A 165,749-nucleotide genomic window follows, 5' to 3' on the forward strand; every position below is an offset into this window, starting at 1 on the left:
CGCGGAATGGCTTGCCGAGCGCTGCCAACCGCTTAGGTGACAGATCGTCGCAGCGACGGAACGAAATCTGATCTGACGGAACTCTTTGGGCTACAACCCAAAAACGGGCTCAGCAGGCAGGCTGAGTTTGCTTTTTGATAAATTCCGTCTGGAGAGAGATCGGTGGAATCACAGGAACTGGACGGGCTGAAGGCCCGTGCCTTTGAGCGATTCCCCATCGCTTTCGTGCTGACGAACCCCCGTCGCGAGGACAATCCGATTGTGTACGTGAACCGGGCCTTCGAACGGCTGACGGGCTACTCGGCAGACTCCGCCATCGGGAGGAATTGCCGCTTCCTTCAGGGCGAGCAGACCGACCCCGGCGCTGTCGCCCGGCTCGGTGACGCCATCAAGGAGCGCCGCTCCCACAAGACCAAGCTTCTCAATGTCCGGGCCGACGGCTCTGAGTTCATGAACGAGCTAATCATCGAGCCGATTTACGACGACCAGGGTGATCTGAGCGCCTTCCTCGGTCTGCAGCGCCGAGCCGATGACAGGTCTTCCGACCTCGACCGCGCTGAAAGCCAGCTTTTCGAAATTCAGCACCGCGTGAAGAACCACCTCCAGATGGTCGTCTCCATGATCCGGCTGCAAAGCCAGAAGGCTGGTCGCGGCGATCCCGGTATAGACTATGAGGCTCTCGCCTATCGCATCGAGACCCTCCAGCTCCTCTATCAGGAGATGAACCGGACGGGCGAAGAGGCGGATGTGCCGATGGGCGCCTACATCTCACGAATCGCGACGACCATCGGACACCTCGAAAGCCGCGAGAACATCCGCCTGAACATTGCGACGGAGAGCTTCTACGTGCCGGTCGAGACCGCAGCTCGGATTGGGCTCATTGCGTCAGAGATCATTACCAACGCCTTCCAACACGCCTTTCAAGGCAAGACGGCAGGGCTCGTCGAAGTGGGACTGCGCCAGCTTTCCGGCGGGATCATGCGGCTCGAGGTCATGGATGACGGCGTCGGCATGCCCGAGGGCTCGACATGGCCAGAAGGTAACACCATGGGCGCATCCATCGTCTCCGCTCTCCTCGCGGGGATCGATGGCAAGATGGACATCGCGAGGGGGGTTGCGGGAACGACGTTCACAGTCGATGTTCCGCTCACCGAAACCCGCGCGAAACATGAAAATTAGCCTCCTCGCCACGCTCCTTCTCGCTACGCAATCTCAAGCGCCCCTGACGCCCCAGATCATGGACGTCGAGGTCGTGCGCAGCTTTCCTCACGAGACAGACGCCTTCACCCAAGGCTTCCTCTTTGCCGACGGCGTGCTGATTGAAAGCACGGGCCGCGAAGGCCAATCGCGCCTGCGGAAGCTCAGTGTGGTGACGGGTAAGCCGACCCAGGAGATCAAGCTCCCTGACGATGTCTTCGGTGAGGGCACCGCGCGGGTGGGCGACAAGCTCGTCACCCTGACATGGCGTTCGGGCCAGGGTTTCGTCTTTGACCTGACGACTTTGCAGCAGGTCGGCGCATTCGCCTATGAAGGTGAAGGCTGGGGCCTGACCTATGACGGCGAGAAGCTGATCATGTCAGACGGCAGCTCGCGCCTGCGGTTCCTCGACCCCGAGACCTTCGCAGAGATCGGCGGCGTCGACGTGACGATCAGCGGTCAAGCCCTCCCCCGCCTCAATGAGCTCGAGTATGTGAACGGCCGGGTCTGGGCCAATGTCTACCTGACAGACTTCATCGTCCGCATTGATCCTGTGACCGGCAAGGTTGATCAGATCTCGGACCTTTCGGCCCTGTTCCCCCGGGAGCGGCGCAAGGACAAGCTCGGTGATGTCCTTAACGGCATCGCCTATGAAGAAAAAACCGAACGCCTCTTCGTCACTGGCAAGAACTGGCCGCTGATGTTTGAGGTCAACCTCACACCGCGTACGGAAGGTCAGTAATGCCCGGACTTTGGTTCTCCGAATTCGAAGAAGGCCAGGTCTTCGACCATGAGTGGACAAGGACGATGACCGAGGCTGACAACCACATGTTCAGCCTGATGACCATGAACCCCCAGCCGCTGCACATCGACCACCACAAGGCAGCAGCGACGGAATTCGGCAAGCCGCTGGTCAACAGCCTCTTCTCGCTGGGCTGCCTCGTTGGCATGACCGTCAACGACACGACGCTCAACACGACCGTGGCCAATCTCGGGATGGAGAAGGTCCGCTTCCCGGCTCCCCTCTTCCACGGGGATACCGTCCGTTGCCGGACGACCGTCGTCGGGGTCAGGCCATCGAAATCACGGCCCGGTCAGGGGATCGTGACGTTCCTGCATGAGATGTTCAATCAGGACGACACGCTGGTCGCGAGCTGCGAGCGCGCTGCCCTGATGAAAGCGAAGCCTGAGTAACCCTAGCTCGTTGCTGCGAATGCGCTGCGCGCAGCATCGATCAGCGCGTGGACATCCCGCTCACCTGCAGCCGTCGTCAGCGGGCGCGGCTGGGCACTCTCGGGCAGCGGCGTCAGCGTCAGGGCCTGCGGCCACGGAAGCTCCCAGTCAAAGGCCAGCAGATCCGCACCGTCGAGCTGCTTGAGCTGCGCCGCAACTGCATCATCTCGGACCTTCGCCGCGGCGTGATAAAGCGTGACGCCTGCGATGAGCGGCTCGCGTCCCGCGGAGAGAACGGCAAACGAACCGCTAGGCTCGGTGTCATCGTCCTCACCCAGCAGCCTGTCAGCTCCGTGCACGGCCATCAGGACGGGGATCCGCCCCTCGGTCGATCTTGCAAGAGTTCGCGACAGACGCAGGATGATCCGTGTCAGGACTGGCTGAAGCGCAGCCTCACAACCGCCAAGCTGGCACACTGCCATGGGCGGGCTGCCATCGGGCAAACGGAACAGGCGCTGGAGCAGGTCATCCGGGCTCAGATGATCGGCATCCTCGCCAAATACAGGCGCAAGCCTTGCGTCCTCGCGCGCCGCACGAAGGCGCCGGACCACAGAGGCACAGGCGGCGCCGGTGCCAGGGGCGCCTTGCTCTCGCTCGCGTTCGAGGTCACCGATCAGGTCACGGAGCGTGCCGCCCTGCCCGCGCATCACCGCCTTCAACAGCCGCAGGTCTTCGCGCGAGAGAGGGTCGCCAACAGCCTCAAGACAGTCCGCCAGCTCATCCGCTGTCAGAAGACCCGGCGCAATGAAACCTGCCGAGGCATCGACGATGCTCGCCGCGTTGCCAAAGCTCCGGGTAAAGAGATTATCCGGATCGACCAGTACAAGCCTCGCCGGGAAGCCTCGCTTGAGGAGCGAGCGGACAGTGACCGCCATGGCCCGCGCGGACGCAAGGTCTGGCCCAACGATTGACACGCCTTCGGAAAGGATACGGTCAGCCTCGATGCTGAACGGCCCGTCGGCCTCGCCGATCGGCACCGCAAGCCTGAGCCCCGCCTCGCGGGCAGCAAGCGCGGCGGCCGTATCAAGGCGGCTCGTCCGGACACCGACGGTTGGGCAATGGATGCGGCTTTCAACGAGGCCCCCTGCCCCGATCCGGCCAACGAGCTCCGCTTCTGCGAGCACCACGTCGAAGGCTTCGGCATCGATGTCAGCTGCGGGAGCCTCGATACCCGTGACCACGGCCACTGCAGCAGGCTCACCGTCAATCCTGAGGAGCGTTCCGATCGTGACACCTTCTTCCTGCGCGAAGCTTGCGGAGAGGGCTGCGATCACGCGTCCGGGTGCGACGGATGCAATGACGCCCAGCGGGCGCGCTTCGGCGGCGCCTTCTGCTTCGGGCGCGAGGCTTCGCGTTTCGACGCGGCTCATGCTGCGCGCTCCATCTGTTCGGTGGGAAGGGAGAGAACGAGGTCCGTGAAGCCGCCTGCGCGCACTTCCTCGAACCTCAGACCATGACGTATCAGATCGGACTTCAGTGACCTCAGCACACGGATCGGCAACGCCCCGGGGCCGGAAAGCAGCCTGAACCGGATCGTGAGAAGCGAAGCGTCGTGCTCGGAAGGTTCAACAGCCAGGCCGATCGCCCGGCGCTCACCGCCTTCGAGAACGAACGCTGCAAAAATCCGCCCGAGCGCCGTGTAGAGATCGCGGCTTGAAACGGTGGAGATCGGCAGGCCCTCAGCGATGTGGACCTTGCCGATAAAGAGCTTTGCGGACTGCTCGGAGATCACGCGCTTCAGGATAGGCAGCGGATCGGCGCCCTCCGGCCGCGGACGACCCTTGGCCCCGGCCGAGGATGCAGCCTCGAGGATCGAGTCGATATGCTTGAGAAGAAGCCCTGCCGAATGGAGAATATTGTCGAGATACTCCTCGCGTTTCTCCCGGGGAACATCGGCGTTCTCTCGAAGCAGCCCGGCGAAACCAGTGATATGGTTGAGCGGTGTACGGAGTTCGTGATTGAGGCCCGAAAGAAAGGCAGCTTTCGCCGCGCCCGACTGCTCCGCATCAATCTGGGCGGCGGCGGCATCCTCCTCCGCCTCGCGCAGCCGTCTGGCTGCGCGAAAGGCCTGCGCGTAGTCGCGCAGCGAGGTCGCGCCAACAGTGTCAGGATCGCGCTTCATGCCGCCCCTTCGCCGTCCGTTCTCGGAACAGCGTTAGGGCTAGGTCAGTCAGTGTTAAGCCGTGGTTAACCCTGACCCCTCGTCGAGCTTCTCGAGAGCCTCTTCCTTGGCCTCCTCGATCTCCTCGGGAACCTCTTCCTCGCGCTTCCTCCGGCCTTCGAGGACGGATGGCGGCACGTAGGCAAGGACCCGGTCATCGGCGCGCGGCGTGAGCGGTTTGTCGTTGGAAACGAAGAGCAGCTCCTTGTCCCGCTCCACCGCCACAATCACGCTTTCGTCGCCAATCGCGGTGAGAAACGCTTCGGCGTCGTAAGTCTCCGTGATCCGCGTCACTTGGAAACCCCAGCCATTATAGTGCCGCTCCATCAGCTCATCGAGGCCCAAGGGCTTCGACAGGAGCGCCCGGCCCTGCAGCGTGTAGGATACCATCCTGCGGCTATCGCTGATGGTGATGTTCTTGCCGGTGGCCAGCTGGAAGGTCCGCGCACGGTCCATCTCCGGCGCGAGGTCCATGCAGACGAGCGCGTTGTGGCTGTCATTGCCCGAGACAGCGAGCAGCGTGTTGTAGCGGACGAACTCGATATGGTGCTCGGTCACCTCGGACAGGATCTCTCCGTAGAAGGTTTCGAGGCCCCTGTTCCTTGCCGGACGCAGCGAGCGGTAGCTCGAATCGACGACGAGCACCGGGTACTTCATTTCCTTGAGCTTCTCACCGAGCGCCGCCGACCAGCTCGACGCACCGGCGATCAGAACGCCGGGGCGGCCCCGCTGGGCGAGATCCAGCCGCTTGGCGAGCGGGCCGATGGTAAAGCCGTGGGCGAGGACCGTGGCGAAGACCATGGCGAAGGAGAGCGGCACGAGCTTCTCGGCATCGGCATAGCCGAGATCCACCATCTTGACCGCGAAGAGCCCGCAGACAGCAACGGCCACGATCCCGCGCGGAGCGATCCAGCCCATTAGCAGACGCTCTTTCCACGTGGTGTTCGTGCCGAGGAGCGAGGTGATCGCCGCGACGGGCCGCACCACGAAGAGCATCGCGATGACAAACAGCGCATCAGCGAAGGTCAGGCTGAAGAGGACATCGGGCGTCAGGTTGGCCGTCAGCATGACGAACACACCCGAGACGAACATCACCGCGATGTTCTCCTTGAAGTGGAGAAGCTGATTGATGCTCGGCAGCTTGGCGTTCGCGATGGTGATGCCCATCGCGGTCACGGCGAGGAGGCCCGCCTCTTCCTGGAAACCGTTGGCAAGCGCGAAGGCGGCGAGCACGGTAGCAAGCAGCACCGGCGTCTTCAGGAACTCCGGCACCCAGCCATTGCGGAAGCTGCGCGCGATGAAGAGACCCGCGAGCACACCGAACACAGTCGCGAGGGTCGCGCCAATGATCAGGCTGCCGGTAATGGTAGCTGGCTCATATCCGCCATGAGCGGGGTCCGAGAGGTGAAGGACCTCGTAGACGAAGACGGCGAACAGAGCGCCGATCGGGTCGTTGACGATGCCTTCCCACCTCAGGAGCGTCGCAGGCCTGCTCGAAAGCTTCGCCTGGCGTAGGAGCGGCATGATCACCGTTGGTCCGGTGACGACCATAATGCCTGAGAAGATGAGCGCGGTCGGCGCGCTCAGCCCTGCAATCTTCCACGCCGCGAGGAACCCGAGGCCCCACGCGAAGAAAACGCCGGGGACGACAAGGCGCCGAACGCCCTTCCCGACCTCGCGGAGCTCATCGAACTTCAGCTGCAGGCCACCTTCGAAAAGGATGATGCCCACGGCCATAGAGACGAGCGGCCCATAGACCTCGCCGAACGTCTCTTCGGGACGGAGAAGACCGAAGACAGGGCCAAGCAGGAGCCCTGCGATGGCCATCAGGACGATGGCCGGCAGGTTCATCCGCCAAGCCACCCACTGGGCGCCGATCCCGGCAATGCCGATCAGCGTGACTGCAAAGACAATATCCATATTCCCGCCGATCTAGTCCGAAAAGTCAGTCCGCCCTCTTAAGGCCGGTCCGGGAACGATGGGAAATCAAGCGTCTTTGAAGTTGGGATCGCGTTTTTCCACGAAGGCTTTCATGCCTTCCTTCTGGTCCTCGGTTGCAAAGACCGAGTGGAACACCCGGCGTTCGAAGCGGATGCCCTCAGAGAGCGGCACTTCGAAGGCGCGGTTGACGCACTCCTTGACCATCATGGAGATCGGACGGGAGAAGCCAGCGATCTTCTTCGCAGCCTCAAGCGCCGTGTCCATCAGCTCAGCCTTGGGGACGACGCGGGCCACGAGGCCGCAGCGTTCGGCTTCTTCAGCGCCCATCATCCGGCCGGTCAGGCACATGTCCATGGCCTTTGCCTTGCCGATGTATTTCGCCATGCGCTGGGTCCCGCCTGCGCCGGGGATAGCGCCGATGGTGATCTCGGGCTGGCCGAACTTGGCGTTGTCAGCAGCGATCACGAAATCGCACATCATCGCCATCTCGCAGCCGCCGCCGAGGGCATAGCCAGCGACCGCCGCGATGATCGGCGTCCTGATCCGGCTCGCCTCTTCCCAGTTCGCGGTAATGAAGTCTTCGGTGTAGGCCTGGACGAAGCTCTTGTCGGCCATCTCCTTGATGTCCGCGCCGGCCGCAAAGGCCTTCTCAGAGCCCGTCAGGACGATGCAAGCGACCTTCGGATCAGCATCCGCGGCCTTCAGCGCTTCCGTCAGCTCGTCCATCAACTCCTTGTTGAAGGCATTGAGGGCTTCGGGGCGCGCGAGCCGGATGATCTGCACGCGGTCATCATTATCAATCTCTAGGCAATTGTAAGCCATAAGCTTTTCGGGGCCTCGTCAGCTATCCCTGAGTGTGGGACCACGGCACCCAATAGACCTGCCTTCACGAGGCCGCAACCGGGACCCTCCGCCGCTGTCTCCACAACGGTTTAGGGGTGACGCGGGGCCCCAGCATCGCTATCTGCCCGCATTCAGGAACGCTAATTCCAACGCTAGGAGACCAGCATGGAACTCATGCTCGCAGCCGGTGGCTCGCTCTTCGACATCTTCAAGGCGCCAAGCCTTCAGGTCATCATCCTGTTCATCGTGGTGTTTGCCGCCCTCAACTGGATCGAGAAAGGCCGCTGGGACTAACCCCCGCGCCTCATGCTCACATCCCTTCTCTTCCTGCTCCTCGGGCTGGTCGTTCTTCTTGCGGCCGGTGAATGCCTCGTGCGCGGGGCCGCAAGCCTTGCCAAGCTCGCGAACGTCCCGCCGCTCATCATCGGCCTGACCGTGGTTGCCTTCGGCACCTCGGCGCCGGAGCTCGTGGTGACGATCCAGGCCGTTGCAGGAGATGCCGCAGGCATCGCGATGGGCAACATCGTCGGCTCGAATATCGCCAACGTGCTGCTCGTCCTTGGCCTGCCCGCCTGCATCATGCCGATTGCGATGGTGGTGCCGAAGCTGAAGCGCCACGCCGTGGCCCTGCTTCTCGCGACCGCTGTCTTCTGCGGTATGGTCTACTGGAATGGCGAAGTCGGCCTGCCTGAAGCGATCGTCTTCACCCTCGGCATGGTCGCATACTTCAGCCTGATGGCCATCGAAGCGCGCAGTGGTCACGCGGATGCAGCGCTCGAAGCCGAAGGGATCCTCGTTGAGAAACCAGGCATTCCGCAGACGATCGCGCTGACGGCGCTTGGCCTCATCGGCCTTCCCATTGGCGCCACGCTGCTCGTCACAAACGGCTCGGAAGTCGCCAGCCTCATGGGTGTCCGCGATGAGGTGATCGGCCTCACGGTGGTCGCCTTCGGCACGTCCCTGCCCGAGCTCGCGACAGTCCTCGCAGCAGCCCTCCGCCGCGATGCGAGCGTTTCGGCGGGCACGATCATCGGCTCGAACATCTTCAACATGCTCTTCGTCGGCTCCGCTGCAGGCTATGTCGGTACGAGCACGTTCAGCGAAACGGCGTTGCGCCTCGACCTGCCGGTCATGCTTGGCGCGACTGCGCTGATCACGGGCCTCATCTTCATGCGCCGTGACTTCGGCAGGACAATCGGCCTCCTGAGCATCACAGCCTACGTCGCCTACATCCTCTACACCGGCCTGTGGGCGGGCGCGGCATGACCAAGGCCGTCCTCGTCACCGGAGGCGGCAAGCGACTTGGTCGTGAGATCGTTCTGACCGCAGCCGAAGCTGGCTGGACCCCGGTGGTCCACTACAACAGCTCGTCGAACGCGGCGGAGGAGCTCGCGAAAGAGACCGGCGGCGTTGCCGTGGGTATCGACCTCTCCGAGGAAGGCGCAGGCGAGAAGCTGATCGCGCTCGCCACGGAAAAGCTCGGCGGCAAGCTCACCGGTCTCGTCAACTCCGCCTCGATCTTCGAGCATGACACCGGTCAGGACGTCACCGAGGAAGCGCTCCTCAGGAACTTCCGTATCCACACGGTTGCGCCCGCCATGCTGGCCAAGGCCTTCGCCCATCAGGCCTCCGATGGCTCCGCGATCGTCAACATTCTCGACCAGAAGCTCTTCAATCTGAACGCTGACCATTACAGCTACACGATCTCGAAGCAGGCCCTTCACGGCGCGACCATGATGATGGCTCGCGCTTATGCCCCCAGCGTCCGCGCCATCGGCGTTGCGCCAGGCTACAACCTCCCCTCGCCCGGTCAGGATGATGAGACCTTCGAGCGCCTCGCGCCGACGGTGAACGTCCTCGAACGCAGGCTCCAGCCCCGCGACGTGGCGAAGACCGTGCTCTTCGCGCTTGAGAACATGGCCATCACCGGCCAGGTCCTGATCGCGTCAGGCGGCGAGCATCTGAAGTCAGCCGAGCGCGACGTTCTGTTCAAAGACTAAGACCATGGAACTGCCCCTCCTCGCCCCCGGATACTACGCCGTCTTCCTCGAAGACCTCCGCAAGCATGTGAAGCTCGGCGTGCTCGAGCACGAAGTCCGTCCGCAGGCGGTCAGCTTCAACCTCGCCGTGATCGCGAGCCGCGTTGGAAAAGGCGACGGCATCGAAGATGTCGTGGACTATGACAATCTCCGCCAGACGATCCTTGAGGTCACCGCGGATGAGCATTTCGGCCTGCAGGAGACCCTGTGCGAGGCGATCATCGCAAGCCTCCGTACACGGGACAATATCCACGGCGTACTCATCGAGACCCGTAAGCTCACCGTCTATGACGATGCCGAGGCCGTCGGCTGCCGCATGTCCGACATCGACAAGGAGGCGATCCTCTAGATGTTCGAACAACGCTACCGCTTCCACTTCGAAGCCGCTCACCAGCTGGGCGCCAACGTTCAGGACAAGGAGCACCCTTATGCCCATGTCCACGGACACAGCTTTGAGGTCTATCTCATCCTGCGCGGCGAGGAGCTTGGCCCCAAGGGTTGGCTCACCGATTTCAGCCGTGTGCGGCAGACAGCGGACGATATCCACGCCCTCCTCGACCACCGCTACCTCAACGATATCGAGGGGCTGGAGCTTCCGACCCTCGAACGTCTCGCGCTCTTCATTTTCGAGAAGGCAAAGCCCGCCCTCGAAAAGCTCGCCGCCGTGGAGGTGAACCGCCCCTCGCTCGGCGAACAGGTCCGTTACGAGGCCTAGGAAAAGACGACCACCGTCTGGCGTGCCGCCGCGATCGGCCGCCCGTCCTTCGCCCAAACGCCCATGTCCTGGGACGACCAGCCATCTCCCGCCGACTGCGCCTTGGTGTGGAGGAGGTACCAGCCATCCTCCGTAGAGAGATCATCCGTCAGGAAATCGATATGCCAGTTCACTGAGCTCACCGGCGCAAAGGTCTTCATCAGTGGCGCAGCCGCTGGCGGGGTCAGGTCACCGATGGCCAGCACGCCGACCTCTGACCCCCAATAGCTCTCATCCTGCGCACGCGCCCACCACTGCATCTCGCCCTTGTCGCTCCCAAGAAACGGCATCCCGCCGCCGCAGGGCGCGATCTCGTAGTTACTGAGGAAGGCCGGATGCATCGGCGTGATCTCCATACGCTCAAGACCGTCAGGCCCCTGAACGTCCGGCATGGGGTAGTCATCGACCTTCACGGTGCTGTCGCGACCTGCGCCGTAGACGAGGACCCCGCGCGTCGCTGCGCCCTTCTCGCCGCGCACCTCCGCCTCGACGAACGAGGTCGACTTCCCGCGCCGGAGGAGCCGTGCCTCGGTGGTCACAGATCCAGCGGCAGGCGCAATGAAAGCCACCTGCACTGAGCGCAGCGGAGGCAGCTCCCCGACCGCCATCTCGGCGGCCCGGGCGCAGAGCGCAGCAGTCAGCCCGCCATAGGCAGTCCGTCCCTGCCCCCAGCTTTCAGGGATATCCGTCGAGAAAACGCCATCCGCGAAGTGCTTCTCGTCCATCAGCTCGGAAAATTTCATCGCCTGCCCTTTCGCGGCCCAGCTTGCGGTGCCAAACGGCCCAGTCATGAACAGACCTAGCGGCAAGATCTTCTCCGGCGAAGCCACCTTCATGAAGGGCGTGGTCGACATGGCGGGCCTCCCGCCCTCCGACCTTGGCGAGTTCGCCTTCGCGGGGCGGTCAAATGTCGGCAAGTCCTCGATCCTCAATGCGCTGATGAACCGCAAGGGTCTCGCACGGACTTCGAACACGCCGGGGCGGACTCAGGAGGTCAACTTCTTCGATATCGGAGGATCCTTCAGGCTCGTCGACCTGCCGGGCTACGGCTATGCCCGCGCCTCGCGCACCAAGGTCGATGCGTGGACGGAGCTTATCTTCGACTATCTGAGGGGTCGCCCGAATCTCCTCCGGGTCTTCGTGCTGATCGACAGCCGCCACGGCATCAAACCGGTGGACGAGGAAGGCATGGCTCTCCTCGACGAAAGCGCCGTCAGCTATCAGGTGATCCTCACCAAAATCGACAAGATCAAGGAAAGCGGCGTCGCCCGCCGGGTCGCAGAGGTTTCAGAAGCCCTCGCCTCACGTCCTGCGGCGCACCCAGAAGTCCTCGCCACCAGCTCAGAAAAAGGCCGCGGACTGAAGGAAGTCCGCGGCGCGATCCTTGGTGCCCTCGAGGGCTGGGGCCGCTAGCTCCTAGCGGAACTTCACCGTACGGTGGACACCGACGTCCGGCGTTTTCTCGTCCATCAGGTTCGCCTTGGCGATCTCCCAGCCGAACTTCACCGAGCTGCCGGTTGAGCCCCAGATGCTGCCCGTCTCGAGGTCCATCTGCAGGAGGGTGAGGGTCGGGTCTTCCTTGCCGCCTTCGTACCAGGCCGCGACGACCGGGTTCCAGTATTCGTCACGCTTGGCCGTATCGAGGTTCTCGCGGATATAGCCGTTCACGCAGGCGTGGAAGTCGTGGTTCTTGCCGACCACCACGAAGTGCGCGGTCGAATTCCCCTTGCGCATCTCCTGAACAAGCTCACTGTCGGTCTTGGCGAAGAACCAGAGGGTGTTCGTGCCCTGCTCCCGCGTTGCGGCCATGGGCTGGCTGTGCAGCGGCGTGTTCTCAAGGTGCAGCATGCCTGCCGGGACCTCGTCGAGGATGTCGTAGAACTGCGCATCGGGATGGTTTTCAGTCTGGGTCAGATCGACCATGGAAGCCTCCTTGTCTCTTAGGAAACGAACGGGCGCGGCCGCCTGCCGGTTCCAGAGCATGGTGCCGCAGCGCGGGAGGCCCCTGTTTCTGCGCAAAAGCCGCGCTTTGTCGTCCGTTGAGAGCTAGGGTGTAACCATCGGCTCGTCCCCAACGGATAGGGCTATGAGACTTCGGGAGCACGGGACATGACCGGCACACCGCACCTACGCGTTATCGACGGGAAGAAGCCGTCATCGAGGCCGGTTACGGACCTCAGCCACCTCGGCCCCCTCATGGTGAAGGCCCAGGAAGGCGACAAGCGCGCCTACAATGAGGTCCTGACCGCGTGCGATGCGTGGCTCAGGGTCTTTCTCGCCCGCAGGGTTGCCCCTGAATCGGTCGAGGACATTGCCCAAGAGGCGCTGATGGCCCTGCACCGCAAGCGCCACACCTACGACCCGGAGAAGCCCTTCGCGCCGTGGTTCGTGGCGATTGCCCGGTACAAATGGCTCGACCGGCTGCGCAAGCACTACCGCGCCGAAGAGGTCGAGTATGAAGACCAGGCCTCGGTGAGCGGCCACGAAAGCGCGGTCATGTCGAAGATCGTGCTCGAGCGGCTCCTCGCCCACATCCCGGACAATCAGGCGCAAGCCATCCGCCTTGCAAAAATCGATGGTTATGCCTTGGACGAGATTGCCCAGATGACGGGCCAGTCCCTTTCCTCGGTCAAAGTGAGAATTCACCGCGGCATGAAGCGGATGATGAAGAAGTTGGAAGAAGCCCATGCGTGAGACGACTGACAGCATGTCCCTGATCGACAGCCTGACCGAGAGCATGGCTCCGGTCACCCGCCGCAAGCCCCGCCGCGAGATGCTTATTCTCGGCGGCATCCTGTTCCTGCAGCTCGCGGGCACCCTTGCCCTCATCGGCACGAACACCGCGGCGGTCTTCACCCACAACCTTTCGATGGCGGCGGCCAAGGCAGTCTTCTTCGCAGGCCTGACCCTTGGCTTCGCAGCGCTCGCGTTCAGGAGCTTTGATCCGACGACTCCGCGCCAGCGCAACATCGCCTATGGTGTCGGCGGGCTCATGGTCCTCTTCGCCATCGCCTTCCTCGACAGGAACTTCGGCGGCGGTGCAGTGAACATCCTCGCGCCTTCCAGCGGCCTTCGCTGCCTTGTCAGCTCGGTGAGCTTCAGCCTGCCGATGTTCATTGCCCTGACCTTCTTCATGCGTGGCGCAGCACCGACGCAGCCCAACGCCACAGCCGCCTTCATCGGCGTGGCGGCAGGCAGCTGGGGCGCCTTCATCTACGGCCTCCAGTGCCCCTTCATGAACATCGGTTTCGTCGCCCTCTGGTATGGCGGCGCCATCGCCCTCACCACCCTTGCCGCGGCAGTCATCCTGCCGCGGTTCGCGCGTTGGTAGAGTCAGCGCTGATAGCCCAAAGAGCCCGGCCTCAGCGCCGGGCTTTTTTGTGCCTCGATCTGAGAATTCCGTCGCAAACCGCAGCGAATGTGACCTTAAAACCATCGACAGCAGGCGATTGATCCTGCAGCTTCGGTGGGTCGGTTTCTGATTAGTGGGACTTCGGGGCAGGCCGACGTTTTCGAAAAAACGGGAAGCCTCCGTGCATGGGCCGGGACGCCTGCTGCGGGACTTCCGCAACGTTGGAGCACCCAATGCGCAAACTTCTCATTCTTCCCGTCCTCGCCCTTGGCGCATGCGCCTCGACCGGCCCGTCGATCGGTGGCGTCTCGTTCGCCGACATGGACACCAACGCCGACGGCAAGGTCACCATGGAAGAGTTCACCGGCAAGTCTGCCGTCTTCGACGCGGTTGACGCCAACGACGACAAAACCATCACGATGGAAGAAGCAGCAGCCTACGCCCGCGCCAGACGCCTCGGCGGCGGCGACGGTGAAGTCCGCAGCACCGGAAGCCGCCTCTAGGGCTTCCTCCGGCGCCCGGTCTTGAGAGGTCAGGCGTCGAAATCGGCCTCGGTGCTTGCGCGGAGCTCATCCAGCGTGACCTCCGGGGCCATCTCGACAAGCTTCAGGCGCTTGGCCGTCTTGTCGACATCGAAGACCGCATGGCTCGAGATCACCCGGTCGACACAAGCCACACCCGTTAGTGGCAGCGAGCACTCCTTCAGAAGCTTCGCGTCACCCGCCTTCGACATGTGATCCATCAGGACGACGACGCGCTTCACGCCAGCGACGAGGTCCATCGCGCCGCCCATCCCCTTCACCATCTTGCCCGGGATCATCCAGTTGGCGAGATCGCCGCCCTGGCTGACCTCCATCGCGCCGAGGATGGAGAGGTCAATATGACCCCCACGGATCATTGCGAATGAGTCAGCGGACGAGAAGAAGCTCGTTTTGCCCAACTCCGTGATCGTCTGCTTGCCGGCATTGATGAGGTCAGCGTCAACCTCATCCTCGGTCGGGAAAGGACCCATACCGAGCATCCCGTTCTCCGACTGCAGCGTTACCTCCATCCCGTCAGGAATGAAGTTCGCCACCAGCGTCGGAATACCGATGCCAAGGTTCACATAGAAGCCGTCTTCCAGCTCATTCGCCGCCTTCGCGGCCATATCGTCACGGGTCCAGGGCATCGGGTGCTCCTTCTTGAGTGGGTAGTTGTGCAGCCATGAGCGCGGCGACCCGTCCTTCGTCATTCTGACTGATCTTCGCTAGCTCATTAGGAAACTTGCTAAGTGCAAGTGCGAGAAGAGGGGCTGCAACGACGAACCCTTGTTCGTAGTCTGAATGACAGCCCGAAAAATACGAGAGCCGGTTCCGGCTCTCAATCGAGGTCTCGATGTAGTATTCGGACGGGTGAAGGCAGATCACATCGCCGGAATAGCCAAGGCTTAATGGCAGATCGTACAGTCCACGATCGACTACGCGATCCTTCAGCTCCGTGAATGTCTGCCTGCTGATTTTTGTCCGATCGACCGAAGAGAGGCGGCCATACTGATAACCCCCACCAAGGCCGGTTCCGGTCCGAAGCTCCAAGAGGCAGGCCCGGGTTCCGCACCTAGCCTCGACGCTGCCGCGCGCGCGTCGCCGCTCACCCAACAGAAGGCGTACTATTTCATCATCGCTCGCCCCGACCGGAAGAAGGCGCACTGCCGCAAGCTCGGGGCCGTGAGGCTCCCCTTTCAGCTCATCGCCTACGGTCTGACAGGCCGTGAGGAGGCAAGCAGCGATGACAAAAGCTAGGCGCATTCAGGCCGCCCGCACCGTCCGCTGCTCAATGCGCTTCTCCTGCGCGGCTTCCACGATCCGGTCGACATAGATGCCCGGCGTGTGGATATGATCCGGGTCCAGATCACCGACCTCGACCAGCTCTTCCACCTCGGCGATGCAGACCTTGCCCGCTGTCGCCATCATCGGGTTAAAGTTGCGGGCCGTCTTGCGGAAGACGAGGTTGCCTTCCTTGTCACCCTTCCAGGCGCGGACGAGGGAGAGGTCGGCCTTCAGGCCCGTCTCCATGATGTAGCGCTCGCCGTCGAACTCCCGCTCTTCCTTGCCTTCGGCGATCTTCGTACCGACGCCGGTCTTGGTGTAGAAAGCCGGGATACCCGCGCCCCCTGCCCTGATCCGTTCGGCGAGGGTGCCTTGCGGGTTGAACTCGAGCTTCAGCTCGCCGGATAGGAATTGCTCAGCAAACGTCTTGTTCTCACCAACGTAGGAGCTGACCATCTTCTTGATCTGCTTCGTCTGGAGGAGGAGCCCGAGGCCCCAGTCATCGACGCCGGCATTGTTGGAGATCGCGGTCAGGTTCTGCGCACCTGAATCCCTCAGCGCGACGATCAGCGTCTCAGGGATACCGCAGAGGCCGAAACCGCCCGCCATCACCGTCATGCCGTCGAAGGGAATGCCTTCGAGGGCCGCCTTGGCGTCTGAGAAGACTTTGTTCGCCATGAGGAACCTCCGCTTGATACGGGGGCTTCATCGCTGGCAGCGGCCACTTCTGCAAGTGGGCACGTCAGCCGTCTACCATTGAACATTTTCGCGCGGCGGCAGGCCTACAGCCCTACCAGGCCGGGGGCACGTGGGTGACGTCGAAGGTCACTTTCGGTTGAGGCTCGTCATTCTTCGCGACCATCGTCCGCTCAGCCATCTGCGGAGCGGCACCGCCGTCGCAGCCCATCGCGAAGCCCACACCCTTGAGATAGCTGCGACGCAGACGACCCCGTCGGTAGGCTTCCCGCACCGCACGGTCATGCGCAGTAGCGCCGGTGGCGCGGCGGACCATCGAGCGGAAAGGAATGAAGTCGGTCGTGAGGTCGCTGACGAGGCTATAGGCCTGATCGTCCGCAAGGTCGGTCACTCGGTTAGAAAGACCAGAGAAGCTGACAAGGCCATCGGCGCTCGCCGTCTGGAGCGTATCGACGTCGCTGCCGACATAGCTTTCAAGGTCCGCAATCTCGATTTCGATGCCAGCACAGCTCTCCGGCACCGGCTTCTCGTAGACCGCGAGGGCCGTGAGAATGGGCGGGATCGCTTCCTTGCGCATGTTGAGGTCTGTGAGAGGCGCGAGCACGCCTTCCGTGATGCCGCCGGTCATCCCCTGATCGGCATCGTGCGGCCGCGTATGACACGCGGCGAGGGCGACGAAGGCCGTCGCGCCTATTAGTTTCCACATCCCCATAATCACAAGACTACCACGCCTTCCTCTAAAAGTCACAACTGCAATGATGAAAACGCAAAGAATTGAGAAGAGTTCGTCCGTCTCAATTTGGAACTATCACTAGAGCGTTACCGGGGGACGGTCCGAACTGCACCGTGTTGGGACAGGTGCAGCATTTACGAAGGCGCAACCATGTCACGTTTTCTCTCTACTACCGCCATCTCCACCCTCATGCTCTGCGGTGTCGCCGTAGCGCAGGAAGCCGATACCGAGACCAAGGACGTTGAGGAGTTTGTCGAGCCTTCTGCCGAGGCCCCTGCCGCCGTCAGCGAGCTGGATCAGGATGCCCTCGACAAGGTCGATGACGCCGAGACCCTCAATGAAATCGTCCTCAAAGCCACGACGGGCGATGGCGAAGGCCAGATCGTTACCGACGAGGACGGTGAGCGGCGTCAGGTGACGGCCGATGCCTCAACCACCCCGGACATGCCTGAACAGGAAGACGGCAACTGGGGCGACAAGGACAAGAAGAAGGACTGGGAGAAGAAGAAGACCGCCTCCAACGCCGAGAAGGACTGGTCGGACAAGGACATGGACGAAAAGCGCACCGCCTCGTCCCAACCCATGGACCGCGATGTCTTCGATTATACAACCACCGTCCGCTTGCGCTCCGATGCCCTGAACGCAGCGCGCATCATCGGCGAGGACATTGACGGCACGGATGGCGAGGAGATTGCCGACCTCGAAGACCTCATCATCAATGCCGACGGCCAGGTGACCGAAGCCGTCGTCAAGGCAGGCGGCGTTCTGGGCCTTGGCGAGAAGACCTATGTCGTCGCCTTCGACCAGCTGCGATTCATGGCTGATGATGACGACGAAGGCGAACTCGACATCGCCATGCCCGCTGACAAGGAGAGCGTGGAAGCCCTCGCCCGTTGGGATGCCGATGAATTCGCGATTGGCGAAGACGGCTTCACCCTCGCAAGCGAGCTTCAGGATGCAGAGCTTGCCGTTCCGGGCTCGGACGAGATAGCCGAGGTCGAAGACATCATGATGACCGCGAGCGGGAAAATCCGTGCCGTGATCATCGACTTCGACGACCTCATGCTCGCCCTCCCCTATGACACGATCAGCGTGACCGAGGGCGACGCCGAGGATGACGCAGGCTACCGCATCAGTCTGTCAGCGGATGAGTTCTCGATGCTCCCGAACTACGAGTTCGAGCCGAGCAACTTCCTTGAGCGTACGGGTGATGCCATCGAAAACGCCGTCGAGAAAACCGGCGACGCGATCGAGCGCGGCGCAACCGAAGTCCGCGACGCAGGCGCAGCTGCCCTGAACCGGACCGAGGAAGAAGCTGAAGAGGCCGCTGCCGAGGTCGACGCCGAGATGGACGAAGCCGAGGCGGAGGCTGCCGAAGCGGCTCGCGACGTTAAACGTGAGACCGAAGAGCTCGAGCGAGACGTCGAGAACGCTGCAGCCGCTACGACGGCAGAAGCCCGCGAAACGGCGAATGAGGCCGAAGCGGAAGTCCGTGAGACTGCCGAAGAAGCTGAAAACGCTGCAGAAAACGCTGCCAGCGAAGTCGAGGAAGAGGCAGAAGAAGCCGAAGAAGACGTCGAGCAGGCTGCTGAGGAAGTTGAAGAGGAAGTCGAGGAAGAGACTTCCGAAGAACCCTATCGTCGCTAAGCGTCCCCTCCACGAGGCTTAGAAACGAAGAAGGCCGGAGCAGCGATGCTCCGGCCTTCTCTTTTGTCCGTAATCGGTAGACCGATCTAGAGGTCGAGGAGCAGGCGCTGCGGATCCTCGAGGTTTTCCTTGATCCGCACCAGGAACGTCACAGCGCCTTTGCCGTCGACGATCCGGTGGTCATAGGAGAGCGCCAGATACATCATCGGGCGGATCTTGATCTCGTCACCGACAGCGATCGGGCGCTTCTCGATACGGTGCATACCGAGAATGCCCGACTGCGGCATGTTCAGGATCGGCGTTGACATCAGCGAGCCATAGACACCGCCATTGGTGATCGTGAAGGTGCCACCCTGCATCTCTTCGAGCTTGAGGTCGCCATCGCGGGCACGGCGGCCATAGTCGCCGATCTCTTTCTCGATCTCTGCGAGACCCTTCTGGTCAGCATCACGCACGACCGGGACCACGAGGCCCTTCTCCGTACCCACCGCAATACCGATATCGTAGTGGTTCTTATAGATGATGTCGGTGCCGTCGATTTCGGCATTGACCTCCGGCACTTCGCGCAGGGCCTGGATCGCGGCCTTCACGAAGAAGCCCATGAAGCCGAGCTTCACGCCGTGCTTCTTCTCGAAGAGCTCTTTGTACTGAGAGCGAACGCTCATCACCGCCGTCATGTCCACGTCGTTGAACGTGGTGAGCTGGGCCGCGATGTCCTGGCTTTCCTTGAGGCGCTTGGCGATCGTCTGGCGCAGGCGGGACATCTTCACCCGCTCTTCGCGCTCACCGAGCTCGCGCGGAGCCGAAGGTGCAGGTGCCTTGGCCTTCGCAGGCTGGCTGCCAACGCCTTCGAGCGCTGCAAGGGCATCACCCTTGGTCACGCGACCACCGCGGCCGGAGCCTGCGATCTGCGAGGCGTCGAGGCCGTTCTGCTCGACGATCCGGCGCGGCGCTGGGCTCAGCGTCGAAAGATCCGTTTGCGTCTGGTTGTCAGCTTTCGGCTTGGCCGTTTCCTGCGGCTTGCTCTCGCCAGCAGCCTCGCCAGAGGTGATGATGCCAAGAACGTCGCCCACCGAAACGGTCGCGCCCTCTTCGGCCTTGATCTCTTTCAGGACGCCCGAGACAGGAGCCGGAACGTCGACCGCAGCCTTGTCGGTCTCGAGGCTGACGACCGGGTCGTCGACCTTCACATAATCACCGACCTTCACCAGCCACTCGCCGATGTCAGCTTCGGAGACGCTCTCGCCCGAACTCGGCGCCGTGATCTCGACCTCTTCGCCGTCGGCCTCTTCAGAAGCCTTCACTTCGCCAGCGCCGCCAGGGGCAGCCGCAGCCGAAGGCGTGTCGGAGGCAGCGTTGATGCCGCCGCCTTCGTCGCCAGCACCGTTCGCGCCAGCGCCGTCGCCCTCGCCGATCGTGCCGAGGAGCGCGTCGAGCTCGACGGTCTCGCCCTCTTGGGCAGCGATCTTGGACAGGACACCAGCGGCCGGCGCGTTCACTTCGACGGAGACCTTGTCGGTCTCAAGCTCGACCAGCGGCTCGTCGGCGGCGACCTGGTCGCCTTCGCGCTTCAGCCATTGTCCGATGGTGGCCTCGGTGACGCTTTCACCGAGGGTAGGTACGCGGATGTCGACCATGTTTCTCTCGTTATCCTAGGGCTTCCTCGAGGAAGTCCTCGAGTTCTTTCTTGTGCTGTTGGGCGTGTCCGGTAGCGGGCGACGCGGCGGCTGGGCGGCCCGCATAACGCGCGCGCTTATGCTTTGCGTCAATCTGGTCGAGCACCCATTCGATGTTCGGCTCCATGAAGAACCACGCGCCCATGTTCTTGGGCTCTTCCTGGCACCAGACCATTTCGGCGTTCTGGAAGCGGCGAAGCTCGTGGATCATCGAGCCGGCAGGCACCGGATAGAACTGCTCGACGCGCAGGAGGTAGACGTCATCGACGCCGCGCTTCTCACGCTCTTCGAGCAGGTCGTAGTAGACCTTGCCCGAGCACATCACCACGCGGCGGATCTCATTGTCCGGCTTAAGCGTGACGGTCGTGCCCGGCTGGTACTCGGCGTCATCCCAGAGGAGACGGTGGAACGTCGATCCCGGCCCCATCTCCTCATAAGTCGAGACCGCCTTCTTGTGACGGAGCAGCGACTTCGGCGTCATCAGGATCAGCGGCTTGCGGAAGTCGCGTTTCATCTGACGGCGGAGGATATGGAAATAGTTCGCAGGCGTCGTACAGTTCGCGACCTGAATATTGTCCTGGGCACAGCCCTGCAGGTAGCGCTCAAGGCGCGCCGACGAGTGCTCAGGGCCTTGGCCTTCATAGCCGTGCGGCAGGAGAAGGACGAGGCCCGACATCCGCAGCCACTTGCGTTCGGCCGAGGAGATGAACTGGTCGAAGATGATCTGCGCACCGTTGGCGAAGTCACCGAACTGGGCTTCCCAGAGGGTCAGCGTGGTCGGGTCTGCCAGCGAATAGCCATACTCAAAGCCCTGCACCGCGAACTCGGAGAGGTTCGAGTCGATGACCTCGAACTCGGCCGCATCGTCAGACAGGTGACGAAGCGGCGTGTAGCGCTTCTCCGTCGTCTGATCGACGAAGCTCGAATGGCGCTGGGAGAACGTTCCGCGCACGGAGTCCTGCCCCGAGAGCCGGACCCGGTAGCCTTCACGGAGGAGCGATCCGAACGCCAGCGCCTCGGCCGTGGCCCAGTCGATGTTCTTACCCTCGGTGAGGGTCGTCTCTTTCGCCTTCAGGATCCGCTTCAGCGTCTTGTGGATCGTGAAATTGTCAGGGACGCGGGTCAGCTTGCCGCCAAGGTCCTTGAGGCGGTCGAGATCGACAGCCGTATCGCCCTTGCGGTCATCGTCCTGGGGCGGCTTGAAGCCCTTCCAACGAGCGTCCAGCCAGTCGGCCTTCTTCGGCTCATAGGGTTTGCCAGCCTCGAACTCGTTCTCGAGGAATTCCTTGAACTCCGCCATCTCGCGTTCGACGTCGGCCTCGGAGACGAGACCTTCCGCAACCAGACGATCCGCGTAAAGCTCGCGCGTCGTGCGGCGGTTCCTGATCTTGGCGTACATGAGCGGCTGGGTGAAGCTCGGCTCATCGCCTTCATTGTGGCCGTAGCGGCGGTAGCACCACATATCGACGACCACGTCGTGGCCGAACTCCATGCGGAACTCGGTGGCGATCTTCGAGGCGAAGACCACAGCTTCGGGATCGTCGCCATTGACGTGGATGATCGGCGCTTCGACCATCTTGGCCACATCTGACGGGTACGGAGAGCTTCGCGAGAAACGCGGGCTGGTCGTAAAGCCGATCTGGTTATTGACGACAAAGTGGATCGTGCCGCCGGTGCGGTAGCCGCGCAGCGCGGTGAAGCCAAAGCATTCCGCGACGACACCCTGCCCTGCAAACGCTGCATCACCGTGAAGGAGCAGCGGCATGACGTGGGTCCGCGCAACCTTGATGTGCTCGCCCGGCTCCATCAAGTCTTGCTTGGCTCGGCACTTGCCGAGAACAACAGGGTCCACTGCCTCAAGGTGCGAGGGGTTCGCAGCCAGCGAGAGGTGTACGGAGTTTCCGTCGAAGACACGGTCAGAAGAGGCACCGAGGTGGTACTTCACATCGCCCGAGCCGCCGACATCCTCAGGGATGGCTGCGCCGCCCTGGAACTCGTGGAAGATCTGGTGATAGGGCTTGCCCATCACCGCTGCGAGGACGTTCAGGCGTCCGCGGTGCGGCATGCCGAGATTGATCTCCTGCACGCCCAGAGCGCCGCCGCGCTTGATGATCTGCTCGAGCGCCGGGACCATCGCCTCGCCGCCATCGATACCAAAACGCTTCGTGCCCTGATATTTGACGTGGAGGAAGTTTTCGAACCCTTCCGCCTCGATCAGCTTGGTCAGGATCGCCTTCTTGCCTTCCGGCGTGAACTTGATCTCCTTGTCCATGCCTTCGATGCGGTGCTGAAGCCACTGCTTCTGCTCCGGGTCGGTGATGTGCATGAATTCGATCGCGAACGTGCCGCAATAGGTCCGTCGCAGGATCTCGAGGATCGTCCGTAGGCTGCCCGTTTCGAGGCCGAGGACATTGTCGAGGAAGATCTCGCGGTCGTAATCGTCTTCAGTGAAGCCATAGCTCGCCGGATCGAGCTCAGGGTGCACCTCGATATCGCGCAGGCCGAGCGGGTCGAGATTGGCAATCATGTGGCCACGCACCCGGTAAGCCCGGATCAGCATCAGTGCACGGACGGAATCGTGGACCGCAGCCTGAACATCCTGCGGGTTGACCCCGCGCGGCTTCTTCTCGGCGATCTTCTTGGCGAAGACATCCGAGACGCCTGCCCAGTTGCCGCCTAGCGCTGCGGTGATTTCGTCGCCGGGGCGCTTGGGCCAGTCGTCACGCTTCCAGCTCGGCCCGTCTGCGTTGGACCTTGCGGTCTCGCGGCCATCGCCGAAAGCGTCGAAATAGGCCCTGAGCTCAGGATCGACGCTTGCGGGGTTCTCCGCGTACTTCGCAAATTGCTGTTCGAGATAGACGGCATTGCCGCCGGAAAGAAACGAAATGTCGTCTTTCGTTTCGCGGGAGATGTCGGAGCCTGCGCTACCGTCGTGAGCCATTTCGCGGCCGGTCCTTCGGTCGTCCGGGGCGGGTCCGGCCGCCGCCGGGAGATGATCCAAATCAAGGGCCCGGAAGCCCTGCCCAACTACATAACGCTGGGCGGTCGCGACGCAACCAAAACCGGGGGTTCGGTAGCGCCGCGGATGGCGTTACATAACGCCTTTCTCTTTAAGAAGTTCGACCAAAGTCGTGCCCAGGCTGGCCGGGGTCGGCGCGACGCGGATGCCCGCTTCGTTCATCGCCTTGATTTTGCTCTCTGCCGTGTCCTCACCGCCGGAAACGATGGCGCCAGCGTGACCCATGCGGCGGCCCGGAGGCGCCGTGACGCCAGCGATGAAGCCGACGGTCGGTTTCTTGATCTTGTGCTCAGCGAGGAAGCGCGCAGCGTCAGCCTCTGCAGAGCCGCCGATTTCGCCGATCATGATGATCGATTCCGTCTCGTCGTCCTCGAGGAAGAGCTCCAGCACGTCGATGAAGTCGGTGCCCTTCACGGGGTCGCCGCCGATGCCGACGCAGGTCGACTGGCCAAGGCCAGCGTTCGTGGTCTGATGGACAGCTTCGTAGGTCAGCGTGCCCGAGCGCGAGACAATGCCGACCGAGCCGCGGCGGTGGATGTGGCCAGGCATGATGCCGATCTTGCACTCGTCAGGCGTGATGACGCCCGGGCAGTTCGGGCCCACGAGCCGCGACTTCGAGCCGTTCAGCGCATCCTTGACCTTCACCATGTCGAGTACCGGGATGCCTTCGGTGATCGTGATGATCAGCGGCATTTCCGCTTCGATGGCTTCGATCATAGAAGCAGCTGCGAATTTCGGCGGAACGTAGACGACCGAGGCGTTGGCGCCGGTCTCTTTCATGCCTTCTGCGACGCTGCCGAAGACCGGGAGATCGGTGCCTTCTGCGGGCGGGCCTGCCGTCCAGGTCTGGCCGCCCTTACCGGGCACCACGCCGCCAACCATCTTCGAGCCATAGGCCAGCGCCTGCTCGGTGTGGAAGGACCCGGTCTTACCGGTGAGGCCCTGGGTCAGGACCTTGGTGTTCTTGTCGACGAGAATGGCCATTGCTCGGCTTCGCTCCTTGGGAAATTTCGAGGCTCGATAAGTGACCCGGCGCCAGCGGGCAACAGGGCCTTCGTCTGATTTGGTGCGAAAAGCGCAAACCTATCGCAATCGGGAGAGTTTGGTGAACGGTTGAGGGCCTTCTCCCGTTGGTGGGGTACGAATTCAGGAGAAGAGCCATGTCCTCGTCCCGCAAGGAACTGTACGAAAAACTCGCCCGCGCAGGCTTTGCCGCCCGCGGTGTCACCTACGGCCTGATCGGCGGCCTCGCCTTCGCAGCGGCGATCGGCAGCGGCGGCGCAACCACAGGCAGCAAGGGCGCCCTCGCGGCCCTCAGCGACAGCGGATGGGGCATTGCGGTCCTGTCGCTCACGGCTATCGGCCTCTTCGGCTATGGCCTCTGGCGGATTGTCTCGGCAGCCTTCGACCTCGAGAATGAAGGCTCCGACGGCAAGGCGATGGTCAAACGCGCGGCCCACGCAGGCTCGGGCCTCTTCCATTTCGGCCTCTCCTTCTACGCCATCGCCCTCGCAACGGGTTCGGCCAGCGGCAACTCGTCAGGCGGCGGCACGGAATCGATGATCGGCACGGTCATGTCCGCCCCGGCCGGCAAGTGGCTGGTCACAATCCTTGGAGCAGGCTTCGTCATCGCGGGCGCCAGCATGCTGAAGAAGGCGTTCAACGAAGAATATCGCGAGCACATCCGCATCCCCTCGGGCGCCAGCTGGATGGACCCTGCCATCAAGGCGGGCATCGTCTCCCGCGCAGTGGTCTTCGCGGTAATCGGCGGCTTCATCGCCTATGCGGGCCTGACGGCAGACCCCGATGATGCACGCGGCATCGGCGGAGCTCTCGAGTGGCTCCAGTCGCAACCTTACGGCGCTTTCATCCTTGGGCTGATCGGTTTCGGTCTCCTTGGCTTTTCGCTCTACAGCTTTCTCCAAGCCCGGTACCGGACCATCCCCGATCCGGAACAAGGCGGCAGCCAGAGTGTTTCCTATTCAGCAAGCTCATAGGAGGTATGCGAATAATGGCACACGAAACTGCAGCAGAAACAAAAATGGACGGCCAATCGGATCAGATCAAAGGCTCGATCAAGGAAGCCGTCGGCGAGGCCACTGGCGACCGGTCGCTGGAACGGCAGGGTGAGCGCGAGCAAAGCCAGGGCGCCCTCAAGAAAGCCTGGGGCAACATCAAGGATGCCTTCTCAGGCTCGAAGCACTGACGTTCAGTCAACTGAAGACAATGAGCCCGCGGAGTGATCCGCGGGCTTTTTCATGGCCCGCATTCGAGCTCGAGCGCCAGGACCCGGTCGGCGAAAGCCCGCCCCAAGGTCAGGTAATCCTCTGACTGATAATGCCATCCGTCAGGCAGGAAGGAGAACCCTTCCGTCACTGTGACCACCGAGGCGCAAGGGTCCCGCTCAGCGAACGCTCGCTGTTGGGCTTGAACCTCCGGGGAAAACGCCATCACCCGGGTCTCAGGCGTGTCTCCTGAATCCTTGATCTGCCCGAGGACGATCGGGATATCAGAGGACCCAAGCGCCCCCCTGATAATGCCCATCAACTCGGCCAGATTTTCCGCATACTGCGAAGAAGCCTCGGCGCTGTCATAAGCGTCGGCCTCGCCTTGCATCCAGACAATCCCGGCAGGCTCGAGCCGGTCCACCCTGCCGTCGCCATCGATATCGGCCACGGCTAGCGCGTCTCCGATGGTCGTCAGCGCATAGTCAAGTTGGTTCGGACCACCGCCCTGATAGCCATCTGGATCCCATGATCCGTAGCCGGAGACACCATCCATCAGGCCAGTCCCTCCCCGCGAATACTTGATGATCGCGATCTTGCTGTCCGGCGCGCCAGCCTTGAGCGCTCCGGCAAAGGACAGCTCAGGCCCGAACCGTGCCGAGAGCGTCACCTCGTCTGCCGTCGAGCGGTAGCCGATGCCGTGACCGGGCGTCAGGGCGCGCCAAAAGCCCTCGCCGCCGACTTCCGTTCCGTCCGTATCAGGATCACCGTGATAGATGAGGACCTCTGGCACGCCGTCCACCAGTTCAGGCGGCAGGTCCTCGTTGAATCCGAAGCCGTCCATGTTCGACTGGCCACCGAGATAATAGACCTTGTAGGTATCGCCCGGCTGCTGCCCGCAGGCCGTCAGCGCGAGCATCACCCCCGCCGCTCCCAAGATTTTCCGCATGGCCCGCGCCCTCCCCGCAAAGAAAAACGCCGCCACCTTCAAGGTGACGGCGCTTCGTGACTAGCTTTGAAAGCAGTAGGAGGGCTTAGCCCTTGACCGCCTTCACGATTTTCTCAGCAGCGTCTTCGAGATCGTCGGCAGGGATCACGTCGAGGGTTGAGTTCGCGATGATCGCCTTGCCCTTTTCGACGTTCGTGCCTTCGAGACGGACGACGAGCGGAACCTTGAGGCCAACTTCTTCAACGGCTGCGAGGACGCCTTCGGCGATGACGTCACATTTCATGATGCCGCCGAAAATATTGACGAGGATGCCTTCTACACCCGGATCGGAGGTGATGATCTTGAAGGCTTCCGTCACCTTCTCCTTCGTCGCGCCGCCGCCGACGTCGAGGAAGTTGGCAGGCTCAGCGCCGTAGTGCTTGATGATGTCCATGGTCGCCATGGCGAGGCCTGCGCCGTTGACCATGCAACCGATCGTGCCATCGAGCTTGATGTAGGCGAGGTCGAACTCGTTCGCCTTGAGCTCCAGCGGGTCTTCTTCGGACTCATCGCGCAGCTCTTCAATGTCCGGGTGACGGAACGCAGCGTTCGGATCGAAGCCGACCTTGGCGTCGAGGACGCGGAGGTGGTTGTCAGGCATGACGATCAGCGGGTTGATCTCCAGCATCGCCATATCCTTCTCGGTGAAGGCTTTGTACAGCGTGCGGACAAGTTCGCGGCCATCTTCGGCTGCGGTACCTTCGAGCTTCAGTGCGCTGACGACCTTGTCGGCCACGGCATCAGTGACACCGTCGGAAGGCTCGACAGGAACTGAGACGATTTTCTCAGGGGTCTCTTCGGCCACCGCTTCGATGTCCATCCCGCCTTCGGTCGAGGCGATGAAGGCAACCTTGCCGGTGCGCTCGACCAGCACGGAGAGATAGAGTTCGCGGTCGATATCCGCGCCGTCTTCGACATAGACGCGGCCGACTTCCTTGCCCTCTTCACCGGTCTGGATGGTGACGAGTGTGTTGCCGAGCATCTTCTTCGCCTGCTCAGCGGCTTCTTCGGCCGACTTGGCGAGGCGGACACCGCCCTTTTCGCCAGCAGCCTCTTCCTTGAAGTGGCCTTTGCCGCGGCCACCGGCGTGGATCTGGGCTTTCACCACCCAGAGCGGACCGGGCAGCTCCTTCGCTTTCGCTTCCGCCTGAGCGGCGTTCATGACGATCGCGCCGTTCGCGACCGGAGCGCCGTAGGATTTGAGGAGCTGTTTTGCCTGGTACTCGTGAATGTTCATGGGGCCGTCCGGGTTTCGGGTTTCTGGCGCGCTTATGGCAGCGCCTCCCCGCCCTATCAACGGGGCTTTCGTCGATCCTTTCGCCTTGCGCAGCCGCAAGGCATCACTGGCCGCCGCGTGAGAAGTTAACTCTTGCGTGCAGCGCAGCAATTCGGCTTCAGTTCAAGACAGGCGGGAGGAATTACTATGGGAAATGAATACAATAACGCATTCGTCGCGTATTGCGCGCTGCTTGATTCGCTCAAGCATTCGGTCGACTTGAGCTGTTCACTTGCCCGCCTGGGTCTGGTGCGCCACGGCCATGAGGACGGCTTCAACGACTGGGTCGATAGCCCGAGCGGCAAGCACCTCACCGGCCGGGACGAGTTCCCGCCGCAGTTTGATGACCGCGCCCGCAGGCTCCTCGCCCGCTTCACCGGAACAGACAGCGAGACCTTCGGCCCGATGCCGGGCTTCGATGACAAAGGCGCACCGAGCCCGGAGAAGTTGGTCTAGGCAGCAGCCAGCGCACTCGCCGCTTCGGTCGCTTCGATCCAGCCACCGCCAAGGACACGGCTGTCGCCTTCCGCATAGAAAACGCAGGCCTGCCCCGGCGCAACGCCGGCTTCAGGCTCGGCGAGGTCCACATAGGCCCCCCCGCCGGGCGCGGCATGCAGCATCGCTGGCGCAGGCTCTCTCGTTGAGCGAAGCTTCACCCGCACCGTCACGGCTGCCGGAAGCTCAGCACCCGGACCAATCCAGTTGACCTCCTTCAGGTGCACCCGCTTGGTCAGCAGCGCCTCCTGCGGCCCGACAATCACGTGCTTTTTCTCTGCATCGAGCCCGACCACGTAGAGGGGCTCTTCCATGCCGCCGATCCCAAGGCCACGCCTTTGACCGACGGTGTAATGGATCACGCCAGCATGGCGCCCCAGCACCTCGCCCGACTGGGTGACGATCTCCCCCGGCTCGGCAGAGCCCGGACGCAGACGCTCGACCACGGAGGTATATCTCCCCTCCGGCACGAAACAGATGTCCTGGCTGTCCGGCTTGTCAGCGATCTCGAGGCCCATTTCCTCGGCGAACGCACGGGTCTGGCTCTTCGGATAGAGCCCCAGCGGGAAGCGCAGGAAACCTAACTGCTCGCGGGTCGTCGCGAACAGGAAGTAGCTCTGGTCCTTGCCCTGGTCCTCGGCCCGGTGGAGCTCAGGGCCCTCCGGCCCAAGCTCACGGCGGATATAGTGCCCCGTGGTCATCGCCTCGGCGCCCAGATCCCGCGCAGTCGAGAGGAGGTCTTTGAACTTCACCGTCTGGTTGCAGCGGACGCAAGGGATCGGCGTCGCGCCAGCGAGGTACGTGTCCGCGAAGTCTTCCATCACGCTTTCGGAAAAGCGGTCCTCGTAATCCAAGACATAGTGGGGAATGCCCAGCTGCTCGGCCGTGGCCCGCGCATCCGCAATGTCCTGCCCGGCGCAGCACGCGCCCTTCTTCTGGACGGCGACCCCATGGTCATAGAGCTGAAGCGTGATGCCCACGGCGTCATAGCCGGCCGCTTTCACAAGCGCCGCCGTCACCGAGCTGTCGACGCCGCCCGACATCGCCACCACCACCCGGGAGCCCTTGGGCACACCGAGGTCCAGCGCGTCCGCCGCGTCCTTGAGAGAAATCATGTCCATCGCGGACAGATAGGCGAGGCTTCGCACAAGCGAAAGCCCGCCGCTGGGCCAAGCGGCGGGCTTTGCTTCTGAAGGAGGTCATGGACGGCGGTGAACGGTAAGATCGTCGTCCGGTCTCCCTCAAAACGATCGGATCAGCTGCAGGATCGACGCCCGGCTTCTCGCCACGGCATCGAGCCCCGCCAGCGCCAGCTCATAGCGGAACTGCGCCTCCTCCAGCCGCACGCTCTCGGCGGCGATGTCGATGTCGGTCAGCCGCGAAGCCGCAGCCCCGGCGGTCGCTGAAAGCGTGGCGACGAAGTCTTCCTGGATCTCGAACCTGCTGAGGGTCGTACCGAGCGTCGAGGTCTTCGAAATGATGCCGTCCTGAATATCCGCGATATCGTTCAGCGCCTGTGCAGCCTGATCGGTATCGGAAACCGACAGCTCATCAATGCGCGACGTCAGGACCTGCGTTCCGGGATTTCCCGTCCCCGCAGCCACCGTGGAGAGGTTGATCGTGATGGCCGAGGTCTCGTCGTTGCGGATCTCGATCGTATCGAACCTTGAGCCGGTCAGAGGGAAGAACGGATCTTGCGTTTGCTGATAGTCCGCATTGATGTTCTGGAGCTCAATGGCGGCTCCATTGGCGATCACCTGGCGGTAGTTGGTGAAGACGTCGGCGGCGCTGTCCCCTGCCTGCACCTGGTAGCTGTAGGTCGTGCCGTTGATCTCAGCCTTGAATTCATCCCCCGCGGTGGGGCTGTAATCCGTCGCCGTGATTGTCGCGCTATCCCCCGCCGCAATGGAGCCATCGCCGCTCACGGCCACCCCGGAAATCGGTGTGCCCGGATCGGAGCCAACCGTGGTCAGCACTTCGAACAGGAAGTTCTGCCGGTTCACGGTGAAGCTGTTGGTCTCAATCGTGCCGTCCGACTGACGCGCAATCCCGGACAGCGCTTCAATCGGGTCATCATTGATCAGGAGGTTCTGGCCGTTGAACGTCGTCGAGTTGACGATGGTCCGGTACTGCCGCTTCAGGCTGGTAAGCTCAGCGTCGAGGGAATCGAGATCGGCTGCCGGTTCGTTCGCCCGGAGGATCACATCCTTCATCTTCGCGGCGAGACCGTTGAGCCCCTCTGCCCCGGCGATCGCGACCTCGACCGCCTGCCGCCCCAGGGCCAGCGACGAACCCACAGCGTCATAACCCACCACATCGGAAGCGAACCGCTGGGAGAGCGCATAGCGCGACGGATCCTCCGCTACCGAACGCTGACCCGTCGTGATCCGCGCCTGTGATCTGAAGATATCTGCCGTGATCGAACGCAATTGCTGGAGCGCCGCGTTCGAAGCCGAGTTGAAATTGATCTGCATATCAACCCTGAGATTTGCTGCCGAAGGTTGGGCAAAGGATGGGTAACGGTTCGCAACAGGGCCTTGTGATGTCCCTGAGAATTCGGGACTTCTCCGAAAAGCTCGATCAACCTTGATGAGAGAGGGCTCTCGCTCCGCGTGCAGGATCAACCAGGTTCGGTAACCACGTTATCCGCGATCTGCTCTTCTCTGAAGCAATAGGAGGCCCAACCGCGTGGCGCCCGGCGCTTTTTGGACACCCTCCGAGATTGCGGCCGTTAACCGCCCCTTTTCACTGTTCCCAAGGGCAAGCGTTCACCAAGCATTCGAAAAGCCTGACCGGTTTGTGAGGTCGGTCACGCCAAAGATCGCGCTTCCGTTGCTTCTCGCCTTGCCAATTTCCAACCTTCAAGGCGGTGGAAGTCTGCTAACTTCCATGGTCTACACGGCAAGTCACGGCAGCGCGCGGGGGTACGCGGCCGTGTGGCAGGACGAACAAGGCCCTCAGGAGCAGGTTTTCATGTCGATCAAACGCACGCTGGCAGCAGCAGCAGCAATTCTTCCCATGCTGGCCGCAGGCGCCCAGGCAGGCGACGCGGACGGCCGTTACGCAGTAAAAGGCATCGGCCTTCTTCCCTGCAAGAACTTCATCGAGATGGCGGAGGGCAACAAGCCCGAGGCTTCTCTCGTCATGGCGTGGTTCACGGGCTACCTGAGTGCCGCAAACATGCTGGTCGACGAGACCTATGACTTTGTCAGCTGGCAGGGCGATGCGCTTCTCGTGAACGCCCTTGCAGGCATGTGCTCGCAGATGCCTGACCAGCCGGTCGCCATGGCCGCAACGCAGGTCGTGAACGGCCTTGGTCGCGAACGGATCCAGAAGGCCGAGCAGCCGAAAGTCATCAAGGTCGGCGAGCAGCAGCGCTACCTCTACCCCACTGTCGTCCGCCGGATGCAGAGCGCCCTCAAAGAGCGTGGCCAGTCAGTCACCGTCGATGGCGATTTCGGTCCGGGCTCGCAAAGCGCCCTTCGCGCCTTCCAGAAGCAGGTCGGCGTTCCTGAGACCGGCTTCCCGGATGCCATCTCGCTCTACGCGCTCTTCAGCCCGCAGCAGGCAGGCCAGGCCCAGCAGCCGCGTCCGCAGGCTCAAGCCCAGCAGCCGCGCACCTCAGTCCCGACGCCGCTCGCGCCGATCGACATGGAGCCGGTGAAGCCTGCGCTCGGCGGTGGCAACTAAGCCGCCACCGTTCCTCTTTAGCTGAGGCCGATTTCCCTGAGGCGCTCCGCCAGGAAGTCGGCCCCGGTAATGTCCTCCGCTTCCGAGCCGTCCCGGAACTGGTCGAAGACCGACAGAACTGCCTCCGGCTTCGGATGCAGGAAGAACGGCATCGAATAGCGCGAGATGTTCGGCCCTTCGGGGTTCACCACCCGGTGGGTCGTCGCCGGGATCACCCCATTGGTGATCCGCGCCAGCATGTCCCCAGCATCGGCAATGATCGCATTCGCAGGCGCATCGACCTCACGCCATTCGCCATCCCTATCGAGAAGCTGAAGGCCTGCCGTCGAGGCTGAGACCAGGAGCGTGATGAGGTTGATATCCTCGTGCGCCGCAGCCCTGATGGCGCCAGGATCGGCATCCTCAGCCACGGGGGGATAGTGCAGGAGCCTGAGGACAGAGTTCCCGCCCTCAGCCATCTCATCAAACGTGTACGCAGGCACCTCGAGCGGCTTCGTCAGCGCCCGCAGGAGGTCGAGCCCCACCCGGTCGAGCTCGTCATAGAGCCATGCCACCTCGCGCTCGAACCCTTCGGGCTTCTCCGGCCAGACGTTCGGCGCGATCCATTCGCGGCCCACATGCCAGAATTCCTTGAGGTCAGGCACGGGATTGCCCTTGGCATTCTCCCGGCCAAACGCCGTGTAGCCGCGCTGGCCGTCCTTCCCGACGACAAAGCGCTGCTTCTCCTTCACAGGCAGGGCGAAGAAGCGCTCCACCACCTGATAGGCGTCGTGGAGGCGGCTCAAATCAATCCCGTGGTCGGTCACCACGACAAAGCCCGTCTCTTTGAGGGCGGAGTAGAGAAGGTCGGCGTCGATCCCTTCGGCAAGGGAGAGCTGGGGTACTGCTGAAGTCATGCCCGCCCGCTAGCGCCTCCCGCGCCAGCCCGCCAGACCCCGGGAAGCCGCATAGGGATTCTACGCACTGCAGCAGAGATTTGCAGGCCCTTCTCTCTCCCGGTGGTTCTGCCTAAGTCGCTCCCATGACAGTTCACGCCTCCGTCCTCGACGCCATCGGCAACACGCCGCTCATCAAGCTCCGCCGCGCCTCCGAAGAGACCGGCTGCACCATCCTCGGCAAGGCGGAGTTCCTGAACCCCGGCCAGTCGGTGAAGGACCGCGCCGCCCTCTCCATCGTCGAAACCGCCGAGGCGGCTGGCGAGCTGAAGCCCGGCGGCGTCATCGTCGAAGGCACCGCAGGCAACACGGGCATCGGCCTCTGCATGGTCGGCAAGGCCAAGGGCTATGACGTGAAGATCGTCATGCCCCGCACCCAGTCCCAGGAGAAGAAAGACGCGATCAAGCTCCTCGGCGGCGAGCTGATCGAGGTCGACGCCAAGCCCTACGCCGACCCCGGCAACTACATCCACGTCTCCGAGCGCCTCGCGAACGACACGCCGAATGCGATCTGGGCCAACCAGTTCGACAATGTCGCGAACCGCCAGGCACATATCAGGACCACAGGCCCCGAAATCTGGCGTGACACGGAAGGAAAGGTCGACGGCTTCATCTGCGCGGTCGGCTCAGGCGGCACGCTGGCGGGCGTCGCCACAGCCCTCCGTGAACGGAAGCCCGACATCACCATCGGTCTCGCAGACCCTTATGGCGCGAAGCTCTTCGAGTATTACAAGAACGGCGAACTCGCCACCGAAGGCGGTTCCGTCATGGAAGGCATCGGCCAGGGCCGGATCACCGCCAACCTCGAGGGCCTGACCGTCGACAAGCCCTTCCGTATCCCCGACGCCGAAGCCCTCGAATGGGTCTATCAGCTCACGGAAGAAGAAGGCATGTGCCTCGGCGGCTCCGCAGGCATCAATGTCGCGGGCGCCGTGCGCCTCGCCAAGGAGATGGGCCCGGGCCACACCATCGTCACCATCCTCTGCGACTATGGGAACCGCTACCAGTCCAAGCTCTTCAACCCCAAATGGCTGAAGGAGAAGGACCTCCCCGTACCGAAATGGATGGTGGGCTGATGATCTGGCGCATTTCCCGTCTCGCTTTCCTCCTGTGGGGCATCGCCCTCGTCGCCTGGTACTTCATGGCGGACGGCGCGGTGCCTGATGAGTTCTGGATGCTCTGCGGGCTCTTCGCGCTGCAGGGCGTCGTCCTGTGGCTCATCATGCGGAGGGGTTCGTGAGCTATCAGTACGCGGCTAAAACCTCTCCCTTGGGAGAGGTCCAAATCTCCGATTTGGGGAGAGGGGTTTCGGCGCCGGGTCAATGCCCAACCGCACCCGCCCCTCTCTCGGCATCAAAGATGCCGGTCTCTCCCAAGGGAGAGACGGAGGCAGCAGAATGAGCGCCTCGCCCAAATCATCCGTGCTCGAACGGCATGAAGTCACAATCCACTACCTCGAGCAAAAGGCCCCGCGGGAGCAGACGCCCCTCCCCATGCCCGCGCGCAAGCTGGCCCTCATGCGCGCAGAAGAGCCGCCGATTTCGTTCTACCGCTTCCTCTTCAACACCATCGGAGAGCCTCACCGCTGGATTTCCCGGCGCTATATGCCCGATGAGGAGCTGCAAAAGCACATCCACGACCCCGACGTGCATATCTATGTTCTTTACACGAACGGCTCGCCCATCGGCTATGGCGAGATCGACAACCGCGCCCAGGGTCTCTCGGCCATCAAGTTCTTCGGCCTCCTCCCCGAGGCGCAGGGCCTCGGCCTTGGTCGTTGGTTCTTCCGTGAGGTGACGGAACTGGCGTGGCAGTTCCGTCGCGGCCGGGTCATCATCGAGACCTGCAGCCTCGACAACCCACGCGCGCTGAGGCTCTACCAGCGCGAGGGCTTCACCATCTACGACCAGGCCAGGGGCCTCATTGAGTGGCGCGGATGAAGGACGAGACCAAGCTATGCCACAATGGCCGCCCCCATGACGGCCTCAGAATGGTGAACCCCCCGGTAGAGCGCGGCTCGACTGTGATGTTCCCGGACTATGATTCCTTCCGCGCAAGGAACAAACCGAAATATTACGGCCGCCACGGCACCGATACGCACACGGCCCTCAAAGACGCTATCGCCAGCCTCGAAGGCGCAGCAGGCGTCACCCTCACGCCCTCGGGCCTCTCGGCGGTGAACCTTGCGATCCTCAGCTTCGCCAAGCCGGGTACGGACATTCTCATCACGGACAGCACCTATGACCCGGTGCGCAGCTTCGCGGACCAGTATCTCGCAAAGCGCGGCGTCTCGGTCCGCTATTACGACCCGCTGATCGGCAGCGGGATCAAGGAGCTGATCCGCCCCGAGACCGCCCTCATCCACACCGAAAGCCCCGGCTCCCTCACCTTCGAGCTTCAGGACATCCCCGCCATCGTGGAGGCTGCGGGCGAAATTCCCGTCTCGATCGACAACACGTGGGGCGCAGGCCACTACCTCAAACCGCTGGCCCTCGGCGCAGCCATCTCCATCCAGAGCGCCACGAAATATCTCGGCGGCCATTCCGACGTGTTCATGGGCACCATCGCCAGCCGGGACGAGAAGACCGCCCACCGTATCTTCAAGACAGCCCAGCTCCTCGGCAACGCGACCTCGCCTGACGATGCCTATCAGGTCCTGCGCGGGATGCGGACGCTCCATACCCGCCTTGCCGAGCACGAGGCCCAAGGGATCGCCCTTGCGCAGTGGCTAGAAGAGAGGCCGGAAGTCGCGCGGGTTCTCCATCCGGCCCTCGAAAGCCACCCCCAGCGCGCCCTCTGGAAGCGCGATTTCACCGGCGCATCGGGGCTCTTTTCTGTCGTGCTCAAATCAGCCGATGAAACCTATGTGAGGACCTTCATCGACTCACTCCATCTATACGGGCTCGGTTATAGCTGGGGCGGGTTCGAAAGCCTTTGTCTTCCTGCGTGGCCGGCCTTCTCGCGCTCGGCAACCGTGTGGGGCGAGGGTGAAGGACAACTCCTGCGTTTTCATGCGGGATTAGAAGCGATAGAGGATCTAACCCAAGACCTCGATCAGGCATTCGAGCGGGCGAACAGGGAGGCCAAGGGATGAAACGAGCGATCGCACTGGCTGCGGCCTTCGCGCTGGTCTCCTGCGAAACCGTCCTCCCTGAGGGCTTGAGCTTCGCGCGGCCGCGCGGTCAGGCCCCGGTGCCCGGCACGATCATCGATACCGTCCCGACCGGCGCGACCCTCGCACATCCCGACGGCGAGTGCCTGACGCCCTGCCGCGTGGACTATGGCCGGGTGGTCACCGTCACGGTCGGCAAGACAGGCTACAAGGCCCTGGACGTCACCATCCCGCTGGGCGCCAAGGACACCGTGCTTGAGCTCACACCGGTTGGCCGATCCACCCCGGTCGAGACGGAGACGCTGCCTCTGCCATGAGCTTCAAACCGACGGCTCTGGCACGGGACCTCATCAACGCCGAAGGGCCTGATGCGGAGCAACTCCTCAACAGCGTTCTCTCCGTAGACATCTCGGGCAAGCAGCCGGGCGACATCGCCTATGGCTGCCTTTTGACGCCTCAGGGCAAGGTGCTGGACGTCATGTACCTGCACCGCCTGACCAATGGCTTCCTGATCGACGTGTTCCAGGGCCGCGGCGCTCCGCTCGCCAAGCAGCTCAACATGTACAAGATGCGCGCGAAGGCGACCTTCGAGAAAGTGCCGGGAGGGGTCTTCGTGGCTCCGGACAATCTCGCGCCGGAGGATGCAGGCTCCGACCCCCGCATGGACGGCCTCGGCAAGCGTTGGTTCACCCTCGGCCCGCTCGTTCAGGGTCCCAAGAGCCCCAGCTTCTTCCAGCTCATGCGCCGCCTCGGCATCCCTGAGTTCGGCCTCGACTACCAATCCGAAGACGTCTTCCCGATGGACGTCAATCTCGATGTGATGGGCGCCGTCGACTACAAGAAGGGCTGCTTCGTCGGCCAGGAAGTCGCCAGCCGGATGTTCCGCCGCGGCGAGATCCGCAAGCGTACCCTCAAGGTCTACGGCGACGCCGACCTCCCCCGCGGCACCACCCTCCGCCAGCCAGGCGGCATCGTCGGCACGGTCACCTCCATGATCGGCGGCGAAGGCCTCGCCGTCATGCGCCTCGACCGCCTGCAAGGCGCCGAATGCTTCGCCCTCCACAAGGGCTTCGACCTGAGGCTGAAGATCCGGAAGCCGGCTTACCTTGGGTGATGGGGCACAGCTTGAGAGGCCCATGCCGCTCGTCTTCCGGCTCCCGCTATGCCTCGCCGCGGCGACCCTTGCCGCGCCCGCTCCGATGCTCATCCTGCTGCCGTTAAACTTTCCCTTGGGCATCGCCATTTTTTTCGGCGCGATAATCTTTTGCGCGGTGACCGTCCTCGTCGCTGGGTTGCCCGCGGCACTCATTCTTCTGCTCTTCGGTGAGCCAAGCTGGTGGGGCGCCGTGGCGGTCGGAGCCGCAATCTCGTTCGCGGCCAATCTAGTCTTCTTTGGCGCGAATCCGGCAGATCTTTCGCTCATCCATCTTCTAGGAGTCGCATGCGGCCCCTCAGCCGGAATCGCAGGCTGGTACGTTTGGAAGAGGACGGGCGGCGGCTCCCTCTTCACCTACTCACGATACGCCCGTGGCTGATCGCGGCAGCAACCCGATACGCTTCGCCTTCAGGCTCCTCTTCACGCTGGTCATCGCAGCCCTCGCCGCGCCGCTGCCGCTCCTCGTCGTCTTCGTGCTTCAACCTTCGCTCGGCCTCATCTTCTATGTCATGGGCTTCATCGCATCAGGCCTCCTCCTGCTGCTCACAGCTGTGCCCATCGGCATTGCGCTCTTCGCCGTGGGCAAGCCGCGTTGGTGGATGGCCGCTGTCCCTGGCGGGATCATTGCCCTGACCGCCAGCTTCTATCTGAAGGACTATCTGGCTGCCGACACCGTCTGGTATCACGTGCTTTCAGTGCTCACAGGCGTGACCGGCGCGGTGACAGCACTCGCCATCTGGCAGAACACCGGCCGCGCAGCGGATCAGGAACAGAGCCATGACTGACCCCATCCGCTGCCCCTGGCCCACCCCTGGCGATGCGCTCTACGAGAGCTACCATGACACCGAATGGGGCGTGCCGGAGTATGACGACCGCGCCCTCTTCGAGAAGCTGATCCTCGACGGCTTTCAGGCGGGCCTCTCCTGGCGGACCATCCTCTACAAGCGCGAGAACTTCCGCGAGGCATTCGACGGCTTCTCGCCTGAAAAGATCGCCCGCTGGGACGAGCGCAAGATCGACGCGCTCCTGCAGAACAAAGGCATCATCCGCTCCCGCCTCAAGATCGAAGGCGCACGCAAGAACGCGCGAAGCTGGCTGGAGGTCATGGAAAAGGAAAGCTTCTCCGAATGGCTCTGGAGCTACTGGGGCGGCGCACCCCTCCAGCCCAATTTCGAGCGAATGGAAGACGTCCCCGCCAAGACGCCCATCTCCGAGAAGATGGCCAAGGACCTGAAAAAGCGGGGCTTCACCTTCTGCGGCCCCGTCATCGTCTACGCCTTCGCCCAGGCTGTCGGCATGACCAATGACCATCTGACGTCTTGCTTCCGGCATGCCGAGCTGTCCTGAGCCCCACCTCTCCCTCCGGGAGAGGTCGAAGGCTGCGCCATCAGGCTTCGGGTGAGGGTCTGGAAACGCTACGCCCTCGCCTGCCCTCACGCGGCATCAAAGATGCCGACCTCTTCCGGTGGGAGAGGTCAGCTCCTCCACAATCCGTAACCCGTTGAGACCCACCCACGGTTGATCCCTCTCGCACAGAGGCGCACAAGCGTGCCACTCAACGAACATTCCCAGCGAGGTCCCATGAAGCCCGCCATTGCCCGCATTCTCTCCACCGGCCTTTTCACGCCTGACCAGTCGATCTCCAACGAGGAGCTCGTCGAGGCCTACAACGCCTATGTGGCCAAGTGGAACGCGGAGAACCCTGACGGCGAGCAGCTGGAGCCCTCCTCCGCCGAGTTCATCGAGAAGGCGTCGGGCATCAAGTCGCGCTACGTCCTCGACAAGACCGGTCCCCTTGATCCCGAGCGCATGCGCCCGAACTTCGAAAGCCGTCCGAATACGGAACTCTCGGTCATGGCCGAGATGGGCGTGAAGGCGGCCAAGGACGCGATGGAGCGCGGGAACTTCGGCCCTGAGGACATCGACGCCGTCATCTGCGCCGCCTCGAATATGCAGCGCCAGTACCCGGCGATGGCTGTCGAGATCCAGGACGCCCTCGGCATCGACGGCTACGGCTTCGACATGAACGTCGCCTGCGCTTCCGCCTCCTTCGGCATCCAGACGGCCGTTGGCCTTCTAGAAACCGGTGCCCGCCGTGTGCTGATGATCAACCCTGAGATCTGCACCGCGCACATCAACTTCAAGGACCGCGACGGCCACTTCATCTTCGGCGATGTCTGCACTGCCGTCATCATTGGCAAGCCCGAGGGCGAAGCGCCGAAGGGCGCGTTCGACATCCTCGCGACGCGCCTCAAAACCCAGTTCTCGAACAATATCCGCAACAATTTCGGCTTCCTCAACGTGCCTGAGGACGAGGTCATCGACCTCAGCGATCCGAAGACGGACAAACTCTTCAAACAGAATGGCCGCTCGGTCTTTAAGGAAGTCGTCCCGATGGTCGCCGCGATGATCGGCGAGCACCTCGAAGACGAAGGCATCGACAAGGCCGAAGTCAGCCGCTTCTGGCTCCACCAGGCCAACCTCAACATGAACCTCCTGATCGCCAAGAAACTCCTAGGCCGCGATCCGTCCTCGGAAGAAGCCCCGGTCATCCTCGACGAATACGCGAATACCTCATCGGCCGGCTCGATCATCGCGTTCCATAAGTACAAGGACGATATGGAAGCCGGCCAGCTTGGTGTGATTTCGGGATTCGGCGCAGGGTACAGCGCCGGATCTATTGTCGTGCGTGCTTGCTAGGCAAAGATAATGGAAATAATAGCGCAAGCCATTCAAATCCTTGGCATCCCAATTGCAATCATCAGTCTTTTGCACAGCTCGAGTAGAGCGAGTAAAGATAGAAATCTCCAGATAACTCTGAATGTTGTTGAGAATTTCTCAAGTCGGTGGGAGGAGAGTTGGCGCGAGGTAACACACTCAACCGTAACAAAACTTAGGGAGAATCCAGATCACACCTTCAGCAGCGAAGAACTTGGAAAAATATATGATATTTTGAATTACGTCGATTGGATAGGTCGATTAATTCGCGATAAACATTTGAGACAACCGAAAACGGTTTATTTATCGATTGCACCTCGAGTTCTGGGATTGATTGCAGTCATGAGGCCATTCACCGATCGACACATCTCTCATCAGGGGAAGGAAATATGGGGTGGCTTGACGCATTTCGATCAAAAGTCCCGGAAAGTCGTCGGGAAGTAGCCAGAAAGAAGCTCGTTTCGAAATGCTTGTTCTAGTGCCCGGGGCTTGAAATTTTCGAACCCAGCGTGGACATCGAACGGCAATTTCAAGTCGGATACCCACCCAATCTGCGATAAGCCCTACTAGGCACCATATGGCCTGAACTAATCTATATTGGGTGATCGATGTCCCCCGCCGCAGCGGACTTAAGCAAGGCAGCGGCCCTGTCTTGGGAAGGACCAATCTCGCCGACTTCCTTTAATATCTTGATATAGCATTCACAGGCGACAGCTCAGGCCCCGCCCGCCCCGAAATGACAGCAAGCACTTATGCCCCCACCCCTTCGATCCTTTACACTCCCACCATCGAGCAGACTGCAGGAGGTCAGGATCCGTCGTCTGGCGCTCTGTTCGTGTCGGGACTGTCCGTCTTCGGACTGCCTCCGCTCGCGGGAGCGCACCAACGCGCTCAAATAGCGAAGCGGTAGCGCAGATAAAAACGAAGAAGCACGGACGTTCGGAGGGCGTGAGCTAGGGATTGGCCGTTCACCGAACAGCAGGCAGACCCGGCCCATGCGCGCGGTCGGCCCTGGAAAGCCTCATGCCGCAGCACAGAACAAAAAGATCCAACGCTGCGACAGCCGCGCGCGTGGTTCCTTCTTTCTAAGCGCTACCGCTTCGCCACTTGAGCGCGGCGGGCGCCTAGCCGTGCCGACCTCTCCGTTTTCCCGGAAAGCCGAAGGCTTATCCGGGACCCATGGACTGACTTCCCCACGCAGAGAAACAGTCAGTCCATGGGTCCCGGCTCTCCCTCCGCTCGGCCGGGAAAACGGCTAGCATCGACCTGCAAAACCCAACCCTTCTCGAACCGCCCGCGCCCGGCTATCCCCGTCCGATGAGCACCAATCCGCCAAGGGCGTGGCAGCGGATGCTGTCAGGCCGCCGCCTCGACATTCTCGACCCCTCGCCTCTCGACGTGGAGATCGAGGACATCGCCCACGGCCTCGCGCGCGTTGCGAGGTGGAATGGCCAGACTGTCGGTGTACTGCCTTTCAACGTAGCTCAGCACTCGGTCATCGTGCTTGACATGTGTGTGCAGATGAAACCCAACTGGCCGAGGGAGTGGCGCCTCGCCGCCCTCCTCCACGATGCGCCGGAATACGTCATTGGCGACATGATCTCGCCCTTCAAGGCGCTCTTAGGCGGCAACTACAAGGACGTGGAGAAGCGCCTCGAGCAAGCGATCCACCTCCGCTTCGGCCTCCCCGCCGACTTGCCCGCGGAGGTTCACCGGCACATCAAGAGGGCTGACCGTGCCTGCGCCTATTTCGAAGCCACCCAGCTCGCAGGGTTTTCGGTGGAGGAAGCCAAGAAGTTCTTCCCCGTACCAACAAAAGTCGACCCCCTGACCATCGACATTCTCTCCACGGAAGAAAGCCAGCGGCTATACTTGGAGCGCTTCGAGGAACTCTGTTCTTAAGCAGACGCTTGAAGCTGTCACAAAAAACGCCCACACGCAGTGTGTGGAAAGAAGGCTGGTCATCGGGCTCAACATTGCGCTCACCACTCTGATCGAGGGGGAGCCGCATGTGCTGTGCGTCAAGCGCGCCGGGGGTTGGGGCCTGCCATTCGGCCGGTTCGACCCTGAGGAGCACCGCACCTTCGAGCTCGCCATGCGCGACTTCGTCGAGCGTCAGACGGCTGTCCCGCTGGGCTACGTCGAGCAGCTCTACACCTTCGGCGACAAGGGCCGCGAAGCCCCCCGCGCCTCGCTGAGGTCAGGTGACGAAGCCGACCGCATCGTCTCCGTCGGCTACCTCGCCCTCTCGCCAGAACCGACCCAGCCACAGCTTGAAAGCGCAGCTTGGCGCCCTTGGTACGCCTTCTTCCCCTGGGAAGACCAACGCGAAGAAGGCGCTGATCTCAGGGAAGACATCGCGGAGAAGCTCCGGGACTGGGCTGCTGGGGACGACGAAAAGCTCGACCGCATTGCGCAGGTCTTCTGCGGCGAAGACCAGAGCTGGAGCGAAGAACGTGCTCTCGACCGTTACGAGCTGATGTACGAAGCGCAGCTGGTCACCGAGGCGCACCGTGACCGGGACGGTGTCGAAGGACCTCTCCTCCACGGCGAAGCGATGATCTCGGACCACCGCCGGATCCTGGCGACAGCTATAGGGCGCCTGCGGGGCAAGCTTCGCTACAGGCCGGTGATTTTCAACCTTATCCCCGCACACTTTACCCTCGGTACACTGCAGGTATCTGTAGAAGCCATCCTAGGCTTCTCCGTCCACAAACAGAATTTCCGGAGAGGTGTCGAGGGCAGTGAGCTTGTCAGCAAGACAGGCGAGACCAGCTCGGCGACGGGAGGAAGACCGGCAGCCCTCTACGAGCCCGGTCCCGCTGTCGATGCAGAGGCGGGGAGCGGCCTTCCGCTCCCGCGCCTCAAATTGTCAGCAGGCTGACGTCAGGCAACGAGAACGTCGTCGAACTCGGCAAAGACCTGAGCGTCCGAGAACTTGTTGCCGACATTCGTGGTGCCGAAGATGTCTTCGAGGGTCAGGCCGTCTTGACCGATGAGTCCTTCGAGGCGGACCCCATGGATAATGCGGCCTGCGTCATCACGCTCGAAGGAAAGGAACAGGTCGTTGTCCGACCGCGTGACCCGCGTGTTGGTCGTGCCGTCCCTGTTCAGAACGTCGATGAACGCAAGCAGGTCGTCCGCCGACCGAATGCCGTTCTCGGTGAAGCTGCGAAGCGTCTGCTCCCAGCCCGAGGATACGACGGAGGACCAGTCAAACTGAACGATCAGGACATCGCGGCCTGCAAAGGTGAAGTCCGTGATCGTGTCCGCACCATTGCCAACCACAAAGCTGTCAGGGCCGTTTTTGCCCGTGTACGCATCATGACCAGCGCCGCCGACGAGCAGGTCACCCTTGCCTCCGCCGATCAGGTGCTCGTTCGCTGCACCACCGAAGAGGACGTCAGTGTACCGCGTGCCGTTGATTTCGATAAGGCCGTCAGAGACCTCAGCGGTCACTTCAGCACGGTAGTCGGCGAAGACGTCTGCGAGATCCTGCCCCGCCGCATCAACATGCATGATGTGGATCGCACGGCCATTGCCGAAATGATAGCTGAGCGAGGACCCGACGAGCTCAGCGTATGTCGCAGCGCTGTTGTCCGTAGCCAGAATGTCGGCAAGCTGCTTCAGCTCGTCGAGCGTGCTGATGCCCCTGTCGAGCATCGAGAACACTTCGGAGGCCTTGTTGAAGCCGCTGAAGGTTTGAGCGGTGGAGAGAAGGTCCACGCCCGCGTCGCCCCACTGACCGGTTTCAAACTCGAAGATCCAGTCTTGCTCCGTGCCCAGATCGAACTCGTCACGACCGCCGAGGTCAAAGCCTTGGAAGAGATCGCCGATCATGATGTTGCGACCATTGATCGAGACCGTACGGTCGTCTCCGCCGGAACCGACCAGAATATCGTCTCCCCGCTTCCCAACGAGGCGGTCGTCACCGGACCCACCATCCAGGAAGTCCGAGCCTTGGGTGCCGACGATGCGTTCATCGAGATAGATCCCGCGAATGGGGTTTTCCGTCGAGATGACCGGCGCTTCTTCGTAGGTCGCCTCGGGCAGCGGCGCTTCCGGTTCAGGAGCCGGCGGGGGCGGAGGCGGCGGCGCTGGCGCAGGAACGTCTTCGCCGATTGGGAAGTCCTGCGTCAAAAGCTCGTTCGGCAGGGTCAGGTTCGCCGGATTGAAGAGCCGGATCGAGAGCCCGCCTTCGAAGCCGGAAAGGCCCGCGCCGAACAGAGCTTCACCGTCGAGCGCAATCGTCGCAGAGGTCTCGAGATCGAACACCGCACGGCCGGTGACCCGGCCGTTCGTACCCAGAACTTCATAGCCCACCGATGCCGCCGCGGCACCGTTCCCGAACTGCTGGCTGAGGACGATATCGAACTCGATCGTCGTTCCGGAAACACGGACGCTGTCGGTGACAGACACGACTGGCAGATTGCGTCCATCGAGCGTGTTGGTGAAGATCGTTCCGTTGTTGGCGATGGTGTGGCCGAAATCCTGGAGCATCAGGAGTTCGAGGATGCCCACCGCAACACGGTCACCGTTCACCGTGAAGGGGTTCATCAGGCTGTGGCGCAGATCGGAGTCAAATCCGTCGATCGCCCTGCCCAGAAGGTGCGAAAGGTCCGAACCCGAACTACCGGTGGTAAATTCGATCGGCACGCCGTCACCATAGCCCTCGGCCGCGTTCGGTCCGTAGTACCGGGCGATCCCTTCGCTATCGAACCGCGTGTAGTAGTCGAGGTAGGTCCCGTAATTGAGGTTCACGGTCTGCCCGTCGATGGTGAAGTTCGACGTCTCGTAAACGCCGACCGCATCGTTGAGACCGATGAAGCCAAGACCGTGGCCGATCTCGTGGAGCATGACCGAATAGAAGTCGATCTTCCCGGAAGGAACAGACTCGGTGAGGTCGGTTCCGAAGTAGAAGGAGTCGTTCTGGAGGAGCGTCTCGTTGACGAAGACCACGATGTCCGCAGCGCCGCCATTGAGATCCTGACCGGTCTGAAGCTCGATCAGCGATCCCGGCAGGACAACGCGGAAGTCACCGTCGTTGATGAAGCCGTTATTGTCGGTGTCGATATACTCACCGAAATAGAGACCGCCCGGACCCGCCGAAGCGACGGCATCGGTCCCGCCGACCGTCACGCTGATATCGAGGGTGCCTGCCTGATTACCTCCGAGGAAGTAGGCCCAGGTCTTCATCGCAAGGTCCACGACCTCGGTGAAGGCCTGCAGCGTCGAGGAACCAAGGGAGCCCACAGCGTCGATGACGTCGATCGTGTAGTTGAAGTTTCCGGGGCCATTGACGATGTCGCTGGCGAGCTCGGAAACGCCCGTCATCACCGCGCCGAAGGGGCCCGAGGAAACCGAGTCACCCCATGCCGGCTCGAAGCTGTCGATCTCTTCCTGATCGAGGCTGCAGCCGTGGCAGTGGCAGAGAAACGGATGGTCTGCGAAGACCTCGTACGATGTCTGATCGTGTTCAGTTGAAAAAGACGCGTTGTTAGAAATGGCGCTGCCGAGAAGCATCGCATCCCCCTTTTTAACCTAGTCCGCCCGTTCACCCCGATGTGAACTGGGACGCGATAACGGTAAACGGTTTGGAACAGCAAGGATGGGTTGGTTACGCCTCGGAAAGACCCCGGATGCGGGAACCCTCGCCAGGCTGTGACTTTCCGCCTGAGAAAAACTCTTGTCGAGCATAAGGCGAGGAGCCATATACTCGCTGTGAGCAAAAGGCGGAGCCCAGTTGCGATGGCTGCTTTCGAGACAGGTACGGAGACGCGGACACCCGAAGAGGTGCGAGCTTTGACCGATCATCTCTATCCCCTTGTATCTGCACGCATTCCGCGCTTTGAGTGGGACTTGATGGCGCCGGTGATCGCACGGATCAACGAGCTCAAGGCCGAAAAGGGCGCGGTGATCCTCGCCCACAACTACATGACTCCCGAAATCTTCGCCTGCGTCGGTGATATTCGGGGAGACAGTTTACAACTAGCGCGCGAAGCTGCCGAGACAACTGCACCTGTGATTGTGCAGGCTGGCGTTCACTTCATGGCAGAGACAAGCAAGATTCTCGCTCCAGAGAAAACTGTTTTGATCCCTTCGATGGAGGCAGGTTGCTCTCTGGCATCGTCGATCACGGGCGCGGATGTCCGTCTCCTTAAAGAGCGCTATCCGGGCGTGCCGGTCGTCACCTACGTGAACACGACCGCCGAGGTGAAGGCCGAGACCGACATCTGCTGCACCTCCTCGAACGCGGTGCAGGTCGTCGAGCACATCTGTGAAGAGTTCGGCACGGATCAGGTCATCCTTATCCCTGACCAGTACCTTGCCAAGAACGTCGCCCGCATGACCGATAAGAAGGTCATCACCTGGGCTGGCTCTTGCGAGGTGCACGAGCAGTTCACGGCTGACGACATCAAGGAGATGCGCGACGCCAATCCGGGCGTCGTCGTTCTCGCCCACCCTGAGTGCCCGCCGGATGTGCTTCAGGAAGCGGACTATGCAGGCTCGACCGCAGCCATGTCAGGCTATGTTGCCAAAGAGCAGCCGCGCCAGGTGGTCCTCATCACCGAATGTTCGATGTCGGACAATGTGGCGCTCGAGAACCCGGACGTCGAGTTCGTCAGGCCCTGCAACCTCTGCCCGCACATGAAGCGCATCACGCTTGAAGGCATCCAGATGGCGCTCGAGACGATGACACACGAAGTCACGGTGGACCCGGTGATCGCAGCCCGTGCCCGCGAGGCCGTGGAGCGGATGATCGCCTTGCCGAGCCCCTCCTTTCCTGCCGCCTTTGACCGCGGCCATGGCGGGGACGTCATCTCCGTCGAGCAGCGATAAGTATCCCGCCCGGTGGAGGCCTCAGGTGACACCGGGCGTGTGCTGATCATTGGAGCTGGCATCGCAGGCCTTTGGACCGCGCTCCAACTCAGACCGCTCCCCGTCACGGTGATCACTGCTGGCAAGCTTGGCCAGGGCAGCTCCTCTTGGGCGCAAGGCGGGCTCGCAGCAGCAGTGGGTGGAGACGACACCCCTGCCCTTCACGCAGCGGATACGATCGAAGCCGGTGCGGGACTGTGCGACCGGCGCGCTGTCGACATTCTCTGTACGGATGGACCTGATGCCGTAGAAGCCTTGGCGGAGCTCGGCGTCCCTTTCGACCGCAATGATGATGGCTCGCTGAAAGTCGGCCGGGAAGCTGCTCACGGTCAGGACCGCATCGTCCATGTGGGCGGCGACGAAGCTGGCGCTGCCATCATGCGCTGCCTGACCGAAGCCGCGGAGGCTGCCGAGAGCATCACCATCCGTGAACGAACGGCAGCTTACAGGATCAACACGGACGCGCACGGCAATGCCTGTGGCGCGTCTGCCTTGGACATCGAAAAGGGTGAGCCCGTCACGTTCGAAGCGTCATCCGTTGTCCTCGCCACCGGGGGCATCGGCGGGCTCTACGCCGTCACCACCAATCCGTTGTCGAGCCAGGGGCATGGCATCGCCATGGCCGCCCTTGCGGGAGCGGCTTTGCGGGATCTGGAGTTCGTCCAGTTCCACCCCACGGCGCTCCATGTCGGGCGTGACCCGGCACCCCTCGCGACGGAAGCGATCAGGGGAGCGGGCGGCACGCTCCTCGATAATGATGGTGAGCGCTTCATGCTCGCGCTTCATCGTGATGCGGAGCTTGCGCCGAGGGATGTCGTCGCGCGCGGGGTGGCCTCCGCCATCAAGAGGACAGGTGCAGCGTTTCTCGACGTACGCGGAGAGCTTGGGGACAGGTTCGCGGAAGCCTTCCCGACCGTGTTCGCGGCTTGCGAAGCCGCGGGCCTCAATCCCGCGACTGACCTTTTGCCGATTGCTCCTGCAGCACACTACCATATGGGCGGCATCATGACGGATACGGAGGGCCGCTCGAGTCTCCCGGGTCTCTTTGCCGTCGGTGAGTGCGCGAGCACGGGGGTCCACGGCGCCAACCGGCTTGCCTCCAATTCGCTTCTCGAGGCGATTGTCTTTGGGAGCCGCGCTGCCAAGGTCTTGAGCCGGGAGAAAGGCGCTGTCGGCGAGCCCTCGGAAACACAGCAATCATCGCTGGAGATTGGTCCCGCCATGGACCTGAGCGATGTCCGTAGGCTGATGGCCAGCGAAGCAGGCATCCTGCGGATTGCCTCGGGACTTCGCGACGCTGAACGGCACCTGGCGCAGAAGGAGGCGCAATCAAGCGGCGAGGAGATGGCTCTCCTCACGGCGCGCCTCGTGCTCGAAGCCGCACGTGCACGCGAGGAAAGCCGAGGCGCCCACCAGCGCTCGGACTATCCTGAAACGAGTGAAGCTGCGCTCCACTCCCTTATAAATCTGAAGCCCGACGGGACCATCAGCGTGGGTTTCGAGGAAGTACGACCATGAGACTGCCTGACGAAATGATGCGCCCACTGATCAGGGAAGCGCTGGCGGAGGACCTCGCGCAGGGCGGAGACCTCACCACCATGGCGACGATTTCGCCAGAAGAGCCCGGCACCGCGCACCTTAACGCGAGAGCGGACGGGATCGCGGCGGGGATCGATGCAGCAGTTCTCGCCTTTGCGATGGTCGATGCCTCTCTCAAGGTGACGCAGCGGATCGAAGACGGGCAGCGCTTCCGCGCAGGTGATGCGCTCCTGACCGTCGAAGGCAGCGCCGCTTCGCTTCTCACGGGGGAACGCACAGCGCTCAACCTTCTCACCCACCTCTGCGGCATTGCTCAGCTAACAGATCAGTACGTTCAGGCTGTGAAGGGGACAAAGGCGCGGATTGCTGCGACTCGTAAGACCCTGCCGGGCCTGAGGCTTCTCCAGAAGCATGCCGCGCGCTGTGGCGGTGGGATGACCCACCGGATGAGCCTCTCCGATGCGGTGATGATCAAGGACAACCATATCGTCGCCAGCGGCGGGCTTGCTCAATCAGTAGAGCGGGCCCGGGAGTTTGCCGGCCACACGGTGAAAATCGAGATCGAAGTCGACACGCTCGAGCAGCTCCGCGAGGTCCTGCCTGCGAAGCCTGATATCGTACTCCTCGACAATATGAGTACGGATCAGTTGAAAGAAGCGGTCACCATCGCCAGTGGGCAGACGATCCTCGAAGCATCAGGCGGCGTTACGCTGGAAACGGTGCGAGGCATCGCGGAAACCGGGGTGGATGTCATATCCGTGGGTGCACTCACCCACTCCGCCCCTGCCCTTGATATCGGGATGGAGCTCAGCTCGCCACGTCGCTGAGGTCGATGCCCATCTGGTTCGCAGCCAGCTCAATCGCGCCTGGCGGGCGGTAGAAGATGTGGTCGCCGACGACGACGGTCTCGTTGAACGCCTTGGCCCAATAAGGGTCGACATAGTCCGCGTGGTAGAAGGTCGCGAAGCGCGTCAGCTCAGGCCTGAACCCGCGATAAATGAGGTCCGCGAGCTTGTCTGCCTTGTCCCAGGCGCGCGGCTCGCGCGCTTTGTTCATGCTGCCGTCGCAGGCGAAACTGAACTGGCAACCGTAGCTGCGGCCCTGGCCCTGAAAGACGACGCCGCAGATTGTGTCCGGGAAGCGGCGGTCCGCGACGCGGTTGAGGATCACGTCAGCCACCGCAATCCGGCCCAGCACCGGCTGGTTGCGCGCCTCGTAATAGATGCCCTGCGCGAGACACATCTTCTGGCGCTCCTGATCGGGGGCCAGTTCAAAAGGCGAGTAGTTCGGCAGGACCAGAGCTTCTGAAGAAACGCCTGCCAGGAGAAGATCGGTGGAGATGTCCTCGCCGTCGAAGCCGGCATTGTTCAGGAGGTCGATCGCGCTGGCGACGCCATTATCCGTGAGGTCCGCTCGTTCGAGCGCGGCTTCCTGGAAGACGTCGATCTCCCAGTCTTCGAGCGTGGCGATCAGCTCTTCAGGACGGTCGAGGAAATAGGCGGTCAGCACGGCGGCAGCCACAGCCAAGACAAGCGTCAGGGCGCGCTTGCGGCCTTTCACTTCTGCTGTTTCAGCTGTCGCCACGGTTCCTCCTGCCTCGCCTCAAGGGCTGATGCTCCAAGTCTTGTGCAGTGCAGCATTACGCCACACCGCTCAAGATAAGAACACGTAACCCTAGGCGTCAGGTCCATCCTTTGCCGAAAGAGACGCCTGCGCCGCAGCCAGCCTTGCGATCGGCACCCGGTAAGGCGAGCAGCTGACGTAATCGAGGCCGATGCCTTCGCAGAACGCGATGGACGCTGGATCGCCGCCATGCTCGCCGCAGATGCCGAGCTTGATGAGCGAACGCGTGGCCCTGCCGCGCTCAGCGCCGAGGGCGACGAGCTGGCCGACGCCTTCCTGATCGAGGCTGACGAACGGGTCCTGGTCCATGATGTTCTGGCGCAGGTAATGCGGCATGAAGCTGCCCGCATCGTCACGGCTGATGCCAAACGTCGTCTGCGTCAGGTCGTTGGTGCCGAAGGAGAAGAACTCCGCCGTGTGGGCGATCTTGTCCGCCGTCAGGGCTGCGCGCGGCAGCTCGATCATGGTGCCGACGGTGTAGACGAGCTTGTCGCCTGCTTCGGCGAAGACCTTCTGGGCGATGGCGTCGATGCGCTCCTTGACCAGGTCCAGTTCCTTCTTGGTGCTGACGAGCGGAACCATGATTTCGGGCTGCACGGGATCGCCGGTTTCCTTGCCGACGGCGAGGGCCGCTTCAAAGATGGCGCGGGCCTGCATCTCGGCGATCTCGGGATAGCTGACCGCGAGGCGGCAGCCGCGGTGGCCGAGCATCGGGTTCTGTTCGTGAAGGGCGGAGACGCGCTCGGCGACTTCCTTGACTTCACGACCGAGGGCCTTGGCGACTTCCGCGATCTCATTGTCACCGTGCGGAAGGAATTCGTGCAGCGGCGGATCGAGAAGGCGGATGGTGACCGGCAGGCCCTTCATCACCGTGAAGAGCTCCTCGAAGTCGCCGCGCTGGAAAGGCAGCAGCTTATCGAGGGCGGCACGGCGGCCGTCTTCGCGCTCGGCGAGGATCATCTCGCGGACCACGTTGATGCGGCTTGCGTCGAAGAACATGTGCTCGGTGCGGCAGAGGCCAATACCTTCGGCGCCGAAGCCGCGGGCGGTCTTGGCGTCGAGGGGGGTCTCTGCGTTCGCGCGGACCTTCATGCGGCGATGTTTGTCCGCCCACTGCATGACCTTGGCGAAGTCGCCGGAAAGCTCAGGCTCAATGGTCGGGACAGCGCCGAAGAAGATCTCGCCGGTCGAGCCGTCGATGGTGATCTGGTCGCCCTTCTGCACCTCGCGTCCGTGGACGGAGAATTTGCTGCCATCTTTCTCGATGCGGAGATCGCCCGCGCCGCAGACGCAGGCCCGGCCCATACCGCGCGCCACGACGGCTGCGTGAGAGGTCATGCCGCCGCGCGCGGTGACGATACCGTTGGCAGCGTGCATGCCGTGGATGTCTTCAGGGCTCGTCTCGACACGGACGAGCATGACCTGACGGCCCTGGTTTGCGAGCTCTTCAGCCTCATCAGCGGTGAAGACGACTTCGCCTGAAGCCGCGCCAGGGCTGGCGGGCAGGCCCTTGGCGATGACATCGCGCGGCGCATCGGGGTCGAGGGAGGGATGGAGGAGCTGGTCAAGCGCAGCCGGGTCGACGCGCATGACGGCCTCGTCCTCGGTGATCTTGCCTTCTGCACACAGATCAACGGCGATCTTGAGAGCAGCCTTGGCCGTCCGCTTACCGTTGCGGGTCTGCAGCATGTAGAGCGTGCCCTGCTCGATCGTGAACTCGATGTCCTGCATGTCGCGGTAATGGTCTTCGAGCTTGGTGAAGACGGCGGACAACTCCTTGTACGTCTCAGGCATCGCCTCTTCGAGGGAGGCTTCGTCAGAGCCCTGCTCTTCGCGGCTTTCCTTGGTGAGGTTTTGCGGCGTGCGGATGCCCGCCACCACGTCTTCGCCTTGCGCGTTGATCAGGAACTCGCCGTAGATCTTGTTCTCGCCGGTCGAGGGGTTGCGGGTGAAGGCAACGCCGGTGGCCGAGGTCTCGCCCATATTGCCGAAGACCATGGCCTGGACGTTGACGGCGGTACCCCATGCGGCGGGGATATTGTTCAGACGACGGTAGGTCTTCGAGCGGTCGTTCATCCACGAGCCGAAGACGGCATCGATAGCGCCCCAGAGCTGGCCCTGCGGGTCTTGCGGGAAGGGTTTGCCGAGAGCGGCCTCGACGGCTTCCTTGTACTCGCCGATCACGGCTTTCCAGTCGTCAGCCGTCATCGAGGTGTCGAGGACGTAGTCGCGGTCGTCCTTATACGTATCGAGGATCTCCTCGAACGTATGGTGCGGCACGCCGAGGACGACGTCGCCATACATCTGGATGAAACGACGGTAGCTGTCATAGGCGAAACGCTCATCGCCGGAGAGCTTAGCCAGGCCCTCCACCGTGTCGTCGTTGAGGCCGAGGTTCAGGACCGTGTCCATCATGCCCGGCATCGAAGCGCGCGCGCCCGAGCGGACCGAGACGAGGAGCGGGTTCGTGGTGTCGCCGAACTTCTTACCGGTGACCTCTTCGACCTTGGCGAGAGCAGCGTCGACCTGGCCGCTCAGCTCTTTGGGGTACTGGCGGTCATTGTCGTAGTAGGCGACACATACTTCGGTGGTGATCGTGAAGCCCGGGGGAACAGGAAGGCCGAGATTGGCCATCTCGGCGAGGTTCGCGCCCTTGCCGCCGAGGAGGTTCTTCATGCCTGAGCGGCCTTCGGACGTGCCTCCGCCAAAGGCGTAGACCATTTTGTCAGGTGCGGACTGGTTCATAGCTCTCTTGTCTCCCCAGAGCTTAGCCTTCGAGCCGTTCGAAATCGGCTACGTCTTGTACGATGGTTTTGAAACGCAAGAGTTGCGCCAAGCGGTTTTCCCGCACGTTTTTGGAGTCTGCGTTCACGGTGACGGCGTCGAAATAGGCGTCCAGAACAGGACGCACCTCCGAAAGTTCACGCATTGCCGAGGCGAAGTCCTCGTTTTCGATGTGTTTCTTCGCTTCTGGGCCTGCCTTGTCCAAGGCAGCGGCGAGGGCGCGTTCCTCGTCCTGTTCGTAGAGGCCTGCGTCCGGTTCTGGGGCAGGCAGCGGGCCTTTCTTGGCCTCGGCCTTCAGAATATTCGCCGCGCGCTTGTAGGCGGCGGAGAGGTCGGCGCCCTCCGATGTGTCTAGGAATTCCGAGAGGGCTTTGAGCTTCTTTTCGATGAGGACGAAGTCGTCGGCCCCTTCGGTCAACGCAGCCGCCACGCGGTCATGGCGGAAGCCCTGATCACGGAAATAGACGGTCAGGCGATCGTGGAAGAAGGTGAGGAGGTCGGCTGCAGAGCGACGGATAAAACCGTTGATAAAAGGCTGGCTTCCTTCTGGGAACGATGAGCGATACTTCTCAGCTATTGCCTGCATGGTGGCGTCGTAGGATCCCGCTCCCACGTTTGTAATGAAGTAACTCCACTCTCGCTGTTTGGCTTCAATCTCTTGCTGGATCGCCGCATCAGCTTCTCGACTACGCTGTTGTGCAACGTTTGCTGCGATTTGTCGTTCGGCGGCCTTGAATATCTGGAGGCGCAGCCCGCCCTCACCCGAAGCCGCTGACGCGCCTTCGACCTCTCCCGAGGGAGAGGTGGAGGAAGCGCTACCGTCTACCTCTCCCACCGGGAGAGGTCGGGATCTTTGATCCCGGGTGAGGGCATCACCCAGCACCATGCGGATGACCGCCAGCGCCGCCCTTCTCAGCGCAAACGGGTCGCGCGAGCCGGTCGGCTTCTGGTCGATGCTCCAGAACGCTGCCAGCGTGTCGAGCTTGTCAGCCAAACTCACCGCCACGCCGATTTCGTTCGTGGGCAGATCGTCCGACTGCCCGGCGGGCTTGTAATGGTCGCGGATGGCGTCGGCGATGGCTTGGTCTTCGCCCTGCTCCATCGCGTAGTAGCGGCCCATGAGGCCCTGCAGCTCAGGGAATTCGTAGACCATTTCCGAGGCGAGGTCCGCCTTGGCGAGGCGGGCGGCGCGCTCGGCCTTGTCGGGGTCGGCGCCGCAGGCAGGAGCGAGCTCGCGCGCCAGGGCTGCAACCCGCTCGACCTTGTCTGCAATCGTACCGAGGCCTTCGAAGAAGGTCGTCCCGGAGAGCTTCTTGGCGTGCTCCTCCAGCGGCTTCTTGAGGTCGTTCTGGTAGAGGAAGAGCGCGTCGGACAGCCTGGCCGTCAGGACCCGTTCGTACCCTGACATCATCCACGCATCCTCGACGATGTCGGCAACGCAGATGAACCTCGGCGCGAGGCGTCTTGTCTTTGGGTCGCGTACGGAGAAATATTTCTGGTGCCCGCGCATCGCCGCGGTGATCACCTCGTCGGGGAGCGCCAGGAACTTCTCGTCGAAGCTGCCCATGTGCGGCAGCGGCCATTCGGCAAGGCCCGTCACCTCTTCGAGGAGGCCCTTGTCTTCGACGAGTTCCAACCCCTGCCCTTTGCAGAGGTCGCGGGCGCGGGTCAGGATGCGGTCGCGGCGATCCTCACCGCGGAGCATGACCTTGCCGTCGGCGAGTACGCGCTCATAGTCGGCAAAGTCCGTGGCGACGCCTTCACCCTGCCCCAGAACACGGTGGGTCTCTGTCGTCAGCCCGGCCTCGACCGGCTGGCTGCCGTTCTCGAGGCTGAACGGCACGGCCTTGCCGTCAAAAGCCATCAGCACACGGCGTAAGGGACGGATCCAGCGCAGGTCACCATCGCCCCAGCGCTGGGACTTGGGCCAAGGGAAATCGGTGATTGTCGTCTTCAGGGCCTCGCCGAGGACTTCGGTCGTCGCGCGGCCCTTTTTCTCGATGATGGCGACGTAGACCTCGCCCTTCTTGGTCTCCTGGATTTCAGCCTCGGAGATGTCCTTGAGCCCTGCGCCGCGAAGGAAGCCTTCGATAGCCTTCTCGGGCGCACCGACCTTGGGACCTTTTCGCTCTTCGCGAAGGTCCGGCGAGGTCTCGGGCAGCCCGTCGATCTTCAGAGTCAGACGGCGGGGGCCGTAGAAAGTTTCCGCTGCCTCCCACTCGAGATTCGCCTCCTTGAGGCGCGTGGTCATCAGCCGCTCGAGGTCCGCTGCTGCACGGGCCTGAAGACGGGCGGGGATTTCTTCGGAGAAGAGCTCGAGGAGAAGTTGCGCCATGACCGGCGCGCCATAGAACGCCCGTTACCGCACTGCAACGGGGACCTTCGGACAACGTAGGACCGGAACCCAAGCCTGCGACAGGTTGTTCCTGCTCATTATGGCGTGGTGGCTGAAATGAAGCGTATCATAATGTTGGTGCTGGGCCTGATCCTGAGCATGATCGGCGTGCTGCTGACCATCTCGCCATTCCCCATGGGATTCGTTCTGGTCTTCTTCGGTTTTGGCATCCTGATCATGCATTCGCCGCGCTTCGCGGCTTGGGTCAGGCTGAACCGCACCAACAATGATGTCATCGACAGGCAGGCTTCGGTCGCTGCGAAAGCCTGCCCACCGACGATTGCGGAGGCGCTGGAGAAAACCAGCCCCCACCGCAACTATGAAGACGAACCCGAAGTCTAGCGCTCGAGGCTAGCGCGCAGCATCCAGGCCATTTTCTCGTGGCCCGTAATGAGGTCGCCAAGCAGCGTCTCGGTCGCCGTATCGCCGGCTTCTTCAGCTTCGTTGAGGGCAGCGGCCGTGTCTTCGAGCCAGGCTTCGTGACCTGCGACGAGGTTCTGGACCATGCCGTTGGCCGAGGGGACGGAATTGTCCGCCGTATCGATGGTCGCGCCTGCGAGGATCTCGCCTCCCATCGGGGCAAAGGTGCCCAGCATCCGGATGCGCTCGGCGATCTCGTCGATGCTCTGCCACATCTGGGTGTACTGCTCCTCGAAGAGCTCGTGCAGGCTCTTGAAGCTCGGGCCCTCGACGTTCCAGTGATAGCCGTGGGTCTTGAGGTAGAGCGCGTAGGTGTTGCCCAGCACGCGCTTCAGCGTCTCAGTGATCTGTTTGTTGGTAGCCATGACAGGCCTCCCTTCCTTGACGAGAGACATAGCGATGCCATCCGCATCTATAAAACGGATTGTATCTCTATCAGTAATCGAGAGGGCCGATGGGCCTACCGGACGCTGTCGCAGAACCTGGCGATTCGTTTGGCGGCCTCCTGGAGGCTCTCCATCGAGGCTGCGTAGGAGAGCCGGAGATAAGGCGCCTTGCCGAAGGCCGTTCCGGGGACCAGCGCGACCAGCTCCTGCACGAGGAGCGCCTCGGCCACGTCGAGGTCGGTCTCCATAACCTTCCCTCCTGCGCTTTTGCCGATGAGGCCCTCGCAGCGCGGGTAGAGGTAGAAGGCCCCTTCGGGCTTTTCGCAGGAGATGCCTGGCATGGCGTCGAAGGCATCGAGGAGGAAGTCTCTCCGCTCACGGAAGGCCTTGTTGCGCTCGGCGAGGAAGTCGTGCGGACCTTCAAGCGCTGCAACGGCGGCCCACTGGCTGATCGAGCAGGGGTTGGTGGTCGACTGGCTGAAGAGCTTGCGCATGGCGGCCATGAGCGGTGCTGGCCCGCCCGCATAGCCGATGCGCCAGCCGGTCATGGAATAGGCCTTGGACGCACCATTCATCGTCAGGGTACGATCCTTGAGACCCGGCTCCACTTCGGCAATCGTCGCAAACTCGGCATCGTAGAGAACATGCTCATAGATATCGTCGGTCAGCACCCAGACATGGGGGTGGCGCATCAGGACGTCTGCGAGTGCCTTCAGGTCACTCCGAGAGAGAATGGCGCCCGTAGGGTTGCTTGGCGAGTTGAGGATGAGCCAGCGCGTCTTCGGCGTGATGGCGGCTTCGAGGTCATCAGGCATCAGGCGGAAGCCGTCTTCCTGCTTGGTCTCCACGAACACAGGCTCACCGCCCGCAAGCTTGGTCATGCCGGGATAGCTGACCCAGTAAGGGGCCGGGATGATAACCTCGTCGCCCTTGTCTACCGTCGCCATGAGCGCAGCGTAGAGGACGAACTTGCCCCCTGAAGCGACGCAGATTTCGCTGCCGGGGTCATAGGTCAGGCTGTTGTCACGGGTGAATTTGGCGGCGACCGCCTCCTTCAGCTCCATGATCCCGTCGACGCTTGTGTACTGGGTTTTGCCATCGCGAATCGCCCTGATCCCCGCCTCGGCAATATGCTCCGGAGTCGGAAAGTCCGGCTCACCTGCCGCAAGGGCAATGACGTCTTTTCCCTGCCGCTTCAGGTCGATGGCCTTCTGGGACATGGCAATCGTCGGGGACGGCTTGATCCGCGACAGGGCTTCAGAGGCTTTGAACTCGGCCATGGCTGGCACTCCCCAGATCATTGGCGGGTGCCGCGAAGGCTTGACCATCGCGGCGACGCCGAACACGCAAAAAGGCGAAGCTGACAGACACCATATAGACCATGCAAACGCCAGAACCCGCCGCAGCGCCCTCCTCCGATTCCATCGAGCAAGGCCGCGCCTTTGTCGAAAACCTCCTCCGCCCCGAGACGATCTCGGACATGACCCAGACAGCCATCGGCTGGGGCCTCAAGGCCGTCGGCGCGCTGATCGTTTTCCTGATCGGCGTGTGGATCGCGGGGCGGATGCGCGCGACGGTCTTCTCCGCCGTGAGGCGGGCCCCGAACCTCGACGAGACCCTCGCCAAGTTCTTCGGCAGCATCGTCTACTGGCTCGTCTTTGCTTTCGTGGTGATCGCCGTCCTGTCCATGTTCGGCATCCAGACGACCGGCCTCGCAGCCCTCATCGGCGCCGCAGGTCTTGCGATTGGCCTCGCGCTGCAGGGCACGCTCAGCCACGTGGCCTCCGGCGTCATGCTTCTTGCGTTCAGGCCCTTCCGGGTGGGTGACTATATCGAGGCCGGCGGCAAGGCCGGAACGGTGAAGTCGATCAACCTTTTCACCACCGAGCTCGCCACGCCCGACAACGTGCAGAACATCGTCCCCAATGGCGACATCTTCTCAGGCCCCATCACCAACTACTCAGGATACGACACACGCCGTGTCGATTTCTCGGTGGGCATTGGCTACGACGCCGACATTGATCAGGCGATGGAAGTGCTCCGCGGCGAGATCGACAAGGATAACCGCGTCATGGCTGATCCTGAACCTCTGCTCGTCGTGGGCGAGCTGGGCGACAGCTCGGTGAACCTGACGATCCGTGTCTGGTGCCAACGCCCTGACTATTGGGGCCTGAAGTTCGACCTGAGCAAAGCCTTCAAGCAGGCCCTCGACCGGGAAAACATCACGATCCCATTCCCGACCCGGACTCTGCACGTCGAAACGATGGCAAAGCCCAACTGAACCCTTTAGTTCCCCCGGGTGTTCAACAGGTTGGGCAACTCAGGGGAACTCCATGCAGGCCAACGAAAAAGCGCTCCCCGAGCGCGTCGTCCAGGGGAGCGCCGACATCATGGGCCAGGCCGTGGCCGGCACGCGCGAGCTTGTCGCGTGGCTTGACGAGCGCGGCCTGACTGTGGCGATCGCGGCGCTGGTCGCCTTCGGCGCCTTTGTCGGGCTCAGGATTCTGCGCGGGACGATCTATTCGGCCCTCCATCGCAAGAAGTCCGGCGAGACGTCGGTCCGGAACATTGTCGCCCACATCATCAGGGCGACCCGCAGCATCTTCCTCTTCTCGGCCGCCTTCGTGCTGGTCCTGCCGATCTTCGCCGAGCTGACCGAAGGACAGCAGGCATGGATTGGCCGGGTCTTCACGGTGATCTTCGCCTTCCAGGTGGCCTTCTGGGCGCGCGTGGTGGTGAAGGCCTTCCTCGAGCGCGAGGCCAACCGTCATGCGACGGGCGATGATTCGAGCCTCGCCAATGCGCTAGGCCTCCTCAACGTCCTCGCGTCCGTGATCATCTTCGCGGTCGCGCTTCTCTACGTGATCGACAATCTCGGCGGCGACGTCACGGCGCTGATCGCGGGCCTCGGCGTTGGCGGTATCGCGATCGGCCTCGCAGCGCAGAGCCTGTTCGAGGACCTCTTTGCCGGGCTCTCCATCATTCTCGACAAGCCCTTCGTGCGCGGGGACTTCATCATCTTCGGCGACAAGATGGGCTCGGTTCAGAAGGTCGGCCTCAAGTCGACGCGCATCACGACGCTTCAGGGCCAGCAGCTGGTCGTCAACAACTCCAAGCTCCTGAGCTACGAGATCAACAACTACCGCCGGATGGCCGAGCGCCGGGTCGTCATCAAGCTTGGCGTGACCTACCAGACCCCTCGCCAGAAGCTCGCCTCGGTTCCCGATGCCATCAAGGGCATTGTCGAGGGTCAGGAGGGGGTGCGTTTCGACCGCTGCCACCTCTCAGGCTATGGCGATTTCGCGGTGCTGTTCGAACTCGTCTTCTGGGTACAGGACCGGGACTACACGGTCTTCATGGACAAGCAGCAGGCCGTCCTCCTCGGCATCCACGACCTCTTCGAGCGCAATTCGATCGAGTTCGCCTATCCGACCCAGACCCTCCACGTGGAGACGATGCCCAAGGGCTGAGGCCACCTGCGTTCATTCGGCCTGTCTATCAGGCTTTCGGCGGCGGGACGGGAGCTGTTAGGAGAGCGCCATGTTGAGCACCCTCACCGCTACCGCCCTCCTTCTCGCCGCGCCGCCATCGGAGGTCGAGCGCCTCTACGAGATCGCCGATGCGCCCTCAGCCGAGCGCATCTACTCGGACGTCGAGCGCCTTGCGAATTTCGGCACGCGGCACACCCTGTCGGAGACCGAGAGCGAGACTCGCGGCATTGGCGCTGCGCGCCGCTGGATTGCCGCTGAGTTCGAGGAGATCTCGCGGGACTGTAGCGGCTGCCTTGAGGTGCGGATCATCTCCGGCACCGTCGAAGGCGAGCGGCGCATCCCCGACCCGACGGAAGTGGTGAGCGTCGTCGCCTTCCAGCGCGGCAAGCTCGACCCGGGTCGCATGGTCATCATGTCCGGCGATATCGACAGCCGGGTCTCCGACCCAATGAACGCCACCGATGACAGTCCGGGTGCGAACGACAATGCCACGGGCATGGCAGGCGTCCTCGAAGCGGCGCGGGTCCTGACCCAGTACGATTTTCCGGGCACGATCGTTTATGCTGGCCTCTCAGGCGAGGAGCAGGGTCTCTTCGGCGGCAAGATCGTGGCTGCCGTCGCCAAGGAAGAAGGCTGGAACATCAAGGCCGTCCTCAACAACGACATGATCGGCAATATCGAGGGCATTGACGGGGTCATCGCCAACAACATCATCCGTGTCTTCTCCGAAGGGACGCGGGCTGACGAAACGCCTCAGGCAGCGCGCTACCGCCGTTTCCGTGGCGGCGAGGTCGACAGCCCGGCGCGGAACCTTGCCCGCTACATCGACGAGATGGCGGACGTCTACCTGCCGAACCTTGACGCGAAGATGGTCTACCGCCTCGATCGCTTCGGCCGCGGCGGGCACCAGACGCCGTTCACGGAGGAAGGCTATCCGGCGGTCAGGATCATGGAAAGCCATGAGCATTACGATCGTCAGCACCAGGACCTTCGGAATATCGATGGCCGGCACTATGGCGATACGCTGGAGTTCGTCGACCCCTATTTCGCGGCGACCGCCACGGCACTGAATGCGCTGACCATGGCGGGGATCGCGGGCGCACCGCCTTTCCCGACCGAGGTCGAGCTTGGCGGCGCGGTCCAGCCCTCTGCGGTCCTCTCGTGGAAGGACGGCGGCGAAAACCGCCGTGCAAGGAGAAACCTTGCGGGATACCGGGTCCACTGGCGTGAGACGACCTCACCGGTCTGGACCCACAGCCGCTTTGTCGGGAAGGTCAACGAATGGACCTTCGAGAACATCGTCGTCGACAACTACTTCTTCGGCGTCAGTGCCGTGGCCGAGGACGGCTCGGAGACACCTGTGGTGTTCCCCGGACCGCCCGGACAGTTCTCTCCGCTCAGCTCAGTGAGCGATGAAGAGCGGTAGCGGCGGGCTCTCCAGCATGGCGCGGGTGACACCTCCGAGGAAGATCTCGCGCAGCCTGCTCTTGGAGTAGGCGCCTACGATCAGCGCATCCGCGCCTGCCTCGCCAGCTGTCTCGGCCAAGACCAGTTCGGTCTTGCCAGCGGGGCCTCTGCGGATGACATCTGCAGGTGTTCCGCAGGCTGAAAGATGGGCAGCCATCACTTCGGCTGACGGGGTGTCGTCGCGCTCCTCGCCAATGGTGATGAAGGTCACTTTCTCAGCCCCCTCGATCATGGTTTGCGCGAGTGCGAGGGCGCGCGCGGCTTCCTTACTGCCGTTCCAAGCGACGGCGAAACTGCGCGGTGTCTGGGCGATACCGCTTTCTGGGGTCAGGAACAGCGGGCGGCCAGAGTGGAAGAGGATCTCCTCGATCGTCGCAGGATCGCCTACCTGTTTGTCCTTGCCACGGTGACGGAAGAGGATCGCTTCGCACATGCGCGAGGACCGTGCCATGGAGCCTGGGAAATCTCCGCAGACGGAGAGAAACTCCGCATTGATCGCCGCAGTGAGGTCCTTTGCTGAGGCTTCGAAGCTGTCGCGCAGCTCCCGTTCCATGCGCTTGATGCCGATCCGCTGCTGCTCGGCGAGGGCAGAAAGGTCGACGGCGGCGGCCATGTTCGCTGGCGGTGAGTAATCGGACCAAGTGAACTGCGCCTTGAGGACGCCTCGCCCTGCAAGGAGATGGCCGGCATCGCTGACGGCCCCTGCGAGGGACTTCGCGTCGATGGCGGGGATGAACAGGCTACGGAACGTCATGGACAGTCTCCCTGTGATGTGGGGACAGTCTAGGGTGCGCTTCGCCGCCAATCCTTGCGCTCGATCAGGAAGCGGTCAGTGGCCGGTCTTGAGAAGGTCGCGCATCACGCAGGCTGCGCCGTAAAGGGCGGCGTAGGGATCGGTGACGAGCCTGACCGGGACTTCAGACAGGTACTGCTTGAGGATACCCGGCCTTGCGAAGGTCGCAGCGAAAGCGTCCCGGTCGAGGAGCGGGATGAAGCGCGGCATGATCCCGCCAGAAATGGCGACGCCGCCCCTTGCGCCTGTGGAGAGGCACGCGTCGGCAGCTGCGCAGGCGAGGATGTCGATGAACCAGCGAATGGTCTCGCGGGCAGGCCCCTCACCTTCGAGCGCAGCCTTGGTAACCTCTGGCGGCTCGGTGGGCGCAGGCGTGCCACCTGCTTCGATCACGCACTGCTCGAAAAGGTGCACGATGCCCCTGCCCGACAGGACGTATTCGAGGATCGGTGGATGCTCGAAGCGCTCTTTCAGCCGGTTGAAGAGGCGCAGCTCCCTATCATTGCGCACCGGAAGGAGGCGGTGACCGCCTTCGCAAGCCACAACGGTGGGCGGATGGCCGGGGACGTAGAGCGACTGCCCGAACCCTGTGCCGGGGCCCACCGTCAGGACGGGCGCGCCAGCCACAGGATTGCCCGCCTTGATGATCTCACCAGCACTGTCCGGCATCGTCCCTGCGAACCGGGCCTGGGCCTGAAAGTCGTTGATCAGCCTTACGGCGGAGAAGCCGAAATCGACGGCGAGCTTGTTCTCGCCAAGGCTCCAGGGCGCGTTGGTCAGGGTAATCGTATCGCCCTGAACGGCACCGGCAGAGGCGATGCAGAGAGCCGAAGGCTTGGTCTCAAGATGGTCGATATAGGCACCGAGCGCGTCGTCGAACCGCTCATGGTCGGCAACCTTCAGGACCTTGATATCGCGCAGGGCGCCACCGGGCTCGGCCACTGCGAACCGTGCATTGGTGCCGCCAATGTCTCCGACCAGGAGTTCCCGCTCAGCCATTTCCGACCCGCTCTAGGATACCAACTCTGATCCCATCAAAGACGTATTGCGTCGCCAAGGCCATGAGCAACATGCCCAAAAGCCGGGAAATCATGTTCATTCCGGTCCGCCCAAGGGCCTTTGCAATGCTGCCTGAACTCATCATCACCGGGATGCCGATGATGAGGACCAGCGCCAGAGCCGCGAGAACCATGCCCTGCGCGGCCAGCGCCTCGCCCTCGAACTGGACCTTGGCGTCGTTCATCAGGAGCATGACCGTGGCGATGGCCCCTGGACCTGCGAGCATGGGCAGAGCCAGCGGGAAGAAGGCGACATTGTCCCTGGCCGAGGCCTTGGGCCCAGGTCGCTTGGCATCCACCTCGTCATCCGGGTTGAAGAACATGCGGAAGCCGATGAGGAACAGGAGAAGCCCGCCCGCTGCCCTGAAGGACGCAAGCTCGATCCCCAGGTGATGAAGCATCGCCGGGCCGAGCAGCGCGAAGAACACCAGAACGCCGACAGAGATCAGCGTGGCCTGGACCGCGACGCTGGTGCGCTCTTTCTGGGTGCTGCCGTGGGTCAGCGCTGCGAACAGCGGCGCCACAAGGATCGGGTCGATGACGATGAACAACGTCACGAACGATTCGAAGAACTTGGCGATCAGGCCCTGTTCCATGACGACCCTTAGCTCCCTCATACGCGGAAGCCCGCGCGGTATCAGAGCGCGGCGTTCGCGCCAAGGGTTCCCTATGCAAGAGATGGATGGATCGCGCAGCGGTGCGGGCTAGTCTCCTCGCCAAAACTGGAGAACGCCCATGTTCCGAAGCTTGCTCATCGCCTCTCTCTCGACCCTCTCCTTTGCCCATGCGCAGGATGAACCCTCAATGCGGGAGCTGTCCCTCGCGGCAGGGTACAAGGCGCAGTTCACCTGCTCAGGGCTGTTCTCGGGTGGGAAGACCCTTGAGCAAATCGAGCGTCAGGAGCTGACGAACATCTATCCCTCGTACCGGCCGGTGATGGCCGGGCTGCCGGACGCGGTGATCGACCGGGATGCGAAGACGGTGTCGGTCGCCTTCGCAGATGGGATGCCGCCGAGGATTGCCGCGTGGCGGCCGCACCTGGGCTGTGCATCCCTGCCGCCCGGAGCTTCGGACGTGTCGATCCTTCCTGAAGCCAAGGTTAGCGAGACGCGGGAGTTTCGGCGGGGTGTCTGGCCGCGTGGCGAGAAGGTCTCGAGCAAGCCCCTCCCCGAAGGTGTCAATGGGGCTCAGCTGTCCGCAGCGCTGAAGGGCGCGCTTGATGGAGAGTTTGGCGGCGTGACGAGCGCGGTCGTCGTCGTACAGGACGGCCGCCTCCTGATGGAGCGGTACACGGAGGGCTTTGGTCCCACCACGGCGCAACGGACATGGTCTGTCGCGAAGTCGATCGGCGCGACGATCATCGGAGCGGGCGTCCTGGACGGCCATGTCGTCCTCGACGAACCGGCGAAACTCTCGGCATGGTCAGATGCGGACCCCAGGAGCGCGATCACCCTTGAGAACTTCCTCCATATGGGCTCGGGCCTTGGCGGCCAAACGGCGGGAAACAGGACGGATGCTGTCTATTTCGGCGGTGGGCTCGTCAACGAGCATGCGGTGGCAAATGAGCTGATTGCTGAGCCCGGTGAGAGCTGGCGGTACGCGAACAATGACACGATGCTGGCGCTTCTGGCCCTCAGGGAAGGCATCGCCGATGATGCGGATTATCTGAAGTTCCCCTTCGAGCGGGTGCTGCGCCCGATTGGTATGCGGAACACGTACCTTGAGACCGACTGGGAGGGAAACTTCATCCTCTCAAGCCAAGTCTGGACCACGGCGCGGGACCTTGCGCGGCTGGGACAACTCTACGTTCAGGACGGCGTCTGGAATGGTAGGCGCATCCTGCCCGAGGGCTGGGCAGAGTACGTTGCGACCCCTGCTCCCGCGCAGCCGGGATGCAGGCGTGAGCCATGCCGTGGATATGGCGCGCAGTTCTGGCTCTATGAGGGCTATCCCGGTATCCCTTCCGGCACCTACGCAGCGCTCGGCAACCGCGGGCAAATCGTGATGATCGTCCCTGCGCGGAATGTTGTTATCGTCCGGAGGGGCTATGACCACCGGGATGCTCGGTTCGACGACGCGGCATTTACGGCCGCTGTCCTTGAAGCGCTTGAATGATCAGCGGCGGCCGAAGAGCTTTTCGACGTCCTTGAGCTTCAGCTCGACATAGGTCGGGCGGCCGTGGTTGCACTGGCCTGAATGGGGCGTCGCTTCCATCTGGCGGAGGAGCGCGTTCATTTCGTCCGTGGTCAGACGGCGCCCTGCCCTCACCGAATTGCGGCAGGCATGGTTGCCGAGGGTTTCGGCGATCAGGTCCTTCAGCTGGGTGTCCTGCCCCAGCCCCGCGAGATCGCAGGCCATGTCCTTGATCAAGCCTTGCACATCGAAATTGCCAAGAACCGCCGGGACCTCGCGAACAAGCACGGTGCCGCCGCCGAAATCCTCGATGATGAGGCCGAAACTCTCAAGCTGCTCACGCTCTTCGAGGATCAGCGCCGCCTCTTCCTCGCTGAGGTTCACAAGCTCCGGCACGAGGAGGGCCTGACGCGCAGGCGCCCTGCCCGCGCCCGCTTCTTTCATGCGTTCGTAAACCAGCCGTTCGTGTGCGGCATGCTGATCAACGAGGACGAGGCCGTCGGCTGTCTGGGCGACGATGTAGGTCTCGTGGAGCTGTGCGACGGCGGCGCCGAGGGGGTAGTCTTCCGGTGTGGGCTGAGGCTCGGGTTCAGGAGCATGCTGTTCAGGCTGGGGAACCTGCGGCCTGACGCTTAGTGTGCTGACTGATGAGAAGGCAGGCTGGCGCTCCCCGAACCCTGCGAGATCGGCGGCCGGACGCGGCGGCGGTGCTGGCTGAGCTGCGCGGAAAGGCGGGTGGGCAGCGCGCATGGCCTGGGCCGCGACCGTGGTCGAAGCCTTGTGCCCTGCGTCGGAGATCGCGGCGCGAAGGCCGCTGACGATCATGCCCCGGACGAGCTGGGCATCACGGAACCTGACTTCTGTCTTCGCCGGGTGGACGTTCACATCGACGCTCGATGATGGCATGTCGAGGAAAAGGCAGAGAAGCGGATGGCGGTCCCTCGCCAGAAAGTCCGCATACGCACCGCGCACGGCTCCGACGATCAACCGGTCCTTCACGGGCCGTCCGCGCACGAAGAGATATTGCCTGTCGGGCAGGCCGCGATTGAACGTGGGCACCCCTGCAAAGCCTGACAGCGTCACCCCTTCCCGCTCCAGCGTCACGGGCACGGCGTTCTCACCGAATTCAGGCCCCATGATGGCGGAGAGCCTTGAAAGGTGACCTTCCGGACCCGGAGGTTCAGCGCGGTAGGCGAAGCGTTTCTTACCATCGACGTTGAGCGTGAAGGCTACATCCGGTCGGGCCATCGCGAGGCGCTTCACTGTATCGGCGCAGGCGGTGACCTCGGCGCGTTCGGACTTCATGAATTTGAGACGCGCCGGGGTGGCGTAGAAAAGGTCCGCAACTTCAACCCGCGTGCCTGTTCCTGCGAAGGGTGCAGGACAAGGCTCGGCCATCGCCCCTCCGCGTACGGAGAGCTGCCAACCTTCTCCCCCTTCGGTCCGGGAGGTGATGGTCAGGCGGGAGACCGCGCCGATCGAAGGCAGCGCTTCGCCACGGAAGCCCATCGTGTCGATCGCGAGGAGGTCCACGTCGCCTGCATCGTCTGGAACCAGCTTCGACGTCGCATGGCGTTCCAGCGCTATCGGCAGCTCGTCCGCGCTCATGCCCCGGCCATCATCCACGACGGCAATGAGGCGCCTGCCGCCCTCCTCGATGTCGACGGTCACCTGGCGCGCGCCCGCGTCGAGGGCGTTTTCGACAAGCTCCTTCACCGCCGCAGCGGGCCGCTCGATCACCTCACCGGCGGCGATGCGGTTCACCGCCCCGGGGGGCAGGCGCCGGATGATGGGTCGGGAGGCAAGGTCAAGGGCTGGCTTCATTCGTTAACGATAGGCCGACTCCGCGTGAATCTGGGCCCGCGTTTTCAACAGAGAAACGTCTCGCTGGCACGTTGTCTGCTCGCTGTTGCTGACGCAACGCAATTTGGGAGAGGCGCCTGTCGCCTCGATAGGGAACATGAAAGCACTCACGGCACTTGCAGCGACCGCCGCGCTTGGCATCGGGACGGCATCAGCGGCCGTCATCCAGGTCGAGGACTTCAACGCCCTTGGCGGCCACGGCGCTACGCTCGACAACATCTCGATCGCCACGGTCACGACCCAGAGCAACCGCTCGGGCAGTGTGAACCAGGCGCTTCTTTTCGATACGAGCCAGTCGAATACGCAGGACGGCGACCTTGAAGGTCCGCACCAGCGGCTCTCGACCGGGACTGCGATTGATCTCGGCAATCTCGTGATCATTGCCGAGAACAGCAACTTCTCGGACCCTGACGATGAGGCGCGCGGCGGGTCCGTGACCTTCGATTTCACGAGCGCGGTCAATCTCTATAGTCTTGATTTCGCTGATACCCGTCCCGGTGTGACTGTCGAGATCACTGATATCTTCGGAGCCACTTTTCTTTACACGCTCTTCGATGATCTCGACACGGGGAACAATGCTCCGGTCAATTTCATGGAGACGCTGTTCTTTGGCGATGGTGTGAAGAATGCGGTCCGCATGGTCGTGAACCTCCCGGACTCAGGCGCCTTCGATAACCTCGCCTACTCCGAAGTGCCGCTTCCGGCGGGGCTTCTCCTGATGGGCACCGGCGCCGCGATCTTCCTCCGGAAACGCAAGGCCGCCTGAGGCGTCACGCCGTTCCAGATTTGAACAGTCGAGCCCTCTGCAGCATGTCTGCGGAGGGTTTTGCGCTGCGAAAAACAACCCAAAGGGGCTAGCTTTCAACCTTTGATAACTACAAACCTCACGAAATTGTGAGTAGTTAAGGTTTGTGGTAAACAGGGGGAGTCGGCCAACGCGCCGGTTCAGAATCAATGAAACTCATGATGTCCGCGGCAGCCGCAGCCGCAACACTGATGGCTTCGGCGCATGCTGCTCCGTTCGTCATCGACTTCGAAGGTGCCCCCGAAGGCACCCAGCTGATCGCACCGAACGCTGGCCTTCTGCCGAACGTCGCAACGATCACCGTCAGCAATGCCAATGGCCCGAACGCGCTGATTATCTTCGACACGACCGAGAACTCAGACGATTCGAACGATCCGGACCTCGTCGACAACCAGAGCGGCGTCTTCACCGGCTTTGACGATCCGAGCACCGCTGCCGTCGAGCAGGCGACCTTCGGCAACATCGCCGTCATTGCTGACCAGATGCCGTTCAACCCGGCTGACGATGAGGGTTCGGGCGGCACAGTCCTCTTCGAACTCGAGACCGTCTCGACGCTCTTCAGCCTCGACCTCCTCGATTCGAAGTCCGGTACCGTCGAGTTCTTCGACGAGAATGGCGACGAGATCGCTGGCAGCATGGTCACGCTTCCGAACGTCGATACGACGGACGCGAACTTCCCGAACCTTGCGGCAACCGTGCTCTTCAACGGCGTCAGCGGTATCTCGGGCGTGAAGTCGTTCCGCATCACGCTCGGCGAGTCCGGCGGCTTCGACAATATCGTCGGCCAGGCCGTTCCGATCCCGGGCGCGCTGCCGCTGTTCGTTGCAGGCCTTGGCGGCTTTGCTGCCATGCGTCGCCGTCGCGCTGCGAAGTAAATTCGCTCACAGAGCTTTTGGGAAAGGCGCCCCGCGGGGCGCCTTTTTTTATTGGAGCCGTTCCTTGATCCAGTCGATCATGCGGCCCTCAGCGACGGTTTCCTGACCGGGGCGTTCTTCCGTCCACTGATCGCGGCTCTCGATCGCTTCGCTGGCTTTCTTGCCGGCGCGAAGGTCCTTGAGGGTGACCTCGTTCTTGGCGATCTCGTCTTCGCCGCAGATAACCGTGATCGGCGCACCGCGCTTGTCAGCGTAGCGCATCTGGGCCTTCATGCCTGCGCCGCCGAGATAGACCTCCGCCGCGATGCCTTCCTTGCGTAGGGCCTGCGCCATGCGGTGGTAGCGCGGCATCTCGGAGGTATCGAGGGCGAGGACCACGACAGGGCCGAGGGCTTCGTCGAGGGCTGCTTTGGATTTGAGCGCGGTCAGGAGGCGGCTGACGCCTACGGAACATCCGACCGACGGGACTTCCTGCCCCTTGAACCGGGCGATGAGACCGTCATAGCGGCCGCCTGAGCCGACGGAACCGAACTGGACCGTCTGGCCCTTCTCGTTCTCGACGTCGAAGGTCAGCTCTGCCTCGAAAACCGGGCCGGTATAGTAGTCGAGGCCGCGAATCACGGACGGATCGAGCTTGACCCGGTCGCTATAGCCAAGCTCGGTCAGTGTAGAGATGATCTGGGTCAGCTCTTCCGTCCCCTCAGCACCCACGGCGTTGGCGGAGAGGGCTTCGGCCATGTCCCCGCCTTCCATGAAGCGGAGCACGGTGTCGATCTGCGCCGTCTCGAGCTTGGCGCCTTCGGTGTAGTCGCCGCTCTCGTCCTTGCGGCCTTCGCCGAGGAGGAGCGCGACACCGTCAGCACCAAGACGGTCGTATTTGTCCATCGCCCGAAGGACGGTGCCTGCCTGCCCCTGGTCCTGAGGGTCGAGACCGATGATTTCGAGGAGCCCTGTCATCACCTTGCGGGAGGAGAGCCTGATCTCGACGTCCTTGTCGTCGACGCCTGCAGCCGAGAGCGCGTCGACGAACATCATGATGATCTCCGCATCGGCATGGGGCGCAGGCGCGAAGCAGGCGTCCGCGTCGATCTGGGTGAACTCGCGGAACCGTCCGGGTCCGGGCTTTTCGTTGCGCCAGACGGTGCCCACGGCATAGCGGCGATAGGGGCGCGGCAGAGCGTCCATGTTCTCGGCCACGTAGCGCGCCAGCGGCGCGGTCAGGTCATAGCGCAGGGACAGCCACTGGTCGTCATCATCCTGAAGCGAAAAGACGCCCGCATTCGGGCGGTCCACATCGGGGAGAAACTTGCCCAGCGCATCGGTATATTCGAACGCCGGGGTCGCGAGCTGGGCGAAGCCGTAGCTCTCATAGACCTTGCCAATCCGCTCGAGCATCAGCCGCTCTGCGATCAGCTCCGCACCGGAGCGATCAGGAAAACCGCGAGCCTTGCGCGCCTTGGGGCGCTTCACTTTGTTCTTTGCCATGGGCGCGCGATAGCGATGTGGGAGGGGGTTGTGAAGGTGGGAAGCTAGCGCTCCCCTCTCCCGGTTGCGGGAGAGGGGCCGGGGGTGAGGGCGATCAGGCGTAGAAAGTAGAAGGCCCTCACCTGAAGCCTGACCTTGTCAGCCTTCGACCTCTCCCCGAGGGAGAGGTGAAGCGCTCCAAACTACTGCACCACGATCTCAGCGTGGAGAGCACCGGCAGCCTTCAAGGCTTCGAAGATCTCGATCATGTCCTGGGGCGGTACGTCGAGGGCGTTGAGCCCCTCAACAAGGTCCTGAAGTGAGGCCCCGGCTTCGAGCGCAGTGACGTCGCCGGGCACCCCTTCGCTCACAGCGATGGAAGTGCGCGGCAGGACAACTGTGTTCCCATCAGCGAAGGGACCGGGCTGGCTCGCCACGGGGGTCTCGGCCACGCGGATGGTCAGCGCGCCCTGCGCTACCGCGACGGGAGCGATGCGGACATTCTCACCGAGGACGATGGTGCCTGACCGCTGGTCGATCACGACGCGGGCCTTCCTCGCAGGGGTGAGAAACGTGCCCTCGATGGCGGCGATGAGCTGAGGCGCGGAAAGCCCCGTCCGGCGGGTATCGATTTCCACCGTGCCTGCATCGGTCATCACGACCCCTGCCCCGAGGCTCGACTGCAAGGTCGCTTCGATCCGGCGGGCAGTTGTGAAATCGGGGTCGCGCAGGGCGAGGCGGATCACTTTCATATCCGCAAAGCGGAAACCCACCTCCGCCTCGACCCGCGCTCCCCCAGCAATCGTGCCTAACGTGGGAGAGCCCTGAGACGCAGAACCCGCCGCACCCTGAACATCAAAACCCCCGACTGCCAGGGGGCCTTGCGCCACGGCGTAGACACGATTGTCAGCACCAAGAAGGGGCGTCATGACGAGCAACCCTCCCTGAAGGCTTTCGGCGTCACCGATGGAACTGACGGCGACGTCGATACGGCTCCCAGCCCTTGAAAAGGGAGGGAGGGTCGCCGTCACGATGACGGCGGCAACATTATCCGGCCTGAAGGTCTCATCCTGCATGTTGACCCCCAAGCGTTCGAGGAGGCTGATAAGGGCCTCTTCCGTGTAGGGAGCGTTCCTTAGACTGTCGCCGGAGCCATTGAGGCCCACGACGATGCCGTAGCCGATCAGGTCGTTACCTCTTACCCCCTCGACATCGACAAGGTCCTTGAGGCGAACGGCCTGGCCCCAGGCCTGCCCGCAGAGGAGGATGAGGATGAGAGCTATGCGGATCATCTGAGGAAGTTCGTGAGCCTGAGCGAGCTGAGGCGGCTGGTGACGGTGTAGGCAGCTTGCAGGCGGGCCTCGAGGGACTGAGTCTCGGACGCCGCCTCGAAGGGATCGCGCCCAAGGGCGCTTTCGATCCGGCTGATGGCTAGTCCTTCAAGGCGAGAGAGCCGTTCCCCTTCCCGCTCAATGGAAGAGAGCGCTAGGCCGAGGCCTGCTTCTTCGGTGATAATGTCTTCGCGCGCTGTCTGGATGATATCCGAGCCTCCTGCGAGGAGAGTGCGTTGATCCGCTGTCGGAGCGTCCTCGTTGAGAGCGATCATGGCGAGGCCCTTGAAGAGGAGCCGGAAACCTTCGTCTCCTGCTGATGGGAGGCCGGTAATCGAGCTGTCATCGCTCAATTGCTGGGAGGCGATGCGGTCGCCGCCAGCGTAGAGCGAGGTGTCGAAGGCTCCGCCCGGCGCGAGGACGGTGTCGATTGCAGCTTCGATGCTCACTGCGTTCACGGGACCGGTGACGGCGGCGCGGATCGTTGTCAGGAAGTCATCAGCAGACGGCATGACCCGCCCGGTGCCGAGGTCTCCGCCAAAGATAGAGCGACCGCCGAACCTTGCGTCGAGGGCACCGAAGATCCCCCCGAGGGCGGTCTTGGCTTCTGTCGCGGCGAAGGTATCGGCATCGACGCCGAGGCTGATCTCACCGACGCCGCGGGCGATGAGCGCGACGTTCTCGGAAAGCTCGCTGATCGTGCGGAGTGAAGAGCTGGCGACCTCGTACCGCCCTTCGAGGAGGGTCAGGCGCGCCCTCGCACTTTCGGAGGCATCGAGGAAGGACTGAGCCCGCAGGAGGGGCTGCTGGTCACCGCGCACGGCGCCGAGGCTGTCCTCTTTACGGCCGGTGACCATCTCATTGGCTGCACGGTCGAGATCCTTGCGGAGCTGGCTGATCCGGCTACTGAAGGTCGACTGGAAAAAGGCGTCGGGGGATTGGATGAGCATCTAGATCTCCAGGAGCTGGGCGAGCATGTCGTCTGCCGTCTGAATGACCCGGGCGTTGGCGGCGAAGGCCTGCTCCACGAGGAGGAGGTCCTGAAGCTCGCGATCGGTGTCCACGGCGGTGAGGCGGTTGATCTCGCTTTCGAGGGTGACCGTAGCGCTTTCAGAGGACGCGGCGATGTTCTGGGCTCGGAAGGCATCGGTGCCAAAGCGCGAGGAGACGGCGCCGACCGTATCGATGAAGCTGAGGCTGCTCGCAGTGCCCGTCGCTGTGGTCAGAACGCGCTGTTCGGAGAGGAAGGCTTCAAGGTCTGCAAGGACTCCCTGCCCCCCTTCGGGGCCGGGCGCGGTCGCGCCCATGCCTTCCCGCAGGCGGTAGAGCTCTCCGCCCTGGGCTGGGTCGCCGAGCAGGTTGACCGTGATAAGCTGCGCGGCACTGCTCGTTCCTGCGCCGAGGACGAAGAGGCCTTCAGTAGACGTCGTGTCGGCATCCGCCGAACGCTCCGTCAGCTGACGGGCGAGCGCGTCTATGCGGTTCGCCGCATCGGTGGCGAGGACGTCCCTCACAGCGAACGATGCGGCGAGGCTGCCTCCCCTGATCCCCTGCACACCGCCTGGCGTCACGTCGAAGCCGTCGACTTTCAGGCCCGAGAAATCGCCATTGGCGAAGCTGAGGGAGAAGCTGGCGGAGCCCGAAGGGGTGAAATCGACCGTCTTCGGTTCTTCGCCGAGGAGGAGGACACCATTCCCGGTACGGATGGTCACGGCCTCGCCATAGCTGCCGGTCACGTTGATATCGAGCATGGCGCCGATTTCGAGGACCAGCGCGCGCTGGCGCTCGGCCACCGCATCGAGCTCGACGCCTTTCGGTCGCCGTGCTTCTTGATTGAGCGTGTCGAGTTCGGAAAGCGCAGCGTTGAGACGCTCGACATCGCTGGCGATCTGTCGGTCTGCGGAGAGCCTTGCGTCCTGGATCTGGGTGTCGATCCTCGCGAAGGTCTCCGTCACGTCCTGCGCCGCGCGGAGCAAGCCCTGCTGGGCTGCCCCGCTTTCGGGCGAGAGGCGCAGGTCGCTCAAGGCTTCCTCGAACCGGGCGATGGCCGGATAGAGACCGTCAGCATCTCCCACTTCGCCGAAGCTTTCGAAGATGGCGCGGAGGGCATCGGCACGCCCGAGGTCAGCAGCTTCGCGCCCCAGCGAGGAGATGAGCTGCCGCTCCTGCACCTCGGCAGAAGCCCGCTCGATACCCGTGGCGCGGACGCCACCAGGGACCACGGCTTCGCTCAAGACGGAGCGGCGGGTGAAGCCGACCGTACCGGCATTGGCGATGTTGAAGCTCAGCACTTCTGCCCTGAGGGACGCCATCGAGAGGCCCGACAGGCTGTTCGAGAGTGTTGCCGCGAAGCTCATGGTCTATCGCTTTCCCCTGGCGTCAGCGCAGGATGTTGGTCGTTTCCTGGAGCATCTCGTCGACGGTCCGGATCACATTGGCGTTGGAGGCGTAGGCCCTCTGCGTACGGATGAGGTCCGTCAGTTCCGTCCCGAGGTCGGTCGTCGACTCCGCGAGTGCGAAGCCGACGATCGCCCCGGTGCCTCCGTCCCCGGCGTCCTGGAGGAAGAGGTCACCTGACTCTTGGCTGATCTTGAAGCTCTGATTGTCCGAAGCGACCAGGCCGTCAGGGTTCGGAACGTCTGCGACCGGGATCTGGTAGAGAAAGCGGCGGAAGCCTGTCTCGTAGATCGCTTCGAGGCGGCCTGCTTCATCAATCTCGACCCGCGCGAAGTCACCTGCCGGCGCGCCGTTGCGGATCACATTGATCGGGCGGAAGGCTTCGGAGAACTGGCTGATGCTCCCTGCCTGTCCGGGGATACCGATATTGATGGAGAGGTCATTGCCTGCGTCGAGCCAGGTGATCCCCACCTGCCCCGTGGCGATGTCATAGGTCGCGCCGCCCGACGCGATCACCGAATTGATCGTGCCGCCGCCGGGGTTCGTGTCGTTGAAGCTCAGATTGAGTTGGCCAACCGATGCGGGAGGGGTCTGGCTCTGGTCGACGAGGTCCACCTGCCATTGGTTCGAGAAGCCTGTCGCAGGGACGATCGGCGTAAAGACGGCATTGATCGTCTGCACACGGCCGAGATTGTCGAAGGCCTCGATGGGGAGCGTGTAGGGATCGCCGCTCTCCCCTGCTCCGGTCGCGCCTGCGGGCAGGTTGATGCCGAGGCCCACCTGCGTGGTCGGCTCGGCGGCCAGCTCTGTGGTGTTAATGTTCACAGGGACGAGGTCGATGCCTGATCGCCGCGAGACATTGCCGACCGACCCGTCGGGGTTCGCTGGCCAGCCGAGGAGCGCGGCGCCCCCGGGGGTCACGAGAAAGCCGCGCTCATCGCTCCGGAACGAGCCAGTGGCGGTCAGGATCAGGGGCCGCTCGCCCGGCTGGTCGAAGATGTTGATGTCCTGGGTGGTGGGCAGGAAGCCCTTGCCGGCGAGCGCGATGTCCGTGCTGCGGCCCGTGGAGAAGAGCGCGCCCTGCTCCCCTGCGAGGCGAGCGGTCTCGACCCGGACGCCGCCCGCCGCGAAGGCTGCCGGGTTGTCGGCGAGGACCATGCTGAAAAAGTCAGCAGTCGCCCTTTTATAGCCCACCGTGCCTGAGTTCGCGACATTGTCGGAGATCGCCGCCAGCTTGGTCGCGTTCACCGACAGGCCCATCACGCCTGCATTGAGAGAGGAAGAAATCGTCATGCCCGTCAACTCCTGGATAACTACCAGAGGTTGTAGGGCTTTGTGGTTAACGGGCGTTTAAAGGCAACCCTTCTGGGTTGAGAAGAATGAAGCTGATGCGTCGGTTTTGCGGGGCGGAGGCATCTTTATTTAGCGGCAGGCGATCCGCATGCCCCGTGACCTCGAAGAAGGCCCGGTCGCTGAGACCCTTTTGTGTCGCTAGCCGACGGGCCGCATGCGCCCTGTCAGATGACAGCTCCCAATTGCCGTAATCTTCGCGGGAGAACTGCAAGTCATCCGTATGCCCGACGACCTTGATGCGGCGACCGCTGTCCGCCAGCACCGGGACGATCAGGTCGAGAATGCGCTCCAGTCGCGGGGTCACCCCTGCATTGCCGAGGTCGAACACCGCCTTGTCGTCGGTGTCCATCAGATCGACCACGACGCCTTCGGGAGCGAGGGTGAGCTTGACCGCATCGTCAACAGCAGTGCCGCTCAGGACGTCCTCGATCTCTCGCAGGAGTACCTGGTCGCTTGCCTGAACGCCGCCGCGATTGTCGGTGGCAAGGCTCTCGGTGGTGAAGACGCTGTCGCCGTTCAGGAGGTCATTGCCGCCCCCCGACGTGGGGCTGATCGGAATGGACGGATTGAAGTAATCCGCGATCCCCCGGCGCTGGCTTTCCGTCGTCGCACCAAGGATCCAGAGCAGCATGAAGAACGCCATCATGGACGTCACGAAGTCGGCGTAGGCGACCTTCCAAGCACCACCATGGTGATCGTCATGCTCCACGGACCTCCCGCGGCGGATGATAGGTTGGGTCTCGGCCATGTCAGGGGGTCCATCGCGACTACCGGTTGCATGTATCAACCCGCCGTAAAGCTTCCTTTAACGCCTTATGGTTGTATTGCTTCCATGGCCAGAACCCTCGCGATCACCGACCTCATTGATGCCCAAAGGCAGGGCGTTCCGCAGACGGAGGAGACGAGCGCCCTCTCACGAGAGACGCTCGACAGCCTGCCAAGATGGAATGCGCTGGCGGCGGAGATTGGGGAGCAGTTCTCGGATCTTCTCTGCGAGAAGGTGGTCGGCGCTGTTGAGCTCTCCATGATGAGCGAGCGCGAATGGCGCAAATCGTCGGAGAAACCGGGCCTCATTGTCACCGCGAGGCGCCTGACTGTCCGTATACCCGAGGCGAAGGCAAGGCTTCTCACGGACCGGTTGCTCCGGGACCCGCAGAGCGAGGATGAGCCATCTGTTGATGGCTTTGATGCCCTTAGCCTCGCTCCCCTCCTCACGGTCATCCTTGACGGGATCCGTAGGGCCTTCGGAATTGCCCTGCCGATGCCTGATCTCAAACAGCCGCAGTTCCGCTGGCCACTGGAGCCGCCGAACCCTGCCAAGCGGATCCTGGCTGAGTTCCAGCTGTCCCTTCAGGACGGCAAGCAGGTCCCGCTCCAGCTGCTCCTCCCCGCCGATGCGACGAACGCCATGAAGCCCAAGGAAACAGGCGCCGTAGAGACGCGGCATCTCCATATCGGCTTACCGGTTGAGGCTGTCCTTGGCCGCTGGACAGCGACCGCGCGGGAGGTTGCGGCACTGGAGCCCGGGATGAGCCTTCCTATACCTGGAGCCAACCTCGACGCCATTGAGATCGCCATTCCGTGTGCCGATCAAGCCGTTTCTGTTGGCTCAGGAAAGCTCGTGACATCGCGGAATCGCCATTCAATCGAAATCGTTTCAGCCCCTTCGGCGTAGCGCGCGGATCCTGTCCGCAAAGCGTATTGCGGCAGCCACCGCCGCGAAGTGTTCCGGCTTGATGGCCTCGCCGACCCCCACAGTCGCGTGAAGCGAGCGGGCGCTCGGCGGGTCCTCGCGCACCGGAACGCCAGCCTCGGACGCTGCGGCCCTGAGGCGCAAGGCGACTTCGTCAGTACCCTTTGCAACGCACTTCGGCAGGTCCTCTCCGCTGCGGTCCCATTTCAGCGCCACGGCGTAGTGGGTGGGGTTCATCAGAAGGACGTCGGCCGTCTTCACATCCTCCATCATGCGCTGGTTCGCGATCTCCTGCGCCTTCATCCGGCGCTTGGCCTTGAGGTCCTGGTCGCCTTCTGAGTCCTTCCGCTCGTCCTTTGTTTCCTGATGGGACATCTTGAGGCGCTTCTCGCGCTGGGCACGGACGATCGGGATATCGATGAGCGCGAAGACCGCCGAAACAGCAAACGCAATGCCGACAAACAGGAGGAGCTCGCGCATTAGGAGCACGGCGAGGATGTTCCTCCCCTCAGGGATCTGGAGCGCGACGCGGTTGGCTTCGATCCACAGAAAGATGCCTGACACGATCGAGAGGACAACGGCCTTGAGGCTGTTCTTCGCAAACTCGAGGAGTGCCTGGGGCCCGAACTTCTTGCCCGCATTCTTCAAAGGCGAGATCTTGTCGATCGAGGGCTTGATCCGCTGGGGTGCAAAGACGATCGACTGCTGAAGGCCTAAGGCGAGGATCACAGCAATCCCCGGCACCGCAGCCAGCGGCACGAGGAACAGCATCGCCTCAACGGAGAGCTTGCCGGTCATCCCGCCTTCGAGGAGCGCTGTGCTTGCTTCCTCAGGGTGCAGAAGGAAGCCTCGTAGCAGCTTGCTAAATCCTGCCGCACCGGCCGCTGCGAAGGCCAGCGCGAGGACAAAGCCTGCGAGAGCGGCGGCGGTGTTGGCCTCTTGTGAGACCGGGACATCGCCCTTCTTCTTGGCGCGCTCCTTCTTGCCCTGGGAGGCCGGTTCGACCTTGTCGGCGGCATCATCGCTCACGGCAATACCTCAGGATAGCGCAGGAGCCACGCGGCGAGCATCGAGCTAACCGTCAGCATGAAGAGCGCCAGCCCACCAAGGGTGATCGCTGGGAGGCCGACAAATGTCACCATGAGCTGCGGCATGGCCCTGTTGAGGAAACCCATCAGCAGGTAGAAGGCGAAGTTCAGCACAAGGAACGGCAATGCGAGGCGCACGCCGAACGCGATAGCTCCGCGCGCCAGCATCGTCGCCTGCTCAGCCTCGAGCCCCGTGTCGAGTGAGGCCGAGCCGAGGGGAATCGTCTCCAGCTGCTCAGCGAACACCGCGAGGATTGTGACATCGAACCCTGCCGTCAGGAGCAACGTCGTTGCCGCCAGTGTCAGGCCGTTGGACACGGCGCTGGCGCTATCGCCCATGGTATCGACGCCGAAAACCTGACCGAGAGAGAGAGCCTGAGCGATGATCGCGCCGGTGAAGCTCAGGGCAAAGATCATCGCACGGACGGTGAAGCCGAGGGCGATGCCCACGAACGCCTCGACCCCTAGAAGTGCTGCCAGCCCGCCCTGCTTCACATCCGCGACGGGCTCGGTCAGCGGCAGAAGGAGCCCTGTCAGCGCGACGGCGAGCAGGACCTTCATCCTGACCGGAACCACACTCTCCGCGATGCCGGGCATGAAGAGGAAAAATCCCGAAAGCCTGGTCAGAAGCGCAACTGCTGTCGTGATGTCGACGCCGAACGAGCTGAGAAGCTCGTTCAGTAGGCTGATTGCCTCGCTCATACTGTGCCGAGAAGCTTGGGCGTCGCGTGACCCCGGATTTCGTCGAGAGAGAGGACGGCGTTCTTGATGCCGTAGACCGCGAGGATATCCCGGAGGCGGCGCCTGAGCGGAGCAGCGACGGCGAAGACCGGGAACGCGCCGCCCTCGGCCGCCTTGTCGAGCGCCTCCCGCGCGGCCTTGGCGAGCTGCAATCCGTCGACGTCGCCATCCATCGCCGCCTCGCGAAGGGCCTCCGACCAGCTGTCACCAAGCTGGAGGGTCGGCAGCTCTTTCCCCTCGCCGGCGAGCTTGGCCACGAAGCCGAAGGCGATCCGCCTGCGGACATGTTCGATGGTCTCGTTGGTCGGCAGTTCAGCGCCCTTGGCTTCCGCCGCCGCTTCGATGATCAGCGGCAGCTGGCGGATCGAGACCCGTTCGTTGAGAAGGTCGCGCAGCACCTGAAGCAGCTGGTCCTTCGAGACCCGCTCCGGGATCATCTCGTCGAGGAAACGCCGGTTGGCCTCGGCCTTCTCAGGGTCAGAAACGTCCCGATAGCTGTCGAGGATGGCCCGGAGGGTGCGCCTTGTCATCAGCCTGGAAAAGTTCGACTGCACTGTTTCAAGAAGGTGGGTCGCCATGACCTCTGCCGGCTCGACCACCGTGAGCCCTGCCACGATAGCACGCTCTTTCCCTGCGAAATTCACCCAGCGGGCGGCTGCGCCGTAAACGGGCTCCTTCGCCGACGCGCCCTCGATCTCAGGATGTTGGCCTTCCGGGACCAGGACGAGCCATTCGCCTGCCCTGAGGTTCGCGGACGCAACCTCCGTACCCTGAAGCTTGATGGCGTAGGTCGAGGGCTTGAGGCTCGCGCGGTCCGTGACGCGCACCGGGGGCAGGATGAAGCCGTACTCCTGCACGATGAAGCGGCGGATCTTGTCGACCCTGCCGTCGAAGGCTCCCTCGCCTCCCGCAACAGTGGACACGAGGTCGGGCGCGATCTCGACATGCACTTCGTCAACGTCGAGGAGGTCCCCGAGGTTGGTCTTTGGCGCCTCTTCAGCTTGCGGAGCAATCTCCGCCATGTCGACCGTCGATTTCATGCGCCACGCGGCGAAGAGGAGCGAACCTGCCGCGAGCGAAAAGGGGAGGAACGGAAGCCCAGGAAACATGGCGAAGGCGGCCATTGCCACGCCGACCGTCACCAGCGTCTCGCGCCTTCCGCCGAGCTCACGGAGGAGCGCAAGGTCCACTGCCTCCTCGCCCCGCCCCTTGGACAGGAGAAGCGCCGCCGCGACAGAGATCACCACAGCCGGGATCTGGTTCACGAGGCCATCGCCGACCGTCAGGATGGAATAGTTCTCGATCGCTTCGCCGAAGCTGATCCCATGCATCAGCATACCGACGGCGATGCCGGCGACCAGGTTCAGAAGGGTCACGAGGAGGCTAGCGACCGCATCGCCCTTCACGAACTTCGACACGCCGTCGAGAGAGCCGAGAAAGGCCGTCTCCTGCTGCTCTCGCGTACGGAGGGTCTTCGCCTCCTCGTGGGTGATGGCACCTGACGCGACGTCGGCGTCGATGGCGAGCTGCTTGCCCGGCATTGCGTCGAGGGCAAAGCGCGCACCGACCTCGGCCATGCGGCCTGCGCCCTTGGTGATGACGAGGAAGTTCACGATGATCAGCACAGAGAAGACAATCAGACCGATGGCGATGTTACCGCCCATGACGAACATGGCGAAGCCTTCGATCACGCCGCCCGCTGCGCTCGTGCCTGTGTGCCCCTCACCAATGATCAGCTTGGTGGAGGAGATGTTGAGCGCCAGCCTGAGGAGGAGAGAGACCAGCAGGATCGCCGGAAAGCTCGAGAAATCGAGCGGCCGCTCAACGAAAAGGACCGTCACGAAAATCAGCACCGCGAAGGCGAAACTGGCGGTCAGGCCGAGATCCAGCACGATCGGGGGGACCGGCAGGACCATCATGATGAGGATGGCCATGAGCCCAATCGCGAGACCGACCGCCGGGTTTATCGATATCTTGGAAAGCACCCTGCCCTCACCCTACGGATCAACTGCCAAACAGCGTCAGAATCTCCGTCCTGAAAAAGTCGACCAGCAGCACCGCCATGAACCCTGCCGTCAGCCAGAAAACGACGACGATGACGATCAGCTTGGGAACAAATGTCAGCGTCAGTTCCTGGATCGAAGTCAGCGCCTGAAGGAGCCCGATGATCAGGCCCGCCGCCAGCGCTGCGATGAGGATCGGCGCCGCCATCACGACGCCAGTCCTGAGCGCCCCCCTGATCAGGAGGAGGACGTCGGCTTCATTCACAGGGGCATCCGGAGGATGTCCTGATAGGCCGAGACGACCTGATCGCGGACGCTGATCGCTGTCTGGAGCGCTAGCTCTGCCTGGCTCAAAGCTTCGACCACGGACTGTGCGTCGATCGTGCCGGTCGAGAAGCCCTGCGCAGCCTGATCAGCCTTGTCGAAGGTGGCGAGGAAATTCTTCGCCCCGGTCTCAAGCGCGTTCGGCTTGGTCGTTGTCATTCCGTACCCGGATGCGGCGGCGAGCTGTTCGATGTTCATGGCTTATCCCTTACGGTTCGAGGATCTGGAGAAGGTTGCGGTAAAAGCCCTGGGCCTGACGAAAGGCCTGAAGGTTTGCATCAAAGCTACGCCGCGCCTCCTTGGCGTCGGCGAGCTCAACCATCAGGTCGACATTTGAGCTGATGACCATGCCGTTTTCGTCTGCCATGGGATGGAATGGCTCGTAGCGCTCCTGCCCCGGACGATTTGAAAGGCTGAGGCGCTTCATCTCGACGCCGCCTTCGGCCAGGTCCTTGAAGTGCAGAAGCTTGCGCCGGTAGCCGGGGGTATCGACGTTCGACAGGTTCTCCGACGTAATGCGCATACGGAGGCTTTGGGTGCTCATCCCCGAGGACGAGGCGCCTAACGATGCGAGAAGAGGATCAACCGCCATTATTGCGGCCCTCGGATTGCAAGACGCAGCATGCCGAGGGTCGATTTCCAGACCGACATCGCGGCCTCGTGCCTGCCGCGCGCCTCGGCCATGCTCAGCATTTCCGCATCGAGCTTGATCGGTTCACGGGTTAGCTCGGGCGCAACCTCGCGGCCACCGCTCGATGCTTTGAGGGCATCCTGAAACGCGATCAGTTCACGGCGCTTCGCTCCCGGCACGTCGACGCGTGCGAGATTGTCAGCCGTCGCACCATGAGCCTGCGTCGCGTGACGCGCCATGGTGCTTGATAGCTTCAGTAGAGAGATTTCCTGGGCCATGGCCACGTTCCTCCTCGTTGAGAGGAGTTACGCAACTCATGGTTGATCAATGGTTAACAGGCTGCTGAAACATGCTCGCCAAAGTTGTCTTGGCCGCCCTGGCACGCACCCGAGAGCAAGAGAGCCTCTTCAGGCAGAAGCGGTCTCAGAGCCCTCAGCACCGCAAAGTAGCGGCCGCCCTCAGCGTGACGAAGCGCTTCGTCGATACCCTCCGACGCGCCGAGCGCATCGCGCAGCTGGACCAGCGTGACTTCCAGAAGGCTCGCGGACGCCGCCTCCCCGTCTTCTTCGCCGAGCAGCAGCAGTTGAGCCGCGTAATAGGCGCGGGTCAGGGGTGTCGTGACCTGCTCAGGGTGCAGAGCATCGCTGAGGCGCAGGACCCCTGCTCCGCCATCCTGCACCCGGATTTGCGAGCGGCGCGGACCGTTCTGGAGGACATGGCTCCCCACGAGGAAGCGCTCCCACGGCTTGAGGTTCAAGATGAGGCCGGACACGGGCGTCTACTCGGCGAGCGCCGGGACAGGAGCTTCCTGGCGCAAACCGCTCAGGATCGCTTCGTTGATGTCCACGAAGCTGTCGAGCACATCCATGCTCTTCGCGGCAGCGTGGGTGTTGCGTTCAATGAAGCCCGCAATCGAGATCATGGAAGCCTTCACTTCCTTGGTCTGACGATTGTCGGGGCTCGCCAGATCAATAGCGAGGGTCATCCACAGCGATCGGTTGGCGTGCAGAGCTTCGAGAAGCGGGCCGTGAGAGAGAGCTTCCTCATCCCGGTGGGCTTTGAGCCGAGCGGTTACGCGCTCGAGCAGAGCGGCTTCCAGGCCACGTTCAGAGACCGTTTCGCGCTGCACCGTCTGGTACCTCATCGCTTGCGTCATCTTTCCTCCCAGGAACATTCAAAAAACGTGCCGCCGGAGGGAAAGTTCCCCTCCGGCTGCGCTAGATTACTGGAACAGCGACAGCAGGGCTGCCGGGGCTGCGTTGGCGATGGAGAGCGCCTGGATGTTGAGCTGCTGCTGGACCTGAAGGGCCTGCAGGCGTGCCGAGGCCTCTTCGAGGTTCGCATCGGTCAGGGACGAGACACCCGCTTCCAGCGACGCCGTGAGAGACGTCAGGAAGTTGTTCTGGATGTCGATCCGGTTCTGGACCGATCCGAAGGCGGCGGTTGAGTCGATGACCGTCTGGATCATGTCCTCAACGTCGAGGAGAGCCTGGTCGATATCGGCCTGCACCGTGGTGTCGACATCGATACCGACAAGACGGCCAAGGTCGCCGCCCGAGACGCCATCATCAAAGCTGTCCGAGGCCAGAGCAATCGCCGAGCCTTCATTGTTGACGATGTTGATGACAGCGTTCTGCGTCGTCGGATCAGAGCCGAGGGTCACGCTCAGGGTCACGTCCGGAGCGGATCCTGGCGAGTTGGCTTCCATTTCCGCGAAACGCTTCTCGAGCTCGGCCACGAGGCCATTGGCGACATCGTTCACCGTGTCGCCTTCCTTGGCGATGTACTGGACGGTCTCGGACGCGATGGTCACATCGAAGCTGAAGCCTGCATCAATGTTTGTCGGGCCGGTGCCGACGGCATCGATCGTGACAGTGCCGGTGGCCGCAGAAGCGATGGTAGCGCCAGAGACGACCGTATCGCCTGCCTCGCCGCCAGCGATAGCGTTCGTACCGAAGACACCTTCCACCTGACGGAAGTCAGCACGCGCGACCGAGATGTCAGCAGTGCTGACAACGCCATTCGCATCGCGGTTGAGCGAGGAGAGCACCTTTACGTCCGCACCGCCCTGGAGGAGGTTCAGCCCGTTGAACTGCGCCGCATCGACGATCGAGGAGATCTGATCCCTCAGTGCACTGATGTCGCGCTGGATGGCCGTCCGGTCGACGTTCTGCTCCTTGGCCGAGACGATCTCCGCCTTGATCTCCTTGAGAAGTTCAGTGACCTGCTCCGACGCGGCCCGCGCCACTTCCACGGTTGAAAGGCCGAGGTTGAGACTGTCCGTGATCTGCTTGAAGCCCATCACATCGGATTGCATGACCGTGCTGATGGCCCAGACAGCGGCATTGTCCCGCGCGGTGGCGACTTTCCTGCCCGTCGAGATCATGTCCTGAACCTTGAAGAGGTTGGAGTTGACCTTGTTCAGGCTCATCAGAGCGACCTGGGCGCTCTCGTTAAAGTTGATCGAAACCATGATATTTTCCGTTCACTTACCAATTCGGACTCCGATCTCCGCGGAGTGATTGGCTGCTGCAACTTCCGATTGCCTGTTGACTATAGGTTGTAACGCTTAAGCCTGCGTAAAGGACGAGAGGAATTGCGCTATTCCCTTCCAGCGGCGCTCTGGTCGAGCGTCTTGAGCTGTCTGTAGAACTGATCCGCCAGCTGAGTTTCGGAGGCTGCGAGGTCCTGCGCCACGACCTCCAGGACCATGGCCTGCAAGGCTTCCATCGGTCCACCCATGGGCGCGATGGCTTCCATCAGGCCGCTCTCCTTCAGGAACTCCGTGAACAGAGAGACCTGAAGTGCCTCCGCCGCGGACCGCAGCTCCGCCTCCCGGGATGGTGGCGTTGGCGCAATGCCGTCTATTGCTGAAACCATAACAGCCTCTCCTTGATGGTGTCGCGCCCATTCGTCTCCCGTAAAGGTTGAGGTAAGGTTTATGCGGGATAATGCGCCTCATGATCGGTCCTCAGACACTGCCCAGCGCCCTCCCCCAGAACCCTGCCGGGACAGACGTCCGTGTGCCGACCGTCGATGCTTCTCAGTCTGCGGACTTCCTGCAGATCGTCGAGGCGGTAGAGGCCATGGCTGCGCGCCAGCCTTCCTCGCCTCAAGAGCTTCTGGCACTGTCCCTGCCGCCTGAGCTGCCGACCGGCGTTGTGCTGGAAGGGACCCCCTACGCGGACGGTCAGCAGCTTGGCGGACGAGCGGTGATCACCACCGCGGGCCTCCTGCACATCCCGGCCGGGGAAGAGACGTCTGTACCTCGCGAGGGCCTACCGGTGACTTCGGAGAACACGGTCCGGCAAGCGACGCGCCCCGCCAGGCAACCGGCCATGCGGCAAGCCGTCCCGCTTCAGCCCGCCGACACCGTCATGGCGCCTGAGCGGCCAGCCGTGGCCAAGCCGGAACCTGCATCAGCCGCTGTAGGAGTGCGCCCGGACGCTCAATCCGTGGACGGCGTTCTCAAGGCATCCACGCTGGTCGTTGACAAAGCGACGGACACGGAGCCCGTCTCGAGGAGCCGGGCAGCGACAACTGAAGTGTCCACCCGGACCACAGGTCAGACACCGCCCACTCATACCAACACCGCGTTTCACATTGAGGATGTCCGCTCTGCAGATCGCAGAATCCCGACCGCCAACCTTCAAGCTCCGTCTCCGGGGCAAGTAGCCGCCCGTCGGAGCACTGCACCGATGCCCCAGCCTGTCATGGTCACTCAGGAAGCAGGAGCCAGACAAACTGCACTCCCCGAATCCGTTCAGTACAAAGCCAATACCCCAGTCGTGGGCGAGCAGCTTCCCCAACTGAGTGCGCACGCCTCACTCCAATCGACACCGATCTCGGACGCGCCTCTTCAGCCTCTCCAACTCTCTACACCGGTGACGACAGCAAATGCGGCACCCGGTACCCCGGCATCAGCTGTGCAGACCACGTCTCACGCGATCGGCGCCCAAGCCCCGAGCCCAGCCGAGCAGGTTCAGGTCGCCATCGCGCGTGCCGAGAACAGCGGCAGGATCGAGCTGCGCCTTGATCCGCCTGAGCTGGGACGTGTGCAGATCGACCTCGATCTCTCCAAAGGACAGCAGGTGCGGGCCGTCATCACCGCTGCCGAGCCTGAAACCCTCGACCTCATGCGCAGGCAGGGCGCTATCCTCGCCGAAGCCCTCGCCAACGAAGGATTTGAAGGCATCGACCTCGCCTTCGGAGGCGATGGGCAGGCTCCCTGGGCCAACCCAGGACCCCGTCAGTTCACGCCCCAGAACGCCGGTGTTCAGCCGCAAGCGAACGTCGTGCCGTCACATGACGGCCTTCTCGATCTCAGCCTCTAGGAGACAAAGATGCAGATCAGCCCCCTATCCGTGAGCGACCCTATCGCCTCTCAAGTCCCAACGGCCGAGGCCGAGAGCGAGGAGATGAGTCAGTTCCTCCGCCTGCTGACGGCACAGATCGAGAACCAGGACCCTCTCGAGCCTCTCGAAGCCAACCAGTTCATCGAGCAGCTTGCGACGATCAACGCGCTCGAGCAACAGATCCAAGCCAACGGCCACCTCCAAGAGATCGTCGGGCTTCTTCGCGGCGAGGGCTGACCTAACGCCTCACAATAGAAAAAGGGCGGACCCTGCGAAGGTCCGCCCTTTTTCTTTGCCCGATGATCGCTCGGTCAAAAGGGAACGATGACGTCGAGCAGCCAGTTGCCGAGGCCACGCCTACCCGTCGAGGTGATCGGTCCTCCGTTCACGTACCGAATGTCGGCATTGGCGATACGGTCGTGCTGGATCGTGTTTTGACGTGAGACATCTTCGGGGCGAACGGTTCCGCTGATGAGCAGACGCCGCTTGTCGCTGCCCACCTGGACCATCTGCCTACCCTCGATCACCAGATCGCCATTGGGAAGGCGGTCGGTCACGCGCGCTGCCAGCCGCAGATTGAGCCTGTCGCGGCGGCGTAGCTGTCCCTGCCCCCGCATCCGCTCCAGCGAGCTGACATCAACGCCGGGATCAAGGTTGGCGCCGTTCGGCAAGGCCCTGTCCGCCCACTGGGGGAGGCCGAGAGCTGCCGGAGCTTCGAACTGACGTTCGCTCGTCCGGTTACGGATCGTGTCGTTGAGGATCTCCGCTTCATCGTCGATCGCGACGAGAACAGTGAGGAGGTCTCCGACCTCGCGGGCCCTCCGGTTCCCGAAAAGGCTTTCGGGATCCTGGTTCCAGAGGGAGGCAGCTTCGGACACGCGGGGTTTCTCGCGCCGCGTGTCCCGGCGATCGACGTCCTCGATTGAGGACGCGCAGCCGCATGCGATGAGCAGTGAGAGACGAAGGGCCTTCATGGTGAGACCTCCACCCGCCCCGGCCCGATGATCGTCGCCATGACCGATGACCTCCGGCCAGGAAGCGTGACGGAAATTGAATCCCCAACACCGCCTTGCCCCATAGCCCGTCCTTCCGTGATCAGACGAAGCGAGCCGCGGCGAAAGACGATCGAGACCGTACTCTGCCGCATCACAGCGAGGGGTGCAGACGTATCGGAGAGCCAGAGCCTGCCGCCTTCACGGACGGACCGCCTGAGCTGCCGCCCGATGAGCTCTTCACGGGTCGCCGCATCCCCTTCGAGGTCCGAGGCTTCGATAATCATCCCCCGACCGAGGGTTCGGGATGCGGTGACGTCGCCCGCGACAATAGCGAGGGCTGCGATGACGCCGATCATCACCGGATCCTCGTTGTAGCCGCCAGCATTTCGTCAGCAGCCGTCATGACCTTGGAGTTGAGCTCGTAGCCGCGCTGGGCTTCGATGAGATCAGCGATCTCCGACACAACGTCTACGGAGCTATCCTCGAGGAACCCCTGGCGCAGGAAGCCCGCGCCATCGAGCCCCGCGAAACCGCCGAGCGCCGGACCCGACGCCTCGGTCACGCGGAAAAGATTGCCGCCGAGGGCTTCGAGGCCCTGATCATTCGCGAAGGTGGTGACGCCCAGGAGGCCAAGCTCCTGAGGCAGCGTCCCGTCATTGAAGACCGCGAAAACCTGCCCCTCGGCAGAGATTCTGACCGAGCGCGCGTTCTCCGGCACGGCGATGCCGCCTGAGACAGCGAAGCCTTCCGCCGTGACGATCACGCCATCAGGGCTCAGCGAGAAGCGGCCATCGCGGGTGTAGGCCGTCTCGCCGGAGGGCAGCTCCACATCGAACCAGCCCCTGCCCTCAACCGCGATATCGAGGTCACCGCCAGTTGCAGAAAGCGCGCCTTGGGTCTGCTCCGCAACGACGGAGCCAGTCCTGACACCGATGCCAAGCTGGATGCCGCCTGGGACAATCGTGCCGCTCCGTGAGCTGAGCGCTCCGGGGGTGACTTCCTGCCGGTACATGAGGTCGACAAAGGTTGCGCGGCGTGCGGAATAGGCCGTGGTCGACATATTTGCGATGTTGTTCGCGATGGTCGAGACTCGGGTCTGCTGCGCGGCCATGCCCGTCGCGGCGATCTGTAAGGGATTCATGCTCTCTTCCGTCCTTGGTGGCTTCAGCTGCGCCCTAAGGCTTCGATCATTTGGGTGATGCGCTCATGCTCATCCGTCTGCAGAGCAGCGCCGGCTTCGTAGAGGCGCTGCGCCTCGATCAGACGCGCCATCTCAATGACGGGCGAGACGTTGGATCCCTCGAGGAATCCTTGGCGAACCGATGGTTCGTCCACGAACCGCACGGCGCCCGTCGCCCGGTAGAGCGACCCGCCTAGTCGCGAGAGACTTCCCGGCTCAGCCTGGAGGATGCCAATCGTTGCGATCTCGAAGCCGTCGGCAGACATCACACCGCGTTGGGATATGGCGATGACGGAAGCCTCTTCAGGCACCGTGATCTCGCCGCCGGCTTCATCAAGTACCGGGAAACCGTCTGCCTGAACGAGCACGCGTTGTGCATCGAGGGTGAACTTGCCCGCGCGGGAGAGGAGCACCTCGTCGCCCTGTCCGATGGCAAAGTAGCCGTCGCCTTCGATGGCGAGGTCGAGCTTTCCATCGGTACGCGTCATACCACCCTGGGCCGCATCGAGAACATGGCCCCGCAGGCTGCCAATCGACATGGAGGGCTCACCTGCCCGGCGGCTGACGAACTCGGCGAAGACCGCTGCGTCCCGCTTGAAACCTGTGGTCGAGGCGTTGGCTATGTTGTTCGCGACCACCGAAAGCTCCCGCAGGAGCCCTGACTGACGGGCGATGCTGGCGACAATGGCGTCGGACATTTACGCGGCCTTCTTGGTGGAGCGGATGGCGTCGTCGAGTTCCTGGAAGCTCGGGCGCTTGTCCTTGGGAGCGTTCCGCCTACCGACTTCCACGCACATGACAGGAGGATGGGAGTGGAGCCAATGCACCAGCACCTCGCGGATCAGGCCGTAGAAGTACTGCTCTTCCGAGCGAACCTGCTTCACGCGTTCAGCCAGCGGACCGACCATTCCGTAGGCGAGGTAGACGCCTAGAAACGTACCAACGAGCGCAGAGCCGATCATCAGTCCAAGGACTTCCGGCGGCTTGTCAATGGAGGCCATCGTCTTGATGACACCGAGAACCGCCGCAACGATTCCGAGCGCAGGGAGCGCGTCAGCAACCCGGCCAAGGGCTTCGGCCCCGCGGGTGCTCTTCGACTTCATCTGGTAGAGCTGCTTCTCCAGCATCTCCTCGACCTGAAAGGCATTGTCGAAGTTCATGATCATCGAGCGCATCGTGTCGCAGATGATCTGGGTCGCATCGGCATCCCCTACGATCTTGGGATAAGGAGCGAAGACCTCCGACTGCTGAGGGTCTTCGATCGCCTTCTCCAACTCGGTGGGATCCTTCGCTCCGATACTCAGCAGCGTGTGCAGAAGGCAGAGCAGGTCCTGATAGTCCGAGCGGTCAAACTTCGGCCCCTTGATGACGGACATCAGGTCGCCGCCGGTTTGCTTGATAACTGACATGTTGTTGCTGGCGATGAAGGCCCCGAAGGCGGAGCCGCCGATAATCAGCATCTCGAATGGCAGGGCTTTCAGGATAACGTCGAGATTTCCACCGGCGAGCATGTAGCCGCCGAAGACCGTCAGTACCGTGAAGATAAGGCCGATGATTGTGATCATGGCGCGACGCTATCGGGCAAGCGTTGAGGCTTGGTTAATGGAGACTTGCTGAATGCAACGTGCAGTTGATGCTGTGATTCATAGGCACGCAGACGCCTTTAACTCTGTTGCTCCTCAGCCACAGTCTCCGAAAACTGGAACTTTCTCGATCAGTGTGCGCTGCGAAATTGCTCCGAATCGCTTGCCTCCCTCCGCCCCCGCTCTGCTTTTGCAGAGAGAAAACGACAATCAGGGAGGATCACCCATGACCGCCAAAGAACTCCGCCGCAGCCTCACGCTGGGGGCTTCGCTCCTCGCTGCAGGCCTCGCGACTGCCCAAGCGCAGGAAGAGCGCCGCAGCACGATCTCCGAGCTGACGGATACGATCGTCGTCACGGCGACGAAAAGTCAGGACCCTGAAGACGTCCAGGATGTTGCCGTCGCCGTCACCGCGTTCAACGAGAACACGATCGACGCCCTCAATGTCCGTGACCTCGAAGACCTCACCTTCTCAGCCCCGAACGTCTCCCTCGACGATATCGGAACAGCGCGCGGCCAAGCGAACTTCTCGATCCGCGGCCTCGGCGTGAACAGCTCCATCGGCTCGATCGACCCCGCAGTCGGCGTCTTCGTCGATGGTGTCTATCTCGGCATCAATTCAGGCGTCGTGTTTGACGTCTTCGACCTTGAATCGATCGAAGTCCTCCGCGGCCCGCAAGGCATCCTCTTTGGACGGAACACCACCGGTGGTGCCGTGCTTCTCAACACGGGCAATCCGACCGACGAGTTTCAAGGCAAGGTCACCTACATTCTCGAAACGCCGATCGACGATGACCGCGGCGGCGTGAACCAGTTCATCATGGGCACGGTCTCCGGCCCGCTCGTCGAGGGCAAGCTGAACGGCAAGTTCTCCGTCTACTTCAACGATGATGAAGGCTACTTCCAGAACCTCGCCAATGGCGAGAACCAGGGCGCAGCGGAAACCCAGATCATCCGCGGCGCGCTTGAGTACATGCCCACCGAAAACCTCACCTTCCTCGGCAAGGCGGAGCTTTTTGACAATTACGGTGATGGCCCCTCCGCCCAGAACAGGGGCGTCTTCCGCCGTGATACGTTTGATCTGTCGATCGACGAGCCGGGCTACATCGATGTCGAAGCGCAGACCTTCTCCCTCCGGACGGATTGGGAGCTGAACTTCGGTACGATCACCAACATCACCGGCTACCGCAACTTCACCCAGAGGACCCTCGGCGACATTGATTCGACGCCTGCCTTCATCTTCCACTCCCCGACGGACACAGCGCAGGACCAGTTCTCGAACGAGCTGCGCTATGCTGGCACCTGGGGCAATTTCGATGTGAAGGGTGGCCTCTTCTACTTCGACCAGACGATCGCTGTTACCGAAAAGCGCATCATCCCGGTCGTTCCGTTCCCTGACCAGGTCGGCGGCGGCACTCAGGACCAGACGATCTGGGGCCTCTTCGGGCAGGTTGACTGGAACATGAACGAAGACCTGACCCTCACCGGTGGCCTGCGTTACGGCTACGAGGAGAAGGACGTGGCGATCGCCTACGTTATTCCGCGTGCGGTGCAGTGCGATATCCTTCTCGGCACCTGCCCGACGAACGACATCAACACGACCGGCTTCGAGGACACGGACGACTGGTCGAACCTCTCGCCCAAGCTTGGTTTTGAGTACACAGGACTTGGCGATGCGCTCGTCTATGGCGGCTGGACCCGCGCCTTCCGTTCGGGCGGCTACAACTTCCGCATCACGAACCCCGCACTCTTCGCCCAGCAGGTCTCGGACCGCGGCGGCAAGATCGCAACCGATGAGGAGAAGGTCGACAGCTTCGAGCTTGGCACGAAGATCGATGGCATCGCTGGCCGCGGCCTCATCAACGCCGCGGTGTTCTTCACTTCGATTGAGGACATGCAGCGCGAGGTGAACATCGCTAGCGCGACCTCAGGCGTGTCGCAGTTCATCCTCAACACCGCCGATGCAGAGATCCTTGGCCTCGAGGTCGAGACCCAATGGGCCCTGACCGACAGCCTCCTCCTCACTGGGAATCTCGGCCTTATCGATGCTGAGTACACGGATGTTCGCTTCGATATCTCGGGCGATCAGATGGTCGATGGCGCCGATGAAGCACTCTCGATCCCTCGTGTCCCGGAAATGACCTATGGCGCGTCCGTCATCTATGAGCTGGACCTCGGAAACAGCTTCGTGACGTCGCGGCTCTCCTACCAGCACCGTGACCGTTTTGCGTACACGGATAACAATTTCGGCTGGATTCAGCCGATCGACAATCTCGACCTCGACGTGACCTGGCAGACCCCTGTCGAAGGGCTCAGCCTTTCGGTCTATGCCGAGAACCTGCTCGATGAGGTTCAGGCCGGTGGCGATTCGCAGATCCCGTTCGGCGGTCCGCTCTCCGATGGCACCAACGTGCCGTTCGATGAGTTCCCGGCTGCTGGCACGCTCTCGCCGCTGAAGAAGGGCCGTCTTGTCGGCTTCGAGGCGACGATCGCCTTCTAAATCGGTCTACTGACGATCAACGAAAAGGGCGGCTCTCGGGCCGCCCTTTTTTATGTCGTCTCCGTCCAGTCGAACGGCACGGCCTGATAAATCTCATTGACCCAGCCGGCGTAGAAGAGATGCCCGTGGGGCTTCCAGCGGTGGCGGGGCCGGGCCTTGGAATCATCGCCGTCGAAATAGTTCACAGGCACCTTTGCCGGCTCGCCCTTGGCGAGGTCCCGCTCATACTCTTCCTTCAGGCTCTCCGCCTCGTATTCGAGATGGTTGAGCATGTAGAGACGGCGCGTTGCAGGCTCTTCGATCAGGCCCGCTCCGGTAGCCTCTGAGCTCAGCAGCATGCGGAGCTTGTCGCTCGCCTCAATGCTCGCCGAAGGAATCGTTGTCCATCGCGAGACCGGCATCGGCACTTCCTGGCCTAGCCCTGCCAGCCAGGGCGAGGTAATATCGTGGTTCGTGTGCGGAAAGACCCCGGAAGCCTTTTCTTCCAGCTTCTCCTTCGCAATCCCGTGGAAGTGGTGAAGCGCCGCCATGGCGCCCCAGCAAACAAACAGCGGCGCGAAGACATGGGTCTCTGTCCAGTCGAGAAGCGTCTTCAGCTCCTCCCAGTACGTGATCTCCTCATAGGGAACCATGCCGAGGGGCGCGCCAGTAATCAGGAAGCCGTCGAACTTCTCATCCTTCAGCTCGTCCCAGTCCCGGTAGAACGCATCGAGATGCGGCCGCGAGCGGTCTGTCGGCTGGTGCGCCGCCAGCCGAACCAGCGTCAGCTCGATCTGCAGGGGCGAGGCACCAAGAAGCCGCGCGAACTGCACCTCCGTCTCGACCCGGTTCGGCATCAGGTTCAGGAGCCCGATCCTGAGCGGCCTGATGTCCTGACGGATCGCGGTCGAGCGGTCCATCACCCGCACACCCTCTTCCTCGAGGGTCGGGCGGCCGGGGAGATCGTCTGGGATACGGATAGGCATGGGCGGGGGTTTAGCGCCCAGCGCGCCGGGGTCTATCGGTCAAAAGCTGATCCCGCGATGAGAAGCGCTTGCGCTCCCTCCCCCGAGGCGCTAGCGGACCGCTTCGGCTGGACGGCGCCCCGGCTGAAGACCCTATTGCACGGCGCACGGAGACTGAACGATGTCGATTTCGACCGATCGTAAGAACGAGCTCGTCAAAGACTACGCGACCAAAGAAGGCGATACCGGTTCGCCCGAAGTCCAGGTCGCGATCCTGACCGAGCGGATCAACAACCTCACCGAGCACTTCAAAGAGCACAAGAAGGACAACCACTCCCGCCGTGGTCTCCTCAAGATGGTTTCCCACCGCCGGAACCTGCTCGACTATGTGAAGCGCAAGGACGAGGAGCGTTATCAAAGCCTCATCAACCGTCTTGGTCTACGCCGCTAACCGGTAGACCGGAACGGGAGGGCGCTGCCGATGGAAGGAAACTCCGAGATCGGCAGCGGCGGCCACGTCGCCTACCTCCTCAATACATACCCCGTACCTTCGGGGACCTTTATCCGGCGCGAGATCGCGGCGCTCGAACGACGGGGTGTCCAGGTCTCGCGTTTTGCCATGCGCGCCTGGGATGGCGGCGAGCTGGTCGACCCTCAGGACAAGGCTGAGCACGAAGCGACGCACTATGTGCTGACCCAGGGCGGCAACGCTCTCGGTAAGGCGCTCCTGAAAGCCGCCACGTCGAGCCCTGCGAAGTTTGCCAAGGCCCTCGTCGCTGCACGCACGCTTTCCAAACGGATGGGCGATATCGTCCGCCCCCTCGCCTACCTCGCGGAGGCTGCGTATCTCGAGCAGAAGCTCCGCGGCTCCGGCATCACCCATGTCCACGCCCATTTCGGCACCAATGCAACTGCCGTGGCCATGCTCTGCCATCTCCTTGGCGGACCGCCCTACTCCTTCACGGTGCACGGGCCGGACGAGCTGCATGAAGCGCCGTTTCAGGCCTATGACCTGAAGATCCGGCACGCTTCGTTCGTGGCTGCGATTACCGACTTCGCCCGCGCGGAGCTCCTGCGCATCGGCGGCTACGAGCATGCGCCGAAGATCGACGTCATCCCCTGCGGCCTCGACCTGCGCGACTTCTCCGAGCAGCGTTCAGCGACGGAAGAGCCGCATTTCGTCTGCGTCGGCAGGCTCTGCCCGCAGAAGGCCCAGCGCCTGATCCCCGAAGCCATCGCTCCGATCGCCAAGGAGAACCCCGACCTCAGGATCGAGCTGATCGGCGATGGTGAGGACCGCGCGCTCATCGAGGCGGAGATCGAGAAGTACGGTCTCGAACGGCACATCATTCTCTCAGGCTGGGCGGACAACAGGACAGTGCGCGAGCGTATTCTCGCGGCCCGCGCCCTCCTCCTGCCCAGCTTTGCCGAGGGCCTGCCCATCGTCATCATGGAGAGCTTCGCCCTGAGGCGCCCGGTGATCTCGACCTTCATCGCCGGAATCCCTGAGCTTCTCGACAGCCAATGCGGCTGGATCGTGCCCGCGGGCTCCATCCCGCGCCTGCGGCGGGCCATCGAAGAGGCTTGCCTCGCGAGCCCCAAGACGGTCGCGGCGATGGGCAATGAGGGCCGGTCCCGGATCGAAGCAAGGCACGACATCGACCGCTCTGCCGCGTTGCTGGCCGAGCGATTCGCTCGGAGTGACAGCGCGCCGCAGGACCCGCGTTAAGAAATCTGCTACCAAGAGTTGCCGGGAAAGAGCCTAGCTCTACTTGAGGATGTATCGGCCGCCTCCCACTCGCTGTGAGGGAGACGGCCGATCACCGGGAGGGTTGGGCGATTAGGCAGATCAGCCCAACCCGACACGATCGGTCGTCACCGATCGGATGAAGACGGGCGCTCACAGGAAAAGTGCTCCGTCGACATCGCAGTAAATAGTTCCAACAGACGGTCGGACGACCTCAAACTGTATTTTCCCTGCATCTCAACATCAGAAATCCGGAGGAACCGGCCCCCTGCGCCGATCCCCCCGGTAGAGTTCTGCCGAACCCCATAACCTTTGGTTGCAAGAAAAGTTCCATGCTTGCAACCATAAATATAACGGTGGGGAAAACACCCCTCGCCGCGGCGCCAGCTGGACACCTCCAAAAACCCTCGCTCGTGCAGCCGATTTATGATTCCTTGTGGGGATGAAACAGGTTGGCTTTTTTGATGTGGATGAGCGGCTTCGGCGAGTTTCTGATCTGGGCGACCCGCTGGAAGTGATGGCTGAGATCATCGATTTTGAGGGGTTCCGGCCTGTGCTGGATAAGGCGTTGGCGCGGTCGGACCGGTCGAAGGGCGGGCGTCCGCCCTTCGATCCGGTGCTAATGTTCAAGATATTGATCCTGCAGGCGCTGAACGATCTCTCCGATGAGCGGGCTGAGTTTCTGATCACCGACAGGTTGTCCTATATGCGGTTTCTTGGCTTGGGGCTCGGGGATAAAGCGCCTGACCGGAACACGATCTGGACCTTTCGGGAAAAGCTCAAGGAAGCGGGTGTCATCGACGATCTGTTCGCGTCCTTTGACAAACAGATCACGTCATCTGGCTATCATGCGACCCACGGGCAGCTTGTCGATGCGAGCCTGGTCAATGCACCCAAGCAGCGCCTGACGGACGCCGAGAAGGCTGCCATCAAGGAGGGCAAGACGGCGCGCGACATCTGGGAGAACCCCAAGCGCGCCGCTCAGAAGGATACCGAAGCTCGGTGGACGATCAAATACTCGAAGAAGAAGGCCGGTGCCCCCAAGGGACAGGTCGACATCGCGATCCCCGCCTTTGGTTACAAATCCCATATCATGACCGACCGGGCGCACGGGTTCATCCGGTCCTTCACCGTGACCGATGCCAGCCGCCATGATGGCGCTCAGCTCTCTGATCTCTTACGCCGAGACATCATGGCCACCGGCGTGTGGGCGGACAGCGCTTACCGGTCGAAGAAGAACGAGGCCTGGCTCGCAAGGCATGGCCTTATCAGCCACATCCATCGGAAGAAACCGCCGGGGAAGCTGATGCCGGACCATATCAGGCGCGGCAACGCGACCAGGTCAAAGGTCCGCGCTTTCGTCGAGCACGTCTTCGCCGACCAGAAACACCGCATGGGCATGAAGATCAGGACTATCGGCATCGACAGGGCGAAGATCAAAATCGGCCTCTGCAACATCGCCTACAACATGCGGCGGCTGGTATGCCATGAACGAAGGGCGAGAGCATGAAGAGGATCGTGTTCGTCACCGGTGCAGCGACCTTCGGAACGGCAGTAATCCTCGCGACGATCTGGGGGCTCGAAGCGATCGGCTTCGTCGATCCCGTCCCAACCGACACTAAGCTCGTCATCGCAGCGCTGGTATTCCCGGCCTGGGCCTATGCGGGCTGGCAAACCGCCAAAATCAACCGCCTATAACCTTCCCAACACCAATTATTGGAGGTGTCCAGCTTGCTCACCCCCTCAAGAGGAATTCACCAGAGGCAGCAGCGCTGGCGTTGCGTTCCATCGCGCATGGCGGCATGGGGAGCTGACGCGCATCTAGCGACGACAAAGAAGAGCCCTGCAATCCGGCAGAGGCCAAGACAGAAAAAACAAGACACATGTTCCAAATCACCAGGAAAACCATGACGTGGGCCGGCCGTGAGCTGACCCTCGAAACGGGCCGTATCGCCCGCCAGGCCGACGGTGCCGTGCTTGCCACCTATGGCGAGACCACCGTTCTCGCGACCGTGGTCGGCAAGCGCGAGCAGAAGCCCGGCCAGGACTTCTTCCCGCTCACCGTCAACTACCAGGAAAAAGGCTACGCAGCCGGCCGCATCCCCGGCGGCTTCTTCAAGCGTGAAGGCCGCCCGACCGAGAAAGAGACGCTGACCTCGCGCCTCATCGACCGTCCGATCCGTCCGCTCTTCGCGCCGGGCTTCAAGAACGAAGTCCAGGTCGTCCTGACCGTGATGAGCCACGACCTCGAAAACGATCCCGATATCGTCGCCATGGTCGGCGCTTCGGCTGCCCTGACGATCTCCGGCGTGCCGTTCATGGGCCCGATCGGCGCAGCGCGCGTTGGCTACAAGGACGGCAACTACATCGTGAACCCGCCGCTTCCTGAGATGGAAGGCACCGAGCTTGACCTCGTCATGGCCGGCACCGCCGACGCTGTGATGATGGTGGAATCGGAAGCTTCCGAGCTTTCCGAAGACGTGATGCTCGGCGCCGTGATGGAAGGCCACAAGGCTTCGAAGGAAGTCGTCGACTTCATCATCTCCTTCGCCGAACAGTGCGCGAAAGAGCCTTGGGACTTCCAGGCTCCGGACTATTCGGACCTCATGCCCCGCGTGCGTGCCGAAGCCGAAGCTGGCCTCCGCGACGCTTACGCGCTCACCGACAAGACCGAGCGCGTTGCCAAGCTCAATGAAGTCAAATCGGCCGCTAAAGAGAAGCTCGCAGGCGAAGACGCCTCCGACCCGATCGACGGCGCAGTCCTCGGCGGTCTCCTGAAGGAGCTCGAGTCCGACATCGTCCGTACCCAGGTGATCGAGACCGGAGGCCGGATCGACGGCCGGACGACCACGGACATCCGTCCGATCGTCGCCGAGGCAGGCATCCTGCCGCGCAGCCACGGTTCGTCGCTCTTCACCCGCGGCGAAACCCAGTCGATCGTGGTCGCTACCCTCGGCACCTCGGACGATGAGCAGTTCATCGACGCACTCGAAGGGACGTACAAAGAGAACTTCCTGCTGCACTACAACTTCCCGCCCTACTCGGTCGGTGAGACGGGCCGCATGGGTTCGCCGGGTCGCCGCGAAATTGGCCACGGCAAGCTTGCATGGCGCGCCGTTCGTGCAGTTCTTCCGTCCCAGGAAGAGTTCCCCTACGTCATCCGCCTCGTCTCGGAGATCACCGAGTCGAACGGCTCCTCCTCGATGGCCACCGTCTGCGGCTCCTCGCTCGCGATGATGGACGCAGGTGTTCCGATCAAGCGCGCCGTCGCTGGTATCGCGATGGGCCTGATCCTCGAAGGCGACAAGCACGCCGTTCTCTCGGACATTCTCGGTGACGAAGACCACCTCGGCGACATGGACTTCAAGGTCGCCGGTACGTCCGAAGGCGTCACCTCGCTCCAGATGGACATCAAGGTCGCCGGTATCACTGAGGACATCATGAAGACCGCCCTTGGCCAAGCCAAGGACGGCCGGATGCACATCCTCGGCGAGATGAACAAGGCCCTCACCGAGAGCCGCGACGACCTCGGCGACTACGCTCCGCGCATCGAAACGATGACCATCCCCAAAGAGAAGATCCGTGAAGTGATCGGTTCGGGCGGCAAGGTCATCCGCGAGATCGTGGAAACCACCGGTGCCAAGGTGAACATCGACGACGAGGGCGTGATCAAGATCGCTTCCTCGGACAAGTCGGAGATCGAAGCCGCTGTCAAATGGATCAAGTCGATCACGGACGAACCGGAAGTCGGCGAGATCTACCAAGGCAAGGTCGTCAAGACGATGGACTTCGGTGCCTTCGTCAACTTCTTCGGCGCCCGCGATGGTCTCGTGCACATCAGCCAACTCGCCGCAAACCGCGTTGAGAAGACCACCGACGTCGTCAAGGAAGGCGACCAGGTCTGGGTCAAGCTTCTCGGCTTCGATGACCGCGGTAAGACCAAGCTTTCCATGAAGGTTGTCGATCAAGAGACCGGCAAGGAAATCGAGAAAGAGAAGAAGGACGACTAATCGTCCTTGCAAGGAGCGTCAGAGATGGAAGGCATTCAACCCCTCCTGAAGCTGGCACTTCTTGGAACAACACTGGCCGTGCTGGCGGGATTTCTCGCGCCGCGCGGCCTCCTCTCCATCGCCGCGATCAGCCTCAAGCCGAGCCTGGTCGCGGCGTCTTTCGTTTTGGCAGTCGCTTTGCTCGTCAGCGGCGCGCCCATCGCTGCCACGTTCGCCGCATCGCTTGCCCTTCTCGGCTGGCTGATGCTGGCGCCGTTCTACAAGCCTTCCCCCGACATTCAGGACCCTGACGTTACCTTCGTCTGGGCGAACACGCTGAAGCGCCAGTCCGCGCTCGAAAAGGCCGTAGCGCTGGCGGAGCGCGAGGGCGCATCTCTCGTGTTGGCCGCTGAAGCGCCGTTCGGAGCAGAAGCGCCCGAGGGCTGGCACATCCGTTCGGCGGAGCATCGCCCGGTGCTCATACTGAGCCGTGAGGCGGGCGCTTTAGCTGAGGTGCTTGAGGCTGAAGATCGGACCGCGACGGCGGTTTTGGATAACGAACCGTTCGACATTGTCGCCACCCACGCCGCGATGCCGCTCTCTAGCCCGAGAGCTCCGGCACGCAGGCAGCGCGATCTCGACCAGCTTGCAGCGCTCGATCATCAGCACCCGAAGCTGTTCGTCGGTGACTACAACACCGTCCCCTGGTCCCATGCGCTTCTCGATCTCGAAGCAGACTACGGGCTGGAGCGGGTCGGCATCGGCGCGAAAACGACATGGCTCAGCCCGCTCCTGTTCCTCGGCCTGCCAATCGACCATGTGCTCGTCCCCAGCTCGATCGCAGCCTCGGCGAAAGTTGGCCCCGGCCTCGGCTCTGATCACCGCCCGCTCATCGTCAAGGCGCAGCTCAAGCGCTAGACACAGTCTCAAGTCCTGGTTTTCGCAAAGAAAATTCACACAAGGGCTTATCAAACGCTCCGACGATCCTTACATACTATCCATACAGACAAAGGGGAAGTTTATGGAAACCACTTGGATCCTCGTCGGGGTTCTCGTCGTCCTGTCATTTCTGCTCGTGCGCTCGATCATCATTATCGTGCCGCAGGGCTTCAACTATACTGTCGAGAATTTTGGCCGTTACACGAATACGCTTTCATCGGGCCTTCATATTCTCGTACCATTCATCCAGCGCATCGGCCGCAAGATGAACATGATGGAGCAGGTGATCGACATTCCGGGGCAGGAAGTCATCACGCGCGACAACGCCATGGTTACTGCAGACGCCGTCGCGTTTATTCAGGTGATGGACGCTCCGAAGGCGGCCTATGAGGTCAACGATCTCATCAACGCGATCACGAACCTTTCGATGACGAACATCCGTTCGGTGATCGGTAACCTCGAACTCGATGAGGTCCTGTCGAACCGGGACGAGATCAACTCGCGCCTCCTTATGGTCATCGACGCCGCGACGAACCCCTGGGGCGTCAAGGTCACCCGGGTCGAGATCAAGGACCTCCTGCCGCCCGCCGACATTACCGAAGCGATGGCCCGTCAGATGAAGGCCGAGCGCCTGAAGCGTGCGGAAATTCTGCAGGCTGATGGTGACAAGCAATCGGCCATCCTTCGCGCCGAGGGTGAGAAGCAGTCCGCCATCCTCGAAGCCGAGGGCCGCAAGCAGGCCGCCTTTGCAGACGCCGAAGCCCGCGAGCGCGAGGCGGAAGCCGAGGCCAACGCCACCAAGATGGTCTCTGAGTCCATTGCGGGCGGTGACATCCAGGCGATCAACTACTTCATCGCCCAGAAATATGTCGATGCCTTTGAGAGCCTCGCCACGGCACCGAACCAGAAGTTCGTCATCCTGCCGACCGAGCTCACCAACCTCGCTGGCACGGTGGGCGGCCTTGGCGCCCTCGTCGCGGGCAACCAGAAGACGCCGCCAAAAGGTCCGTGGTCGAACGGTGAGGCGACGCAAGACGAAAAGAGGGACTAAGCCATGGTTGAGCTTCTTCTCGATCCCCCGTTCTGGGCATGGCTCGCCCTTGCTGGCCTGCTCCTGATCATCGAGATCAATCTCGGTACGTTTGATCTCCTCTGGCCAGCGGCGGGGGCTGGCCTCACGGGGCTCGCGACCATGGCGCCGTTCTCGCCGTCAGGGCCGGGTGAGTGGTTGCTCTTCGCGCTTCTCACCTTCTTGCTCGCCATCGCCGCGAGAGCCCTTGGGTTCAGGAAGAACCTCGAACCCGTGGACAAGCGGCCCCTCAACTCCGCGGAGACCCGGATCGGCCGCAGCGCGGTCGCCCTGACCGCTTTCAGCGGCGGACGTGGCCGGGTGCGGGTCGGTGATACAGACTGGACTGCAAGGGCTGCCGACGGTGCCTCGGTCCAAGAAGGCCAGGCGCTGACGGTCACCGGCACCGACGGCACCGAGCTGCTGGTGACGGCAGCCAACTGAAGAAATTCGGCGGCGGGGAGAACGTCTTTCCCTGCCGCCGTGTCTAATGGGTGGGACGGAACCCAAGAGAGACCAGAAAGGACTTCGTTATGAACTGGATCCTCGCCATCATTGTCGGCGGCATCGCAGGCTGGATCGCCGAACAGATCATGAAATCCGAGATGGGTATTCTGATGAATATCGTTCTCGGCGTTGTTGGTGCGCTCGTCGCCAACCTGATTTTCGGCCTCGTCGGCGTCACCTTCGGCGGCACGCTCGGCTACCTGATCGCAGGGATCGTCGGTGCCTGCCTCCTGATCTTCATTGCCCGCGCGGTGAAGAAGAAAGCCTAGCTCAGAACGAGCTTATGCGCCTGGAGGTCGTCAAGCTTGACGATCTCCAGCGCTTTTTCGTGGCACGCTTGGAGCACGACCTTCGGTGCGCAGCCTGCTGATCTCGCCTCTTCCCATCGCATGGCGCACAGACACCAACGGTCTCCCGGTTTGAGACCTGGAAAGCCCCATTCGGGACGGGGGGTGGAGAGGTCATTGCCGCGCGATGCGGTGAACTGCAGGAACGCCTCATCCACCACTGCGCAGACCGTATGGCTGCCCTTGTCCTGTGGCCCTGTCTCGCAGGAACCTGAACGGGTGAACCCCGTCATCGGATCGCATCCGCAGACGCGAAGCTCCCCGCCAAGAACATTCCTCATCAGGACGCCTCCAGCCGCTTGAAGAATTCCCGTGCCGACGCACGCAGTGCGAGCTTCTCGCTCTTGTCCTTCTTGTCGAGGTTCCGGAACACCATCGCCATGCGCTGGTTTCCGCGCAGCTTCTCCTCGTTTCGCATCACGAAATCCCAATAGAGATAGTTGAAGGGACAGGCATCCTCGCCCGTCCGCTCACGGACATTATACCGGCAGGATTTGCAGTAGTTCGACATGCGGTTGATGTACGCCCCGCTCGCCGCATAGGGCTTGGAGCCCAGAACCCCGCCATCAGCCCAGATGGCCATGCCGTGGACGTTCGGCAGCTCCACCCATTCATAGGCGTCGGCATAGACGATGAGGTACCACTCGTTGATCGAATCGGGCGCGACGCCGAGCAGCAGCGCGAGGTTCCCCGTCACCATCAGTCGCTGGATATGGTGGGCGTAGGCATGGTCGCGAGTGTTCCTCACCGCCTCTGCCACGCAGTGCATGTCCGTCTCTGCCGTCCAATAGAAATCAGGAAGCGGACGATCTGCATCAAGAGCGTTGCGCTCCTTGTACTCCGGCATCTTCAGCCAGTAGATTCCCCGCACATATTCGCGCCAACCGATGATCTGGCGTATAAAGCCCTCCACCGCGTTGAGCGGCGCGTGGCCTGACTTATAGGCCTCTTCTGCCGCCTCACAGATTTCGATGGGGGTCAGGAGCCCTGCATTGAGGTAGGCTGAGATCAGCCCGTGGTTGAGGAAGTCCTTGCCCGTCGCCATCGCATCTTGATAATCGCCGAAGTCTGGCAGGCACTTCTCGATAAAGGTCTCAAGCCGCGCCCGCGCATCGTCCCGGGTGATGCCGTAGAAATAGCCGTCGAGCGTTCCGAAATGATCGCCGAACCGGTCCTCGACCAAGGCCTTCACCTCACGGACGATCTCGTTGTCGACGGCCTCGGGCGCAGGCGGAGGCTCATAGCCCTTGGGCAGCTTCTTGCGGTTCTCCTGATCGAAGTTCCACTGACCGCCTTCGGGATCGTCGCCCTTCATCAGGAGGCCCGTCTTCTTCCGCATCTCGCGGTAGAAATACTCCATACGGAGGGTCTTCCGGCCGTCAGCCCACGCACGAAATTCGGGCAGCGAGCAGACGAAGCGGTCATCGTCCCGGATCTCCACCGAGCGGTTGAGCCTACGCCCCCACCCTTCCATGTCCTCGGCCAGCCGGTATTCCCCGCAGGCCGTCACCACCAGTTCTTCGACGTCCTCCTCTGAGAAGGCGCGCTGCACCTCTCCGAAGAGCGAGCCCGCATTGTCAGGATCGTCGAGCTTTACATAGCGGACGCGCCAGCCATCAGCCTCCATCTCCTTCGCGAAGGCTCGCATGGCAGAGAACAGGAAGACGATCTTCTGCTTGTGATGCTTCACATAGGTCGCCTCCTCCGCGACCTCGGCGAAAAGGATGACGTCATCCGCCTTCCTCCCGCCACGCAGGGCGGCAACGGTGCGGGTCAGCTGGTCGGCGAGCACGAGACGCAAGGCTGGCAAGGGCGATCCTCCTTCGTCAGGACTATCTGGAGCAAAATCCTCAGCTGCCGAGGCGACGAAGCGGCGCGGATGGTGTAACTCTCCCCGAGAAGAGTTCCGGAGGGCAGCATGGACAGCCAGCTCATCATCATCCTCGTCGCCGTCGCGATCGTCATCGCAGGCACCTTCGTCCTGAAACGCATCCTCGGCACGGCGGTGAAGCTCGCCGGCCTTGGCGTTGTCGCGTTCCTTGCCCGCAGGCAGGATATCGGTGCGCAGGGCTATGACTGGGTGCAGGGCCTCGACGTGACGGTGATCGCCGCCGCCGCCCTCTTCGGTTGGGTCGTCGGGATCATCCTCAACCTCTTCGTCTTCCGCGAGGACGGCTTCGGCAGGCACTTCTTCGTGCCGCTGATCGCTGTGGCCATGAGCTATGCCGCGGCTTTGCTGATTGAGCTCTAAGCCACCCGTCACCCCGGACCTGATCCGAGACCCATCAAGCCAATAAAAAAGAGCGCCCCAAAGGGCGCTCCCTATTCCCGATGAGACCGCCGATTAGCGGTCGATCTCGCCAAACACGATGTCCAGCGTACCAATGATCGCGGAGACGTCAGCAAGCATGTGGCCGCGGTTCATCCAGTCCATCGCCTGGAGGTGCGCATAGCCCGGCGCGCGGATCTTGCAGCGGTAGGGCCGGTTCTCACCGGTTGAGACGAGATAGACACCGAACTCGCCCTTGGGCGCTTCAACGGCGGTGTAGACCTCGCCGGCCGGCACTTTCGGGCCCTCGGTGTAGAGCTTGAAGTGATGGATGAGCGCTTCCATCGACTCCTTCATTTCGCCGCGGCGCGGCGGGCCAACCTTGCCGTCCGTCGTCATGACCGGGCCTGGCTCGAGCATCTCGATGCACTGGCGGATGATCTTCACCGACTGGTGCATCTCCTCGATCCGGCAGACATAGCGGTCGTAGCAATCGCCGTGCTTGCCGAGGACGATGTCGAAGTCGAGTTCGTCATAAATCTCGTAGGGCTGCGCCTTCCTGAGGTCCCACGGCACGCCCGAGCCGCGGAGCATCACGCCGGTGAAGCCCCAGTCGAGAGCCTCTTCCTTCGAGACGACGCCGATATCGACGTTGCGCTGCTTGAAGATACGGTTGTCAGTGATCAGGTCCTCGATCTCGTCAGAGACCTTCTTCCAACCTTCCGTCCACGCATAGATATCGTCGATGAGCTTCTGAGGCAGGTCCTTGTGGACGCCGCCCACGCGGAAATAGTTCGCGTGCAGACGGGCACCGCAGGCGCGCTCGTAGAAGGTCATCAGCTTCTCGCGCTCCTCAAAGCCCCACAGCGGCGGGGTCAGCGCGCCGACGTCCATGGCCTGGGTCGTCACGTTGAGGATGTGCGAAAGGATGCGGCCGATCTCGCAGAACATCGTGCGGATGATCTTCGCCCGGCGCGGAACCTCGATGCCGAGAAGCTTCTCCGCCGCGAGGACGAATGCGTGCTCCTGATTCATCGGCGCGACATAGTCGAGACGGTCGAAGTACGGGATCGCCTGAAGGTAGGTCTTATGCTCGATCAGCTTCTCAGTGCCGCGGTGCAGGAGGCCGATATGCGGATCGACGCGCTCCACGACCTCGCCGTCAAGCTCGAGAACGAGGCGCAAAACCCCGTGCGCCGCAGGGTGCTGCGGGCCAAAATTGATCGTAAACGGCCGGTCTGCGTTAGCGTCCGAGGGGCTGTCTTCAACGGTGATGGTGCGGGATCCGTCGGCCATAGGGCTTTCTTTAGTCTTCGCTGCGCTAGCATCTCGTAGAAATGGCGCCGTTATGCAAGACGTGTTTCGCCGCACGGGGGAGAGTTCGTGGCCATTGAACGCGTTGAAAACCAGGACCTAGAAGGCCTGACCATCTTGCGCGGCGTAGCGGCGATGTCCGTCGTCGCGCTGCACTATCAGGGCTATTTCGAGCGCAGCGAGATCGGCGAATTGACGTTCAGGATCTTCAGCGGGGGAAACCTCGCCGTCGACCTGTTCTTCGTGCTCAGCGGCTTCATTATGGCTTATGTCTACGGACGCTCGATTGACGCCGGAACGTTTGAAGCCCGGGGCTTCTACATCAAGCGTTTCGCGAGGCTGTACCCGGTCCACCTGATCACGCTTCTGGCCGCGTTGGCGCTTTCGGTAGCTTCGGCGCTGGCTGGCATCGGCGGTGAAAAGCTAGGCCAGAATCTCGGAACCCTCCCGGCCACATTTCTGGCAGTCCATGCCTGGGGCTTCACCGCAACAGAGCTCAGTCCGAACTACCCGTCATGGTCGATCAGCGCGGAACTCTTTGCCTATCTCCTCTTCCCGATCGTCTTCTACCCGCTTCTGACGCGGCTCGACCGGCACCTGACACTGGCGCTTGCGGTTTTGTTTTTCGCAGGGCTCTACTTCAGTTTCGGCATCTGGTCAGAGTGGATCCCGGTCCAGAATTACAAATTCAGCCGCCTTGCGAATGATTTCGGCATCATCCGGATCATTCCCGCTTTCGCGATGGGTATGGCGTTGTTCCGCATCTATCAGCATCGGAAAGAGGGAGACGGTTTCGGCTACCTGGCGGCAACCGGGCTCCTGGCCTTCGGTGCCATCGCCTGCGTCGTCTTTGAGATCAGCGACGGCATCATCATCATCATGCTCGCTCTCATGATCTACACCATGAGCTGCGCTGAACCCGCTGTGCAGGCCATCAGCGGCTTTGCCGGAGGGCGGATCCACCGTGCCCTCGTCTATCTCGGTACGGTTTCGTACTCGATCTACATGGTCCACGCCGTGCTGCAGACCGTGCTCTTCAAAGGATGGGAAACGCTCTTCGGTCCGGACCTGCCGATCTGGACCTTCTGGCTGAGCGTCTGTGCGGCCTTCCCTGCAGGTGCGGCGCTCTACCACCTCGTCGAGAAGCCTGGGCGCAAGGTCGTGCTCAAGCTCCTGATGCCGCGTTTCGCAAAGCCCAAAGCCTCTACTCCCCAGGCAGCGGAGTAGAGCTTAGTCAGCCTTCTCATCGCCCGGCAGGACGTAGTCCGACCCTTCCCACGGCGAGAGATAGTCGAAGTTGCGGTATTCCTGGGTCAGCTGCACGGGCTCATAAACGACGCGCTGCTGCTCGTCGTCCCAGCGAACCTCCGTGTACCCGGTCAGGGGGAAGTCCTTGCGCAGAGGATGTCCCTCGAAGCCGTAATCGGTCAGCAGACGGCGCATGTCCGGGTGGCCCTCGAAGACGATGCCGTACATGTCGAAGGCTTCGCGCTCATACCAGTCAGCGTTCGGGAAGACCGGGGTTGCGGTCGGGACGGTGTCCCCTTCCGCGGTCTGCAGCTTCACGCGGATGCGCGTGTTGTTCTCCATGGAGAGGAGCATGTAGGCGACATCAAAACGCTTGCGGCGCTCAGGATAGTCAACGCCCGCCAGCTCGATCAGCTGGGTGAAGCGGCACATGGCGTCCTCTTTGAGGAACTTCAGCGTCGGGACGATCTGGTTGCAGGGCACGTTGATCGTCAGCTCGCCATAAGCGATCTGCGAGCTGATGAGGTTGTCGCCGAGCTGCGCTTTGACGTGATCTTCCAGCTCTTGAAGGTCGTCGAGAAGAGTGGTGGTTTGGGACACTTCGTCAGTCCTCAGCTTTCAAAGTTCTGTGAGTTGGATTGGCTGGCCAACAGCATCAACCCGGACCGACTGTCCGTCGAGGATTGGCGGTTCGAAGGTCCAAGTCGGGGCAGCCTCTTCCAACATTGATTTCGTACACAGAGTTAAACCCGCTGAATTTGGCCCGTGCCGTGCTGCCACCACATGCCCCGATGTTGATCCGTCTACTTCAATCGCAAACGACACCAGCGCGTATTCGGTGCGGTCATCGCCGCGACCACATTGGCGCTGCCAGCTCTTGGTCGAAGCTTCGCTGAAGGCGAGGTTGATGGGTTTCAGAACGCCGCCACGCTCTTTATAATCGGCACCGCGTACAGTTTCGGGAACACGAGCACCATCGGTAACCGTTTGCGAACTCGCGCACGCAGCACAGATGATCAGAGCTATGGCAGCCCAGCACTTCATCGCTCGATCGTCCCCTCACGGCGGATTTTTTTCTGGAGCTGCAGGAGGCCGTAGACCAGCGCTTCGGCGCAGGGCGGGCAGCCCGGGACGTAGACGTCCACCGGCACGATGCGGTCACAGCCGCGCACGACCGAATAGCTGTAGTGGTAGTAGCCGCCGCCATTGGCGCACGAACCCATCGACAGGACGTAACGCGGCTCAGGCATCTGGTCGTAGACCTTCCTGAGGGCCGGAGCCATCTTGTTGGTGAGCGTGCCCGCAACGATCATCAGGTCCGACTGGCGCGGGGAGGCGCGCGGCGCCATGCCGAACCGCTCCATGTCGTAGCGGGGCATCGAGGCCTGCATCATCTCGACCGCGCAGCATGCGAGACCGAAGGTCATCCACATCAGCGAGCCCGTCCGGGCCCAGTTGATGACGGCGTCCACCGGGGCGGTCATATAGCCCTTGTCGGCGAGCTCAGCATTTACCTGACGGAAGAACGGGTCCTCTGCATCGGGGCTGTAGCCCACAACGTCCGAACGCCCCGCCGTGCCATAGGGCAGGTCCTGAGGCGTCAGGCGGGTCGGTTGCGGGAAGACGCTGAGCGGGTTCTGGCTCGGCGGCGTGATCGTCTCGATCTTCCCTTGCGTGCCAGGGGTCTTGGTCTTCACCTTGGTATCGTCAGCCATGGCGGGTGCCTTTCGGTGAGGGGGACAAAGGGCGCGAGCGGCTTAGCGCCACTCGAGCGCGCCTTTCTTCCATTCGTACATGAAGCCGATGAAGAAGACGGCGAGAAACACGAACATCGACCAGAACGCGAAGATCTGGAAATCGCGGTCCATGCCGAGCTCGGGATTGAACAGCGTCACTGCCCACGGGAACAGGAACGCCACGTCGAGATCGACGATGATGAATAGGATTGCGACGATGTAGAACTGCACGTCGAACTTCATCCGCGCGTCCTCGAACGGCTCGAAGCCGCACTCGTATGTCGAGTTCTTCTGATAGTCGGGATTGTTCGGTGCAAAGGCGAGCGGGATCGCGAGGAACACGCCGCCAAGGACCAGGGCAAGCCCGAGGAAAATGATGATCGGCAGGTAGTCGAGGAGAAACGCTGAGTCGGCCATGAGCGCCTTCTAGCGGGCATCCGCGCGGGTGCAAGAAAGATCGGCGTTCCTGTGCTAGTAAGCCGCCTATGAGTTCCTACGCCTTCAAACCCCGTTCTGTTTTCTCCCAGGAGGAGTGGGCGCGCCTCACCGCGCCTGTGACGTGGCAGGGGCCGCTGATGGTCTTTCACGCCTGGGCCGTGATCGGGCTTTGCATGGCAGCTGTGACCCTGACCGGGCACAATCCGGTGGTGTTGGTGGTCGCGGTCATGGTGATCGGGAACAGGCAGCTGGGCCTTGCGATCCTGATGCATGAGGCGGCGCACGGGCTTCTCCACCGGAACAAGAAGCTCAATGATGTCATGGGTCAGTGGCTGGCTTCGGCGCCGGTCGGGACGGATCTCGACTTCTACCGGCCCTACCACCTGACCCATCATCGGTTCGTTCAGACCGAGCAAGACCCCGACCTTCCCCTCGCCGCCCCCTTCCCCACGACCAAAGCGTCGATGCGGCGGAAGATCTTCCGCGACCTCACGGGCCAGACGTTCCTGAAGCAGCGGGCTTTTGCGATCAGGGCACTCTTCAAGCCGGAGCTGGCGCAGGTGCCGGGTGCCGAGACCATCGCAGCGCGGTCAGCCGTCGTGCGGTTCTTCGCGGTGAACCTTGCGATGTTCGGGGTTCTGGCACTGAGCGGGCACGCTCTTGTGTACCTCACCTGCTGGCTCCTGCCGCTGGCGACCTGGAACCCGCTGGCGACAAGGATCAGGAACATCGCCGAGCATGCCTGCGTTGAGAGCGACCACGCGAACCCTCTGAGCCAGGCGCGGACGACGAAGGCGAACTTCATCGAGCGGGTGCTCTTCGCGCCCTATTGGGTCCACTACCACGCCGAGCACCATGCGATGATGTACGTCCCGTGCTACCGCCTGCCCGAAGCGCACCGGCTGCTTCAGGAGAAAGGCCTGCTCGATGGGACGGAAGTGGCGCCGGGGTATGTCAGCGTCGTTCGGAAGGTGACGCGGGCGGCCTAGCCCCTCTCCCCAAATCGAAGATTTGGACCTCTCCCGAGGGAGAGGCCCTCAAGACCGGGGGTGTGCCGCGTGAAGGCGCCCGACCGGGCGTCCGGGCCAGAAGGTCCGCCCCGCCGGAGCGCCTTTGGCGCGTGAGGCACAAAAAAGGGCGGCACAAGGCCGCCCTAATCGTCTTTTTCGTGGTTCCGGAATGCGTAGCGAAGAAACCCGATGGTCATCGCCAGCATGATGAGAATGAGCAGTACGCTAAACCCTTCGAGGATCGGCAACCGCTCACTCACTCCTAGTTCCCGCCCTGCGCGTTGAAGTAGCGGAAGAACTCCGAGTCCGGGGACAGGATGATGGTCGTGTCGCCCTGGCCGTTCTGCAGCGCTTCCTCATAGGCGAGGAGGGAGCGGTAGAAGGCGAAGAACTCCGGGTCCCGCGTATAGGCTTCGTTGAAGATGGCGTTGCGCTCACCGTCAGCGGTACCCCGGACGCGCTGGCTTTGCTCACGGGCTTCGGCGAGGATCTGGACGACCTGCTTGTTCGCGGTTGCCTCGATTTCGAGGGCCCGGCGCTCACCGTCTGCACGGATACGCTCAGCCTGCTGATTGTAATCCGAGCTCATGCGGGCATAGACGTTCGCCGCGTTGGCTTCGGGGAAGTCGGCCTGGCGGATGCGGACGTCGATGATCTGCACGCCAAGCTTCGCGGCCTCTTCCGAGACAGCGCCCTGGATGGCGGCCATCAGCTCGTTCCGGCGACCGGTGATGATGTCCCGGATCTGCACTTCACCCAAGACCTGACGGATCGCTTCGTTGAGGAACGCGCCGATGCGGTCGTTGAACCTGTTGCGCATGCTGTCAGGGTCGGTGGATGTGCCGGACAGGCGCTGGAAGTAGAGAAGCGGATCGGCGATCCGGTAGCGGACGAAGGCATCGACCAGTAACCGCTCCTCGTTGGCCACGATCACCTCGACGGGCTGTGCGTCGAAGTTGAGGTTCTTCGCGTCGAAATAGACGACGTTCTGGAGGATCGGCGTCTTGGTGTGAAGACCGGCATCCGATGCGGGAATGGTGGCAACGGGATCACCGAATTGAAGGACGAGCGCCTGCTGGTCCTCACGCACCGTGTAAAGAGCGCTCGAGGCGATGAAGGCGCCGACGATGACGAAAGCGATTAGAGCATAAAGGGCGTTTTTCATCATTCATCGCCTCCATTCGAACGCGGAGCATTGTTGCGCACGCGTTGGCTGTCGCGGGCAAGCTCGTTGATGTTGAGGTAGGGCAGCGTGCCGCCGGCATCCTCGTCGATCAGCACCTTATTCATGCCGCCGAGGACATCCTCGAGGGTCTCCAGATACATGCGCTGCCGAGTGACTTCCGGCGCTTTCTCGTACTCCGTGAGGATCGAGGTGAAGCGCGCTGCATCACCCCGGGCATCAGCCACCACGCGCGCCGCGTAGGCTTCGGCGTCGAGAACGATCTGCCGTGCGTCACCCTCGGCGACCGGCACGATGCGGTTTGCGATACCTTGCGCGACGTTGACCTTCTGCTCGGCTTGCGAGGTTGCGTCGATCACGTCCCTTTGCGCGGGGATGACCTGCTCGGGCGGTGTTGCGTCACCGAAGTTCGTCCGGATGACTTCAATCCCGCTATCATAGCTGTCGAGGGTCTGCTGAAGGATTTCAGTCGTCCGCTCGTTCACGACGGCACGGCCGCGCGAGACGATGGGACCGAATTCATTGGCGCCCACCACTTCACGCAGGGCCGCCTCGGCCGCTGCCTGCACGGTGAGCGCAGGATCCTCGATATTGAAGATGAACTTCGCCGCGTTGGGCAGCTCAGGATCGTCGGGGTTCCAAGTGGCGTCGCTCGCGATCTGGAAGTTCACGTCGAGCGTCACATCGACAATGTTGAGGTCCGAGGTCAGCATCGACGTCCGGCCACGGCCGATGGTGATGCGGCGGTCATTCTCCACATCGACGATATCGACGTCCTGCACAGGCCAGGGGACGTGCCAGTTAAGGCCGCTGTCCGTCAGCTTCGAGAAGTTCCCGAAGGTCGTGACCACGCCGCGCGAGCCCGGCTGGACCTGGTAGACACCAGAAAGAAGCCAGAAGACGAAGACTGCGATCAGGACGAGGACGAGGACAGGGCCCGAGGGCACCTGCATCTGCTGGCCCGTTCCTCCGCCGCCATTGCCGCCGCGACCACGCCCGAAGCGTTCACGGCCAGAGCGCAGGAGCTCTTCAAGGTCAGGGGTGCCTTGACCGCGGCCGCCGCGGGGTCCACCCCCGCCGCCTTGGCCGCCGCCGCCACCATTGTTCTGAGGACGACCCCATGGGCCGTTATTGTTGGAGCCATTCGAAGGCTTGTCAGTCCAGGGCATCGGTCCGCCGTGCTGAGGGGGAGCGTCCATCCTATAGGGACGATCCCGCGGTGAAACTGTCGTCTTTGCGGTGCGAGGTATATGTGGCGTTAGAGGCCGACTGCAACGATGGGACAAGAGCCGCGTCATGATGCGCCGTTTCAAGGAAGCCGCCCGCAAGGGCCGCGCGGAAGCGCAAATCCGCCGTATCCTCGATGAAAAGGGCCTCGCAGGGGATGTCGGCATCCGCCTGCTCGAGGACCGGATGACCGCGACCGTGGTGCTGAAAGGCGCGCCTGATCAGGGTGATGAGGCTCTTGAGAAGGCCCTTGCGCAGGGTTCAGGCATTGAGCGGGTCACCCTCGTCAGGACCGAGCATGGCGGCGCAGCCCCCTCTCCTGCGCCCGCGCCGCAAGCACCGCCTGCCCCCAAAGGCGGGCACAGCGATCCCCTTCAGCTCGGCACCAAACCCGCCCAGCGGCCCGAGCCGACCCGGCCGGAAGGCGTGCGCCGTGTCGTCGCGGTGGCATCTGGCAAAGGCGGCGTCGGCAAGAGTACGGTCGCTGCGAACCTGGCGCTGGGCCTCGCGTCGCAGGGCCTCAAGGTCGGTCTTCTGGATCTCGACATCCACGGGCCCTCCCTCCCTGTCCTCTTCCCCGTGGCTGAGAAGCTGAAATCCGAAGACGGCAAGATCATACCTGCCGAGGCTGAGGGCCTGAAGCTCGTATCGCTGGGCTACATGGTCGATGAGCGGCAGGCCGTCGCATGGCGGGGTCCCATGGTGATGAACGCCGCGCGGCAGTTGATCGATGACACCGGCTGGGGCGAGCTCGATGTGCTCGTTGTCGATACGCCGCCCGGCACAGGCGATGCCCACCTTTCCTTGGTCCAGCGCATGAAGCTCGACGCAGCCTTGCTGGTCGCGACCCCCAGCCCCCTCGCCACGGCAGACGTCCGCAGGGGCGCTCAGCTCTTTGAACGGGTCGGTGCGCCTGTCGTCGGTATCGTCCTCAATATGACGGGCGGTCCTTTGGGCGATGACCTCGAGCCGGCGCTTCTCGATGATCTGGATCTCGATATCCTCGACAGGCTGCCGATGGCGCTCGATACGGCAAGAACGCCCCTCAGGAGCGGACAGGCTGTTCCTCTGCCCGGCGCCACCGAAAAAGTGACGTCGCTTCTGGGCGATGTGGCTGGTGACAGCGGCGAGGCAGCGGGCTAGGGCCTCCCGTCATGAGCGATAGTTCCGAACTCGATTACGCCTGGCTGACCCAGAACGCGATGCGCGGGGTGGTCCGCGATGTTCTCTCGATCACGAGGGACCTCGGCGCCCTGCCCGGCGAGCACCACTTCTATATCGAGTTCGATACCAATGCCCGGGGCGTCATTCTCGCGGATCGTCTGCGCACGCAGTATCCCGACCGGATGACCATCGTCCTGCAGCACCAGTTCGATGACCTGACGATCGACGAGGAGCGTTTCTCGGTTACCCTTCAGTTTAAAGGCGTGCCCGAAAACATCGTCATCCCGTTTTCTTCGATTACCCAGTTCGCAGATCCATCGGCCAATTTTGTCCTCCAGTTTCAATCGGTCGAGGAGATCGAGGCCGAAATGGAAGCCGCTCCCGAGGAGCCAGAGGACGATCCGACGGACCCGGACGATACCCCTCCGTCAGGCGGCGCGGATGTCGTCAGCCTCGACCGCTTCCGCAAGAAGTAGCTGAATCACGGGACGGAATCAGTTCCGCAATCGGATAAGTTAACGCTTGTCGCGGGAATCGACGCACGGCTAGACTCACCTATGCGTGCAGGCTGCGGGCGGATCGATTCGCCCGTTAATCTTTATGAAAGTAAATTCTTGTTAGCCTGAACAAAGTTTTGACGGATGCCGCTCCCCTGCGGCCGGAGCCGTAACGGACGAGGAGGACGGGTTCCATGCGTGTACTGCTGATCGAGGACGACGGCGCAACAGCACAGTCGATCGAACTGATGCTGAAGTCGGATGGCTTCAACTGCTACACCACTGATCTCGGTGAAGAGGGTGTCGATCTCGGCAAACTCTACGACTACGACATCATTCTGCTTGACCTGAACCTGCCGGACATGACCGGCTTTGACGTTCTCAAGCAGCTTCGCGTTGCCAAGGTCGCAACGCCGATCCTGATCCTGACCGGCCTCGGTGACACCGAGAACAAGGTCCGCGGTCTCGGCTTCGGTGCTGATGACTACATGACCAAGCCATTCCACAAGGATGAGCTGGTCGCGCGGATCCACGCCATCGTGCGCCGCTCGAAGGGCCACAGCCAGTCGATCATCAACACCGGCTCCCTGTCCGTGAACCTCGACGCCAAGACCGTCGAAGTCGGCGGCCAACGCGTCCACCTGACGGGCAAGGAATACCAGATGCTGGAGCTCCTCTCGCTCCGCAAAGGGACGACCCTCACCAAGGAAATGTTCCTCAACCACCTCTATGGCGGCATGGACGAGCCGGAGCTGAAGATCATCGACGTCTTCATCTGCAAGCTCCGCAAGAAGCTCTCTGCCGCTACGGAAGGCGAGCACTACATCGAGACCGTCTGGGGCCGGGGCTATGTCCTCCGCGACCCGGCCGAAGAGAAAGCGGCGTAAGCCACCCTCTCAAGCGTCACAGCGCAAAAGAACGGGCCCCTCGGGGCCCGTTTTTCTTTGCCATCACTGCCCGAGTCTTGCCGCAAATCCGCCCCGCCCAGGCATAGGATGCGGCCAAAGGTTAAGTTGCGCGCAACACCCCGCTGCGTTAGACAATCCTTTCAAAAACATTACCAAAAATGGGGCAGTTATGAACTTCGTATCGACAGGGCGCCGCATCGCCCTCGTGAGTCTGGTCGCGCTGACCGCCGCCTGCGGGGGCGGTGGAGGCGGCGGCGGTGGCGGCGGATCAGTCGTCACCCCTCCTCCCACGGGCGGCGGAGGCTCCGGCGGCGGCAGCACGGACCCGGTCTGGGTTCAGGGCACCTACGAAGCTGCCAGCACGTTCGACCAACGCTGCGAGAACCCGCGTTCGGGTGTCGATATCGAAGGCAACGCGTTCCCGGACGTACAAGGCTCAACCACTATCGAGAACTTCTGGCTGCGTTCGTGGACCAACGAGACGTACCTGTGGAACGACGAAGTCACCGACAGGAACCCTGCGAGCTTTGACAACCGGGTCGAGTACTTCAACCTGCTGAGAACCACGGCCGTCACCTCCTCCGGCGAGGACAAGGACGATTTCCACTTCAGCCAGTCCACCGAAGACTTCCTCGCATCGCGGAACTCCGCCGGCACCGCGAGCTACGGCTTCAGTCTCGCTGCCCTTCGTTCGAGCCCGCCGCGTGACTTCCGGATCCGTTATGTCGATCCTGATACTCCGGCATCGGAAGAAGTGAGCGGCCAGCAGCAGTTCCTGCGCGGCACCCGCATTCTCTCCGTGGACGGCGAAGACCTCGTCAATGGCAGCGATACGGCCACCCTCAACGCAGGTCTCTTCCCGTCGACCGCCGGCGAAACGCACACGTTCGAGGTGCAGGACGAAGGCTCCAGTACGCCGCGGACCGTGACGATCGTCTCCGAAGACCTCGCCCGCAAACCCGTGATCGAGACCCAGGTCATCGATCGTCCGGGTGGGGAGAAAGTCGGCTACATCGTCTTCAACACGTTCAGCCCCTTCGCCTCGGAAGAGGAGATCGTGAACGCCATCCAGACGCTCGCCACCGCCGGTGTCGACGATCTGGTCCTCGACCTTCGCTACAATGGTGGCGGCCTCCTCGCTGTCGCATCGCAGCTCAGCTACATGCTGGCGGGCCCTACCTTCACCGATGGCAAGTATTTCGAAGTTCTTCAGTTCAATGACGATGCTGGAGCCTTCAACCCTGTCACGGGCGAGCGGAACGACCCTGTCCCGTTCTACGAAACCACCCTTGGGTTCTCGACCACGTCAGGCCAGCCCCTGCCGAGGCTCGACCTCAACCGGGTCTTCATCCTGTCGACGGGCGGCACCTGTTCAGCGTCCGAAGCCGTCGTCAACGGCCTGCGCGGCATCGACTTCGAGGTCGTGCTGATCGGCGACATCACCTGCGGCAAGCCATACGGTTTCTACCCGACTGACAATTGCGGTGAGACCTATTACACGATCCAATTCGCTGGCGTGAATTTCAAAGGCTTCGGTGACTATGCCGACGGCTTCGTTCCGGAGGACAACAGCTTCTCCTTCGGCGCACGCCTCCCGGGCTGCACGGTCGCAGACGATCTCGCATTCGCCCTCGGCGACACGAGCGAACCACTCCTCGCAGCAGCCCTCACCTACCGTGAGACCGGCAGCTGCCCAGTGACGACCACCACCTCGACGGCGTTTAGCACCCAGAGCTTCGAAGCTCCGGTCAAAGGTCAGGACATTCAGGTTCCGGTCGACCTCATGAGCGTCAACCGCGACATGCGTCTTCCGAACGGAGACGCCCTGTGATCCGCACCCTGATCGCAAGCGTTGCTGCGCTGACAGCAGCCTCCTGTGCCTCCATCGGGGCGCAGGAAGCGGTGCTTCTTCCCGGCGCAGTGGAAGGTGCCAAGGCGAAAGCAGCGGCCGCCCTCGGCCGTGCCTCGATCGAGCTCGGAAAACCCGACCCGACGGAGCAGTCGCAGTTCATCGTCCTCCCCCCGCGCCTCGGCAGCGGCGAGGACCGAAGCCTCGCCAAGCCGCAGGTCTTCGTGATCATGCTCGATGGCGGAGAGTGCGTGCTTTACGACGGCAAAATGGACCCGATCAGCCTCGGCGAAGGCGTCTGCAAGCCAGCCTGACCGCGTTTTCTTCGCGATAAGCGTATCTTAAGCGGCCCTCTTGCCACCGGCTCGGGGGCCGCTTTCGCATCTGCCCCTCACCTGTTAATCTGGCCCAAGGGACTTTGAGAGGGCTGGGGCTATGGGCTTCAAGGACATGCTGACGGCGGTGATCAACCACATCGAGCCGCTGCGCCTGCCTGCCGCGAAGAAAGCCATTTCCTTCTTCGCCGAAGCCTGCCCCCCAAGGCCGATGGCCTATTCCATGTTCTCCGAATATGTGAGCTGGCCCGGCCTCGTCGAGCGCCGCTATTCGGGCCGTCACCTCCCTCCAGCGACGGGCGAGAACGCGCCCGCCAAGCCCGACCTTGACGCCATCGCAGACCTCTTCGAACGCGATGAGTTCGTCCCCTGCCATGACACCAGCCTCCTCTTCCCGCTCTTTGCGCAATGGTTCGTGGACGGGTTCCTCAGGACCAAGTGGGAAGACCCGACCAAGGAGCGTTTCTTCCGCGAGAACGAGTCCAACCAGGAGATCGATCTCAACCAGCTCTACGGCTCGTCGGAAGTGCAGACCCACATGCTCCGCGACATGGGCAATGGCGGTCGGCTGAAATCGCGCATGATCGACGGCGAGGAATGGCCACCGCTCCTCTTCGAAGAGCGCGCCGATGGGTTCCATGTCCGGGCAGAATATGCGCGCACGGACACCTCACCCGGTCTTTATACGGACAACAATCTCCGCCGCATCTACGAGAAGTGGCCCGACGCCGACCTGCGCGAGGCCTGGGCCACCGGGCTAGAGTTTGGCTCAGCGACCCTCGGCCAGTCGCTGATGAACGTCCTGTTCCTGCGCGAGCATAATCGTGTGGCAGGCCTCATCTCCGAGGCGCATCCTGACTGGGACGATGAGCACGTCTTCCAGACCACCCGATGCGTTGTGACCGTCCTCCTGCTGAACGTCGTCATGCAGGACTACATCCCTCACATCGCCCGCCAGCGCCTTGATCTCGGCGTTCCCCCCGGCTGGGCCGAAGAGCAGCCTTGGTACAGAACCAACCGCATGGCGGTCGAGTTCGCGCTCCTCTACCGCTGGCATGATCTGATCCCTGACGAGTTCTTCGTCCGCGGCGAAGCCCGCTCAGCGGTCGAGCTGGTCAAGCCGAACAAATGGCTGATGAAGGAGAAGCTGCGCCACGTCCTGGTCGGCGCGTCACGTACGCCAGCGGGCCGCATCGGCCTTCGTAACACCGCGAAGTTCCTGAACATGAAGGGCGGCGCGGACGTCAAACGTCTGTCCACAGACATGGGCCGCTGCTGCCACCTCGCCTCGTTCAACGACTATCGCGAGCATTACGGCCTGAAGCGCTACAAATCCTTCCTTGAGCTGACAAAGAACAAGGAAGACGCGGCCGAACTCGAACGCCTTTACGGCCATATCGACAAGCTCGAATGGTGGGTCGGCCTCTTCGCTGAATACTACGAAGCCCCCGATATGATGGGCGAACTCCTCAGGATGATGGTCGCCAACGATGCCTTCACCCAGGCGCTCACCAACCCCCTTCTCTCCAAGGCGGTCTTCGGGCCCCACACCTTCAGCGAGGTCGGGATGAAGGTCATCAAGGAGACCAAAACCCTCGCCGACATCGCGGTCAGGAACACAGGGCTGACCAAAAAGCAGAAGCACTGCGTCTCCATGCACGTCCAAACGCGGGGCGAGTAGCCCCTCCGACCACGCACAAAAAAGCGGGCCCGCGAGCCCGCTTTTTCTTTGATCCGCGTAAGGAGCGATTAGCTCTCTTTGTCGACCTGGTGGTATTCGAGTTCGACCGGCGTGGCGCGGCCGAAGATCGAGACGGAGACCTTGAGGCGCGCGTTCTCCTGGTCGACGTCTTCGACGACGCCGGAGAAGCTTGCGAACGGGCCGTCGATGACTTTCACCATCTCGCCGACCTCGTAGATCACCGTTGGGATCGAAGGCGCAGCTTCGGACTCTTCCATCGTGCCGAGGATGCGGTCGACTTCTTTCTGGCTCACCGGCAGGGGCTTTTTGCCCTGGCCGAGGAAGCCGGTGACTTTGTTGGTCTCGTTGACCACGTGATAGGTCTGGTCGTTCATGACCATCTTCACGAGGACATAGCCGGGGAAGTAGCGGCGCTCTGTGTTGACCTTGCGGCCACGGCGCACTTCGACGACTTCTTCGGTCGGGACCATGACCTCTTCGAACATCTCGGCGAGGCCTTTTTCTTCGGCAGCAGCCTTGATGGCGTCAGCGACCTTCTTCTCGAAGTTCGAATAGGCGTGGACGATGTACCACTTGGCATCGGACATGGACGGGATCCTTAAACGAGGCTGAGGGCCAGGATCTGCGGCACGACAAAGCGCAGAAGCTGGTCAACGGCGAAGAAGAAGAGGCTCATGATCGCGACCATGATCAGCACCATGATGGTCGAGACCATCGTCTCGCCGCGGCTGGTCCAGGTGATCTTCATCGCCTCGGAGCGGACCTGCTGGAAGAACTCGACAGGGCCAACGCCCTTCTTCTTCACGGCAGCCGCTTCAGGCTTGGCGTCGCGGGTGCTTTCCGCGCCTTCGACCGGTTCGGTGGTCAGGCTGGCCTGAGCGCCGGTTCCTGCGACCCGGTTGTTCTTGACCTTACGGCGATTTTTCGACTTCGGCATCGGGCGAACTCTTCAGTGTGTTTCGTGACAGCCGCCCTCGTCTCCCCGGTGGGGATTGGAAGGAAAGGCGTTGTCGGGAGGACCCCTCAGCTACGCTTTCGCCAGCGATAGTCAAGGGGAGACCCTGTCCGGACAGGGAACCATCACGAGCGCGTAGTTCCTTAAAATTCAAACGAATGATCCCCAGCCGCAAGTGTCTCATTTCTGGTCATTCCTAAAATGCAGCAAAAAATTGGAGGACCTTATGAAGAAACTGCTCCTGACAACCGCGGCCCTGACGCTCGCATCGGCTGGCCTTTCGGCAGCCAACGCGGCGACAGTGCTCAACGGACAGACAACGATCCGCATCACGGCCAATGAAGACCTTGGCACCAGGACCGACCCCCTCGGTGAGACGAACGAGTTCTCCGAGGTGGCCAGCCAACCGGTCTACACGATCATGATCGATGGTGACGAGATTGAGCTGAGTGGTGAGGACGTCTCTGGCACCCTGACCCACGGCGGAAACGGTGGCGGCGACGGCATCGCGATTACGCTTGGCGATTCGACCGTGAACCTGACCAACTTCACCATCGACTATGATGCCAACGAGATCTTCGCGGACGTCTCCGGCACCAACCTCATCGGAACCGTCGACGGCCTGTCGGTCTTTGAGTTCGACTTCCCCGATGAGCTTGTCGGCGATCCCGAGGATGCGTTCGATGCTCTCGATGACCTGAACCTCGACTTCACCTTCACCGATGCGAACCTCGCGACTATCGCAGCCGCGCTTGGTGTCGAAGAGGTCTCGGGCGAGTTCGTGATCGGCAACTTTGCGACCAACCCGACGGCCGTGCCGGTCCCGGGCGCTGCGCTTCTCTTTGCACCGGTAGCAGCCGGTCTCTGGATGCGCCGCCGCCAGAACGCCGCGTAAGCGTCAGCTCACTGAGCAAAACGAAAGGGCCCGGAGTGATCCGGGCCCTTTTTCATGTCGCAAGGCTTTAGCCTTACATGTTCGGGTAGTTCGGGCCACCGCCGCCTTCTGGCGTGTGCCAGACGATGTTCTGGGCTGGATCCTTGATATCGCAGGTCTTGCAGTGGACGCAGTTCTGGGCGTTGATCTGGAACTTCTGCTCGCCGCCATCCTCGACATATTCGTAGACGCCTGCAGGGCAGTAGCGCTGCGAAGGACCAGCATAGACCGGCAGTTCCGTCGTGTACGGAACCTGGTCATCCTTCAAGCGAAGGTGCGCAGGCTGATCTTCTTCGTGGTTGGTGAAGCTGTAGCTGACATTGGTCAGGCGGTCGAAGGTGAGAACACCGTCCGGCTTCGGATAGTCGATTGGCTTGTGCTTCGACGCAGGCTCAGTGGACTCAGCGTCAGACTTGCCATGGCCCAGCGTTCCGAACACGGAAAAGCCGTTGGTGATGACGTTCGTCCAGAGATCGAAACCCGTGAGTCCGATCGCGCCAAGGATTGTTCCGTACTTGGACCAGAGCGGCTTGGCATTGCGTACCAGGTGCAGCTCTTTTTGAACCCAGGAGCCTTCGAACGCAGTCTGGTAGGCGGTCAGCTCATCGCCCTCGCGGCCATTGGCCACCGCGTCGAACGCAGCTTCCGCAGCCAGCATGCCGGTCTTCATGGCGTTGTGGTTGCCCTTGATGCGGGGCACGTTCACGAACCCTGCGGAGCAACCGATCAGTGCACCGCCCGGAAAGGTCAGGCGCGGGATGGCCTGGATGCCGCCCTCGTTGATCGCCCGCGCGCCATAGGCCACGCGCTCGCCGCCTTCGAAGATCGGGGCAATCTCAGGGTGGGTCTTGAAGCGCTGGAACTCCTGGTACGGAGAAAGATAGGGGTTCTTGTAGTTGAGGTGCACCACCATGCCGACGGAGACGTAGTTGTCGCCGAAATGGTACATCCACGAGCCGCCGCCCGTATTGTTCTTCAGCGGCCAGCCGAACGTGTGCTGAACATGGCCCTTGCGGAAGTTCTCGTCCGTGACCTTCCACAGCTCCTTGATGCCGATGCCGTACTTTTGCGGCTCTTTTCCATCGGAGAGGCCGAACTCTTCGATCAGCTGCTTGGAGCAGGATCCGCGCACACCCTCAGCAAACAGAACATACTTCCCGCGCAGCTCCATGCCGGGCTCGTAGCTGTCCTTCTTGTCGCCATCCTTGCCGATACCAACCTCGCCGACAATCACGCCAGCCACGGAGTTGTCCTCGCGGCGAACGGTGCGGCTGGCAGCCATCATCGGATAGACCTCGACGCCCATCGCCTCGGCCTTCTCGCCGAGCCAGCGGCAGACCATAGCCATCGACGTGGCGTAGCAGCCGTGGTTCTTGAGCATCTCCGGCAGGCCGAAATTCGGCAGCGGGAGCGAGCCTGACGGCCCGAGATAGAGGAAGCTCTCCGAGGTCACCGGGGTGTCGATCGGGCACTCGGAATCATCGCGCCAGTCAGGCAGCAGCTCATCGAGGGCTTTGGGGTCGAGGACCGCGCCGGAGAGAATGTGAGCGCCGACTTCGGAGCCCTTCTCGACGACGACGACGGAGATCTCGCCGCCCTTCTCTTCTTCAAGCTGTTTCAGGCGGATCGCAGCGGAAAGGCCGGCAGGCCCCGCGCCAACGATGACCACGTCGAATTCCATGCTTTCGCGTTCGACCGGGGTGTCATCAAACATGTGCTGTTCCACTCATCGTGTGTTTTCGCCCGTATGCCCAAACCGGCGCAAGAAATCCATGTGGCACGGCTTCAGGGGATGTCGCGAAAAGTTGCAGGTCTTTCATCCCTCCTGCCGCTACACTCTAAATCTCTCCCTAAGAGCAGGAGGCGCCGGTCACCCTTGGTAACCTTTGCTTGAGGTTCCGCGCGGCCTCTCCCATCCTCCCGGCATGCTATCGGAAGCCGCCAGAGCGACCCTCGCCTTCTACCGCGATGCAGGTCTGACCACGATCGAGGGGGAGGCTCCCGGTGCGCTTTGGGATTGGGACGATACCCCGCCGCGCGCGCCGCAGGCTGAGCCTCAGGCCAAGCCAAGCCCCCGCGCCGCGGCGCCGGGTCAGCCAAGCGCGGACGAAGCCATCGCGAAGGCCGAAGAACAGGCCGCTGCCTGCGCCACTCTGGACGAACTGATCGCCCACCTCGCCTCCCTCAAGGGCTGTCCCCTCCACGGTGATGAGCGCCAGACCGTGATCCATGACGGCGTCCTCGGTGCCGACCTTCTCGTGCTTGGCGAGGCTCCGGGCGCCGAAGAGGCGCGGGTCGGCAAGCCGTTTGTTGGGCGCTCAGGACAACTCCTCGACAGGATGCTCGGAGCCATCGGCCACTCCCGTGCGCCCTCGGAAGAGCAGCGGCCCGTCGCGATCACCAACGCCTTCTACTGGCGGCCCGAGGACAACCGGAACCCGAACACGGCGGAGCTCGCCTTCGCCCAGCCCTTCGTCCGCAGGTTCATCGAGCTGAGCCAGCCCAAAGCCATCCTCCTCACCGGAAACGTGCCCACCAAGGCCCTCTTCCCCGACGCGCCGGGCATCACCCGGGCGCGCGGCAGCTTCCGCGATATCGAGATCGGCGGGCGCAGCATTCCTGCGCTCCCGGTCTTCCACCCCGCCTTCCTCCTCCGCCAGCCAGCGCAGAAACGCTGGGCTTGGCGGGACCTTCTCGCCCTTCAAGCAAAGCTTAACGAAACCCTGTCCTAAACTCCCCGATCTAGGCCGGGGGGTAACGGCCAAAGGAGAGAGCTTCCGTCATGTTGCGCGCCCTCATTGCAGGTGTCCTGACCCTCGCCATGCCTGCCGCTCTCGCGGCTCCGGCCAAGCCTGACGTGCTGAGCGCGCAGGACGAGGACCGCTACCGCAAGGTCTTCATGCTGCAGGAGGCTGGCCGCCTGGAAGAGGCCGATCCGATCATCAAGAAGATCGAGAACCCGGTCCTTCTCGGCTACGTCTTCGAGCAGCGCTACATGCACCCGACGGCCTACCGCAGCTCCTATTCCGAGCTTGCGCGCTGGCTCTCCTCCTATGCCGACCACCCGGACGCGTCCGGTGTCTACCGCCTCGCACTCAAGCGCAGGCCCAAGAATTCCTATCCGCAGAAGCCCGTCGCCCGCCGCTGGCGCACCTCGTCAGGGGTCGAGCTGCACCCCGACCTCGAGGCCGATTACGACCGCGCAGGCACGAGCCGCAGCCGTCAGATCAAGCGCATTGAGGGCCGCGTGCGCTACCTTCTCGCCAAGGACCGGCCGACGCAGGCGCTCGCCTATCTCAACAATCCGCGGCAGTTCAATCTCCTGACCTCGCGCCAGACCGACCGCATCCGCGGCTGGATCGCCGAGAGCTTTTACGTCCACGGCAAACTCGGCCAGGCCCGCCGCCTTGCCGAGCAGGCTGCCAACCGTTCCGAAGGTTCGGCCGTCATGGCCCAGTGGACCGCCGGCCTCGTTGCCTGGCGCCAGAACGATATGGAGCGGGCCTTCCGCTACCACTCCGCCATGGCCGAGGAGCCGCACCAGCAGAGCTCCCTTCGCGCAGCGGCCGCCTTCTGGGCTGCGCGTTCCGCGCTCGCCACGGGACGCTCGGACGAGGCTTTCCTCTATCTCGAGATCGCCAGCCAGTATCCCCTCACCTTCTACGGCCAGCTCGCCCTCGGCCAGCTCGGTCAGGGTTCGGGCATCGACTGGTCGCCCATCGCGCTTGACGAAGGAGAGCTCGACCTCCTCCTCGACAAGAGCCCGCGCCTCATCCGCGCCGTCGCCCTCTCTGAGGTCGGCAAGTATCAGGAAGCAGCTCTCGAAATCCGCTACGCCCAGGGCGAGCTCCCTGCCTCGGACGATGGCAAGGTCCTCGCGCTCGCAGGTCTTCTCGATGCTCCGGCTGCGGAGGTTCACGTCTCCGAAGCGCTTGGCATCCGCGAGCAGACCGACCGGACCCTCTGGCCCGCGCTTTATCCGCTCCCGGACGACCTCAAGCCCAACGGCGGCTTCAAGATCGACCAGGCCGTCCTCTACGGAGTGATCCGGCAGGAATCGAAGTTCTCCACCACGGCGAAGAGCCGCGTGGGCGCGGCTGGCCTCATGCAGGTCATGCCCCGCACCGCAAGTTATATCACCGGCGACCGCCGCCTGATGCAGCGCGGCTCGCAAGCCTCCAAGCGTCTCTACGACCCCGGCTACAACATGCAGCTCGGCCAATCGTACATTGAAATGCTGCTCACGGAGTATAATGGCGGCCGCGCCGACATGTTCGAGATGGCGCTCAGCTATAATTGGGGCCCGGGCAACTTCCGCCGCTACAAGGCGAAGGCGGGCATCGATGACCAGCTCCTCCTCCTCGAAAGCGTCCCTAACAAGGAAGCCCGCCAGTTCGTGGACGTCGTGATGACCAACATCTGGGTCTACCGCGACCGCCTCGGCGAAGAAGCCCCCGACCGCGACAAGGCCGCAGCAGGCAAAAGCCCGGTCTACGAAAGCGTGAAGTGAGCTAACGCTTCCCCGAGGGGTGATTCTCGGCCAAACCCCGGCCATGACCGAACGCCTGACGATCCGCCGCCCCGATGACTGGCATGTCCACCTGCGCGATGATGCGATGCTGGAGGCTGTGGTCGATCAGACCGCGCGCCAGTTCGCCCGCGCTATCGTCATGCCGAACCTCGTCCCGCCGGTGACGACCAAGGCGCTGGGCAGCGCCTACCGCGACCGGATCATGGCCGCTGTCAGCCCTGAGCATGACTTCACGCCGCTGATGACGGCCTACCTCACCGACACGATCGACCCTGCAGAGCTTGTCAGCGGGCACCGCGAGGGCATCTTTACCGCAGCCAAGCTCTACCCCGCAGGCGCGACCACCAACTCCGACGCTGGCGTCACGAACATCGCCAACATCTACCCGGTGCTCGAAGCCATGGAGAAGGCAGGCATGCCTCTCCTCGTCCATGGCGAGGTGACGAGCGACGACATCGACATCTTCGACCGCGAGGCTGTCTTCATCGACCGGGTGATGATCCCGACGGTCAAACGCTTCGAAGGGCTGAAAGTGGTCTTCGAGCACATCACCACGAAGGACGCAGCGGACTTCGTCGAGGCGGGAAGCGAGCGGATCGCAGCAACGATTACCCCGCACCACCTCCACTTCAGCCGCAACGCCATCTTCAAGGGCGGCATCAACCCTCACCGCTATTGCCTACCCATCGCCAAGCGCGAGGAGCACCGCCTGGCGCTGAGGAAAGCGGCGACCTCGGGCAGCGCGAAGTTCTTCCTCGGCACCGACACCGCCCCCCATGTCCGCTCCGCCAAGGAGAGCGCCTGCGGCTGCGCCGGGATTTTCAACGCGCCTTACGCCCTCGAAAGCTACGCCATGGTGTTCGAGGAAGAGGACGCGCTCGGTCACTTCGAAGCCTTCGCGAGCCTCAATGGGCCAGCCTTCTACGGCCTCCCCGTCAACGAGGACTCCGTGACCCTCGTGCGCGGCGAAACCGAGGTGCCTGAGACCTTAGGCACAGGCGAGACCCTGACCGTTCCCTTCCACGCCGGCGAGACAATCCCCTGGCGGTTCGAAGGTCGAAGCTAAGCCCTTGCAGAGCCCTCCGTCTTAGGGCAGAGGGCATTTTCCGTCGGGGCGTAGCGCAGCCTGGTAGCGCATCTGTTTTGGGAACAGAGGGTCGCAGGTTCGAATCCTGCCGCCCCGACCAGCCCTCCGGGCTGGTCGGATTCGACTTCATCTCACGGCGCAAGGCGCCTTCCGGCTGAGAGCTACTCGGGTTCAACGGAAATCACCTCCCCCTCGGGAGAGGTCAAAATCTCTGATTTTGGGAGAGGGGCGGACGCGACCTCCAACCCACTTGCGAAACCCCGCGCTCTCCGCCACTAACCGCACCATGTTCGCGCGCATCTACAAACCCTCCCGCACCGCCATGCAGTCCGGCAAAGCCAAGACCGAAGAATGGGTCCTGGAGTTCGAGGAAGAGTACGCGAAACGCGCCGACCCGCTCATGGGCTGGACATCTGGCCAGGACACCCGCGCAGGCCAGGTCCGCCTGACCTTCGAGACGAAAGACCAGGCCATCGGCTACGCCAAGGAGCACCAGATCCCCCACCAGGTGATTGAGCCCTCCTCCGGCAAGCGCACGCTCAAGGCCTACTCGGACAATTTCGCCACCAACCGCCGCGCACCCTGGACGCACTGATCCCTCGCGCATCCGCCCGCCTCTATGGTAGGCGCTCGGCAAGGCCCCTTAGCTCAGCTGGATAGAGCACCCGCCTTCTAAGCGGATGGTCGCAGGTTCGAATCCTGCAGGGGCCGCCATCTCTTGCTTCACGGCGCGCAGCGCCTCCAGCGGGGCGGGCGGGGCGGGCTGGCCGCCCGGGCACCCGCTTGGGTGCCTTCGCGCGGAACCGTCAGAATTCAGGGATGGCGGCGCCGTTTGCGCCTCCCTCTCCCGAGGGGGAGAGGGATCGAGGGTGAGGGACTTCGGAGCAGAGCAGCTCAACTTTTCTCCTCCGCAGCAAACGCGCCCCTCGCGCATGCCCTTGCCACCACATCCCCGGCGATGCTCCCAAGCTCCGTGAGCGTCATAAGGGGCTGAGGCACTTCCTTCGTACACGTGGAAACTGCGAAGACGATATCCCCGTCCGTGGGTCCGTGGGCAGGCCTGACCGCCCGCGCTAGGCCGTCCTGCGCCATGACGGCCAGCGGTTTGAGGTCTGCTGCCGAGAGGTCAGCATCTGTTGCAACCACGATCAGGCTTGTATTCTGCCGCGCCAGTGCCGCGGCCTTCGTATCAGGCGGGAAGCCCGCGGCACCGGCCCTCTCGGGCATTCCCCGGCCGCCGAACTCGTCGCCGATCTCGAAAGGCGCAGCCCAGAAACTGTCCGTACCCGGCACATAAGGCGACCCGAAGCTGTTCACCGCCGCCAGCGCTGCCACTGTATAGCCCTCTGACGAAAGAAAAGACGCAGTACCCAACCCGCCCGGATGGTCCCCCGCCGTCGCGCCTGTCCCAGCGCCAACGGCGCCCAAGCTGACGTCATCCGATGCAGCCTCCAGCGCTTCCCGCGCCAGCCGCCGGTAGGGAGGCTCCTCCCCCCAGCCCTTCTCGCCGCCATTGGCGAGGTCATAGAGAATCGCCGCCGGCACGATCGGCGAAACCGGCACGCCTGGGATGAGACCAAACCCTTGCCCCCTCGCGCCCAAAACGGCCGCCACCTCATCGGCTGCGGCGAGGCCATAGACAGAGCCCCCCGCGAGGGTCAGCGCATCGATTCGGTCAACAAGCGTGTCGAGCGCCAGTGCGTCGGTCTCCCGCGTGCCCGGGCCACCTCCGCGAACATCCACGGCAGCGCGCAACGGCGCATCAGGCAGGAGCACCGTGACGCCTGTCTTTGCGAGCGGATCAGAGGCATTTCCAACCTTGATGCCTGCGACATCAGCAATGCTGTTCTTCGGACCAGGCTTCATCACTTGCCTCCGGGCATCTGTTGCACAAGGTTGTCCGCTAGTCCCAAGCCCCGGAGCAAGCATGGATTGCAGAGCCCTCATCCTCACCGTCCTGGCCATCGCGGCTTGCGGCAAGGTGGACGAAGCACCCGAAGGGAACCCCTCCCCGCCCCCGGCTGAGAAAGCCCCGTGGATCGTCGCCGCGGCGCACCCGCTGGCGGTCGACGCAGGCGCCGCGGTACTCGCCGAAGGCGGAAGCGCGGTCGATGCGGCGGTCGCCATTCAGGCCGTCCTTGGCCTGGTCGAGCCGCAGAGTTCAGGCCTCGGCGGCGGTGCGTTCATGCTCCACTATGATGCCTCATCAGGCGACGTCACGGCCTATGACGGGCGGGAGATGGCACCGGCTTCTGTTGTGCCAGAAGTGTTCTACACGGACGAAGGCGAGCCGATGAGCTTCTTCGAGGCCGTCACCTCAGGTCGTGCCGTTGGCGTTCCGGGGACGGTCGCGGTTCTCGACCTTGCGCACCGGGAGCATGGCGCTCTTCCATGGCAACGCCTCTTTGAGCCTGCCGAAGGGTTTGCGCGCGACGGCTTCGCGATGCCTCAGCGCCTACGTGACAGCCTCGACCGGTTTGCGAGCTTCAGGAAAGATCCGCAGGCGGCCATTTACCTGACCGAAGAAGGCGCGGTGAAAGCCTATGGCGAAACCGTCCAGAACCTACCTTATGCGAAGAGCGTGCAGGAGATCGCAGCTGGGGGTGCCGCAGCCTTCTATTCCGGTGAGATTGCCCAGGCGATCATCGACCGGGTCAACGGCGTCACCGGGCTTGAAACCCTGACACTCGAGGACTTTGCCAACTACCGTCCGGAGAAGCGCGAAGCCGTCTGTACCGTGACCTTCGACCGGAGAGTCTGTTCGATGCCGCCGCCGAGTTCGGGCGGCGTGACGTTGCTCCAGATCCTCAAGCTCTACGAACTGACGGCGGGCGATGCGCCTCTGGACGAGGGCCTCCTCGCCTATATCGAGGCGAGCCGCCTTGCCTATGCCGACAGGAACCGTTTCCTCGGCGATCCCACGGCGATGGGTACGGATGGTTTGAGCGCCGGGGACCTGACCGCGCGACTGGTCAGCGACGCCTATCTCCGCAACCGCGCGCAGCTGATTGGTGACGTACCCGCGGAGACGGTCGAACCCGGCGACCCTGATGGCCTGCTCCTCAAGGAAGGTCGGATCGACGACTGGTCCTACGAAGTGCCAGCCACATCTCATTTCTCTGTGCGTGACGGCGAAGGAAATATCGTCAGCATGACGACGACAGTTGAGATCGCATTTGGCAGCCAGATCATGGCAGCAGGCATGGTCCTCAACAATCAGCTCACCGATTTCTCCCGCGTCCCCTACGATGACGAAGGCCGCCTCGCGGTCAACGCTCCGGGTGCGGGCAAACGCCCCATGAGCTCGATGACGCCGTCTCTTGTGTTCGACCGGGACGGCACGCCGCTGATCGCTATCGGAAGCCCGGGCGGCCCCGCCATCATCGGCTATGTTGCGCGCCCGCTGATCCAGCATCTGGGCACAGGAATACCGCTGTCCGAGGCTGCCGTCGCACCCCATGTGGTCGTGCCTCGCGGCACGGTGACGGTTGAAGAAGGAGCGACGGAGCTGGCTGCGCAAGCCGAAGCCCTCGGCTACGAGGTGCGCCAGCGCTCCCTCGCTTCCGGGCTCTATGGCTTTGCTCTTGGTGCGGACGGGTCGGTCGATCTCGTCTCCGACCCGCGCCGTGAAGGCACCGCGAGGATGGAGGACTAAAGAGCCTCCAGCCTCGCCTTTGCCGTGTTCAGCTGTTCGAGCTCTTCGGAGAATTTCTCGACCCGCGAGCGCTCCTCAGCGACCACTTCCGCAGGGGCGTTCTGGACGAAGCGCTCATTCGAGAGCTTGCCATTCGCCTTCTTAAGCTCGCCCTCGGTCTTGCCGATGGCCTTGTCGAGACGGGCGACTTCCGCGCCCAGATCAATGACATCCGCCACGGGTAGCGCGTAGGTCGTTCCCCTGCTGACGATCTGGATCGATCCCTTGGGTGCCTCCGACGCATGCTCGAACGTCTCGATCCGGGCAAGGCGGCCGATGGCGCCTGACTGGTTCGCGAGAATGGTCTTCGCCTCTTCCGGTGCATCAAGAGCGACAAGCGTGAGCTTGGCGCCAACCGGCACGTTCACTTCCGTCCTTGCACTGCGGATTTCGGAGATCAGATCCACCGCAGCCTGTACCTCGGCGGCGGCCTTCTCATCCGAGAAATCCGATGTTGGCCAGGACTGTTCTTCGAGCGATGAGCCCTCGGCCATCGCCTCGTAGATCTCCCGCGTGACGAACGGCATGAAGGGCTCGAGCGTCACGAGGATCGTCCTGAGCGTCTGGCCCATCACAAGTCGCGTCTCGGCCTGTTCCTCCGCACTGCCCCCATCGAAGACAGGTTTGGAAAGTTCGAGATACCAGTCGCAGAAGGTACCCCATGCAAACTGGTAGATCGCCGATGCAGCTTCGTCGAAGCGAAACCCGTCGAGCGCCTTCGCCACGCTGGCCGTCATCGCCGAAGCCTCATGGGCAATCCAGCGGTTCAGCGGCAGCTTGAGTGCTTCGGGATCAAACGCCTCATCCGTAATCGGAGCTTCCTTCATCTGCAAGAAGCGCGAAGCATTCCAAAGCTTCGTCCGGAAGTTCCGGTAGCCCTCCACCCGCTGCTTCGACAACGAGAGGTCGCGGCCTTGCGTGGCTTGCGCAGCCAGCGTGAAGCGCAGGGGATCGGCGCCGAATTCATCCATATATTCGAGTGGGTCGACGACATTGCCCTTGGATTTGGACATTTTCTGTCCGTTCTCGTCACGGACAATGGCGTGGATGTAGACCGTCTCGAAGGGCACCTCTTTCTGGAAGTGCATGGCCATCATCATCATCCGGGCCACCCAGAAGAAGATGATGTCGAACGCCGTCGAGAGCACAGCCGTAGGATAGAACGCCTTCAGCTCGTCTGTCTCCTCAGGCCAACCAAGGGTCGAGAACGGCCAGAGGGCTGACGAAAACCACGTGTCGAGAACGTCCGAGTCCTGCGCGAGCTCGACGGCCTCACCGCCGTAATGCTCCGTTGCCAAACGATGAGCGCTTGCTTCGTCCTCGGCGCAGAAAGGCGTCCCGTCAGGACCGTACCAGACGGGGATGCGATGCCCCCACCAGAGCTGGCGCGAGATGCACCACGGCTCGATATTGTCCATCCAGTTGTAATAGGTCTTGGACCAGTTCTCAGGGACGAACTTTGTCTTACCAGAGCGCACGGCCTCGACCGCTGGGACGGCAAGGGTCTTGGCATCGACGTACCATTGATCCGTGAGCATCGGTTCAATGACGACACCGGAGCGGTCGCCGAAGGGCTGCATGATCAGCTTGTCTTCGATACCGCGCAAGAGGCCCATGGCCTCGATCTCCTGAACCACGAGCTTGCGCGCCTCGAAGCGGTCCATTTCATGGAACCGTTCGGGTACGTTGTTCTCCTCAGTGGACATCATCCGCGCTTCTTCATCCATCAGGACGATCAGCGGGATGTCGTGGCGCTTCGCGACCTCGAAATCATTGAAGTCGTGGGCGCCGGTGATCTTCACCGCACCTGTGCCAAGCTCGGGGTCAGGGTATTCGTCCGCAATGATCGAAATCTCGCGGTCAACGATCGGTAGGCGGACCTTTTTACCGATGAGGTTCGTGTAACGCTCATCATCAGGGTGCACCGCTACCGCGCCATCGCCAAGCATGGTCTCGGGCCGGGTCGTCGCGATGACGATCTCCTTGATGCCGTCCACCTCGCCATCCACGAGGGGATAGGCGAAGTGCCACATCTTTCCGTTCACCTCATTGTTCTCAACCTCGAGATCGGAGATGGCGGTCTGGAATTTGGGGTCCCAGTTCACGAGCCGCTTGTCGCGGTAGATCAGGCCCTCCCCATAAAGCTGCACGAAGACCTTGCGGACAGCGGCCGACAGCCCCTCGTCCATGGTGAAGCGCTCACGCGACCAGTCGAGGGAGGCGCCCAGCCGCTTCAGCTGGTTCTTGATCATGCCGCCTGACTCGGCCTTCCAGTCCCAGACCTTCTGGACGAAGGCGTCCCGGCCGATGTCCCGGCGGTGGGGTTCCTGGCGCTCGGCCATCTGGCGCTCGACCACCATCTGCGTAGCGATGCCAGCATGGTCGACGCCATACTGCCAGAGGACCTTCCGGCCCTTCCTGCGCTGGTAGCGGCAGAGAATGTCCTGGAGCGTGTTGTTGAGCGCGTGGCCCACGTGGAGGCTGCCGGTGACGTTCGGCGGCGGGATCACGATCGAATAGGGATCGCCCTCCCCTTGCGGCTTGAAGAGGCCAGCCTCTTCCTGCGCGGCATAGATCCGCGGTTCAGCTTCTGCGTGGTCGAAATTCTTGGGCAGCTCTTTCATGAGGCCCGCTTAGACGCACCGCGCCCGCGCACAAAGAAAAAGGGCGGCCGAAGCCGCCCTTTCCCCGATCATCCGAAGATGAAGCGTTCTTAGAACTCGTACTTGGCGCCGATCTGGACGGTCCAGGCCGAGGCGTTGAACGAGATGAAGTCGCGGGTGTCGCCATTCGTCTCGAAGTTCCCCGATTGGAAGTCCGAGATGATGTAGCGGCCCTGGTCGTCAACATCGACCTCGACCACGCCAACGCGCTGGCCAACCGTGCGGCGGACGTTCCAGCTGTCCGTCAGGAGGTTGCCGAAGTTGTCGATGTCGAGGAACGCGATGAGCTTGTCATCGAGACCACCCGGAACCGGGAACTCCTGGCTGATGCGCAGGTCGAGGTCCAGGAACCAGTCTGCACGGCACGAGTTACGCTCGAAGGTACCGCCACGGCTGTCGTTGAGACAGTCGTTGGTGCGGATCAGCGAGACATAGTCGGCAACAGCCTGCGTGTCGCTCAGCGGGCTGATGAACGGATCGTTCTCGCCGGTCGGCACGTAGAGCAGCGTGTTGGCATTGCCCGAAGTGCTGTCCGAGAAGACGCCGCCATTGTCGAAGACGAGCGAGTACGGACGACCTTCCTGAGCCGAGAAGAACAGACCGAAGTTCGTCCGGTAGTCCTTGATGAACTCCTGATCGAAGTTCAGCGCAGCCGTGAAGTTATGACGGGTCTCGAAGCCCGACGTACCAACACCCGGATCCTGACGGTCGAAGAGAGCCGTGCCGTCATAGTTCGAGGTCGACTGCGAGCTCGTGAGGTCACGACGGTTTTCGACGTCCGAGTAAGCGTAGCCCATGTTGAAGCGGGCACCGCCATCGAAGCCGAAGAGGTCGTAGTCGAACCGCTTCGAGAAGAGGATCGACACGGTCGTGGCGCCGAAGCCTTCGTCGTTGGTGAGCTGGATCTCATTGTCGCGGCGGGTGTTGAAGCACTCCTGCGTGACATTGATGTAGCTCGGCGGCGTGCCACCGGTGCCGATCAGCTCAGCATTACAGCCAGCCACGGACGGGTCGATCGATGCGTAGATCGGGCGACCGTCGATGGTGAAGCCGTTGTTGCCTTCCGAAGGATCGATGACCTGTGCGAGGTCGACGAAGTTGTACGGGTTCTGGAAGCGCGAGTAGATCCAGTCCACGTCGACTTGCCAGTCGTCGAAGAAGCCGTTCGCCGCACCGTCAAAGTCGGTGAGGAGCGAGTAGCCCCAGTTTGCACGGACCACCGAGGCAAGCTCGAGGTTCGGGTCGGTCGACTGGGTGTCTGCGAGGGCGTTGGCAGCCTGGGATGCACCGGCGTCGATGACGCACTGCGGCAGGCCCGTGAAGTTGCCGTTGCCGTCGATGACCTGAAGGTCAGCGGCGGTACAGTTGCCTTCGAAGAACTCGCCAGCACCAACGTTCGAACCAGCGTTCGAGAAAGCGTTCGAGAACCAGACCGTCGGGTCACCACCGGTGAAGACACCAGCGCCGAAGCGCATGGAGAGGTCACCGAACTTGGTGGCGCCGAAATCGTAGTTCACGCCGAGACGCGGGAGCCAGATGTCGAGGTCGTTGAAGTCACGCTGGTTCGAGAAGCCGTAACGAGCGAAGAAGTTCGGGTTCTCGAGCGGCGTAGCGTCGCCCGTATAGAACTCGTAGCGCAGGCCAGCGAGGATCTCGAGGCCAGGCAGTGGGTTCCACTCGTCTTGAATGTAGAGCGCGTGGATCGAACGCTCGAACTCGGCAGCCGCATCTTCCGGGTTACCGGTCAGCGAGAACTCACCGTAGGCCGGTGCGACTTCAAAGTTACGGATTTCGTTAGCGCGCGGGAATTCACGAGCTTCGATATCACGCGGATCGGTACCGGTGGTATCGATGAGCGTACCTGCACGCAGGCCGTCGAGGTCTTCAAAGAGGAGGACGCCGGTCGCGTTCCGGATGAAGAGGTTGAACGCATCGAAGTGGTTCAGCTCGTAGCCGAAGGTGAAGGTATGGGCGTCGACTTCATAGTCGGCTTTCAGCTTGAGCTGCGTACCGACGGTGTCGAGCTGGTTGGCCGAGCGGAAGTTACCCGGACCTGCGAGGAAGACACCTTCATTGCCATCGTTTTCAACGCGGAGAGCGATACGCGGGGTCGGGTTGGCCGATTGCGCTTCGCCACCTGCAACGGGGCCTTGGTTGTCCTGCACGTCAGCGCGCGAGTACCGGACTTCGGTGGAGAGACGGTCGTTCCACTGCGAGAAGAGACGTGCCGAAATCGTGGTCGATTCGGTACCTTCGTCTTCGAACGAGCCGAACGGGGTGAAGGTGTTGAAGCGGAAGCTGTAGTCGTCCTCTTCAATGTTCGACTCTTCGAGGGTGTCGTAGGTCACCTCGAAGCGGTGGTCTTCGTTGATGATCCAGTCGATGCGAGCAAGGAAACGTTCCGACGACTGAGGAAGCGAGGTCGCAATGCCTTGCGTGTTGTAGCCGTACTGGGTCTCGAGAACGTCGATGATCTCGTTGGCCTGAGCAACGGTGATGAAGTCAAACTCGTTGCTCGAACCGAGACCGGAGCCCGAAGGACCAGTGGTCTGCGGGTCAGCATCGTCGGTTTCTTCGTAGCCGACGAAGAAGAACAGCTTGTCCTTGATGATCGGGCCACCGAGCGTGAAGCCGTAGTTGTAGTCTTCGAACTCGTTGAGCGAGAAGTCTTCGCCGTCGACGGTTTCGGACTGCAGCTCGTTCGAGTTGTAGAAGCCGAAGACCGAGCCGGAGAAGTCGTTCGAGCCCGACTTGGTGACGACGTTGATGTTACAGCCGGTGAACTGGCCGTACTCGACGTCGAACGGTGCGAACTCAACAGTTGCCTGCGAGATCGAGTCGAAGGGAACGATGAACGTGTTTCGCGCTGCGAACGGGGTGCCGTTGAGGCCGAACGTGTCGGCGCGGACAACACCGTCGACGGTTAGGGTGTTCGTGCGGTCGTTGCCACCGATACAGGAGACGCGCGGCACTTCGTTGTTAAGGTCGAGGCTGACACGCGGGTCAAAGCGGATGATGTCGGTGACGGTCCGCTGGATCGACGGGAAGCTCTCGATGGTCTCGAGGTCGAACGAGCTGTTCGGGCCGATGGCCGTCTGGGCAACGTTCTGGCGGGTTGCGCGGACGACGATCTCGTCGCCGCCCTGGGCGCCGAGCTGAACCGTCAGGCGTGCTTCCGAACCGAGCGAGAGGCGGACGCCTTCGATGGTGCTGGAGGCATAACCTGGAGCCGATGCGGTGACCGTGTACGGACCGCCGACGGTCAGGTTGCCGGCCGAGAAGCCGCCGGTGTTGCCGGCCGTGAGCGTACGGGTTGCGCCCGTACGGGTGTCACGGATGGTGACAGTTGCGCCTGCAACCGGTGCGCCGCTGTCAGAAACAACAACGCCGCTTACGGACGATGTGGTTTCTTGAGCAATGGCAGCAACAGGTGCGAGCGACGCCGCGATGGCCAGAGCGGCAGCGCCGCCGGCCCAACGTGAATCGAACATGATGAAATTACCCCGATGGTGGTTAACGAGCTGGAAACTCTTCGGGGCGCCTAGGAAAACGTTGTGACAGTTTCCCGCGAAATTTTTGTCATGTTCGTGACAAGGCTGACTCTTAGGCAGCTGTGGTGCAGCGCAGCAACAGTCCGCCCAAAGAAATTACATGTGTTTTGGGATTTCGATCCCGAGCTGCGTCAGAATCGCGCGGACTTGTCCGAGGGTTAGCGCCGTCAGCGCGAGTCGGCTGGCGCGCACGGAATTGTCCTCTTCGTCCGAAATTCGGCAATTGCTGTAATACTTTGAAAAACTCTGTGCGACTCCGAAGACGTGCTCACAGAGGATATGCGGCATCCGTTTTTCGTAGGCCGAGCGGTGGGCGTCCGCGAATCCCAGAAGCAAGGTCGCAAGCTCTTTCTCGCTCGGCTCAGAGAGCCCGATCGGCGCCTTGATCGCCTCCTCAGGACCCGTGCCGGCCTTCCTCAGGACGGACGCCATGCGAACGGCAGCATACTGAAGATAAGGTCCGGTCTTGCCCTCGAACGACACGAAGCGGTCGAGGTCGAAGATATAGTCGGTGGTCCGCGGGTTCGAGAGGTCGGCGAATTTGAGGGCGGCGATCCCCACCATGCGCGCAATCTCTTCCTTCGACATCGCCTCGCCTTCAGGCGCGCTGTCGCTTTCGCGGACGCGTTCGAGGGCCTTCTCAGTGACCATGGAGATGAGGTCGGAGAGCCTCAGGACGCCGCCTTCGCGGGTCTTGAAGGGCCTGCCGTCCTTTCCGTTCATGGTCCCGAAGCCTGCGTGCTCCATCGCGTCCTCGGAGAAGAGGCCAAGGCGGGCCGCGGCGCGGAAGACTTGCACGAAATGCTCGGACTGGCGCTTGTCGACCACGTAGATACAGCGGTCGAAGCCGTCCTGCTGCCTCTCGAGCAGCGTCGCGAGGTCCGTCGAGCCGTAGCCGACAGAGCCGTTCGACTTGATGACCAGAAGCGGCGGGATGTCTTTCTTGTCCGTCTCGCGCGCGACCGTGACGACACGGGCGCCATCGGAGTCCTCAAGAAGGCTCTTCTTCTGAAGGCTCTCGACCATCGGCTCGATCAGCGGATCGACCGAAGCCTCACCGCGCCACAGCTCAAACTGGACACCCAAAGCAGCATAGTCGCCTTCCAGCGCCTCGCGGCTGACATCGACAAAGTGCTGCCAGAGCGCACGGTAGCCCGGGCGGCCCGACTGAAGCTCAGCTGTAGCGGCTTGCGCTTCGGCCATCCGGCCTTCGCTCTCTTTGCAGGCCGCAGACGCCGCCGGATAGATCTCCGCAAGGTCGGCAACTGTGACAGGACTCTCTTCAGGATAGCCGCTGGTCACGCTCTCATCGAAATAGACAAGGCCGGGCTCGCGATGCTTCAGCTCGACAATGAGCTGGCCCATCTGGAGGCCCCAGTCACCGAGGTGGATATCGCCCAGCACCTCGTCGCCAGCGGCGCGCATGATGCCCTTCAGGCTCTGCCCGATAATCGCCGAGCGCAGGTGGCCCACATGGAGGGGCTTGGCGACGTTCGGCCCGCCATAGTCAAGGACAACCTTCTCCGTCTTCTCCCGCTGCCATGCCCCTGCATTCGGGTCTTCCTTCAGCTCAGACGTCATGGCTTCGAGGAAACTGTCCGATGGCGTGAGGTTCAGGAATCCCGGGCCGGCCAGGGTCACATCTGACAGCTCACCTGCCGCTTCGAGCCGCGCCTTCACAGCCTCGGCGATGGCGCGAGGGTTCTTCTTCGCAGCCTTGGCAGCGGCAAGCGCGCCATTGCACTGGAACGGGGCAAGGTCTGGACGGTCGGAAACGCGCACGAGACCGAGGTCGGGGTCGAGGCCTTCCGCTTGGAAAGCCTCACCCACGAGGCGGCTGAGCCGCGACGTCAGGGAAAGCATCAGGACTCCGGGAATTTGAGGCTCACGCCGGACCGGTTGAAGCGGTACTGCGCTTCGGTCAGCTGGAAGCCCACGGCAATTTCAAAATTGACGCCCGACGTGCCGGCACGGGCACGCGGGATGACGATCTCGTCGATCTGTTCGACGAAGGAGACGACTTTCTGCCCGCGCTTGAACTGGACAGGGACCTCGTAGACTTCCTTCGCGATGACATCCCGGTTGGTCCGGGTCACGGCGACGAAATACTGGACCGGGATCGTCTCAGCCTCGCTGTCATCGGTGCGGCCGACAGAGAACGCCACGGCCATGCTCGCCTTGATCGGGACATCCGCAAAGTAGCGGCACGCCGTGATGACGTCATCGATCTCACCGGACCGGGTCACGGCCTCGATCGTCCTGTCATCACCTTCGAAGTCCACAAACCGCGAAGCATCATCGAGAACGAACACGTTCGGGCACGGCGCGGGGTTGGCTCTCGCTGCTGCGCGGCCTCGCTCCGTGGTGCACCCAGCGAGCAGGATCAGTGAGGCAAGGGCGAGAACGGCAAAACGCATAAGACGGTAAGCTCCGATGAGGGGCGTCAAACTTGGCGGTAGCCCGCCTTTTCCGTTTCCTATAGGTGAACCAGGCGAAATCGCGAACCCTGGCAGGCCCATGAATCGAGAAAATTCCCTGACACTTCGGATGGCCGCGCCGCGCGGCTTCTGCGCTGGCGTCGATCGGGCCATCGAAATGGTCGAAAAGGCCATTGAGCGCTACGGCGCCCCGGTCTATGTGCGCCACGAGATCGTCCACAACGAGACCGTGGTGAACCGTCTTCGCGACCTCGGCGCCGTGTTTGTCGATGAGCTGGACGAAGTGCCTGACGACAGGCCGGTTCTTTTCTCGGCCCACGGTGTGCCGAAATCGGTCCCTGCCGAGGCTGAGCAGCGGAAGCTTCTCTATCTCGACGCAACCTGCCCGCTGGTCAGCAAGGTCCATATCGAGACCGAGCGCCACCACCGCCGGGGTGCCCACGTCATCCTGATCGGCCATGCGGGCCACCCGGAAGTCGAAGGCACGATGGGCCAGCTCCCCGCCGATGCCATGACCCTGATCGAGACCGTCGAGGACGCCGAAGGCTTTGAGCCGAAGACCGACGGCCCCCTCGCCTATGTCACCCAGACGACCCTGTCGGTCGATGACACGATCCAGATCGTCGATGTCCTGAAACGCCGGTTCCCGGAGATCTGGGTGCCGCACAAGGACGATATCTGTTACGCGACCACCAACCGTCAGGAAGCCGTGAAGGCCATCGCGGCCGAAGCTGATCTCCTGTTCGTGGTCGGATCACCGACGTCCTCAAACTCCCTCCGCCTCGTTGAGGTTGGCATGAAGGCGGGTTGCCCTGTCGGCAGGCTGATCGAAAATGTCGACGCCATCGACTGGGACATGGTGGAGAAGCTGAGCCCCTCCGTTGTCGCCCTCACAGCTGGTGCTTCGGCCCCAGAGACGGCTGTCCAAGGCGTCGTTCAGGGCTTCCGCGAGCGCTTCAATCTCGACCTTCAGGAGGTTGAGACCACCCGTGAGAATGTAGAGTTCAAACTTCCGCGCGAACTCGTCTAAAGACGGCCTATGGCCGTTTTTACCCAAGTCTCCGATGAAGCCGTCGCTGGTTTCCTAAAGCTTTACGGATTGCCCGAACCCGACATGGTGACAGGCATTGCGGAGGGTACGGAGAATACCAATTTCAAGGTCCTCGCAGGAGGTCGGCGGTTCATCCTGACCCTCTACGAGGCTCGCGTGGACGTCGCTGACCTGCCCTATTTCCTGTCGCTCATGGGCGAGGTTGCCGATGCCTGCCTCCCCTCCGCAAGGGCCATCAGTATGCAGACGGGCGAGCGCCTCGGCGTTCTGGCAGGACGCCCTGCCGCCCTCATCGAGTTCCTGCCCGGCAGACCCAACATGGAGCCAACCCCAGAGGATGCGCGGAAGGCAGGCGCTTTCCTCGCGCAATTCCACGGGGTCACGAAAGACCTCTCCCTCCATCGCCCGAACGACATGTCGCTGGCCAGCTGGCGCGCCATGATCGACCGTGCCGGTGCCGAGATCGAGCGCTTCGGCGATGGTCTCTATACTGAGCTCAAGGAGACAGCGCAGCTGCTGTCCGACCGCTGGCCAGGTCAGGGACCAAGGGGACCGATCCACGGCGACCTCTTCCCAGACAACCTCCTTCTCGACCATGGCGATGTGTCTGGTGTCATCGATTTCTATTTCGCGTGTACGGATTTCTTTGCCTACGACCTGTCGATCAGCATGAATGCCTACACGCCGGAGACAGGAGAGCTTGACCTCTCCAACGCCGAGGCGATGCGCTCGGGCTATGAGACGATCCGCCCCCTGAGCGATGAGGAGAGCGCTTCCCTCCCCACCCTCCTCTGCGGTTCTGCGCTCAGGTTCTTCCTCACCCGCGCGACCGACGCGATCTTCGTCCAGGAGAGTGCGCTCTACACTGGAAAAGATCCGCTTCCCTGGCTGCGCCTGATGCGCCATCACCGGGCAGCGATGGAGAATGCTCGATGATCAAGGCGTATACGGACGGTGCATGTTCAGGCAACCCGGGCCCCGGTGGCTGGGGCGTCCTCATGCAGATGAACGGCGAGACCAAAGAACTCTGCGGCGGCGAGGCGGCGACGACCAACAACCGCATGGAGTTGCTCGCCGCCATCCGCGCCCTGGAGGAAGTGAAGCCCGGCACCGCCATCGCGATCACCACGGACAGCCAATACGTCAAGAACGGCGTTGAAACCTGGGTCCATGGCTGGAAACGCAATGGCTGGAAGACGGCCGCGAAGAAGCCTGTGAAGAATCAGGACCTCTGGCAGACCCTCGACGCCCTCGCGGAGGCGCGGGACGTCAAATGGGCCTGGGTCAAGGGCCATGCGGGTCACGAGGGCAATGAAGCCGCCGATGCCCTCGCGCGCCAGGGTATGGCGCCGTTTCAGGGATGATGAACTGCCGGACGGCTTGCAGTTTGTCCGATTGACCACCTTTCTGAGGGGCCTAGGCTTCATATCTAACGCCACCCCCTGAGGAGGTCCCCTATGCGTTTTCTTCTTCCAGCAGCCGTTCTGCTGCTCGCCGCCTGTGCGTCAGGTCCGACCGGCCCCGAGGCCGCCAAGCGGTTCGACAGCTTCCAGGCTGTGCAGACCGATGATTTCACCGGCTATTCCAAGGTTCAGGTGCTGAGCCTGTCCGTCTCGCCTGAGATCGAGGCACGGGTCGACGCCCGGACCATTGGCCGTGACCGCGAGCGCCCGATCAGCCGCCGTGACCTCGATGAGAAGCTCGGTGATTTCCGCGCCGACATCGAACGCCGCCTCGCCACGCAAGCTGAGCTCGTCGAAGAAGGCGGACCGGGTATCCTGACGGTCCGGACCATTGTGACAGAACTTGATGCCAACCGGCCGACCATGGCGGAGCTCGCCGACAATCCGGGCCTGTCGATCCAGTCCCTGGCCACTGGCGCCGCAGCCGCTCGTGTGGAGCTGTCCGAGGATGGCAAGCTGCTCGCGGTGATCGAGGACGAGGACAATGTCACCTCGCTTCAGGACCAGACGGTGCTGAACGGGGCGATCTGGCAGACGGCCGACCGCTACTTCGCGCGCCTCGCTGACAAGCTCGCGGCTCTCCTCGAAGGCTAAGCGGCCTTCCAGTTGCGGTGCCCTTCTGCCCGGAGTTCGCAAGCCGGGCAGGTGCCGCAGCCATAGCCCCAATCGTGACGCACACCCCGCTCACCGAGATAGCAGGTGTGGGTGTGCTCCTCGATGATCGCGGTCAGGGCTTCACCGCCCAGCCTGTCCGCCAGCGCCCAGCTCTCCTCCTTGGTGAGATGCATGAGCGGCGTCTCGAGGCGGAAGCTCTGGTCCATGCCGAGGGAAAGCGCTTTCGTTTGCGCTGAAACCGCGTCCTGCCGACAATCGGGGTAACCTGAGTAATCCGTCTCGCACATGCCGCCGACCAGCGTCCCGACCCCGCGCCGGTAGGCAAGCGCTCCGGCCGCCACCAGAAACGCAAGGTTCCTGCCCGGCACGAAGGTCGAGGGAAGTCCCGCTTCGGTCATCTTGATTTCGACGTCAGCCGTCATCGCGGTCTCGCCCAGAGCGCTCAGGAAGCCGAGATCCACCACATGGTCCTCGCCCAGCCGCTCCCGCCATGCGGGAAATGCCTCCGCCATGGCTTCGCGCACCTTCAGGCGCTGCTCCATCTCCACCGCATGGCGCTGGCCGTACGTGAAGCCGATCGTCTCGACGGAGGGGTAGCGCGCAAGCGCGAAGGCCAGGCAGGTCGCGGAGTCCTGCCCGCCTGAGAACAGCACCAGGGCTTTGCGGTCATCGGTCATGCGTTGCTGCTTAAATCTCTCCGCCTGCACGGGAAAGGTGCAGTCATTAACTTGGCTTTCATCTCTTGCAACCTAAGGTTGGTACAGCTTGGGGATGATCCTTCCCTCACCTAGCAGCTGCCGTGATGCTCTCTCCCCGGCAGCTTTCAGCCCCAAGCGTGTTGGCGGGTGCCCCGACCTTTCGGGTTGCCCTGCCCCGTCCGGGCACCCGTCAACGTCTAGGGAAGGCTTTCGCCTCTCAGTGGTCGCGATGTTCGCCGGGTTTGTGGTCGCCGTCATGGTCGTGCCCGCCATGATCGTGGTTCATGTGGGTGGTCCACATCATCAGGATCGCGAAGACCGCGCCCGTCGCATAGGCGAAGACAGACGAGCGGAAATCGAGATCTCCGAACTCCTCAGGAAGCTGGCTCGCCCCCACGAAGAGCAGCGCACCTGCGGCGAAACCAAGAGCGAGAGACAATTCACCGGACGTGATATCGGAGAGCAGCGTCAGCGTGGCGATGGTGCCCACCGGCGTCGTCACCGCCGCACCGAACAGGGCTAACGTCGCCGCGAGCGGGGTCGACACCCTGGCACCACGGAGGATCAGGAAAAGGACGATCCCTTCGGAGAACTCGTGGATGATGAGGCCAATCGAGCCAAGGATGCCTGCCGTGGGACTGGTTGCGAAGAGGAGCCCATACTCCATCCCGTCGATGGTGCTGTGAGCGGCAATCGCGAAGAAGGCCGCGAACGCTCGCCCCTCGGGACGGCGCGCGAAGCGACCGAAAACAAAGAGCGTGAAGAAACCGGCCAAGGTAGCGAGCGGCGCCAGCTCATGGCCCGCAAATGCCTCCGGCAGAATAAAGATCGCAGTACCAAGCAGGATGCCCGCCGCGAGCGCGGCCAGCGTCGGACGAAGACGCTGAGCGAGCTCGGGGCGCGTGCCCACAAAAACGATACCGATCGACGCAACGGCCGCAGCGAGAACGCTCGCGACCAGAGCGGGGGGCCACCCAAAAAGCCCCGCCGAAGCGTCCAACTGTCCCAAAACGGCCTCCCCAAAACCGCCGCCGCGGTCTTCAGAATTTCGTCGCACAGCAGGCAACGAGTGACAAGAAGGATTTGAAATACTGTAACGTGCAGCGGATCACGCACTGGCGATTTGACGGCATGGTGGCAAGCCCCTGAGAATGACGCTTTGGACGGGAATTGGGAGGTTCTCATGCGTGCTATCGGTTGTTGCCTACTTGCAACGGTTCTCCTCTCTTCGTGCGCCTCGACCGACAGCGGCGAGCGGCTGACCGTGGAAACCGATCCCAAGGTCGGTGAGCAGATCGACAGCATCTGCTTCTCAAGAGCGATCAATGGCTTCAGCCAGTGGGGCGGCCGGGACGGGTTGGTCCTCACCCGCGGGGTCAATGACAAGTTCCTCGTGACCTTTGTCGGCCCCTGCCCTGAAGCGAGAAACGCCTTGAGGATCGGCTTCGACCGCCGCTTCGCAGGCAGCGGCTGCGTCAGGCCCGGAAACCTCATCTATATGTCGAGCAGTTTCAGCGCCGGCGGCGCGAACCCGCTCGACAGCGGCTTTTGCCGGGTGGGCCGGGTCTATGAGTATGACCGGAAGACCGACGAAGCCGAGTGACCTCCCGGTAGAGAGGCGCTAGCGAAGGGCATGGATCCCATCATTCTGCCGTTCCACGGCAAGTCACCCCGCATTCACGACAGCGCTTTCATCGCGCCCGGTGCCGTCATCATTGGTGACGTCGAGATCGGTGCCGATGCCTCGGTCTGGTACGGCTGCATCCTCCGCGCGGACACCAACCGCATCGTCGTGGGCGCTCGCTCGAACGTGCAGGACGGCACGATCTGTCATGTCGACGATGAGAGCCGCGGCGGCACGCCTGTACTGATCGGCGAGGACGTCCTCGTAGGGCACAAATGCATGCTGCACGGGTGCACCATTGAGAGTGGCGGGTTCGTTGGGATGTCCGCCACGGTCCTGGACGAAGCGGTCATTGAAAGCGGCGGCTTCCTTGCCGCTGGTGCCTTCCTCTCCAACCGCAAGCGGGTCCCCTCGGGTGAGCTCTGGGGCGGGATGCCGGCCAAGAAGCTCCGCGACCTGCGTGAGGGTGAGGACAAGATGGCTCTCCTCGGCGCGGCTTTCTATGTCGAGGAAGCCCGCCAGCACATGGAAGCGATCGCCCAGACGAAATCCTGACGGCTCGCCCAGCCATCTCGCCGCAGGACGGGAACTCTTCGCGATCCTCATAGTTAATGCACCGTTATGGACGGCGAAGAGACCGAAAGCCGGGGAGCGAAGCTCCTCGCCAAGGTCCGGGGGATCCTCGAGGAGGCCCTGGCGCTGAAGGCCGCCCTCACCCGAGAAAGCGAGGACACAGCTGACAGGGAGGAAAAGGAGCAACCGCCTCCCACCCCGTAGAAGCGTCCTCTCCCTCTTCGAAACACGTTTGGCTGGCACGAACACTGCAGCGCCTTCTCCCGTAAGCAGAGAGGAGGCGGTCATGCCGCATCACGTCGATCTTCACGTAGGCCAGCGGCTCCGCCAACGCCGGTGCCTCCTGGGAATGACCCAGCAGAAACTGGCTGATGCCGTGGGCATCAAGTTCCAGCAGATCCAGAAGTATGAGAGCGGTGCCAACCGTATCTCCGCTTCGCGCCTTTGGGTCATCGCCCTTGCACTCGAAGTGCCCGTCAGCCACTTCTTCGAAGGCCTGACCGACGAAGAACGCGCGCTCCACGAAAGCGCGACGGACGATGAAGCGAACATCGCGCCCGAGGTCTTCCACCAGAAGGAAACGATCGACCTCATCCGCGCCTACTACAATCTCAAGGAGGCGCCTCGCCGGCGTCTTCTGGACCTCGCGAAGACCCTGGCCGACGCCGCGGCCTAGGACTTCGCCTGGCGAGCCGGCCAAGGGGGCGTTGCGTTTTCCCCGGGACCGCCGGCGAGGGGGAGAGGCCCCGCGCGCGGGACACCGCTGCGCGGGGCCTTGCATTTCCGGCAGGATTCCCGCCTCAAAGAGCTATGCTCGACAAAGACACCCTCCTCGCTTTCGCTGAGGACCTCGCCAAGACCGCGTCTATCGCGACCCTCCAGCATTTCCGGGCTGGGACCTCGATCGACAACAAGGCCGAGGGCGGCTTCGACCCGGTGACCGAGGGTGACCGGCAGGCCGAGACCCTTCTCCGCCAGAAGATCCATGCGAAGTTTCCGGGGCACGGCATCAAGGGCGAAGAGTTTCCCGAAAAAGAGGGCACCGAACCCTACCGCTGGGTCATCGACCCGATCGACGGCACCCGCGCTTTCATTTGCGGGGTCCCGACATGGTGCACGCTGATCGCCCTCGAGCATGAAGGCCGGCCGATCATGGGCATCATCGACCAGCCGTGCCTCAAGGAACGCTGGGTGGGCCTGACCCTTCCCGGTGAAGAGCCGACCTTGTCCGTGCAGGGATTTCTCGCAGGGCGGACATCAGGGCTCGAGGACCTCTCCGCTGCAAGGCTGATGGTGACCGACGTGCGTGAGGGTGAGTATTTTTCAGCCGATGAAGCAGCGGCCGTCGCCAAGCTTGGCAGCAAGGTCCGCCTCCTCCGCCAAGGGCTCGACAGCTACGGGTTCGGTTTGGTGGCTGGCGGGCAGATGGACCTCGTCGTCGAGGCGGGCCTCAAATGGCACGACATCGCTGCCGTCATCCCAGTGATCGAGGCTGCCGACGGCACCGTCACCGACTGGCAAGGCGCTCCGCTCACGGACAAAGGCGGCGACATCCATGTCATCGTCGCTGCGACCAAGGCGCTGGCCGATCAGGTTTCAGAGGTTCTCACGTCCTGAGCCGCCCCCTCCTCCAAAACAAAAGAGGCCGCGCACGGAGCGCGGCCTCTTTCTTGTCATGTCGCTCGTAGATTACGAGCGGTGGGCGTCTTCCACGTGACCACCCGGCTCGATGGTCTTGGTCCGAAGTCCCGTTGCCTCGGGGTCGTCAGACAATGTGTCCGCGTGGATCAGCTTGTTGAGCAGCGGTGACAGCAGGATCAATCCGCCTCCAACCGCGACTGCGACCCAGCCCACATTGTTGTAGACCGCGAGGACGCTGGCGCCCGGAGCAGCCGTCGCTTGGGCGATCAGCGAAGCGACGAAGTTGCCTGCGCCCGAGGCGAGGAACCAGGTGCCCATGATCAGGCCTACCATCGACGGCACCGACAGGCGCGTCATGGCGGAGAGGCCGACCGGCGACAGGCAGAGCTCGCCCGTCGTGTGCAGCAGGTAGATCAGGAAGATAAAGATCACCGGCGTCAGGCCCGAGCTGGTGTTGGCACCCCAGACAAGGACGAGGAAGCCAAGGCCGAGCTGGATGATGCCGAGGCCAAACTTCTGCGGCGCTGTCGGGTCTTTCCCGCGCTTGGCGAGGTAGGCCCAGAAGCTCGCAAACAGCGGGCCGAGGAGCACGATGTACATCGCGTTGAGCGACTGGAAGACCGACGCCACGACTTCGGCTCCGAAGATCGTCCGGTCGACTTCGCGGTCGGTGTAGATGTTCAGCGACGAACCAGCCTGCTCGAAGAGGCCCCAGAAGAGGACCTGCATCGAGATCAGGATAAGCGCGAGGATGATCCGGTCACGGGCATGGGGCTCAAGCTGGAAGACAGCGCGGTAGAGAATGTACCCGACCGTCAGTGCACCGGCGACCATCAGAAGGTAGCCCACCGTCTCCTGGTCACGGACCAGCCACCAGACAGCGACCGTCACGATGGCCGTGCCGATGTAGATCAGCCAATTGGGGCTGAGGCCTGCGAAGGCAGGCTTGTGGAGCTTCTCCTTGTCGGGAACTTCGCCCGCCTTGCCGAGAAGCGGCGTACCGAGGACGAAGACCAGAAGACCGAGGAGCATGCCGACGCCTGCTGCGCCAAAGCCGTACTTCCAGCCGAAGGTCTCGCCGAGATAGCCCGCGATCAGAGCACCCGCGAAGGCGCCAAGGTTGATGCCCACATAGAAGAGCGTGAAGGCCGAATCGCGGCGCGTATCGGTCTTGTCGTAGAGCTCGCCGACGATGGTCGAGATGTTCGCCTTCAGGAAGCCCGTGCCCATGATGATGAGGGCGAGAGCGAGATAGAAGAGGTTCAGGACCATGATGTCCGGCGATCCGCCAGGCGCCACGGGCTCACCTTCGATGGCCATCGTCGCGTGACCCGCAACGAGCATGACGGCACCGATGATGATCGCCTTGCGCTGGCCGAGATAGCGGTCAGCGAGCGTGCCGCCGATCACCGGGAGGATGTAAACGAGCGTCGTATAGGCACCGTAGATGCCGTAGGCCGCCGAGTCTCCGAAGAGGAAATGCTTGGTCAGGTAGAGGACGAGAAGCGCACGCATCCCGTAGTAGGAGAAACGCTCCCACATCTCTGCGAAGAACAGGATGTAGAGGCCCTTGGGGTGATTGCGCATCTGAAAGAGCGCCATCATCACACCAACCAGCGCAATGCCGGCCAGCACCAGATAGAACATGTTCGCGATTTCCTTCCCGCGCCGACGCCTGAGCGCGACTGTTCAATGATTGCGTTGTTATGCAGCCGCTAGCGGCCAGCCCAGCGCGGACACTAGCAGCTCTCACCGTCATGGAAAGGCCACAAGGAACCCCTTCATTCCGCCGGGCAGCGTCAACTCAATGCAAGGAAGTCTGAACTAAAGTCCTCCGGCGAGGTGAAACGCGCCATGGTTTTGGCAGGAACGATTGGCAGGCTCAGCCAGCTCGAGCGCTGGCTGAAGATCGACCCGGAGGCGTCTCCGGTCGTCGCGACGCGGGCGCGCGCCGTCTATGTCGTGGCCCTCGTGCTCGCCCTTCTCCAGTTCCTCAACGTGGGCAACCTCGTCTGGAGTTACGGCTATTGGAGCCCAGATGCCGCTATCGCGCTAGGTGGCGGAATTTTCCTAACAATTTCCATTTTCGCGCTGCGCTGGACGAAGAATTTCAGGATCTTCGCACTGGCCTATACCGGCCTGTCGATTGCCTGCGTCACCGCCTCCGCGCTGCAGTTCTACACCGGGATCAACACGGCGCTCCTGCCGATGATCTGCCTCGGGCCGATCATCATCGGGTACATCCACACCTGGAGGGCCGCGGTCCTCTACGGGGTCCTCGGTGCAGGGCTCCTGCTCTTCTATTTCTGGTGGGCGATGTTCGATCCGCGGCTCGTCGAGTATGGCTGGCAGGTCTGGAACGTCCAAAGGCTGATGCAGAGCGAACTCGCGATGATCCTGAGCACGGTCGTCGGCGTGAATTTCAGCTACAATTCCTACTCCGCCCTCGAAAAGCAGCAGGCCCATCTTGAGCAGGTGAGCCGCGCCGAGGCCGCCAAGTCCCAGTTCCTCGCGACCATGAGCCATGAACTGCGCACGCCCCTGAACGGCGTGATCGGCATGGCGGAGGTCCTCACCACCTCCGACCTCAAGCCCCGCGAACGGGAGCTGGCGGATACGATCCGGCGTTCAGGCCAAAGCCTCCTCGTCATTATCGGGGATCTTCTCGACCTCTCGAAGATCGAAGCCGGGAAGATGGAGATCGAGACCGAGCCCTTCTCCGTCCGCGACCTGATCAGCCATGCGGTCGGCATCTGGGCGGGACCCGCTGCGCTCAAGAACACCGACCTCATCCAGCGGATCGACGAGAAAGCCCGCGACACGGTTCTCGGCGACGAGCATAGGATCGGTCAGATCCTCCACAACCTGATCTCCAACGCCGTCAAGTTCACAGACAGCGGGACTGTCACGGTCTCCCTCGAGGTCGAGGATGGCCCGCTACCGACCTACCGTTTCCGGGTGGAGGACACCGGTAAAGGCGTCCCCGACGACGTTGCGGACCAGATTTTCGAGGCCTTCGAACAGGGCGAGAGCGGAACAACGAGGCGCTATGGCGGCACCGGGTTGGGCCTGCCGATCTGCCGTCTCCTTTCCGAGCTCATGGGCGGGTCCATCGCGCTCGAGCGCTCCAATGACCGGGGCTCCTGCTTCTGCCTGAGCCTTCCTTTGAGACCCGCGAGCGCAGCCACGCCGGTGCGCGATGAGATCGAAGAGGTCGCAGACGTCTCCTCTCTCCAAGGGCTGCGTGTTCTTGTTGCTGAGGACAATCAGGTGAACCGCATGGTGATGCGGGAGTACCTGAAGACCTGGGGGACGTCGTTCGTCTTCGCCCATGACGGGCCCTCGGCCCTCGAAGCTTTGGACGTCGAGCGCTTCGATCTCCTCCTTCTCGACAAGCACATGCCGGGCATGAGCGGCTATGAGGTAGCAGAAGCCGTCCGCGCGAGCGGCGGGGCCCATGCATCCATGCCGATCATCGCGGTCAGCGCTGACACCCTCGCCGGTGAAGAAGAACGAGCCCTCGCCGCCGGAATGGACGGCTATGTCGCCAAGCCCGTGAGGCCCGCACAACTCTCTGCGAAGATCATCGACGTTCTCGCCGCGCGTTCGGCCTCCGCTACCGAGGGAGCGAACAATGCCTAGGTCATTGACGCAGCGCGGTCCGTTGGCCTTTGATCGCTCGAAAGAAGGCGCTTTGGGCGCGCCGGGGGATTGGGTGTGAGCGAACAGATACGCAGCGGAGAAGGCTGGACCGCCAGCAATGTGACGTCAGTGATGGCGCGGATGGGGCTTGAGCCTGAGCTCCTTGATCCGATGCCGGGGAATGACCTGAGGATGATCGCGGCAGCCGACCCTGTGACGGGCATGCGGTTCGGCGCGGTGTTCATGGCCGCGGACAAGGGCCGGGTTTCGAACCTTGGCTTTGTCTCCGTCCTGCCCGCGCCGCGCCTGTCTCCCGAGGGCGCAGAGATGATCAATGCGCGGCTGCCCATGGCGCTCGCGTTCCTCGAAGAGGGTGATCTCTGGATCTATGCCGAGCTCGATACGACGGGCCGGTTTGCCGAGGACTTCTTCAAGGCACAGACGAATTTCTACCTGACCGACATGCGGACAGCGCTGCAGCTCCTTGCGGGGTCGGGGGAGATGAACTTCATGGCGATGAATGCCTTCCGTGCCCTGAGGAACCAGGGCGGCAAGGGCGAAGAGGTCTTCATGCGCCTGTCGAACCGCGACCCAGGAGCCCAGCGCCCCTCGCGCCGTCCAGTTCAAAGCTTCACCGCCGAAGCCTGCCCGAAGTGCAAGGGCTCTGGCCGGAAGATGTTCCGCGACTGCTCCGCCTGCGGAGGTTCGGGCGAAGTTCTCGCCTGATCGCAGGCGCCTCCGAAATCCAAAAAAACCCAGCATTGCCGCTGGGCTTTTCTACTTGCTCGGCCAATCCGCTGCGACTTGCACAAGCGCTCAAGTAGCGAAGCGGTAGCGCAGACAAAAAGAAACGATGCAAGCCGTCAGGCTTGCATCGTCCAGCCTTCGACGCCCATCGCGGCTTGGCGCAGGGCTTCGGTGCGGGTCGGGTGCGGGTGGCAGATGCGGGCGATGTCTTCGGACGACCCGCCAAACGCCATGATCACGCAGGCCTCTGCGATCATCTCGCCAACGCCAGTGCCGATCATATGCACACCGAGGACCTTGTCGGTCTTCTTGTCCGCGAGGACCTTCACGAAACCGTCCGTCTCATGATTGGTCTTGGCGCGGGAGTTGGCGGTGAAGGGGAACTTACCGACAGCGTAGTCGACGCCCTCTTCCTTCAGCTGCTCCTCGGTCTTGCCGACGGTTGCGACCTCGGGGTCGGTATAAACGACGCCAGGGATGATGCCGTAGTCGACATGGCCGTGGCCGTTCTTGATCACCTCGGCCACCGCGACGGCTTCTTCTTCCGCCTTGTGCGCCAGCATCGGGCCCGGGGTCACGTCACCGATCGCGTAGACGCCCTCAGCGCCTGTGCGCCAGTGGTCGTCGACCTCGATGAAGCCGCGCTGGTTCGGAGTGATGCCGACCGTGTCGAGGCCAAGATTGTCGGTGTACGGCTTACGGCCGATCGAGACGAGGACGACATCAGCGTCGATCACTTCCTGATCGCCGCCCTTGGCGGGCTCGACGGTCAGCTTAGCGCCAGAGCCGGTCTTCTCGATGCTGACGACTTTCGTGCCGAGCTTGAAGTCCATGCCCTGCTTCTTGAGGATACGCTGGAACTGCTTGGAGATTTCCGCGTCCATGCCCGGCGTGATGCGGTCGAGGAACTCAACCACGGTGACCTTGGCACCAAGGCGACGCCAGACCGAACCCATCTCGAGACCGATATAGCCACCGCCAACGACGACCATGTGCTCGGGCACTTTCTTGAGGCTGAGCGCGCCGGTGGAAGAGACGATGACTTCCTCGTCGATCTCGACACCCGGGAGGGAGAGAATGTCCGAACCCGTTGCGATAATGATGTTCCTGGTGCTGAGCTCTTCCGTGCCGTCGGCGGTCTTCACCTCGACACGGCCCTTGCCGAGGATCTTGCCCCAGCCCTTGTAGCCGTCGATCTTGTTCTTCTTGAACAGGTACTCGATGCCCTGGGTCAGGCCGTCGACCGCGTCGTCCTTCTGGCCGAGCATCTTGCCGAGATCGAGCTCGACGCCGGAGACCTTCACGCCGAGGTCGGCCATGTGCTTTTCAGCGACCTCGAAGATCTCCGAAGCGTGCAGCATCGCCTTCGACGGGATGCAGCCAACGTTCAGGCACGTGCCGCCGAACTTGCCCGTTTCACGCTTGTCGATGCAGGCGGTCTTCAGCCCCAGTTGCGCCGCGCGGATCGCTGCGTTGTAGCCCCCGGGTCCGCCGCCGATCACGACGACATCGTACTCTTTGCTCATGCCAGAACTCCTTGTCAGGAGGCAGCTAGGACCGCCGCCGCGAGGGGTCAACCAAGGGCTGTACCCTATGCCCTGCGACGATGGTCGCGGGTGCCCGTAGGGCTGGTTTTCAGGTGAAAAACGCCTCGCGCAGGAGGAGCACGGCGGTGATCAGGAGATAGACGCCGAAGACGCGGCTGAGCTTCTCCGCCGAGAGCTTGTGGGCAAGCGATGCCCCGATGGGCGCGAAGATGAGGGTGCCGAGCGCCACGGCGAGGAAGGCGATCACGTGGACATAGCCCACGGCCCATTCCATCTCCCCCTGCCCTAGCCCCAAAAGCGCGAAGCCCGCCGCGCCGGGGATGGCGATGGCCATGCCAAACCCTGCTGCCGTGGCGACAGCCTTGTGGATCGGCTTGCCTTGAAGGGTCAGGAGGATCACCCCGATGACGCCGCCTCCAATGCCCATGAGGGCTGAGAAAAGGCCTGTCAGGGTGGCAAGGATGCGCTGGACCAGCGGCGGTATGCTGATGGTCTTCTGCGCACCCCGCTGGCCACGCAGGCGCTGGATCGCGACGCCGGTGATGCCGATGGCGAAAAAGCCGAGCAGCACATCACCCGACACCGCCCGCGCGAGGATCGCGCCGAGCACTGCACCAAGGCTGATGAACGGCCCCCAGCGCCTCAGCACGTCGAAATTGACCGCGCCTCTTTGCGCATGGGCTTTGATCGAGCGGTAGGAGGTAACGATGATCGTCGCGAGCGAGGTGCCGATCGCCGTCTTCGTCGCGACCTCCGGATCGGCCCCTCCCTGCATGAAGACAAGATAGAGCACCGGGACGATCACCACGCCGCCGCCAATGCCGAAGAGCCCGCCAAGGGTCCCTGCAAACGCGCCTGTGAGGACTAAGAGGAGAAGTTCGATCACTCCGCCGCCATAGCGGTGCCCGCGGCCTGTGCCAGCCCCTCTTCCTCGATGATCCTGAGGAGGAGCGAAGGCTCTGCGTCACGGGCTTCGGTGGAGATGCGGCGGCGCCAGGCGCGCGCGCCCTTCTTCCCTGCGAAGAGGCCGAGCATGTGCCGGGCATAGCGCCAGAGGCGGGTGCCGTCTTCCTCCGCCTTGCTCACGACGGTCTCGACGACCTCCAGGACGTCGGGCACCGGACGATCGTCGGCGAAGTAGAGCCTGTCGACATCGCGCAGCTCCGATGGCCTCTCATACGCCGCCCGGCCGAGCATGACGCCGTCGAGCTTCTCAAGGTGCGCAAGACCCTCCGTAGGCGAAGCGATGCCTCCGTTGAGGATCAGCGTCAGCTCGGGAAAGCGCGCCTTCATCCGCTCCACGATGCCGTAGTCGAGGGGCGGGATCGTCCGGTTTTCCTTCGGCGAGAGGCCCTGCAGCCATGCCTTGCGGGCATGGACGGTGACGGTGGTGACGCCTGCCTCCGCGACATGCTCGAGGAAGCGCGGCAGTATCCCTTCTGGGTCCTGATCATCGATCCCGATCCGGCACTTCGCGGTCACGGGCAGCGGCTGCGCATCACGCATCGCCGCGAGAACGTCGCGCACCAGCTTAGGCTCCGCCATCAGGCAGGCACCGAAACGCCCCGACTGCACCCTGTCCGAGGGGCAGCCGACATTCATGTTGATCTCCTGGTACCCGTAGCCCGCGCCGATCCGCGCCGCTTCCCCCATCTTCGCAGGGTCAGAGCCGCCAAGCTGGAGCGCCGTCGGTCCCTCGTGATCATAGCTGAGAAGACGGTCCCGGTCGCCATTCAGGATCGCCTCGGCCGTCACCATCTCGGTGAAGAGAAGCGCACGCCGCGTCATCTGCCGGTGGAAAAACCGGCAATAGCGGTCCGTCCAGTCGATCATTGGCGCGACGGAAAATGTATGCGGCGGCAGGGTCATGGGGGGCGTCTAGTCGCTCAGCCTGCGAGAATCAAAACCCCGGGCGATGAGCACTAGGCAAGGTCGAAATAGCCGAGGGCGTGCTCTTCGATTGATCCCAGCCACACCCGGCCATCCTTCTCCCGGACGCCGGTGATATGGTGGTACTGCTCCGGGTCACCTTCGAGGAAGTGGACGAGCTCGCCGTCCCGGCTGAAGGCCATGAGCCACGACACCTTCGGCGGGTTCGGCTGCAGCGCCGCGGGTAGCCGCGCCACGATCTTGCGGAGCCAGAGGGGGCTGTTGTGGAGCTTCGACACAGCCGCGTTCTGAGGCGCGGGTAGCGCAGTCCAAATCAGCCCGTCTGATCCGAGCGAGAGGTTATCGGGATAGCCCGGGACTTCGGCAAAGATATCCGTACGAAGATCTTCAAGCCAGACCCTGTGGATGCGGCAGTGGGTCGTCTCCGCCACGAGGACGAAAGCGCCTTGCGGGTCGAGGACGACGCCATTGGCGAAGCTGAGGCCATCGAGGAGTACCTCGGGCTCGCCCTGCCCCGGCTTCCAGCGCATCAGGCGGCCTGACTTCGTGTCCTCGACAATATCCTTCTTGAAGTCTTCTAGGGCGTAGGCCGAGGAACTTTCCGAGAGGTAGATCGTGCCATCGGGCGCAATCGAGGCATTGTTGCAGACCCCGAACGTCCGACCGAAGATCTCGGGCAGCAGCGCTTCAACATCGCCAGTTTCAGGATCAACGGCCTGCAGTCCGAGGTCGGCGTTGCAGACCAAGACGCGGCCGTCGGGCATCAGCTCGCAGCCGAGCCCTCGGCCGCCAATGTTGGCGACCTTCTCAGCTCCCTCCGCCCCCGGACGAACCCTGAGGAGCCAGCCATCGTTTCGCAACGCCGAATAGACCGTCCCGTCCTCGGTGATCACCGCGTCCTCCGGTCCTAAATGGGGCGCAGGCACACGGGTGACAGGAGGCATCGGGCGGGGTTTGGGGAAGCTAGGCATCCGTGGAGATTGCCCGTTTTCAGGCCCCTAAGGAAGGATCGGCTGCACGTCCTAGAAGCCCCGGAACTCCGCCACTTCATCGAGCCCGGCACGTTCGCTCCGCCAGCTGTTGATTGCTGCGTCCTTGTCCGCATGGCCAAGCGCCATGCCGCAATAGATCACTTCCGCCTCATCGAGACCGAAATGCCCGTGGAGGGTCTCGCGCACAGCGCCCCACGCCTCCTGCATGCAGGTCGCAAGCCCCTGCTCCTCAGCGAGGAGCGCGATGGTCTGCATCAGCATCCCCATATGCGCCCACTGCCCGTGGCCGAACTCCCTCCGTGTGATGAAAAATAGGCCCACCGGAGCTCCAAAGAAGCGGAAATTCTCAGCGAGCTGGGCGAAGCGCGCAGGCTTGTCCTCACGCGGAATGCCGAGGGCACCGTAGAGGTCCTCACCAACCTTGAAGCGCCGTGCACGGAAGGGATCCTCGAGCTTCTTCGGATAGATCGGGAACTCGTCATCCTCGCCTTGCGGATTTCCGAACAGGACCTTCTGGGCTAGGGGTGTCAGCGCATCCTTCTCCTTCCCCGCAACGGCGATGATCCGCCAGGGCTGGAGGTTGCCGCCTGAGGGCGACTTGAGCGCGCGAGCGAGGAGGTCGCGGACGACTTGCTCCGGGATCGGGTCCGGCAGGAAGGCCCGGCAGGAAAAGCGCTGGGCAATGGCTTCGGACACGGACAGGGTCATCGCTCACCCTCCTCAATCTCGGACAGGACCTGCCGCGCCAGCTCGATGCTGGCGTCCGCGTAGCGGACCTGCAATTGGTGCGCGACGATCATATAGTTCACTTCGCCAACTGCATCCCGCAAACCGGAATAATCGTTATTCAGGGGGCTGACATAGCGCAGGGTGGTCCGCTCAGGGCTGAAACCCTCAAGCGCCCAGTCGAGACCGCGGTCTGCAACCTCCGTATCAAGATGATAAGCGACGAGCGCGGCTCTCAGCTCCGGATTGTCGAGACGGCTCAGCGCGCCTGACGCCTGCATCTCGACATAGGTTGGTGATGGCCTCGCGGGCCGCGAGGCAGAGACCATGGCGTTCAGATGATCGTCGAGGTCCCGTTGATTGAGCGGCACATCGCTTTCGATGAACTGCCGCAGCTCGATGACGAGTTCGAGAAAGCCCTCCGAGCGGGCCTTCTGCGCGATCATCGTCTCCTCGATGGTCTCGAAATCCATGCGGAGCTTTTCGAGAAGCACCGCCTCGCGCTGACGCTCCGCCCGCGCTTCGTTCCAGTTGCCGAACTGCACACCGAGGAACACACCGAAGGCGACGATGCCGAGCTCAACGGCTACCATCGCCCAGTTCTGCTCCTTCAGGGCCTCGCGAAACCGGGCGAGCAGCATCTTATCCGCCTGCGAACTGTTTCGCCATCATCGCGAGAGGCGCCGTCATCTTGCCGTAGCTGAGCGCCTTCTCGCTCGACGCATTACCGTCCTTGGCGCGCTTGTAGACGCCCTGCACGATGCCTGCGAGGCGGAAGAGGTTGTAGGAGAAATAGAAGTTGAGATCATCCGGGATATCAGCGCCTGTCTTCTCTCTGTACCGATCAATCAACGCCTCTTCCCGCGGGATGTTCATGCTCTCGAGGTCCTGACCGACGAGGCTGTCGCCGCGGCTGGGATCGAGAGGGATCTTCCACGAAAGGAGATAGTAGGTAAGATCAGCAAGCGGATGACCAAGGGTCGAAAGCTCCCAGTCGATGAGGCCGATCGGCGTAGGGCTGCCCTTGGCCATCATGCAGTTATCAAGGCGGAAGTCGCCGTGGATGAGGCACGTCTTGTCATCGGCGGGGATGTTCTTGGGCAGCCAGTCGATCAGCCAGTTCATCGCCTCGACATCATCCGTCTCCGAAGCTTTATACTGCTTGGACCAGCGGCCTACCTGACGGGCGATGTAGTCCCCCTCCGGACCAAAGTCACCGAGGCCCACATCCTTGTAGTTCACCGAGTGGAGCGCGGCGAGCGTATCGGTGAGGCCGAAATAGACCTCGCTCCGCTCTTCCTTGGGCAAGTCTTTGAGGAGCGGATCCCAGAAGATCCGGCCATCCATAAACTCCATGATGAAGAACTCAGAGCCGATCATTTCAGGGTCTTCGGTGTGGAAGAGGACATTCGGCACCGGGACGTCCGTATCCCTGAGCGCGCTCATCACCTTCGCCTCACGGCCGACCTGGTGTGCAGAGCCCAGAAGCTTGCCCGGCGGCTTGCGGCGCAGGACATAGCGGCCCTCGGAGGTCTCGATCAGGTAGGTGGGGTTCGATTGCCCGCCCTTGAATTTCTTCACGCTGATCTCGCCGGTCAGGCCGGGGACAGCGGCGCCTGCACCCTTCTTCAGGCCCTCGACATCAAAGGCGAGATGGTCGGGAACGTCGCCCAGTCCGGAAAAATCACTAGCCATCCGGCGTCTCCTCATTCTTTGCGATGGTTGTGGCGGAGATGCGCCGCAAACCCAAGACCCCGCGGCAGGCAGCCTGCTTGACGCGGCGCAGCCATTGGCCGAACCCCCTCTCCTTCTCAACGGACCGGAATTTTCAGTGAGCGAAAGCCGCACATACGACGTGATTACCCTGGGCGCAGGCGCTGCAGGGCTGTTCTTCGCCGCCGAGGCCGGGCGCCGCGGCAAGCGCGTCGTCGTCATCGACCATGCCAAGAAGATCGGTGAGAAGATCAGGATCTCCGGCGGCGGCCGCTGCAACTTCACCAACATCCACACGAAGCCAGAGAACTTCCTCTCCCAGAACCCAAAATTCGCGATCAGCGCCCTGCGCGGTTTCACGCCACAGGACTTCATCGGGCGGGTCGAGAAGGCGGGGATCGCTTGGCATGAGAAGAAGCTCGGCCAGCTTTTCTGCGATGACAGCGCGCAGCAGATCATCGACATGCTGGTCGATGATTGCCGGGCACAGGGCGTGGTCATCCGTATGGAGACGGCCGTTGAGAAGGTCTCCCGTGACGGTGAGATCTATCACGTGTCGACGGATGCAGGGACGTTCACAGCTCCTGCGCTGGTTGTCGCAACGGGAGGCAAGTCTATTCCGAAGATCGGAGCGACTGGCCTTGGTTATCAGCTGGCGGAGCAATTTGGGCTCGACATCATCGAACCGCGCCCTGCCCTCGTGCCTCTCACCTTCTCAGGCGACGTGCTTGAAATGACCAAGGGCCTCGCTGGCGTGTCGGTAGAGGCGCGCGTCAGCGCAGATCCCGAGACCCAGTTCGGCAAGAGGAAAGCCAAACGCCGGACAGAGTTCAGCGAAGGCTTCCTCTTCACCCATCGCGGGCTCTCGGGTCCTTCGATCCTCCAGATCTCAAGCTATTGGCGTGAAGGCGGATCGGTGACGGTCAACCTTTCGCCTGAGAAGTCTGTCTACGACGCATTGCGTCAGCGCCGGGCTGCGGGCGGCAAGGTCGAGGTGCACACCGCACTCGGTGAAGTGCTGCCCAAGAGGCTGGCAACGAGCCTTGCGGCTTCGGAAGGCTGGCGCGGAAACCTTGCCGACTGGTCCGATGCGAAGATCGACGCCCTCGCCCAGCGGGTACACGGCTGGGCCGTGAAACCCGCAGGATCAGAGGGCTACAGGACTGCCGAAGTGACGCTTGGAGGGGTCGATACGAACGGCCTTAACTCCCGCACGATGGAAGCGAACTCCGTACCCGGCCTTTATTTCATCGGTGAGGTCGTCGACGTCACGGGCTGGCTTGGCGGCTATAATTTCCAGTGGGCCTGGGCCTCCGGATTTGCGGCTGCGCAAGCCGTCTAGTGCTTCGGCGGCAGGTGCACACCTGCCATCATGCAGCGGACGCTGCCGCCTGATTTCTCGATCGTCGGTACACTGGGGACGATCACGCGGACGGCGCTTTCGATGGCCTCCCGCTGCTCACGATCAAGCGCATTCCAGCCCGTTTCGGACATGACGAGGACATGGCCGTCAGGGGTCTGAACTTCGAAAGCGTTGCCTGCGAATTGTGCAATCTGGGGCCGCGAGAGCTCGACCATCAGGTTCCCTCGCCCTGAGAGAGCTGCGAAAACATCCTGCCGCTCCTCCTCGTCCTCAATTGTCTCAAGACCGACAAGGGTCACCTGCTCCCCGACCGAGAGCATGACATTGGTATGATAGATCGGGTGCTGATGTTCATCCGTGGCTGTGAAGATCACCGGCTCGTAGCCAAGATCTTTGGCCAAGTTCACGAGAAGATCGGCGTCAGCCCTGAGAGACTGCGCCATGAATGCCGTCCGTGTGCGGTGATCGAAGACGATCGCGCCCGTCCCCTCGAGGAACTTCGCTTGCGCCTCGTTCTGCGAGAGATCCATGACGCCCGAAACCTGATGGGTCTTGCCTAGGGCCGCCAGGATATCCTCGCGCCTCTCACCCCGGCGTGACGGCGCGAACATCGGATAGGTCACGATGAGGCCCGAGGGGTGTGTCGAGAACCAGTTGTTGGGGAAGACAGCGTCGGGCGTCTCTTCCGTCAGCTGATCGAACACGCGGACATCAACGCCCTCTGCCTTGAGGTCCGAAACCATCGCATCGAATTCTGCAATCGCGTTATCGCGGTCACCCTCGCCCGGCGGAGACTGAAACGCGTTGTCGATCGCTGTCTCGGCGTTCACCGAGAAATGCAGCGGACGGATCATGACGACGGAGCTGGGGTTCTGCATGGCTGCCGCCTAGCAATAGAAGCCTCGGAGAGCGAGAGCGGTTCGCCGCCCTCGCGATTCTCCTGAGGTCAACTCTTCAGGGGACGTTCGTAAAGCCACGATTGTGCAGGACCGCCGTGGCGATCGGCTGGGACAGCGCCATGGTCACCCCGGGCAAGAGGTCTTCATTGGTGATCCCGTGCCATGCAGCGGCCTGTCCGCAGATGTAGAACTCGACACCCGCCTCCGTCATTTCCGTGACGGCAGCCAGAGAGCTGTTTGTCCGGCCCGGATACTTTCGTTCGAAGGCTTCCTGCGTGGTGAGGTCCCACATCGAAGGCCCGTGGGCGACGAGCGCGAACTCAACCTGCTCCCTCGGCACCCCTTCAGCGACCATCATGTTGATGAACCGGGCAGCGCTATCGACGCGCGGATGGATCCGTCCATCAGGCGCCGCCGAAGTCATGTCGTAGATGACCTTGAAGGTCTGATCGGTCGGTGTCGGGAGCTCATTCTCGATAGGTGCCCAGAGGCCGAAGGACTCAAAAACCGGCCCGGACGTCCGCTCAGGCGGCTGAGCATGTCCGATGGCGAGAGCGGCTGCGCAGGCTGCGAAGCTGGCGATGATTCTTGAGATACCCATGGCGGATGCCCTTTCGATGTACGGCCAGACCGGATGGGATGAGCTTCGCCCGACTGGCGCCCATTATCCAAACGAAACTCTCAGCGGCTTGTCCACCCGCCGCATCGGAACGGAGACTTCGAGCACCCCGTCTTCAAAGCTTGCCGGCATCTCCTCCCCGTCGACGAAGACGCGCGCCGCTTCGCCGACGCCGACGAAGCAGATCGTGTAGCGCCGCTGAAGGTTGGCCCCTTCGAAGGTCCCGTCTGCGACGATGGACAAGGTCTTGGCAGCATCATCGAAATCGACGGTCGTGAGCCGGCGCGCGCCATCCCTATAGGCCTCCGTCCGGTCGTCATCCTCCACCAGAGTGAAGGCGCCATCCCTACCGGCATAGACGGTCAGCTCGAGGTGGGACTTGTCGAGAAACGCCGTACTGGCCGCAGGATCCCGCGTGGGGATGATGCTTCCGGCCTTCACGAACACCGGCAGGTCAGAGGGCGCCACATTGATCTTTAGGACCTGCCCCCCGGCGCGACGTTCCCCCGTGAAAAAGTCGAACCAGCTTCCTTCGGGCAGCCAGACCTCGACCGTCCCGCTATCGTCGGTCTGCGGCGCGACTAACAGGCTGTCTCCGAACATGAACTGGAGGTCTCGTGCCCACGCCTCGTTGCTCGAAAGGTCATCGAACATCATCGGCCTGATGATCGGCGTCCCCGTCTCCGCAGCGACGTGCGCGAACGTGTAGGTGTAAGGCATCAGTGCGTAGCGAAGGCGCGAAAACTTCGCTGCCGCTGCCTGCGATTCGTCCGAGCGATCGAGCGGCCAACGCGACTGGCCCATTCCATGCGGCTTCCAGATGGGCGAGAACGCACCGAGCGCCATGCCCCATTGCTGGTAAAGCTGCTCATCAGGGCCCACGCCCTCGTTCCAATCGAAAAAGCCCCCAGCGTCGTGGCCCCAGAAGGGAAAACCCGACAGCCCGGCGAGCTGCATAGCGCGGACCTGGCCCTTCATATCGTCATAGTTCGGATAGATGTCCCCGCTCCAGAGCGTCGCGTATCGCTGCGCGCCAGCCGTCATGCCGCGCACCCAGACGAACGGCCGGCTCTCAAGCTCCGCCTTGTCCCAACCCTCGGCAACCAGCGCCTGGGCAATGAGGAAGAACCAGTAGTTCCGCATCTCCCCAGAGGTCGCGCCATTGTGGAGGACTTGTCCCTTTGGCGCGGCACCCTGCTCATCAAACTCGTCAATCCAAAGGGCATCGCCAGGGAAGCCCAACGACGGATCGAGCGCGTTGTCGTGGAACGCGGACCAAAACCAGCGCCTGAAGTCGGGGTTGGTGAGATCGGGCGCACTATCAGCGAAGTCGACGCTGCCCGGATCGGGAAGGTTGAATGCCGGCTCCCATCCGTCCGTGTACTTTGCGATGCAGCGGTTGAAGTCGAGCGTGAGGGTCAGGCCCTGCGCGTCGAGCCATGCTTTGTAGGACGCAGGATCAGGGTAGCGGCCACTGTCCCAGGCCAGCTTCGATTCGCAGCGCTTACCGCCCGCTGCGCGCCAGCGGTTATCATTCACCACATGGTCGAGCGGATAGCCTGCGGCGCGGTGCTGCTCGATCTTCTTCTTCCACCAATCCTCATCAGACGGGGTGTCGCTGGTGTGATCATGCCCCTTGTCCGAGAGCTGCAGTCCGAACACCGATTTCATCGGGAGGCGCGGCCTGCCTGTCAGTTGGGTGTAATTGTCCAGCATCGCAGGAACGTCCGGCCCCGCGATGAAGAAGTAATCCATCTGCCCACGATCGTTCGGATCTTCGATCTCTATGCTGAATTCTCCTTCGAACCCGAAGCGGAATTCGTTGGGAAGCATGCTGTTGAGGAAGAGCCCATAGCCTTTGCTCGACATGAAAAAGGGGACGATGAGAGGAGCCTGCTCGATTTGCTCCGAGCCATAATTGCGGCGGATTTTCTGGCCCTTGAGGTCAATCGACGGCGACCGACCGTAAAAGCCGTGACCTAGGCCTGTGAAGCGCTCCGTTTCAGCAGGCACGAATTGGACCTCGATCTTGCCTTCTGACCACGAGAGCGGCCCGGCCTCGGCAAGCAGCGGGACGGGGTCGTTCGGTCGGAAGAAGGCCGCTTCGAGGCTGTCCTTCGAAATCCGCGCTTCGACCTGCGACGTTGCGAAGATATACGCATGATCCATGTCTTCCATGAGGGTGAGTTCTCCATCCCAGTCATGGGAGACCACCATCTGATAGTGGCCGTCAGGCAGGAACTCTTCGTCACGCTCCGCAATCTGCACCCGGAGGATCGCTTCGCCGTAGGCAGTGAGCCTAAGACGGCGGCCGTCGTCACCCCGAAGCGTGACGCTCGTGCGCGTGATCTCCGGTTTTAGAGCGTCTGGCTCTTTTCGATCACCACAAGCAGCAATGACCACGAGCAGCGCAAGCGCTGCGAGGGTCGAAGCAAGTCGGCGCAAACTCATGGCGATACATCTCCAAAACGAACCTAGGCGGCAGGTGACGTCGGTTTCGTCTTGCGTATCGTGATAGCCTCAGCGTGCGGAAGGCCTCGTGTCAGGTGACATCGAAAGCCCAGATGCTTTTTCTCGGCTGATCCAGCGATTGGAGAGCGGTGGATGCGGGCGGAGCCCAACCGCAAGCCCGAACGCAAAAAGCCCCGCGCGAGGCGGGGCTAATCATTGGGTGCGGGAGTAGGATTTGAACCTACGACCTTCAGGTTATGAGCCTGACGAGCTACCGGGCTGCTCCATCCCGCAGCAACTGCGTTGCGGCGTGCCTCTCTCCTGAGAGACGCAGCAGAAGCCGATCATCATCGTAAAGGAAGCAAATATTCACTCGACAGGCCTGGCGACGACCTACTCTCCCACGGCTTAAGCCGGAGTACCATCGGCGCTGCAGGATTTAACGACCGAGTTCGAGATGGGATCGGGTGGGGGCCCTGCGCAATAATCACCAGGCCGGCAGAACGAATATCTGCTTGCGAGAGTCTGTGTCTGTCCACGAACCATTGCGCGGACCGTTCGCCGCGCATGGGCACTGTCCATGCCAAATTGGCATGGGAAACGATCAAGCCGATCGAACAATTAGTACCAGTCAGCTCCATGCATCGCTGCACTTCCACACCTGGCCTATCAACGTGGTGGTCTTCCACGGTTCTCAGGGAAATCTAGTATCGAGGGCGGCTTCCCGCTTAGATGCTTTCAGCGGTTATCCGTTCCGTACATAGCTACCCAGCTGTGCCGCTGGCGCGACAACTGGTCCACCAGAGGTACGTCCACCCCGGTCCTCTCGTACTAAGGGCAGCTCCTCTCAAATTTCCTACTCCCACGGCAGATAGGGACCGAACTGTCTCACGACGTTCTAAACCCAGCTCACGTACCGCTTTAAATGGCGAACAGCCATACCCTTGGGACCTGCTCCAGCCCCAGGATGCGATGAGCCGACATCGAGGTGCCAAACAATGCCGTCGATATGGACTCTTGGGCATCATCAGCCTGTTATCCCCGGCGTACCTTTTATCCGTTGAGCGATGGCCCTTCCATGCGGGACCACCGGATCACTATGGCCGTCTTTCGACTCTGCTCGACTTGTCAGTCTCGCAGTCAGGCTGGCTTATGCCATTGCACTCAACGAGCGATTTCCGACCGCTCTGAGCCAACCTTCGCGCGCCTCCGTTACAATTTAGGAGGCGACCGCCCCAGTCAAACTACCCGCCACGCAGGGTCCCGGATCCGGATAACGGACCGCGGTTAGACATAAACGAAAGCAAGGGCGGTATTTCAATGGTGGCTCCACAATAACTGGCGCTACTGCTTCAAAGCCTCCCGCCTATGCTACACATGCTGTCGCTCATGCCACTGCGAAGTTGTAGTCAAGGTGCACGGGGTCTTTCCGTCTGACCGCGGGTACTCCGCATCTTCACGGAGAATTCAGTTTCGCTGAGTCTGCGTTGGAGACAGTGGGGAAGTCGTTACGCCATTCGTGCAGGTCGGAACTTACCCGACAAGGAATTTCGCTACCTTAGGACCGTTATAGTTACGGCCGCCGTTTACCGGGGCTTCAATTCGGTGCTTGCACACCTCCTCTTAACCTTCCGGCACCGGGCAGGCGTCAGACCCTATACGTCGTCTTTCGACTTCGCAGAGCCCTATGTTTTTAGTAAACAGTCGCCACCCCCTGGTCTGTGCCCCTCATCTGCGTGATGAGGCTCCCTTCTCGCGAACTTACGGGAGTAATTTGCCGAGTTCCTTCAACGCAGTTCTCTCAAGCGCCTTGGTATGCTCTACCAGTCCACCTGTGTCGGTTTAGGGTACGGTCGTATATGATGGAGGCTATTTCCAGGGACCCTTACCAACGCCGCCCAATCCAATAAGGACGACGAGCTCTCAGATCCGTCACACATCCATCCGGCTCAGGAATATTAACCTGATTCCCATCGACTACGCCTCTCGGCCTCGCCTTAGGGACCGGCTCACCCTGCGCAGATTAGCTTTACGCAGGAACCCTTGGACTTTCGGCGGGAGTGTCTCTCACACTCCTTATCGCTACTCGTGTCAGCATTCTCGCTTCTGATCTCTCCACCGGATCGCTCACGCGCCGGCTTCACAGAAGGTGACTACCTACATTCAACTGGTCGCTCTTTCGTCGACCGGAACAAAACACCAATAATAGAGATGATGTTTCGCACCATTCATGAAGAGCGCCCAAGTGAATGCAGGTAGTTACCTGCTCACAGAACGCTCCGCTACCGCTTTTCAGCTCGAAGCTTCGGTGCATAGCTTAAGACCCGTTACATTTTCGCCGCGGGAACCCTTATTTAGACCAGTGAGCTGTTACGCTTTCTTTAAAGGATGGCTGCTTCTAAGCCAACCTCCTGGTTGTTTTGGGATTCCTACATGCTTTCCCACTTAGCTATGACTTAGGGACCTTAGCTGTCGATCAGGGTTGTTTCCCTCTCCACTACGGACGTTAGCATTCGCAGTGTGTCTGCCTGGCTCTACTCCTCGGTATTCGGAGTTTGGTTAGGATCAGTAAGGCGGTGAGCCCCCATAGCCCATCCAGTGCTCTACCCCCGAGGGTAATACCAGACGCTCTACCTAAATAGATTTCGCGGAGAACCAGCTATCTCCCGGTTTGATTGGCCTTTCACCCCTAGACACAAGTCATCCCGACCTTTTTCAACAGGTGTGGGTTCGGCCCTTCAGTGAGTGTTACCTCACCTTCAGCCTGCTCATATCTAGATCACCGGGTTTCGGGTCTAATCCCTCTAACGAACGCCCTATTAAGACTCGCTTTCGCTGTGCCTACACCTATCGGCTTAAGCTGCTAGAGAGACTAAGTCGCTGACCCATTATACAAAAGGTACGCCGTCACATCCAAAGATGCTCCGACTGCTTGTAGGCGTCCGATTTCAGGTTCTGTTTCACTCCCCTTATAGGGGTGCTTTTCACCTTTCCCTCACGGTACTTGTTCACTATCGGTCAGATACGAGTACTTAGGCTTGGAGGATGGTCCCCCCATGTTCAGACAGGATTTCACGTGTCCCGCCCTACTCTAACAGCTCTTCATTTAACCTGTACGGGGCTATCACCCTCTATGGCGCGTTTTCCAATCGCTTCCAGTTATTTCAAAGCTAGGCCTGGTCCCCGTTCGCTCGCCACTACTAGGGGAGTCTCTGTTGATTTCCTTTCCTTCGGGTACTGAGATGTTTCAGTTCTCCGAGTTCGCCTCTTAAACCCTATGTATTCAGGTAAAAGATCCCTTTCAGACCTCTTAGTCATTACTGCCGCCAAGCGGCGGCAATGAATAAGAAGTCAAAGGTGGGTTTCCCCATTCGGACATC

The 165,749-nt window shown here is 62.3% G+C and carries 160 protein-coding genes, 3 tRNA genes and 2 rRNA genes (2 of these 165 running past the window's edge); 82 read left to right on the plus strand and 83 right to left on the minus strand.

All coding sequences use genetic code 11. The features are described from left to right. The 4 genes from HK107_RS03010 to HK107_RS03025 form a co-directional block, all read left to right on the plus strand. A protein-coding gene (locus tag HK107_RS03010; protein WP_173196668.1) for an aminopeptidase P family protein crosses the window boundary here: on the plus strand, window positions 1-40 show its final stretch. It extends 1,781 nt beyond the left edge of the window; 40 of the gene's 1,821 nt are visible here — the last part of the coding sequence; its start codon lies beyond the left edge, outside the window; it ends in the stop codon at window positions 38-40. Window positions 41-162: 122 nt separating this feature from the next. Continuing rightward, entirely contained in the window at window positions 163-1,179 is a 1,017-nt protein-coding gene (locus HK107_RS03015) for a PAS domain-containing protein (protein WP_173196670.1), read from the plus strand. After that, on the plus strand, window positions 1,169-1,939 hold the full coding sequence (locus HK107_RS03020; protein WP_173196672.1) for a glutaminyl-peptide cyclotransferase: 771 nt from the start codon (window positions 1,169-1,171) through the stop codon (window positions 1,937-1,939). The genes HK107_RS03015 and HK107_RS03020 overlap by 11 nt, the downstream gene beginning before the upstream one ends. Next, the gene (locus HK107_RS03025; RefSeq protein ID WP_173196674.1) at window positions 1,939-2,391 is read left to right on the plus strand and encodes a MaoC family dehydratase; all 453 of its coding nucleotides are present in this window, start codon (window positions 1,939-1,941) and stop codon (window positions 2,389-2,391) included. Before HK107_RS03020 ends, HK107_RS03025 begins: the two co-directional genes overlap by 1 nt. Before the next feature lie 2 nt (window positions 2,392-2,393). Here HK107_RS03025 and HK107_RS03030 read toward each other — a convergent pair whose 3' ends face one another. From HK107_RS03030 to HK107_RS03045, 4 genes are all read right to left on the minus strand, one after another. Then, a complete protein-coding gene (locus HK107_RS03030; RefSeq protein WP_173196676.1) occupies window positions 2,394-3,800 on the minus strand; it encodes a hypothetical protein in 1,407 nt (468 codons plus the stop codon). Continuing rightward, window positions 3,797-4,552, minus strand: coding sequence for a sensor histidine kinase (locus HK107_RS03035; RefSeq protein ID WP_173196678.1), 756 nt, complete (start codon window positions 4,550-4,552; stop codon window positions 3,797-3,799). Before HK107_RS03035 ends, HK107_RS03030 begins: the two co-directional genes overlap by 4 nt. A gap of 54 nt (window positions 4,553-4,606) precedes the next feature. After that, window positions 4,607-6,511 (minus strand): cation:proton antiporter, encoded by a 1,905-nt coding sequence (locus HK107_RS03040; protein WP_173196680.1) that lies wholly within the window; start codon window positions 6,509-6,511, stop codon window positions 4,607-4,609. Between the two features lie 66 nt (window positions 6,512-6,577). Continuing rightward, window positions 6,578-7,354 (minus strand): enoyl-CoA hydratase, encoded by a 777-nt coding sequence (locus HK107_RS03045; RefSeq protein WP_173196682.1) that lies wholly within the window; start codon window positions 7,352-7,354, stop codon window positions 6,578-6,580. A 186-nt stretch (window positions 7,355-7,540) separates the two neighbouring features. Between HK107_RS03045 and HK107_RS15805 the strand changes: the two genes are divergently transcribed. Genes HK107_RS15805 through HK107_RS03065 form a run of 5 tightly spaced genes read left to right on the plus strand, consistent with a single transcriptional unit; the run spans window position 7,541 to window position 10,129 of the window. Further along, window positions 7,541-7,669 carry a hypothetical protein gene (locus HK107_RS15805; RefSeq protein WP_269815565.1) on the plus strand — a complete coding sequence of 43 codons (129 nt, stop codon included), beginning with the start codon at window positions 7,541-7,543 and terminating at the stop codon, window positions 7,667-7,669. A 12-nt stretch (window positions 7,670-7,681) separates the two neighbouring features. Then, window positions 7,682-8,641 carry a calcium/sodium antiporter gene (locus HK107_RS03050; protein ID WP_173196684.1) on the plus strand — a complete coding sequence of 320 codons (960 nt, stop codon included), beginning with the start codon at window positions 7,682-7,684 and terminating at the stop codon, window positions 8,639-8,641. Then, window positions 8,638-9,375 (plus strand): SDR family oxidoreductase, encoded by a 738-nt coding sequence (locus HK107_RS03055; protein WP_173196686.1) that lies wholly within the window; start codon window positions 8,638-8,640, stop codon window positions 9,373-9,375. The genes HK107_RS03050 and HK107_RS03055 overlap by 4 nt, the downstream gene beginning before the upstream one ends. A 4-nt stretch (window positions 9,376-9,379) precedes the next feature. Next, window positions 9,380-9,763, plus strand: a complete 384-nt coding sequence (locus tag HK107_RS03060) for a dihydroneopterin aldolase (RefSeq protein ID WP_173196688.1) — start codon at window positions 9,380-9,382, stop codon at window positions 9,761-9,763. After that, window positions 9,764-10,129, plus strand: coding sequence for a 6-pyruvoyl trahydropterin synthase family protein (locus HK107_RS03065; RefSeq protein ID WP_173196690.1), 366 nt, complete (start codon window positions 9,764-9,766; stop codon window positions 10,127-10,129). On the opposite strand, the gene HK107_RS03070 is transcribed toward HK107_RS03065, so the two are convergent. Beyond that, a complete protein-coding gene (locus HK107_RS03070; protein ID WP_173196692.1) occupies window positions 10,126-10,911 on the minus strand; it encodes an acyl-CoA thioesterase in 786 nt (261 codons plus the stop codon). The genes HK107_RS03065 and HK107_RS03070 overlap by 4 nt on opposite strands. Before the next feature lie 46 nt (window positions 10,912-10,957). Between HK107_RS03070 and yihA the strand changes: the two genes are divergently transcribed. After that, window positions 10,958-11,581, plus strand: coding sequence for a ribosome biogenesis GTP-binding protein YihA/YsxC (gene yihA, locus HK107_RS03075; protein WP_173196694.1), 624 nt, complete (start codon window positions 10,958-10,960; stop codon window positions 11,579-11,581). A gap of 3 nt (window positions 11,582-11,584) precedes the next feature. Here the strand turns inward: yihA and HK107_RS03080 are convergent, their stop codons facing one another. Continuing rightward, entirely contained in the window at window positions 11,585-12,091 is a 507-nt protein-coding gene (locus HK107_RS03080; RefSeq protein ID WP_173196696.1) for a pyridoxamine 5'-phosphate oxidase family protein, read from the minus strand. A gap of 186 nt (window positions 12,092-12,277) precedes the next feature. Between HK107_RS03080 and HK107_RS03085 the strand changes: the two genes are divergently transcribed. The 3 genes from HK107_RS03085 (at window position 12,278) to HK107_RS03095 (ending at window position 14,023) form a co-directional block, all read left to right on the plus strand. Continuing rightward, entirely contained in the window at window positions 12,278-12,862 is a 585-nt protein-coding gene (locus HK107_RS03085) for a sigma-70 family RNA polymerase sigma factor (RefSeq protein WP_173196698.1), read from the plus strand. Then, window positions 12,855-13,499: an NrsF family protein gene (locus tag HK107_RS03090; protein WP_173196700.1), complete on the plus strand. Its 645-nt coding sequence runs from the start codon at window positions 12,855-12,857 to the stop codon at window positions 13,497-13,499. The genes HK107_RS03085 and HK107_RS03090 overlap by 8 nt, the downstream gene beginning before the upstream one ends. A gap of 254 nt (window positions 13,500-13,753) precedes the next feature. Continuing rightward, a complete protein-coding gene (locus HK107_RS03095; RefSeq protein ID WP_173196702.1) occupies window positions 13,754-14,023 on the plus strand; it encodes an EF-hand domain-containing protein in 270 nt (89 codons plus the stop codon). Between the two features lie 29 nt (window positions 14,024-14,052). Here HK107_RS03095 and HK107_RS03100 read toward each other — a convergent pair whose 3' ends face one another. The 4 genes from HK107_RS03100 to HK107_RS03115 form a co-directional block, all read right to left on the minus strand. Beyond that, window positions 14,053-14,688, minus strand: a complete 636-nt coding sequence (locus HK107_RS03100; protein WP_173196704.1) for a CoA transferase subunit B — start codon at window positions 14,686-14,688, stop codon at window positions 14,053-14,055. Next, complete coding sequence (locus tag HK107_RS03105) at window positions 14,672-15,304, minus strand: hypothetical protein (protein ID WP_173196706.1); 633 nt, start codon at window positions 15,302-15,304, stop codon at window positions 14,672-14,674. The genes HK107_RS03100 and HK107_RS03105 overlap by 17 nt, the downstream gene beginning before the upstream one ends. After that, window positions 15,305-16,003, minus strand: coding sequence for a CoA transferase subunit A (locus HK107_RS03110; RefSeq protein ID WP_173196708.1), 699 nt, complete (start codon window positions 16,001-16,003; stop codon window positions 15,305-15,307). Between the two features lie 112 nt (window positions 16,004-16,115). Beyond that, a complete protein-coding gene (locus tag HK107_RS03115; RefSeq protein WP_173196710.1) occupies window positions 16,116-16,727 on the minus strand; it encodes a hypothetical protein in 612 nt (203 codons plus the stop codon). Between the two features lie 177 nt (window positions 16,728-16,904). Between HK107_RS03115 and HK107_RS03120 the strand changes: the two genes are divergently transcribed. Beyond that, the gene (locus tag HK107_RS03120; RefSeq protein ID WP_173196712.1) at window positions 16,905-18,401 is read left to right on the plus strand and encodes a PRC-barrel domain-containing protein; all 1,497 of its coding nucleotides are present in this window, start codon (window positions 16,905-16,907) and stop codon (window positions 18,399-18,401) included. 86 nt (window positions 18,402-18,487) lie between these two features. Here HK107_RS03120 and odhB read toward each other — a convergent pair whose 3' ends face one another. From odhB to sucD, 3 genes are all read right to left on the minus strand, one after another. Further along, the gene (gene odhB / locus HK107_RS03125; protein WP_173196714.1) at window positions 18,488-20,038 is read right to left on the minus strand and encodes a 2-oxoglutarate dehydrogenase complex dihydrolipoyllysine-residue succinyltransferase; all 1,551 of its coding nucleotides are present in this window, start codon (window positions 20,036-20,038) and stop codon (window positions 18,488-18,490) included. A gap of 10 nt (window positions 20,039-20,048) precedes the next feature. Then, window positions 20,049-23,018, minus strand: coding sequence for a 2-oxoglutarate dehydrogenase E1 component (locus HK107_RS03130; RefSeq protein ID WP_173196716.1), 2,970 nt, complete (start codon window positions 23,016-23,018; stop codon window positions 20,049-20,051). A gap of 150 nt (window positions 23,019-23,168) precedes the next feature. Beyond that, the gene (sucD, locus tag HK107_RS03135) at window positions 23,169-24,080 is read right to left on the minus strand and encodes a succinate--CoA ligase subunit alpha (protein WP_173196718.1); all 912 of its coding nucleotides are present in this window, start codon (window positions 24,078-24,080) and stop codon (window positions 23,169-23,171) included. A gap of 176 nt (window positions 24,081-24,256) precedes the next feature. Between sucD and HK107_RS03140 the strand changes: the two genes are divergently transcribed. Together HK107_RS03140 and HK107_RS03145 are read left to right on the plus strand one after the other, a co-directional pair. Next, complete coding sequence (locus HK107_RS03140; RefSeq protein WP_173196720.1) at window positions 24,257-25,093, plus strand: DUF1206 domain-containing protein; 837 nt, start codon at window positions 24,257-24,259, stop codon at window positions 25,091-25,093. Between the two features lie 44 nt (window positions 25,094-25,137). Continuing rightward, complete coding sequence (locus HK107_RS03145) at window positions 25,138-25,302, plus strand: CsbD family protein (protein WP_173196722.1); 165 nt, start codon at window positions 25,138-25,140, stop codon at window positions 25,300-25,302. 50 nt (window positions 25,303-25,352) lie between these two features. Here HK107_RS03145 and HK107_RS03150 read toward each other — a convergent pair whose 3' ends face one another. Together HK107_RS03150 and sucC are read right to left on the minus strand one after the other, a co-directional pair. Next, entirely contained in the window at window positions 25,353-26,270 is a 918-nt protein-coding gene (locus HK107_RS03150; RefSeq protein WP_173196724.1) for a sialate O-acetylesterase, read from the minus strand. Window positions 26,271-26,355: 85 nt separating this feature from the next. Further along, window positions 26,356-27,546, minus strand: a complete 1,191-nt coding sequence (gene sucC / locus HK107_RS03155; RefSeq protein WP_173196725.1) for an ADP-forming succinate--CoA ligase subunit beta — start codon at window positions 27,544-27,546, stop codon at window positions 26,356-26,358. A gap of 258 nt (window positions 27,547-27,804) precedes the next feature. On the opposite strand from sucC, the gene HK107_RS03160 reads away from it, so the two are divergent. Beyond that, entirely contained in the window at window positions 27,805-28,041 is a 237-nt protein-coding gene (locus tag HK107_RS03160; RefSeq protein WP_173196727.1) for a hypothetical protein, read from the plus strand. On the opposite strand, the gene mnmA is transcribed toward HK107_RS03160, so the two are convergent. Further along, complete coding sequence (gene mnmA, locus HK107_RS03165) at window positions 28,038-29,195, minus strand: tRNA 2-thiouridine(34) synthase MnmA (protein ID WP_173198717.1); 1,158 nt, start codon at window positions 29,193-29,195, stop codon at window positions 28,038-28,040. The two genes, HK107_RS03160 and mnmA, sit on opposite strands and share 4 nt — an antisense overlap. A 126-nt stretch (window positions 29,196-29,321) precedes the next feature. Beyond that, window positions 29,322-30,554, minus strand: a complete 1,233-nt coding sequence (locus tag HK107_RS03170; RefSeq protein WP_173196729.1) for a flagellin — start codon at window positions 30,552-30,554, stop codon at window positions 29,322-29,324. A gap of 499 nt (window positions 30,555-31,053) precedes the next feature. On the opposite strand from HK107_RS03170, the gene HK107_RS03175 reads away from it, so the two are divergent. Beyond that, on the plus strand, window positions 31,054-31,770 hold the full coding sequence (locus HK107_RS03175; RefSeq protein WP_173196730.1) for a peptidoglycan-binding domain-containing protein: 717 nt from the start codon (window positions 31,054-31,056) through the stop codon (window positions 31,768-31,770). 17 nt (window positions 31,771-31,787) lie between these two features. On the opposite strand, the gene HK107_RS03180 is transcribed toward HK107_RS03175, so the two are convergent. Continuing rightward, window positions 31,788-32,666, minus strand: a complete 879-nt coding sequence (locus HK107_RS03180; protein ID WP_173196732.1) for an isopenicillin N synthase family dioxygenase — start codon at window positions 32,664-32,666, stop codon at window positions 31,788-31,790. 125 nt (window positions 32,667-32,791) lie between these two features. On the opposite strand from HK107_RS03180, the gene HK107_RS03185 reads away from it, so the two are divergent. The 12 genes from HK107_RS03185 (at window position 32,792) to HK107_RS15945 (ending at window position 42,575) form a co-directional block, all read left to right on the plus strand. Continuing rightward, entirely contained in the window at window positions 32,792-33,781 is a 990-nt protein-coding gene (locus tag HK107_RS03185; protein WP_173196734.1) for a cysteine synthase A, read from the plus strand. Continuing rightward, the gene (locus HK107_RS03190) at window positions 33,781-33,945 is read left to right on the plus strand and encodes a hypothetical protein (RefSeq protein ID WP_173196736.1); all 165 of its coding nucleotides are present in this window, start codon (window positions 33,781-33,783) and stop codon (window positions 33,943-33,945) included. The genes HK107_RS03185 and HK107_RS03190 overlap by 1 nt, the downstream gene beginning before the upstream one ends. A gap of 157 nt (window positions 33,946-34,102) precedes the next feature. Then, window positions 34,103-34,645 carry a GNAT family N-acetyltransferase gene (locus HK107_RS03195; protein WP_173196738.1) on the plus strand — a complete coding sequence of 181 codons (543 nt, stop codon included), beginning with the start codon at window positions 34,103-34,105 and terminating at the stop codon, window positions 34,643-34,645. Then, entirely contained in the window at window positions 34,642-35,799 is a 1,158-nt protein-coding gene (metC, locus tag HK107_RS03200; RefSeq protein ID WP_173196740.1) for a cystathionine beta-lyase, read from the plus strand. Before HK107_RS03195 ends, metC begins: the two co-directional genes overlap by 4 nt. Then, window positions 35,796-36,134 (plus strand): hypothetical protein, encoded by a 339-nt coding sequence (locus HK107_RS03205; RefSeq protein WP_173196742.1) that lies wholly within the window; start codon window positions 35,796-35,798, stop codon window positions 36,132-36,134. Before metC ends, HK107_RS03205 begins: the two co-directional genes overlap by 4 nt. Then, window positions 36,131-36,931 (plus strand): CAF17-like 4Fe-4S cluster assembly/insertion protein YgfZ, encoded by an 801-nt coding sequence (gene ygfZ, locus HK107_RS03210; protein WP_173196744.1) that lies wholly within the window; start codon window positions 36,131-36,133, stop codon window positions 36,929-36,931. The genes HK107_RS03205 and ygfZ overlap by 4 nt, the downstream gene beginning before the upstream one ends. 22 nt (window positions 36,932-36,953) lie before the next feature. Beyond that, complete coding sequence (locus tag HK107_RS03215) at window positions 36,954-37,352, plus strand: hypothetical protein (RefSeq protein WP_173196746.1); 399 nt, start codon at window positions 36,954-36,956, stop codon at window positions 37,350-37,352. Then, window positions 37,345-37,758, plus strand: coding sequence for a hypothetical protein (locus HK107_RS03220; RefSeq protein ID WP_173196748.1), 414 nt, complete (start codon window positions 37,345-37,347; stop codon window positions 37,756-37,758). The genes HK107_RS03215 and HK107_RS03220 overlap by 8 nt, the downstream gene beginning before the upstream one ends. Continuing rightward, entirely contained in the window at window positions 37,751-38,320 is a 570-nt protein-coding gene (locus tag HK107_RS03225; RefSeq protein WP_173196750.1) for a DNA-3-methyladenine glycosylase I, read from the plus strand. Before HK107_RS03220 ends, HK107_RS03225 begins: the two co-directional genes overlap by 8 nt. Before the next feature lie 234 nt (window positions 38,321-38,554). Then, window positions 38,555-39,673 carry a beta-ketoacyl-ACP synthase III gene (locus HK107_RS03230; protein WP_173196752.1) on the plus strand — a complete coding sequence of 373 codons (1,119 nt, stop codon included), beginning with the start codon at window positions 38,555-38,557 and terminating at the stop codon, window positions 39,671-39,673. Window positions 39,674-41,008: 1,335 nt separating this feature from the next. Further along, on the plus strand, window positions 41,009-41,593 hold the full coding sequence (locus HK107_RS03235) for an HD domain-containing protein (protein ID WP_173196754.1): 585 nt from the start codon (window positions 41,009-41,011) through the stop codon (window positions 41,591-41,593). A gap of 43 nt (window positions 41,594-41,636) precedes the next feature. Beyond that, window positions 41,637-42,575 (plus strand): NUDIX hydrolase, encoded by a 939-nt coding sequence (locus HK107_RS15945; protein WP_173196756.1) that lies wholly within the window; start codon window positions 41,637-41,639, stop codon window positions 42,573-42,575. Between the two features lie 2 nt (window positions 42,576-42,577). Here the strand turns inward: HK107_RS15945 and HK107_RS03245 are convergent, their stop codons facing one another. After that, window positions 42,578-45,214: a calcium-binding protein gene (locus HK107_RS03245; protein ID WP_173196758.1), complete on the minus strand. Its 2,637-nt coding sequence runs from the start codon at window positions 45,212-45,214 to the stop codon at window positions 42,578-42,580. A 225-nt stretch (window positions 45,215-45,439) separates the two neighbouring features. On the opposite strand from HK107_RS03245, the gene nadA reads away from it, so the two are divergent. The 3 genes from nadA to nadC are packed head-to-tail and all read left to right on the plus strand — an operon-like array spanning window position 45,440 to window position 48,936. Then, complete coding sequence (gene nadA, locus HK107_RS03250; RefSeq protein WP_173196760.1) at window positions 45,440-46,531, plus strand: quinolinate synthase NadA; 1,092 nt, start codon at window positions 45,440-45,442, stop codon at window positions 46,529-46,531. Window positions 46,532-46,543: 12 nt separating this feature from the next. Continuing rightward, window positions 46,544-48,088: an L-aspartate oxidase gene (locus tag HK107_RS03255; RefSeq protein WP_332871480.1), complete on the plus strand. Its 1,545-nt coding sequence runs from the start codon at window positions 46,544-46,546 to the stop codon at window positions 48,086-48,088. After that, a complete protein-coding gene (gene nadC / locus HK107_RS03260) occupies window positions 48,085-48,936 on the plus strand; it encodes a carboxylating nicotinate-nucleotide diphosphorylase (RefSeq protein ID WP_173196763.1) in 852 nt (283 codons plus the stop codon). The genes HK107_RS03255 and nadC overlap by 4 nt, the downstream gene beginning before the upstream one ends. Here nadC and HK107_RS15950 read toward each other — a convergent pair. The 3 genes from HK107_RS15950 to glyS form a co-directional block, all read right to left on the minus strand. After that, window positions 48,917-49,693 carry a cell wall hydrolase gene (locus tag HK107_RS15950; protein WP_173196764.1) on the minus strand — a complete coding sequence of 259 codons (777 nt, stop codon included), beginning with the start codon at window positions 49,691-49,693 and terminating at the stop codon, window positions 48,917-48,919. The two genes, nadC and HK107_RS15950, sit on opposite strands and share 20 nt — an antisense overlap. A gap of 90 nt (window positions 49,694-49,783) precedes the next feature. Next, complete coding sequence (gene ppdK, locus HK107_RS03270; RefSeq protein ID WP_173196765.1) at window positions 49,784-52,477, minus strand: pyruvate, phosphate dikinase; 2,694 nt, start codon at window positions 52,475-52,477, stop codon at window positions 49,784-49,786. Between the two features lie 22 nt (window positions 52,478-52,499). Further along, window positions 52,500-54,851 carry a glycine--tRNA ligase subunit beta gene (glyS, locus tag HK107_RS03275; RefSeq protein WP_173196766.1) on the minus strand — a complete coding sequence of 784 codons (2,352 nt, stop codon included), beginning with the start codon at window positions 54,849-54,851 and terminating at the stop codon, window positions 52,500-52,502. 117 nt (window positions 54,852-54,968) lie between these two features. Here glyS and HK107_RS03280 point away from each other — a divergent pair, with 117 nt between their 5' ends. Then, window positions 54,969-55,253, plus strand: a complete 285-nt coding sequence (locus tag HK107_RS03280) for a hypothetical protein (protein ID WP_173196767.1) — start codon at window positions 54,969-54,971, stop codon at window positions 55,251-55,253. On the opposite strand, the gene HK107_RS03285 is transcribed toward HK107_RS03280, so the two are convergent. Then, window positions 55,250-55,696, minus strand: a complete 447-nt coding sequence (locus HK107_RS03285; RefSeq protein WP_173196768.1) for a Dps family protein — start codon at window positions 55,694-55,696, stop codon at window positions 55,250-55,252. The genes HK107_RS03280 and HK107_RS03285 overlap by 4 nt on opposite strands. Window positions 55,697-55,791: 95 nt before the next feature. Then, complete coding sequence (locus tag HK107_RS03290) at window positions 55,792-56,997, minus strand: pyridoxal phosphate-dependent aminotransferase (RefSeq protein WP_173196769.1); 1,206 nt, start codon at window positions 56,995-56,997, stop codon at window positions 55,792-55,794. A gap of 101 nt (window positions 56,998-57,098) precedes the next feature. Between HK107_RS03290 and HK107_RS03295 the strand changes: the two genes are divergently transcribed. The 3 genes from HK107_RS03295 to HK107_RS03305 all read left to right on the plus strand — a co-directional run bounded on the left by HK107_RS03295 (window position 57,099) and on the right by HK107_RS03305 (window position 60,634). Further along, complete coding sequence (locus HK107_RS03295; RefSeq protein ID WP_198912277.1) at window positions 57,099-57,998, plus strand: mechanosensitive ion channel family protein; 900 nt, start codon at window positions 57,099-57,101, stop codon at window positions 57,996-57,998. A 52-nt stretch (window positions 57,999-58,050) separates the two neighbouring features. Then, the gene (locus HK107_RS03300) at window positions 58,051-59,187 is read left to right on the plus strand and encodes a mechanosensitive ion channel family protein (RefSeq protein WP_173196770.1); all 1,137 of its coding nucleotides are present in this window, start codon (window positions 58,051-58,053) and stop codon (window positions 59,185-59,187) included. A 70-nt stretch (window positions 59,188-59,257) separates the two neighbouring features. After that, window positions 59,258-60,634, plus strand: coding sequence for a M28 family peptidase (locus HK107_RS03305; RefSeq protein ID WP_173196773.1), 1,377 nt, complete (start codon window positions 59,258-59,260; stop codon window positions 60,632-60,634). Here HK107_RS03305 and HK107_RS03310 read toward each other — a convergent pair. The 3 genes from HK107_RS03310 to HK107_RS03320 form a co-directional block, all read right to left on the minus strand. Next, on the minus strand, window positions 60,611-61,429 hold the full coding sequence (locus HK107_RS03310) for a universal stress protein (RefSeq protein ID WP_173196775.1): 819 nt from the start codon (window positions 61,427-61,429) through the stop codon (window positions 60,611-60,613). The two genes, HK107_RS03305 and HK107_RS03310, sit on opposite strands and share 24 nt — an antisense overlap. Window positions 61,430-61,504: 75 nt before the next feature. Then, window positions 61,505-62,467, minus strand: coding sequence for a glucokinase (locus HK107_RS03315; RefSeq protein ID WP_173196777.1), 963 nt, complete (start codon window positions 62,465-62,467; stop codon window positions 61,505-61,507). Next, the gene (locus HK107_RS03320) at window positions 62,460-63,122 is read right to left on the minus strand and encodes a MarC family protein (RefSeq protein WP_173196779.1); all 663 of its coding nucleotides are present in this window, start codon (window positions 63,120-63,122) and stop codon (window positions 62,460-62,462) included. The genes HK107_RS03315 and HK107_RS03320 overlap by 8 nt, the downstream gene beginning before the upstream one ends. 139 nt (window positions 63,123-63,261) lie before the next feature. Here HK107_RS03320 and HK107_RS03325 point away from each other — a divergent pair, with 139 nt between their 5' ends. Then, window positions 63,262-64,641, plus strand: a complete 1,380-nt coding sequence (locus tag HK107_RS03325) for a serine hydrolase domain-containing protein (RefSeq protein WP_198912278.1) — start codon at window positions 63,262-63,264, stop codon at window positions 64,639-64,641. Here HK107_RS03325 and mutL read toward each other — a convergent pair whose 3' ends face one another. Continuing rightward, window positions 64,642-66,483, minus strand: coding sequence for a DNA mismatch repair endonuclease MutL (mutL, locus tag HK107_RS03330; RefSeq protein WP_173196781.1), 1,842 nt, complete (start codon window positions 66,481-66,483; stop codon window positions 64,642-64,644). It lies immediately after the preceding gene. Window positions 66,484-66,619: 136 nt separating this feature from the next. On the opposite strand from mutL, the gene HK107_RS03335 reads away from it, so the two are divergent. Together HK107_RS03335 and HK107_RS03340 are read left to right on the plus strand one after the other, a co-directional pair. Next, a complete protein-coding gene (locus HK107_RS03335; RefSeq protein ID WP_173196783.1) occupies window positions 66,620-67,288 on the plus strand; it encodes a hypothetical protein in 669 nt (222 codons plus the stop codon). Between the two features lie 200 nt (window positions 67,289-67,488). Further along, window positions 67,489-68,202: a hypothetical protein gene (locus tag HK107_RS03340; RefSeq protein ID WP_173196785.1), complete on the plus strand. Its 714-nt coding sequence runs from the start codon at window positions 67,489-67,491 to the stop codon at window positions 68,200-68,202. Between the two features lie 48 nt (window positions 68,203-68,250). Here HK107_RS03340 and hisS read toward each other — a convergent pair whose 3' ends face one another. The 6 genes from hisS to HK107_RS03370 all read right to left on the minus strand — a co-directional run bounded on the left by hisS (window position 68,251) and on the right by HK107_RS03370 (window position 75,495). Beyond that, complete coding sequence (hisS, locus tag HK107_RS03345) at window positions 68,251-69,687, minus strand: histidine--tRNA ligase (RefSeq protein WP_173196786.1); 1,437 nt, start codon at window positions 69,685-69,687, stop codon at window positions 68,251-68,253. 182 nt (window positions 69,688-69,869) lie between these two features. Next, a complete protein-coding gene (locus HK107_RS03350; protein ID WP_173196787.1) occupies window positions 69,870-70,958 on the minus strand; it encodes a flagellar basal body P-ring protein FlgI in 1,089 nt (362 codons plus the stop codon). Then, the gene (locus HK107_RS03355) at window positions 70,955-71,947 is read right to left on the minus strand and encodes a flagellin (protein WP_173196788.1); all 993 of its coding nucleotides are present in this window, start codon (window positions 71,945-71,947) and stop codon (window positions 70,955-70,957) included. Before HK107_RS03355 ends, HK107_RS03350 begins: the two co-directional genes overlap by 4 nt. Next, window positions 71,948-73,354, minus strand: coding sequence for a flagellar hook-associated protein FlgK (flgK, locus tag HK107_RS03360; protein ID WP_173196789.1), 1,407 nt, complete (start codon window positions 73,352-73,354; stop codon window positions 71,948-71,950). It lies immediately after the preceding gene. Between the two features lie 22 nt (window positions 73,355-73,376). Next, complete coding sequence (locus HK107_RS03365) at window positions 73,377-74,687, minus strand: flagellar hook protein FlgE (protein WP_173196790.1); 1,311 nt, start codon at window positions 74,685-74,687, stop codon at window positions 73,377-73,379. A gap of 46 nt (window positions 74,688-74,733) precedes the next feature. Continuing rightward, window positions 74,734-75,495 carry a flagellar motor protein MotB gene (locus HK107_RS03370; RefSeq protein WP_173196791.1) on the minus strand — a complete coding sequence of 254 codons (762 nt, stop codon included), beginning with the start codon at window positions 75,493-75,495 and terminating at the stop codon, window positions 74,734-74,736. A gap of 84 nt (window positions 75,496-75,579) precedes the next feature. Here HK107_RS03370 and HK107_RS03375 point away from each other — a divergent pair, with 84 nt between their 5' ends. Further along, window positions 75,580-76,422 (plus strand): FliM/FliN family flagellar motor C-terminal domain-containing protein, encoded by an 843-nt coding sequence (locus HK107_RS03375; protein WP_173196792.1) that lies wholly within the window; start codon window positions 75,580-75,582, stop codon window positions 76,420-76,422. Here HK107_RS03375 and HK107_RS03380 read toward each other — a convergent pair. From HK107_RS03380 to HK107_RS03430, 11 genes are all read right to left on the minus strand, one after another. Next, window positions 76,405-77,469 (minus strand): EscU/YscU/HrcU family type III secretion system export apparatus switch protein, encoded by a 1,065-nt coding sequence (locus tag HK107_RS03380; RefSeq protein WP_173196793.1) that lies wholly within the window; start codon window positions 77,467-77,469, stop codon window positions 76,405-76,407. The two genes, HK107_RS03375 and HK107_RS03380, sit on opposite strands and share 18 nt — an antisense overlap. Further along, complete coding sequence (locus HK107_RS03385) at window positions 77,466-78,230, minus strand: flagellar biosynthetic protein FliR (protein WP_173196795.1); 765 nt, start codon at window positions 78,228-78,230, stop codon at window positions 77,466-77,468. The genes HK107_RS03380 and HK107_RS03385 overlap by 4 nt, the downstream gene beginning before the upstream one ends. Continuing rightward, the gene (locus HK107_RS03390; protein WP_332871483.1) at window positions 78,227-80,254 is read right to left on the minus strand and encodes a flagellar biosynthesis protein FlhA; all 2,028 of its coding nucleotides are present in this window, start codon (window positions 80,252-80,254) and stop codon (window positions 78,227-78,229) included. Before HK107_RS03390 ends, HK107_RS03385 begins: the two co-directional genes overlap by 4 nt. Before the next feature lie 19 nt (window positions 80,255-80,273). After that, window positions 80,274-80,537, minus strand: a complete 264-nt coding sequence (locus HK107_RS03395) for a flagellar biosynthetic protein FliQ (protein ID WP_332871484.1) — start codon at window positions 80,535-80,537, stop codon at window positions 80,274-80,276. Beyond that, window positions 80,534-80,794: a flagellar hook-basal body complex protein FliE gene (locus tag HK107_RS03400; protein WP_173196797.1), complete on the minus strand. Its 261-nt coding sequence runs from the start codon at window positions 80,792-80,794 to the stop codon at window positions 80,534-80,536. The genes HK107_RS03395 and HK107_RS03400 overlap by 4 nt, the downstream gene beginning before the upstream one ends. A 10-nt stretch (window positions 80,795-80,804) precedes the next feature. Beyond that, entirely contained in the window at window positions 80,805-81,140 is a 336-nt protein-coding gene (locus HK107_RS03405; RefSeq protein WP_233061122.1) for a flagellar basal body protein, read from the minus strand. Window positions 81,141-81,187: 47 nt separating this feature from the next. Further along, on the minus strand, window positions 81,188-81,505 hold the full coding sequence (locus HK107_RS03410) for a hypothetical protein (RefSeq protein ID WP_173196801.1): 318 nt from the start codon (window positions 81,503-81,505) through the stop codon (window positions 81,188-81,190). Window positions 81,506-81,558: 53 nt separating this feature from the next. Continuing rightward, a complete protein-coding gene (locus tag HK107_RS03415) occupies window positions 81,559-81,999 on the minus strand; it encodes a flagellar biosynthesis repressor FlbT (protein WP_173196803.1) in 441 nt (146 codons plus the stop codon). Window positions 82,000-82,005: 6 nt separating this feature from the next. Further along, complete coding sequence (gene flaF / locus HK107_RS03420) at window positions 82,006-82,383, minus strand: flagellar biosynthesis regulator FlaF (RefSeq protein ID WP_173196805.1); 378 nt, start codon at window positions 82,381-82,383, stop codon at window positions 82,006-82,008. A gap of 66 nt (window positions 82,384-82,449) precedes the next feature. Next, window positions 82,450-83,700, minus strand: coding sequence for a flagellin (locus HK107_RS03425; RefSeq protein ID WP_173196807.1), 1,251 nt, complete (start codon window positions 83,698-83,700; stop codon window positions 82,450-82,452). 128 nt (window positions 83,701-83,828) lie between these two features. Continuing rightward, on the minus strand, window positions 83,829-84,107 hold the full coding sequence (locus tag HK107_RS03430) for a hypothetical protein (RefSeq protein ID WP_173196809.1): 279 nt from the start codon (window positions 84,105-84,107) through the stop codon (window positions 83,829-83,831). Between the two features lie 71 nt (window positions 84,108-84,178). Here HK107_RS03430 and HK107_RS03435 point away from each other — a divergent pair, with 71 nt between their 5' ends. After that, window positions 84,179-85,561 (plus strand): flagellar hook-length control protein FliK, encoded by a 1,383-nt coding sequence (locus tag HK107_RS03435; RefSeq protein ID WP_173196811.1) that lies wholly within the window; start codon window positions 84,179-84,181, stop codon window positions 85,559-85,561. A gap of 30 nt (window positions 85,562-85,591) precedes the next feature. Next, window positions 85,592-85,819, plus strand: a complete 228-nt coding sequence (locus HK107_RS03440) for a flagellar hook assembly protein FlgD (RefSeq protein ID WP_173196813.1) — start codon at window positions 85,592-85,594, stop codon at window positions 85,817-85,819. Between the two features lie 74 nt (window positions 85,820-85,893). Here the strand turns inward: HK107_RS03440 and HK107_RS03445 are convergent, their stop codons facing one another. From HK107_RS03445 to motA, 5 genes are read right to left on the minus strand one after another with little or no spacing between them, the layout of a single operon-like run. After that, the gene (locus tag HK107_RS03445) at window positions 85,894-86,556 is read right to left on the minus strand and encodes a flagellar basal body L-ring protein FlgH (RefSeq protein WP_173196815.1); all 663 of its coding nucleotides are present in this window, start codon (window positions 86,554-86,556) and stop codon (window positions 85,894-85,896) included. Continuing rightward, entirely contained in the window at window positions 86,553-86,933 is a 381-nt protein-coding gene (gene flgA, locus HK107_RS03450; protein ID WP_173196818.1) for a flagellar basal body P-ring formation chaperone FlgA, read from the minus strand. Before flgA ends, HK107_RS03445 begins: the two co-directional genes overlap by 4 nt. Then, window positions 86,933-87,718, minus strand: a complete 786-nt coding sequence (gene flgG, locus HK107_RS03455) for a flagellar basal-body rod protein FlgG (protein ID WP_173196820.1) — start codon at window positions 87,716-87,718, stop codon at window positions 86,933-86,935. Before flgG ends, flgA begins: the two co-directional genes overlap by 1 nt. A 23-nt stretch (window positions 87,719-87,741) precedes the next feature. After that, window positions 87,742-88,455: a flagellar hook-basal body complex protein gene (locus HK107_RS03460; RefSeq protein ID WP_173196822.1), complete on the minus strand. Its 714-nt coding sequence runs from the start codon at window positions 88,453-88,455 to the stop codon at window positions 87,742-87,744. Then, on the minus strand, window positions 88,456-89,322 hold the full coding sequence (gene motA, locus HK107_RS03465) for a flagellar motor stator protein MotA (protein ID WP_173196823.1): 867 nt from the start codon (window positions 89,320-89,322) through the stop codon (window positions 88,456-88,458). A 244-nt stretch (window positions 89,323-89,566) separates the two neighbouring features. Between motA and HK107_RS03470 the strand changes: the two genes are divergently transcribed. Beyond that, on the plus strand, window positions 89,567-91,840 hold the full coding sequence (locus HK107_RS03470) for a TonB-dependent receptor (protein WP_173196824.1): 2,274 nt from the start codon (window positions 89,567-89,569) through the stop codon (window positions 91,838-91,840). 50 nt (window positions 91,841-91,890) lie between these two features. On the opposite strand, the gene HK107_RS03475 is transcribed toward HK107_RS03470, so the two are convergent. After that, window positions 91,891-92,805, minus strand: coding sequence for a homoserine O-succinyltransferase (locus tag HK107_RS03475; RefSeq protein WP_173196825.1), 915 nt, complete (start codon window positions 92,803-92,805; stop codon window positions 91,891-91,893). A 160-nt stretch (window positions 92,806-92,965) separates the two neighbouring features. Between HK107_RS03475 and rpsO the strand changes: the two genes are divergently transcribed. From rpsO to HK107_RS03520, 9 genes are all read left to right on the plus strand, one after another. Beyond that, window positions 92,966-93,235: a 30S ribosomal protein S15 gene (rpsO, locus tag HK107_RS03480; RefSeq protein WP_173196826.1), complete on the plus strand. Its 270-nt coding sequence runs from the start codon at window positions 92,966-92,968 to the stop codon at window positions 93,233-93,235. Between the two features lie 30 nt (window positions 93,236-93,265). After that, on the plus strand, window positions 93,266-94,513 hold the full coding sequence (locus HK107_RS03485; RefSeq protein ID WP_173196827.1) for a glycosyltransferase: 1,248 nt from the start codon (window positions 93,266-93,268) through the stop codon (window positions 94,511-94,513). A 460-nt stretch (window positions 94,514-94,973) separates the two neighbouring features. Then, window positions 94,974-96,041 (plus strand): IS5 family transposase, encoded by a 1,068-nt coding sequence (locus HK107_RS03490; protein WP_173196828.1) that lies wholly within the window; start codon window positions 94,974-94,976, stop codon window positions 96,039-96,041. Continuing rightward, window positions 96,038-96,229: a hypothetical protein gene (locus HK107_RS03495; protein WP_173196829.1), complete on the plus strand. Its 192-nt coding sequence runs from the start codon at window positions 96,038-96,040 to the stop codon at window positions 96,227-96,229. Before HK107_RS03490 ends, HK107_RS03495 begins: the two co-directional genes overlap by 4 nt. A 185-nt stretch (window positions 96,230-96,414) precedes the next feature. Further along, entirely contained in the window at window positions 96,415-98,541 is a 2,127-nt protein-coding gene (gene pnp / locus HK107_RS03500) for a polyribonucleotide nucleotidyltransferase (RefSeq protein ID WP_173196831.1), read from the plus strand. A gap of 24 nt (window positions 98,542-98,565) precedes the next feature. Further along, complete coding sequence (locus tag HK107_RS03505) at window positions 98,566-99,438, plus strand: endonuclease/exonuclease/phosphatase family protein (RefSeq protein WP_173196833.1); 873 nt, start codon at window positions 98,566-98,568, stop codon at window positions 99,436-99,438. Window positions 99,439-99,541: 103 nt separating this feature from the next. Beyond that, on the plus strand, window positions 99,542-100,510 hold the full coding sequence (locus HK107_RS03510; protein ID WP_173196835.1) for an SPFH domain-containing protein: 969 nt from the start codon (window positions 99,542-99,544) through the stop codon (window positions 100,508-100,510). A gap of 3 nt (window positions 100,511-100,513) precedes the next feature. After that, window positions 100,514-100,972 (plus strand): NfeD family protein, encoded by a 459-nt coding sequence (locus HK107_RS03515; RefSeq protein ID WP_173196837.1) that lies wholly within the window; start codon window positions 100,514-100,516, stop codon window positions 100,970-100,972. 89 nt (window positions 100,973-101,061) lie between these two features. Continuing rightward, on the plus strand, window positions 101,062-101,304 hold the full coding sequence (locus HK107_RS03520; RefSeq protein ID WP_173196839.1) for a GlsB/YeaQ/YmgE family stress response membrane protein: 243 nt from the start codon (window positions 101,062-101,064) through the stop codon (window positions 101,302-101,304). Here HK107_RS03520 and HK107_RS03525 read toward each other — a convergent pair. Beyond that, on the minus strand, window positions 101,301-101,666 hold the full coding sequence (locus HK107_RS03525) for a DUF2237 family protein (RefSeq protein WP_408636656.1): 366 nt from the start codon (window positions 101,664-101,666) through the stop codon (window positions 101,301-101,303). The two genes, HK107_RS03520 and HK107_RS03525, sit on opposite strands and share 4 nt — an antisense overlap. Then, window positions 101,663-103,192, minus strand: a complete 1,530-nt coding sequence (locus HK107_RS03530; protein ID WP_173196843.1) for a cryptochrome/photolyase family protein — start codon at window positions 103,190-103,192, stop codon at window positions 101,663-101,665. The genes HK107_RS03525 and HK107_RS03530 overlap by 4 nt, the downstream gene beginning before the upstream one ends. Window positions 103,193-103,300: 108 nt before the next feature. Here HK107_RS03530 and HK107_RS03535 point away from each other — a divergent pair, with 108 nt between their 5' ends. Next, window positions 103,301-103,633: a hypothetical protein gene (locus tag HK107_RS03535; RefSeq protein WP_173196845.1), complete on the plus strand. Its 333-nt coding sequence runs from the start codon at window positions 103,301-103,303 to the stop codon at window positions 103,631-103,633. 93 nt (window positions 103,634-103,726) lie between these two features. On the opposite strand, the gene HK107_RS03540 is transcribed toward HK107_RS03535, so the two are convergent. After that, a complete protein-coding gene (locus HK107_RS03540; protein WP_173196847.1) occupies window positions 103,727-104,947 on the minus strand; it encodes an NADH-quinone oxidoreductase subunit D in 1,221 nt (406 codons plus the stop codon). Between the two features lie 87 nt (window positions 104,948-105,034). Between HK107_RS03540 and HK107_RS03545 the strand changes: the two genes are divergently transcribed. Further along, on the plus strand, window positions 105,035-106,192 hold the full coding sequence (locus HK107_RS03545) for an acyltransferase family protein (protein WP_173196849.1): 1,158 nt from the start codon (window positions 105,035-105,037) through the stop codon (window positions 106,190-106,192). A 3-nt stretch (window positions 106,193-106,195) separates the two neighbouring features. Here HK107_RS03545 and HK107_RS03550 read toward each other — a convergent pair whose 3' ends face one another. The 3 genes from HK107_RS03550 to ndhC form a co-directional block, all read right to left on the minus strand. Continuing rightward, window positions 106,196-106,813, minus strand: a complete 618-nt coding sequence (locus tag HK107_RS03550) for an NADH-quinone oxidoreductase subunit C (protein ID WP_173196851.1) — start codon at window positions 106,811-106,813, stop codon at window positions 106,196-106,198. A gap of 440 nt (window positions 106,814-107,253) precedes the next feature. Then, window positions 107,254-107,928, minus strand: a complete 675-nt coding sequence (locus tag HK107_RS03555) for a NuoB/complex I 20 kDa subunit family protein (protein ID WP_173196853.1) — start codon at window positions 107,926-107,928, stop codon at window positions 107,254-107,256. A 42-nt stretch (window positions 107,929-107,970) separates the two neighbouring features. Beyond that, window positions 107,971-108,366 carry an NADH-quinone oxidoreductase subunit A gene (ndhC, locus tag HK107_RS03560; RefSeq protein ID WP_173196855.1) on the minus strand — a complete coding sequence of 132 codons (396 nt, stop codon included), beginning with the start codon at window positions 108,364-108,366 and terminating at the stop codon, window positions 107,971-107,973. Between the two features lie 68 nt (window positions 108,367-108,434). Here ndhC and HK107_RS03565 point away from each other — a divergent pair, with 68 nt between their 5' ends. Continuing rightward, on the plus strand, window positions 108,435-109,376 hold the full coding sequence (locus tag HK107_RS03565; RefSeq protein WP_173196857.1) for a fatty acid desaturase family protein: 942 nt from the start codon (window positions 108,435-108,437) through the stop codon (window positions 109,374-109,376). A gap of 283 nt (window positions 109,377-109,659) precedes the next feature. Here HK107_RS03565 and hflC read toward each other — a convergent pair whose 3' ends face one another. Together hflC and hflK are read right to left on the minus strand one after the other, a co-directional pair. Next, a complete protein-coding gene (gene hflC / locus HK107_RS03570) occupies window positions 109,660-110,565 on the minus strand; it encodes a protease modulator HflC (protein WP_173196858.1) in 906 nt (301 codons plus the stop codon). Beyond that, window positions 110,562-111,749, minus strand: coding sequence for an FtsH protease activity modulator HflK (hflK, locus tag HK107_RS03575; RefSeq protein WP_173196859.1), 1,188 nt, complete (start codon window positions 111,747-111,749; stop codon window positions 110,562-110,564). Before hflK ends, hflC begins: the two co-directional genes overlap by 4 nt. Before the next feature lie 127 nt (window positions 111,750-111,876). On the opposite strand from hflK, the gene HK107_RS03580 reads away from it, so the two are divergent. The 6 genes from HK107_RS03580 (at window position 111,877) to HK107_RS03605 (ending at window position 118,241) form a co-directional block, all read left to right on the plus strand. Beyond that, window positions 111,877-112,950 (plus strand): P-loop NTPase, encoded by a 1,074-nt coding sequence (locus HK107_RS03580; RefSeq protein WP_173196860.1) that lies wholly within the window; start codon window positions 111,877-111,879, stop codon window positions 112,948-112,950. Window positions 112,951-112,961: 11 nt separating this feature from the next. Continuing rightward, window positions 112,962-113,447 (plus strand): SspB family protein, encoded by a 486-nt coding sequence (locus HK107_RS03585; RefSeq protein ID WP_173196861.1) that lies wholly within the window; start codon window positions 112,962-112,964, stop codon window positions 113,445-113,447. A 215-nt stretch (window positions 113,448-113,662) separates the two neighbouring features. Continuing rightward, window positions 113,663-114,355 (plus strand): response regulator transcription factor CtrA, encoded by a 693-nt coding sequence (gene ctrA / locus HK107_RS03590; RefSeq protein ID WP_173196862.1) that lies wholly within the window; start codon window positions 113,663-113,665, stop codon window positions 114,353-114,355. Between the two features lie 190 nt (window positions 114,356-114,545). After that, window positions 114,546-116,207: a S41 family peptidase gene (locus tag HK107_RS03595; protein ID WP_173196863.1), complete on the plus strand. Its 1,662-nt coding sequence runs from the start codon at window positions 114,546-114,548 to the stop codon at window positions 116,205-116,207. Then, window positions 116,204-116,539 (plus strand): hypothetical protein, encoded by a 336-nt coding sequence (locus tag HK107_RS03600; protein WP_173196864.1) that lies wholly within the window; start codon window positions 116,204-116,206, stop codon window positions 116,537-116,539. Before HK107_RS03595 ends, HK107_RS03600 begins: the two co-directional genes overlap by 4 nt. A gap of 121 nt (window positions 116,540-116,660) precedes the next feature. Beyond that, window positions 116,661-118,241, plus strand: coding sequence for a peroxidase family protein (locus HK107_RS03605; RefSeq protein WP_173196865.1), 1,581 nt, complete (start codon window positions 116,661-116,663; stop codon window positions 118,239-118,241). A 68-nt stretch (window positions 118,242-118,309) separates the two neighbouring features. On the opposite strand, the gene nusG is transcribed toward HK107_RS03605, so the two are convergent. Continuing rightward, on the minus strand, window positions 118,310-118,849 hold the full coding sequence (nusG, locus tag HK107_RS03610; RefSeq protein ID WP_173196866.1) for a transcription termination/antitermination protein NusG: 540 nt from the start codon (window positions 118,847-118,849) through the stop codon (window positions 118,310-118,312). Window positions 118,850-118,860: 11 nt separating this feature from the next. Next, window positions 118,861-119,199 (minus strand): preprotein translocase subunit SecE, encoded by a 339-nt coding sequence (gene secE / locus HK107_RS03615; RefSeq protein WP_173196868.1) that lies wholly within the window; start codon window positions 119,197-119,199, stop codon window positions 118,861-118,863. A gap of 244 nt (window positions 119,200-119,443) precedes the next feature. Between secE and HK107_RS03620 the strand changes: the two genes are divergently transcribed. Beyond that, window positions 119,444-120,112, plus strand: a complete 669-nt coding sequence (locus tag HK107_RS03620) for a hypothetical protein (RefSeq protein WP_173196869.1) — start codon at window positions 119,444-119,446, stop codon at window positions 120,110-120,112. Between the two features lie 73 nt (window positions 120,113-120,185). On the opposite strand, the gene HK107_RS03625 is transcribed toward HK107_RS03620, so the two are convergent. Beyond that, entirely contained in the window at window positions 120,186-121,865 is a 1,680-nt protein-coding gene (locus HK107_RS03625) for an electron transfer flavoprotein-ubiquinone oxidoreductase (RefSeq protein WP_173196871.1), read from the minus strand. Window positions 121,866-122,076: 211 nt separating this feature from the next. Here HK107_RS03625 and HK107_RS03630 point away from each other — a divergent pair, with 211 nt between their 5' ends. From HK107_RS03630 to HK107_RS03655, 6 genes are all read left to right on the plus strand, one after another. Beyond that, window positions 122,077-122,883, plus strand: a complete 807-nt coding sequence (locus HK107_RS03630; protein ID WP_173196873.1) for a uracil-DNA glycosylase — start codon at window positions 122,077-122,079, stop codon at window positions 122,881-122,883. A gap of 50 nt (window positions 122,884-122,933) precedes the next feature. Continuing rightward, entirely contained in the window at window positions 122,934-124,661 is a 1,728-nt protein-coding gene (locus tag HK107_RS03635) for a lytic transglycosylase domain-containing protein (protein ID WP_173196875.1), read from the plus strand. A 43-nt stretch (window positions 124,662-124,704) separates the two neighbouring features. Next, on the plus strand, window positions 124,705-125,748 hold the full coding sequence (pyrC, locus tag HK107_RS03640; RefSeq protein ID WP_173196876.1) for a dihydroorotase: 1,044 nt from the start codon (window positions 124,705-124,707) through the stop codon (window positions 125,746-125,748). A gap of 44 nt (window positions 125,749-125,792) precedes the next feature. After that, window positions 125,793-125,869: transfer RNA gene (locus tag HK107_RS03645), tRNA-Pro, on the plus strand. 186 nt (window positions 125,870-126,055) lie between these two features. Further along, complete coding sequence (locus HK107_RS03650) at window positions 126,056-126,364, plus strand: NADH dehydrogenase ubiquinone Fe-S protein 4 (RefSeq protein WP_173196877.1); 309 nt, start codon at window positions 126,056-126,058, stop codon at window positions 126,362-126,364. A 42-nt stretch (window positions 126,365-126,406) separates the two neighbouring features. Next, window positions 126,407-126,483: transfer RNA gene (locus tag HK107_RS03655), tRNA-Arg, on the plus strand. Between the two features lie 180 nt (window positions 126,484-126,663). Here the strand turns inward: HK107_RS03655 and HK107_RS03660 are convergent. Next, entirely contained in the window at window positions 126,664-127,635 is a 972-nt protein-coding gene (locus HK107_RS03660; protein WP_198912279.1) for a P1 family peptidase, read from the minus strand. A gap of 61 nt (window positions 127,636-127,696) precedes the next feature. Between HK107_RS03660 and HK107_RS03665 the strand changes: the two genes are divergently transcribed. Continuing rightward, window positions 127,697-129,424: a gamma-glutamyltransferase family protein gene (locus HK107_RS03665; protein ID WP_173196879.1), complete on the plus strand. Its 1,728-nt coding sequence runs from the start codon at window positions 127,697-127,699 to the stop codon at window positions 129,422-129,424. Here HK107_RS03665 and HK107_RS03670 read toward each other — a convergent pair. The 4 genes from HK107_RS03670 to HK107_RS03685 all read right to left on the minus strand — a co-directional run bounded on the left by HK107_RS03670 (window position 129,421) and on the right by HK107_RS03685 (window position 138,094). Next, window positions 129,421-132,087, minus strand: coding sequence for a valine--tRNA ligase (locus HK107_RS03670; protein WP_173196883.1), 2,667 nt, complete (start codon window positions 132,085-132,087; stop codon window positions 129,421-129,423). The genes HK107_RS03665 and HK107_RS03670 overlap by 4 nt on opposite strands. Before the next feature lie 89 nt (window positions 132,088-132,176). Further along, window positions 132,177-135,617, minus strand: coding sequence for a TonB-dependent receptor (locus HK107_RS03675; protein ID WP_173196885.1), 3,441 nt, complete (start codon window positions 135,615-135,617; stop codon window positions 132,177-132,179). A 156-nt stretch (window positions 135,618-135,773) separates the two neighbouring features. Further along, window positions 135,774-137,540 carry an arginine--tRNA ligase gene (argS, locus tag HK107_RS03680; protein WP_173196887.1) on the minus strand — a complete coding sequence of 589 codons (1,767 nt, stop codon included), beginning with the start codon at window positions 137,538-137,540 and terminating at the stop codon, window positions 135,774-135,776. Beyond that, on the minus strand, window positions 137,540-138,094 hold the full coding sequence (locus tag HK107_RS03685) for a hypothetical protein (RefSeq protein WP_173196889.1): 555 nt from the start codon (window positions 138,092-138,094) through the stop codon (window positions 137,540-137,542). The genes argS and HK107_RS03685 overlap by 1 nt, the downstream gene beginning before the upstream one ends. A gap of 130 nt (window positions 138,095-138,224) precedes the next feature. Here HK107_RS03685 and ispH point away from each other — a divergent pair, with 130 nt between their 5' ends. The 4 genes from ispH to HK107_RS03705 all read left to right on the plus strand — a co-directional run bounded on the left by ispH (window position 138,225) and on the right by HK107_RS03705 (window position 141,223). Next, window positions 138,225-139,145 carry a 4-hydroxy-3-methylbut-2-enyl diphosphate reductase gene (ispH, locus tag HK107_RS03690; RefSeq protein WP_233061124.1) on the plus strand — a complete coding sequence of 307 codons (921 nt, stop codon included), beginning with the start codon at window positions 138,225-138,227 and terminating at the stop codon, window positions 139,143-139,145. A gap of 9 nt (window positions 139,146-139,154) precedes the next feature. Further along, a complete protein-coding gene (gene thrB / locus HK107_RS03695; RefSeq protein ID WP_173196893.1) occupies window positions 139,155-140,102 on the plus strand; it encodes a homoserine kinase in 948 nt (315 codons plus the stop codon). Next, window positions 140,099-140,530 (plus strand): ribonuclease HI, encoded by a 432-nt coding sequence (gene rnhA, locus HK107_RS03700; RefSeq protein ID WP_173196895.1) that lies wholly within the window; start codon window positions 140,099-140,101, stop codon window positions 140,528-140,530. Before thrB ends, rnhA begins: the two co-directional genes overlap by 4 nt. Before the next feature lie 93 nt (window positions 140,531-140,623). After that, on the plus strand, window positions 140,624-141,223 hold the full coding sequence (locus tag HK107_RS03705) for a DUF3313 family protein (RefSeq protein ID WP_173196897.1): 600 nt from the start codon (window positions 140,624-140,626) through the stop codon (window positions 141,221-141,223). Here HK107_RS03705 and queC read toward each other — a convergent pair. Both queC and HK107_RS03715 read right to left on the minus strand, forming a co-directional pair. Beyond that, window positions 141,220-141,921 (minus strand): 7-cyano-7-deazaguanine synthase QueC, encoded by a 702-nt coding sequence (gene queC / locus HK107_RS03710; protein WP_173196899.1) that lies wholly within the window; start codon window positions 141,919-141,921, stop codon window positions 141,220-141,222. The two genes, HK107_RS03705 and queC, sit on opposite strands and share 4 nt — an antisense overlap. Before the next feature lie 238 nt (window positions 141,922-142,159). Beyond that, entirely contained in the window at window positions 142,160-142,852 is a 693-nt protein-coding gene (locus HK107_RS03715) for a ZIP family metal transporter (RefSeq protein WP_173196901.1), read from the minus strand. Window positions 142,853-143,125: 273 nt separating this feature from the next. Between HK107_RS03715 and HK107_RS03720 the strand changes: the two genes are divergently transcribed. From HK107_RS03720 to HK107_RS03740, 5 genes are all read left to right on the plus strand, one after another. Further along, complete coding sequence (locus tag HK107_RS03720) at window positions 143,126-143,545, plus strand: DUF6491 family protein (protein WP_173196903.1); 420 nt, start codon at window positions 143,126-143,128, stop codon at window positions 143,543-143,545. A 30-nt stretch (window positions 143,546-143,575) separates the two neighbouring features. Beyond that, the gene (locus HK107_RS03725; RefSeq protein ID WP_173196905.1) at window positions 143,576-144,121 is read left to right on the plus strand and encodes a gamma carbonic anhydrase family protein; all 546 of its coding nucleotides are present in this window, start codon (window positions 143,576-143,578) and stop codon (window positions 144,119-144,121) included. Between the two features lie 66 nt (window positions 144,122-144,187). Continuing rightward, window positions 144,188-144,343, plus strand: a complete 156-nt coding sequence (locus HK107_RS03730) for a hypothetical protein (RefSeq protein WP_173196907.1) — start codon at window positions 144,188-144,190, stop codon at window positions 144,341-144,343. 82 nt (window positions 144,344-144,425) lie between these two features. Beyond that, window positions 144,426-144,815 (plus strand): helix-turn-helix domain-containing protein, encoded by a 390-nt coding sequence (locus HK107_RS03735; protein WP_173196909.1) that lies wholly within the window; start codon window positions 144,426-144,428, stop codon window positions 144,813-144,815. A gap of 134 nt (window positions 144,816-144,949) precedes the next feature. Then, the gene (locus tag HK107_RS03740) at window positions 144,950-145,756 is read left to right on the plus strand and encodes an inositol monophosphatase family protein (protein ID WP_173196911.1); all 807 of its coding nucleotides are present in this window, start codon (window positions 144,950-144,952) and stop codon (window positions 145,754-145,756) included. Between the two features lie 72 nt (window positions 145,757-145,828). Here HK107_RS03740 and HK107_RS03745 read toward each other — a convergent pair whose 3' ends face one another. Next, window positions 145,829-147,385 (minus strand): peptide MFS transporter, encoded by a 1,557-nt coding sequence (locus HK107_RS03745; RefSeq protein WP_173198726.1) that lies wholly within the window; start codon window positions 147,383-147,385, stop codon window positions 145,829-145,831. A 249-nt stretch (window positions 147,386-147,634) separates the two neighbouring features. Here HK107_RS03745 and HK107_RS03750 point away from each other — a divergent pair, with 249 nt between their 5' ends. Together HK107_RS03750 and HK107_RS03755 are read left to right on the plus strand one after the other, a co-directional pair. Beyond that, window positions 147,635-149,422, plus strand: a complete 1,788-nt coding sequence (locus HK107_RS03750) for an ATP-binding protein (RefSeq protein WP_173196913.1) — start codon at window positions 147,635-147,637, stop codon at window positions 149,420-149,422. 75 nt (window positions 149,423-149,497) lie between these two features. Then, on the plus strand, window positions 149,498-150,148 hold the full coding sequence (locus tag HK107_RS03755; protein WP_173196915.1) for a zinc finger-like domain-containing protein: 651 nt from the start codon (window positions 149,498-149,500) through the stop codon (window positions 150,146-150,148). A gap of 137 nt (window positions 150,149-150,285) precedes the next feature. On the opposite strand, the gene lpdA is transcribed toward HK107_RS03755, so the two are convergent. From lpdA to HK107_RS03790, 7 genes are all read right to left on the minus strand, one after another. After that, window positions 150,286-151,695 (minus strand): dihydrolipoyl dehydrogenase, encoded by a 1,410-nt coding sequence (gene lpdA / locus HK107_RS03760; RefSeq protein ID WP_173196916.1) that lies wholly within the window; start codon window positions 151,693-151,695, stop codon window positions 150,286-150,288. Window positions 151,696-151,804: 109 nt separating this feature from the next. Continuing rightward, the gene (locus HK107_RS03765) at window positions 151,805-152,602 is read right to left on the minus strand and encodes a sulfite exporter TauE/SafE family protein (protein WP_173196917.1); all 798 of its coding nucleotides are present in this window, start codon (window positions 152,600-152,602) and stop codon (window positions 151,805-151,807) included. Then, on the minus strand, window positions 152,599-153,585 hold the full coding sequence (dusA, locus tag HK107_RS03770; RefSeq protein WP_173196918.1) for a tRNA dihydrouridine(20/20a) synthase DusA: 987 nt from the start codon (window positions 153,583-153,585) through the stop codon (window positions 152,599-152,601). The genes HK107_RS03765 and dusA overlap by 4 nt, the downstream gene beginning before the upstream one ends. Before the next feature lie 53 nt (window positions 153,586-153,638). Next, a complete protein-coding gene (locus HK107_RS03775; protein ID WP_173196919.1) occupies window positions 153,639-154,550 on the minus strand; it encodes an SMP-30/gluconolactonase/LRE family protein in 912 nt (303 codons plus the stop codon). A gap of 78 nt (window positions 154,551-154,628) precedes the next feature. Then, complete coding sequence (locus tag HK107_RS03780; protein ID WP_198912281.1) at window positions 154,629-155,306, minus strand: nitroreductase; 678 nt, start codon at window positions 155,304-155,306, stop codon at window positions 154,629-154,631. Next, on the minus strand, window positions 155,303-155,965 hold the full coding sequence (locus HK107_RS03785; protein WP_173196920.1) for a hypothetical protein: 663 nt from the start codon (window positions 155,963-155,965) through the stop codon (window positions 155,303-155,305). The genes HK107_RS03780 and HK107_RS03785 overlap by 4 nt, the downstream gene beginning before the upstream one ends. A 1-nt stretch (window position 155,966) precedes the next feature. After that, entirely contained in the window at window positions 155,967-157,019 is a 1,053-nt protein-coding gene (locus tag HK107_RS03790; protein ID WP_173196921.1) for a phosphotransferase family protein, read from the minus strand. A 136-nt stretch (window positions 157,020-157,155) separates the two neighbouring features. Between HK107_RS03790 and HK107_RS03795 the strand changes: the two genes are divergently transcribed. Next, entirely contained in the window at window positions 157,156-158,379 is a 1,224-nt protein-coding gene (locus HK107_RS03795; protein ID WP_173196922.1) for a BaiN/RdsA family NAD(P)/FAD-dependent oxidoreductase, read from the plus strand. Here the strand turns inward: HK107_RS03795 and ctlX are convergent. The 6 genes from ctlX to HK107_RS03825 form a co-directional block, all read right to left on the minus strand. Then, complete coding sequence (gene ctlX / locus HK107_RS03800; protein ID WP_173196924.1) at window positions 158,376-159,278, minus strand: citrulline utilization hydrolase CtlX; 903 nt, start codon at window positions 159,276-159,278, stop codon at window positions 158,376-158,378. The genes HK107_RS03795 and ctlX overlap by 4 nt on opposite strands. A gap of 76 nt (window positions 159,279-159,354) precedes the next feature. Next, window positions 159,355-159,900 (minus strand): DsrE family protein, encoded by a 546-nt coding sequence (locus HK107_RS03805; protein ID WP_173196926.1) that lies wholly within the window; start codon window positions 159,898-159,900, stop codon window positions 159,355-159,357. Window positions 159,901-159,963: 63 nt separating this feature from the next. Continuing rightward, complete coding sequence (locus HK107_RS03810) at window positions 159,964-162,369, minus strand: glycoside hydrolase family 31 protein (protein ID WP_173196929.1); 2,406 nt, start codon at window positions 162,367-162,369, stop codon at window positions 159,964-159,966. Between the two features lie 217 nt (window positions 162,370-162,586). Next, a tRNA-Met gene (locus tag HK107_RS03815) sits at window positions 162,587-162,663 on the minus strand. Between the two features lie 86 nt (window positions 162,664-162,749). Beyond that, window positions 162,750-162,864 (minus strand): 5S ribosomal RNA (gene rrf, locus HK107_RS03820). Between the two features lie 105 nt (window positions 162,865-162,969). Next, window positions 162,970-165,749, minus strand: a 23S ribosomal RNA gene (locus tag HK107_RS03825) (it continues 109 nt past the right edge of the window).

Origin of the sequence: Parvularcula mediterranea (assembly GCF_013085255.1) — a bacterium.
GTDB lineage: Bacteria > Pseudomonadota > Alphaproteobacteria > Caulobacterales > Parvularculaceae > Parvularcula > Parvularcula mediterranea.

Bases quoted from the DNA above. Each gene is read 5' to 3' on its own strand.
- HK107_RS03020 (WP_173196672.1), top strand. From the start codon at position 1,169: ATGAAAATTAGCCTCCTCGCCACGCTCCTTCTCGCTACGCAATCTCAA.
- HK107_RS03025 (WP_173196674.1), top strand. From the start codon at position 1,939: ATGCCCGGACTTTGGTTCTCCGAATTCGAAGAAGGCCAGGTCTTCGAC.
- HK107_RS03030 (WP_173196676.1), bottom strand. From the start codon at position 3,800: ATGAGCCGCGTCGAAACGCGAAGCCTCGCGCCCGAAGCAGAAGGCGCC.
- HK107_RS03035 (WP_173196678.1), bottom strand. From the start codon at position 4,552: ATGAAGCGCGATCCTGACACTGTTGGCGCGACCTCGCTGCGCGACTAC.
- HK107_RS03040 (WP_173196680.1), bottom strand. From the start codon at position 6,511: ATGGATATTGTCTTTGCAGTCACGCTGATCGGCATTGCCGGGATCGGC.
- HK107_RS03045 (WP_173196682.1), bottom strand. From the start codon at position 7,354: ATGGCTTACAATTGCCTAGAGATTGATAATGATGACCGCGTGCAGATC.
- HK107_RS15805 (WP_269815565.1), top strand. From the start codon at position 7,541: ATGGAACTCATGCTCGCAGCCGGTGGCTCGCTCTTCGACATCTTCAAG.
- HK107_RS03050 (WP_173196684.1), top strand. From the start codon at position 7,682: ATGCTCACATCCCTTCTCTTCCTGCTCCTCGGGCTGGTCGTTCTTCTT.
- HK107_RS03055 (WP_173196686.1), top strand. From the start codon at position 8,638: ATGACCAAGGCCGTCCTCGTCACCGGAGGCGGCAAGCGACTTGGTCGT.
- HK107_RS03060 (WP_173196688.1), top strand. From the start codon at position 9,380: ATGGAACTGCCCCTCCTCGCCCCCGGATACTACGCCGTCTTCCTCGAA.
- HK107_RS03065 (WP_173196690.1), top strand. From the start codon at position 9,764: ATGTTCGAACAACGCTACCGCTTCCACTTCGAAGCCGCTCACCAGCTG.
- HK107_RS03070 (WP_173196692.1), bottom strand. From the start codon at position 10,911: ATGAAATTTTCCGAGCTGATGGACGAGAAGCACTTCGCGGATGGCGTT.
- yihA (WP_173196694.1), top strand. From the start codon at position 10,958: ATGAACAGACCTAGCGGCAAGATCTTCTCCGGCGAAGCCACCTTCATG.
- HK107_RS03080 (WP_173196696.1), bottom strand. From the start codon at position 12,091: ATGGTCGATCTGACCCAGACTGAAAACCATCCCGATGCGCAGTTCTAC.
- HK107_RS03085 (WP_173196698.1), top strand. From the start codon at position 12,278: ATGACCGGCACACCGCACCTACGCGTTATCGACGGGAAGAAGCCGTCA.
- HK107_RS03090 (WP_173196700.1), top strand. From the start codon at position 12,855: ATGCGTGAGACGACTGACAGCATGTCCCTGATCGACAGCCTGACCGAG.
- HK107_RS03095 (WP_173196702.1), top strand. From the start codon at position 13,754: ATGCGCAAACTTCTCATTCTTCCCGTCCTCGCCCTTGGCGCATGCGCC.
- HK107_RS03100 (WP_173196704.1), bottom strand. From the start codon at position 14,688: ATGCCCTGGACCCGTGACGATATGGCCGCGAAGGCGGCGAATGAGCTG.
- HK107_RS03105 (WP_173196706.1), bottom strand. From the start codon at position 15,304: ATGCGCCTAGCTTTTGTCATCGCTGCTTGCCTCCTCACGGCCTGTCAG.
- HK107_RS03110 (WP_173196708.1), bottom strand. From the start codon at position 16,003: ATGGCGAACAAAGTCTTCTCAGACGCCAAGGCGGCCCTCGAAGGCATT.
- HK107_RS03115 (WP_173196710.1), bottom strand. From the start codon at position 16,727: ATGTGGAAACTAATAGGCGCGACGGCCTTCGTCGCCCTCGCCGCGTGT.
- HK107_RS03120 (WP_173196712.1), top strand. From the start codon at position 16,905: ATGTCACGTTTTCTCTCTACTACCGCCATCTCCACCCTCATGCTCTGC.
- odhB (WP_173196714.1), bottom strand. From the start codon at position 20,038: ATGGTCGACATCCGCGTACCTACCCTCGGTGAAAGCGTCACCGAGGCC.
- HK107_RS03130 (WP_173196716.1), bottom strand. From the start codon at position 23,018: ATGGCTCACGACGGTAGCGCAGGCTCCGACATCTCCCGCGAAACGAAA.
- sucD (WP_173196718.1), bottom strand. From the start codon at position 24,080: ATGGCCATTCTCGTCGACAAGAACACCAAGGTCCTGACCCAGGGCCTC.
- HK107_RS03140 (WP_173196720.1), top strand. From the start codon at position 24,257: ATGTCCTCGTCCCGCAAGGAACTGTACGAAAAACTCGCCCGCGCAGGC.
- HK107_RS03145 (WP_173196722.1), top strand. From the start codon at position 25,138: ATGGACGGCCAATCGGATCAGATCAAAGGCTCGATCAAGGAAGCCGTC.
- HK107_RS03150 (WP_173196724.1), bottom strand. From the start codon at position 26,270: ATGCGGAAAATCTTGGGAGCGGCGGGGGTGATGCTCGCGCTGACGGCC.
- sucC (WP_173196725.1), bottom strand. From the start codon at position 27,546: ATGAACATTCACGAGTACCAGGCAAAACAGCTCCTCAAATCCTACGGC.
- mnmA (WP_173198717.1), bottom strand. From the start codon at position 29,195: ATGATTTCTCTCAAGGACGCGGCGGACGCGCTGGACCTCGGTGTGCCC.
- HK107_RS03170 (WP_173196729.1), bottom strand. From the start codon at position 30,554: ATGCAGATCAATTTCAACTCGGCTTCGAACGCGGCGCTCCAGCAATTG.
- HK107_RS03175 (WP_173196730.1), top strand. From the start codon at position 31,054: ATGTCGATCAAACGCACGCTGGCAGCAGCAGCAGCAATTCTTCCCATG.
- HK107_RS03180 (WP_173196732.1), bottom strand. From the start codon at position 32,666: ATGACTTCAGCAGTACCCCAGCTCTCCCTTGCCGAAGGGATCGACGCC.
- HK107_RS03185 (WP_173196734.1), top strand. From the start codon at position 32,792: ATGACAGTTCACGCCTCCGTCCTCGACGCCATCGGCAACACGCCGCTC.
- HK107_RS03190 (WP_173196736.1), top strand. From the start codon at position 33,781: ATGATCTGGCGCATTTCCCGTCTCGCTTTCCTCCTGTGGGGCATCGCC.
- HK107_RS03195 (WP_173196738.1), top strand. From the start codon at position 34,103: ATGAGCGCCTCGCCCAAATCATCCGTGCTCGAACGGCATGAAGTCACA.
- metC (WP_173196740.1), top strand. From the start codon at position 34,642: ATGAAGGACGAGACCAAGCTATGCCACAATGGCCGCCCCCATGACGGC.
- HK107_RS03205 (WP_173196742.1), top strand. From the start codon at position 35,796: ATGAAACGAGCGATCGCACTGGCTGCGGCCTTCGCGCTGGTCTCCTGC.
- ygfZ (WP_173196744.1), top strand. From the start codon at position 36,131: ATGAGCTTCAAACCGACGGCTCTGGCACGGGACCTCATCAACGCCGAA.
- HK107_RS03215 (WP_173196746.1), top strand. From the start codon at position 36,954: ATGCCGCTCGTCTTCCGGCTCCCGCTATGCCTCGCCGCGGCGACCCTT.
- HK107_RS03225 (WP_173196750.1), top strand. From the start codon at position 37,751: ATGACTGACCCCATCCGCTGCCCCTGGCCCACCCCTGGCGATGCGCTC.
- HK107_RS03230 (WP_173196752.1), top strand. From the start codon at position 38,555: ATGAAGCCCGCCATTGCCCGCATTCTCTCCACCGGCCTTTTCACGCCT.
- HK107_RS03235 (WP_173196754.1), top strand. From the start codon at position 41,009: ATGAGCACCAATCCGCCAAGGGCGTGGCAGCGGATGCTGTCAGGCCGC.
- HK107_RS03245 (WP_173196758.1), bottom strand. From the start codon at position 45,214: ATGCTTCTCGGCAGCGCCATTTCTAACAACGCGTCTTTTTCAACTGAA.
- nadA (WP_173196760.1), top strand. From the start codon at position 45,440: ATGGCTGCTTTCGAGACAGGTACGGAGACGCGGACACCCGAAGAGGTG.
- nadC (WP_173196763.1), top strand. From the start codon at position 48,085: ATGAGACTGCCTGACGAAATGATGCGCCCACTGATCAGGGAAGCGCTG.
- ppdK (WP_173196765.1), bottom strand. From the start codon at position 52,477: ATGAACCAGTCCGCACCTGACAAAATGGTCTACGCCTTTGGCGGAGGC.
- glyS (WP_173196766.1), bottom strand. From the start codon at position 54,851: ATGGCGCAACTTCTCCTCGAGCTCTTCTCCGAAGAAATCCCCGCCCGT.
- HK107_RS03280 (WP_173196767.1), top strand. From the start codon at position 54,969: ATGAAGCGTATCATAATGTTGGTGCTGGGCCTGATCCTGAGCATGATC.
- HK107_RS03285 (WP_173196768.1), bottom strand. From the start codon at position 55,696: ATGGCTACCAACAAACAGATCACTGAGACGCTGAAGCGCGTGCTGGGC.
- HK107_RS03290 (WP_173196769.1), bottom strand. From the start codon at position 56,997: ATGGCCGAGTTCAAAGCCTCTGAAGCCCTGTCGCGGATCAAGCCGTCC.
- HK107_RS03295 (WP_198912277.1), top strand. From the start codon at position 57,099: ATGCAAACGCCAGAACCCGCCGCAGCGCCCTCCTCCGATTCCATCGAG.
- HK107_RS03300 (WP_173196770.1), top strand. From the start codon at position 58,051: ATGCAGGCCAACGAAAAAGCGCTCCCCGAGCGCGTCGTCCAGGGGAGC.
- HK107_RS03305 (WP_173196773.1), top strand. From the start codon at position 59,258: ATGTTGAGCACCCTCACCGCTACCGCCCTCCTTCTCGCCGCGCCGCCA.
- HK107_RS03310 (WP_173196775.1), bottom strand. From the start codon at position 61,429: ATGACGTTCCGTAGCCTGTTCATCCCCGCCATCGACGCGAAGTCCCTC.
- HK107_RS03315 (WP_173196777.1), bottom strand. From the start codon at position 62,467: ATGGCTGAGCGGGAACTCCTGGTCGGAGACATTGGCGGCACCAATGCA.
- HK107_RS03320 (WP_173196779.1), bottom strand. From the start codon at position 63,122: ATGGAACAGGGCCTGATCGCCAAGTTCTTCGAATCGTTCGTGACGTTG.
- HK107_RS03325 (WP_198912278.1), top strand. From the start codon at position 63,262: ATGTTCCGAAGCTTGCTCATCGCCTCTCTCTCGACCCTCTCCTTTGCC.
- mutL (WP_173196781.1), bottom strand. From the start codon at position 66,483: ATGAAGCCAGCCCTTGACCTTGCCTCCCGACCCATCATCCGGCGCCTG.
- HK107_RS03335 (WP_173196783.1), top strand. From the start codon at position 66,620: ATGAAAGCACTCACGGCACTTGCAGCGACCGCCGCGCTTGGCATCGGG.
- HK107_RS03340 (WP_173196785.1), top strand. From the start codon at position 67,489: ATGTCCGCGGCAGCCGCAGCCGCAACACTGATGGCTTCGGCGCATGCT.
- hisS (WP_173196786.1), bottom strand. From the start codon at position 69,687: ATGGCAAAGAACAAAGTGAAGCGCCCCAAGGCGCGCAAGGCTCGCGGT.
- HK107_RS03350 (WP_173196787.1), bottom strand. From the start codon at position 70,958: ATGATCCGCATAGCTCTCATCCTCATCCTCCTCTGCGGGCAGGCCTGG.
- HK107_RS03355 (WP_173196788.1), bottom strand. From the start codon at position 71,947: ATGCTCATCCAATCCCCCGACGCCTTTTTCCAGTCGACCTTCAGTAGC.
- flgK (WP_173196789.1), bottom strand. From the start codon at position 73,354: ATGAGCTTCGCGGCAACACTCTCGAACAGCCTGTCGGGCCTCTCGATG.
- HK107_RS03365 (WP_173196790.1), bottom strand. From the start codon at position 74,687: ATGACGATTTCTTCCTCTCTCAATGCAGGCGTGATGGGCCTGTCGGTG.
- HK107_RS03370 (WP_173196791.1), bottom strand. From the start codon at position 75,495: ATGGCCGAGACCCAACCTATCATCCGCCGCGGGAGGTCCGTGGAGCAT.
- HK107_RS03375 (WP_173196792.1), top strand. From the start codon at position 75,580: ATGGCCAGAACCCTCGCGATCACCGACCTCATTGATGCCCAAAGGCAG.
- HK107_RS03385 (WP_173196795.1), bottom strand. From the start codon at position 78,230: ATGAGCGAGGCAATCAGCCTACTGAACGAGCTTCTCAGCTCGTTCGGC.
- HK107_RS03400 (WP_173196797.1), bottom strand. From the start codon at position 80,794: ATGAACATCGAACAGCTCGCCGCCGCATCCGGGTACGGAATGACAACG.
- HK107_RS03405 (WP_233061122.1), bottom strand. From the start codon at position 81,140: ATGAGCACCCAAAGCCTCCGTATGCGCATTACGTCGGAGAACCTGTCG.
- HK107_RS03410 (WP_173196801.1), bottom strand. From the start codon at position 81,505: ATGGCCCAGGAAATCTCTCTACTGAAGCTATCAAGCACCATGGCGCGT.
- flaF (WP_173196805.1), bottom strand. From the start codon at position 82,383: ATGACGCAAGCGATGAGGTACCAGACGGTGCAGCGCGAAACGGTCTCT.
- HK107_RS03425 (WP_173196807.1), bottom strand. From the start codon at position 83,700: ATGGTTTCGATCAACTTTAACGAGAGCGCCCAGGTCGCTCTGATGAGC.
- HK107_RS03430 (WP_173196809.1), bottom strand. From the start codon at position 84,107: ATGGTTTCAGCAATAGACGGCATTGCGCCAACGCCACCATCCCGGGAG.
- HK107_RS03435 (WP_173196811.1), top strand. From the start codon at position 84,179: ATGCGCCTCATGATCGGTCCTCAGACACTGCCCAGCGCCCTCCCCCAG.
- HK107_RS03445 (WP_173196815.1), bottom strand. From the start codon at position 86,556: ATGAAGGCCCTTCGTCTCTCACTGCTCATCGCATGCGGCTGCGCGTCC.
- flgA (WP_173196818.1), bottom strand. From the start codon at position 86,933: ATGATCGGCGTCATCGCAGCCCTCGCTATTGTCGCGGGCGACGTCACC.
- flgG (WP_173196820.1), bottom strand. From the start codon at position 87,718: ATGAATCCCTTACAGATCGCCGCGACGGGCATGGCCGCGCAGCAGACC.
- HK107_RS03460 (WP_173196822.1), bottom strand. From the start codon at position 88,455: ATGTCCGACGCCATTGTCGCCAGCATCGCCCGTCAGTCAGGGCTCCTG.
- motA (WP_173196823.1), bottom strand. From the start codon at position 89,322: ATGATCACAATCATCGGCCTTATCTTCACGGTACTGACGGTCTTCGGC.
- HK107_RS03470 (WP_173196824.1), top strand. From the start codon at position 89,567: ATGACCGCCAAAGAACTCCGCCGCAGCCTCACGCTGGGGGCTTCGCTC.
- HK107_RS03475 (WP_173196825.1), bottom strand. From the start codon at position 92,805: ATGCCTATCCGTATCCCAGACGATCTCCCCGGCCGCCCGACCCTCGAG.
- rpsO (WP_173196826.1), top strand. From the start codon at position 92,966: ATGTCGATTTCGACCGATCGTAAGAACGAGCTCGTCAAAGACTACGCG.
- HK107_RS03485 (WP_173196827.1), top strand. From the start codon at position 93,266: ATGGAAGGAAACTCCGAGATCGGCAGCGGCGGCCACGTCGCCTACCTC.
- HK107_RS03490 (WP_173196828.1), top strand. From the start codon at position 94,974: ATGAAACAGGTTGGCTTTTTTGATGTGGATGAGCGGCTTCGGCGAGTT.
- HK107_RS03495 (WP_173196829.1), top strand. From the start codon at position 96,038: ATGAAGAGGATCGTGTTCGTCACCGGTGCAGCGACCTTCGGAACGGCA.
- pnp (WP_173196831.1), top strand. From the start codon at position 96,415: ATGTTCCAAATCACCAGGAAAACCATGACGTGGGCCGGCCGTGAGCTG.
- HK107_RS03505 (WP_173196833.1), top strand. From the start codon at position 98,566: ATGGAAGGCATTCAACCCCTCCTGAAGCTGGCACTTCTTGGAACAACA.
- HK107_RS03510 (WP_173196835.1), top strand. From the start codon at position 99,542: ATGGAAACCACTTGGATCCTCGTCGGGGTTCTCGTCGTCCTGTCATTT.
- HK107_RS03515 (WP_173196837.1), top strand. From the start codon at position 100,514: ATGGTTGAGCTTCTTCTCGATCCCCCGTTCTGGGCATGGCTCGCCCTT.
- HK107_RS03520 (WP_173196839.1), top strand. From the start codon at position 101,062: ATGAACTGGATCCTCGCCATCATTGTCGGCGGCATCGCAGGCTGGATC.
- HK107_RS03535 (WP_173196845.1), top strand. From the start codon at position 103,301: ATGGACAGCCAGCTCATCATCATCCTCGTCGCCGTCGCGATCGTCATC.
- HK107_RS03540 (WP_173196847.1), bottom strand. From the start codon at position 104,947: ATGGCCGACGGATCCCGCACCATCACCGTTGAAGACAGCCCCTCGGAC.
- HK107_RS03555 (WP_173196853.1), bottom strand. From the start codon at position 107,928: ATGGCTGACGATACCAAGGTGAAGACCAAGACCCCTGGCACGCAAGGG.
- ndhC (WP_173196855.1), bottom strand. From the start codon at position 108,366: ATGGCCGACTCAGCGTTTCTCCTCGACTACCTGCCGATCATCATTTTC.
- HK107_RS03565 (WP_173196857.1), top strand. From the start codon at position 108,435: ATGAGTTCCTACGCCTTCAAACCCCGTTCTGTTTTCTCCCAGGAGGAG.
- hflC (WP_173196858.1), bottom strand. From the start codon at position 110,565: ATGATGAAAAACGCCCTTTATGCTCTAATCGCTTTCGTCATCGTCGGC.
- hflK (WP_173196859.1), bottom strand. From the start codon at position 111,749: ATGCCCTGGACTGACAAGCCTTCGAATGGCTCCAACAATAACGGCCCA.
- HK107_RS03580 (WP_173196860.1), top strand. From the start codon at position 111,877: ATGATGCGCCGTTTCAAGGAAGCCGCCCGCAAGGGCCGCGCGGAAGCG.
- HK107_RS03585 (WP_173196861.1), top strand. From the start codon at position 112,962: ATGAGCGATAGTTCCGAACTCGATTACGCCTGGCTGACCCAGAACGCG.
- ctrA (WP_173196862.1), top strand. From the start codon at position 113,663: ATGCGTGTACTGCTGATCGAGGACGACGGCGCAACAGCACAGTCGATC.
- HK107_RS03595 (WP_173196863.1), top strand. From the start codon at position 114,546: ATGAACTTCGTATCGACAGGGCGCCGCATCGCCCTCGTGAGTCTGGTC.
- HK107_RS03605 (WP_173196865.1), top strand. From the start codon at position 116,661: ATGGGCTTCAAGGACATGCTGACGGCGGTGATCAACCACATCGAGCCG.
- nusG (WP_173196866.1), bottom strand. From the start codon at position 118,849: ATGTCCGATGCCAAGTGGTACATCGTCCACGCCTATTCGAACTTCGAG.
- secE (WP_173196868.1), bottom strand. From the start codon at position 119,199: ATGCCGAAGTCGAAAAATCGCCGTAAGGTCAAGAACAACCGGGTCGCA.
- HK107_RS03620 (WP_173196869.1), top strand. From the start codon at position 119,444: ATGAAGAAACTGCTCCTGACAACCGCGGCCCTGACGCTCGCATCGGCT.
- HK107_RS03625 (WP_173196871.1), bottom strand. From the start codon at position 121,865: ATGTTTGATGACACCCCGGTCGAACGCGAAAGCATGGAATTCGACGTG.
- HK107_RS03630 (WP_173196873.1), top strand. From the start codon at position 122,077: ATGCTATCGGAAGCCGCCAGAGCGACCCTCGCCTTCTACCGCGATGCA.
- HK107_RS03635 (WP_173196875.1), top strand. From the start codon at position 122,934: ATGTTGCGCGCCCTCATTGCAGGTGTCCTGACCCTCGCCATGCCTGCC.
- pyrC (WP_173196876.1), top strand. From the start codon at position 124,705: ATGACCGAACGCCTGACGATCCGCCGCCCCGATGACTGGCATGTCCAC.
- HK107_RS03650 (WP_173196877.1), top strand. From the start codon at position 126,056: ATGTTCGCGCGCATCTACAAACCCTCCCGCACCGCCATGCAGTCCGGC.
- HK107_RS03660 (WP_198912279.1), bottom strand. From the start codon at position 127,635: ATGAAGCCTGGTCCGAAGAACAGCATTGCTGATGTCGCAGGCATCAAG.
- HK107_RS03665 (WP_173196879.1), top strand. From the start codon at position 127,697: ATGGATTGCAGAGCCCTCATCCTCACCGTCCTGGCCATCGCGGCTTGC.
- HK107_RS03670 (WP_173196883.1), bottom strand. From the start codon at position 132,087: ATGAAAGAGCTGCCCAAGAATTTCGACCACGCAGAAGCTGAACCGCGG.
- HK107_RS03675 (WP_173196885.1), bottom strand. From the start codon at position 135,617: ATGTTCGATTCACGTTGGGCCGGCGGCGCTGCCGCTCTGGCCATCGCG.
- argS (WP_173196887.1), bottom strand. From the start codon at position 137,540: ATGCTTTCCCTGACGTCGCGGCTCAGCCGCCTCGTGGGTGAGGCTTTC.
- HK107_RS03685 (WP_173196889.1), bottom strand. From the start codon at position 138,094: ATGCGTTTTGCCGTTCTCGCCCTTGCCTCACTGATCCTGCTCGCTGGG.
- ispH (WP_233061124.1), top strand. From the start codon at position 138,225: ATGGCCGCGCCGCGCGGCTTCTGCGCTGGCGTCGATCGGGCCATCGAA.
- thrB (WP_173196893.1), top strand. From the start codon at position 139,155: ATGGCCGTTTTTACCCAAGTCTCCGATGAAGCCGTCGCTGGTTTCCTA.
- rnhA (WP_173196895.1), top strand. From the start codon at position 140,099: ATGATCAAGGCGTATACGGACGGTGCATGTTCAGGCAACCCGGGCCCC.
- HK107_RS03705 (WP_173196897.1), top strand. From the start codon at position 140,624: ATGCGTTTTCTTCTTCCAGCAGCCGTTCTGCTGCTCGCCGCCTGTGCG.
- queC (WP_173196899.1), bottom strand. From the start codon at position 141,921: ATGACCGATGACCGCAAAGCCCTGGTGCTGTTCTCAGGCGGGCAGGAC.
- HK107_RS03720 (WP_173196903.1), top strand. From the start codon at position 143,126: ATGCGTGCTATCGGTTGTTGCCTACTTGCAACGGTTCTCCTCTCTTCG.
- HK107_RS03725 (WP_173196905.1), top strand. From the start codon at position 143,576: ATGGATCCCATCATTCTGCCGTTCCACGGCAAGTCACCCCGCATTCAC.
- HK107_RS03730 (WP_173196907.1), top strand. From the start codon at position 144,188: ATGGACGGCGAAGAGACCGAAAGCCGGGGAGCGAAGCTCCTCGCCAAG.
- HK107_RS03735 (WP_173196909.1), top strand. From the start codon at position 144,426: ATGCCGCATCACGTCGATCTTCACGTAGGCCAGCGGCTCCGCCAACGC.
- HK107_RS03740 (WP_173196911.1), top strand. From the start codon at position 144,950: ATGCTCGACAAAGACACCCTCCTCGCTTTCGCTGAGGACCTCGCCAAG.
- HK107_RS03745 (WP_173198726.1), bottom strand. From the start codon at position 147,385: ATGATGGCGCTCTTTCAGATGCGCAATCACCCCAAGGGCCTCTACATC.
- HK107_RS03750 (WP_173196913.1), top strand. From the start codon at position 147,635: ATGGTTTTGGCAGGAACGATTGGCAGGCTCAGCCAGCTCGAGCGCTGG.
- lpdA (WP_173196916.1), bottom strand. From the start codon at position 151,695: ATGAGCAAAGAGTACGATGTCGTCGTGATCGGCGGCGGACCCGGGGGC.
- dusA (WP_173196918.1), bottom strand. From the start codon at position 153,585: ATGACCCTGCCGCCGCATACATTTTCCGTCGCGCCAATGATCGACTGG.
- HK107_RS03775 (WP_173196919.1), bottom strand. From the start codon at position 154,550: ATGCCTCCTGTCACCCGTGTGCCTGCGCCCCATTTAGGACCGGAGGAC.
- HK107_RS03780 (WP_198912281.1), bottom strand. From the start codon at position 155,306: ATGACCCTGTCCGTGTCCGAAGCCATTGCCCAGCGCTTTTCCTGCCGG.
- HK107_RS03785 (WP_173196920.1), bottom strand. From the start codon at position 155,965: ATGCTGCTCGCCCGGTTTCGCGAGGCCCTGAAGGAGCAGAACTGGGCG.
- HK107_RS03790 (WP_173196921.1), bottom strand. From the start codon at position 157,019: ATGGCTAGTGATTTTTCCGGACTGGGCGACGTTCCCGACCATCTCGCC.
- ctlX (WP_173196924.1), bottom strand. From the start codon at position 159,278: ATGCAGAACCCCAGCTCCGTCGTCATGATCCGTCCGCTGCATTTCTCG.
- HK107_RS03805 (WP_173196926.1), bottom strand. From the start codon at position 159,900: ATGGGTATCTCAAGAATCATCGCCAGCTTCGCAGCCTGCGCAGCCGCT.
- HK107_RS03810 (WP_173196929.1), bottom strand. From the start codon at position 162,369: ATGAGTTTGCGCCGACTTGCTTCGACCCTCGCAGCGCTTGCGCTGCTC.